Source organism: Pseudomonas sp. A39, assembly GCF_058145955.1.
In genome coordinates this window covers 1-179,864 of sequence record NZ_JBYVMD010000010.1, presented here as the reverse complement: position 1 = coordinate 179,864, position 179,864 = coordinate 1, and the positions used below count along the sequence as shown (strand labels likewise).

The 179,864-nt window shown below is 61.0% G+C and carries 158 protein-coding genes and 1 tRNA gene; 86 read left to right on the top strand and 73 right to left on the bottom strand.

Annotated elements, in window-relative coordinates:
• The 10 genes from AC3ZU9_RS10885 to AC3ZU9_RS10840 form a co-directional block, all read right to left on the bottom strand.
• The coding region (locus AC3ZU9_RS10885) for a hypothetical protein (protein WP_490090692.1) at window positions 1-137 on the bottom strand (137 nt) is incomplete at its 3' end.
• Between the two features lie 70 nt (window positions 138-207).
• Complete coding sequence (locus AC3ZU9_RS10880) at window positions 208-1,026, bottom strand: phosphoglycolate phosphatase (protein ID WP_490090689.1); 819 nt, start codon at window positions 1,024-1,026, stop codon at window positions 208-210.
• Window positions 1,023-1,697, bottom strand: a complete 675-nt coding sequence (rpe, locus tag AC3ZU9_RS10875; protein ID WP_046035020.1) for a ribulose-phosphate 3-epimerase — start codon at window positions 1,695-1,697, stop codon at window positions 1,023-1,025. Before rpe ends, AC3ZU9_RS10880 begins: the two co-directional genes overlap by 4 nt.
• Window positions 1,698-1,781: 84 nt before the next feature.
• Window positions 1,782-2,930 carry an iron-containing alcohol dehydrogenase gene (locus AC3ZU9_RS10870; protein ID WP_102061913.1) on the bottom strand — a complete coding sequence of 383 codons (1,149 nt, stop codon included), beginning with the start codon at window positions 2,928-2,930 and terminating at the stop codon, window positions 1,782-1,784.
• 217 nt (window positions 2,931-3,147) lie between these two features.
• The gene (locus AC3ZU9_RS10865; protein WP_093542394.1) at window positions 3,148-3,972 is read right to left on the bottom strand and encodes an ABC transporter permease; all 825 of its coding nucleotides are present in this window, start codon (window positions 3,970-3,972) and stop codon (window positions 3,148-3,150) included.
• Between the two features lie 12 nt (window positions 3,973-3,984).
• Entirely contained in the window at window positions 3,985-5,232 is a 1,248-nt protein-coding gene (locus AC3ZU9_RS10860) for an ABC transporter permease (protein ID WP_015886163.1), read from the bottom strand.
• Window positions 5,233-5,437: 205 nt separating this feature from the next.
• Window positions 5,438-6,478 (bottom strand): ABC transporter substrate-binding protein, encoded by a 1,041-nt coding sequence (locus tag AC3ZU9_RS10855; RefSeq protein WP_490090688.1) that lies wholly within the window; start codon window positions 6,476-6,478, stop codon window positions 5,438-5,440.
• Between the two features lie 43 nt (window positions 6,479-6,521).
• The gene (locus tag AC3ZU9_RS10850; RefSeq protein ID WP_015886165.1) at window positions 6,522-7,634 is read right to left on the bottom strand and encodes an ABC transporter ATP-binding protein; all 1,113 of its coding nucleotides are present in this window, start codon (window positions 7,632-7,634) and stop codon (window positions 6,522-6,524) included.
• A 214-nt stretch (window positions 7,635-7,848) separates the two neighbouring features.
• Window positions 7,849-8,478, bottom strand: a complete 630-nt coding sequence (locus tag AC3ZU9_RS10845; RefSeq protein ID WP_015886166.1) for a response regulator — start codon at window positions 8,476-8,478, stop codon at window positions 7,849-7,851.
• Window positions 8,479-8,496: 18 nt separating this feature from the next.
• On the bottom strand, window positions 8,497-10,491 hold the full coding sequence (locus tag AC3ZU9_RS10840; RefSeq protein ID WP_490090687.1) for a PAS domain-containing sensor histidine kinase: 1,995 nt from the start codon (window positions 10,489-10,491) through the stop codon (window positions 8,497-8,499).
• 77 nt (window positions 10,492-10,568) lie between these two features.
• Here AC3ZU9_RS10840 and AC3ZU9_RS10835 point away from each other — a divergent pair, with 77 nt between their 5' ends.
• Window positions 10,569-11,543, top strand: a complete 975-nt coding sequence (locus AC3ZU9_RS10835; RefSeq protein WP_102061911.1) for an alpha/beta hydrolase family protein — start codon at window positions 10,569-10,571, stop codon at window positions 11,541-11,543.
• 82 nt (window positions 11,544-11,625) lie between these two features.
• Here the strand turns inward: AC3ZU9_RS10835 and AC3ZU9_RS10830 are convergent, their stop codons facing one another.
• Genes AC3ZU9_RS10830 through AC3ZU9_RS10820 form a run of 3 tightly spaced genes read right to left on the bottom strand, consistent with a single transcriptional unit; the run spans window position 11,626 to window position 14,091 of the window.
• Window positions 11,626-12,393: a TerB family tellurite resistance protein gene (locus AC3ZU9_RS10830; RefSeq protein ID WP_064054222.1), complete on the bottom strand. Its 768-nt coding sequence runs from the start codon at window positions 12,391-12,393 to the stop codon at window positions 11,626-11,628.
• Between the two features lies 1 nt (window position 12,394).
• Window positions 12,395-13,069, bottom strand: a complete 675-nt coding sequence (murU, locus tag AC3ZU9_RS10825; protein WP_015886170.1) for an N-acetylmuramate alpha-1-phosphate uridylyltransferase MurU — start codon at window positions 13,067-13,069, stop codon at window positions 12,395-12,397.
• Window positions 13,066-14,091 carry an aminoglycoside phosphotransferase family protein gene (locus AC3ZU9_RS10820; RefSeq protein WP_015886171.1) on the bottom strand — a complete coding sequence of 342 codons (1,026 nt, stop codon included), beginning with the start codon at window positions 14,089-14,091 and terminating at the stop codon, window positions 13,066-13,068. Before AC3ZU9_RS10820 ends, murU begins: the two co-directional genes overlap by 4 nt.
• 130 nt (window positions 14,092-14,221) lie before the next feature.
• Between AC3ZU9_RS10820 and AC3ZU9_RS10815 the strand changes: the two genes are divergently transcribed.
• The 11 genes from AC3ZU9_RS10815 (at window position 14,222) to AC3ZU9_RS10765 (ending at window position 28,266) form a co-directional block, all read left to right on the top strand.
• The gene (locus AC3ZU9_RS10815) at window positions 14,222-17,032 is read left to right on the top strand and encodes an LPS-assembly protein LptD (RefSeq protein WP_015886172.1); all 2,811 of its coding nucleotides are present in this window, start codon (window positions 14,222-14,224) and stop codon (window positions 17,030-17,032) included.
• Window positions 17,007-18,347 (top strand): peptidylprolyl isomerase, encoded by a 1,341-nt coding sequence (locus AC3ZU9_RS10810; RefSeq protein ID WP_043205983.1) that lies wholly within the window; start codon window positions 17,007-17,009, stop codon window positions 18,345-18,347. The genes AC3ZU9_RS10815 and AC3ZU9_RS10810 overlap by 26 nt, the downstream gene beginning before the upstream one ends.
• Complete coding sequence (pdxA, locus tag AC3ZU9_RS10805) at window positions 18,344-19,333, top strand: 4-hydroxythreonine-4-phosphate dehydrogenase PdxA (protein WP_046035017.1); 990 nt, start codon at window positions 18,344-18,346, stop codon at window positions 19,331-19,333. The genes AC3ZU9_RS10810 and pdxA overlap by 4 nt, the downstream gene beginning before the upstream one ends.
• A complete protein-coding gene (gene rsmA / locus AC3ZU9_RS10800) occupies window positions 19,330-20,142 on the top strand; it encodes a 16S rRNA (adenine(1518)-N(6)/adenine(1519)-N(6))-dimethyltransferase RsmA (RefSeq protein ID WP_015886175.1) in 813 nt (270 codons plus the stop codon). The genes pdxA and rsmA overlap by 4 nt, the downstream gene beginning before the upstream one ends.
• Window positions 20,143-20,248: 106 nt before the next feature.
• Window positions 20,249-20,629 (top strand): Co2+/Mg2+ efflux protein ApaG, encoded by a 381-nt coding sequence (apaG, locus tag AC3ZU9_RS10795; RefSeq protein ID WP_015886176.1) that lies wholly within the window; start codon window positions 20,249-20,251, stop codon window positions 20,627-20,629.
• Window positions 20,629-21,480 (top strand): symmetrical bis(5'-nucleosyl)-tetraphosphatase, encoded by an 852-nt coding sequence (locus tag AC3ZU9_RS10790; protein WP_490090686.1) that lies wholly within the window; start codon window positions 20,629-20,631, stop codon window positions 21,478-21,480. Before apaG ends, AC3ZU9_RS10790 begins: the two co-directional genes overlap by 1 nt.
• Window positions 21,481-21,489: 9 nt before the next feature.
• Entirely contained in the window at window positions 21,490-21,819 is a 330-nt protein-coding gene (gene glpE, locus AC3ZU9_RS10785) for a thiosulfate sulfurtransferase GlpE (RefSeq protein WP_122811819.1), read from the top strand.
• 284 nt (window positions 21,820-22,103) lie between these two features.
• On the top strand, window positions 22,104-24,026 hold the full coding sequence (locus tag AC3ZU9_RS10780; RefSeq protein WP_003194732.1) for a PrkA family serine protein kinase: 1,923 nt from the start codon (window positions 22,104-22,106) through the stop codon (window positions 24,024-24,026).
• A gap of 113 nt (window positions 24,027-24,139) precedes the next feature.
• Window positions 24,140-25,411, top strand: a complete 1,272-nt coding sequence (locus AC3ZU9_RS10775) for a YeaH/YhbH family protein (RefSeq protein ID WP_015886179.1) — start codon at window positions 24,140-24,142, stop codon at window positions 25,409-25,411.
• Complete coding sequence (locus tag AC3ZU9_RS10770) at window positions 25,408-26,973, top strand: SpoVR family protein (protein WP_015886180.1); 1,566 nt, start codon at window positions 25,408-25,410, stop codon at window positions 26,971-26,973. Before AC3ZU9_RS10775 ends, AC3ZU9_RS10770 begins: the two co-directional genes overlap by 4 nt.
• Window positions 26,974-27,036: 63 nt before the next feature.
• The gene (locus AC3ZU9_RS10765) at window positions 27,037-28,266 is read left to right on the top strand and encodes a multifunctional CCA addition/repair protein (RefSeq protein ID WP_122811818.1); all 1,230 of its coding nucleotides are present in this window, start codon (window positions 27,037-27,039) and stop codon (window positions 28,264-28,266) included.
• A gap of 157 nt (window positions 28,267-28,423) precedes the next feature.
• Here AC3ZU9_RS10765 and folK read toward each other — a convergent pair whose 3' ends face one another.
• On the bottom strand, window positions 28,424-28,942 hold the full coding sequence (gene folK, locus AC3ZU9_RS10760) for a 2-amino-4-hydroxy-6-hydroxymethyldihydropteridine diphosphokinase (RefSeq protein ID WP_490090685.1): 519 nt from the start codon (window positions 28,940-28,942) through the stop codon (window positions 28,424-28,426).
• Window positions 28,933-29,286 (bottom strand): dihydroneopterin aldolase, encoded by a 354-nt coding sequence (gene folB / locus AC3ZU9_RS10755; RefSeq protein ID WP_015886183.1) that lies wholly within the window; start codon window positions 29,284-29,286, stop codon window positions 28,933-28,935. Before folB ends, folK begins: the two co-directional genes overlap by 10 nt.
• A 74-nt stretch (window positions 29,287-29,360) precedes the next feature.
• On the opposite strand from folB, the gene plsY reads away from it, so the two are divergent.
• Complete coding sequence (gene plsY / locus AC3ZU9_RS10750) at window positions 29,361-29,930, top strand: glycerol-3-phosphate 1-O-acyltransferase PlsY (protein ID WP_015886184.1); 570 nt, start codon at window positions 29,361-29,363, stop codon at window positions 29,928-29,930.
• A gap of 33 nt (window positions 29,931-29,963) precedes the next feature.
• Here plsY and tsaD read toward each other — a convergent pair whose 3' ends face one another.
• Window positions 29,964-30,989 carry a tRNA (adenosine(37)-N6)-threonylcarbamoyltransferase complex transferase subunit TsaD gene (gene tsaD, locus AC3ZU9_RS10745; protein WP_015886185.1) on the bottom strand — a complete coding sequence of 342 codons (1,026 nt, stop codon included), beginning with the start codon at window positions 30,987-30,989 and terminating at the stop codon, window positions 29,964-29,966.
• 202 nt (window positions 30,990-31,191) lie between these two features.
• On the opposite strand from tsaD, the gene rpsU reads away from it, so the two are divergent.
• The 14 genes from rpsU to pqqE all read left to right on the top strand — a co-directional run bounded on the left by rpsU (window position 31,192) and on the right by pqqE (window position 48,646).
• The gene (rpsU, locus tag AC3ZU9_RS10740; protein ID WP_002551877.1) at window positions 31,192-31,407 is read left to right on the top strand and encodes a 30S ribosomal protein S21; all 216 of its coding nucleotides are present in this window, start codon (window positions 31,192-31,194) and stop codon (window positions 31,405-31,407) included.
• Between the two features lie 441 nt (window positions 31,408-31,848).
• Window positions 31,849-33,819 carry a DNA primase gene (gene dnaG, locus AC3ZU9_RS10735; RefSeq protein WP_064054228.1) on the top strand — a complete coding sequence of 657 codons (1,971 nt, stop codon included), beginning with the start codon at window positions 31,849-31,851 and terminating at the stop codon, window positions 33,817-33,819.
• 67 nt (window positions 33,820-33,886) lie between these two features.
• The gene (gene rpoD / locus AC3ZU9_RS10730) at window positions 33,887-35,737 is read left to right on the top strand and encodes an RNA polymerase sigma factor RpoD (RefSeq protein ID WP_015886188.1); all 1,851 of its coding nucleotides are present in this window, start codon (window positions 33,887-33,889) and stop codon (window positions 35,735-35,737) included.
• Window positions 35,738-35,858: 121 nt separating this feature from the next.
• Window positions 35,859-39,602, top strand: coding sequence for an EAL domain-containing protein (locus tag AC3ZU9_RS10725; protein WP_015886189.1), 3,744 nt, complete (start codon window positions 35,859-35,861; stop codon window positions 39,600-39,602).
• A 15-nt stretch (window positions 39,603-39,617) separates the two neighbouring features.
• Window positions 39,618-39,694: transfer RNA gene (locus AC3ZU9_RS10720), tRNA-Ile, on the top strand.
• Window positions 39,695-39,780: 86 nt separating this feature from the next.
• Window positions 39,781-40,227, top strand: a complete 447-nt coding sequence (locus tag AC3ZU9_RS10715) for an Lrp/AsnC family transcriptional regulator (RefSeq protein WP_043206337.1) — start codon at window positions 39,781-39,783, stop codon at window positions 40,225-40,227.
• A 146-nt stretch (window positions 40,228-40,373) separates the two neighbouring features.
• Window positions 40,374-42,077 (top strand): flavin monoamine oxidase family protein, encoded by a 1,704-nt coding sequence (locus AC3ZU9_RS10710; RefSeq protein WP_015886191.1) that lies wholly within the window; start codon window positions 40,374-40,376, stop codon window positions 42,075-42,077.
• 10 nt (window positions 42,078-42,087) lie between these two features.
• Window positions 42,088-42,882 (top strand): carbon-nitrogen hydrolase family protein, encoded by a 795-nt coding sequence (locus tag AC3ZU9_RS10705; RefSeq protein ID WP_015886192.1) that lies wholly within the window; start codon window positions 42,088-42,090, stop codon window positions 42,880-42,882.
• A 59-nt stretch (window positions 42,883-42,941) separates the two neighbouring features.
• A complete protein-coding gene (gene pqqF / locus AC3ZU9_RS10700) occupies window positions 42,942-45,275 on the top strand; it encodes a pyrroloquinoline quinone biosynthesis protein PqqF (RefSeq protein ID WP_490090691.1) in 2,334 nt (777 codons plus the stop codon).
• A 159-nt stretch (window positions 45,276-45,434) separates the two neighbouring features.
• Complete coding sequence (gene pqqA, locus AC3ZU9_RS10695) at window positions 45,435-45,509, top strand: pyrroloquinoline quinone precursor peptide PqqA (RefSeq protein ID WP_003194766.1); 75 nt, start codon at window positions 45,435-45,437, stop codon at window positions 45,507-45,509.
• A 66-nt stretch (window positions 45,510-45,575) separates the two neighbouring features.
• Complete coding sequence (pqqB, locus tag AC3ZU9_RS10690) at window positions 45,576-46,487, top strand: pyrroloquinoline quinone biosynthesis protein PqqB (RefSeq protein WP_015886194.1); 912 nt, start codon at window positions 45,576-45,578, stop codon at window positions 46,485-46,487.
• A gap of 11 nt (window positions 46,488-46,498) precedes the next feature.
• A complete protein-coding gene (pqqC, locus tag AC3ZU9_RS10685; RefSeq protein ID WP_015886195.1) occupies window positions 46,499-47,251 on the top strand; it encodes a pyrroloquinoline-quinone synthase PqqC in 753 nt (250 codons plus the stop codon).
• Complete coding sequence (gene pqqD / locus AC3ZU9_RS10680; protein WP_015886196.1) at window positions 47,248-47,523, top strand: pyrroloquinoline quinone biosynthesis peptide chaperone PqqD; 276 nt, start codon at window positions 47,248-47,250, stop codon at window positions 47,521-47,523. The genes pqqC and pqqD overlap by 4 nt, the downstream gene beginning before the upstream one ends.
• On the top strand, window positions 47,516-48,646 hold the full coding sequence (pqqE, locus tag AC3ZU9_RS10675; RefSeq protein ID WP_490090684.1) for a pyrroloquinoline quinone biosynthesis protein PqqE: 1,131 nt from the start codon (window positions 47,516-47,518) through the stop codon (window positions 48,644-48,646). The genes pqqD and pqqE overlap by 8 nt, the downstream gene beginning before the upstream one ends.
• Before the next feature lie 5 nt (window positions 48,647-48,651).
• Here pqqE and AC3ZU9_RS10670 read toward each other — a convergent pair whose 3' ends face one another.
• Together AC3ZU9_RS10670 and AC3ZU9_RS10665 are read right to left on the bottom strand one after the other, a co-directional pair.
• A complete protein-coding gene (locus AC3ZU9_RS10670; RefSeq protein ID WP_010207008.1) occupies window positions 48,652-48,810 on the bottom strand; it encodes a YqaE/Pmp3 family membrane protein in 159 nt (52 codons plus the stop codon).
• A 185-nt stretch (window positions 48,811-48,995) separates the two neighbouring features.
• The gene (locus AC3ZU9_RS10665; RefSeq protein WP_490090683.1) at window positions 48,996-50,264 is read right to left on the bottom strand and encodes an aspartate aminotransferase family protein; all 1,269 of its coding nucleotides are present in this window, start codon (window positions 50,262-50,264) and stop codon (window positions 48,996-48,998) included.
• A gap of 209 nt (window positions 50,265-50,473) precedes the next feature.
• On the opposite strand from AC3ZU9_RS10665, the gene AC3ZU9_RS10660 reads away from it, so the two are divergent.
• A complete protein-coding gene (locus tag AC3ZU9_RS10660; protein ID WP_490090682.1) occupies window positions 50,474-51,373 on the top strand; it encodes a LysR family transcriptional regulator in 900 nt (299 codons plus the stop codon).
• Between the two features lie 226 nt (window positions 51,374-51,599).
• Here the strand turns inward: AC3ZU9_RS10660 and AC3ZU9_RS10655 are convergent, their stop codons facing one another.
• From AC3ZU9_RS10655 to bioB, 10 genes are all read right to left on the bottom strand, one after another.
• On the bottom strand, window positions 51,600-53,378 hold the full coding sequence (locus AC3ZU9_RS10655) for an acyl-CoA dehydrogenase C-terminal domain-containing protein (RefSeq protein WP_015886200.1): 1,779 nt from the start codon (window positions 53,376-53,378) through the stop codon (window positions 51,600-51,602).
• A gap of 123 nt (window positions 53,379-53,501) precedes the next feature.
• Window positions 53,502-55,271, bottom strand: coding sequence for an acyl-CoA dehydrogenase C-terminal domain-containing protein (locus AC3ZU9_RS10650; RefSeq protein WP_490090681.1), 1,770 nt, complete (start codon window positions 55,269-55,271; stop codon window positions 53,502-53,504).
• Window positions 55,272-55,361: 90 nt separating this feature from the next.
• Complete coding sequence (locus AC3ZU9_RS10645; protein ID WP_043205994.1) at window positions 55,362-56,651, bottom strand: GGDEF domain-containing protein; 1,290 nt, start codon at window positions 56,649-56,651, stop codon at window positions 55,362-55,364.
• A 206-nt stretch (window positions 56,652-56,857) separates the two neighbouring features.
• On the bottom strand, window positions 56,858-58,663 hold the full coding sequence (locus tag AC3ZU9_RS10640; RefSeq protein ID WP_015886203.1) for a phenylacyl-CoA dehydrogenase: 1,806 nt from the start codon (window positions 58,661-58,663) through the stop codon (window positions 56,858-56,860).
• A 332-nt stretch (window positions 58,664-58,995) separates the two neighbouring features.
• On the bottom strand, window positions 58,996-59,277 hold the full coding sequence (locus tag AC3ZU9_RS10635) for a hypothetical protein (protein ID WP_015886204.1): 282 nt from the start codon (window positions 59,275-59,277) through the stop codon (window positions 58,996-58,998).
• A 106-nt stretch (window positions 59,278-59,383) separates the two neighbouring features.
• Window positions 59,384-60,064: a dethiobiotin synthase gene (gene bioD / locus AC3ZU9_RS10630; RefSeq protein ID WP_015886205.1), complete on the bottom strand. Its 681-nt coding sequence runs from the start codon at window positions 60,062-60,064 to the stop codon at window positions 59,384-59,386.
• Window positions 60,061-60,873, bottom strand: coding sequence for a malonyl-ACP O-methyltransferase BioC (gene bioC, locus AC3ZU9_RS10625; protein WP_490090680.1), 813 nt, complete (start codon window positions 60,871-60,873; stop codon window positions 60,061-60,063). Before bioC ends, bioD begins: the two co-directional genes overlap by 4 nt.
• Window positions 60,866-61,597 carry an alpha/beta fold hydrolase gene (locus AC3ZU9_RS10620; RefSeq protein WP_064054242.1) on the bottom strand — a complete coding sequence of 244 codons (732 nt, stop codon included), beginning with the start codon at window positions 61,595-61,597 and terminating at the stop codon, window positions 60,866-60,868. Before AC3ZU9_RS10620 ends, bioC begins: the two co-directional genes overlap by 8 nt.
• Window positions 61,590-62,771: an 8-amino-7-oxononanoate synthase gene (bioF, locus tag AC3ZU9_RS10615; protein WP_015886208.1), complete on the bottom strand. Its 1,182-nt coding sequence runs from the start codon at window positions 62,769-62,771 to the stop codon at window positions 61,590-61,592. The genes AC3ZU9_RS10620 and bioF overlap by 8 nt, the downstream gene beginning before the upstream one ends.
• Before the next feature lie 177 nt (window positions 62,772-62,948).
• Window positions 62,949-64,004 (bottom strand): biotin synthase BioB, encoded by a 1,056-nt coding sequence (gene bioB, locus AC3ZU9_RS10610; RefSeq protein WP_046035002.1) that lies wholly within the window; start codon window positions 64,002-64,004, stop codon window positions 62,949-62,951.
• A gap of 92 nt (window positions 64,005-64,096) precedes the next feature.
• On the opposite strand from bioB, the gene AC3ZU9_RS10605 reads away from it, so the two are divergent.
• From AC3ZU9_RS10605 to rarD, 5 genes are all read left to right on the top strand, one after another.
• Complete coding sequence (locus tag AC3ZU9_RS10605) at window positions 64,097-64,834, top strand: ComFC family protein (protein WP_046035001.1); 738 nt, start codon at window positions 64,097-64,099, stop codon at window positions 64,832-64,834.
• 58 nt (window positions 64,835-64,892) lie between these two features.
• Complete coding sequence (locus AC3ZU9_RS10600; protein WP_490090679.1) at window positions 64,893-65,657, top strand: TOBE domain-containing protein; 765 nt, start codon at window positions 64,893-64,895, stop codon at window positions 65,655-65,657.
• 79 nt (window positions 65,658-65,736) lie between these two features.
• Window positions 65,737-67,635, top strand: a complete 1,899-nt coding sequence (locus AC3ZU9_RS10595; protein ID WP_046034999.1) for a PhoX family protein — start codon at window positions 65,737-65,739, stop codon at window positions 67,633-67,635.
• Between the two features lie 158 nt (window positions 67,636-67,793).
• Window positions 67,794-68,768: a serine/threonine protein kinase gene (locus AC3ZU9_RS10590; RefSeq protein WP_015886213.1), complete on the top strand. Its 975-nt coding sequence runs from the start codon at window positions 67,794-67,796 to the stop codon at window positions 68,766-68,768.
• Window positions 68,769-68,939: 171 nt separating this feature from the next.
• On the top strand, window positions 68,940-69,824 hold the full coding sequence (gene rarD / locus AC3ZU9_RS10585) for an EamA family transporter RarD (RefSeq protein WP_064054247.1): 885 nt from the start codon (window positions 68,940-68,942) through the stop codon (window positions 69,822-69,824).
• Window positions 69,825-70,047: 223 nt separating this feature from the next.
• On the opposite strand, the gene AC3ZU9_RS10580 is transcribed toward rarD, so the two are convergent.
• Window positions 70,048-70,560, bottom strand: coding sequence for a glycine cleavage system transcriptional repressor (locus AC3ZU9_RS10580; RefSeq protein ID WP_046034996.1), 513 nt, complete (start codon window positions 70,558-70,560; stop codon window positions 70,048-70,050).
• A gap of 266 nt (window positions 70,561-70,826) precedes the next feature.
• Here AC3ZU9_RS10580 and AC3ZU9_RS10575 point away from each other — a divergent pair, with 266 nt between their 5' ends.
• Complete coding sequence (locus AC3ZU9_RS10575) at window positions 70,827-73,004, top strand: malate synthase G (RefSeq protein WP_490090678.1); 2,178 nt, start codon at window positions 70,827-70,829, stop codon at window positions 73,002-73,004.
• Between the two features lie 160 nt (window positions 73,005-73,164).
• Here AC3ZU9_RS10575 and AC3ZU9_RS10570 read toward each other — a convergent pair whose 3' ends face one another.
• Window positions 73,165-73,611 (bottom strand): response regulator, encoded by a 447-nt coding sequence (locus AC3ZU9_RS10570; protein WP_043205997.1) that lies wholly within the window; start codon window positions 73,609-73,611, stop codon window positions 73,165-73,167.
• Window positions 73,612-73,857: 246 nt separating this feature from the next.
• Between AC3ZU9_RS10570 and AC3ZU9_RS10565 the strand changes: the two genes are divergently transcribed.
• The 14 genes from AC3ZU9_RS10565 (at window position 73,858) to AC3ZU9_RS10500 (ending at window position 87,926) form a co-directional block, all read left to right on the top strand.
• Window positions 73,858-75,792 carry a putative nucleotidyltransferase substrate binding domain-containing protein gene (locus AC3ZU9_RS10565; protein ID WP_015886218.1) on the top strand — a complete coding sequence of 645 codons (1,935 nt, stop codon included), beginning with the start codon at window positions 73,858-73,860 and terminating at the stop codon, window positions 75,790-75,792.
• Window positions 75,789-76,496, top strand: a complete 708-nt coding sequence (locus tag AC3ZU9_RS10560) for a 3'-5' exonuclease (protein ID WP_015886219.1) — start codon at window positions 75,789-75,791, stop codon at window positions 76,494-76,496. The genes AC3ZU9_RS10565 and AC3ZU9_RS10560 overlap by 4 nt, the downstream gene beginning before the upstream one ends.
• Before the next feature lie 256 nt (window positions 76,497-76,752).
• Window positions 76,753-77,271 (top strand): RNA polymerase sigma factor, encoded by a 519-nt coding sequence (locus AC3ZU9_RS10555; RefSeq protein ID WP_015886220.1) that lies wholly within the window; start codon window positions 76,753-76,755, stop codon window positions 77,269-77,271.
• On the top strand, window positions 77,268-78,236 hold the full coding sequence (locus tag AC3ZU9_RS10550; RefSeq protein WP_043205999.1) for a FecR domain-containing protein: 969 nt from the start codon (window positions 77,268-77,270) through the stop codon (window positions 78,234-78,236). Before AC3ZU9_RS10555 ends, AC3ZU9_RS10550 begins: the two co-directional genes overlap by 4 nt.
• Window positions 78,237-78,394: 158 nt before the next feature.
• Complete coding sequence (locus tag AC3ZU9_RS10545; RefSeq protein WP_490090677.1) at window positions 78,395-80,833, top strand: TonB-dependent siderophore receptor; 2,439 nt, start codon at window positions 78,395-78,397, stop codon at window positions 80,831-80,833.
• Between the two features lie 62 nt (window positions 80,834-80,895).
• Entirely contained in the window at window positions 80,896-81,999 is a 1,104-nt protein-coding gene (locus AC3ZU9_RS10540) for a PepSY-associated TM helix domain-containing protein (protein ID WP_490090676.1), read from the top strand.
• Entirely contained in the window at window positions 81,996-82,172 is a 177-nt protein-coding gene (locus AC3ZU9_RS10535) for a hypothetical protein (RefSeq protein ID WP_015886224.1), read from the top strand. Before AC3ZU9_RS10540 ends, AC3ZU9_RS10535 begins: the two co-directional genes overlap by 4 nt.
• Window positions 82,173-82,305: 133 nt before the next feature.
• Window positions 82,306-83,295 carry a Rossmann-fold NAD(P)-binding domain-containing protein gene (locus tag AC3ZU9_RS10530; RefSeq protein WP_122811807.1) on the top strand — a complete coding sequence of 330 codons (990 nt, stop codon included), beginning with the start codon at window positions 82,306-82,308 and terminating at the stop codon, window positions 83,293-83,295.
• A gap of 49 nt (window positions 83,296-83,344) precedes the next feature.
• On the top strand, window positions 83,345-84,106 hold the full coding sequence (locus AC3ZU9_RS10525) for a transporter substrate-binding domain-containing protein (protein ID WP_046034990.1): 762 nt from the start codon (window positions 83,345-83,347) through the stop codon (window positions 84,104-84,106).
• Between the two features lie 109 nt (window positions 84,107-84,215).
• Window positions 84,216-84,935 carry an ABC transporter permease gene (locus tag AC3ZU9_RS10520; protein ID WP_490090675.1) on the top strand — a complete coding sequence of 240 codons (720 nt, stop codon included), beginning with the start codon at window positions 84,216-84,218 and terminating at the stop codon, window positions 84,933-84,935.
• Window positions 84,932-85,642 (top strand): ABC transporter permease, encoded by a 711-nt coding sequence (locus AC3ZU9_RS10515; protein WP_490090674.1) that lies wholly within the window; start codon window positions 84,932-84,934, stop codon window positions 85,640-85,642. Before AC3ZU9_RS10520 ends, AC3ZU9_RS10515 begins: the two co-directional genes overlap by 4 nt.
• A 41-nt stretch (window positions 85,643-85,683) precedes the next feature.
• Window positions 85,684-86,472 carry an amino acid ABC transporter ATP-binding protein gene (locus AC3ZU9_RS10510; RefSeq protein WP_490090673.1) on the top strand — a complete coding sequence of 263 codons (789 nt, stop codon included), beginning with the start codon at window positions 85,684-85,686 and terminating at the stop codon, window positions 86,470-86,472.
• Window positions 86,473-86,564: 92 nt separating this feature from the next.
• On the top strand, window positions 86,565-87,182 hold the full coding sequence (locus tag AC3ZU9_RS10505) for a helix-turn-helix transcriptional regulator (RefSeq protein WP_490090672.1): 618 nt from the start codon (window positions 86,565-86,567) through the stop codon (window positions 87,180-87,182).
• Between the two features lie 114 nt (window positions 87,183-87,296).
• Window positions 87,297-87,926 carry a glutathione S-transferase gene (locus AC3ZU9_RS10500; RefSeq protein WP_490090671.1) on the top strand — a complete coding sequence of 210 codons (630 nt, stop codon included), beginning with the start codon at window positions 87,297-87,299 and terminating at the stop codon, window positions 87,924-87,926.
• 254 nt (window positions 87,927-88,180) lie between these two features.
• On the opposite strand, the gene creD is transcribed toward AC3ZU9_RS10500, so the two are convergent.
• Genes creD through rloA2 form a run of 4 tightly spaced genes read right to left on the bottom strand, consistent with a single transcriptional unit; the run spans window position 88,181 to window position 92,223 of the window.
• Window positions 88,181-89,554, bottom strand: coding sequence for a cell envelope integrity protein CreD (gene creD / locus AC3ZU9_RS10495; RefSeq protein WP_320399917.1), 1,374 nt, complete (start codon window positions 89,552-89,554; stop codon window positions 88,181-88,183).
• A 51-nt stretch (window positions 89,555-89,605) separates the two neighbouring features.
• Complete coding sequence (creC, locus tag AC3ZU9_RS10490; protein ID WP_046034985.1) at window positions 89,606-91,045, bottom strand: two-component system sensor histidine kinase CreC; 1,440 nt, start codon at window positions 91,043-91,045, stop codon at window positions 89,606-89,608.
• Entirely contained in the window at window positions 91,045-91,713 is a 669-nt protein-coding gene (gene creB, locus AC3ZU9_RS10485) for a two-component system response regulator CreB (protein ID WP_015886234.1), read from the bottom strand. Before creB ends, creC begins: the two co-directional genes overlap by 1 nt.
• 9 nt (window positions 91,714-91,722) lie before the next feature.
• A complete protein-coding gene (gene rloA2 / locus AC3ZU9_RS10480; protein ID WP_015886235.1) occupies window positions 91,723-92,223 on the bottom strand; it encodes a retropepsin-like aspartic peptidase RloA2 in 501 nt (166 codons plus the stop codon).
• Window positions 92,224-92,396: 173 nt separating this feature from the next.
• On the opposite strand from rloA2, the gene yihG reads away from it, so the two are divergent.
• Window positions 92,397-93,284 (top strand): 1-acylglycerol-3-phosphate O-acyltransferase, YihG family, encoded by an 888-nt coding sequence (gene yihG, locus AC3ZU9_RS10475; RefSeq protein ID WP_490090670.1) that lies wholly within the window; start codon window positions 92,397-92,399, stop codon window positions 93,282-93,284.
• Here the strand turns inward: yihG and AC3ZU9_RS10470 are convergent.
• Window positions 93,281-93,853, bottom strand: coding sequence for a DUF2780 domain-containing protein (locus AC3ZU9_RS10470; RefSeq protein ID WP_015886237.1), 573 nt, complete (start codon window positions 93,851-93,853; stop codon window positions 93,281-93,283). The genes yihG and AC3ZU9_RS10470 overlap by 4 nt on opposite strands.
• A 136-nt stretch (window positions 93,854-93,989) precedes the next feature.
• Here AC3ZU9_RS10470 and AC3ZU9_RS10465 point away from each other — a divergent pair, with 136 nt between their 5' ends.
• Window positions 93,990-94,448, top strand: coding sequence for an anti-sigma factor domain-containing protein (locus tag AC3ZU9_RS10465; protein WP_043206004.1), 459 nt, complete (start codon window positions 93,990-93,992; stop codon window positions 94,446-94,448).
• A gap of 126 nt (window positions 94,449-94,574) precedes the next feature.
• Here the strand turns inward: AC3ZU9_RS10465 and fdhA are convergent, their stop codons facing one another.
• From fdhA to AC3ZU9_RS10425, 8 genes are all read right to left on the bottom strand, one after another.
• Complete coding sequence (fdhA, locus tag AC3ZU9_RS10460) at window positions 94,575-95,774, bottom strand: formaldehyde dehydrogenase, glutathione-independent (protein ID WP_015886239.1); 1,200 nt, start codon at window positions 95,772-95,774, stop codon at window positions 94,575-94,577.
• 201 nt (window positions 95,775-95,975) lie between these two features.
• Entirely contained in the window at window positions 95,976-96,833 is an 858-nt protein-coding gene (gene purU / locus AC3ZU9_RS10455) for a formyltetrahydrofolate deformylase (RefSeq protein ID WP_016977808.1), read from the bottom strand.
• A 10-nt stretch (window positions 96,834-96,843) separates the two neighbouring features.
• Window positions 96,844-97,476: a sarcosine oxidase subunit gamma gene (locus AC3ZU9_RS10450; protein ID WP_064054269.1), complete on the bottom strand. Its 633-nt coding sequence runs from the start codon at window positions 97,474-97,476 to the stop codon at window positions 96,844-96,846.
• A 124-nt stretch (window positions 97,477-97,600) separates the two neighbouring features.
• Window positions 97,601-100,618 carry a sarcosine oxidase subunit alpha gene (locus AC3ZU9_RS10445; RefSeq protein WP_015886242.1) on the bottom strand — a complete coding sequence of 1,006 codons (3,018 nt, stop codon included), beginning with the start codon at window positions 100,616-100,618 and terminating at the stop codon, window positions 97,601-97,603.
• The gene (locus tag AC3ZU9_RS10440) at window positions 100,615-100,917 is read right to left on the bottom strand and encodes a sarcosine oxidase subunit delta (RefSeq protein WP_015886243.1); all 303 of its coding nucleotides are present in this window, start codon (window positions 100,915-100,917) and stop codon (window positions 100,615-100,617) included. The genes AC3ZU9_RS10445 and AC3ZU9_RS10440 overlap by 4 nt, the downstream gene beginning before the upstream one ends.
• A gap of 15 nt (window positions 100,918-100,932) precedes the next feature.
• Window positions 100,933-102,183, bottom strand: coding sequence for a sarcosine oxidase subunit beta (locus AC3ZU9_RS10435; RefSeq protein ID WP_010207084.1), 1,251 nt, complete (start codon window positions 102,181-102,183; stop codon window positions 100,933-100,935).
• A gap of 22 nt (window positions 102,184-102,205) precedes the next feature.
• A complete protein-coding gene (gene glyA / locus AC3ZU9_RS10430; RefSeq protein WP_015886244.1) occupies window positions 102,206-103,459 on the bottom strand; it encodes a serine hydroxymethyltransferase in 1,254 nt (417 codons plus the stop codon).
• 236 nt (window positions 103,460-103,695) lie between these two features.
• Window positions 103,696-104,424, bottom strand: a complete 729-nt coding sequence (locus AC3ZU9_RS10425; RefSeq protein ID WP_046034981.1) for a TraX family protein — start codon at window positions 104,422-104,424, stop codon at window positions 103,696-103,698.
• 90 nt (window positions 104,425-104,514) lie between these two features.
• On the opposite strand from AC3ZU9_RS10425, the gene AC3ZU9_RS10420 reads away from it, so the two are divergent.
• Entirely contained in the window at window positions 104,515-105,555 is a 1,041-nt protein-coding gene (locus AC3ZU9_RS10420) for a threonine aldolase family protein (protein ID WP_015886246.1), read from the top strand.
• Between the two features lie 176 nt (window positions 105,556-105,731).
• On the top strand, window positions 105,732-105,932 hold the full coding sequence (locus AC3ZU9_RS10415; protein WP_046034980.1) for a hypothetical protein: 201 nt from the start codon (window positions 105,732-105,734) through the stop codon (window positions 105,930-105,932).
• 111 nt (window positions 105,933-106,043) lie between these two features.
• On the opposite strand, the gene AC3ZU9_RS10410 is transcribed toward AC3ZU9_RS10415, so the two are convergent.
• Window positions 106,044-107,861, bottom strand: a complete 1,818-nt coding sequence (locus tag AC3ZU9_RS10410) for a flavin monoamine oxidase family protein (protein WP_490090669.1) — start codon at window positions 107,859-107,861, stop codon at window positions 106,044-106,046.
• A gap of 276 nt (window positions 107,862-108,137) precedes the next feature.
• On the opposite strand from AC3ZU9_RS10410, the gene AC3ZU9_RS10405 reads away from it, so the two are divergent.
• Both AC3ZU9_RS10405 and AC3ZU9_RS10400 read left to right on the top strand, forming a co-directional pair.
• A complete protein-coding gene (locus tag AC3ZU9_RS10405) occupies window positions 108,138-109,583 on the top strand; it encodes a purine-cytosine permease family protein (protein WP_490090668.1) in 1,446 nt (481 codons plus the stop codon).
• Window positions 109,580-110,395, top strand: a complete 816-nt coding sequence (locus AC3ZU9_RS10400; RefSeq protein ID WP_122811798.1) for a nitrilase-related carbon-nitrogen hydrolase — start codon at window positions 109,580-109,582, stop codon at window positions 110,393-110,395. Before AC3ZU9_RS10405 ends, AC3ZU9_RS10400 begins: the two co-directional genes overlap by 4 nt.
• Window positions 110,396-110,398: 3 nt before the next feature.
• Here the strand turns inward: AC3ZU9_RS10400 and gbcB are convergent, their stop codons facing one another.
• The gene (gene gbcB / locus AC3ZU9_RS10395) at window positions 110,399-111,499 is read right to left on the bottom strand and encodes a glycine betaine monooxygenase reductase subunit (protein WP_015886250.1); all 1,101 of its coding nucleotides are present in this window, start codon (window positions 111,497-111,499) and stop codon (window positions 110,399-110,401) included.
• Window positions 111,500-111,779: 280 nt separating this feature from the next.
• On the opposite strand from gbcB, the gene gbca reads away from it, so the two are divergent.
• Entirely contained in the window at window positions 111,780-113,075 is a 1,296-nt protein-coding gene (gene gbca / locus AC3ZU9_RS10390; protein ID WP_015886251.1) for a glycine betaine monooxygenase oxygenase subunit, read from the top strand.
• Between the two features lie 926 nt (window positions 113,076-114,001).
• Here the strand turns inward: gbca and etfB are convergent.
• The 6 genes from etfB to AC3ZU9_RS10360 all read right to left on the bottom strand — a co-directional run bounded on the left by etfB (window position 114,002) and on the right by AC3ZU9_RS10360 (window position 121,770).
• Window positions 114,002-114,772 (bottom strand): electron transfer flavoprotein subunit beta, encoded by a 771-nt coding sequence (etfB, locus tag AC3ZU9_RS10385; RefSeq protein WP_102061888.1) that lies wholly within the window; start codon window positions 114,770-114,772, stop codon window positions 114,002-114,004.
• 10 nt (window positions 114,773-114,782) lie between these two features.
• Complete coding sequence (etfA, locus tag AC3ZU9_RS10380; RefSeq protein WP_093542473.1) at window positions 114,783-116,003, bottom strand: electron transfer flavoprotein subunit alpha; 1,221 nt, start codon at window positions 116,001-116,003, stop codon at window positions 114,783-114,785.
• Entirely contained in the window at window positions 116,003-117,946 is a 1,944-nt protein-coding gene (gene dgcB, locus AC3ZU9_RS10375) for a dimethylglycine demethylation protein DgcB (RefSeq protein WP_064054274.1), read from the bottom strand. The genes etfA and dgcB overlap by 1 nt, the downstream gene beginning before the upstream one ends.
• Before the next feature lie 170 nt (window positions 117,947-118,116).
• Window positions 118,117-120,177 (bottom strand): dimethylglycine demethylation protein DgcA, encoded by a 2,061-nt coding sequence (dgcA, locus tag AC3ZU9_RS10370; RefSeq protein WP_093542477.1) that lies wholly within the window; start codon window positions 120,175-120,177, stop codon window positions 118,117-118,119.
• Window positions 120,178-120,192: 15 nt separating this feature from the next.
• A complete protein-coding gene (locus AC3ZU9_RS10365; protein ID WP_015886256.1) occupies window positions 120,193-120,723 on the bottom strand; it encodes a DUF5943 domain-containing protein in 531 nt (176 codons plus the stop codon).
• Window positions 120,724-120,792: 69 nt separating this feature from the next.
• Window positions 120,793-121,770 carry a dipeptidase gene (locus AC3ZU9_RS10360; RefSeq protein WP_015886257.1) on the bottom strand — a complete coding sequence of 326 codons (978 nt, stop codon included), beginning with the start codon at window positions 121,768-121,770 and terminating at the stop codon, window positions 120,793-120,795.
• A gap of 219 nt (window positions 121,771-121,989) precedes the next feature.
• On the opposite strand from AC3ZU9_RS10360, the gene AC3ZU9_RS10355 reads away from it, so the two are divergent.
• Window positions 121,990-122,391, top strand: coding sequence for a lysozyme inhibitor LprI family protein (locus tag AC3ZU9_RS10355; RefSeq protein ID WP_490090667.1), 402 nt, complete (start codon window positions 121,990-121,992; stop codon window positions 122,389-122,391).
• Between the two features lie 3 nt (window positions 122,392-122,394).
• Here the strand turns inward: AC3ZU9_RS10355 and AC3ZU9_RS10350 are convergent, their stop codons facing one another.
• Together AC3ZU9_RS10350 and AC3ZU9_RS10345 are read right to left on the bottom strand one after the other, a co-directional pair.
• Window positions 122,395-123,633 (bottom strand): type II toxin-antitoxin system HipA family toxin, encoded by a 1,239-nt coding sequence (locus AC3ZU9_RS10350; protein WP_015886259.1) that lies wholly within the window; start codon window positions 123,631-123,633, stop codon window positions 122,395-122,397.
• A complete protein-coding gene (locus tag AC3ZU9_RS10345) occupies window positions 123,630-123,926 on the bottom strand; it encodes a helix-turn-helix domain-containing protein (RefSeq protein ID WP_015886260.1) in 297 nt (98 codons plus the stop codon). Before AC3ZU9_RS10345 ends, AC3ZU9_RS10350 begins: the two co-directional genes overlap by 4 nt.
• 217 nt (window positions 123,927-124,143) lie before the next feature.
• On the opposite strand from AC3ZU9_RS10345, the gene AC3ZU9_RS10340 reads away from it, so the two are divergent.
• Entirely contained in the window at window positions 124,144-124,560 is a 417-nt protein-coding gene (locus tag AC3ZU9_RS10340) for a DUF3010 family protein (protein WP_490090666.1), read from the top strand.
• Between the two features lie 123 nt (window positions 124,561-124,683).
• Here the strand turns inward: AC3ZU9_RS10340 and AC3ZU9_RS10335 are convergent, their stop codons facing one another.
• Window positions 124,684-125,862 carry an ATP-binding protein gene (locus tag AC3ZU9_RS10335; RefSeq protein WP_015886262.1) on the bottom strand — a complete coding sequence of 393 codons (1,179 nt, stop codon included), beginning with the start codon at window positions 125,860-125,862 and terminating at the stop codon, window positions 124,684-124,686.
• A 68-nt stretch (window positions 125,863-125,930) separates the two neighbouring features.
• A complete protein-coding gene (locus AC3ZU9_RS10330) occupies window positions 125,931-126,875 on the bottom strand; it encodes a GlxA family transcriptional regulator (RefSeq protein ID WP_490090665.1) in 945 nt (314 codons plus the stop codon).
• A 194-nt stretch (window positions 126,876-127,069) separates the two neighbouring features.
• Between AC3ZU9_RS10330 and AC3ZU9_RS10325 the strand changes: the two genes are divergently transcribed.
• The 5 genes from AC3ZU9_RS10325 to AC3ZU9_RS10305 all read left to right on the top strand — a co-directional run bounded on the left by AC3ZU9_RS10325 (window position 127,070) and on the right by AC3ZU9_RS10305 (window position 131,022).
• Window positions 127,070-128,014, top strand: a complete 945-nt coding sequence (locus AC3ZU9_RS10325; RefSeq protein ID WP_015886264.1) for a choline ABC transporter substrate-binding protein — start codon at window positions 127,070-127,072, stop codon at window positions 128,012-128,014.
• Window positions 128,015-128,101: 87 nt separating this feature from the next.
• Entirely contained in the window at window positions 128,102-128,989 is an 888-nt protein-coding gene (gene cdhC / locus AC3ZU9_RS10320; RefSeq protein ID WP_490090664.1) for a 3-dehydrocarnitine:acetyl-CoA trimethylamine transferase CdhC, read from the top strand.
• Between the two features lie 65 nt (window positions 128,990-129,054).
• On the top strand, window positions 129,055-130,020 hold the full coding sequence (locus AC3ZU9_RS10315; RefSeq protein WP_102061884.1) for an L-carnitine dehydrogenase: 966 nt from the start codon (window positions 129,055-129,057) through the stop codon (window positions 130,018-130,020).
• Between the two features lie 13 nt (window positions 130,021-130,033).
• Window positions 130,034-130,534: a thioesterase family protein gene (locus tag AC3ZU9_RS10310; protein ID WP_093542485.1), complete on the top strand. Its 501-nt coding sequence runs from the start codon at window positions 130,034-130,036 to the stop codon at window positions 130,532-130,534.
• Between the two features lie 224 nt (window positions 130,535-130,758).
• Window positions 130,759-131,022: a hypothetical protein gene (locus AC3ZU9_RS10305; RefSeq protein ID WP_015886268.1), complete on the top strand. Its 264-nt coding sequence runs from the start codon at window positions 130,759-130,761 to the stop codon at window positions 131,020-131,022.
• A gap of 95 nt (window positions 131,023-131,117) precedes the next feature.
• Here AC3ZU9_RS10305 and gbdR read toward each other — a convergent pair whose 3' ends face one another.
• Window positions 131,118-132,221: a choline metabolism transcriptional regulator GbdR gene (gbdR, locus tag AC3ZU9_RS10300; protein WP_005792167.1), complete on the bottom strand. Its 1,104-nt coding sequence runs from the start codon at window positions 132,219-132,221 to the stop codon at window positions 131,118-131,120.
• 520 nt (window positions 132,222-132,741) lie between these two features.
• Entirely contained in the window at window positions 132,742-134,118 is a 1,377-nt protein-coding gene (locus AC3ZU9_RS10295; protein ID WP_046034970.1) for an L-serine ammonia-lyase, read from the bottom strand.
• 4 nt (window positions 134,119-134,122) lie between these two features.
• Here AC3ZU9_RS10295 and AC3ZU9_RS10290 point away from each other — a divergent pair, with 4 nt between their 5' ends.
• The 4 genes from AC3ZU9_RS10290 (at window position 134,123) to choV (ending at window position 137,571) form a co-directional block, all read left to right on the top strand.
• Window positions 134,123-134,338 carry a hypothetical protein gene (locus tag AC3ZU9_RS10290; protein ID WP_145994247.1) on the top strand — a complete coding sequence of 72 codons (216 nt, stop codon included), beginning with the start codon at window positions 134,123-134,125 and terminating at the stop codon, window positions 134,336-134,338.
• Window positions 134,339-134,534: 196 nt separating this feature from the next.
• Window positions 134,535-135,482 (top strand): choline ABC transporter substrate-binding protein, encoded by a 948-nt coding sequence (locus AC3ZU9_RS10285; protein ID WP_015886270.1) that lies wholly within the window; start codon window positions 134,535-134,537, stop codon window positions 135,480-135,482.
• 68 nt (window positions 135,483-135,550) lie between these two features.
• Window positions 135,551-136,396 (top strand): choline ABC transporter permease subunit, encoded by an 846-nt coding sequence (gene choW / locus AC3ZU9_RS10280; RefSeq protein WP_015886271.1) that lies wholly within the window; start codon window positions 135,551-135,553, stop codon window positions 136,394-136,396.
• Window positions 136,393-137,571 carry a choline ABC transporter ATP-binding protein gene (gene choV, locus AC3ZU9_RS10275; protein ID WP_015886272.1) on the top strand — a complete coding sequence of 393 codons (1,179 nt, stop codon included), beginning with the start codon at window positions 136,393-136,395 and terminating at the stop codon, window positions 137,569-137,571. Before choW ends, choV begins: the two co-directional genes overlap by 4 nt.
• 188 nt (window positions 137,572-137,759) lie before the next feature.
• On the opposite strand, the gene AC3ZU9_RS10270 is transcribed toward choV, so the two are convergent.
• Window positions 137,760-139,694: a BCCT family transporter gene (locus tag AC3ZU9_RS10270; protein WP_490090690.1), complete on the bottom strand. Its 1,935-nt coding sequence runs from the start codon at window positions 139,692-139,694 to the stop codon at window positions 137,760-137,762.
• Between the two features lie 389 nt (window positions 139,695-140,083).
• Between AC3ZU9_RS10270 and betI the strand changes: the two genes are divergently transcribed.
• The 10 genes from betI to yccS all read left to right on the top strand — a co-directional run bounded on the left by betI (window position 140,084) and on the right by yccS (window position 154,892).
• Window positions 140,084-140,677, top strand: coding sequence for a transcriptional regulator BetI (gene betI, locus AC3ZU9_RS10265; protein WP_015886274.1), 594 nt, complete (start codon window positions 140,084-140,086; stop codon window positions 140,675-140,677).
• A 110-nt stretch (window positions 140,678-140,787) separates the two neighbouring features.
• On the top strand, window positions 140,788-142,260 hold the full coding sequence (betB, locus tag AC3ZU9_RS10260; protein ID WP_015886275.1) for a betaine-aldehyde dehydrogenase: 1,473 nt from the start codon (window positions 140,788-140,790) through the stop codon (window positions 142,258-142,260).
• A gap of 142 nt (window positions 142,261-142,402) precedes the next feature.
• The gene (gene betA / locus AC3ZU9_RS10255; RefSeq protein WP_015886276.1) at window positions 142,403-144,106 is read left to right on the top strand and encodes a choline dehydrogenase; all 1,704 of its coding nucleotides are present in this window, start codon (window positions 142,403-142,405) and stop codon (window positions 144,104-144,106) included.
• 191 nt (window positions 144,107-144,297) lie between these two features.
• Window positions 144,298-145,740: a TldD/PmbA family protein gene (locus AC3ZU9_RS10250; protein WP_093542487.1), complete on the top strand. Its 1,443-nt coding sequence runs from the start codon at window positions 144,298-144,300 to the stop codon at window positions 145,738-145,740.
• A complete protein-coding gene (locus AC3ZU9_RS10245; protein WP_015886278.1) occupies window positions 145,740-147,056 on the top strand; it encodes a TldD/PmbA family protein in 1,317 nt (438 codons plus the stop codon). Before AC3ZU9_RS10250 ends, AC3ZU9_RS10245 begins: the two co-directional genes overlap by 1 nt.
• Window positions 147,057-147,281: 225 nt before the next feature.
• Entirely contained in the window at window positions 147,282-148,172 is an 891-nt protein-coding gene (locus tag AC3ZU9_RS10240; RefSeq protein ID WP_015886279.1) for an alpha/beta fold hydrolase, read from the top strand.
• A gap of 36 nt (window positions 148,173-148,208) precedes the next feature.
• The gene (gene mdtD / locus AC3ZU9_RS10235) at window positions 148,209-149,636 is read left to right on the top strand and encodes a multidrug transporter subunit MdtD (protein ID WP_015886280.1); all 1,428 of its coding nucleotides are present in this window, start codon (window positions 148,209-148,211) and stop codon (window positions 149,634-149,636) included.
• A 130-nt stretch (window positions 149,637-149,766) separates the two neighbouring features.
• On the top strand, window positions 149,767-151,104 hold the full coding sequence (gene dbpA, locus AC3ZU9_RS10230; RefSeq protein ID WP_231809651.1) for an ATP-dependent RNA helicase DbpA: 1,338 nt from the start codon (window positions 149,767-149,769) through the stop codon (window positions 151,102-151,104).
• Between the two features lie 199 nt (window positions 151,105-151,303).
• Complete coding sequence (locus tag AC3ZU9_RS10225) at window positions 151,304-152,482, top strand: BaiN/RdsA family NAD(P)/FAD-dependent oxidoreductase (RefSeq protein ID WP_015886282.1); 1,179 nt, start codon at window positions 151,304-151,306, stop codon at window positions 152,480-152,482.
• Between the two features lie 226 nt (window positions 152,483-152,708).
• Window positions 152,709-154,892 (top strand): YccS family putative transporter, encoded by a 2,184-nt coding sequence (gene yccS / locus AC3ZU9_RS10220; protein WP_015886283.1) that lies wholly within the window; start codon window positions 152,709-152,711, stop codon window positions 154,890-154,892.
• 105 nt (window positions 154,893-154,997) lie between these two features.
• On the opposite strand, the gene AC3ZU9_RS10215 is transcribed toward yccS, so the two are convergent.
• Complete coding sequence (locus AC3ZU9_RS10215) at window positions 154,998-155,735, bottom strand: substrate-binding periplasmic protein (RefSeq protein ID WP_093542493.1); 738 nt, start codon at window positions 155,733-155,735, stop codon at window positions 154,998-155,000.
• A 201-nt stretch (window positions 155,736-155,936) separates the two neighbouring features.
• Here AC3ZU9_RS10215 and AC3ZU9_RS10210 point away from each other — a divergent pair, with 201 nt between their 5' ends.
• Window positions 155,937-156,389 carry a GNAT family N-acetyltransferase gene (locus tag AC3ZU9_RS10210; RefSeq protein WP_015886285.1) on the top strand — a complete coding sequence of 151 codons (453 nt, stop codon included), beginning with the start codon at window positions 155,937-155,939 and terminating at the stop codon, window positions 156,387-156,389.
• A gap of 35 nt (window positions 156,390-156,424) precedes the next feature.
• Here AC3ZU9_RS10210 and AC3ZU9_RS10205 read toward each other — a convergent pair whose 3' ends face one another.
• Genes AC3ZU9_RS10205 through AC3ZU9_RS10195 form a run of 3 tightly spaced genes read right to left on the bottom strand, consistent with a single transcriptional unit; the run spans window position 156,425 to window position 159,390 of the window.
• Window positions 156,425-156,721: a winged helix-turn-helix domain-containing protein gene (locus tag AC3ZU9_RS10205; RefSeq protein WP_490090663.1), complete on the bottom strand. Its 297-nt coding sequence runs from the start codon at window positions 156,719-156,721 to the stop codon at window positions 156,425-156,427.
• A gap of 19 nt (window positions 156,722-156,740) precedes the next feature.
• Window positions 156,741-157,241, bottom strand: a complete 501-nt coding sequence (locus AC3ZU9_RS10200) for a M48 metallopeptidase family protein (RefSeq protein ID WP_015886287.1) — start codon at window positions 157,239-157,241, stop codon at window positions 156,741-156,743.
• 43 nt (window positions 157,242-157,284) lie between these two features.
• Entirely contained in the window at window positions 157,285-159,390 is a 2,106-nt protein-coding gene (locus AC3ZU9_RS10195; protein WP_046034963.1) for a putative bifunctional diguanylate cyclase/phosphodiesterase, read from the bottom strand.
• Window positions 159,391-159,703: 313 nt separating this feature from the next.
• On the opposite strand from AC3ZU9_RS10195, the gene AC3ZU9_RS10190 reads away from it, so the two are divergent.
• Window positions 159,704-160,369 (top strand): polysaccharide lyase family 7 protein, encoded by a 666-nt coding sequence (locus AC3ZU9_RS10190; RefSeq protein WP_043206023.1) that lies wholly within the window; start codon window positions 159,704-159,706, stop codon window positions 160,367-160,369.
• Between the two features lie 462 nt (window positions 160,370-160,831).
• Window positions 160,832-161,125, top strand: coding sequence for a fructose-bisphosphate aldolase (locus AC3ZU9_RS10185; protein ID WP_102061881.1), 294 nt, complete (start codon window positions 160,832-160,834; stop codon window positions 161,123-161,125).
• A gap of 59 nt (window positions 161,126-161,184) precedes the next feature.
• Here the strand turns inward: AC3ZU9_RS10185 and fba are convergent, their stop codons facing one another.
• The 6 genes from fba to tkt all read right to left on the bottom strand — a co-directional run bounded on the left by fba (window position 161,185) and on the right by tkt (window position 167,557).
• On the bottom strand, window positions 161,185-162,249 hold the full coding sequence (gene fba, locus AC3ZU9_RS10180; protein WP_003177554.1) for a class II fructose-bisphosphate aldolase: 1,065 nt from the start codon (window positions 162,247-162,249) through the stop codon (window positions 161,185-161,187).
• A gap of 280 nt (window positions 162,250-162,529) precedes the next feature.
• Window positions 162,530-162,862: an MliC family protein gene (locus AC3ZU9_RS10175; protein WP_015886291.1), complete on the bottom strand. Its 333-nt coding sequence runs from the start codon at window positions 162,860-162,862 to the stop codon at window positions 162,530-162,532.
• Between the two features lie 61 nt (window positions 162,863-162,923).
• Window positions 162,924-163,151, bottom strand: a complete 228-nt coding sequence (locus AC3ZU9_RS10170) for a hypothetical protein (protein ID WP_102061880.1) — start codon at window positions 163,149-163,151, stop codon at window positions 162,924-162,926.
• Between the two features lie 29 nt (window positions 163,152-163,180).
• Complete coding sequence (locus AC3ZU9_RS10165; protein WP_015886293.1) at window positions 163,181-164,344, bottom strand: phosphoglycerate kinase; 1,164 nt, start codon at window positions 164,342-164,344, stop codon at window positions 163,181-163,183.
• Window positions 164,345-164,361: 17 nt separating this feature from the next.
• Entirely contained in the window at window positions 164,362-165,417 is a 1,056-nt protein-coding gene (gene epd / locus AC3ZU9_RS10160) for an erythrose-4-phosphate dehydrogenase (RefSeq protein ID WP_058415149.1), read from the bottom strand.
• 142 nt (window positions 165,418-165,559) lie between these two features.
• Complete coding sequence (gene tkt, locus AC3ZU9_RS10155; protein ID WP_101219845.1) at window positions 165,560-167,557, bottom strand: transketolase; 1,998 nt, start codon at window positions 167,555-167,557, stop codon at window positions 165,560-165,562.
• A gap of 259 nt (window positions 167,558-167,816) precedes the next feature.
• Between tkt and AC3ZU9_RS10150 the strand changes: the two genes are divergently transcribed.
• The 5 genes from AC3ZU9_RS10150 to AC3ZU9_RS10130 all read left to right on the top strand — a co-directional run bounded on the left by AC3ZU9_RS10150 (window position 167,817) and on the right by AC3ZU9_RS10130 (window position 172,793).
• The gene (locus AC3ZU9_RS10150) at window positions 167,817-168,812 is read left to right on the top strand and encodes an ArsR/SmtB family transcription factor (RefSeq protein WP_015886296.1); all 996 of its coding nucleotides are present in this window, start codon (window positions 167,817-167,819) and stop codon (window positions 168,810-168,812) included.
• Window positions 168,813-168,831: 19 nt separating this feature from the next.
• Complete coding sequence (metK, locus tag AC3ZU9_RS10145) at window positions 168,832-170,022, top strand: methionine adenosyltransferase (protein ID WP_015886297.1); 1,191 nt, start codon at window positions 168,832-168,834, stop codon at window positions 170,020-170,022.
• 222 nt (window positions 170,023-170,244) lie between these two features.
• Window positions 170,245-170,595, top strand: a complete 351-nt coding sequence (locus tag AC3ZU9_RS10140; RefSeq protein WP_043206029.1) for a hypothetical protein — start codon at window positions 170,245-170,247, stop codon at window positions 170,593-170,595.
• 95 nt (window positions 170,596-170,690) lie between these two features.
• Window positions 170,691-172,355, top strand: a complete 1,665-nt coding sequence (gene ligB, locus AC3ZU9_RS10135; protein ID WP_122811783.1) for an NAD-dependent DNA ligase LigB — start codon at window positions 170,691-170,693, stop codon at window positions 172,353-172,355.
• Between the two features lie 42 nt (window positions 172,356-172,397).
• The gene (locus AC3ZU9_RS10130) at window positions 172,398-172,793 is read left to right on the top strand and encodes a DUF1090 domain-containing protein (protein WP_015886300.1); all 396 of its coding nucleotides are present in this window, start codon (window positions 172,398-172,400) and stop codon (window positions 172,791-172,793) included.
• A gap of 6 nt (window positions 172,794-172,799) precedes the next feature.
• Here the strand turns inward: AC3ZU9_RS10130 and AC3ZU9_RS10125 are convergent, their stop codons facing one another.
• A complete protein-coding gene (locus AC3ZU9_RS10125) occupies window positions 172,800-173,249 on the bottom strand; it encodes a c-type cytochrome (protein ID WP_015886301.1) in 450 nt (149 codons plus the stop codon).
• A 129-nt stretch (window positions 173,250-173,378) separates the two neighbouring features.
• Between AC3ZU9_RS10125 and mltA the strand changes: the two genes are divergently transcribed.
• A complete protein-coding gene (gene mltA / locus AC3ZU9_RS10120; protein ID WP_015886302.1) occupies window positions 173,379-174,563 on the top strand; it encodes a murein transglycosylase A in 1,185 nt (394 codons plus the stop codon).
• Window positions 174,564-174,775: 212 nt separating this feature from the next.
• Here mltA and AC3ZU9_RS10115 read toward each other — a convergent pair whose 3' ends face one another.
• Window positions 174,776-175,162, bottom strand: a complete 387-nt coding sequence (locus AC3ZU9_RS10115; RefSeq protein ID WP_043206031.1) for an MAPEG family protein — start codon at window positions 175,160-175,162, stop codon at window positions 174,776-174,778.
• Window positions 175,163-175,368: 206 nt separating this feature from the next.
• Here AC3ZU9_RS10115 and AC3ZU9_RS10110 point away from each other — a divergent pair, with 206 nt between their 5' ends.
• Window positions 175,369-176,628 (top strand): cation:proton antiporter, encoded by a 1,260-nt coding sequence (locus AC3ZU9_RS10110; protein ID WP_046034962.1) that lies wholly within the window; start codon window positions 175,369-175,371, stop codon window positions 176,626-176,628.
• On the opposite strand, the gene AC3ZU9_RS10105 is transcribed toward AC3ZU9_RS10110, so the two are convergent.
• The 3 genes from AC3ZU9_RS10105 to AC3ZU9_RS10095 form a co-directional block, all read right to left on the bottom strand.
• Entirely contained in the window at window positions 176,622-177,509 is an 888-nt protein-coding gene (locus AC3ZU9_RS10105; RefSeq protein WP_015886305.1) for a formate/nitrite transporter family protein, read from the bottom strand. The two genes, AC3ZU9_RS10110 and AC3ZU9_RS10105, sit on opposite strands and share 7 nt — an antisense overlap.
• Before the next feature lie 71 nt (window positions 177,510-177,580).
• Complete coding sequence (locus AC3ZU9_RS10100; protein WP_490090662.1) at window positions 177,581-179,512, bottom strand: patatin-like phospholipase family protein; 1,932 nt, start codon at window positions 179,510-179,512, stop codon at window positions 177,581-177,583.
• 97 nt (window positions 179,513-179,609) lie between these two features.
• Window positions 179,610-179,864 (bottom strand): hotdog domain-containing protein (locus tag AC3ZU9_RS10095; RefSeq protein ID WP_490090661.1); only part of this gene is annotated, 255 nt, incomplete at its 5' end.

The following is a 179,864-nucleotide window of genomic DNA, read 5'->3' as shown; positions in this document are numbered from 1 at the left end:
AGCAGGTAGGAGTTGGGCTCGTCGGCCAGTTTCAGGTAGATCGACAACGGCGTGTCGAAGTCGGCCAGGGTTTCGCAGGCCAGGGGGATACGGTTATAGCCGGCAGCGGCCAAACGCAGGAATTCTTCGCGGGTCATGATATGCCTCGTGGCTTGAGGATCTAACAGTCAGGTATGCAAACGTGCCGCAGAGCGCGGCCAGGATCAGTCAGGCGCGCCAACGCCAGCGGGCCAGGGCCTTGATAACTTTCATCCAGAGTTTGCGAGTGACCACCACGATGGAATTTCCAGAAGGGAACGGATCGGTGTCGGGCAACGTTATCTCAGCGCCAGCTCCCAAGCAACCGGGGATTAGCAGGCGCAGGTCATCAATGACCATTGCCGGCGACTCTTCGGCAATCGGCCGGCCATGGTTATAGCCGTAACTGAGGGCTACACACTGCACACCCGCGGCCTTTGCCGCCTGCACATCACTGCGCGAATCGCCGACAAACAACGACTGCGAGGCCGGGATATTGGCCATTTTCATCACGAAAAAAAGCGCCGCCGGGTCCGGCTTTTTCTGCGGCAGGGTATCGCCACCGATGATCCAGCGGAAATAACGGCCGATTTTCATCTGATCCAACAGCGGTGCGACAAAGCGTTCCGGCTTGTTGGTGATCAGGGCCATTTCCACGCCCTGCTTGCTCAGCCACTTGAGGGTGTCGCGCACGCCCGGGTAAACCACGGTCAGTTCGTGGCCGTCTTCATAGGCGGCGTTGAACAGTTCCAGGGCGTGCTCAGCCTCCACCTCATCCACGCCTTCGGCATCGATGTGATCGGCCAAGGCGCGGCGCACCAGCATCTGCACGCCGTTGCCAACCCATTCGCGCACCGAGTCGACCCCGGCCGGCTTGCGCCCCAGCTTGAGCAGCATCTCGTCCACCGCCGCCGCCAGGTCGGGCACCGAGTCGATCAAGGTACCGTCAAGATCGAACATCACCAGCCGTGGCAATTTGCCGGGGAACAGCTGCTCAAAGCCGCTCATGGACGCGCCAGCGCCAGTTCGGCGCGCATCTTATCGATGACCTCTTGGTAGTCCGGCGCGTTGAAGATCGCCGAGCCGGCCACGAAGGTGTCGGCGCCAGCCGCGGCGATTTCGCGGATGTTGTTGACGTTGACCCCGCCGTCGATTTCCAGGCGGATGTCACGACCCGAGGCGTCGATCAGCGCGCGGGCTTCGCGCAGCTTGTTCAGCGTACCGGGGATGAACTTCTGCCCGCCGAAGCCCGGGTTGACGCTCATCAGCAGGATCATGTCGACCTTGTCCATCACGTACTCAAGCACGCTCAGTGGAGTGGCCGGGTTGAACACCAGGCCCGCCTTGCAGCCGCCTTCGCGGATCAGTTGCAGGGTGCGGTCGACGTGCAGCGAGGCTTCCGGGTGGAAGGTGATGTAGGTCGCGCCGGCGTCAACGAAGTCGCCGATGATGCGATCCACCGGGCTGACCATCAGGTGCGCATCGATCGGCGCAGTGATGCCGTACTTGCGCAACGCGGCGCAAACCATCGGGCCGATGGTCAGGTTGGGTACGTAGTGGTTGTCCATGACATCGAAGTGCACGAAGTCGGCACCGGCGGCCAACACCTTGTCCACTTCCTCACCCAGGCGGGCGAAGTCGGCGGAGAGAATCGATGGAGCAATGACGAAGGGCTGCATGACGCACCTTTTTTGAGCTAAATCACGATGGCGCGCATTGTATACCTCATGCTTTGCCGCGCGCACCGTGACCTGGCTCAATGGCTAGTACGCAGCCCGATAGATTTTCTCGATATCCGCCGCGCTGAGCTTGCGCGGATTGTTGCGCATCAACCGTTCAATGCCCGCCGCCTCCACGGCCATGGCGGGGATCGCGTCCTCGGGCACCCCGAAACTGCGCAGGCCCGCCGGGATCTCCACTGCGGCACACAGTCGCGTCATGGCCTCGACAGCTTGGTCGGCGGCATCATTGACGCTCAAGCCGGCGACATTCACGCCCATGGCCTGCGCAATATCCTGCATACGCTCCACACAGGCCAGCTTGTTCCAGTGCATCACATAGGGCAGCAACAGCGCGTTGCTCACACCATGGGCAATATTGAAACGCCCACCCAGCGGGTACGCCAACGCATGCACCGCGCCCACCCCGGCATTCCCGAACGCCATACCGGCCATCAGGCTGGCGGTGGCCATATCGTCTCGCGCCTGCAGGTTCGCGGGGTTCGCGTAGGCCTTGGGCAACGCCTTGGCGATCAGTTTGATAGCGCCGATGGCCAGCGCGTCGGTGATCGGCGAAGCATTCAGCGACAGGTAGGATTCGATGGCATGCACCAGCGCATCCACGCCGCTGGCGGCGGTGACGCTGCGCGGGCAGGTCAGGGTCATTTGCGGGCTGATCAGCGCGACGTCCGGCAGCAGGTAGTCGCTGACAATGCCTTTTTTCAGCTGCGCGGCCTTGTCGGAGAGGATCGCCACATTGGTCACTTCCGAGCCGGTGCCCGCCGTGGTCGGGATGGCAATCAGCGGCGGGCCCTTGCGCGGCACCTGGTCGACGCCGAACAAATCCGCCAGCGCGCCGTGGTATCCGGCATAGGCGGCAACGCTTTTGGCGATATCGATGGCGCTGCCGCCGCCCAGGCCGATCAAGCCGTCATGCCCACCCTCGCGGTAGACACGCATGCAGTCCTCGACGATGGCGATTTCCGGGTCAGGCAGGACGCGGTCGAAAATCTCGTAGCTGCGTTCGCCCAGGTGCTCGAGTGCCAGCGCCACGGTGCCGGACTTGACCAGCGCGGCGTCGGTGACGATCAGCGGGTTGTCCACATCCAGGCGGGTGAGCTCAAAGTCCAGTTGTTCGATGGCGCCAGCGCCGGTGAGCAGTTTGTGGGCGATCTTGAATGAGGAGGTACTCATGTGCGCGGCCTCTTATCAGGGATGGGCTGGCACAAGAGTAGCTCGGAAAATGGGGTTGCCCAGCATTCAGGGCCTGAATGGTTATTTCCAAGACAACACAAAACCAATGTGGGAGGGGGCTTGCCCCCGATGGCTGAGTGTCAAGCTACACCAATGCTGGCTGACCCACCGCTATCGGGGGCAAGCCCCCTCCCACACTTGAATCTCCAGCAGGCCGTTAGACCGCCGCAGTACGCAGCTTCTCACTGCGGCCACGCAACCATTCCAGGGTCAGCAACAGCAACACCGAGAAGGCAATCAACAGCGTTGCCGCCGCCGCAATCGTCGGGCTGAGGTTTTCGCGGATGCCGCTGAACATCTGGCGCGGCAGGGTCGCTTGCTCCGGGCCGGCGAGGAACAGCGTCACCACCACTTCATCGAACGACGTGGCGAAGGCAAACAACGCCCCGGAAATCACGCCTGGCGCAATCAACGGCAAGGTCACTCGGCGAAACGCAGTCAACGGCGATGCGCCAAGACTGGCCGCCGCCCGCACCAGATTGTGGTTGAAGCCCTGCAAGGTCGCCGACACGGTGATGATCACAAACGGCACGCCCAGCACCGCATGCACCACGATCAACGAGAAAAAGCTGTTGCCCAGGCCCAGCGGTGCAAAGAACAGGTAACTGGCCACGCCGATAATCACCACCGGCACCACCATCGGCGAAATCACCAGCGCCATGACCAACGCCTTGCCGGGGAAATTACCGCGCGTCAGGCCGATCGCCGCCAGGGTGCCGAACACCATAGCCAGCACCGTGGCCGCCGGGGCGACGATGATGCTGTTCTTCAGCGCACGCATCCATTCGGCGGAGGCGAAGAAGTCCTGGTACCAGTGCAGCGAAAAACCTTGCAGCGGGTACACCAGGAAACTGCCGCTGTTGAACGACAGCGGAATGATCACCAGCACGGGCAATATCAGGAACAACAGGATCAAGCCGCAAAGGATCCGCAAGCTGTAGAACCACACCCGCTCAACGGGCGACTTATAAGGGCTCAGCATCGCAGGGCCTCCTTAGCTCAGGCGCAGGCGGCTGGCGCCCACCAGCCGGTTGTAGATCAGGTACAGCACCACGGTCGCCAGCAGCAGCAAGCCGCCCAACGCCGTCGCCATGCCCCAGTTGATACTGGTGTTGGTGTAGAACGCCACGAAGTAGCTGACCATCTGGTCGTTCGGGCTGCCCAGCAGGGCCGGGGTGATGTAGTAACCAATTGCCAGGATGAACACCAGCAGGCAACCGGCGCCCACTCCGGCGTAGGTCTGCGGGAAATACACGCGCCAGAAGCTGGCGAACGGGTGACAACCCAGGGAAATCGCGGCGCGCATGTAGGTCGGCGAGATGCCTTTCATCACGCTGTAGATCGGCAGAATCATGAACGGCAGCAGGATGTGCACCATGGAGATGTAGACACCGGTACGGTTGAACACCAGTTCCACCGGTTTGTCGATCAGTCCCAAGCTCATCATTGCGCTGTTGATCAGGCCGCCGGACTGCAGCAACACAATCCACGCGGCTACCCGCACCAGGATCGAGGTCCAGAACGGCAGCAACACTAGAATCATCAACAGATTGCTTTTGCGCGCCGGCAGGTTGGCCAGCAGGTACGCCAGGGGATAGGCCAGCAGCAGGCAGATAGCCGTGATCACCAGGCCCATCCAGAAAGTGCGGGCAAAAATGTCCAGGTAGATCGCCTGGTCTGGCGTGGCCGGCGCTACTTCGCCGAGGTCGTCGATGCGGTGATCGACAGCCGCCAGCAGGTAGAACGGTGTCAGGCTGCTGGTATTGCGCCGGATCGCCTGCCAGTACGCCGGGTCGCCCCAGCGTTCGTCGAGGTTTTCCAACGCTTCCTTATAAGAGGCAGGCGCTTCACTGAACGGCAGCGCCCGCGCGGTTTTGGTCAGCAGGCTGCGGTAGCCGGCCAGTTCCATGTTCAGGCGCTTGGACAGATCGCCCAGGGTCTGGTTTTTGCGCGCTTCGCCCAGGTCTTCACTGAGGGCCTGGTACACCGGCTCGCCCGGCAAGCCACGACCGTCCCAGGCCGTCACCGCCACCACGGTGCGCGGCAGACCGCCCACCACTTCCGGGTTGCCCACGCTTTTGTAGAGCAGCGCAACGATCGGCACCAGGAACACCAGCAGCAAAAACAGCACCAGCGGCGCAATCAAGGCCTGGGCCTTCCAGCGATTAAGCCGCTCGGCGCGCGCCAGGCGCTGCTTGAGGGTGGGGCTGTTGACCTCGTTCGAGGGAACGGCGATAGCCATGGCTGACTCCGGATCTTGAAAATGACGACACATCTATGGCTGGGCTCTAACCCGTAGTGAGCGGGCTTGCCCCGCGCTGGGTGGCGAAGCCGCCCTGAAACCAGGCACCTGGATTCTGTCTGGAAGAATGCGGCGCCTGGCTTGGGGCGGCTTCGCCACCCAGCGCGGGGCAAGCCCGCTCACTACAAAGTCCGATCCAGAAGGGTTACTTGGCAGCCCAGGAATTGAAGCGCTGCTCCAACTGCTCACCGTTGTCCGCCCAGAAGCTCACATCGATCTGCACTTGGTTGGCGATGTTTTCCGGGGTGGTCGGCATGTCCTTGAGGATGTCCTTGGCCAGCAACGGGACGGCTTGGGTATTGGCTGGGCCGTAGGCGATGTTTTCCGAGTAGATCTTCTGCTGCTGCGGCTGCACCGAGAAAGCGATGAATTTCTTCGCCGCTTCCGCACGATCCTTGGCCAGGCCTTTAGGAATGGCCCACGCGTCGAAGTCGTAGATACCGCCGTTCCATACCACTTTCAGGTTGCTTTCTTTCTGCACGGCGGCAATGCGGCCGTTGTAGGCCGAGCTCATCACCACGTCACCCGAGGCCAGGTACTGCGGCGGTTGTGCGCCGGCTTCCCACCACTGGATCGACGGCTTGAGTTCATCGAGTTTCTTGAATGCGCGGTCCTGGCCATCTTTGCCGGCCAGCACTTTGTATACGTCCTTAGGCGCCACGCCGTCGGCCATCAAGGCGAATTCCAGGGTGTACTTGGCGCCTTTGCGCAAACCGCGCTTGCCCGGGAATTTCTTGGTGTCCCAGAAATCCGCCCAGCTGGTCGGCGCGGACGCCAACTTATCGGCGTTGTAGGCCAGCACCGTCGACCATACGAAGAAGCCCACGCCGCACGGCTGGATCGCCCCCTTCACGTAATCGGCAGCGTTGCCGAACAGTTTCGGGTCCAGTGGCTCGAACATGTCTTCGTCGCAGCCACGGGACAGTTCAGGCGACTCCACCTCCACCAGGTCCCAGGACACGCTCTTGGTGTCGACCATGGCTTTCACCTTGGCCATTTCGCCGTTGTACTCGCCGGCGACGATCTTGCCGTTGCCCGCGCTTTCCCACGGTGCGTAGAAGGCTTTGACCTGAGCCGCCTTGTTCGCGCCACCAAAGGACACGACGGTCAGGTCCGGGCCGGCCATGGCCTGTGTCGCGCCCATCAAACTCAATGCCAGGACGGAATACTTCAAGGAACTCAACATTGTTGTTCTCTCCACGTGCAGGGTTGGTGAAGCCATGGGGCGATCAATTCGCCTCTAGAAGTGGGTCGAGTGCGCGAACGTGCTCGACTTGCCAGCCAATCGGTACCACGTCGCCGACCGCCAGGGCTGGGTCCAGCTCGGCAATCGGTTGTTTCACAAAAAAATCGGCCTTGCCGCAGACTTCCAGGCGCACGCGCACGTGGTCGCCCAGGTAGATGAATTCCGCCACCCGCCCGGAGAAGCGGTTGACGCAGCTTTCGCTGGAGCCATTGAGGCTCACACGTTCCGGACGCACCGAAAGCGTTACCGGGCCACCGACCTGGCCGACGTTCACGGCCAGCGCCTCGACTTTCTCGCCGCGCGCCAGCTCGACGACACAGCGGTCGCCGGTGTGGCTGTGCAGGCGGCCATTGAGACGGTTGTTTTCACCGATGAAGTTGGCGACGAAGGTGTTCTTGGGTTCTTCGTACAACGTGCGCGGTGCGGCGATCTGTTGGATCTCGCCCTGGTGGAACACTGCCACCCGGTCGGACATGGTCAACGCTTCGCCCTGGTCGTGGGTCACGTACACCACGGTCACGCCGAGGCGCTGATGCAGGTGCTTGATCTCCATCTGCATGTGTTCGCGCAGTTGCTTGTCGAGGGCGCCGAGGGGTTCGTCCATCAGCACCAGTTGCGGTTCGAACACCAACGCTCGGGCCAGCGCCACACGCTGTTGCTGGCCGCCGGACAGTTGCGCCGGGTAGCGTTGGGCGAACGCGTCGAGCTGGACCATGCTCAGCACGCGTTTGACCCGCTCGCTGATATCGGTCTTGCTCAGGCCACGCACAGAGAGGGGAAACCCCAGGTTTTCGGCCACGGTCATGTGCGGGAACAGCGCGTAGTTCTGGAACACCATGCCGATGTCGCGCTTGTGCGGCGGTACGTTGTTGATGGAGCGCCCGGCCAGCTGGATTTCACCGGCGGTCGGCGTTTCAAAGCCGGCGAGCATCATCAGGCTGGTGGTCTTGCCCGAACCGGAAGGCCCGAGCAGGGTAAGGAACTCGCCCTTGCGAATCTCCAGGTTGAGGTCTTTGACGATCAGGTTCTCGCCGTCGTAGCTCTTCTGCACGCCACGAAAGCTGACCAGCACATCATTTGTATCCACCTCGCTCATACCCGCACCTTTGTATTTTGGACTGCTGTGGAACAAGCGTAGTCCAGGCACGAGCCCCCGGAAATCGGGGGCCAGGAGAGAATGGCATCAGCCGGATGGAAGGTTCGGGGTAGGGATCGCCCTACACGCATGGCGGGGATAGAACAGTGCCGCAGCGCCCTGCGCCAGCCATCAGCTCAGCGCCGCTCAAAGGGCGTCGTAAACAGGCATGTGGTTAAAGCAGCTTGTGCTCCATCGCGTACTTCACCAGTTCAGCCAGGGAGGTGATATTGAGCTTTTGCATCAACCGCGCCTTGTGCGTGCTGATGGTCTTGCTGCTCAGCGCCAGTTGCTGGGCGATATCGTTGACGTTGGCGCCCTGGGCCAGACGCTCGAACACCGAGAACTCGCGCTCCGAGAGCAATGAATGCAGCGGCCGGGTATCGGTAAGGCCGACTTCGAAGACCATGCGGTCGGCCAGGTCCGGGTCGATGTAACGCCCGCCGGCCGCGACCTTGCGGATCGCCGTGAGCAACAGCGCCGGGTCGCTGTCCTTGGTCGCATAACCCGCCGCCCCCACTTTCAAGGCTCGGGCGGCCATTTGCGCTTCATCGTGCATCGACAGCACCAGGATCGCCGGCGGATTGTTCAACGCACGAATGCGCGCAATCGCTTCCAGGCCATTGACGCCGGGCATCGAGATGTCCAGCAACACCACCTCGCACGGCACATGGCGCAAGGTCTCGAGCAGTTGCTCGCCATTGCTCGCTTCCCCAACCACCAGCAGGTCTTTGGCCAGGCCGATCAATTGCTTGATACCTTCACGAACAATGGTGTGGTCTTCGGCTACCAGTACGCGGATCACAAGGACTTCCTCTTGGTGTTATGCATCCAACGGCACCGTCACACTCAGGGTGGTGCCCTCCCCCCGTTCGCTGTCCAGGCGCAGTTGCCCGCCCATGATCAGCACCCGCTCACGCATGCCCACCAGGCCGAATGATACCGGTCGGCCCTGGGCCTGGATGAAACCGACGCCATCGTCGCTGATGGTCAGCCGTAAATCCGTCCCTTCCACCGCCAGGGTCAGCTCGACAGTATGCGCCTGGGCGTGGCGCATCACATTGGTCAGCGCTTCCTGCAGGATGCGAAACAGGCCGATCGCCTTGGCATCGCTCAGCGCCGGCAGGTTATCCGGCACCTGCACCAGGCAAGGAATGTGTGTGCGCGCTTCAAAGCGTCGCGCCTGCCATTCGATGGCCGAGGCAATGCCTGCATCCAGAATCGGCGGGCGCAGTGCCGTCGCCACATCCCGCACCAGCTGGAACAGCTGGGCGATCAGGCGTTTCATGCTGTTCAAACGCTCGTGCAAACCGGGGTCGAGTTGCGCATAGGCCAGCTCGCACATGGAAGTTTCGAGCTTGAGCACGGTGAGCATTTGCCCGAGTTCGTCGTGCACCTCACGGGCAATACGGGCTTTTTCTTCTTCGCGCACGGTTTCCAGGTGGGCGGACAGCTCGCGCAGTTGCGCTTCACTTTGCAGCAAGGCGGCCAGCGTTCGGCGCAACTCGGTGACGTCGTTGAGGTAGACCACCAGGTATTCGGCCTCGGCAAAGCGCAGAAAGCTCAAGGACACGTTGGTCGGCAGGATGCTGCCATCTGCACGCCGGCAATCGGTGGCAAAGTTCTGTGGGCCCTCTTCGCTGGCCCGCGCGCGCTTCCACAGGTTGAGCCAGCGGTCCATATCCAAGGTGGGGTCGAGGTCAATAAGCGGCCGCTCGATCAACGCACCGGGGCCGTAGCCAAGCATGTTTTCGGCCGCACGGTTGGCGTAGCGCACATGGCTGTCCCAGTTGACCCAAAGGATACCGACCGTGCTTTGATCGATGGAGAATTGCGTCAGCCGTAGTGCTTCGGCGCCGGCTGCACGGGCCTCGCTCTCTTCGCGGGCAGCCAGTAAGCCGTGCTCCAACACGCGCTGCTGGCGACGCTGCCAGAACACCACCGCCAGGCTGGCAAGCAGGAGCAGGCCCAGCAACAGGCTGACGTTTTGCCACAGGCCCGGTGATTCCGTCAGCCGTGGGTACTTGGGCTGCAGCCAGCGGCTGTGCAGTTGGTCCAGGTCGCGGGCGGGGATGGCGCGCAAGGCGCTTTCCATGATGCCGGCCAGCTCCGGCCATTCCCGACGTGTAGCCACCCGCAGCAATTGCGGCAGGCCGATATCGCCCACGACCGCCAGCCCGGCGAACTCCGCCTCGCCGGACAAACGGCTAAGTTGCGCCTCATCCACCACGGCGTAGCGCGCTTGCTGGCTGACCAGCAATTGCAGGGCCTGGCGCTCCATGGGCACGCCTTGCAGGTTCAGGCTCGGATAGGTACTGCGCAGGTAATCGGCCACGGCGCTGGGCATGCGCACGGCGACGCGGGATTGGTCATCGAGTTTTTCCAACTCCACCGCGCCGCCGCCCTCCCGGATGCCGACGATGTGCTGCGGCACACGCATGTAGGGATCGGAGAACAACCACAGGCGCAAACCGGCCGGGGTTTGCTGCAGGCCAGGGGCGATGTCCACTTCGCCCTCGCGTACGGCCGCTTCCAGTTGCTCCTGGCTGGGGAAGTTGCGCCAGGTCAGCTCGATGCCCAGCGCCTTGGCCAGCCACTGCATCAAGTCGACATTTGCCCCGGACAACCGCTGCAAACGCCGATCGTATTGCGCGTATGGCGCCTGCAACACCAGGCCCACCCGCAGCTCCGGGTGCTGGGCCAGCCATTCGCGTTGTTGCACAGTGAGCTGCGCCTGGGGTGCGGCGGGCGCAGGGGCGGCATTTGCCATCAAGGCAAGGCACAAACAGCCGATAACCAGCAGACAGCGAAAACCCATGATCCACGTCTCACATCACTGACAAATACTGACCAACCCATTAGGCTGCTGGAATCACTTCTGGCCGGGAATTAACGATGCCCTTTCTCCACCGTTCGGCACTGCCAGCATTGTGCCTGTCGCTGCTTATTACCAGTGCCTTTTCTGTACAGGCCGCTGACGCGCCTGAGCCTGCCGTCGAAAAACCCGTCGAACGCCAGCCCTTGCCCGAGCGCAGCAAGGAAGAAGCCAGCGCCCTGGAACGTAAAATCCCGCAACAGGAACAGCAACAATTGCAGGCCGGCAGCGATACCTTTCTCGCGCTGTGGAAACCGGCCAACAGCGCCGAGCCCGAAGGCGTGGTGATTATCGTACCCGGCGCCGGCGAAAATGCTGACTGGCCGCAAGCAATCAGCCCGTTGCGGCATAAATTGCCGGATGCCAATTGGGGCAGTCTCAGCCTGTCATTGCCGGACGTGAGCGTAGATACCCTGCCGCCGCGCGTCATGGAAGCGCCCAAGGCCACCGTCGACACCAGCAGTAAAGAAGCGAGCACCGCCGACAAACCCATCGAGCAGGCCGCCAGCGCCGAAGCCGAAGGCACCGACCCTGCGGTGGTGCCTGGCGCAGACGAGCAAGACAAGACTGACGCCTCGCGCATCTTCGATCGCATCGATGCCGCCGTGGCCTTCGCCCAGACCCAGAGCGCACGCAGCGTCGTGCTGCTCGGCCACGGCACCGGCGCGTGGTGGGCCGCACGTTATGTGAGCGAGAAGCAACCGTCCCAGGTGCAGAGGCTCGTCATGGTCGCGGCGCAGACGCCCACCGGGCGCCATCCGGATGTGCAGCAACTGGCGCCCGGCCTGAAACTGCCGACCGCCGATGTCTTCTATCAAGACGACGCCCAATCACGCAAAAACGCTCTGGCACGTGCCCAGGCGGCCAAGCGCTTGAAGAATGAGGGTTATAAACAGGTGTCGCTGAAGACCCTGCCCGGCAACAGTGCTGCAGAGCAGGAACAGTTGTATCGCAGGGTTCGTGGCTGGTTGAGCCCGCAGGCGACTTCAGACTGATCACCGGCTTCAACACCACCCTGGATCCAATGTGGGAGGGGGCTTGCTCCCACATGTGGATTGGATTGCCACTTCCCGATCGTTAACGGAAATCCCGGCGCTCGCGGATCAACGTGTAGGCATTGTGCAATTCCCGAGTGCGCTCCGTGGCCTCACGCACTTGCGCAGGACTCGCGCCGGTACCGGCAATCTTGTCCGGATGATGGCGGCTGAGCAGTCGGCGATAGGCACGCTTGATCGCCGACGGTTCGGTGGTCGCCGTCACACCCAGCAAGCGCAACGCATCCTGATAGGTGCCGCCCCGACTCACCAAGGGTTTGCGCTCCGGCGTGTAGTCACCCGCCAATGCCTGGAGTTGTTGCGGCGTCCAGCCCAGCCACTTGCCCCATTGATCAATCAGGTCACGCTCGGCGTCACCGGCCTTGCCGTCCGCCCAGGCCATGCGCCAGCACGCACGCAATACCCCTTCTGCCGCATGGGGTTGAGCCTTGAGCACACGCAGATAGCTGCGCACCCGGTCGGCGCCGGACTTGCCGCGATTAAACGCCGCAATCGCACGGCGTTGCGCTGAGTCGCTCATGTCCAGCCCACGCATTTCCTGGCGCGCCTGCTGGATATGTCCATCCACCACTCGCCCATTGCTCTTGGCCAGACGCCCCAGCAACACAAACAACAACTCGTCATTGCGCAACACCGGGCGCCCGCCCAGGCGCTCGCGCAACTGCGCCCAGCTGTGCAGTTGCAGACGGCGGTCCAGCGCCTGCCCCAACAGCGCACCCAACAAAGCCCCCGGAATACTGGCAATCGCAAAGCCAGCCCCGGCGCCGATCAGCGTCCCTGGCCACAGCATGTTACTGCCCCGCTGCCAGCAGGGTTTCGACTTGCGCCAGGCGCTCCAGCGTGCCGACATCAATCCAGCGTCCTGCCATGTGCTCCCCCGTTACCAGACCTTTGGCCATGGCTGCCCGCAAAAGCGGCGCCAGCTTGAAGGCACCCGCGCTGCAACCCGCGAACAGCTTGGGGTCGAGTACGGAAATGCCACTGAAGGTCAGGTTATCGGCACCGGGCGCGGCATCATGAAGTAAACCCTGATCAAGGTAGAAATCACCGCCCGAGGGGTGATGCGCCGGGTTATCGACCATCACCAGGTGAGCCAGGCCCTTGAGCGGTTGCTTGAGCCGGGCGAAGTTGTAATCGGTCCAGATATCGCCATTGACCACCAGGAACGGCTCATCCCCCAGTAACGGCAGTGCCTGGAAAATCCCGCCGCCGGTTTCCAGCGGCTCACCCTCAGGCGAATAACGGATGCGCAAGCCAAACTGCGCGCCGTCCCCCAGATAGCTTTCGATCTGCTGGCCGAGCCAGGCATGGTTGATCACGATCTCGGTGAAGCCGGCCTTGGCCAGCGCCTCCAAGTGATACTCGATCAAGCGCTTACCGCCGGCCTGCACCAGCGGCTTGGGCGTGTGCAAGGTCAGCGGACGCATCCGCTCGCCTTTGCCGGCGGCCAGGATCATGGCCTTCATACGCTCGCCTCGGCGGGTTGACGCAGGCTGGCCAGCAGTTCACCCAGTTCGCTCAGTTCCGGACGGTCCGCCAGTACCGCTTCTATATAAGCAAAGAAGCGCGGTACGTCGGCCAGGTAGCGTGGCTTACCGTCGCGATGACAGATGCGCGCAAAAATGCCGATGACCTTGAGGTGACGCTGCACGCCCATCAAGTCGCTGGCACGCAGGAATTCTTCGACATCCGCCTGCACCGGAATGCCCAATTGCCCGGCACGCTGCCAGTAACCGCGCTGCCAATCCCGCACGCGGGCCTTGGGCCAACTGAGGAAGGCATCTTTGAACAGGCAAGTGATGTCATAGGTGACAGGCCCGTAGACCGCATCCTGGAAGTCCAGCACGCCAGGGTTCGGTTCGCTGATCATCAGGTTGCGCGGCATGTAGTCGCGGTGTACCAGCACCTTTGGCTGGGCCAGGGCGCTGTCGATCAGGTGATCGCTGACACGCTGCCAAAGCGCTTGCTGCTGCGTATCGAGTTCGATACCCAGATGCCGGCGCACGTACCACTCGGGAAACAATTCGAGCTCGCGGCGCAGCAAGGCTACGTCATAGCTGGGCAGTGGCGCGTCCATCGGTAATTGCTGAAAAGCCAGCAAGGCGTCGATGGCATCGGCAAACAATTGATCGGCATTCTGCTCGTCAATCACGTCCAAATAGGTTTTTGTGCCCAGGTCATTGAGCAAAAGAAAGCCTCGCGGCAAATCTTCTGCATAAATTTTTGGCACATTTATTCCCGACTTCGCTAACAAATGCGCGATATCGACGAAAGGTTTGCAGTTTTCCTGGGGGGGTGGGGCGTCCATCACCACGAATGTCCGGCCACCGCCTTCCCAACGGAAATAGCGCCTGAAACTCGCGTCGCTGCTGGCCGCGGTCAATGTGGCCGGGGGTACGGCACCCCAGCCTTGAGCGTTGAAAAGGATCGGCAACTGCTCATCCAGCCAGACTTCCAGCTGTTGTAAACGTAGATCGTGCTCGGGCATTACAAGGGTCTCCGACGGCGCTAGCCGTCAAGCGGGGCATGCTTTATTATCACGCATCTTTTTCAGACCATCGAGAGGCGTGCGGCCCAAACCGCGGGCAGATGGCACGCAGGAAGCCCGGACTAATAAGATGGCATTGAAATCCCCCGCGTTTCGTAGAAAATTTCCGTTGCTGGTAACCGGCAGTCTGCTGGCCCTGCAACCCTTCGCCACCTCATTCGTGGTCGCCGCGGAACAGTATGACTGCTCAGTCTCTGCTTCGGGTGCCTGGGATTGCGCGCCGAAAACCGCCGCAGCCCCGTTGCCACCACGCCCGGTGCATGATGGCGCAGCCATCAGCTCCGCCAACAGCACGGCGCAAGCCGATGCCGGCGGCAAAGCCGAGGCCGTGCCGCAGACCGCACTGGTCACCGAATCCAAGGGCCGTGGCCTGCGCTCGCGCAGCGCCGACTACAGCCACCTGGACTGGGTACCGCGCGACAAGCTGACCGCAGCGCAACTGGCCGAAACCGGCCCTTACTGCGGCGGTGCGTACATCGAGCCGACTCGTCCTGGCATGAACGACAAGACGAACAAGAGCGATGCGCCCACCTTCATCGGCGCCAAGGCCTCGCGTTACGAGCAGGAACAACAGGTCGCGACCCTGGCCGGTGACGTCGTCATGCGCCAGGGCAGCATGCAGCTGGAATCGGAAGAAGCCAGCCTGTACCAGGCCGAGAACCGTGGCGAGCTGAACGGCAAAGTCCGTCTGCGCGACAACGGCGCACTGATCGTGGGCGACCACGCCGAAGTGCAACTCGATACCGGCGCGGCCCAGATCGACAACGCCGAATACGTGCTGCACAAGTCGCGTATCCGCGGTAACGCGCTGTACGCCAAGCGTGCCGAGAACGCGATCATCCGTCTCAAGGACGGTACGTACACAACGTGCGAGCCAGACAGCAACGCCTGGCAGCTCAAGGGCAACAACATCACGTTGAACCCGGCCACCGGTTTCGGTACGGCCACCAACGCGACGTTGCGGATCAAGAACATCCCGATCCTCTATACCCCTTACATCTACTTCCCGATCGACGACCGTCGTCAATCCGGCTTCCTGCCGCCAAGCTTCAGCACCGGCAGCGAAACCGGCTTCACCCTGGTTACGCCGTACTACTTCAACCTGGCGCCAAACTACGACGCCACGTTGTACCCGCAATACATGACCAAGCGCGGTTTGTTGATGGAAGGCGAATTCCGCTACCTCACCAAGTCCAGCGAAGGCCAGTTCGGCGGCGCGTACCTGAACGACGACAACGACGAGCGCAGCAAGCAGACCGATTACGAAAAAACCCGCTACATGCTCAACTGGCAACACAAGGGTGGGCTGGATTCGCGTGTACTGACCCAGGTCGACTACACCCGGATCAGCGATCCTTACTACTTCCAGGATCTGAAGTCGTTCCAGGAAGGCGTTGAAAGCCGGGATGCCCTTAATCAACAGGGTTCCGTGACCTACCGGGGCGACTCTTACCAGGCGCGCCTGAACGTCCAGGCTTACCAGTTGGCGACGATCTCCCAGATCACGCCGTATGACCGGTTGCCGCAAATCACCTTCAATGGTGCGCTCCCGTATCATCCGGGCGGGCTGGACTTTACCTACGAGACTGAAGCTGTTCGCTTTGAACGCAGTCTGGAGAACGGTACCTTTACCGATCAGGACGGCCTCGTGTCGCCTCGCCTGGACACCTACGTCAGAGGCCTGACCCGTGCAAACGGTACTCGACTCAACGTAGCTCCAGCTGTTGAATATCCGATGAACTGGACCTATGGCTTTGTGACGCCGAAGCTCAAGTACGTCTACACCAAGTACGACCTGGACCTGGACAGCACCGGCAAGAACCAGATTATTGCTGACCAAGCTGCAGCAACCGCCGCCAACCCTTACGCGGGTGGCACGTTCAAGAGCTCCCAGGACCGTGCGGTTCCGGTGGCGAGTGTCGACAGCGGCCTGTACTTTGATCGCAACACCAACTGGTTCGGCAAAGATTATCGCCAGACCCTTGAGCCGCGTGCGTTCTACCTCTACGTACCGAACAAGGACCAGGCTGATATCCCGGTCTTCGACACCAGCGAATACTCGTTCAGCTACGCCTCGCTGTTCCGCGACAACCGCTTCAGCGGCGCTGACCGGATCGGTGACGAGAACAAGCTGTCCCTGGGCTTGACCAGCCGCTGGATCGAAGACAACGGCTTCGAGCGTCAGCGCGTCTCCGTGGGCCAGGCGCTGTACTTCAAGGATCGTGAAGTCCAACTGCCGGGCATCCTGGCTTCCGACCGTGCCGATGCAAACTCGGATGTATCACCAGTCGCCCTGGACTACGAGTTCCGCTTCAACCGCGACTGGCGCGCCACCGCTGATTACAACTGGGACACCGAGGAACACAGTCCTCGTTCCGGCAGCGCGATGCTTCACTACCAGCCGGAAGACAACCCGAACAAGATCATCAACGTCGGTTACCGTTATCGTAACGACCAGGTGGTCTACAACCAGCTGACCGGCAAATGGCAGTTCGGTGGTGACTACGGGCAGCCAGGCGATCCGAACTTCGTGAAGGATTACTACAAAATCCAACAACACGACTTCTCGATGATGTGGCCGATCATTCCTCAGTGGAACCTGATCACCCGCTGGCAGTATGACTACGCCCGCAACCGCACCCTGGAAGCCTTCGGTGGTTTCGAGTACGACAACTGCTGCTGGAAACTGCGCGTCATCAACCGTTACTGGGTTTCCAACGACGAATACAGCCAGATCGCCCCGCTTAACGAAAAGGGTGACCACGGGCTCTTCTTCCAGATCGTCCTCAAAGGACTCGGCGGCCTGACCGGCGCCAAGGTAGAGAGCTTCCTCGACAAAGGCATTGAAGGTTATCGTGAACGTGAAGACCAAGCTTTCTGATTGTCTGCGCCCGCTAGTGCTGGGCGCACTGCTCCTGGGGACCGCATCGGCTCACGCTGCGGTTCAACAACTGGACAAGGTCGTGGCCATCGTCGATAACGACGTGATCATGCAGAGCCAACTGGACCAACGCGTCAAGGAAGTCCAGCAAACCATCGCCAAGCGTGGCGGTGGCGTGCCACCTACCAGCGTCCTGGACCAACAGGTACTGGAACGCCTGATCGTCGAAAACCTGCAACTGCAGATCGGTGATCGTTCCGGCATCCGTATTTCGGACGAAGAACTGAACCAGGCCGTGGGCACTATTGCCCAGCGCAACAACATGAGCATTGACCAGTTCCGTGCAGCCCTGGCCCACGACGGTTTGTCCTATGAGGACGCCCGTGACCAGATCCGCCGTGAAATGATCATCAGCCGTGTGCGTCAGCGCCGTGTCGCCGAGCGGGTTCAGGTGTCCGAGCAGGAAGTGAAGAACTTCCTGGCGTCCGACTTGGGCAAGATGCAGCTTTCCGAAGAACTGCACTTGGCCAATATCCTGATCCCAACCCCGGACAGCGCCAACTCCGAGCAGCTCAATGCAGCCGCCGCCAAGACCCAGGCTATCTATGATCGCCTCAAGGCCGGTGCTGATTTTGCCCAGATGGCCATTGCCCAGTCCGGCAGCGACAACGCCCTCGAAGGCGGTGACATGGGCTGGCGTAAAGCCGCTCAACTGCCACCTCCGTTCGACCGTGAACTGAGCGCCATGGAAGTGGGTGGTATCACCCAGCCTGCGCGTACGCCGGGTGGCTTCATCATCCTCAAGCTCCTGGAAAAACGCGGCGGTGAAACCTCGCTCAAGGATGAGGTACATGTTCGCCACATCCTGGTCAAACCGAGTGAAATCCGTACCGAAGCCCAAACCAAGGAACTGGCCCAGAAGATCTATGACCGCATCGAAAGCGGTGAAGACTTCGCCACCTTGGCCAAAAGCTTCTCGGAAGACCCAGGTTCCGCCCTCAACGGCGGCGATTTGAACTGGATCGACCCGAAGGCCCTGGTGCCTGAGTTCCAGCAGGTGATGGCCGATACTCCGCAAGGCGTACTGTCCAAGCCGTTCAAGACCCAATATGGCTGGCATGTGCTGGAAGTCCTTGGCCGTCGCGCTACCGACAACACCAACCAAGCCCGCGAGCAACAAGCGTTGAACGTACTGCGTAACCGCAAGTACGACGAAGAGCTGCAAACCTGGCTGCGTCAGATCCGTGACGAAGCCTACGTGGAAAACAAGCTGCCAGGCGCCCCGCAAACAGGCACCGACCAGGCCGCTCAGTGAAACCCCAGCGTTTCGCGGTGACACCCGGCGAGCCGGCCGGCATTGGTCCTGACCTGTGCCTGCTGCTCGCCTCGCAACCTCAGCCACACCCCCTGATTGCTATTACCAGCCGCGACCTGCTCCTTGAGCGGGCCGCGCAGCTGGGTGTGGCTGTCACTTTGCTGGACGTGGCGCCAGGCAACTGGCCCGACTTGCCCGCCCCCGCCGGTAGCTTGTATGTGTGGGACACCCCGCTACAGGCCAAGGTGGTTGCCGGGCAACTGGACAAGGCCAACGCGGCGTTCGTGCTGGAAACCCTGACGCGCGCAGGGCAAGGCTGCATCGATGGCGATTTCGCCGGCATGATCACGGCCCCGGTGCACAAGGGCGTGATCAACGAATCCGGCATCGCCTTTTCCGGCCACACCGAGTTCCTCGCCGAACTGACCCACACCGCTCAAGTCGTGATGATGTTGGCCACACGCGGCCTGCGGGTCGCCCTGGTGACCACGCACCTGCCGCTGCGTGAGATTGCCGATGCCATCACCGTCGAGCGACTGGAGCGCGTGACACGCATCCTGCACGCCGACCTGCAACAGAAATTCGGCATCGCCCAACCGCGCATCCTGGTCTGTGGGCTTAACCCCCACGCCGGTGAAGGCGGCCACCTGGGCCATGAAGAAATCGACATCATCGAACCCACCCTGGAGCGTCTGCGCCAAGAAGGCATGGACCTGCGCGGCCCACTGCCAGCGGACACTCTGTTTACCCCCAAATATCTGGAGCACTGCGACGCAGTGCTGGCGATGTACCACGACCAGGGGCTGCCGGTGCTTAAATACAAAGGCTTCGGCGCCGCCGTCAACGTGACACTGGGCCTGCCGATCATCCGTACCTCCGTCGACCATGGCACTGCCCTGGACCTGGCGGGCAGCGGCAAGATCGATACCGGCAGCCTGCACGTGGCCCTGGAAACCGCCTATCAGATGGCCGAGACCCGTATATGACTGAGCATTACCAACACCGGGCGCGTAAGCGCTTCGGGCAAAACTTCCTGCACGACGCCGGCGTGATCGACCGCATCCTGCGCTCGATCCATGCCAAGCCCGAAGACCGTCTGCTGGAAATCGGCCCGGGCCAGGGCGCATTGACCCAGGGCCTGCTGGCCAGCGGCGGCCAACTGGACGTGGTGGAACTGGACAAGGACCTGATCCCGATCCTCAACCAGCAGTTCGCCGGCATGCCCAACTTCAACCTGCATCAGGGGGATGCACTGAAGTTCGACTTCAATACCCTCAATGCAGCGCCCAACAGCCTGCGGGTGGTAGGTAACCTGCCGTACAACATCTCCACGCCGCTGATTTTCCACCTGCTGAACAACGCCGGGATCATCCGCGACATGCACTTCATGCTGCAAAAGGAAGTGGTGGAACGCCTGGCTGCCGGGCCGGGGGGTGGTGATTGGGGTCGGCTGTCGATCATGGTCCAGTACCACTGCCGCGTCGAACACCTGTTCAACGTCGGCCCCGGTGCGTTCAACCCGCCGCCGAAGGTCGACTCGGCCATCGTGCGCCTGGTGCCACACGCCGTGCTGCCGCATCCGGCCAAGGATCACAAATTGCTTGAGCGCGTGGTGCGTGAAGCCTTCAACCAGCGCCGCAAAACCCTGCGCAACACGCTCAAGGCGCTGTTGAGCCAGGCCGAAATCGAAGCCGCCGGCGTCGATGGCAGCCTGCGGCCCGAGCAGTTGGACCTGGCCGCATTCGTGCGCTTGGCCGACCAGCTTGCCATCCAGCCTGCGCCCACTGCGGACTGAAGCCTGTAGTGCCTGGGCCGGACAGCATGTCTGGCCTAGTGCCCGCTTCTTGGCCTAGACTGACCCGCATCTGCTGTCCTCCGCTTTTGCTTTTAAGGCCTCTTGCATGTCCGATCCTCGCTACCAGATCGACGTCAGCGTCGTCACCCGCTTCCTCGCGGACCAATCGCAACCTGAACAGAACCGCTTCGCCTTTGCCTACACCATCACGGTGAAAAACAACGGGCTGGTGCCGGCCAAGTTGCTGTCACGCCACTGGGTCATCACCGACGGTGACGGCCAGGTCGAAGAAGTGCGCGGCGCGGGCGTGGTAGGCCAGCAGCCGCTGATCGACATAGGCGCCAGCCACACCTACAGCAGCGGCACGGTGATGACCTCCAAGGTCGGCACCATGCAGGGTTCGTATCAGATGAAAGCCACTGACGGTAAATTGTTCGACGCCATCATTGCGCCCTTCCGCCTCGCGGTGCCGGGAGCCCTGCACTGATGGCGACCTATGCGGTCGGCGACCTGCAAGGTTGTCTGGAGCCCCTCAAGTGCCTGCTTGATCGCGTAGCCTTCGACCCGGCAAAGGATCGACTGTGGCTGGTGGGTGATGTGGTCAACCGGGGCCCTGAGTCCCTGGAGACCCTGCGCTACTTATATAGCCTGCGTGACTCCCTGGTGTGCGTGCTGGGCAACCACGACCTGCACCTGCTGGCGGCCAGCAACACGATCGAGCGCCTGAAAAAGGGCGACACCCTGCGGGAAATCCTCGAAGCGCCGGATCGCGCCGAGTTGCTCGACTGGCTGCGCCGGCAAAAAATCATGCATTACGACCAAGGCCGCAACATGGCCCTGGTCCATGCTGGCATCCCGCCCCAGTGGACACTGAAGAAAGCCCTCAAGTGTGCCGCTGAAGTCGAAAGCGCACTGGCCGATGACACCCTGTATACCGCCTATCTCGACGGCATGTACGGCAACGATCCCGTCAAGTGGGACAACGACCTGACCGGCGTCGCCCGCCTACGAGTGATCACCAACTATTTCACCCGCATGCGCTTCTGCACCGCTGAAGGCAAACTGGACCTCAAGAGCAAAGAAGGCGCCGACACCGCGCTGCCGGGTTACAAACCGTGGTTTGCTCACAAAGAGCGCAAGACCCGTGACACCAAGATCGTTTTTGGTCATTGGGCAGCGCTTGAAGGCAAGTGCGATGAGCCCGGCATCTTCGCCCTCGACACCGGTTGCGTGTGGGGCGGCGCCATGACCCTGATGAATATCGACACCGGCGAGCGTTATAGCTGCCAGTGCGAATCTCCCCTTCCCGTTACACTGCCGGCTACGGCCAAGCCATAGGAGCCCGCCATGAGCGAATTCAAACGTATCCATCCCGAACACGCCCAGGCCCTGCGCGAGCAAGGTGCAGTGGTGGTCGACATCCGTGACCAGCCGACGTATGCGGCCGGCCACATCACCGGTGCCCAGCACGTGGACAACGTCAACATCGCCGACTTCATCCGCGCCGCCGACCTTGACGCCCCCGTGATCGTGGCGTGCTACCACGGCAATTCCAGTCAGAGCGCGGCGGCCTATCTGGTCAGCCAGGGTTTCTCCGATGTCTACAGCCTGGACGGTGGCTTTGAGCTTTGGCGTACGACTTATCCTGCGGAAATTTCTTCAGGCAATTCGCAATAATTTTTTTCACACCCCGCTACCCCGCGTGACGCTTGGGCTAGCGCCGTTTCTGACGAACGGCGCAGCCAAACTAATTACGTATCGCGCCTTGACCTCTCCGATTCCGAACTATCCTTAAGCGCAGGCCATCCGAATCAGGGGAGAGCCGGTACACCGGCGTGCGGGTCATCGGTAGCGTTTCAGGGTGTTTGGGGGGAAAACGGCCATTGGTGTTCGCCAATGTCTGCCAGCATCGACTGATTGATCCGGCGTCGGCTCCACGTATCGAGCGAGGTGACGACGTCATGAGTATCTTTAGCCACTTCCAACAACGCTTCGCGTCCACACAGCAGGAAGAACTCACGCTGCAAGAGTATCTCGAGCTGTGCAAACAAGACCGTAGCACCTACGCATCTGCCGCCGAACGCCTGCTCTTGGCGATTGGCGAGCCGGAGCTGGTGGAAACCGCCAACAATTCGCGGCTGTCGCGAATATTCTCCAACAAGGTGATCCGCCGCTACCCGGCCTTTGAAGACTTCCACGGAATGGAAGAATGCATTGACCAGATCGTCTCCTACTTCCGCCATGCCGCCCAAGGCCTGGAAGAGAAGAAACAGATCCTCTACCTGCTCGGCCCCGTCGGCGGCGGTAAATCGTCCCTGGCCGAAAAACTCAAACAACTGATCGAGAAGGTGCCCTTCTACGCCATCAAGGGCTCACCGGTCTTCGAGTCGCCCCTGGGCTTGTTCAACGCCACGGAAGATGGCGCGATCCTCGAAGAAGACTTCGGCATCCCACGGCGCTACCTCAACACCATCATGTCACCCTGGGCCACCAAGCGCCTGGCCGAGTTCGGCGGTGACATCAGCCAGTTCCGCGTGGTGAAACTCTACCCGTCGATCCTCAACCAGATCGGCGTGGCCAAGACCGAGCCGGGCGACGAGAACAACCAGGACATATCGGCGCTGGTGGGTAAGGTCGATATCCGCAAACTCGAGGAATTCCCGCAGAACGACGCCGATGCTTACAGCTACTCGGGCGCACTGTGCCGGGCCAACCAGGGCCTGATGGAGTTCGTGGAGATGTTCAAGGCACCGATCAAGGTGCTGCACCCCCTGCTCACCGCGACTCAGGAAGGCAACTACAACAGTACCGAAGGCCTGGGCGCGATTCCGTTCACCGGGATCCTGCTGGCCCACTCCAACGAATCGGAATGGCACACCTTCCGTAACAACAAGAACAACGAAGCCTTCATCGACCGGATCTATATCGTCAAGGTGCCGTACTGCCTGCGGGTCAGCGATGAGATCAAGATTTACGACAAACTGCTGTTCAACAGCTCGCTGGCCAAGGCCCACTGCGCACCCGACACCCTGAAGATGCTCGCCCAGTTCACCGTGCTGTCACGCCTCAAGGAGCCGGAAAACTCGAACATCTACTCGAAGATGCGTGTGTACGACGGCGAAAACCTCAAGGACACCGACCCCAAGGCCAAGTCGATCCAGGAATACCGCGACACGGCGGGTGTGGATGAGGGCATGAACGGCCTGTCGACGCGCTTTGCGTTCAAGATCCTGTCCAAGGTCTTCAACTTCGACCCCCACGAGATCGCCGCCAACCCGGTACATCTGCTCTACGTGCTGGAACAGCAGATCGAACAGGAGCAATTCCAGGCAGAAACCCGCGAGCGCTACCTGCGCTTCCTCAAGGAATACCTGGCGCCGCGCTACATCGAGTTCATCGGCAAGGAAATCCAGACCGCGTACCTGGAGTCCTACAGCGAATATGGCCAGAACATCTTCGACCGCTACGTGCTGTACGCCGACTTCTGGATCCAGGACCAGGAATACCGGGATCCGGAAACCGGTGAGATCCTCAATCGCGTAGCCCTCAACGAAGAACTGGAGAAAATCGAAAAACCAGCCGGCATCAGTAATCCGAAAGATTTCCGCAACGAAATCGTCAACTTCGTGCTGCGCGCACGGGCCAACAACAACGGCAAGAACCCGACCTGGCTCAGCTACGAGAAGCTGCGGGTGGTCATCGAGAAGAAAATGTTCTCCAACACCGAGGACCTGCTGCCGGTCATCAGCTTCAACGCCAAGGCCAGCAAGGAGGATCAGCAAAAGCACAACGACTTCGTCACACGAATGGTCGAGCGCGGCTACACAGACAAACAGGTACGGCTGCTCTCCGAGTGGTACCTGCGGGTTCGCAAATCGCAGTAAGGCAGCGACAGGCGTGCGCTGCCGGGCTTCTGGCCTGGCAGCCGACCGCTTGTCTCTAAGCTTCCAGCTCGCTGCTTGAAGCTTGTAACGTGAAGCTGCCCGGAGGGCTCCCCATGAGCTATGTGATCGACCGACGCCTCAATGGCAAGAACAAGAGCACGGTAAACCGCCAGCGTTTCCTGCGGCGTTACCGTGACCACATCAAAAAGGCCGTTGAAGAGGCCGTCAGCCGCCGCTCTATCACCGATATGGAGCATGGCGAACAAATCAGCATTCCTGGACGGGACATCGACGAACCGGTGCTGCACCACGGCCGGGGCGGTAAACAGACCGTCGTGCACCCCGGCAACAAGGAATTCACCACCGGCGAACATATCCAGCGCCCCCAAGGCGGTGGCGGCGGCAAGGGCCCCGGCAAGGCGGGTAATTCCGGCGAAGGCATGGATGAGTTCGTGTTCCAGATCACCCAGGAAGAATTCCTCGAGTTCATGTTCGAGGACCTGGAGTTGCCCAACCTGGTCAAGCGCAACCTGACCGGCACCGACACCTTCAAGACCGTCCGCGCCGGGATCAGTAACGAGGGCAACCCGTCACGCATCAACATCATCCGCACCCTGCGCTCGGCCCATGCCCGGCGTATCGCCCTGTCGGGCAGCAGCCGCGCCAAACTGAGGGATGCCAAGGAAGAGTTGGCGCGTTTGAAACGTGAAGAGCCGGACAACTTCGGCGATATTCAGGAAATAGAGGCGGAAATAGAGAAACTCAGCGCACGCATTCATCGTGTGCCATTTCTCGACACCTTTGACTTGAAATACAACCTGCTGGTCAAACAACCCAATCCCAGTTCCAAGGCGGTGATGTTCTGCCTGATGGACGTTTCCGGCTCCATGACCCAGGCCACCAAGGACATCGCCAAGCGCTTCTTTATCCTGCTGTACCTGTTTCTCAAGCGGAACTACGACAAGATCGATGTGGTGTTCATTCGCCACCACACCAGCGCCCGGGAAGTAGACGAAGAAGAGTTCTTCTACTCGCGAGAAACCGGCGGCACCATCGTCTCCAGCGCGTTGAAGTTGATGCAGGAGATCATGGCCGAGCGCTACCCAGCCAACGAGTGGAATATCTACGCCGCCCAAGCCTCGGACGGCGACAACTGGAACGACGACTCGCCTATCTGCCGCGACATCCTGATCAACCAGATCATGCCGTTCGTGCAGTACTACACTTACGTTGAAATCACCCCCCGTGAGCACCAGGCCCTGTGGTTCGAATATGAACGCATCGGCGAAGCCTTTGCCGACACCTTCGCCCAGCAGCAACTGGTCTCGGCCGGCGATATCTACCCGGTCTTCCGTGAACTCTTCCAGCGCAGGTTAGTGACATGACCGCCAAAAAAGAGCAAAAGCGCCAACCCATTTCCACGGGGTCTGAGTGGACCTTTGAACTGATCCAGGCCTATGACCGGGAAATCAGCCGCATTGCGGCGGGTTATGCCCTGGACACCTACCCCAACCAGATCGAAGTGATCACCGCCGAACAGATGATGGATGCCTATGCCTCCGTCGGCATGCCCCTGGGTTATCACCATTGGTCCTACGGCAAACACTTCCTCAGCACCGAAAAGTCCTACAGTCGTGGCCAGATGGGTTTGGCCTACGAGATCGTGATCAACTCCGACCCCTGCATCGCCTACCTGATGGAAGAGAACACCATCTGCATGCAAGCGCTGGTGGTGGCTCACGCATGCTACGGGCACAACAGCTTCTTCAAGGGTAATTACCTGTTCCGCACATGGACCGATGCCAGTTCGATCATCGATTACCTGGTGTTTGCCAAGCAGTACATCATGCAATGCGAGGAGCGCCACGGCATCGATGCGGTGGAAGACCTGCTCGACTCCTGCCATGCCCTGATGAACTACGGAGTCGACCGTTACAAACGCCCCTACCCGATTTCCGCCGAGGAAGAACGTCTGCGCCAGAAAGAGCGCGAAGAGCACCTGCAGAAACAGATCAACGACTTGTGGCGCACCATTCCCAAACGCGCCGGCAAGAACAGCGACAAGGACAATGCGCGCTTCCCCTCCGAACCTCAGGAAAACATCCTCTATTTCCTGGAAAAGCACGCACCGTTGCTGGAACCGTGGCAGCGCGAAATCGTGCGCATTGTGCGCAAGATCGCCCAGTACTTTTATCCACAGCGTCAGACCCAGGTGATGAACGAAGGATGGGCGACGTTCTGGCACTACACCTTGATGAACGACCTGTACGACGAAGGCCTGGTCACTGACGGTTTCATGATGGAGTTTCTCACCTCCCATACCAGCGTGGTGTTCCAGCCAGGCTTCGACAGCCCTTACTACAACGGCATCAACCCTTACGCGCTGGGCTTCGCCATGTACCGCGATATCCGACGCATGTGCGAACACCCAACCGAGGAGGACCGCCGCTGGTTCCCCGAAATCGCCGGCAGCGACTGGCTGTCTACCATCAAGTTCGCCATGAGCAGCTTCAAGGATGAGAGTTTTATCCTGCAGTACCTGTCACCCCAAGTGATTCGTGACCTGAAGCTGTTCAGCATCCTCGATGACGACCTCAAGGATGACCTGCTTGTACCGGCCATCCATGATGAACCCGGCTACCGCACCATCCGCGAAACCTTGGCGGCGCAGTACAACCTGGGCAATCGCGAGCCTAATGTGCAGATCTACAGCATCGATGTGCGTGGCGACCGCTCGTTGACCCTGCGCCATCAGCAACACGACCGCAAACCTCTCGGCGAATCCACCGAAGAAGTGCTCAAGCACCTGCATCGGCTGTGGGGGTTCGACATCCACCTGGAAACCCTGCAAGGCGATCAGGTGATGAAAACCCATCACGTGCCACCGCGCAGCGATCATAACGACAACGACTACGGGCGCCTGGACCTCGCCGTCGTTCATCTCTGAAACAGCAAAGCCTCCATTGGCCAGGCACAGGCGGTATCCTGTGACGCTAATGGAGGCTTTTTCATGAAAATCTACAAAGTCGGCGGGGCCGTACGCGACCGCTTGCTGGGCATCAAGGTCACCGACATCGACCGCGTCGTCGTGGGTGCAACCACAGAAGAGATGCTGGCCAAAGGCTTCAAACCTGTGGGTGCAGACTTCCCGGTATTCCTGGACCCCAAAAATGGCGATGAATACGCGCTGGCCCGCACCGAACGCAAGAGCGGTCGGGGTTACGGCGGCTTTGTGTTTCATGCCAGCCCAGAGGTTACGCTGGAAGAAGACCTGATCCGTCGCGACCTGACCATCAACGCGATGGCGGAAGACGATGACGGCAACTTGACTGACCCCTATCACGGCCTGCGCGACCTTGAAGCGCGCATTTTGCGCCATGTTTCCCCGGCATTCGCCGAAGATCCTCTACGTGTATTGCGAGTCGCGCGCTTTGCTGCGCGTTACGCGCACCTGGGTTTTACCGTCGCGCCCGAAACACTGGAACTGATGCGTCAACTCAGCGAGTCCGGTGAACTGGAAGCCCTGACACCGGAGCGCAGTTGGAAAGAAATCTCTCGGGCATTGATGGAAGACCAGCCACAGGTATTTATCCAGGTACTGCGCGACTGCGCTGCGTTGAAAACCTTGATGCCTGAGGTCGATGCACTGTTCGGCGTACCGCAGCCCGAAGCCCATCACCCGGAAATCGACACCGGCGTGCACACCTTGAGCGTGTTGGAACAGGCAGCCTTGCACAAACAGCCACTGACTGTGCGCTGGGCTTGCCTGCTCCACGACCTGGGCAAGGGCACGACGCCTGTGGATAAGTTGCCGCAGCATATTGCCCATGAACATCGGGGCTTGAAGCTGATCAAGGCCGTCAATGAACGCTTCAAAGTGCCAAGGGATTGTCAGGAACTGGCGTTGCTGGTGGGCCAATACCACACTCACGGCCATCGGGCGCTTGAGCTGAAAGCCTCGACATTGCTGGAGTTGCTGCAGAGTTTTGACGTGTACCGTCGGCCGCAGCGCTTTGAAGAGTTTGTGATCGCCTGCGAGATGGACGCCCGGGGCCGCAAGGGCCTGGAGCAACGCATTTATCCACAGGCGGATTATTTGCGTGGGGCTGCGAAGGCAGCCCGCGAAGTGGCCGTAGCGCCCTTGCTGGAGAAGGGCTTCAAAGGCCCGGAACTGGGTGAGGCGTTGAAGCGCGAAAGGCTTAAGGCGTTGAAGGCCTACAAAGAACAGCCCACTCTCTAGACGCTGCCCACCCGTGGCGAGGGAGCTTGCTCCCGTTGGGCTGCGCAGCAGCCCTAAACCCGGCTGTTGAGTCTTGGCAGTGAGACTGTGGTGTGCTTATTGGGGCCGCTTCGCAGCCCAGCGGGAGCAAGCTCCCTCGCCACAGGAAGCTCGGCGCCTACAAGAGCGCGCCTGACGTGAGTTGCTGGCCCCGCCATTCAAACCCGACAGGGGCCAACACCTGGTCAATCTGCGCATCGCGCCACAGTTCGGCCAGGGTCTTGCCCACCTCAGGGTGCACGCGATCGGGCGCCATCAACGACAGCGGCCACAGCACAAAGGCGTTCTTCAGGATCTCTGCACGGGGCAGGACCAGGCCCTCGAAATTACCCACCAGCTCGCCATACAGCAGCACGTCGATATCCAGCGGCAAGCCCTTACGGTCCGGCGCATAGCGACCATTATCGGCCTCAATGAATTTCAACCGGCGATCCAGCTCCATCAACGGCAGGTCGGTATAGGCCGACACCACCAAGTTGAAGAAAGGCCCGCTCTTGATGCCCACCGGCTGGCTTTCGAACACCGCCGAGCAGCGCATATCGGTCAAAAAAACCGCCAACGCATCAAGGCCGGCGCGTAGATGGGACTCGCGCTCGATATTACTGCCTAGGCCAAGGTAAACCTGAGTTAGCGACATCCGCGCTCGATCTCCACACCCACGCCCTTGGCAGCCGGCACGGCCCCCGGCTTGGTCAACTTGAGGTGCAACCAGGGAATCTGGAATTCACTCATGAGCACCTCGGCCAGGCGTTCAGCGAAGGTCTCCACCAATTGGTACTGGGACTGCTCGGCAAACGCCTGGATACGCGCGGATACACTGGCGTAATCCAGTGCCAGGGTCAGGTCGTCACCGGCAGCGGCCGGGCGGTTATCCCAGGCGAAGCTCAGGTCCAGGCGCAGGCATTGGCGGATTCCGCGCTCCCAGTCGTAGGCCCCGATGACGGTGTCGACTTCCAGGCCTTCGATAAACACTCTGTCCAAGCACTCTTCTCCGCTGCACGACAAGGGCGCGATGCCCCGTTAGAATCAGGGCGTCCTCGCCCGGAATAGTTAGCATGTTTTGGTTACTGGCGATTCTCGCCTACCTGCTCGGCTCGCTGTCCTTCGCCATTTTGCTCAGCCGCCTGACGGGAAATCCCGACCCGCGAATGAGTGGCTCAGGCAATGCCGGCGCCACCAATATGTTGCGCCTGGCCGGTAAGAAGCTCGCCGTACTGACCCTGCTGGGCGACATGTGCAAGGGCTTGTTGCCCGTGCTGATCGCCAGCCTTGCCGGCCTTACCCTGCAACAACAGGCCTGGATCGGTGTATGTGCCGTCCTGGGCCATCTGTTTCCACTGTACTTCCGCTTTCGCGGTGGCAAAGGCGTCGCCACGGCAGCCGGCATGTTACTGGGGATCTACCCACCAGCGGCGTTGCTGGCCGTGCTCGCCTGGCTGCTGGCGTTCTACCTGACCCGCACCAGCTCACTTGCCGCGCTGATCGCCACCCCGCTCACCCTGCCGCTATTGGCCTGGCAAGAACCGGCGGCACTGGTGCCGATGAGCGTGCTGACACTGCTGATCGTCTGGCGCCACCGAGGCAATTTACGCGACCTGTTTGCCGGGCGCGAACGGCATTTTTAAATACGTTCGCTGAGCCCGGCTCACGTTATGGCGTTACAACGGCGACAACTGCTCCATCGGCCAGCGCGCCTGCACGCTGATCGCCAGGCTTTCATGCTGCCCGGCCTGCAGGCGCTGGCAACCGGCATAGGCGATCATCGCGCCATTGTCGGTGCAGAACTCCGGTCGTGCGTAGAACACATCGCCTTTCATGTCGCCGAGCATTTTTTCCAGCGAGGTGCGCAAGGCCTTGTTGGCGCTGACGCCGCCTGCGATCACCAGGCGCTTCATGCCCGCCTGTTTCAAGGCACGCTTGCACTTGATGGTCAAAGTCTCCACCACGGCCTGCTGGAACGCCAGGGCGATGTCGCAACGGGCTTGCTCGCTGTCGTCCCCAGCGCTGACGCTTTGCTGCCAGGTGTTCAGCGCGGAGGTTTTCAGACCGCTGAAGCTGAACATCAGGCCTGGTCGATCACACATCGGACGCGGGAAGGTGTAGCGGCCGGCAACACCTTTTTCGGCGAGGCGGGCGATTTCCGGACCACCGGGATAATTGAGGCCCATCATCTTCGCGGTCTTGTCGAAAGCTTCGCCGGCGGCGTCATCCAGCGACTCACCCAAAAGGGTGTATTGGCCGATGCCATCCACCTGAACCAACTGCGTATGGCCGCCCGAAACCAACAAAGCGACGAACGGGAACTGCGGCGGTGTTTTTTCCAGCATGGGCGCCAATAAATGGCCTTCCATATGGTGCACGCCGAGTGCCGGAATGCCCCAGGCGAACGCCAGCGCCTGGGCGCAAGAGGCCCCAACCAGCAGGGCTCCGACCAATCCGGGGCCCGCGGTGTAGGCAATGGCGTCGATCTCGGTCGGCACGCAGCCGGCTTCATCCAGCACCTGACGAATCAGGGGCAGCATGCGTTTGACGTGATCACGGCTGGCCAGCTCCGGCACCACGCCGCCATAGGCGCGGTGCAGGTCGATCTGACTGAAGAGCGCATCGGCCAAGAGCCCGCGTTCACTGTCGTAAAGTGCGACACCGGTTTCGTCGCAGGAGGTTTCAAGTCCCAGTACTAGCATGGGTTTGCGCCTTGTAGAGGCTGAATTCGAAGGCGCGCATAATAGTCGCCACTCCCCCTCCCGACTAGCGGTTTTCGATCAGAGGCTTTGCATTCCGGGCAATGAGGGGTTAACATCCGCAACCCTTAAAAACCGACGACCTCAGCCGCGAATTTTTTGCGACGAGAACGTTGATCCCGGTAATGAAAGAAGGTAGCTCTGGATGCCAGCCGTCAAAGTTAAAGAGAACGAACCCTTCGACGTAGCTCTGCGTCGTTTCAAGCGCTCCTGCGAAAAAGCCGGTGTACTGGCTGAAGTTCGTAGCCGCGAATTTTACGAGAAGCCTACTTCTGAGCGTAAGCGTAAAGCAGCAGCCGCTGTTAAGCGTCACGCCAAGAAAGTTCAGCGCGAACAGCGCCGCGCCGTTCGTCTGTACTAATACACAGACGTTCGTAGCAAGCTTCTGCCAAGCCCGGCCCTCAGCCGGGCTATTGGCATTTGCGGATATCGCTTGATGCTTCACTGTCGACGCCGCACATGCGACCGAGACAACCGCTTCACACGTCAGGACTGGCTCTTTTGCCAGCGGTGCACGTCTCTTCTGACGAGCCTAACAAGGCTACTGACGAGCACACTCATTCTGTAAACAGGCGATCAAATCGGTCGACTGCACCCATCGAGCTCCGAGGCCCGCCGTTGGCCAATACCGGATGCCCGGGTAACATTTCCATGCCAAAGACTGAATAGAAATTAACGTCAGTGAATGTTCGGCAGATACACTTCCATGCAGCCCAAGCAGACGATAATGGTCGAGCCACTCAACCTGTGCGCTTGAGCTCTTCACGGGCCCTCATTTACACGCAGTGACGACGAGAACGCCATGGCCGGGCTGATTCCCCAGAGCTTTATTGACGACCTCCTGAACCGCACCGACATCGTCGATGTTGTCAGCTCGCGCGTGCAACTGAAAAAAGCCGGCAAGAACTACACCGCCTGCTGCCCGTTCCACAAAGAAAAGACCCCGTCGTTCAGCGTCAGCCCCGACAAACAGTTCTACTACTGCTTCGGTTGCGGCGCGGGCGGTAATGCCCTCGGCTTTCTCATGGACCACGACAACCTGGACTTCCCCCAGGCTATCGAGGACTTGGCCAAAGCCGCCGGCATGGAGATCCCCCGCGAAGAAAGTGGTCGCCCACACAAACCGCGACAACCCACCGATTCGCCGCTGTACCCGCTGCTGACCGCCGCTGCCGACTTTTACCGTCAGGCGCTTAAAAGCCATCCGCAGCGCAAGGCCGCCGTCGACTATCTCAAGGGGCGCGGCCTCACCGGTGAAATCGCCCGCGACTTCGGCCTCGGTTTCGCCCCTCCCGGGTGGGACAACCTGTACAAACACCTGAGCAGCGACACCCTCCAGCAAAAGGCCATGATCGACGCAGGCCTGCTGGTGGAAAACGCCGAGACGGGCAAACGCTATGACCGCTTCCGCGATCGCGTGATGTTCCCGATCCGCGACAGCCGAGGCCGCATCATCGCCTTTGGTGGCCGTGTCCTGGGGGACGACAAGCCCAAGTACCTGAACTCCCCGGAAACCCCGGTGTTCCACAAAGGCCAGGAACTCTACGGCCTGTTCGAAGCACGCAAAAACAACCGCAACCTCGATGAGATCATTGTGGTTGAAGGCTATATGGACGTGATCGCGCTCGCCCAACAGGGCCTGCGCAATGCCGTGGCCACCCTCGGCACGGCCACCAGCGAAGAACATTTGAAGCGTCTGTTTCGCGTAGTGCCCAGCGTGCTGTTCTGTTTCGACGGCGACCAGGCGGGCCGCAACGCCGCCTGGCGTGCACTTGAAGCAACGCTGTCGAGCTTGCAGGACGGGCGTCGCGCACGCTTTCTGTTCCTGCCCGAAGGCGAAGACCCGGATACCCTGGTGCGCTCCGAAGGCACCGATGCGTTCCGCGCGCGCATCAATCAACACGCACAGCCGCTGGCGGACTATTTCTTCCAGCAACTGACCGAAGAAGCCGACCCGCGCTCCCTCGAAGGCAAGGCCCACATGGCCACGCTCGCCGCACCGCTGATCGACAAAGTACCGGGTGCCAACCTGCGTACGCTGATGCGCCAGCGCTTGCTGGAAATCACCGGGTTGAGTGGCGAGGCCGTCAGCCAGCTGGTGCACAGTGCGCCGCAGGACGCCCCACCCGCCTACGACCCAGGCATGGATTATGACGCCATGCCGGACTACTCCGACTTCCACCAACCGCAGGAGGCCTACACGCCCCAGCAAGCGTGGACACCGAAAAAGCCCGGCGCCGGCGGCAAGAAATGGGACAAGAAACCTTGGAGCAAGAACGGCAAGCGCGGTGACAACGATGAAGCCTATGCCCCACGCACCCCGGTTGCCGTAGAAGCGCCGACGCTGATTGCCCTGCGCACACTCATCCATCACCCGCAGTTGGCGGAAAAGGTTGAAAGCGCCGATCACTTTGCCAACGCGAGCAATACGTACGCCCAGGTCCTGATCGCCTTGATCGAGGCGGTCCAGAAAAATCCTAAGCTAAACTCAATTCAGTTGATGGCTCGCTGGCATGGCACCGAACAAGGCCGATTGTTGAAAGCACTCGCAGAAAAGGAGTGGCTAATTGACGGCGATAACCTTGAACAACAGTTTTTAGACACCATTACTAGGTTATCCGCGGGTCAGCACACGCAGACCCTCGATGAGCTCATAAAGCGAGCCAGGCAGCCGGATTTATCGGCTGAAGAGAAAATTCAGATAGCAAAACAGATGCGCGACCTCTTAAAACAGAATGTTTCCGCATCAAACCCGACCTCAGCTGGCGTGTGAGGTCATAGCTCGGGTATAATCCTCGGCTTGTTTTTTGCCCGCCAAGACCTTCAGTGGATAGGGTGTTATGTCCGGAAAAGCGCAACAGCAGTCTCGTATCAAAGAGTTGATCGTTCTCGGTCGTGAGCAGGGTTACCTGACTTACGCGGAGGTCAACGACCACCTGCCTGAGGATATTTCAGATCCAGAGCAGGTGGAAGACATCATCCGCATGATTAACGACATGGGGATCAACGTATTCGAAGCTGCGCCAGATAAGGATTCCCTTATGCTGGCGGACGCCGATACCGACGAGGCTGCCGCTGAAGAAGCTGCTGCCGCGCTGGCTGCTGTGGAGACCGATATCGGTCGTACCACCGACCCTGTGCGCATGTATATGCGTGAAATGGGTACCGTCGAGCTGCTGACACGCGAAGGCGAAATTGAAATCGCCAAGCGTATCGAAGAGGGTATCCGTGAAGTGATGGGCGCAATCGCGCACTTCCCCGGCACGGTTGACCACATTCTCTCCGAGTACACCCGCGTCACCACCGAAGGTGGGCGCCTGTCCGACGTGCTGAGTGGCTACATCGACCCGGACGACGGCATTGCGCCGCCTGCCGCCGAAGTGCCGCCGCCTGTGGATGCCAAGGCTGCGAAAGCCGACGACGACACCGAAGACGACGACGCTGAAGCCAGCGGCGACGATGAAGATGAAGTCGAAAGCGGTCCAGACCCGGTCATCGCTGCACAGCGTTTCGGTGCGGTTTCCGATCAAATGGAAATCACCCGCAAGGCCCTGAAAAAGCACGGTCGCTCCAATAAGCAGGCAATTGCCGAGCTGCTGGCGCTGGCTGAGCTGTTCATGCCAATCAAGCTGGTACCGAAGCAATTCGAAGGCCTGGTTGAGCGTGTTCGCAGTGCCCTGGAGCGTTTGCGTGCACAAGAGCGTGCGATCATGCAGCTCTGTGTCCGTGATGCGCGCATGCCGCGTACCGACTTCCTGCGCCAATTCCCTGGCAACGAAGTAGACGAAAGCTGGACCGACGCACTGGCCAAGGGCAAGGCGAAATACGCCGAAGCCATTGGTCGCCTGCAGCCGGACATCATTCGCTGCCAGCAGAAGCTGACCGCGCTCGAGACCGAAACCGGTCTGACGATTGCCGAGATCAAGGACATCAACCGTCGCATGTCGATCGGTGAGGCCAAGGCCCGCCGCGCGAAGAAAGAGATGGTCGAAGCGAACTTGCGTCTGGTGATCTCCATCGCCAAGAAGTACACCAACCGTGGCCTGCAATTCCTCGATCTGATCCAGGAAGGCAACATCGGCTTGATGAAGGCTGTGGACAAGTTCGAATACCGTCGCGGGTACAAGTTCTCGACATATGCCACCTGGTGGATTCGTCAGGCGATCACTCGCTCGATCGCCGACCAGGCCCGCACCATCCGTATTCCGGTGCACATGATCGAGACGATCAACAAGCTCAACCGTATTTCCCGGCAGATGTTGCAGGAAATGGGTCGCGAACCGACCCCGGAAGAGCTGGGCGAACGCATGGAAATGCCAGAGGATAAGATCCGTAAGGTATTGAAGATCGCTAAAGAGCCGATCTCCATGGAAACCCCGATTGGTGATGACGAAGACTCCCACCTGGGTGACTTCATCGAAGACTCGACCATGCAGTCGCCAATCGATGTCGCCACCGTTGAGAGCCTTAAAGAAGCGACTCGCGACGTACTGTCCGGCCTCACTGCCCGTGAAGCCAAGGTACTGCGCATGCGTTTCGGCATCGACATGAATACCGACCACACCCTTGAGGAAGTCGGTAAGCAGTTTGACGTGACCCGTGAGCGGATCCGTCAGATCGAAGCCAAGGCGTTGCGCAAGTTGCGCCACCCGACGCGAAGCGAGCATCTGCGCTCCTTCCTCGACGAGTGATACCAGAACCCCCGGCCCAGGCCGGGGGTTTTGCTTTCTACAGATAAAATCCCAAGCGACACCCCTCCCCCGCAATGCCCGTCTACACTCGAAACATTCCCCGTGCCATAACGAGACCGTTATGCCCAGACTGTCGACTGTGCTACTGCTGTCGCTGCTGACCTGGACCGCAACGGCTGGCGCGTTGACTCTTACCGATGATGAGCGTGGCTGGCTGGCGGACCATCAGGAGCTGAGCCTCGGGGTGGACGCGTCATGGCCACCTTTTGAATACCGTGACGAAGACGGCCGCTACCAAGGCTTGGCGGCCGATTACGTGCGCCTGATCCAGGATCGTTTGGGCGTCAGGATCAAGGTGATCGAAACGCCGAACTGGAGTGCCGTCCTGGAACTGGCCCGAGCCAATCAGCTCGACCTTGTCCCCAGCGTTATGTCGACGCCCGAACGGCAGAATTATTTGGCGTTCACACGCCCCTATATCGACTTCCCGATGGTCATCCTTGCCCACGAAGGCGGCGTACGACCGCGCAATCTCAAGGACCTGTACGGGCTGAAGATCGCAGTGGTGGAAAACTACGCCCCCCACGAATTACTGCGCACTCACCACCCCGACCTTAATCTGGTGGCCATGCCCAACGTCAGCTCAACCCTGCAGGCCCTGGCTACCGGCGAAGTGGACGCCGTGGTCAGCGACCTGGCGTCCAGTGTCTGGAGCCTGCGCGAACTCAAGCTGGACGGGTTGTATGTCAGCGGCGAAACCCCCTACCGCTATCAATTGGCGATGGGTGTACCGCGCGACGACAAGATGCTGGTCGGCATCCTCGACAAAGTCCTCGCCGACCTCAGCCCGGAAGAAACCAACACCATCCAGCAACACTGGGTGGGCAAGTTCACCGATAACCGTACGTTCTGGACCGATCTGCTGCTGTATGGCCTACCCGCGGTTCTGCTCTTGATTACCGTATTAGCCATTGTGATTCGGATCAATCGCCGACTCAGTTCGGAAATTTCCCGCCGCGTGGCCCTCGAACAGGAACTGCGCAGCAGCGAATACCACTACCGCGGCCTGGTGGAGAGCCTGTCCGCCATTGCCTGGGAAGCCAGCGTCACCGATTTCACCTACAGCTACGTGTCGCCGCACGCCGAGGAACTGCTCGGCTATCCGCGCGCCCACTGGCTGATCCCAGGGTTCTGGCGCAACATCATCCACCCCGCCGACCTGCTCCGCGCCGAAGCCTACTGCTACCGCGAAACCCGTGCTAACCGCGACCACAGCATTGATTACCGGGTGATCACCGCCGACGGCCGTTGCTTGTGGGTGCGTGACATAGTCAGCCTGATCGAGCACGGCCATGAGCCTGTGCTGCGCGGCTTGATGATCGACATCAGCGAAGCCAAACGCACCGAAGAGGCGCTGCAGCTTTCCGAACAGAAGTTTGCCTCGGTATTCCAACAGTGCCCGGACATTCTGGTGATCGCGCGACTCTCCGATGGCTGCCTGCTGGAGGTCAACAAAGCGTTCGAGGATCAAGTGGGCCTGAAGGCCGAAGATGTGATCGGCAAAACGGCCACCGCGCTGAACATTTGGGGGATTCCAGGCATCGGCCCGGACCTGTTGAAACGGGTGCAGACCACCAGCATCCGCAACTTGGAAATGCCCTTTCTGCGCAACAACGGCCAGGCCTTTACCGGCCTTATCTCCGCCGAACCGTTTCAACTCGACACCACTGAGGCCATCGTGGTGGTGGTGCGCGACATCACCCAGCTCAAGGAAACCCAGCAACAACTGCAAACCTCCGAAGAGAAATTCGCCAAGGCCTTCCATGCCTCTCCCGACGGTTTGCTGTTGAGCCGACAGCGCGATGGCCTGCTGCTTGAAGTAAACGACGGTTTCAGTCGCATCACCGGTTTCAACAGCGCGGCCTCCTTGGACCAATCAACCTTGGACCTGGGCATCTGGGTCGACCTCAACGAGCGCAAACACATGCTGGAACTGATGGCGCGCGATGGCTTTGTGCGGGACTTCATCTGCCATATACGCCGCAACGATGGGCAGATTCGCCTGTGCGAGCTGTCCAGCCGCCCACTGCCCATCGGCGATGACGACTGCATGCTGACGATTGCGAGGGACATCACCGAACGCCAGCTGATGCAGGAAAAACTGCAACAGGCCGCCACCGTGTTCGAGAGCACGGCCGAAGGCGTATTGATCACCGACACCCGACAGAACATCAGCGCCGTCAACCGTGCCTTCAGCGAGATTACCGGCTACAGCGAGGCCGAAGCCCTCGGCCAGACCCCGCGCCTGCTCGCCTCTGGCCTGCATGACAGCGCCTTCTACGCCGCCATGTGGCACCAGTTGACCGCACAGGGTCACTGGCAGGGCGAGATTTCCAACCGACGCAAAAACGGCGAGCTGTACCCCAGCTGGCTGACGATCAGTGCGGTACGCAACCGCGAACAGTTGATCACGCACTTCGTTGCGGTATTTGCCGACATCTCCAGCCTCAAGCTGGCCCAGGCCCGCCTCGACTACCAGGCGCACCACGATCCATTGACCGGCCTGCCCAACCGTACGCTGTTCGAAAGCCGACTGCAGGCCGCCCTCAACGGGCATCAGGAAACCGGCAAGCAGGGCGCGGTCCTGTTTCTCGACCTGGACCGTTTCAAACACATCAACGACAGCCTCGGCCACCCGATAGGCGACCTGCTGCTCAAAGACATTGCCGTGCGCCTCAAGGAACAATTGCGCGACATCGATACCGTCGCTCGCCTGGGCGGGGATGAATTCATCATCCTGCTCCCCGGCCTCCAGCACGCCAGCGACGCCCAGCACCTGGCCAATAAACTGCTGGCCTGCTTCACTCCACCCTTCCAGGCGGGTGAGCACGAGTTCTTTATCAGCGCCAGTATCGGCACCAGCCTATACCCCGAGGACGGCACCGACGTCGCCACCCTGGTCAAAAATGCCGACGCCGCGATGTACCGTTCCAAGGCCAAGGGCCGCAACCGGGTCGAAAGCTACACCCGCGACCTCACGGCCCAAGCCAACGAGCGCGTGGCCCTGGAACATGAACTGCGCCGCGCCATAGAGCGCGACGAATTGAGCCTGTACTACCAGCCAAAACTGAGCCTGGCCACCCAGCAATTGATCGGCGCCGAAGCCCTGATCCGCTGGCACCATCCCACCTTCGGCGATGTCCCCCCCGAGCACTTCATCGCCTTGGCCGAAGAAAACGGCACAATCCTGCAGATTGGCGATTGGGTACTGGAACAGGCCTGCCGACAACTGCACGCCTGGCAAGGCACATTCGATGATTTCGGCCCACTCTCGGTCAACCTCGCCGGCGCGCAACTGCGTCACCCCGGCTTGCTGGGCCGCATCGAACAGCTGCTGCGCGACTACGGCCTTGACCCAGGCCGCCTGCAGCTGGAGATCACCGAAAACTTCATCATGAGCCAGGCCGAAGAAGCGCTGGAGGTCCTGCACCAACTCAAACACTTGGGCGTACAACTGGCGATTGATGATTTCGGCACCGGCTACTCATCCCTCAGCTACCTCAAGCGCCTGCCACTGGACTTCCTCAAGATCGACCAATCTTTCGTCCGCGGCTTACCCGACGATCCCCACGACGCCGCCATCGTGCGCGCCATCATCGCCCTGGGCCACAGCATGCAATTCACCATCATCGCCGAAGGCGTGGAGAACCCCGCACAGCAAGCCTTCCTGGCCGCCGAAGGCTGCGAACAGATGCAGGGCTACATCGTCAGCCTGCCGTTACCACCGGCGCTTTTTGCCACGACGTTTCTTCGTATGAGCATTGGAGATTTTTCGGATGGCACAGCGGGTAAACCATCGTTATAATCCGCGGCCTACTGAGGGCCTATAGCTCAGTTGGTTAGAGCAGGGGACTCATAATCCCTTGGTCGTAGGTTCGAGTCCTACTGGGCCCACCATCTTGAAAGCCGCGCATTGCGCGGCTTTTGTGTGTCTGGAAGCCTGTAATATGCTTCCCGCCACCGCCCAAACTCTGGAGCCCACCTTGCCCGCCCTAGACGAAATCGATCGCCAACTCATAGCCGCCCTGCAGCTCAACGCCCGCGAAAGCGTGGCCATGCTCGCCCGGCAGTTGGGCATCGCGCGCACTACCGTGACGTCGCGCCTGGCACGCCTGGAGAAAACCCAGGTGATCACCGGTTATGGCGTGCGCCTCGGGCAACGTGTGGTCGACGGTGGCTTGCAGGCTTACGTCGGCATCACCGTGCAGGCGCGCTCGGGCAAGGACGTGCTGCGCAGGCTGAGTGCTATGGCCCAGGTGCAACAGTTATGCGCGGTGAGTGGCGAGTTCGATTACGTCGCGTGGCTGCGCACTGATTCGCCTGAACAGCTGGACCAATTGCTGGACCAGATCGGCAGCGTCGACGGGGTGGAGAAAACCACCACCTCAATCATCCTCAGTAACAAATTGGATCGCGGACAACCAATCTGATCACCATGCTCGTCATTCTGACTAAAAACAGATCAATTCGACGACACTTTGCGTCTTATTAACGAACGCTACACGCCCTAAACTGGCTGCCATCTTTTCCTATACTCAGCGGGTCACATCCGCCGATGTCGCCAGTAAGGTCAGCCATGAGCATTCCGTCCAGCACCCTCAGCAAGACCAATCGCCACCCCGCCGACGGCAAAAAACCCATCACCATCTTTGGTCCGGACTTTCCGTTTGCCTTCGATGACTGGATTGAACACCCAGCAGGCCTGGGCAGCATCCCCGTCGCCAATCATGGCGCCGAAGTGGCGATCGTCGGCGCCGGGATTGCCGGCCTGGTGGCTGCTTATGAGTTGATGAAACTGGGCCTCAAGCCGGTGGTGTACGAAGCCTCGAAAATGGGCGGCCGTTTGCGCTCCCAGGCTTTTGAGGGCGCCGAAGGCATCATCGCCGAGTTGGGTGGCATGCGCTTCCCGGTGTCGTCCACCGCCTTCTACCACTATGTGGACAAGCTCGGCCTGGAGACCAAACCCTTCCCCAACCCGCTGACCCCGGCGTCCGGCAGCACCGTGATCGACCTCGAAGGCCAGACTCACTACGCACAGAAACTCTCCGATTTGCCGGTCCTGTTCCAGGAAGTGGCTGACGCCTGGGCGGACGCCCTGGAAGCCGGCTCGCAGTTCGGCGATATCCAGCAAGCCATCCGCGACCGTGACGTACCGCGCCTCAAAGAACTGTGGAACACGTTGGTGCCGTTGTGGGACGACCGCACCTTCTACGACTTCGTCGCCACCTCCGAGGCATTTGCCAAATTGTCCTTCCATCACCGTGAAGTGTTTGGCCAGGTCGGGTTCGGCACGGGCGGCTGGGACTCGGATTTCCCCAACTCAATGCTGGAAATCTTCCGCGTGGTCATGACCAACTGCGACGACCACCAGCACTTGGTGGTCGGCGGCGTTGCCCAAGTGCCGATGGGCATCTGGCGCCATGTACCGGAGCAGTGCGCCCACTGGCCGGCCGGCACCAGCCTCAGTTCGCTGCACCGTGGCGCACCGCGCGCCGGGGTCAAGCGCATTGCCCACGCGGCCGACGGCCGTTTCGCGGTGACCGACAACTACGGCGACACCCGCGAATATGCCGCCGTGCTCACCACCTGCCAGAGCTGGCTGCTGACCACCCAGATCGAGTGCGACGAAACCTTGTTCTCACAAAAGATGTGGATGGCCCTGGACCGCACGCGTTACATGCAGTCATCAAAAACCTTTGTGATGGTCGATCGCCCGTTCTGGAAGGACAAAGACCCGGAAACCGGCCGCGACCTGATGAGCATGACCCTGACCGATCGCCTCACCCGTGGCACTTACCTGTTCGACAATGGCGACGACAAGCCTGGCGTGATCTGTCTGTCGTACTCGTGGATGAGTGACGCGCTGAAAATGCTCCCGCAGCCCATCGACAAACGCGTGAAGCTGGCCCTCGACGCCCTGAACAAGATCTACCCGAAGGTCGATATCAAGGCGCGCATCATCGGTGACCCGATCACCGTGTCCTGGGAAGCCGACCCGCACTTCCTCGGGGCTTTCAAAGGCGCGTTGCCCGGCCACTATCGCTACAACCAGCGGATGTATGCGCACTTCATGCAGAAGGACATGCCCGCCGAACAACGTGGGATCTTTATCGCCGGTGATGATGTGTCCTGGACCCCAGCCTGGGTGGAAGGCGCGGTGCAAACCTCGCTGAACGCGGTGTGGGGCATCATGACTCACTTCGGCGGCAGCACCCACCCCGAGAACCCAGGGCCGGGTGATGTATTCGATGAAATCGGGCCAATCGCCCTGGCCGATTAAGGAGTTGAGCATGCGCGTCGCCCTGTACCAATGCCCACCGTTGCCGCTGGATGTGGCCGGCAACCTCAAGCGCCTGCACCAGTTGGCCCACGAGGCGTCCGACGCCGACGTGCTGGTGCTGCCGGAGATGTTTCTGAGCGGCTACAACATCGGCGCCGAGGCCGTTGGCGCCTTGGCCGAGGCACAGGACGGACCGTCGGCGCAGGCGATTGGCGAACTGGCCAAAAGCGCCGGGCTGGCGATTCTGTACGGTTACCCGGAGCGCGCCGAGGACGGCCAGATCTACAACGCCGTGCAGCTGATTGACGCCCACGGCCAGCGCCTGTGCAACTACCGTAAGACTCACCTGTTTGGTGACCTGGACCATTCGATGTTCAGCGCCGGCGACGATGATTTCCCGCTGGTGGAGCTCAACGGTTGGAAGCTTGGCTTCCTGATCTGCTATGACCTGGAGTTCCCGGAAAACACCCGACGCCTGGCCCTCGCAGGCGCCGAACTGATCCTGGTGCCCACCGCCAATATGGTGCCGTTCGACTTTGTCGCCGATGTCACGGTGCGGGCACGGGCCTTTGAAAACCAATGTTATGTGGCCTACGCCAACTACTGTGGGCACGAAGGCGAGATCCAGTACTGCGGGCAAAGCAGCATCGCCGCGCCGAATGGCCTGCGCATCGCCCAGGCGGGCCTGGATGAAGCGCTGATCGTCGGTGAGCTGGATCGCCAGTCGATCCTCGACGCCCGTGCTGCCAATCACTACCTGCAAGATCGTCGCCCCGAGTTATACGGTGCACTGCACAAGCCCTGATCCAGCCGGTTTGTGAGCGGTTTGTTAACATGGGCACATTCTACGTTTCGGAAGTGCCCATGCCTGCGCCGGCCCACCCTCATCACCTTCACCTGACCCTGGCCAACGGCTTGCGGGTAGCCTTGCAACATGCGCCGCGCTTGAAGCGTTGTGCCGCCGTTCTGCGGGTGGCGGCCGGCAGCCATGACGTGCCGCTGGCGTGGCCGGGGCTGGCACATTTCCTCGAACACCTGCTGTTCCTCGGTACCGAGCGTTTTCCCACGAGCGAAGGGTTGATGGCCTACGTGCAACGGCATGGCGGCCAGGTCAATGCCAGCACCCGCGAGCGCACCACGGAGTTCTTCTTTGAACTGCCGGTCGCGACGTTTTCCGGTGGGCTGGAGCGGTTGGTGGACATGCTGACCCACCCGCGCCTGACGCTGGAGGATCAACTGCGCGAGCGCGAAGTGCTGCACGCCGAGTTTGTCGCCTGGTCTCAGGATGCCAAGGCGCAGCAGCAGGTCGCGTTACTGGAGGGGCTGGCGGCTGACCACCCGCTGCGGGGTTTTCATGCGGGCAATCGCGACAGCTTGCCGGTGGAACGTGAGGCGTTTCAGCAGGCATTGCGGGAATTCCACGCACAGTTCTATCAGAGCGGCCAGATGACCTTGAGCCTGGCAGGTCCACAGCCGCTGGAAGCGCTGGAAGGCTTGGCACAGCAGTTCAGCGAGCAACTGACCTCAGGACCTCTTCGCCCACACTCCGCGCCACCGGCATTGATGCAGGGGCAAGCGCAGCGCTATCAGCACATCGCCAATGATCACCTGCACCACGTCATCACCTGTAACGCTCCGCGTGAAGCACTGGAATTCCTCTGCACCTGGCTCAACGCCTCGGCACCCGGCGGGTTGCTGGCGCAACTGAAAACTCAAGGGCTGGCCAGCGCACTGCAGGCGTCGGTGCTGTATCACTTCGCCGGGCAAGCCGTGTTGGATATCGACGTTACGCTCAGTAGTCCTGTTGAATCGGCGACGCACATCGAGGCGTTGCTGCACGACTGGTTGAGCTTTTTCGCACACAGCGACTGGACAGCCTTGCGGGAAGAGTTCGCCTTGCTGGCCGCTCGCCAACAACAGACCCAAGGCGCCCTGGCACTGGCGCGACACGACAGCGAGGCACTCTCGGAACAGGCTGTCATCGCCCTCAGGATCATGCTCGAGTCACTGCACCTGCCACCCGCCGCGCATACGTGGCAACTGCCGCCGAACAATCCGTTCCTGCGTCCACCGGTCAAGGAAGAACGCGCCGGCCTGATTCGCGGCCAGACCAGCGCCCACCGAGGGTTGCGCACCTTTGCCCAGGATCGCTCCCGAGGACGTCGTGATGTATCAGCGCTGGTCTTCAGCCAGGCACTGAAGGGTGACAATGATGAAGGCGCCCTGTATCTGCAATGGCAGTCTGCCCCGTCTGGCTTGGAAAGCGCAGTACAGTCGTTGCGTGAAAATGCCGGGCAGGCGGGTGTCGACTTGTCGTTCGAAAGCCTGGGCAATGACGGGCTGGTGAAGATGGTCGGGCTGCAGGAGCCCATCCCAGCCGTGCTGGAGGTGTTGGCGCAACGCCTGGGCGAACCGCAGGCTGCCCCAACCGTCTCGCCGCCCATGATTGCCATCCGAGCCTTGCTAAAGGCGCTGCCCGCTTGCTGCAGCGCGAACACCTCCGACTCGACATCGTGGCAAGGCCTGGGGCTGGGCTTCTCCGCAGCGAATGAAGCCGCGATCAAAACAGCGGTGACCCGTTTGCCAGGGCAGCCGGCGAACCTCAACCCCGTACTCCCCTCCCTCAGCGGCCAACGTATCTGGCACGCGGTGGAAACCGACTCAACCGAAGCCGCCCTGCTGCTGTTTTGCCCGACACCGAGCGCGTCGCTGGAGGACGAAGCCGCATGGCGACTGCTCAGCCATCTGCTCCAGGCGCCGTTTTATCAGCGCCTGCGCGTAGAGCTGCAAATCGGCTACGCCGTATTCAGCGGCATCCGACAGATAAACGGCCAGACCGGCCTGCTATTCGGCGTGCAATCCCCCAGCGTCTCCCTGGAAGGCATTGCTGATCACCTGAACACCTTCCTGAAACAACTGCCGGCGCTGATCAACAGCAACGAAGATCTGGGCAGCCTGGTCCTGGCGCAGCAGTTCTCAGCGCAGACACTGCCCAACGCCCAAGCCGCCGAACTGCTGTGGCATGCGCATCTGGCGGGCCATCCACCGGGCTACCTGGAACACCTTCAGACCCACATCCAAACCTCTACCCGAGAAGCACTGCAGCGCGCCGCCCAGCAATTGAACGACGCTGCCGGCGGCTGGCACTGCGTGGCCAACGGCCCGCGTATCAGTGTTGACTGGCAAGCGGCTGACTGATCATTGCCGCCCCTGCAAAAAGCTTTTTCCACCAAGACAGCGCTAACTTGAAAAGAATTGAGTAACATTCCTACGCACAAAGCTGAACATCTCCGACTGGAGGTGGACTATATGTATTGCTTGGTAGTGAACGTCCCATCCCTTCGTAGGAGTAAGAATATGACCTGGTCCAAACCTGCTTACACTGATCTGCGCATCGGTTTCGAAGTCACCATGTACTTCGCCAGCCGTTAATCCGCTGGGTAATACAACGCCTCGGTTCGCCCGGGGCGTTTTTGTTTTGAGCTTGATGGAGCTGCCATGTTTGTCCAGATTCTAGGTTCCGCCGCCGGCGGTGGTTTCCCGCAGTGGAACTGCAACTGCGTGAACTGCGCAGGTTTTCGTGATGGCAGCCTGCGGGCCCAGGCGCGTACCCAGTCGTCCATCGCGATCTCCGACGATGGCGTGAACTGGGTGCTGTGCAACGCTTCGCCGGATATCCGCGCGCAACTGCAAGGTTTTGCACCGATGCAACCCGGTCGCGCCCTGCGTGATACCGGCATCAGCGCGATCATCCTGATGGACAGCCAGATCGACCACACCACCGGCCTGCTGAGCCTGCGCGAAGGTTGCCCACACCAGGTGTGGTGCACCGACATGGTCCATGAAGACCTGAGCACCGGCTTCCCGCTGTTCACCATGCTCACCCACTGGAACGGCGGCCTGGCCTGGAACCGCATCGAGCTGGACGCCAGCTTCACCATCCCGGCGTGCCCCAACCTGCGCTTCACCCCACTGCCACTGCGCAGCGCCGCGCCGCCTTACTCGCCACACCGCTTCGACCCGCACCCAGGCGATAACATCGGCCTGATCGTCGAAGACCTGCGCACCGGCGGCAAGCTGTTCTATGCCCCAGGCCTGGGCAAGGTCGACGCGCCGTTGCTGGAAATCATGGCCGGCAGCGACTGCCTGCTGGTGGACGGCACGATGTGGGATGACGACGAAATGCAGCGCCGTGGCGTCGGCACTCGTACCGGCCGCGAAATGGGCCACCTGGCACAAAACGGCCCTGGCGGCATGCTCGACGTGTTGGAGCAGTTGCCTGAACAGCGCAAGGTACTTATCCACATCAACAACACCAACCCTATCCTCGATGAAGACTCCCCCGAGCGAGCGGAACTGGTGCGGCGCAATGTCGAAGTGGCTTACGACGGCATGAGCATTGAACTGTAGGAGCTGACGAGATGACTGACACGCCGATGACACCCGTCGAATTCGAAGCAGCCCTGCGGGCCAAGGGCGCCTTCTACCATATCCATCACCCGTACCATGTGGCGATGTACGAAGGCCGCGCGACCCGCGAGCAAATCCAGGGCTGGGTCGCCAACCGTTTTTACTATCAGGTGAACATCCCGCTGAAAGACGCGGCGATCCTGGCCAACTGCCCGGACCGTGAGATCCGTCGTGAGTGGATCCAGCGCCTGCTCGACCACGATGGCGCTCCCGGTGAGGACGGCGGTATCGAAGCCTGGCTACGCCTGGGCCAGGCGGTCGGCCTCGACCCGGACCAACTGCGCTCCCAGGAATTGGTCTTGCCCGGTGTGCGTTTTGCAGTGGATGCCTACGTCAACTTCGCCCGCCGCGCCAGTTGGCAAGAAGCCGCCAGCAGCTCGCTGACCGAGTTGTTCGCGCCGCAGATCCACCAGTCGCGCCTCGACAGCTGGCCGCAGCATTACCCCTGGATCGACCCAGCCGGCTACGAATACTTCCGCACTCGCCTCGGCCAAGCCCGGCGCGATGTGGAGCACGGGCTGACCATCACCCTGCAGCACTACACCACCCGCGAAGGCCAGGCGCGCATGCTGGAAATTCTCCAGTTCAAACTGGACATCCTGTGGAGCATGCTGGATGCCATGAGCATGGCCTACGAACTCAAACGCCCGCCGTATCACAGCGTGACCGAGCAGCGGGTGTGGCATAAAGGGATCCCCCTATGAGCTTTGATCGCAGCAGAATACCGACCTGGCGCCAGGGCTATCGCTACCAGTACGAACCGGCGCAAAAAGGCCATGTGTTGCTCTACCCTGAGGGCATGATCAAGCTCAATGACAGCGCCGCGCTGATCGGCGGCTTGATCGACGGCGAGCGTGACGTGGCGGCAATCATTGCCGAGCTGGATAAACAATTCCCCGGCGTGCCGGAGCTCGGCGAAGACATCGAGCAATTCATGGAGGTCGCCCGTGCTGAGCACTGGATCACCCTTGCCTGAAAAGCCAGCCATCGGGTTGCCACTGTGGCTATTGGCCGAGCTGACTTACCGTTGCCCGTTGCAGTGCCCGTACTGCTCCAACCCGCTGGATTTTGCCGAGCAGGGCAAGGAGCTGAGTACCGAGCAGTGGATCAAAGTGTTTCGCGAAGCCCGCGAAATGGGTGCTGCGCAATTGGGGTTTTCCGGCGGTGAACCCTTGGTGCGCCAGGACCTTGCCGAGCTGATCGCAGAGGCACGCAAGCTGGGGTTCTACACCAACCTGATCACTTCCGGCATCGGCTTGACCGAGCAGAAGATCAGCGACTTCAAGAAGGCGGGTCTCGACCATATCCAGATCAGTTTCCAGGCCAGCGACGAACAGGTGAACAACCTGCTGGCCGGCTCGAAAAAGGCCTTCGCGCAAAAGCTGGAAATGGCTCGCGCGGTGAAGGCGCACGGCTACCCGATGGTGCTGAACTTTGTCACCCATCGGCACAATATCGACAAGATCGACCGCATCATCGAGCTGTGTATTGCACTTGAGGCAGACTTCGTAGAACTCGCCACTTGCCAGTTCTACGGCTGGGCGCAGCTCAATCGTGTGGGCTTGTTGCCGACACGGGAACAGCTGGTGCGCGCCGAACGCATCACCAACGAATACCGCGCCAAGCTGGAAGCCGAAGGCCACCCATGCAAGTTGATCTTCGTTACCCCGGATTACTACGAGGAGCGCCCGAAAGCCTGCATGAACGGCTGGGGCAGTATTTTTCTGACAGTAACGCCAGACGGCACCGCCCTGCCCTGTCACGGCGCCCGACAGATGCCGGTGCAATTTCCCAATGTGCGTGACCACAGCATGCAGCACATCTGGTACGACTCATTTGGCTTCAACCGCTTTCGCGGCTACGACTGGATGCCCGAGCCGTGCCGTTCCTGCGACGAGAAGGAAAAGGACTTCGGCGGCTGCCGTTGCCAGGCCTTCATGCTCACGGGGGATGCGAGCAATGCCGACCCGGTGTGCAGCAAGTCCGAGCAGCACGGCATCATCCTTCAAGCACGGGAAGAAGCTGAACATGCTACCCAGACCATCGAACAGTTGGCCTTTCGCAATGAGCACAATTCACGACTCATCGCAAAAGGCTGAGGGCCTCAGCGCTTGGCGATGATGTACACCGCGTGAATGATGCCCGGGAAGTAACCGCACAGGGTCAGCAGAATATTCAGCCAGAACGCGCCGGCGAAACCCACTTGCAGGAACACACCCAGTGGCGGCAGCAGAATGGCGATGATGATACGAATGATGTCCATGGGTCAGCTCCAGAAAATCGGCTCGTGTGAGCCGTGTAGCTAATCGACCTTGGCGGTTCGTGAGGGTTCAGTGGGATCTGGCGTTGGGCCATCCATCGTTGTTACACAGACAAAAAAACGCCCCCGGCCAAAAGAATCAGGCCGGAGGCGCCGCGTAGGCCGCGAGACGGTTCAGGAATAGGGGATTAAACGGCGATGCCCTTGCGGCATTGCAGCTGTGCGGTGCGCACGCGGGAGAAGGCGCGGGCCAGGCGCAGGAGCATTTCGTCGATGTTGCTTTTGCTGACTGTCAGGGCCGGGGTGAAGCGCAGGCAGTTCGGTTGCGGGGCGTTTAGGATCAGGCCTTCGTGCAGTGCAGCCTTTACGACAGCGTCCGCAGAATCATCCGACAGCGTCAGGCCCCACATCAGGCCGTGGCCACGCAATTGACCGTGGTCATAGCGGTAGGCCAGGCGGGCCAGGCCTTCACCGAGGTAAAGCCCGGACTCACCCACCTGCTCCAGAAAGCCGTGCTCCAGCACCGTATCGAGTACGGCAACCCCGGCCGACGCCATCAGCGCATTGCCATGATGCGTGCCTTCCAGTTCGCCCACGTCGAAACAACAGGCTGTGCCACGCGCCAGCAACGCTGCGAGGGGCACGCCGCCGCCCAGGCCTTTGCCGAGGGTGATGATGTCGGCACGTACGCCGTATTGCTGTTCGGCGAGCAAGGTGCCGCAGCGGCCTATGCCGGTTTGCACTTCGTCGAGGATCAGCAGGATCCCCAGTTCACGGCACAGGCGCTCGACGCCCTTGAGGTAGTGCTCCGTTGCGGGGATTACGCCGGCTTCGCCCTGGATCGGTTCGAGCATGATCGCGACGGTCTGTGCATCCACGGCGGCATGCAGCGCCGACAGATCGTTGAACGGCACGTGGCTGAAGCCCGGCAATTGCGGCTCAAATCGGTTTTCAATGGCCCCAGCCGACGCCGACATCGCCGCGAAACTGCGACCATGGCAACCACTGCTCGCGCTGATGATGCGGTAAGCGCCGCCGCGATGCAGCTGGCCCCATTTGCGCGCCAGTTTGATCGCGGCTTCGCAGGCTTCCGCACCGCTGTTGAGCAGGTACGCCTGGTCGCTGCCGGTGCGATGGCAAAGGCGCTCGACGAGGTTGAGTTGTGTGCGGTTATGCAAGCTGTGGCCCGGATTGATCAGCGCCTGCGCCTGGTCGGCCAACGCCTTGATCAATACCTGCGGGCTGTGGCCGAGGCTGTTGGCGGCGCCGCCCTGGCTGAAGTCCAGGTACGCGCGGTCGTCGCTGTCCCACAGCCAGGAACCCTGGCCACGCACAAATACTTGAGCCGGCCGCGCCACCGTGGGCATCAGCGCTTCGCTGGAAGCGCTGTCGCCTGGCGTATCGAGGATCAGGTCGTCCAGGCTCGGCGCCGCGCGGCGCATATTGAACAGGTTCACACCTCACCCCTGCTGGCAACCGGACCTTGGTCGGTACGCGCGGTGTAACCTGGTTGAAGATTGTTTGCCTTGCCTATGTAAACGCTATCAACATAAACGCTGTTCATTGCCCGATCCGGCCCTGTAAGCCCTGCGAATAGGCGCTAGACTAGGCGCCTCAGGGGCCAACAGCCATTTCGTTTTTCCAGCTTTTTCGATAAGTAAGCCTTATGGATTTCAAGCAACTGCGTTATTTCGTCGCGGTGTATGAGGAAGGCCACGTAGGCCGTGCCGCGGAGCGCCTGTCGATCTCCCAGCCGGCGCTGTCGCAACAGATTCGCCAGCTGGAACAGAACTTGGATGTCAGCCTGTTCGAGCGCAGCAGCAAGCGCCTGCTCCCGACACTGGCGGCGCATACACTGTACAACCACGCCCTGCCGCTGATCGATGGCCTGCAACAGGCGGTGGAAGCGTTGCGCAACTTCAAGGGTCAGGCGATGCGCACGCTGGCCATCGGCGTGCTGCAAACCGTGCACACCAGCCTGGTGCCGCAGATGCTCGAGCGCGTGCGCAAGGCCCAGCCGCACCTGGTGGTGCAGATCTACGAATTGACCGGACTTGAGATTGAGCGGCGCTTACTGAATGGCTCGCTGGACATCGGCATCAGCTACCTGCCGCCACGCCAACCAGGGCTGCACGGCGTGTTGTTGTACGAAGATGAGTTGAAGGTGGTGATCCCCGAGGACCATCCCTTGCGCGAATTCAAGAAAGTCTCGCTGAAGCAGGCGGCCGAGTTGCCGATGTTGCTGCTGGGCGAAGAGTTTCAGGTCCGTCAGATCTGGCAGGGCCAACTGGCCAACCTCGGACGCCGCCCGCAAGTACAGGCGGAACTGAATACCATGGTGGGGATTCTCGACAGCTTGCCTCACACAAAACTGGCGACGGTGCTGCCGGGACGTTCCCAGGATGAACACAATAGCCAGTCGCTGCTGTGGAAACCCTTGAGTGAACCCAGGGTGCCGCTGAAAGTGGGCTTGGTGTGCCGCGATGTGCAGCGCCAGCAGGCGACGGTGGCGTTGCTGCGCACGTTGCTGGAAGACGTGATGAATGCCCCGCAGATCATCGCCTGACTTTTTCGCGGGCAAAAGAAAACCCCGCCGAAGCGGGGCTTTGCAGACTGTTTCCCTGACATCCATTTCACTCCGCCATCCTGGCAGAATCCTACGTGTCCGTGTTGTTGCTTTGCGCTTCCTGCGCGACGTCCATGTGAAGTAGATTATCGGTGGATCCAATCTGGCGATAGAGGACGAATAGCAGCACGTCATGTAAGAGAATGCTTACACGCCCTCCAAGCCCTTAGAACAGGGCTTCATCCAGCAAAAATAATGATTCGCTACCGGCTTTTACCGACGCACTCAGCGAATGAATACGTGGCAATAGGCGGGCAAAGTAGAAACGCGCGGTGCCGAGCTTGCTGGCGTAGAAGTCTTCTTCCGACTCTTTGCCCAGCGCGGCCTTGGCCATGCGTGCCCACATATAGGCATACGCCATGTAGCCGAAGGCGTGCAGGTACTCCACCGACGCCGCGCCGATTTCATTCGGGTTGGTCTTGGCGCGGTCCAGCACCCAGGCGGTCAACTCATCCAGGTTATCCACCGCCACGCCCAGCGGTTTGGTGAACTCAGCCAGCTCGGGCCCCGCCGAGGCGATGAACGCGCGGATCTCATCGGCAAACAAGGTGTAGAACGCCCCGCCACTGCCAACGATCTTGCGCCCCATCAGGTCCAGCGCCTGGATACCGTTGGTGCCTTCGTAGATCTGGGTGATGCGCACATCCCGCACCAGTTGCTCCTGGCCCCACTCGCGAATGTAGCCATGGCCGCCAAACACTTGTTGGCCCAGCACGGTGGTTTCCAGGCCCAGGTCGCTCAAGAACGCCTTGGCCACCGGCGTCAGCAATGCCACCAGGTTATCCGCACGCTCGCGGGCAACAGCATCTTCACTGAACTTGGCGATGTCCAGTTGCGTCGCCACGTAGGTGGAGAACGCACGGCCGCCTTCGTTCGAGGCCTTCATGGTCAGCAGCATGCGACGCACGTCCGGGTGCACGATGATCGGGTCGGCCACCTTGTCCTTGGCCTGGGCGCCGGTGGGTGCACGGCTTTGCACGCGGTCGCGCGCGTATTCAATCGCGTTCTGGTAGGAACGCTCGCCGGACGCCAGGCCCTGGATACCCACACCCAGACGCTCGTAGTTCATCATGGTAAACATCGCCGCCAGACCACGGTTCGGCTCGCCGACCAAGTAACCCACGGCTTCGTCGAAGTTCATCACACAGGTCGCCGACGCCTGGATGCCCATCTTGTGCTCGATGGAACCACAGCTCACCGTGTTACGTTCGCCCAGGCTGCCGTCGGCGTTCACCATGAACTTCGGCACCAGGAACAGCGAGATGCCCTTCGGACCCGCCGGCGCGTCCGGCAGCTTGGCCAGTACCAAGTGGATGATGTTTTCGGTGAGGTCATGTTCACCCCCGGTGATAAAGATCTTGGTGCCGCTGACTTTGTAGGAACCGTCCGCCTGTGGCTCGGCCTTGGTCCGAATAATCCCCAGATCCGTCCCGGCATGCGCCTCGGTCAGGCACATGGAACCGGCCCATTCACCGGAATACATCTTCGGCAGGTAGGTGGCCTTGAGGTCTTCGCTGGCGTGGGTGTTGATCGACACGCAGGCGCCGGACGTCAGCATCGGATACAGGCCAAACGCCAGGCTCGACGAGTTGATCATCTCTTCGACCTGGGCCGACACGGCCTTGGGCATGCCCATGCCGCCAAAGGCAGGATCACCGCCCACACCCACCCAGCCGCCTTCGGCGTAGGTTTTGTAGGCCTGTGGAAAACCGTCCGGGGTGAACACTGCCGTGTTGTCCCAACGGCAACCTTGTTCATCGCCACCGCGGCTGAGCGGGGCGATGGATTTGGCGGTGACCTTGCCGGCTTCTTCGAGGATGGCCTCTACGGTTTCGGCGTCAACGGTGTCTGCCAATGCCGGCAATTGGGCCCAAGTGGTGGCGACCTCAAAGACTTCGTTGAGGACGAAGCGCATATCACGCAGCGGCGCTTTGTAATCAGCCATGGCAAACCTCGTGAGAACGTGAAAAGTGATTCGGTGAGAGTCGGTTTTACAGGCTCAGAGTGTACCCGAACAACTTTTCAGACACATAGGGTCCACTTGTGACTGATTGGTATTTTTAAGTCATCACAGCGCAAAGGCCTCCGCAGGCAGACTCATCAGGCATTCGCTGCCCGCTTGCACTGCAGCGCGGTGGGAGGCGGTACGCGGCAGCAGACGCTTGAAGTAGAAGTCGCATGTCGCCAGCTTGGCCTTGGCGAAGTCGGTGTCCTGTTGCTCAAGGGCGGCGATTGCCATGCGCAGCCAAAGGTAGGCGAGAATGACGTAACCGCTGTACATCAAGTAATCCACAGCCGCCGCGCCCACTTCATCGGGGTTCTTCATCGCGGCCATGCCGACTTGGGTGGTCAGCTCGCCCCACTCCCCGTTCAGTTGATTAAGCTGCGCCACATAAGCCTTGAGCTGCGGGTGCTCGGCATTCGCCCCGCAGAACTTATGCACGATCCTGGTAAACCCACGCAGCAACTTGCCCTGGCTGCCCAATACCTTGCGTCCGAGCAGGTCGAGGGCCTGGATGCCGTTGGTGCCTTCATAGATCGGCGCAATCCGCGCATCGCGTGCCAGTTGTTCCATGCCCCATTCGCGGATGTAACCGTGGCCGCCGAAGACCTGCATGCCGTGGTTGGTCACCTCCAGCCCCGTGTCGGTCATATAGGCTTTGCAGATGGGCGTGAGGAACGCCAGCAGGTCTTCGGCGTCCTGGCGTTGAGTGGCGTCGCTGCTCAGGTGCGCCGTATCGAGCAATTGCGCGGTGAAGTAGGTCAGCGCGCGGTTGCCTTCGTTGAAGGCTTTCATGGTCAGCAACATGCGGCGCACATCGGGGTGCACGATGATCGGGTCGGCGGCTTTTTCCGGGGCCTTGGCGCCGGTCAGCGAGCGCATTTGCAGGCGGTCGTTGGCGTATTTGATCGCGCCCTGGAAGCTTGCCTCGCCATTGCACAGGCCCTGCATACCGGTGCCCAGGCGCGCATGGTTCATCATGGTAAACATGCAGTTGAGGCCTTTATTCGCCTCGCCGATCAGGAAGCCCTTGGCGCCATCGAAGTTCAGTACGCAAGTCGCCGACCCCTTGATGCCCATCTTGTGTTCGATGGAGCCGCAGTGCACCGCATTGCGCTCACCGGAATCGGCATGGAACTTGGGCACGATAAACAGCGAAATGCCCTTGGTGCCCGCCGGCGCATCCGGCAGTTTGGCCAGCACCAGGTGGATGATATTGGCGCTCATGTCGTGTTCGCCGGCCGAGATGAATATCTTGCTGCCGGTGACCGCGTAGCTGCCGTCCGCCTGGGGCACGGCGCGGGTCTTGATCAGGCCCAGGTCGGTACCGCAGTGGGCTTCGGTGAGGCACATGGTGCCGGTCCACTCGCCCGCGGTGAGTTTGCTCAGGAAGGTGTCTTTTTGCTCGGCAGTGCCATGGGCATGGATCGCCGACATCGCGCCGTGGGTCAACCCTGGGTACATGCCCCAGGAGGTGTTGCTGGAGCCGATCATCTCGCTGAGCACCAGGCCCAATGACTGCGGCAGTCCCTGGCCACCGTAGGCCGGGTCCGCTGCCACGCCGTGCCAGCCGCCTTCAACGTATTGGGCGAAGGCTTCCTTGAAACCCTTGGGTGTGGTGACGACGCCATTGTCGAAATGGCAGCCCTCTTCATCGCCGCTGCGGTTGAGCGGCGCGAGCACGTTCTCGCAGAATTTCGCGCCTTCTTCGAGGATCGCGCCGACCATGTCCGGGCTGGCATCGGTCGCGCCCAATGCCGCGTAGTGGCCGTGGAAATCAAACACGTTGTCGATCAGAAAGCGCATGTCGCGAAGGGGAGCTTTGTACTCAGGCATGGCAATGTCTCCGTCAGCAGATGGTTTCAACCTACTGCCAGCCACTGCCGCGGACAATCACTGTAGAACCGCTGAATACACCGCCATCACTCAACCGGCAGCGCTCTCCATGCGCACCGCGCCACGCCGGGTTTGCCCGGCCGCCACCACGCAGTTACGCCCGGCGCCCTTGGCGGCGTACAGCGCCTGGTCGGCGGATTTGAGCACCTCCTCCGGCGTGCGCTGCTCGGCCTGACGTTCGGCCACGCCGATGCTGATGGTCACCGAAACACTCGAGGCGCCGCTGCCCGAGCGACGCTGGCGGCCCTGTTGGTCGTCGTTAGGACGGTCCGAGTTGCGCAGCTTGATGTCGTAATCGGCGATGATCTCGCGGATCTCTTCCAGGTGCGGCAAGCATTCTTCCACCGTCTTGCCGGCGAACACCACGGCAAACTCTTCACCGCCATAGCGGTAGGCGCGCCCGCCGCCGTTGACCTTGGACAGCTTGCTCGCCACCAGCCGCAGCACTTGGTCGCCAACGTCGTGGCCGTGGGTATCGTTGAAGCGCTTGAAGTGGTCGACGTCGCTCATTGCCAACACATAGTTGCGCCCCAGGCGCTGCATGCGCTCGTTCAGCGCGCGTCGCCCCGGCAAGCCGGTCAGCTCATCGCGGAAGGCCATTTGATAAGCCTCATGGGCCACACCGGCGGCGATCATCAGCATCACCTGGCTGCACATGATGTTCAGGGTAAACGGCAGGATGAATGTCTGCGGCAACATCCAGAACAGGCCCAGCAGCCCCACCAGTTGCGCCGCATGCAGCGGGCGCGGCTGGTACCAGTACTGCGCCGCCAGGGTCAGGAAGCCGATCAGGAACATCGGGTACGACAGTTGGATCAGGCTCATCCAACTGCCATGCAGCGCCGGCCAGCGAATCTCCGCCAACCAGTTCAGCACCGCCTGGGGATAACTCTGCTCGAGCGCCAAGGCCACGCTGCCGATCGCCAGCAACACCGCGCCACGCGCGACGAAGTCACGGAACAGGTGCGTCTTCTCCTGCCACAGCGCGTAGATGCTGAACAACAACGGCAGCAGCAGGCAGCACAAGTGAAACACCACGGCCGCGTCTTCGCGCACGCGACCGTTGTCGCGATAGAAGTCAGTCTGGGTATCGAGCAGGAAGTAGGCGATGTACACCGTGATCATCAGGAACAGTTCACGCTGACGGCGGTACACCGCGCAGTACGAACCGCCGAGCAACAGCACCAAGGTCGGCAACACATTGAACAGCGAGGTGAAGAAGACGTTGAGGTCCTTGACGTACGCAGCCGAAAGCCCAGCCAGCAAGAGCAGCAACGAAGGTAAAAAGTGACTGAACCGTACAGCGGACACGCGCGACAAGGGTAAAACTCCGACCCGCAAAAAATGATGGCACTGTGCCTTTATGCAGACAGTTAAGCACAACCTGCCGAGCATGTATCACATTGCCATCACTGTAACGGCAGCGGGCGGCAATCCCTGAGCGCTGTACTGCGGTTTTTTATCGCCCACAAAAAAGCCGCCGCTCCGGGAAGGAGCGGCGGCTTTGGAAGTGAACCCGGTAAGGCTTAGTAAGCCAGGCCGAAGTCTTCTTCTTTCATGTCCATCAGGTTGTTGGCGCCCGACAGCATGGTGGCCACGTGAGTGCGGGTACGCGGCAGGATGCGCTGGAAGTAGAAGCGCGCGGTCTGCAACTTGGCGGTGTAGAACGCCTCTTCGGTAGTGCCGGCCGCCAGTTTTTCGGCTGCCAGGCGCGCCATGTCAGCCCAGAAGTAAGCCAGGCAGGCGTAACCGGAGTACATCAGGTAGTCCACCGAAGCGGCACCGACTTCTTCGCGGTCTTTCATCGCGGCCATGCCGACCTTCATGGTCAACTCGCCCCACTCTTTGTTCAGTGCCGCCAGCGGTGTAACGAACTCTTTGACGGCTTCGTTACCTTCGTTGGCCTGGCAGAACTTGTGCACGATCTTGGTGAAGCCCTTGAGCGCTTCGCCTTGCGTCATCAGCACTTTACGGCCCAGCAGGTCCAGGGCCTGGATGCCGGTGGTGCCTTCGTACAGCATCGAAATGCGGCTGTCGCGAACGTTCTGCTCCATGCCCCACTCGGCGATAAAGCCGTGGCCGCCGTAGATCTGCACGCCGTGGTTGGCCGATTCAAAACCGACTTCGGTCATGAACGCCTTGGCGATCGGGGTCATGAAGGCCAGCAGGCCATCGGCGTGTTTCTTGGCTTCGTCGTCGGTGCCGTATTTGACGATGTCCACTTGCTTGGCGGTGAAGTACACCATCGCACGGTTGCCTTCGGCGAAGGCTTTCATGGTCAGCAGCATGCGGCGCACGTCGGGGTGCACGATGATCGGGTCAGCGGCTTTGTCCGGTGCTTTCGGGCCGGTCAGGGAGCGCATTTGCAGGCGATCACGCGCATATTTCAGGCCGCCCTGGAAGCCGATCTCGGCGTGGGACAGGCCTTGCAGCGCGGTGCCCAGGCGAGCGGTGTTCATAAAGGTGAACATGCAGTTCAGGCCTTTGTTCGCCGGGCCGATCAGGAAACCGGTGGCCGCGTCGAAGTTCATCACGCAGGTGGCGTTACCGTGGATGCCCATCTTGTGTTCCAGGGAGCCACAGGTCACCGCGTTGCGCTCACCGATCGAGCCATCGGCGTTCGGCAGGAACTTCGGCACGATAAACAGCGAAATGCCTTTGGTGCCGGCCGGTGCGTCCGGCAGGCGGGCCAGTACGATGTGGACGATGTTGTCGGCCATGTCGTGTTCACCGGCCGAGATGAAGATCTTGGTGCCGGAGACTTTGTAGGAACCGTCGGCCTGAGGCTCAGCCTTAGTGCGCAACATGCCCAGGTCGGTGCCGCAGTGTGGCTCGGTCAGGCACATGGTGCCGGTCCATTCACCCGACACCAGTTTGGTCAGGTAAGCGGTTTGCTGCTCGGGGGTACCGTGCTCGGAGATGGTGTTCATCGCACCGTGGGACAGGCCCGGGTACATGCCCCACGACCAGTTGGCGGCACCCACCATTTCGCTCACGGCCAGGCCCAGGGATTCGGGCAGGCCTTGGCCGCCGTGCTCCACGTCGTGGGCCAGGCTTGGCCAGCCGCCTTCGACGAATTGTTTGTAGGCTTCTTTAAAACCCGTTGGGGTTTTAACGCCCGACTCACTCCAGGTACACCCTTCGATGTCGCCCACGCGGTTCAGCGGTGCCAGCACTTGCTCACAAAACTTGGCGCCTTCTTCAAGGATGGCGTCAACCATGTCCGGGGTAGCGTCCTGGCAAGCCGGCAGGCTCTGATAGTGCGCTTCATAGCCAAGCAGTTCGTCACGAACGAAGCGAATATCACGCAAGGGGGCCTTGTAGTCAGGCATAGCGATAAACCTCTGCTGATGTATCTGGAATGAACAACCGCTTGGAATTGTGCTGTGGCGGTCAAACAGGTGTTTGAAACATACGTTTACCACCTGGGGATGTCAAGCGTCGTCCGGACGCCGTTTGTCATGACGCGGATCAACGGCGCGCACGGCAACGCTTGCGGCAAGACGCCACAAGACTGCGGGAGTGTAGAAGTGCAGAAGTACGACACACATAAAAAATGTGGGAGGGGGCTTGCCCCCGATAACGGTGTGTCAGCCATACAGACGTTGGCTGATCCATCACTATCGGGGGCAAGCCCCCTCCCACATTTTTTAGCGCCAGCAGATCAGGCGTAGGTGTCGATCAACGTGCCGAGCATTTCATCCGAGGCCTTGGCGACTTTCACGCCCAATTCCACCTGAAATTTGCCTTGGGCCATTTCGACCATGTTGCTGGCCGAGTTGGAAGGCTGTGCACGGTCGTTGGCGCGCAGACGGTCAACTTGCGCATCCGACGGCTGGGTAGTCGCGGCGCTGGCGATCTTGCCGGCGGCCTGGTCGACACGGCTCTGCCCGGTCTGAATGGTGCTCAGGCCCGAGTAAAACGCGCTGCTGCCAGAGATGTCCATGGCGTAAACCTGCCTTTAGAGAATCGTGAAGTTGAATTGAAGCAGATATCCCGGCAAAGGGCCCGTCAAAAACACTAATGGCATAATGCCTTAGCGATAGCCAAAATCAGTCAAGCAGGTCCAACTGCAAGTATTCAGCAACCGCTTCGGCCCCGGCGTGCTTGAGTTTGGGCACACGCCCCAGGCACGGCGCAGGCAGCCGCTCGGCCAGGGTGGCGAGGTTCTCTTCCAGACGAGAGGTCTTGGGGTCGATGATATTCGCCACCCAACCCGCCAGCGGCAAACCGTCCCGGGCGATGGCCTCGGCGGTGAGCAAGGCATGGCTGATGCACCCCAGGCGCACGCCCACCACCAGGATCACCGGCAGTTTGAGCGCCATGGCCAGGTCCGACAGATTGTCCTGATCAGCCAACGGCACGCGCCAGCCGCCTGCGCCCTCGATCAAGGTGAAATCCGCTTGCCTTGCCAGAATCTGCTGCATCGGCTTGAGCAAGGATTGCACCGTGAGCGAGACACCCGCCTCCCGCGCTGCCAGGTGAGGCGCGATGGCCGGCTCAAATGCCACCGGGTTGACCTCGGCATAGGTCAGCGGCAATGAGCACTCGGCCAGCAGCGCCAGGGCATCGGCGTTGCGCAAGCCTTTGGGCGTGACCTGGCAGCCGGAGGCCACCGGTTTGCCGGCGGCGGTGCTTTTGCCGGCTTGCCGCGCCGCATGCAACAGCCCCGCGGCGATGGTGGTCTTGCCGACATCGGTGTCGGTACCGGTGATGAAGTAAGCGGCACTCATAGAGGTTTCTCCAGCACGGCATACACCACTTGGTAAGTCGCCGGCAGGCCTTGGGCCTGGCGGAACCGCTCATACGCTTGCACCAGTGCAACAATCCGCGCGCGCCCCGTCAACCCTCCCGGCCGGCCGGGGTTGAGGTTATGCGCGCCCAACGCCTTCAATTCGTGGGTCAGGCTGCGTACATCCGGGTAATGCAGCACATGGGGACGGCGCTCCAGGCTGACCAGTCGCAGGCCGCTGGCCGCGCACAGTTGCTGATAAGCCTCGAAGGTGCGAAAGCGATTGACGTGCACCAGGCCATCCGCTGCGCGCCAGCTTTCGCGCAGCTCTTCCAGGGTGCCCAAGCACAGACTGGCGAACGCCAGTACACCGCCCGGCTGCAACACGCGATAGGCCTCGCTGAGTACCGCCTCGAAGTTCGCACACCATTGCACCGCGAGGCTGGAGAAGATCAGCCCCAGGCTTCCAGCCTTGAGCGGCAAGCGTTCGGCATCCCCCGCGATGAAGTGATGCGCGCCCCCCAACGGGCGGGCGTGGTTAAGCATGCCCTCAGCAATATCCAGCGCGACGCCTTGGCTGGCGGGTAACCGTTCGGCCAGCATGCGGCTGAAATACCCGGTGCCGCAGCCCATGTCCAGCCAGCGCTGGGGCGCGGTGCCCGCCGGCAAGCGCGCCAGCAGCTGGCTACCCACCGCCCGCTGCAACTCAGCAACGCTGTCGTAGCTGGCGGCTGCACGGGAAAAGGAGGCCGCCACCTGGCGCTTGTCCGGCAAGGCACCCGGCAGCGGGGCGTGGGATAAATCAGTCATCGACGTACTCATGCAAAAAAGCCTGGATCGCCCCCGCCACACCGTGGGGGTCTTCCAGAAGAAAAGCGTGACCGGCCTGTTCAATCAGGCCGATTTCAACATCGGGCAGCAGCGCCAACAGGTCGCTGGCGGCTTCGGCGGGCACCAACCCGTCCAGCCCGGCGAACAGGTGCAACTGCGGGCCGCGATAGGCCAGCAAGGCCTCGCGGGTGTCGAGTTGGGCGAGCAGTTCAAGCCCAGGCATCAATACGCTCGACGGCGTATTCGGTGCACCGCTGACCAGCAGCCGCGACAGCCCGCGTGGGTCTTCGGCGCCCTTGGCGCACAACAGGCCGAAACGTTTGAGGGTGACTTGGGAGTCGGCATGGCAGCCGGCGAGAAACGCGTCGAATGTCTCGGCGGGCATCGCGCTCGGCCAACCGTCGTGGGCGACAAAACACGGGTTGCTCGCCAAGGTCAGCAGCCCGCAGCAGCGTTCGCCGCGCCGCGCCGCCAGCTCCGACGCCAGCATGCCACCCAGGGACCAACCGCCCAGCCAGGCGTTATCCGGCAAGGTGGCGTCGAGTTCATCGAGCCACTCATTCAGGTCGCTGGAACCCAACGCCGGCAACGGCTCGATATGCACCTGCAGGTGCGCGTCCAGACCTTGCAAGGCGGCGGCCAACGGTTCCAGCGGCGATACGCCGAGGCCCCAGCCGGGCAGCAATACCAATCGATCACGCATGGTCGGGCTCCGAACTGCCTAACAGGCGAAAACACGCTTCCAACGCATTTAACAATAGCTGCACCTGCGCCGCGCTGTGGGCCGCCGTCAGTGTCACGCGTAAACGCGCGCTGCCGGCAGGCACGGTGGGTGGGCGGATCGCCGTCACCATCAGGCCGCGCTCGCGCAGCATCTGCGACAGGCGCACGGCCTTGGCGCTGTCGCCGATCAGGATCGGTTGGATCGGCGTGAAGCTGTCCATCAGGTCCAGGCCAAGCTGCTCGGCGCCCGAGCGAAACTGGCGGATCAACCCGTTGAGGTGCTCGCGCCGCCAATGTTCGGTGCGCAACAGTTCCAGGCTTTTCAAGGTGGCGCACGCCAGGGCGGGCGGTTGGCTGGTGGTGTAGATGTACGGGCGGGCGAACTGGATCAGGCTTTCGATCAGGTCTTCACTGCCGGCTACAAAGGCCCCCGCCGTGCCGAACGCCTTGCCGAGGGTGCCGACCAGCACCGGCACGTCGTCCTGGCTCAGGCCGAAATGCTCGACGATCCCGCCGCCGTTGGCGCCCAACGGGCCGAAGCCGTGAGCGTCATCCACCATCAACCATGCACCTTTGGCCTTGGTTTCACGGGCGAGTGCGGGCAGGTCTGCCAGGTCGCCGTCCATGCTGAACACGCCATCGGTGACCACCAAGGTATTGCCGGTGGCTTTCTCCAGGCGCTTGGCCAGGCTGTCAGCATCGTTGTGCAAGTAACGGTTGAAACGCGCACCGGAGAGCAGGCCCGCATCCAGCAGCGAGGCATGGTTGAGACGGTCTTCCAGCACCGTATCGCCCTGCCCCACCAACGCCGTGACTGCGCCGAGGTTGGCCATGTAGCCGGTGGTAAACAGCAACGCGCGCGGGCGACCGGTAAGGTCCGCCAGGGCTTCTTCCAGCTCATGGTGCGGCGTGGCATGCCCGACCACCAAGTGCGAAGCGCCGCCGCCCACGCCCCAACGGGACGCACCGGCGCGCCAGGCTTCGATCACTTGCGGGTGATTGGCCAGGCCGAGGTAATCGTTGTTGCAGAACGCCAGCAATGGCTGGCCGTCCACCACCACTTCCGGGCCTTGGGGGCTGTCCAGCAGCGGGCGTTGGCGATAAAGGTGTTCGGCACGGCGGGCAGCGAGGCGCGCGGCGAGATCGAAAGACATGCAGGCCTCGGTTAAGCAGGATGTACGCGCTAAAGAATGGGGCAGGGAGCGGATGTGGGCGGGGGCTTGCCCCCGATTGCAATCTGTCAGTTGATGGAGGTGTCGACTGACCCATCGTCATCGGGGGCAAGCCCCCCTCCCAAACACGTCATTTCCCACAGTGGGGTGGCATTTCAATCAAACGGCGGCGTTGTAAAACTGCTCGCTGCTCTTCTGCTCCACCAACGCCTGTTCGATCGCCGCCTGATGCACCTCATCGGCGTGCTCTTCGCGCGCTTCCGGCAGGATGCCCAGGCGCGAGAACAGTTGCATGTCCTTGTCGGCCTGCGGGTTGGCGGTCGTCAGCAACTTGTCGCCGTAGAAAATCGAGTTGGCACCGGCAAAAAACGCCAGGGCCTGCATCTGCTCGTTCATCGCTTCACGGCCAGCCGACAGCCGTACGTGGGACTGCGGCATCAGGATGCGCGCCACGGCGAGCATGCGGATGAAGTCGAACGGGTCGATGTCCTCGGCGTTTTCCAGCGGCGTACCGGCGACTTTCACCAGCATGTTGATCGGCACCGATTCCGGATGCTCCGGCAGGTTAGCCAGCTGGATCAGCAGGTTGGCGCGGTCGTCGAGGGACTCGCCCATGCCGAGGATGCCGCCGGAGCAGATCTTCATCCCCGAATCACGCACGTAGGCCAGGGTTTGCAGGCGCTCGCCGTAGGTGCGGGTGGTGATGATGCTGCCGTAGAACTCCGGCGAGGTATCGAGGTTGTGGTTGTAGTAGTCGAGGCCGGCCTGGGCCAGGGCTTCGGTCTGGTCCTGGTCGAGACGGCCGAGGGTCATGCAGGTTTCCAGGCCCATGGCTTTTACGCCTTTGACCATCTGCAGCACGTAGGGCATGTCTTTGGCCGACGGGTGCTTCCAGGCGGCGCCCATGCAGAAGCGGGTCGACCCGATGGCTTTGGCGCGGGCGGCCTCTTCGAGGACCTTCTGCACCTCCATCAGCTTCTCTTTTTCCAGACCGGTGTTGTAGTGGCCCGACTGCGGACAATATTTGCAATCTTCCGGGCAGGCGCCGGTTTTGATCGAGAGCAGCGTCGACACTTGCACACGGTTGGCGTCGAAATGCGCGCGGTGCACGGTCTGCGCCTGGAACAGCAGGTCATTGAAGGGCTGCACGAACAGCGCTTTGACTTCGGCGAGGGACCAATCGTGACGCAAGGTGGCGGTGGTGCTGGCGCTCATGGGCGATTCCTTGATTATGCTTTGGCAAGCGCTGCGGGAAGGGCAATACCCACAGGCACGACACGGATGCTCGGCATATTTAAGGAAGATTCATGCACTGTCAACTCAAGCACAAACACCAGGTTTACATCTGGCTAAAAAACATACAATCCTGTTTAGTCTGTGATGAGGCGACAGAATCAGCCCATTGTGTGTGCAACGCCTGCGAAACAGAGCTGCCCTGGCTGATGGAGCACTGCGATGTGTGCGCCCTGCCCTTGCCAATGGAAGGTCTGATCTGCGGCCAATGCCAGAAACAACCACCCGCCTTTAAACAGGTGACCGCGCCCTGGACCTACAGCTTTCCCATCGACAGCTTGATCAGCCGCTTCAAGCACCAGGCGCGCTGGCCTCTCGGGCAGATGCTCGCCCGGCTTTTAGCGCAGCACCTGCAACACCGCCTCGACAACAGCGAACTGACGCGCCCCGACTGCCTGTTACCGGTGCCCATGGCCCGCAAGCGCCTGCGCGAACGCGGCTATAACCAGGCGTTGATGCTGGCGCGCTGGCTCAGCAGCGACTTGAACATTGCCTACGATGAACACCTGTTGTTACGTCCCCATGAAACCGTCGCCCAACAAGCCCTGGACGCCAAGACTCGCAAGCGCAACCTGCTCGGCGCCTTCGCCCTGGCGCCTGGCGCCCAGGTGCAGGGCCGGCACTTTGCCTTGGTCGACGATGTGCTCACCACCGGTGCCACCGCCCACAGCCTGGCGCGGTTATTGATCAATGCTGGCGCACGACAGGTCGATGTGTACTGCCTGGCCCGCACACCCAAACCGGGCAGCTGACTTGACTCCGGCGCACCTTGCCCGCAACGTTCGGCTCATCACATCGAAGCGCATCCACATGTCTCTGCCAGCGTCCCTCAGCCAACACATCATCCGTCGCCCCCAGCGCATTGCCTTGCTGGCGCATATCGCCGAACAAGGGTCCATCACCCGCGCGGCGAAAAGTGCAGGCCTCAGTTACAAGGCGGCGTGGGATGCCATCGACGAGCTGAACAACCTGGCGCAAAAACCCTTGGTGGCGCGCAGCGTCGGCGGCAAAGGCGGTGGCGGCGCCAAGCTGACGGCCGAAGGTGAACGCGTGTTGCGTCTTTACCAGCGCCTGCAAGTGTTGCAGGCCGAAGTGCTGGGCTCGGACGAAGCCGCCAGCGACTTCAACCTGCTCGGTCGCTTGATGCTGCGCACCAGTGCGCGTAACCAACTGCATGGCCAAGTCATCGCCATCGAGCCGCATGGCCGTAACGACCTGATCCGCCTGCAGCTGGCGGGCGGGCTAACCCTGGAGGCGCAGATCACCCACGACAGCACGCAGCGGCTGGAACTGGAAACCGGCGTGGAAGTGGTCGCGCTGATCAAGGCCGGCTGGTTGGAATTGCTGGCTCCCGGCGACCCTGCAACACCTGGACACAATTGCATGAGCGGCAGCGTCGACGCCATTCTCGACGCCGACGACGGCCCCAGCGAAGTCCGCATCGCCCTGCCCAACGGCCAGGTTTTATGCGCCCTGGCGCAGCCCGGCGCGCTCATCGCCCTCGGGGCCGCCGAGGGCCAGGCAATCCACGTGCAATTCGCGCCGAACAATGTGCTGCTCGGCACGCCGGTTTAACCGCTGCCGGTATTCAAACTGCAACAATTTCGTCACGCCCGCTCCTTAAGGTGTCTGCAAAAACCGCAGGGAGCCTGAGATGAGCCTATTAGAAGAAAACCAAGCCACCGACCTTGAACAGATGGTCGGCCTGACCCGCCGCCGCTTCATCGGCGCCGGTGCCTTATGCGGTGCCGCGATGTTCCTCGGTGGCAACCTGCTGACGCGCAGCGCCCTCGCCGTCAACGCCGCCAGCGCCAGCCCGTTGCTGGGCTTTACCAGCATCGCCGCCGCCACCCGCGACACCATCACCTTGCCGCCGGGCTACAGCGCGTCGGTGCTGATCAGCTGGGGCCAGCCGCTGAGCAGGAGCGCGCCGGCCTTCGATCCGTCCGGCAACGGCACGGCCAAGGCCCAGGAACAGCAGTTCGGTGACAACAACGACGGCATGAGCCTGTTCGCCTTCCCCGGCGACGATAACCGCGCGCTGATGGCGATCAACAACGAATACACCAATTACCGTTACCTCTTCGCCCACGGCGGCGCGCCGCAATCGGCCGAAGACGTGCGCAAGGCCCAGGCCAGCGAGGGCGTCTCGGTGATCGAAGTACGGCGCAAAGGCGACACCTGGCAGTTCGTGCAGGACTCGCGCTACAACCGACGCATCCACGGCAACTCGCCGATCCGCCTCAGCGGCCCCGCCGCCGGCCACGCCTGGCTGAAGACCAGCGCCGACAAAACCGGCAAGAACGCCCTCGGCACCTTCCAGAACTGCGCCAACGGCAAGACGCCGTGGGGCACTTATCTGACCTGCGAAGAGAACTTCACCGACTGCTTCGGCAGCAGTAACCCACAACAGACGTTCGACGCCGGGCAGAAACGCTATGGCGTGGTGGCGGCCAGCAAAGACATCAACTGGCACCCGCACGACCCACGCTTCGACATCGCCAAGAACCCCAACGAACTGAATCGTCATGGCTGGGTGGTGGAAATCGACCCGTTCGATCCGCAATCCACCCCGGTCAAACGCACGGCCCTGGGCCGCTTCAAACACGAAAACGCTGCCCTGGCCGAAACCCGTGACGGCCGCGCCGTGGTGTACATGGGCGACGACGAACGCGGCGAGTTCATCTACAAGTTCGTCAGCCGCGACAAGATCAACCACAAGAACCCCAAAGCCAACAAAGACCTGCTCGACCACGGCACCTTATACGTAGCGATCTTCGATGCGGGCGACGGCAACGCCGACCATCCCAAGGGCAAGGGCCAGTGGGTCGAGTTGACGCACGGCAAAAACGGCATCGACGCCAGCACCGGTTTCGCCAGCCAAGCCGAAGTGCTGATCCATGCGCGCCTGGCCGCCAGTGTGGTGAAAGCCACGCGCATGGACCGCCCGGAATGGATCGTGGTCAGCCCCACTGACGGCCAGGTCTATTGCACCCTCACCAACAACGCCAAGCGCGGTGAAGACGGCCAGCCGGTGGGCGGCCCCAACCCGCGCGAGAAAAACGTCTACGGCCAGATCCTGCGCTGGAAGGCCGACGCCGATAACCACGGCGCCAGCGAATTCAGCTGGGACCTGTTTGTGGTGGCCGGCAACCCTGGCGTTCACGCCGGCACGCCGAAGGGCGGTTCGTCGAACATCAACCCACAGAACATGTTCAACAGCCCCGATGGGTTGGGCTTCGATAAGGCCGGGCGCTTGTGGATTCTTACGGATGGCGACTACAGCAACGCCGGTGACTTCGCGGGGATGGGCAATAACCAGATGCTGTGTGCGGACCCCTCCACCGGGGAGATACGCCGTTTCATGGTCGGGCCGGTGGCCTGTGAAGTGACAGGCATCAGCTTCTCGCCGGATCAGAAGACGCTGTTTGTGGGCATCCAGCACCCAGGCGAAACCGGTGGTTCGACCTGGCCGGAGCATCTGCCGAACGGCAAGCCGCGGTCGTCGGTGATGGCGATTCGGCGGGATGATGGTGGCATCGTCGGCGCCTGACAGGGCCTCATCGGGGGCAAGCTCCCCTCCCACAGTACGCGGTCCACTGTGGGAGGGGGCTTGCTCCCGATAGCAATGGCACAGTCGCCCCCTATCTCGACCTCGGTGCGTTACCATACCCGGCCGGACGCGGCGCTCTGCTGCGCGCAGGAGTTCGCATGGCCCACCCGTTTGAAACACTCACCCCCGACCTGGTGCTCGACGCTGTCGAAAGCATCGGTTTCCTCAGCGATGCTCGCGTTCTGGCGCTGAACAGCTACGAAAACCGCGTCTATCAAGTGGGCATCGAAGATTCGGAACCGCTGATCGCCAAGTTCTACCGCCCGCAGCGCTGGACCAACGAAGCGATCCTTGAAGAGCATCGCTTCACCTTCGAGCTGGCCGAATGCGACGTGCCAGTGGTCGCCCCGATGATCCACAACGGCGAAAGCCTGTTCGAACATGCCGGTTTCCGTTTCACCCTGTTCCCACGCCGCGGCGGCCGTGCGCCGGAGCCGGGTAATCTCGATCAACTGTATCGCCTTGGCCAATTGCTCGGCCGTTTGCATGCGGTGGGTTCCACCCGTCCGTTTGAACACCGTGAAGCCTTGGGCGTTAAGAATTTCGGTCACGACTCCCTCAACACCCTGCTGGAAGGCAACTTCATCCCCAAGAGCCTGTTGCCGGCCTACGAGTCCGTGGCCCGCGACCTGCTCAAGCGTGTGGAAGAGGTGTACAAGGCCACGCCGCACAAGAACATCCGCATGCACGGCGATTGCCACCCCGGCAACATGATGTGCCGCGACGAGATGTTCCACATCGTCGACCTGGATGACTGCCGCATGGGCCCGGCGGTGCAGGACCTGTGGATGATGCTCGCCGGAGATCGTCAGGAATGCCTGGGCCAGCTGTCGGAATTGATGGACGGCTATCAGGAATTCCACGATTTCGACCCACGTGAACTGGCGTTGATCGAACCCCTGCGCGCCTTGCGGCTGATGCATTACAGCGCCTGGCTCGCACGACGCTGGGATGACCCGGCGTTCCCCCACAGCTTCCCGTGGTTCGGCAGCGAGCGCTATTGGGGTGACCAGGTGCTGGCGCTGCGCGAGCAACTCTCGGCGCTCAATGAAGAACCCCTGAAACTGTTCTGACAGCTTCTCTGTGGGAGCCGGGCTTGCCCGCGATGCAAGCGCCTCGGTTTTGCAGGAGTACCGAGGCGATGCTATCGCGGGCAAGCCCGGCTCCCACAGAAAGCACATCCCATCGCCGGACAAATATCCTTACAATCGCGCTTTGTTAGCTGCCTAAGCAAGGATTCTGCAATGCAAGCCGCCAACCCCCGCAAGGGCTACATCCTGGGCCTGAGCGCCTATGTCATCTGGGGTCTGTTCCCGCTCTACTTCAAAGCCATCGCCAGCGTACCCGCCGCCGAGATCATCGTGCATCGCGTGCTGTGGTCGGCACTGTTCGGCGCGTTGCTGTTGATGGTCTGGAAGCACCCAGGCTGGTTCCGCGAACTGCGCGACAACCCCAAACGCCTGGCGATCCTGGCACTCAGTGGTTCGTTGATCGCGGGTAACTGGCTGACCTATGTGTGGTCGGTCAACAGCGGGCGCATGCTGGAAGCCAGCCTGGGTTACTACATCAACCCCTTGGTGAATGTGGTGTTGGGCATGCTGATCCTGGGCGAACGCCTGCGTCGTCTGCAGTGGGTTGCCGTTGGGCTGGCCGCAGTGGGTGTGGCACAACAGGTGTGGCAAGTGGGCAGCCTGCCCTGGGTGTCGCTGGTGTTGGCGCTGACCTTTGGCTTCTACGGGCTGATTCGCAAGCAGGCACCGGTGAAAGCGCTGCCGGGGCTGGTGGTAGAAACCTGGATGCTGGTGCCGATTGCCGTGGCATGGTTGCTGTTCAACCCCTCGGCCCACAGTGCTCAGATGGCGTTCTGGAGTACGTCCGAGGCGTGGTGGTTGGTGGCCGCAGGCCCGGTGACGCTGATCCCGCTGGTATGTTTCAACGCCGCCGCACGGCACTTGCCCTACACCGCCCTGGGCTTCTTGCAATATGTGGCGCCGACCCTGGTGCTGCTGGAAGCCGTGCTGCTGTTCGGTGAACACCTGGCGCCGAGCACGTTGACCGCCTTCGCTTTCATTTGGGCGGGCCTAGTGGTGTACAGCGTGGATATCTGGTTGAGCGTGCGCAAACGCTGATCAAAAAACGCACAATCCTCTGCAAGCCACAGCGGTCATGGCTTGCAGACATCCACCCCAAGGTTATCCACAGCCTGATCCCCGCCATTTGTGCACAAGCCCTTGAAACTGCTCGTTTTTTGCTCAGCTGACGAAGAGGCCCGGCCGGCGTGGCCTGGCGCCGGGTCTCTACAGGTTATCCACAGGCCCATGCAAGATTTCCATGCATAACCCTGTGGGTAGATTATTCCTCGTGGTGCAGCTCCACCATCAAGTCATCGGCCAAGGTTTCAAGGGACAGTTGTAAGGTATCCAGGGATAACGCTGTCGGCACCTGCAGCAGCGCCTCGGCGGTAAACAGCGGATCACCGCTCATGGGCGCCGGGCGTACATCCGTGCTCAGGCTCTCAAGGTTCACGCCCTGCTTGCTCAGCAGCGCCGTGATCTCGCGAACGATGCCCGAACGGTCATTGCCGACCAGCGTCATCATGATCGATTTAGAGGCCGAGGCTTGCCCGCTACTGCCCTCGCCCACTAACACACGAATGCCATGTGTGGCTAAATCCTCCAGCGCGCCCACCAATGCCTGACGCTGCTCGGCAGGCACGCTGACCCGCAGGATCCCGGCAAACTGCCCGGCCATATGGGCCATGCGGCTTTCCAGCCAATTGCCACCGTGGGCGGCAATGTTCTGCGCAATACGTTCAACCAGGCCGGGTTTGTCGGCGGCGATAATTGTGAGTACAAGATGGTCCATGGCAAAGCCCTCTGGAATTCAACCTACAAGGTGGACCCGAAGGCCCTTGATAACAAATCGTGTACCATTTTTATATTTATCTGGAACAATCCAATAGTTTTTTGAGAACATCCGGTTCTCCGCTGTGACCGTACGACCAAAGTGGGTCGCTAATCGACGTATTTAGTCTAATTTTCACAACCGCAAGTCATCATGTAGTATGCCCAACCGTGCACTACATAATGAAATCTGAAAAAGCGCATAAGCTCCGCAGAGTGAGGCAAGCAATGACTGAACACGTTCAAGTCGGTGGCCTGCAGGTCGCCAAAGTCCTGTTCGACTTCGTGAACAACGAAGCCATTCCCGGTACCGGCATCACTGCCGACCAGTTCTGGGCCGGTGCCGACAAGGTCATCCACGACCTGGCACCGAAGAACAAAGCCCTACTCGCCAAGCGCGACGATTTCCAGGCGCGGATCGATACCTGGCACCAGACTCACGCCGGTAAAGCGCACGACCCGGTGGCCTACAAGGCCTTCCTGCAAGACATCGGATACCTGCTGCCAGAAGCCGCAGACTTCCAGGCCACGACCCAAAACGTCGATGACGAAATCGCCCGCATGGCCGGCCCTCAGCTGGTGGTGCCGGTGATGAACGCCCGCTTCGCCCTCAACGCCTCGAATGCGCGCTGGGGTTCACTGTATGACGCGCTGTATGGCACCGACGCCATCAGCGAAGCCGGCGGCGCCGAAAAGGGCAAGGGCTACAACAAGGTGCGGGGCGACAAGGTGATCGCCTTCGCCCGCGCCTTCCTCGATGAAGCCGCACCACTGAGCGCCGGCAGCCACGCTGAGTCGACCGGCTACAAGATCGTCGATGGCACGCTGATTGTCAGCCTCAAAGGCGGCAGTAACAGCGGCCTGCGCGACGATGCGCAATTGATCGGTTTCCAAGGCCCTGCGGCCGAGCCGATTGCAATCCTGTTGAAACACAACGGCCTGCACTTCGAAATCCAGATCGACGCCAGCACCCCGGTCGGCCAGACCGACGCAGCCGGCGTCAAAGACGTGCTGATGGAAGCCGCGCTGACCACCATCATGGACTGCGAAGACTCCGTCGCCGCCGTGGATGCCGATGACAAAGTGGTGATCTACCGCAATTGGCTCGGCCTGATGAAGGGCGACTTGGCCGAAGAAGTGGCCAAGGGTGGCAAGACCTTCACCCGCACCATGAACGCCGACCGCGTTTATACCGGCGTGGATGGCCAGGACGTGACGCTGCATGGCCGTTCGCTGCTGTTCGTGCGCAACGTGGGTCATCTGATGACCATTGACGCGATCCTCGACAAAGACGGCAACGAAGTCCCCGAAGGCATCCTTGACGGCCTGCTCACCAGCCTGGCCGCGATCCACAGCCTTAACGGCAACAGCAGCCGCAAGAACAGCCGCACCGGTTCTGTGTACATCGTTAAACCGAAGATGCACGGCCCGGAAGAAGCTGCGTTCACCAACGAGCTGTTCGGCCGTATCGAAGACGTGCTGAACCTGCCGCGCAACACCCTCAAAGTCGGGATCATGGACGAGGAGCGCCGCACCACGGTCAACCTCAAGGCCTGCATCAAGGCCGCCAGCGAGCGCGTGGTGTTTATCAACACCGGTTTCCTTGACCGTACGGGCGACGAGATCCACACCTCCATGGAAGCCGGCGCGATGGTGCGCAAGGCCGCCATGAAGGCGGAAAAATGGATCGGTGCATATGAGAACTGGAACGTTGATATCGGCTTGAGCACCGGCCTGCAAGGTCGTGCGCAAATCGGTAAAGGCATGTGGGCCATGCCCGACCTGATGGCGGCGATGCTCGAGCAGAAAATCGCCCACCCATTGGCCGGTGCCAACACCGCCTGGGTACCGTCGCCAACCGCCGCCGCACTGCACGCGTTGCATTACCACAAGGTTGATGTATTCGCCCGCCAGGCCGAACTGGCCAAGCGCGAGCGCGCCTCGGTGGACGACATCCTGACCATTCCTCTGGCCAGCAACACCGATTGGTCCGACGAAGAGATCCGCAACGAGCTGGACAACAACGCCCAGGGCATCCTCGGCTATGTCGTACGCTGGATCGACCAGGGCGTCGGCTGTTCGAAAGTACCGGACATCAACGACGTCGGCCTGATGGAAGACCGCGCCACCCTGCGCATTTCCAGCCAGCACATCGCCAACTGGCTGCGCCATGGCATCGTCAACGAAGCCCAGGTCATGGAAAGCCTCAAGCGCATGGCGCCGGTGGTGGACCGTCAGAATGCCGGGGATGCGCTGTATCGCCCGCTGGCACCGGATTTTGACAGCAACATCGCGTTCCAGGCAGCGGTGGAGTTGGTGATTGAAGGCACCCAGCAGCCCAACGGCTACACCGAGCCGGTGCTGCACCGTCGGCGTCGGGAGTTCAAGGCTAAAAACGGCCTGTAAATGAAAAAGCCCTGATCGAGAGATCGGGGCTTTTTCTTTGGGGTTGTGGTGGCTGAACTGGCGCTATCGGGGGCAAGCCCCCTCCCACAACTAATAGGCGGCGCAGCAAACATGTGGGAGGGGGCTTGCCCCCGATGAGGCCGCTATATACACCGCAGAATCAGGACGCCATCCCCAACTCTCGCTTGACCATCTTCGCCAACTTCGCGCTATCAATCGGCTTGAGCAGAAAGTCCACCACGCTCAAATGCATCGCATCGATCACATCCGGCGCTTCCGCGTCCCCCGACATGATGATGATCGGCAACGCCGCACGCGGGGATTCACGCACCTGGCGGATCAGTTCCAAGCCATTGCTGGGCGCCATGCGCAGGTCGGTGATCAGCAAACCGATAGAGCTGCTGGACTTCAACAAATCCCACGCCGCCTCACCATTCTCAGCGGTCATGCAGCGAATACCGTCCAGCCCCAGGATCTCCGCCAGCAGTTCACGCGCATCCTTGTCGTCGTCAACAATCAATACGCGTTGTGGCGGTAAATCAGGCTCCAGCATCACGGCGCTCAGCGCCTCGCGCTCGGCATCGCTCAAAATATCGTGATCGGACATACGGTTCTCAGCAATTCTCATCAATCTCCCAGCACACTCGTCAGACATCTGCGGGAGGGCGATCAATGTGCACTTCGTCGGAAAGTTTGCCTAGTGGGTGTTCTACGGGGTTTGGACGATAGTCATGTAAGGTTTTTCCCTAGTTCTGCGGCATTTTCAGCGACCTAGACTTACGTCCAATGGGCACCCGCCGCGCAGGGGTCGACCATGAAGGACGATAACGACAAAAAAATTGCGGTCACTGTTATGAGTAAAGCTGATGCTTTCGCCCAAGCGGGGAAAACTGCTGTGTTGCAGAACATTCACGGCACCCTGCAGTTCCTGCAACGCTTCCCGCCCTTCAACCAGATGGAAAACGCCCACCTGGCATTTTTGGTGGAACAGTGCCAGTTACGCTTCTATGGCCCCGGTGAGAGCATCCTCAAACCGTCGGGCGGGCCGGTTGAACACTTTTACATCGTCAAGCAGGGCCGGGTCGTCGGTGAGCGGCCCGTGGCCAATCAAGAAACCGCTGAAACCACCTTCGAAATCACCACCGGCGAATGCTTCCCGCTGGCCGCACTCCTGGGTGAGCGGGCGACCCGCACCGAGCACAAGGCCGCCGAAGACACCTTCTGCCTGCAGCTGAACAAACCGGCGTTTATCAAGCTGTTCGCGCTGTCCAGCCCGTTTCGCGACTTCGCCCTGCGTGGCGTCAGCAGCCTGTTGGACCAGGTCAATCAGCAGGTTCAGCAAAAAGCCGTGGAAACCCTCGGCACTCAATACTCCTTGAACACCCGCCTCGGCGAATTGGCCATGCGCCATCCGGTCACGTGCAGCCCAAGCACACCCCTGCGCGACGCGGTGACGCTGATGCATGAGCAGCAGGTGGGCAGCATCGTGATCGTCGATGAGCACAAAGCCCCCTTGGGAATTTTCACCTTGCGTGACCTGCGCCAGGTGGTGGCCGATGGCGCCAGCGACTTCAGCCAGGCCATCGACGGCCATATGACCCAGGCGCCCTTCTTCTTGACCCCGGACCACAGCGCCTTCGACGCCGCGATTGCCATGACCGAACGGCATATCGCCCATGTGTGCCTGGTCAAGGACCAGCGCCTGTGCGGCGTGGTGTCCGAGCGCGACCTGTTTTCCCTGCAACGCGTGGACCTGGTGCACCTGGCCCGTACTATCCGCAACGCGCCGCGTGTGGATAATTTGGTGGCGATTCGCGGTGAGATCGGCCAGTTGGTGGAGCGCATGCTGGCCCATGGCGCATCGTCCACCCAGATCACCCACATCATTACGCTGCTCAACGATCACACCGTGTGCCGGGTGATTGAGCTGACGCTCGCCGAAAAAGGCGACCCCGGCGTTCCATTCAGTTGGTTGTGTTTTGGCAGCGAAGGCCGTCGTGAACAGACGCTGTACACCGACCAGGACAACGGCATCCTGTTTGACGCCAGGGACGCCGCCGAAGCGGCCGAGATTCGTGGGCGTTTGCTGCCGCTCGCGCAGCAGATCAACCAGAGCCTGGCGCTGTGCGGGTTCAGCCTGTGCAAGGGCAACATCATGGCCGGCAACCCCGAGCTGTGTTTGTCGCGGGCCGAATGGGCGCGGCGTTTCGCGGCGTTTATCCGAGAGGCGACGCCGGAGAATCTGTTGGGCTCCAGCATCTATTTCGACCTACGCGTGGTGTGGGGCGATGAACGTGGCTGCGAGCAACTGCGCCAAGGCATCCTGGATCAGGTCGCGGATAACCGATTGTTCCAACGCATGCTGGCCGAGAACGCGTTGCGCCAGCGGCCGCCCGTCGGACGTTTCCGCGAATTTGTGCTGACCCGTAAAGGCGGCGAGAAAGCCACCCTCGACCTCAAGGTGCAGGGCCTCACGCCCTTTGTCGACGGCGCGCGCTTGCTGGCCCTGGCTAACGGTATCCATGCCAACAACACCCTGGAACGCCTGCGCCAGCTGGTGGTCAAGGCAGTGATCGAGCCCCTGGACGGCGCGGCCTATGAAGAGGCTTACCACTTTATTCAGCAAACCCGCATGCAACAGCATCAGTTGCAGACTCGTGAGAACCAGCCCTACTCCAACCGTGTCGACCCGGAGAGCCTCAACCACCTGGATCGGCGTATCCTGCGCGAATCCCTGCGCCAGGCTCAGCGCCTGCAAAGCAGCCTGACATTGCGGTATCAGCTGTGAGTTTGTTCGGCTGGCTGCGTAAGAAAAAACCAGGGCTCGACGCGGCGCAACAACGACGACTGGAGCAATTGCCCAAGCCCGCAGCATTGGGCGACGGCTCATTGCGCAGCCAACGCTGGGTCGTGCTGGACCTGGAAACCAGCGGCCTGAACCTCAACCGTGACCAAGTGCTGTCCATCGGCGCGGTGGTGATCGAGGACGGCGCGGTGGACTTCTCCCAGCTGTTCGAACGCACACTGCAACGCGCCGAGACAAAACTCAGCCCCAGCGTATTAATCCACGGCCTCGGCCCCAGTGCGATCGCCGCCGGCAGCGACCCGGTTGAAGCCCTGCTGGACTTCATGGCGTTCGTCGGCGACAGCCCGTTGCTGGCCTTCCATGCGCCGTTCGATCAACACATGCTGTGCCGGGCGCTCAAGGACAGCCTGGGTTACCGCCTGGCCCATCCGTTTCTGGATGTGGCCGACATCGCCCCGCTGCTATGCCCGCAAGCCCATATCCGTGAAGCCGGGCTGGACGACTGGATCAACCACTTCAACCTGCACGTGGGCGAACGCCATCACGCCAGCGCCGATGCCCTGGCCACGGCCGAGCTGATGCTCATCCTGTTCAGCCGCGCGCGTGCGCAACACATCGACACGCCTCAGGCGTTGCAAGAGCGTTTGAGCCAATGGAAACGGCGCCAACACGCACCCTCTTTCTAACACCGCTGATCCTCGTAGTGAGCGGGCTTGCCCCGCGCTGGGTGGCGCAGCCACCCCAATAAAAACACCGCGTTCTGCCCGGCAAACCGTGAAATCAAGTTTTGGAGCCGCTACGCAGCCCAGCGCGGGGCAAGCCCACTCACCCCAAAAGCGTCCCCCTTCAAACCGACAGACGCCAATTGCGCCCACCCCACGGCTCTGACACAATCGCGAATAATTCTCGTTAGTTTAAACATCGCGTTTGCCAGGTGCTGCCTTGTCGTCAATCCAGAACCCACACAGTGAGCTTGTTGGCGCGTTGTATCGCGACCATCGTGGCTGGCTGTTAGCGTGGCTGCGACGCAATGTGGCCTGTCCTAGCCGCGCCGAGGACCTGAGCCAGGACACCTTCATGCGCCTGCTTGGCCGTGACGAGTTGCGCGAACCCCGCGAGCCCCGTGCGTTTCTGATCGCGATCGCCAAGGGCCTGCTGTTCGATTATTTCCGTCGCGCCGCCCTGGAACAGGCCTACCTCACCGAACTGATGCTGATCCCCGAAAGCGAACACCCTTCGCCGGAAGCCCAGCAACTGATCCTCGAAGACCTCAAGGCCATCGACCGCCTGCTCGGCAAATTGTCGAGCAAGGCCCGCGCAGCCTTTCTCTACAACCGCCTCGACGGCATGGGCCACGCAGACATCGCCCAACGCCTCGGCGTGTCAGTACCGCGCGTGCGCCAATACCTGGCTCAGGGCATTCGCCAGTGCTACATCGCGCTGTATGGCGAGCCGCAGTGACCGTGATCAGTTCCAAGCCGGTCTCGGCCCGTGTGCTGGATGCGGCGATTGCCTGGCAACTGTCCCTCGATTCGGGCGACGGCAGCGTGGTGGAGCGCGAAGAATTCGACAAATGGCTGGCCAGCGATGAAGAGCACGCCCGCGCCTGGCGGCAGTTGGGCATGCTCGACCAGCGTTTCAGTGCGGCCTCGGGCCCGGCGCGGGCGGCGTTGTTGCAATCGCGTGAGGGCATTCGCCAACGTGTGCGCAAGTTGGGCAGTGGTCTGGCGAGTATCGCCGTGGTAATTGGCCTGGCGTTGTTTGCCGGTGAGCGTTATGTGCCGATCCACTATTGGCTGGCTGACCAACGTACCGCCACCGGCGAGCAGCGCACGCTGAAACTGGCGGACGGTACGCTGATCAACCTCAATACCCACAGCGCTATCGACGTGCGTTTTGATGAAAAACGCCGACTGATCGTGTTGCAGGAAGGCGAAATCCTGGTCGAGACCGGCCACCACGACGCACGCCCGTTCTATGTGCAAACTCGCGACGGCAGCCTGCGGGCACTGGGCACGCGGTTTATCGTCAAGCGCGAAGACGACGCCACGCGCTTGAGCGTGCTGCAGTCGGCGGTGGCCGCTCAGCCCGAAGCCCTGCACCGGGAACAGATTTTCAAGGAAGGCCAGCAAGTGCTGATGCGCAGCGACGGTCTCGGCCCTACGCTTGCCGTCACCCCGGCCACCGACGCATGGACACGCGGCATGCTGGTGGTGGACAACGCTCGCCTGGGCGATGTGGTCGAGGAGCTGAGCCGCTACCGCACCGGTTACCTGGGCGTGGATAAAAACGTGGCCGACCTGCGCATCACCGGCAGCTTCCCGCTGCACGACACCACCTTGGCGCTCAACGCGCTGCTGCCGACGCTGCCGGTGCAGATCGAGCAGCACACACCGTGGTGGGTGACGGTTACCCGTAAACCTTAGGTTTGGCGGTGCCTTGGCTATCGCTTGCTCGCGAAGAGGCCCTGCCCTGCCCCCCTCAAATACCCCAGACAAAAAATATTTCCATCCCCCCCTATCACTTTTCACTTCTCGTTCGGCACCTAGGCAATTGAGAAATATTTCCATTCAGGAGCCGCCGTATGTCCCGCACGCTAGACACCTTGTTGCGCCCCAGCCTGTTAGCCGTGGCCATTGCCCTCAGCGCCCCGCTGGCCAGCACCGTGCTGGTCGCCGCCGAACAGGCGTCCAGCGTGCGCGCCTACAACCTGCCGGCGGCGCCACTGGCCAGCACCCTGAACCAGATCGCCAGCCAGGGCGGCCTCGCGCTGACCCTCAGCCCGGCGCTGGCGTCGGGCAAGACCTCGGCGCCGGTCCAGGGCCAGTTCGATGCGCCGGGAGCACTGCGTGAGGCGTTGCGTGGGACGGGTTTGCAGTTGGAGCAAAGCAGTGCGGGGACTTATACGTTGGTACCGGTTCCGGAGGGGGTTGTAGCCCTGCCCGAGACAAACATCACCGGCCAGGGCAGCTATGAAAGCGCATGGGGCCCGGTAGACGGTTATGTTGCAACGCGCACCGCCGCCGGCACCAAAACTGATACGCCGATTGCCGAACTACCCCGTTCGGTCACCGTGATCACTCGCAAACAAATGGAAGACCGCTCCGTACTCAACCTTAATGACGCTTTGCGCTACACCGCTGGTGTGCAGAGTTCCGGCTACGGCTCCGACTCCCGTAGTGACTGGCTGTTGGTACGTGGTTTTGTGCCGACTCAATTCCTCGACGGCCTGCCATTGCCCAAAGGTAACTACGCCACGCCGAAAATCGACACCTGGAACTTGGAACGCATCGCTGTCCTACGCGGCCCGGCCTCGTCGGTTTACGGGCAAACCCCGCCAGGCGGTTTGCTGGACATGGTCAGCCGTCGCCCTCAGGCCGAAAGCTCGAATGAGATCGAAGTGCAGGCCGGCAGCAACAACCACAAACAGATCAACTTCGACAGTACCGGCAAGATCGACGACGAGGGTCAGTTCCTCTATCGCGTCAGTGGCGTGGTGCGCGACAGCAACACCGCCGTGGATCACATCCCGGACAAGCGCTACAACATCGCTCCGAGCCTGACGTGGAACATCAACGACGACACTAAGTTCACGCTACTCACTCAGTTCACCCGCGACGACACAGGTATCACCGGGCAGTTCCTGCCGCTGCAAGGCACCAAACTGAGCTCCCCAGCGGGCAAGATTTCCCACCACAAGAACTTGGGTGATCCTGACTGGGAGTTTTATGACCGCACCTACTATGCGCTTGGCTACGCCTTTGAAACCCGCTTGAACGACACGTGGCAGTTCCACCAGAACCTGCGTTATACCAAGAACGACCTGTCGTTCCAGGGTATTACCGCGGGCGGTGCTTTCTTTCCGAATGGCCCTGAAGTCGCAGTGGACGCCAACGGTAACGTGAGTCGCTCTGCCGGCAAGGTTGACGAAAACATCGGCCAGTTCGCCGTCGATAACAACTTCCAGGCCGACTTCCAGACCGGCGCTGTCAGCCACACGCTGTTGCTGGGCCTCGACCATCAACGTTCCACCAGCGATGCGCGTTGGCTGTGGGGTTCTGCGGGGGTCCCCACCATCAACTTCAATCGTCCGGTGTACGGCCAGGACTTCTCCAACGTCCAATACTTCACCATGTACGATTACACCCAAAAGACCCAACAAACTGGCCTGTACGTCCAGGACCAGATGGCCCTCGACAACTGGCGCTTGACCCTCGGTGGCCGTGAAGACTGGGTACATACCGGCACCACTTTCCATAACCTCAATGACGCCACCAACACCCAGCGTGACAAACATTTCAGCGGCAACGCGGCACTGAGTTATGTCTTCGACAACGGTATCACTCCGTATCTGTCCTACGCCGAATCGTTCCAAGCCGGCTCAGGCACTCAAGTGGGCAGCACCGGCGCATTCAAACCCACCGAAGGCAAACAATACGAAGCCGGTATCAAGTACCAGCCTCCAGGCACCAAGGCGCTATTCACCGCCGCTGTGTTCGACCTGACCCAGCAAAACACCTCAGTCACCGAGGGGAGTATCACTCGCCAAGTGGGTGAAGTGCGGGTACGTGGCCTGGAACTGGAAGCCAGCGCTGACGTCACCGAAAGCCTAAAGCTGGTCGGTTCCTACACCTACAACGACAGCGAAATCATTCAAGGTACTGCGGCTGAAAAAGGCAATCGCCTGAACCAGTTGCCGCGTAACCAGGCGACAGGCTGGGCTGACTACACGTGGCGCAGCGGGACGCTGGATGGTTTTGGTGTCGGTGCAGGCGTGCGCTACGTCGGCGACACCTACGGCAACGCCGCCAATACCGACTTGGGCCACGTAGGCTCATACACCGTGTACGACGCCTCGGTGCACTACGACCTTGGCCGCTTGAACAGCACCATGAAGGGTGTGACCGTGGCCGTCGACGCCAAGAACATCTTCAACAAGGACTACCTGTCCACCTGTGATGGTTTCTATTGCTACTACGGCGACCAGCGTAACGTGGTCGCCAGCGTGAACTACAAATTCTAAGACGGTAAAAACCGCCAACGAAGGGCCGCCTGAACCGCGGCCCTTTTGCCTTTGGAGCCGTGATGAAAAGCAAAACCATCCGCCGCTGGTCCTTCATCCACACCTGGACCAGCCTGATTTGCACGGTATTCCTGCTGCTGCTCGCCCTCACCGGCCTGCCGCTGGTGTTTCACCACGAGATCGACCATCTGCTGGGCAACGAGCCGGAACTGGCGCAGATGCCTGCCGACACGCCGCAGCTCAACCTGGAACAGCTGGTGGCCCAGGCGCAGGCTCATCGTCCTGGCGAAGTCATGCAGTACCTGGCCTGGGACGAAGATGACAAGAACGGCGTGATCGCGATCATGGCGGCCACCGCAGGCACTGAGCCCAACTCGTCGCACACCTTCATGCTGGATGCCCGCACCGGCGACGCGCTGGAAACCCCGGCGGCCAACGGCGGCTTCACCTTGTTCCTGCTGCGCCTGCATGTGGATATGTTCGCCGGTCTGCCGGGCAAGTGGTTGCTGGCGTTCATGGGGGTGCTGTTTGTCGTGGCGATCATCTCGGGCACGGTGCTTTACCTGCCGTTCATGCGTCGCTTGAAGTTCGCCACCGTGCGCCAGGGCAAATCCACCCGTCTGCGCTGGCTCGACCTGCATAACCTGATCGGCGTGGTCACCCTGACGTGGGCGCTGGTGGTGGGTGTGACCGGCGTGATCAGCGCCTGCGCCGACCTGATCATCGCCGCCTGGCGCCAGGACAGTCTCAGCGCAATGATCGAGCCCTATAAAAACGCCCCGCCACTGACCCAGCGCGCACCGGCCACCGAGCTGCTGAACATCGCCGCCAAAGCCGCGCCCGGCATGGAGCCGGACTTCATCGCCTTCCCCGGCACGCGCTTTTCCAGTGAGCACCATTACGCCGTGTTCATGAAGGGCAGCACCCACCTGACCTCGCACCTGCTCACACCGGTGCTGATCGACGCCAGCACTCTGGCCGTCACCGCCATTGCCGAACGGCCCTGGTACATGGACGCCATGGGCATGTCCCAGCCGCTGCATTTCGGTGACTACGGCGGCATGCCGATGAAGGTCCTCTGGGCGGTGCTGGATGTGCTGACCATTGTCGTGCTGGGCAGCGGCGTCTACCTGTGGGTTGTCCGGCGCAAGGCGGGTAAGCCATGAAGCCGCGCCAGTCGAACTTCTGGAAGGTGTTTGCCTTCCCGCTGGGGATAGGCCTGCTTACGGCGGCAGGGTTGTTCGCGGCGTTATTGGGGGATGGGCTGTGGGATTCGCTGAGTTGGCTGGGGCTGGGGGTTCCGGCAGTCATTGCGCTCTGGGGGGTGCTGCACCGTTGAGTCGGGGGCAATCAATAGATCGCTTCCCAGCAATAATTAGACATTAATAACAACTTATACAAAGCATCTAAATACGCTTAATCTCTGCCCCAGGTCACACATCCTGTGCCGACAGTTTGCGGGGCAATACGTAATGACGCTTCCCATCTATGACCTTGCCGACCTGCGCACTGTGCTGAAGCGCGACGACATGCTGCGCGTGGTGCGCGATGCCTGTATGCAACATGCCCAAAACAACGTCATCAGTGCCAAGTCCGGCGAGCTGCTGTTCCAGGAACCTCCTGGGGACTGTCATATCAGGCTCGGCTATTTGCGGGGCGGGGAAACCTTCGTCGTCAAACTGGCCATGGGGTTCTATGAGAACCCGTCCAAGGGGTTGGACACCAATAACGGGTTGATGCTGGTCTTCAGCTCACACACCGGCAAGATCATCGCCATCCTCAACGATGAAGGCTGGTTGACCAGTTGGCGGACAGCCGCCGCCGGGGCATTGGCGGCGAAGGCCGGCGCTCCGCCACAGGTCACCGCGCTGGGTATTCTCGGCACCGGGCATCAGGCCGAACACCAGGCCCACTGGGCCGCACACCTCCTCGGGACCGACCGGGTGTTTATCTGGGGGCGGGACCCGGCCAAAGCCGCCCGGCTGGCAGAGAAACTGGGGCATCACGGTTTGTCGGTTCACGCGCTGGCCACGGTTGAGGAGGTGTTCGAGTACTGCAATGTCGTCATCACCTGCACGCCGTCAACCCAGGCAATTGTTCCGGTGTCCGTCGTAAAACCTGGCACCCACATCGTCGCCCTGGGCGCGGACAGCCAGGGCAAACAGGAACTTGACCCGCACATTCTGGCGATGGCCCAGGTCATCATGACCGACGACCATCGCCAATGCGCCGAGCGCGGTGAACTGGGGCATGCCCTTCGCGCCGGGCTGGTCACCAACACTGCCGACATCTCCCTGGGGCACGTGTTGGCAGGCAGCCTCCCAGGGCGCATCAACGCTGACGACGTGACCGTCGCTGACCTGACCGGCCTTGCAGCCCAGGACATTGCCATCGCCACCCTGGCTGTCGGGTTGGTCCGGGCCGTGGCGCCTGGCGATGCGGACAACGTCACCCCCTCCTAGGTACCGAATCAACACCTGAATAAACAATAACAATAAGGTAGGTATTCAAATGAAAAAGCCGCTTAGTACGATTTCCACAGCATCCCTCTGGCTGCTCTGCACCGTCACGGGTGCGGCACACGCTGAAACACTGCGCATTGCCAGCGAAGGGGCTTATCCACCGTTCAATTACGTGGACTCCACCAACACACTGCACGGCTTCGATATCGACATTGCCAACGCCCTGTGTGAGCGAATGAAGGTCACCTGCACCTTTGTCACCCAGGACTGGGAGGGCATGATTCCCGCGCTGCTGGCGAAAAAATACGATGCCATCGTGGCCTCGATGAATGTCACCGAAGAGCGCAAAAAGAAAATCTCCTTCACTAACCGCTATTACCGCACACCGTTGTCGGTCGCCGTGGCCAACGACTCAGGCATCCGCGATGCCCAGACCGACTTTAAAGGCCTGACGGTGGGCGCCCAGTCTTATTCGACACAAGCCATCTACGCCGAAGAACGCTATGGCGCGGCCGGCGCCACGGTGAAGCTCTACCCCTCCCAGGACGAAGCCGCCAGCGACCTGGCGGCCGGGCGCCTGGACGGCGTCATCGCCGACAAATACCCACTGCTGGCATGGGTAGAAAGTGCCGGTAAAGACTGCTGCAAGATCCTCGGGGACATTGACGGCACCAACACCGATGCGGCCATTGCGGTACGCCAGGAAGACGTCGCGTTGCGCGAGCGGCTGAACCGGGCGCTGGACGAAATCGTCGCCGATGGCACTTACAAAAAGATCGCCAGCCGCTACTTCGCCTTCGATATCTATTGACCTTCGGGGCCCGGGCACTGGCCCGGGACGCTCCTCCGGTACTGCAGCGCCGTGCTGATCTTGAGCACCGCGCGCCCGTGCAGGTCAAATTTCGCGAGAGGGTTCTGGCATGCTCGAACAACTGTCATTGTTATCTTTTGCCAGCGATGGCTGGGGCTCGGCGCTGCTCGCAGGTGCCTTGGTCACGATCGCCCTGGCCCTCGCCTGCGTGCCGCTCGGTTTGCCGCTGGGCCTGGCAGTGGCGCTGGCGGCGCGGTCCAGGCGGCGCTGGCTACGGACTGGAGCCACGGCATTTTCCACGGTATTCCGTGGACTGCCCGAACTACTGACCCTGTTGATCATTTATTACGGCTGCCAGATCGCCGCACAAAAGCTATTCGCCGCCATGGGTTACCAGGGCGAGATAGCCATCAACACCTTCGTCGCCGCCATGATTGCCTTCAGCCTGGTGTTTGCCGCGTTTTCCAGCGAGATCTGGTTAAGCGCCCTCAAGACACTGTCCAAGGGTCAGCTGGAGGCGGCTGCCATGCTGGGCTTGTCCAAGGGCACGACCTTTCGCAGGGTGGTCCTGCCACAACTGACACGTATCGCCTTGCCCGGCCTGTCGAACAACTGGTTGTCACTGCTCAAGGACACCTCGCTGGTTTCGACTATCTCCCTGGTCGACCTGATGCGCCAGACCAGCCTGGCAGTCAGCGTGACCAAAGAACCCATGCTGTTCTACACCGTGGCCTGCTTGGGCTATCTGTTTTTCTCGGCGCTGTCCGGCCGCGTGTTCCATGTGCTCGAACGCTCTTCCAGCCGCCACCAACAGAGTGCCAAGCCATGAACATCGAGAATCTGTGGAGCACGCTGCTCAACGTGGCGTTGCTTGAACGTTACGCCCCGCGCTTTATCGACGGCTTGCTGGTAACCGGCAAACTGGTGGCGATTTCTTTCAGCCTCGGGGCATTACTGGGTCTACTGATTGCCTCGGGCCGCTTGTCGACCTATCGCTGGGTGCGCGGCTTCACTGGCGTCTATGTGTACTTCTTTCGCGGTTCGCCGCTGCTGGTCCAGCTGTTCATGCTGTATTACGGCCTGGGGTCTTTCAAAGGCTTCTGGCAAGAGGTCGGTCTCTGGTGGTTCTTCCGGGATGCCTGGCTCTGCACCCTGCTGGCCTTCACGCTGAACACGGCGGCCTATCAAGCCGAGATCATGCGCGGTGCCCTGACCGCCATCGCACCGGGCCAGCGCGAAGCCTCGCAAACCCTGGGCCTGTCTCGCTGGACCACCTTGAGAAAAGTCATCCTGCCGCAATCGCTGCTGGTCGCCATCGGGCCGCTGGGTAACGAACTGGTCCTGATGATCAAGGCCAGTTCCATCGCCTCGCTGGTCACTATTTATGACCTGATGGGCGTTACCAAACTGGCCTTCTCACGCACCTTCGATTTCCAGATCTACCTCTGGGCGGCGGTGCTGTACCTGGTCATCGTCGAAGTCGTCAGACGCGCGCTCAAACGACTGGAACGGTCACTGAGCAAGCACATCGGGTAATCCGGTCTCTCCCCCCCACACTGCGGTCCAGAGGGCTAGTCATGAATTCCTACATCACCGCACCAGACGGTCGTTCCCTTTCTGCCCCGCCCACGCGAAAGTCCGTGGTGCAAATCAGTGGATTGAACAAATGGTATGGCAACTTCCAGGTCCTTCACGCCATCGACCTTAACGTCAGCCAAGGTGAGCGCATCGTTCTGTGCGGCCCTTCCGGCTCGGGAAAGTCGACCTTGATTCGCTGCATCAGCCGCCTTGAAATTGCCGAGAGCGGGGTCATCCGAGCGCTGGATACCGACCTCGGGAAACCTTCGCCGGCCAGGCATAAAGCGTTGCGCGAGATTGGCATGGTGTTCCAGAACTTCAACCTGTTCCCCCACATGACGGTCCTGCAAAACTGCACCCTGGCCCCGATATCGGTACGGGGCCTGTCACGCAGGCGCGCCGAAGAACACGCACGGCATTATCTGAGCAAGGTCGGCATCGAAAGCCAGGCGAACAAGTACCCCAGCCAACTTTCAGGCGGCCAGCAACAGCGGGTGGCGATCGCCAGGGCACTGTGCATGGAGCCGAAAATCATGCTGTTCGACGAACCCACCTCGGCACTCGACCCGGAAATGGTCAACGAAGTGCTGGACGTCATCGTCAAATTGGCCGACACCGGCATGACCATGCTGTGCGTCACCCACGAAATGGGCTTCGCTCGCCAGGTCGCCGAACGGGTGCTGTTCCTCGACGCGGGACGCATTGTGGAAGACCTGCCCCCAGAGCAGTTTTTTACCGAGCCCAAGAGCGACCGGGCTCAAGCCTTCCTGGCGCAGATCCACCGCTGAGCGCGCAGGTATCGCCAAGACCGGACAACCTGTCAAAGGCAGGGTCGACTCCGTACAATCAGTCCCTTCACATTCAAGTGCTTTATTTCCCCATGGCCAATATCGCGTTCATGAATGCAGCGGCAGACGGCATCGCTGCCTTGCTTTTTCCCGACCTGGAAGCGGTGGTTCACGATATCCGCAGCGGATTGATCGTGCACATCGCGAATGGTTTCTCCAAGCGCAAAGTCGGGGATGCCTCGCTGATTTGCAATCTGCCGGAGCTGGACCAGGGTCTGGATGTCATCGGTCCGTATGAAAAGGCCGGCCCCAATAACCGCACGCTGCGCTCAATCTCTATCGCGGCCCGCTCCGAAGAGGGCGACATCGTCGCCCTGCTGTGTCTGAACTTCGATATGACGGCGTTATCCCAGGTGCAAAAGCTACTCAGCGGCTTCGCCGTGGGCCTGCAACCTCAAGCGCGACCCGCGCCGTTGTTCAGCGCGGATTGGCGGGAAAAGCTCAACGACATCGTCGAGGCCATATCCGTCGAACACTGCGTGCGGCTAAGTGACTTTGGTCGCACCGAGATCATGTACGCCCTGGCCCAAGCAAGAGCCAATGGCCTGCTGGACATTCGCAACTTCGTCGATTATTTCGGCGAGTACTTCGATATTTCCCGGGCCACGGTTTACAACTACTTGAGAGCAATCCCGCCAGAAAAAAACTAACCACCGGCCTCATTGGGCACTGATTAAACTGGGTGCCCTGGCGTGCTCCGCCGATAAACCCGGCGCGGCTGAGGACGCCGTCGGTTACCCCACTGCTCTTTCCGAGGAATGCCCATGTCCACTCCCAGCATGACCTTGTTCCACAACCCCGCTTCGCCGTTTGTGCGCAAAGTCCGCGTGCTGTTGATCGAAACCGGCCAGCAGGACCGCGTCGCCCTTCACGGCTGCATGCCGACCCCGGTCAACCCGGATGCGCAGCTGGTACAAGACAACCCCGTGGGCAAGATCCCAGCGCTGCGCCTGGCCGACGGCACGGTGCTGCACGACAGCCGGGTGATCCTCGATTACTTCGACCACCAGCACGTCGGCAACCCGCTGGTCCCTCGTGACGGCTCGGCCCGCTGGCGCCGCCTGACCCTGGCCTCGATGGCCGATGGCATCATGGATGCCGCCGTGCTGGTGCGTTACGAAAGCGCCCTGCGACCGGTGGAGAAGCATTGGGCCCCCTGGCTCGACGAGCAGCGCAACAAGATCCGTCGCACCCTGGCCGAGTTAGAGGCTGATGCGATTGCCGAACTGACCAGCCACTTCGACATCGCCGCCATCAGCGTGGCCTGCGCCTTGGGTTACCTCGATTTCCGTCACCCTGATATGCAATGGCGGTCGGATACCCCGCAGCTTGCCGCGTGGTACGCCGAGGTCAGCCAGCGGCCGTCGATGTTGGAGACGCAACCGCCCGTGTGACCTCAAGACTCCCCCCGCGCCGGGCCGACAGTCTTTCTGTAGTGAGCGGGCTTGCCCCGCGCTGGGCTGCGCAGCAGCCCTAATCAAGCAACCCAGGGTGTATCAGGCACGCCTCAGCGGCTGGTTTTGGGGCTGCTGCGCAGCCCAGCGCGGGGCAAGCCCGCTCACTACACGGGGTCCGCGTAGATCAGGAAATAGCTGATTTATCCTGGCCACCAACTGCGCCTTCATCTGCTGATCCTCCCGCAATCCGATCATTGCACTGCCTCCAGGTCAAACTCCAATGGGGCGGTCACCTTGCGCTTGCCCACGCCATACCAGTCCAGTTTGCGCGTCAGCACCATCACCGTGCCCAGCAGGCCGAACAGCAGCAGCGAGCCCATCAGCAACGCGTAATCTTCGGCACTCAGCAGCCCGTACAGCAAGCCATACAACGCCGCCAGCCCGGCCGAAAAGCCCAGGCCATGGGTCACACTGCGCAGTACGTGGCACACGTAGAAGCCAATCAACACCACACAGGCGCTCGCCGAGATCAGGTAGGCCAGAGCGAAGCCTATGTGCTCGGACAACGACAACAGCAGCAGGTAGAAAAACGCCAGCGCAACACCCACCAAGGCGTACTGGATCGGGTGCACCGCCAGGCTTTTGAGCACTTCGAACAGGAAGAAACCGGCAAACGTCAATGCGATGAACAGCAGCGCATATTTGATCGCGCGATCGCTCTTGAGGTACTGATCCACCGGGTCGATGAAGTTCACGCCGAAGCTGCGGTTGTTGAAGTCCTCACAGCCTTGCTTGTCCAGGCAGGTTTGCAGGGCTTGTTCGAGGTTGGTGGAGAAGAATGAGGTCTGCCAGTTGGCGGTAAAGCCGTTGTCGGTCACCTCGCGTTGTGCCGGGAGAAAGTTGCCGATGAAGCTGGGGTGCGGCCAGTTCGAGGCGAGTGACACCTGGCTGGTCTTACCCACCGGCACCACTTGCAGTTGTTCGGTGCCTTGCAGGCGCAGGTCAAAGGCAAAGTCCACCACATAGGGCTTTTTGCTGTCCTGCTCCGGCAGCGCCACGTGCACGCCCTCACCCAGCCAATCCACCTGGGAGCCCGGTTCGAACTCCAGGCGCTGGCTGCCCAGTTCCAGCTTCAGCGCGTTTTCGATGCCACGAATATCGCTGATACCCACCGCCAGAAACGCCGGGTCAAAGCGGTAATCGGCATAGTCTTCAGTGATGCCCAACTGCGCAGGCAACTCGAAACGCCCGCTGATGCGGTTGTCGGCATGGAACAGCCGCGCCTGGTAGATGCCCCGTGCGCGCAGCTCGGTTTGCACTTTACCGTCAAGCTCAAAACGGTCCGGCAAGAAATACAGACGACCGCGCTCTTCACGGGTGACTTCGTAGCGTTTGTTGAGTTTTTCATTGAGCTTCCACTCGCGCACGGTCTTGCGATACGGCACCACCATCACCGGGCCGGTGAGGCGCTGGGCGTAGCTGGCGCTGCGGGCAATGTCCATCAGGACGCCATCGCGCAGTTGCTGGCGGTCACTGATGATGCCGTTGATCATCAGCAATGGAATCAGCAACAGCAGGATCAGCAGCGCAATCGCGCCAAGTTTGAAAAGCAGGCTGCGGTTCATGGGTCTCTCCCTGTTTTGATGGGGAGAGTCTGGGCAGCCTGTGTGGGGGATTTATGTGGGCAATGTGGAGACTGTGTGGAGATGCAGTACCACCTGCACGCCGCCTTCGACATTGCCGATCTGCAGCGCGCCGCCGTGCAGCTTCATCACTTCCTCGACAAAGTTGAGGCCCAGGCCGGTGCTTTTGCGCCCGCTGGCCGGGCGTGGCAGTGAGTAGAAGCGCTCGCTCAGGCGTGGCAGGGCGTAGTCGGGAATCGGCGCGGCCTGGTTGAACAGGCTCACCTGCACGTCGTTGTGTCGCGTCTGTGCGCCGAACCTCAACAGGCCGCCGGGCGGTGTGAAGTCCAGCGCGTTCTCCAGCAAGTTGCCCAGTGCCTGACGCAATAAGAAGGGTTCGCCATAGACCTTCACATCCGCCGCAATCGCTTGTTCGACTTGCAGCCCAGCACCTTCAATTCGCGCACATTGGGCGTTGAGCACCTCATCGACCATGGCCGCCAACGGGATGCTGGCCTGCGCTTCCAGGCCCTGGCGTTGCTCGACCTGCGCCAGGTTCAGCAAGCGTTCGATCAACTGCTGCAGGCGCGCGCTTTCGCTGTCGATATTGCCGACGAAGCGCTGCTGTTGTTCGCGGGTCATATCGCCCTGCAACAGCTCGGCCGCACCGCGTATCGCGGCCAATGGGCTCTTCAATTCGTGGGTCAGGGTGTGTACGTAGTGTTCGACGTAGGCTTTGCCCTCCAACTGCGTGCGCATGTGTTCCACGGCGGTGGAGAGCTGCTTGAGCTCACCGCCACGGTAATGCGGCAACTCCGCGCGCCGGCCCTCGCTGACCGCCTCGGCGTAAGCCGTCAACCGACGTAGCGCAACGCTCAGCCACCACGACAACAGTGCACCCAGCAGCAGGCCCAGAATCACCAGGCCGGCGCCATACCACAGCAGGCGACGCTCGGTGCGGTCGACATAGGGCTGCAACGAGCTATTGGGCTTGGCCACGGTGACCACGCCGATGATCTGGCCGTTGTCACGAATCGGCGCACCGACGTGCATCACCGACGAGGTAGGGTCATCCAGTTCGCTGCGGGTGGAACGGGCGCCGTATTCGCCGCGCAGGGTCAGGTACACGTCGTTCCACTTGGAATAGTCCTGCCCCACCGCTTCACCCGAGGAGTCGAGCAGCACGGTGCCCTTGGCGTCGGTCACGTAGATACGGTGGTTGACCTGGTTCTTCGGCAGCCCCCAGATGGTCGCGCCCGGCTGGCGATTGCCATAGGCCTTGAGCAGTTCCGGCCAGTGGCTTTGGCCGAGGGTGCCGTTCTTCACGTCATCGCGCAGGATCTCGGCCAGCAGGTTGGCAGTGTCCACCAAGGTTTCTTCGGTGGATTGGCGCACACCGGGGCGGATTTCCTTCATCACGGTGCTGAGCACAAAATAGCCGGTCAGGCCGATAAACAGGGCATACACCAGGAAAATCCGCAGCCCCAGGCGCATCAGCTGTTGCTCGGGCTGTAGCTGTAGCCGAGGCCGCGATGGGTCTGTATCGGCTCGGCATCGGCGGCCACGCTGCGCAACTTGCTGCGCAGGCTTTTGATGTGGCTGTCGATATTGCGTTCGTAGCCCGCATCGGCCGCCACACCGACCGCATCCAGAAGTTGCTCGCGGCTGAAGACGCGCTCGGGCTGTTCCAGCAGGCTTTGCAGCAAGCGGAATTCATGGCGTGTGAGGCTCAAAGGCTGGCTGCGATAACTGATCTGCATGCGCTCCAAATCAACCTGGAACACCGCAGGCGCAGCACTTGGGCCGATCCGCTTAAGGATCGCCCTGACCCGCGCCGTCACTTCCCGTGGGCTGAACGGCTTGACCACATAATCGTCGGCGCCGATCTCCAGTCCCACCACTCGGTCGATCTCGCCATCCCGGGCACTGAGGAACATCACCGGCACTTCGCTGAACCGGCGCAGTTGCTTGCAGGTTTCAAACCCGGTGATGTCCGGCAGGCCGATGTCGAGGATGACCAGGTCGGCCGGCGTCTGGCGCTGATAGGCCAGCGCCTCCTGGCCGAGGCTCAGCCAGGTGGTGGTGAAGCCCTCGCCTTGCAGGGCGAATATCAGTGTGTCGGCTATCGCCGCTTCGTCTTCGACAATCAGGATATGCGGCATGGTGGTCCGTCAGCAGTCCGGTTTGTCCGCAGTGTAACGACGCGCCGGGTTTACCGCAGCGCCGAATTCACGCAGGGCCTTGGCGCCGATCAGCAACGGATAGTTGAAGCTGCTGCGGTCGGTGAGGTTGACCTCGACGGTGCGCTTGACGTTGCCCAGGCACATTTCGAGGTCGACCACCGGACGTTTGGCCACGGTCGGCTCGTCCTTGTCGTCGTCTTCGTCGGCGCGGCTCTTGATCTTGCTGATGCGCGAGACTTTGTGTTCGTAGACTTTATTGGACGCATCCTTGCCGCCGAGGCGGAAGCGCACCCAATCGTCGCCATCACGGGTGAAGGTCTCGATGTCGCGGGCCGACAGCGAGGCGGTCAGCGCGCCGGTGTCCATCTTGGCCTTGAAGGTTTCGCCGATCTCCGGCAACTGGATGTATTCGTAGCGACCGTAAAGGGTCGGTTCGGCGGCCATGACAGGCAGGGCAGCCAGGGCGAGGGAGGCAAGGAGCAGTTTCACGAAGTGATTTCCTCGGAAAGAAGTAGGCGGATTCTAGACCGCAAAGGCAGCACTTAGTTAGCTCACCCCAGCATAACCGGCACATTGTGAAACATTCGTCCGGCGAATTGGGATTTGGCCTCTAGACTCAAGCTGCTTATCATGACCCGCCCACAGGATTCCAAGAGTTACTTATGCGCCGCCTGCTCACCGGCTGTTTTGTCTCACTGCTGCTCTTGCTCAACACCCTGGTCCTGATCGGCCCGCTGATGGTGTTTGCCCTGCTCAAGCTAGTGGCCCCCGGCCGCTATCGTGATTACATGTCGTGGGCGGTGATGTGGATCGCCGAGACCTGGGCAGAGATCGACAAGCTGATTTTCGCGCTGTGCATCCCCACCCAATGGGACATTCGCGGCGGCGGCGATTTGCGCGGTGACACCAGCTACCTGGTGATCAGCAACCACCAATCCTGGGTCGACATCCCGGCGCTGATCCAGGCCCTGAACCGGCGCACGCCGTTCTTCAAATTCTTCCTGAAAAAAGAGCTGATCTGGGTGCCTTTCCTGGGCCTGGCCTGGTGGGCGTTGGACTACCCGTTCATGAAGCGGTACACCAAGGGGTTCCTGGCCAAGCACCCGGAACTCGCTGGGCAGGACTTGAAGATCACCCAGGAGGCTTGCGAGCTGTTCAAGCGCCAGCCGGTGACGGTGGTCAATTACCTGGAAGGCACGCGGTTCAGCGAGGCCAAGCGCAAGCAGCAGGCGTCGCCGTTTACTCGCTTGCTCAAGCCCAAGGCGGGCGGCGTGGCGTTTGTGCTGGCGGCGCTGGGAGAACAGCTGGACGCCGTGCTGGACGTGACCGTGGTCTATCCGCAGCAAAAGATTCCGGGGTTCTGGGACTTGATCAGCGGCGCGGTGCCCAAGGTGATCATTGACATCCAGACCCGTGAGTTGGATCCGGCATTGTGGCAAGGGGATTACGAAAACGATCCGGCGTTTCGCCAGACCGTCCAGAACTGGGTCAACCAGCTCTGGACGGAGAAAGACGCGCGCATCGAGCAACTGCGCGCGGAGCGTCTTTAACTGCCGGTGCCCCAGGCCTGGGCCAGCTTGCCCAGCAACGAGCTGTTGGCACCCTGCCCGCCCAGGTATTGCAGGATCACCGGGGCAAACTGGCCGACCATCCCACTGTCCATGCCCAGCGCGCTGAACGCGGTGTTCAGGTCGTTGGTGTTCTTCACGTTACCCAGCAAACCGTCCAGGCCGCTGGTCTTGCTGCCGCCGGCCTGGCCGAGCATCCCGCTCAACGCCCCGAGGCTACCCAACGCATTGTTGCCCGACAGTTGGTCAAGGCCCGGCACACTATTGCCCAGTTGCGAATAGTCGTTGCCGCTCAGTTTGTTCTTGGCCAGGCCCAGCATGGCGCCTGTACCGCCTACGGCTTGTTCAGGAGTGATGTTCAGTTGCGAGGTCAGGGCGCTGAGCAGCCCAGCCGTCTCGGAAGACGGTGCCGCAGCAGCCGCCTTGTTGTTGCCACCCTGCATGCCGGAAATGGCATTGGCCGCGTCGCCAAGGCTGAACCCTGCCGCAAACACCGGGCCGGCCGCCAGGGTCATCAGGCAGGAAAGGGCGAAACCGCGTGAAATCTTCATCGAAACAACCTCTGGGTGTAGGGGCGAAAGCAGGCGTTTGACTGGGTATCCGGCACATTGTTCCGGGTCGGCCGAGGAACCCAATCGGCATACCAGAGTCCATGAAATGACTTCAAGACTTGCCAGGAACAGCCATATGAGCGCCAGCCGCCCCCAAGTAATTGAACAAAAAAAACCTTTCTGGAGCCGCCCGCGCGTGTTCATAGGCGTCTGCGTGGCCATCGTCGCCGGGCTCGGCGGCGCGCTCTACACCCAAGACAACGTCAAGTCTGCCGCCACCCTGGTGACCACTGCCCAGCAACCCGCGGCACAGATCATGGCGCACAAGGACTACCTCGAAGTAGAACCGATCGCCACGGCAGCAGCTGAGCCGGATCGCAGCCTGGAACTGTGGGCCATGCCCGAAGGCAGCGCACCGGTGTCGCTTGGGCTGCTGCCGGAAGATGGCAAAGGCATTATCGGACTCAACCCGCGTCAGCAGAAAAGCATCCGCAAGCCGGTGGAGTTGATGGTGAGTTCGGAGACCAAGGGGGGGTCGGTGAGCAAGCAGCCGACAGGGCCAACCGTCTACCAAGGCGCCCTCGCCTACCGCTGAGACCACAAAAACCTGTGGGAGCGGGCTTACCCGCGAGAGCGGTAGGTCAGTCAAAGAGGCTTTAACTTAACCACCGCATTCGCGAGCAAGCCCGCTCCCACAGTTGGATTGCTGTGTGCCTGAGCGTTATGCCGCGCTGAAGAGTTTGTGCGGGTCAATCACAAACTTCTTCGGTACACCCGCATCAAACTCGCCATACCCACGCGGGGCGTCGTCCAGGCTGATCACCTGCACGCCGACGATCTCGGCAATGTTGATACGGTCCCACATGATCGCCTGCATCAACTGGCGGTTGTACTTCATCACCGGAGTCTGCCCGGTGTGGAAGCTGTGGGATTTGGCCCAGCCCAGGCCGAAACGGATGCTCAGGCTGCCCATTTTCGCGGCGGCGTCCACAGCACCTGGGTCTTCGGTGACGTACAGGCCGGGGATGCCAATCTTGCCGGCCACGCGCACGACGCCCATCAGTGAGTTGAGCACCGTAGCCGGTGCCTCTGCCTTGACGCCGTCATGGCCGTGGCCGCGTGCTTCAAAGCCCACACAGTCAACAGCGCAGTCCACTTCCGGCTCGCCGAGCAGTGCGGCGATCTGTTCGTGCAGCGGCGTGTCTTGGGACAGGTCGGCAATTTCAAAGCCCTGGGCCTTGGCGTGAGCCAGGCGGATAGGGTTGACGTCGCCGATGATCACCACGGCAGCACCCAACAGGCGGGCGGAAGCCGCAGCGGCCAAGCCCACAGGGCCGGCACCGGCGATGTACACGGTGCTGCCAGGGCCAACGCCGGCAGTGACGGCGCCGTGGTAACCGGTCGGGAGGATGTCGGAGAGGCAGGTCAGGTCGCGGATTTTCTCCATGGCCTTGTCACGGTCCGGCAGTTTCAGCAGGTTGAAGTCGGCGTACGGCACCAGCACGTACTCGGCCTGGCCGCCGGTCCAGTCGCCCATGTCGACATAGCCGTAGGCGCCACCGGCACGCGCCGGGTTGACGGTGAGGCACACGCCGGTGTGTTGTTCTTTGCACGAGCGGCAACGGCCGCACGCCACGTTGAAAGGTACCGAAACCAGATCACCGATCTTCAGGTTTTCGACATCGCTGCCCTTCTCGATCACTTCACCGGTAATTTCATGACCGAGCACCAGGCCGGTCTGGGCAGTGGTACGGCCGCGCACCATGTGTTGGTCGGAGCCGCAGATGTTGGTGGAGACCACGCGCAGGATGACGCCGTGCTCAATCTTCCTGCCACGGGGGTCCTGCATTTTGGGATAGTCGATTTTCTGTACTTCGACCTTGCCGTTGCCGAGATACACGACACCACGATTACCAGACATGCTTTCACCTCGCTGTTGTTTTTATGGAACTGCGTTGCCCATTTGGGTGGGCAGCGCGTTTAAGTGCTCGGGTACAGATGCTGTTTTCTTGCGTTGTTTGTGAGGGCCTCATCGGGGGCAAGCCCCCTCCCACATTCGACCGCATTCCAAAGGCAGAACTTGGTCAACTGTGGGAGGGGGCTTGCCCCCGATTGGCGCCAGTCAGAGCACCACCGTCCGATTGGCGTTCAAAAACACCCGCCGCTCAATGTGATACCCCACCGCCCGGGCCAATGTCAGCCCTTCGATATCCCGCCCCTTGGCAATCAAATCCTCGGGATAGTGACTGTGATCCACCACCTCCACACCTTGGGCGATGATCGGCCCTTCATCCAGATCGTTGTTGATGTAATGCGCCGTGGCGCCCACCAACTTGACCCCCTTGTTGTACGCCTGGTGGTACGGTTTGGCGCCCTTGAACCCCGGCAGCAACGAGTGGTGAATGTTGATCGCTTTGCCATCCAGCTTGCGGCACAGCTCCGGCGACAGCACTTGCATGTAGCGCGCAAGGATCACCAATTCGGCGCCGGTGTCTTCCACCACTTGCCACACCTGACGCTCCTGGGACGGTTTGTCGTTGGGGTCGAGGGGGAAATGGTAGTAGGGAATCTGGTGCCAGTCGGCCAAAGGTTTCAAATCGGGGTGGTTGGACACCACCGCAACCACGTCCATCGACAGTTGGCCGATGCGCTGGCGGTACAGCAGGTCGTTCAGGCAGTGATCGGCCTTGGAGACCATGATCACCACTTTTGGCCGGTAGTTCGGCGCCGTCAGCTCGAAGATCATGCCAAAGGCTTCGCCACGAGTGGCCAGGCCATCGCGGAAACCCTGCTCGTCAAAACCGTCGGGCTGGCGGAATTCCACGCGAATAAAAAATCGCCCGGAAAGCCGATCATCGAACGAATGGTGCTCGGTAACGTAGCAACCCTGCTCGAACAGATAGCGGGTGACCGCGTCCACCGTGCCGAGCACGCTGGGGCAATCGGCGGTCAAAATCCATGTATCGGGTGCGCGGCTCATGGGTGATTCCTCAGGCTTGGACGCTCAGGCCGAATTCAGCCGAGGCATCCTGCAGCCACAACCACCAGTAATCCGAGAAGCTGCGACGGATCACCAGCTCCCAGGTGTCTTCAGCCGTGTGGCGGATCACCAGTTGCGACTTGGCGAACACCGTGCCCACCGCCTTGCCCACCGGGAAGTTGTTGGGGTGCACGTCGTAGCTGGTGGACTTCATCAGCACATCGCGCACGTTCGGGCCACTGAGCTCAAGGATCTGCTGGCCGCCGCTGACGTTGACGATCTGGATATGCAGGTCGCCCAAGGCGGCACGCAGGTTTTGCTCGGCGGCAAATTCTTCACCGCTTGGCACGACCAGCAGCCACTCATCCGGGCCGAGCCATTGCAAGCTGGTTTCGCCTTTGACGATGACCTGCAGGGCGCCTGGAAGCTCAATACCGAGGGCTTTGTGTACGCCGGCGGCGAAGGCTGCATCGTGGCCATCGCCACGAAGGGTCAGGTGGCCAAGGAGTTTCTTTTCACGCACGGTCACGCCGGCGTTCTTGCGGCCCTTGCCGATCAGGCTGGCGAGGTCGGCATGGTGCAGCGACGACTCGGCTTTGGCGCCGGTGGTGGGGCGTTGTTGGTATACGTTGGCTGCTGTCATAGAGCACCTGTCCTGAATTCTATGGTGACTGTTCTGGCCTCATCGGGGGCAAGCCCCCTCCCACAGGGGAATGCATTTCAACATGTGGGAGGGAGCTTGCCCCCGATGCAGGCGACTCGGTCTATCAAATGTTCTGCCGTTCACCTTTCGGATCAAAGAACACCGAGGACACAATCTCCGCCTCGATCACGCTGCCATCCGCTTGCGGCGAGAACACCCGCTCACCGATGCGCTTCAAGCCGCCCTTCACCACCGCCATCGCAAACGAATAGCCGAGGGAGTTGTGGGCATAGCTCGAGGTGACGTGGCCGACCATCTTCATCGGGATCGTCTGCTTCGGATCGAACACCAACTGCGCGCCTTCCGGCAGCCACACGGTTGGGTCGATCGGCTTCAAGCCCACCAGCTGCTTACGCTCTTCACGCACGCAGTCTTCACGGTTCATCCCACGCCAGCCGATCCACGAGAACGGCTTGGTGCGGCCGACGCACCAGCCCATGTTCAGGTCGTCCGGGGTCATCGAGCCGTCGGTGTCCTGGCCGACGATGATGAAGCCCTTCTCGGCCCGCAGCACGTGCATGGTTTCGGTGCCGTACGGGGTCAGGTTGTACTTTTTGCCGGCCTCGACGATCTGTTCCAGCACGCCCATGGCATAGTCGGCCTGCACGTTGACTTCGTACGACAGCTCACCGGTAAACGAGATGCGGAACACTCGCGCCGGCACACCGCCGACCAGGCCTTCTTTCCAGGTCATGAACGGGAAGCCGTCCTTGTCCAGGTCGATGTCGGTGACCTCACTCAACAGCTTGCGGCTATTGGGGCCGGACAGGGTCATGGTCGCCCAGTGATCGGTGACCGAGGTGAAGTACACCTTGAGGTCTGGCCATTCGGTCTGCTGGTAGATTTCCAGCCACTGCAGCACGCGGGCGGCGCCGCCGGTGGTAGTGGTCATCAGGAAGTGGTTGTCGGCGAGGCAGGCAGTGACGCCGTCGTCGAAGACCATGCCATCTTCTTTGCACATCAGGCCGTAGCGCGCCTTGCCCACGTCGAGCTTGGTCCAGGCGTTGCTGTAGATGCGGTTGAGGAACTCACGCGCGTCCGGGCCCTGGATGTCGATCTTGCCGAGGGTCGACGCGTCCAACAGGCCGACGCTGTCGCGCACGGCCAGGCATTCGCGTTTCACCGCGGCGTGCAGGTCTTCACCGTTGCGCGGGAAGTACCAAGGGCGTTTCCACTGGCCGACGTCTTCAAACTCGGCGCCGTTCTTGACGTGCCAGGCTTGCAGGGCGGTGTAGCGCACCGGTTCGAAGATGTGCCCACAGTGACGGCCCGCCACCGCGCCGAAGGTCACCGGCGTGTAGTTGGGGCGGAACATGGTGGTGCCCATCTGCGGGATGGTCACGTTCAGCGAGCGCGCAGCAATGGCCAGACCGTTGACGTTGCCCAGCTTGCCCTGGTCGGTGCCGAAGCCGAGCGCGGTGTAGCGTTTGACGTGCTCGACCGACTCGAAACCTTCGCGGGTCGCCAGTTCGATGGCGGCGGCGGTCACATCGTTTTGCAGGTCGACAAATTGCTTCGGTGCCCGTGCAGTCGGTTTGTCGTGCGGCACTTGGTACACCGCCAGCGTCGGCTCTTCCAGACGGCTCAAGGCTTTGGGCAGCGTGCCTTCCACCGGGGCGAAACCCGCTTCACTGGCCGCGCGCACGCCGCCTTCGAAACCATCGGCGAGCGAATCGCCGAGGCTATAGACGCCGTTGATGCCGCCGACGCACACGCGTTTCTGCGGGGCTTCACCCGGTACGAAACCGAGGATGTCTTCACGCCAGGTCGGCTTGCCGCCCAGGTGCGAGGCCAGGTGGACCACCGGGCTGTAGCCGCCGGAGCTGGCCACCAGGTCGCACTCCAGCCACTCGCCTGGGCTGGTGACTTTATGCGCTTTCACATCGATCGCGGCCACACGGGCAGCGGTGACGTGCTTGCTGCCACGGGCTTCGATCACGGCGCTGCCGGTGAGGATACGAATGCCTTTGGCGCGGGCTTCTTCAACCAGGGCGCCGCGTGGGTTGTGGCGCACATCAGCCACTGCCACCACTTGCAGGCCAGCGTCGAGCCAGTCCAGCGCAACGCGGTAGGCGTGGTCGTTGTTGGTCGACAACACCAGTTTCTTGCCCGGTGCTACACCGTAGCGGCGCACGTAAGTCGAGACTGCACCAGCGAGCATGTTGCCCGGCACATCGTTGTTGCCGTACACCAGCGGGCGCTCGCACGCGCCGGTCGCCAGCACCACACGCTTGGCGCGGACACGGTGGATACGCTGGCGCACCACGCCAATCGGCGCACGGTCACCGAGGTGGTCGGTAAGGCGTTCGTGAATGGTCAGGAAGTTGTGGTCGTGGTAGCCGTTGACAGTGGCGCGAGGCAACAGCACCACGTCCGGCAGCGCCTTGAGTTCCGCGATAACGCTGGCGACCCATTCCGCAGCCGGCTTGCCGTCGAGGCTTTCGCGCGAGTCCAGCAGCGAACCGCCGAACTCTTCCTGCTCATCGGCGAGGATCACGCGGGCACCGCTGCGCGCAGCCGCCAGGGCAGCGGCCAGGCCGGCGGGGCCGGCGCCCACCACCAGCACGTCGCAGTGACGGTTGAAGTTGTCGTAGGTGTCCGGATCGTTCTCGGTCGGCGAGCGGCCAAGGCCAGCCGCCTTGCGGATGTACTTCTCGTAGGTCATCCAGAACGATTGCGGGTACATGAAGGTTTTGTAGTAGAAACCCGGCGGCATCAGCTTGCCGCCGACCTTGCCGAGAATGCCCATCACGTCATTGTTGACGTTCGGCCAGCCATTGGTGCTGGTGGCGACCAGCCCCTGGTACAGCGCCTGTTGCGTGGCGCGCACGTTAGGGATTTGCGTGGCTTCGGTCGCACCGATCTGCAGCACGGCGTTCGGCTCTTCGGCGCCGGCGGCAAAGATGCCACGAGGGCGCGAGTACTTGAAGCTGCGGCCGATGATGTCGACGCCGTTGGCCAGCAGGGCTGCGGCCAGGGTGTCACCTTCAAAGCCTTTGTAGCTCTGGCCGTTGAAGGTAAACGTCAGGACTTTATTGCGGTCGATGCGGCCACCGTTGGACAGGCGATTGGTCTGGCTCATACCTTCTCTCCAGCAGCCTTGGCGGTGAATTGCGGCTTGGTGCCGATCTTGTAGGTTTCAAGAATTTCGTAGGTCAGGGTGTCGCGGGTCGCGTTGAAGTACTGGCGGCAACCGGCGGCGTGAATCCACAGCTCGTGGTGCAGGCCACGGGGGTTGTCGCGGAAGAACATGTAGTCGCCCCACTCTTCATCGGTGCAGGCGTTCGGGTCCAGCGGGCGCGGGATGTGCGCTTGGCCGGACGCGTGGAATTCCTCTTCGGAGCGCAGTTCGCCACAGTGAGGACAGAAGATATGCAACATAGGGAATTTCTCCTGTTAGTGGGCGACGGCCGCAGCGCCGTGTTCGTCGATCAACGCACCGTTGTGGAAACGGTCGATGGAGAATGGCGCGGCCAACGGGTGCATTTCGCCCTTGGCGAGGCTGGCGGCAAACACGTTGCCTGAGCCCGGCGTGGCCTTGAAGCCACCGGTGCCCCAACCGCAGTTGAAGAACATGTTCGGCACCGGGGTCTTGGAGATGATCGGGCACGCATCCGGAGTGGTGTCGACGATGCCGCCCCACTGGCGGTTCATGCGCACGCGGGACAGCACCGGGAACATCTCGACGATGGCCTGGATGGTGTGTTCGATCACCGGGTACGAGCCACGCTGGCCGTAGCCGTTGTAGCCGTCGATACCGGCGCCGATCACCAGGTCGCCCTTGTCGGACTGGCTGATATAACCGTGCACGGCGTTGGACATGATCACGCTGTCGATAATCGGCTTGATCGGCTCCGACACCAACGCTTGCAGCGGGTGGGATTCGATCGGCAGGCGGAACCCGGCGAGCGAAGCCATGTGCCCGGAGTTACCGGCGGTCACCACACCGACGCGCTTGGCGCCGATAAAGCCCTTGTTGGTTTCCACGCCGATGCACACGCCGTTTTCCTTGCGGAAGCCGATCACTTCGGTCTGCTGGATCAAGTCCACGCCGAGGGCGTCGGCGGCACGCGCAAAGCCCCACGCCACGGCATCGTGACGGGCGACGCCGCCGCGACGTTGTACGGTGGCGCCGAGTACCGGGTAGCGGGTGTTTTTCGAGCAATCGAGGTACGGGATCTCGTCGGCCACTTGCTTGGCGTTGAGCAGTTCGCCGTCCACGCCGTTGAGGCGGTTGGCGCTCACGCGGCGCTCGGAATCACGGATGTCCTGGAGGGTGTGGCACAGGTTGTAGACGCCACGCTGGGAGAACATCACGTTGTAGTTCAGGTCCTGGGACAGGCCTTCCCACAGTTTCATCGCGTGCTCGTACAGGTGGGCCGACTCGTCCCACAGGTAATTGGAGCGCACGATGGTGGTGTTGCGCGCGGTGTTACCGCCGCCCAGCCAGCCTTTCTCGACCACCGCCACGTTGGTGATGCCGTGTTCTTTTGCCAGGTAGTAGGCAGTCGCCAGACCATGCCCGCCGCCGCCGACGATGACCACGTCGTAGACCTTTTTAGGGGTCGGCGTGCGCCACATCTTCTGCCAGTTTTCGTGGTGGCTGAGTGAGTGCTTGAAGAGGCCGAAGCCTGAGTAGCGTTGCATAGTCATTACTCCAAAACCGCGCTCAGCGATAAACCGGGAAATCAGCGCACAGGGCAGACACGTGCTTGGCCACGTTGGCCTCGACATCGGCATCACCGAGGTTGTCGAGGATGTCGCAGATCCAGCCGGCCAGTTCGATGCACTGCGGCACTTTGAAACCACGCGTGGTCACCGCCGGGGTGCCGATGCGCAGGCCCGAGGTCACGAACGGCGACTGCGGGTCATTCGGCACGGCGTTCTTGTTGACGGTGATGTGGGCGCGACCGAGGGCGGCGTCCGCCTCCTTGCCGGTGAGGCCCTGACGGATCAGGCTGACCAGGAACAGGTGGTTATCGGTGCCGCCGGACACTACATCGTAGCCGCGTTTGATAAATACGCTGGCCATGGCCTGGGCGTTGTCGATCACTTGTTGCTGGTAGACCTTGAAGCCAGGCTCCTGGGCTTCCTTGAAGCACACTGCCTTGCCGGCGATGACGTGCATCAGCGGGCCGCCCTGGGCGCCAGGGAACACGGCAGCGTTGAGTTTCTTCTCGATTTCTTCGTTGGACTTGGCCAGGATCAGGCCGCCACGGGGACCGCGCAGGGTCTTGTGGGTGGTGGTGGTGACCACATCGGCGTACGGCAGCGGGTTCGGGTACAGGCCGGCGGCAACCAGGCCGGCAACGTGGGCCATGTCGACGAACAGCAGCGCACCGACCTTGTCGGCGATGGCGCGAAAGCGTGGGAAATCCAGGGTCTTGGAATAGGCAGAGAACCCCGCCACGACCATTTTTGGCTTGTGTTCGACGGCCAGGCGTTCGACTTCGTCGTAGTCGATCAGGCCGGTGTCGGTGTTGATGCCGTACTGCACGGCGTTGTACAGCTTGCCCGAGGACGACACCTTGGCGCCGTGGGTCAGGTGACCGCCATGGGCCAGGCTCATACCGAGGATGGTGTCACCGGCGTTCAGCAGCGCCAGGTACACCGCGCTGTTGGCGGAGGAGCCGGAGTGCGGCTGCACGTTGGCGTAATCGGCACCGAACAGCTGTTTGGCGCGCTCAATGGCCAGGGCCTCGACTTTGTCCACGTGCTCACAGCCACCGTAGTAGCGCTTGCCCGGATAGCCTTCGGCGTATTTGTTGGTGAGGCCGCTGCCTTGGGCTTCCATCACGCGTTTGCTGGTGTAGTTCTCTGACGCGATCAGCTCGATATGATCTTCCTGACGCTGCTCTTCGGCATTCATGGCCGCCAGCAGTGCGTCGTCATATCCCTGGATCTGGTCTTTTTTGCTGAACATCGCGTCTCTCCCAGCCTTTCGTATTGTTGAGGCCCATGCAGGGCCCTTTGATGCGATGGTAGGGCTGGTGCAGACAGGTCAAATGCCTACGGACGCCACGCAAAGGTGCGTTTACGACATGGCAGGAACAACGCGGAAAAAATGTGGGAGGGGGCTTGCCCCCGATAGCGGTGGATCAGCTTGCACATGCCGTGGCTGACACCACCCTATCGGGGGCAAGCCCCCTCCCACACCGGTTAGGCGATGATGTGACGGACGAGTAGCAGCAGCAGGAAATGCAGGGGATAGAGGGCATACGCCCAGCGGCGCATGGCCGGTGGCGAGGTGTTTTGGGTGTGTCGCAACAGGACCAGGCCGAGCAGCGGCGCAAGCAGGCAGGCGCTCAGTCCCATCAGCGCCACCGGCGTGCCGCTATCGAGCAAGATCTGCCATTGATTGGCAGCCACACACAGCAGCCCCGGCAACACGCTGAAATACCATGGCCGACGAAACACCCATAACATCGCCCACGGCAGCAATACACCGAAAAACCCGAACATCAGGTGTGTGGAAAATACCGCGCCGATCATGACGGCAATTACCGCCAATCCCCGATCAAAAAGCGTCTTCTGCTGCCATCCTCGGGCAACCAGTAACCCCAGCGCCAAGGTCGGCAACACATTCAACGTATCGGCATCGTCGATAAACATCCGATAGGGCACTTCGCTGATCACACTGAACAGCAGCAGCCATCCCAGGTAACGCCATTGGCCCGTGACAGGTGCGTTTCTCGCCCGATGCAAATTCGCCGCAATCGCCAGGCAAAACCACGGAAACGCCAAGCGGCCCGGCACATACAGGCCATCCAGGCTCAAACCGACATACCGCAGGTGGTCCAGCACCATGCTCACCAGCGCCAGCCACTTGAGCAGATCCAGAGCGCCATCACGGACGCGTCCGACAGGCATCGTTTCAGTACCGTGCATAATTCCCCAGTGACTTTGCATTTACAGTGCGTGCGCACCCGCGACAATCTTGGTTACAGTGCGCACCAACATCGACCACAGGAATGGGCCATGACCGACAAGAGCCAGCAATTCGCCAGTGACAACTATTCCGGTATCTGCCCGGAAGCCTGGGCCGCCATGGAACAAGCCAACCAGGGTCATCAGCGCGCCTACGGCGATGATGAATGGACCCACCGCGCCGCCGACGGTTTCCGCAATCTGTTCGAAACCGACTGCGAAGTGTTCTTCGCCTTCAACGGCACCGCCGCCAACTCCCTGGCGCTGTCCTCTTTGTGCCAGAGCTACCATAGCGTGATTTGCTCGGAAACCGCCCACGTCGAAACCGACGAATGCGGCGCGCCGGAGTTTTTCTCCAACGGCTCCAAGCTGCTCACCGCCCGCACCGAAAACGGCAAGCTGACCCCGGAATCGATCCGCGAGATCGCCCTCAAGCGCCAGGACATCCACTACCCGAAACCGCGCGTAGTCACCCTGACCCAGGCCACCGAAGTCGGCAGCGTGTACACCCCGGAAGAAATCCGCGCCATCAGCGTGACCTGCAAGGAACTGGGGCTGAACCTGCACATGGACGGCGCACGCTTCTCCAACGCCTGCGCGTTCCTCGGCTGCTCACCGGCGGACCTGACCTGGAAGGCCGGCGTGGATGTGTTGTGTTTTGGCGGCACCAAGAATGGCATGGCGGTGGGTGAAGCCATCTTGTTCTTCAACCACAAGCTCGCCGAAGACTTCGATTACCGCTGCAAACAGGCCGGCCAGCTGGCGTCAAAAATGCGCTTCCTGTCCGCCCCGTGGGTAGGCCTGCTGGAAAACGACGCCTGGCTCAAGCATGCCCGCCACGCCAACCACTGCGCCCAGTTGCTGAGCAGCCTGGTGGCGGATATTCCCGGTGTGGAGCTGATGTTCCCGGTGCAGGCCAACGGCGTGTTCCTGCAACTCTCGGAACCGGCCATCGCGGCGCTGACCGCCAAGGGCTGGCGCTTCTACACCTTCATCGGTAAAGGCGGCGCACGCTTCATGTGTGCGTGGGATACCGAGGAAGAGCGTGTAAGAGAATTGGCGGCGGATATTCGGAAAGTGATGGAGGCCTGAAACGACGGGCCTTTCAGCCTCTTAGCAGAGACTGTTTGTACGTGTTTCTGACAGTATCTATCTACCCCCTGCCTTGGATAGGATCTCTGCACCCCGAACGAACGGACGCGTTCTTTCGGGGCTGACTGCCTGCCGAATAGTCGGCTGGAAATGGAAATCCGATAGAGGGCAATATCATGGAATATCAAAACAACGGCAACACCCTTCAGAGCGACGGCACCGTCAGCACTACCGTCATTGATTGGGATGAGTTCAGGAAATATGCGAAAGTCGGTGACACCATCAAAGAGCCCTCAAGGACGCTGAGGATCTACGATAAAGTCTACGAACTGACAGCATCCGGCCAACATTTCGTGGTTCATATCTACGCGCAGTAACCGTTAACGCCTGAGATCCGCGCCGCAGGCTCATGACCTCCGACGCGGAACCGAAGTCTGCGACCTCATCAGATTAAAACCCGACCTTGGTACTGGCTCGCCAGGGTCGACTTACAGGGCCTTTGGCTTGAGCACTTGCCAGTCGTCGATGGGACCTCGGTTTTCAATAAAGGTACCCCCGCCGAACTTCACCGCCAGTTTGTTTACGGCGTTCAAGGCGGTGGTCACGGCACCTTCCCCCCAGCCTCCCGTGAAGGACACATCATCGCCGGCCAGAATGAAGCCATCGGGACTTCCATCAAACACACCGTTCATAAACTGCGAAAACAGCAGGCGCTGGTATTCGTACTGCCCCGGCAGGTTCATTTTGAAGGCACTCAGGAAAAACGGTTGTTCTTCCCAATTGATTTCGACAAATGGATCGGTCATACCGAACTCCGCCGCAAGGTTCAACTGATGGTGGGCATACACCGAATCCAACAAGGTTGAACATACCGCCACATGGGACGGTAATGGCGCAGCGCGATCACCCAGGAACTTGATGCTGTCGTCGTTCCAGGTGTAAGACAAAAACATCCCGCTGCCTTTGTAGGGGCCTTGACTCGCAGCGTAGTCCAGCAGGTATGTGCCGCGGGTAATTCGGTCCGACAACGTCACACTCATCTTGTATTGACGATCTGCACCGACATCGGTCCAGAAAGGCCGCTGGGTCTGCGCAAATATTTTGGCCGACTGCATGTAATGGGTGTACGTAACTGCCTCCCACTCTTTTATGGACAAGAGGCTATTCATTTGGTCAAAGCGGGCGACGCCATCCATAAAACGGAATTTGTCGAGGACACGTTTGTGAGGCGTATAAACCACAGCAGCAAAGGTGTATTGACGCTCGCTTCCTCGATTATGATCAAACATCCACACATCAAATTCGCCATCCGGACGCCGTATGATCTGGCGCACTTCCTGGTTGAAAGGCTGAGCAATGACCTGGGCGGTCAGGCCCTGGACGGTAGTGCCCGCGGGCCAATAAGCCATGGGGTCGCCGAGGGCATCCGGAGCACGATTCCACAGTCGGGTAGGCAACTCGCTGGAACCGTCATACATTAGCTTGTGGTTGGTATCCAGCCCGGTATACAGCACCCGCAACACCTCCAGAAAGCAGTTCGGATAGTCGGTGTTCCATCCGCCGGTACCAAAGCCGATCTGGCCGAACAAGTCGATATCCTCACGACTCCAACCCGCCTCTTCCACCATGGCCGTGAAAAAGCTGAGATTGTCCCATCCTTTGTCCAGGATCGCGTTCCACAGGGTCTTGATCTTCGCCAGATCAGGATTGTCCCCGGACATCGCGGTTTCCATTTCAAGGAACTTGATCGGATCCTGCTCCAGGAAAACATCGAACAATTTGCTTTCGATATCTTCATATTCGGGAGGCAAGTTCTTGCCTTCGTAATAGACCTGTCGTTGTTGATAGTCGACCACTGTGCTGGGGGTTGCAGCCGACCCTGGGTTGGGAAAGTCCGCTGAATTGGCGGTCATACCCACTTTATCGAAATAGTGCATCAACGCCTTGCCGGAGACGGGAAAGCGCATAGCGCCCATTTCACAGATAACGCTGTTGGCGGAGTCTTGCGGATCGCCCGCCACATAGGAATAGAAACGCCCGCCAATACGGTCGCTGGCCTCCACCACCACCGGGTGCAAGCCCATGCGCATCGCTTCATAAGCAGCCACCAGTCCGGCCACTCCGGCACCAACAATCAGTACCTGGGTGCCCTGCTGACGTGTAGAAACACCCGCCAACGGTTTTCCATTGCTGACAGCCGAATTGAGGAACTTGGCGTAATGAAAAGGGAAGTCTGGAATAAGCGCAGTGACATCGTTGGTCAACAGGCGCGCCGCACCTTTAGAACGTGAAGGGATAGCAGACATATCAGTCATCCTTGGTGTGTCAAAGGACGTCCGCCTACGGCTTCACTGCGAAGGGCGACTACGACGAGTTCGATCCTAAGCGTAGACGCTTGTAGGAAATGTCTGCATCTAAATTGAAAATAGAAAGCGACTGCGTAAGGCAGGGCTTGCCCCATAAGGTTATGCGCCATCAGTTCAGAAATTCATGAAGTGATTATTTGCAAATGCCGATTCAATAGTTTTTTTAGTTACAAGACTCTGCGTAGTCTCACTCAATAAAAACAGACCGTGATGCCTATGAACACGCCCTCCGACCGATCGGCTGCTCCCACTTCCACCACGCTGAAAATCGAAACCCGCTCCATTGACTACGTGCCGCGCAATGAACGCCACGGTAAGGTCTGGCACCAGGCGCCGTTCTGGTTCACCGGTAACTTCGTTCTGACCACCATGGTCACCGGGTTTACCGGCGCAGCCTTGGGGCTGAGCCTGGTGTATGCCGTCCTGGCGATTGTCATCGGCGTGTGCCTGGGTACGTTCGCCATGGCGTTCCACGCCAACCAGGGCCCACGCATGGGCTTGCCGCAGATGATCCAGTCGCGGGCACAGTTCGGTTTACGCGGGGCAATCGTGCCCTTTATCGCGGTGGTCTTCGTGTACATCGGCTTCAACGTGTTCAATGTGATTCTGGCGACGGACGCCATCAATACCGTGCTGCCCGGCAGCCGTGCCCCCTGGTACGCGTTGATGATCATCCTGGCGGTGGTGATTGCCGTGATCGGCCACGACCTCCTGCACACCGTGCAGCGCTGGCTGACCTACGTGATGATCAGTGTCTTCGCCGTACTCACAGTCGCAGCCGTGACGCACCTGCAGGCCGACACGGCAGTGGCCGACGCGCACTTTTCCTGGTCGGCCTTCCTGATCCAACTTTCAGCCGCTGCGGGCTATCAGATCAGTTACGCCGTCTATGTCTCGGATTACTCGCGCTACCTGCCCCATAACACGCCGTCGCGCAGTGTCATCATCTGGACATACCTGGGGGCTGCCGGCTCGGCGCTGTGGCTGATGTCACTGGGGGCGTTTCTCGCCTCGGCGTTGCCCTCACCCGACGCCATCGGCAGCGTGCAGGCAGTAGGCAACCAACTGCTGCCGGGGTTTGGCACCTTTACCGTGCTGATTGCCGTCCCGGCGTTGGTCGGCATCATGGCCGTCAACTGCTATGGCGCGATGCTCACCGGAATCAGTGCCATTGACGGTTTTGTGCCGATCAAGCCCAGGATCAAAAGCAGAATCCTCGGGATCAGCCTGGTGGCCGCGATCATTTTTGTGATCGCCTTGTGCATCCCCGAAAGCTACCTCAGCAGCTTTAACACCTTCGTGCTGTTGATGCTGTATTTCCTAGTGCCCTGGACAGCAGTCAACCTTGCCGACTTCTACGCCGTACGAAAAGGGCGCTACGCCATCAGCGACATTTTCAACCCAGCGGGCATCTATGGCCGTTGGTCGAGCACCGGACTCGTCGCCTATTTCCTCGGCCTGGCGGCAATGGTTCCGTTTATGTCGCTGGGTTTTTATCAAGGGCCGATCAGCTTCATGTTGGGCGGCGCCGATATTGCGTTCGTCGTCGGCCTGCTGGTCTCGGCATTGGTTTACTGCGTGATGAGTCGCCAACTCGACCACGCCGCCGAGTCGCGGGCCATAAAAGCCAGTGAACAAGCGCTGGAAGGAAACGTGTCATGACTCCGTTACGCGTCGTTTGTCACCAACTGGCGCCGCGTATCGGCGATACCGATTACAATCGGGCGCTGACCGAACGTGCGATTCGTCGAGCGGCGAGTCTCAACGCCCAGTTGATCGTCCTGCCGGAGCTGATTCAGAGCGGTTACGTATTTGCCGACCGGGAGGAAGCCTACACCGCCTCCGAGACATGTGACGGTCCAACCCTGGTCCAGTGGAAAAGCCTGGCGCGGGAGCTGGGGATCATCATCGTCGCAGGGTTCTGTGAGCGTCTGAGCGCGGGACAGGTCGCCAACAGTGCCGCACTGGTCGAACCCACGGGGCGGTTGACGGTGTATCGCAAGGCGCACTTGTGGGACCGTGAGAAACTGATCTTCACCGCTGGGGATGCGCCACCTCCGGTGATCGACACTGCCGTCGGGCGGATCGGCATGATGATCTGCTACGACTTGGAACTGCCCGAATGGGTGCGCCTGGCAGCGCTGGCGGACGCCGACCTGCTCTGCGTTCCGGTGAACTGGCCGGATGGCCCGCGCCCCGAGGGTGAACGGCCGGCAGAGATCGTGCGGGTACAGGCCAATGCGGCGGTCAACCGTATGTTCATCGCCGCGTGCGACCGCCATGGCGAGGAACGTGGCGTCAGGTGGGTGGGCGGCTCGGTCATCGTCGACGCCGATGGCTACCCGTTGGCCGGAGCAGCCTCCCACCCAGGGGAACAACCGTTGATGGCTGACCTGCCGTTGGCCGAGGCCAGGAACAAGTCAATCAGCGACCACAACCACGTTCACCAGGATCGTCGGCCCGGGCTGTACTGAGCGTCAGAACTCAATGCGCACATCACCCTTCGGCACACTGCAGCAGGATAGGATGTAGCCCTCGGCTTCGTCCTCCTCGGTGATCCCGCCGTTGTGGTCCATCTCGACCTCGCCCCCCAGCTTCATCACCTTGCATGTGCCGCAAATCCCCATGCCACAGGCTTTCGGGATCAACAGGCCGAGCTTGGCCGCCGCCGCATGCACGGTTTCGCCCGGTGCGACGCGAATGCTCTTGCCCGACGCAATGAATTCCACCTGGTGCAAATCCGCCAGATCGATTTCCGGTGCGTCGGCAGCTTGTTCGGCTTGCTCCACCGCATCGGCACGGGCTTCGGGTGGCGTGGCTCCGAAGGATTCTTCGTGGTAGCGCGCCATGTCGAAACCGGCGACTTCCAGCAGGCGCTTCACCGCGTTCATGTACGGCGTAGGCCCGCAGCAGAACACTTCGCGCTCCAGGAAGTCCGGCACCATCAGCTCGAGCATCTTGTGGTTCAGGTAACCGCGATAACCTGCCCACGGCTCACCCAACCCGTGTTTCTCGCAGATCAGGTGCAGGCTGAAGTTATCGATGCGCGACGCCATGTGCTCCAGCTCGCGGTGGTAAATGATGTCCTTGGGCGAGCGGGCGCTGTGGATAAACGTCATGTCGACATTGGCGTTGGTGTCGTAGAACCAGCGCGCCATGGACATGACCGGGGTGATCCCCACACCACCGCTGAGGTACAACACTTTCGGGCTCGGGTAATCGATGGCATTGAACAGGCCCACCGGCCCGTGCACCGCCAACTCCTGGCCTTCGTGCAGGGTGTCGTGCAGCCAGTTGGAGACTTTGCCGCCCGGCACGCGCTTGATCGTCACCGAGAAGCTGTACGGCACCGACGGCGAGCTGGAAATGGTGTACGAACGCATGATCGGCTGGCCTTCGATTTCCAGCTCCAGGGTGACGAACTGCCCCGGCTTGAAAAAGAACAGGATCGGCTGGTCGGCCATGAAGCAAAAGGTGCGCACGTCCCAGGTTTCCTGGATGACTTTGACGCAACGGACGATGTGCCGACCATTGGCCCAGGTCTGGGTCGTTACCGGATTCAGGAAATTGCTGGACATGTTGTTCTCCACCGCCGAGGTCGGCCTTATGGTGGCGATTCTGCGTAACGCGAGAACCACCCATTTACCTATCTGCGACATTCACATACTTATCGCGACCAGCCCCCATACCACGGGGGTTGCGCGTCGGGATCAGAGTGGGCCATGTCGCTCATGGATAAGGTTCGGCGCATCGGCGGCCCCACACTCGCTCCCAACACAGACGCTTTCTTTACGCCTTGCTGCAAACCTGATTAGCCACTTATCTCGGCCACACAGAATGGCCATGAGGACACACACGATGGACGTCACCGCAACTTTAAGCTTGGGCGATCCGCTGGAACCCGCACGCAAGGCCACCGCGCAGATGCTGCAAGAGCGCGAGCGCACCTTTTCGCTGCCACAGCCGTTCTACTCTGATGAGCGGTTGTTTGATATCGACATGCAGGAGATCTTCCAGAAAGAGTGGTTGATCGCCGGCATGACCTGCGAGATCCCCACCAAGGGCAACTACCTGACCCTGCAAGTGGGCAAAAACCCGATCATCGTGATCCGTGGCGCCGAAGGCGTGGTGCATGCCTTCCACAACGTGTGCCGCCACCGTGGCTCGCGCTTGTGCACCAGCGACAAGGGCAAGGTCGCCAAACTGGTGTGCCATTACCACCAGTGGACCTACGAACTGGACGGGCGCCTGCTGTTCGCCGGTACCGAGATGGGCGCCGACTTCGACATGAAGCAGTACGGCTTGAAGCCGGTGAACGTGAAGACCGCGGGTGGCTACATCTTCATCAGCCTGGCTGAGAACCCGCCGGCCATCGATGACTTCCTGTCGACACTGAACCACTACATGGAACCCTACGACATGGAGAACACCAAGGTGGCGATTCAGACCACCTTGTTCGAAAAGGCCAACTGGAAGCTGGTGCTGGAAAACAACCGCGAGTGCTACCACTGCAACGCTTCGCACCCGGAACTGCTCAAAACCCTGCTGGAATGGGATGACGTCACCGACCCGCGCGCCGACCAGGCGTTCAAGGACCACGTGGCCGCGTCTGCCGCTGCCTGGGATGCCGAGAAGATCCCTTACGCCCACGCGAGCTTCGGCTTGCGTAACCGCATCGTGCGCATGCCGCTGCTCAAGGGCACCGTGTCGATGACCCTGGACGGCAAGCAGGGCTGCGCCAAACTCATGGGTCGCATCAAGAACCCGGACCTGGGCTCGATGCGCATTTTGCACCTGCCGCACTCGTGGAACCACTGCATGGGTGACCACATCATCGTGTTCACCGTGTGGCCGATCAGCGCCCAGGAAACCATGGTCACCACCAAGTGGATCGTGCACAAGGATGCGGTCGAGGGCGTGGATTATGACGTGGAGCGCATGCGCCAGGTGTGGGACGCCACCAACGACCAGGATCGTCGCCTGGCCGAAGAGAACCAGCGCGGGATCAACTCCACCGCCTACCAGCCCGGCCCTTACTCCAAGACCTATGAGTTCGGCGTGGTGAACTTCGTGGATTGGTACAGCGAGCGCATGCTCAGCAACTTGGGTGCCGCCCCGGCGCCGTACCTCAAAGGTGTTGCCGTACACGAATAAAAAGGTGGGGCTTGCCTGCGATGGCGGTATGGGCTGATACAACGCCATCGCAGGCACCTCCCACATTAGCTTTCACCCATGATCAAAATTTGATCAACCCCCTTGCAGACCAATCGCATCCTGCCTTCCAGCCTTTCCCCAACAACTTATCCACAAAGCCACCCACAGCAATTGTGGGCAACTGCGCTATCCCCTAAAAATAAATGAAGAAAATCCGTGACTTATTCGTGCTGCCAGTTTTAACGCACAGCTGATCACTTTCTGACCAATACCGTGAAAGCCATGTAAACCGTGGCTTGTAGCGGTACGCAAACACCTTATCCACAGAAGCACCAACAGACTTTGGGGGCAACTTTGACGATGCTGTGGAAAACCGCTTCAAACCTTCATAAATCGCGGTTTACACGAGTTTTAGTCGAAAAAAATCGTGAATCGATCAGATTTTGACCAATCGAATGAAAGCCTTTATTTATAAGGGCTGCAGCTGAGAGCGAACACGTTATCCACAGAAGCGCCAACAGAGTATGGGGGCAAGTCGGCTGGGAAAAATGCACAGAGACAGGGAAAAACCCAAGTAAAAACCGTCAGTTAGCTTGGTTGTTTTTCGTACAGAGGGCTGCAGGGCTTGATTCACAGGGGCTGTGGACAACCGCGAACAGGTTATCCACAGACGGGTCAACAGGGATTGTGGGTAAGCTCAAGGGACTTCAAGTATGGGGGGGAGCTGGCTTCCCTGCTATAGCCATTGGAATCTACACATCGTTGTAGTGAGCGGGCTTGCCCCGCGCCGGGGGGCGAAGCCGCCCCAAACCAAACGACTTGGTTTTATCTGAAACTCAGCGGCGTATTTATTGGGGCGGCTTCGCCCCCCAGCGCGGGGCAAGCCCGCTCACTACAGGTACAGATACGCCAGCTCCCACAGGGGATCAGCGTACGACGCCTTCCTCAACCAGCAGCTTGAGAATGGCCTCGGCGCCCGCTTCCGGGCTGAGTCCCTTGAGCACTTGCCCACCGCCGCCGCTGGCCTTGGCCGTGGCGGCTTTCATACGATCGGCGCCGCTCTTGGCCTTGATCACCTTGAGCCGCTTGGGGCGAGGCTTGGCCGGTTGCAGCACGGCCCCTGTGTATAACGCGTCCTGCTCGACTTCAACTTCGTGAGCCGCCAGTTCACCGCGCTGCGCCGGGCCGTACGCACTTTGCCGAGACTTGGGCGCGGCGTTATCCACGGTCGCCAGGAACGGCAAACGCACCTTCAACCGGCGCCGCTGGCCGCGTGGCAGGGCTTGCAGCACATGGGCCACGCCCGCTTCGATCGATTCAACCTGCGCCAGCCCGACAATCAGCGGCCAGCCCAACTGCTCGGCCAGCAAGAACGGCAACATGCCCGAGCCTTCACCGGTTTCAGCCTGGCTGCCAGTGAGCACCACCTGGGCACCGGCATCGCGCAAGTACTCACTGAGTACCGGCAACGCATCGCTGCCAGCCGGTTGCTCCAGTACATGTAACTCTGGCAAGCCCATGCCCAGGTAACTGCGCAGTGTCGGTTCGGCGATGTTGCCGGCGTGCAGCACCTGCAACTTATCCCCAGCCATTTGCAGGCCCAGTTCGACGGCGCGCGCGTCCTGCTCAGCACGGCGCGGGCGCCCGGAGGTAGGGTGGGCACCGATGGACACCAGGCTGATTACATTCGTCGTCATGGTCATATCCTTAAGCAGCATCGCGCTTGGCGCCGTTGCGGTAGGTCTCGACCGCCGCGATCAAGGCTTGCAGTATCGCGGCGCTTTCGCCGATGACCGAGAGGTCGGCACGCTTGATCATGTCGCAGCCAGGATCCAGGTTGATCGCCACCACCTTGTCGCAGGCGCCGATGCCCTGCAGGTGCTGGATCGCCCCGGAAATGCCCACGGCCACATACACCCGCGCCGTGACCCAGGTGCCGCTGGCGCCCACCTGACGGTCACGCGCCATGAAGCCATCGTCCACCGCGACGCGGGAGGCGCCTTCGGTGGCACCCAACGCCGCAGCGGTCTGGTGGAACAGCGCCCAGTCCTTCACCCCATTGCCACCGGAGAAAATGAATTCGGCCTCGGCCATGGGAATAGCCCCCGGGTCCACCGCCACCGCGCCGAGGTCCTCGATGCGCGGCAAACTGCGCGCCAGGGCTGTGGATAACTCCACAGGCAACGCTTCGTGACGGGTTTCGCTGACGGGCTCCGCGCACTCTACGGCAGCCAGGATCAGGCGCGGCAGCGGCCGGGCCAAGTCTTCCTGGCCAGCACCGGCGCGGCCGATGCACTCGTCGCCCTTGATCTGCCACACCCGCGTGGCCGGGCGCTCCTTGAGGCTCGCGGCAAAACGTCGGCCCAGTTCGCCGCCACCGCTGCGGCTGTCCGGCAGCAACCAATGACGCGGGTTGAACTGGTTATCCACAGCGCGCAAACCTTGAACCCGTTGCTCCGGTGAATAACCGTCGAATTCGTGGCCCTCAAGCACCAGCAGACGGTCGACGCCAGCGGTGGCAAACGTACTTTCCTTGTGCTCGCCAAACACCACCGCCAGCACCGCGCCGTCGCTGCCGGCGAGTTGCCGCGCTAGGCCAAGCAGGTCGCGGTCGTGGCTGCTCAAGCGGCCGCCCACCATGTCCGGCACCACGTTGATGTAGAAGGCAGGCGCAGGCACCTGATGCAGCGGCAACTGCACTTCCACCGCCGCCGTGCGCTTGGCCGCGCCGCCCTGCTGGGCACCGCTGCGGTCGATACGCTTGATGCCGTTGGGGCCGATAAAACCGACGCCGTGTACGTTCTTGCGAATGACACCGTTAGGTCCCATCCAACTGTGTTGTACCGGCTGCATGGCCGCGTGCAGCGGGTGCAAGCGGTTGCGGGCGATCCATTCGGCCCGTGGGTCGCGGCGGATAATGTCGCTCATCAATGCACCTCCGCAGGTTCAAGTTTGGCCGGGGCCTTGGCCGGTGCGGCGTCTTCCAGCAACGCATCAGCCACCAACTCCGCGATATCCTTGATCAATGGGCGCGGCTCGACCACACCTTCCAGCATCGCGGTACATTGCGGGCAACCCACGGCCACCAGCTCGGCGCCGGTTTCGCGGATGTCGTCCATGCGCATGTCCGGGATACGTTGCTTGCCGGGAATGTCAGTAATCGGCGCCCCACCCCCACCGCCGCAGCAGCGAGAACGGAAGCCCGAGCGTTGCATCTCCTTGACCTCGATGCCCAGCGCCCGCAGCACTTGGCGCGGCGCCTCGTATTCGCCGTTGTAGCGGCCCAGGTAGCACGGGTCGTGATAGGTCACGCTATTGCCCTTGTGCTGGCCCAGGTTCAGCGCGCCCTCGCCGATCAACTCGGCCATGAAGGTACTGTGGTGCTGCACGAGGTAGTTGCCGTTAAAGGCGCCGTACTCGTTCTTCAGCACGTGGAAACTGTGCGGGTCGCACGTGACGATGCGCTTGAAGCTGTACTTGGCCAACGTCTGGATATTGCGCGTGGCCAGCAACTGGAATGTCGCTTCATCGCCCAGACGGCGGGCTACATCTCCGCTGTCGCGTTCTTCCAGGCCGAGCACGGCAAAGTCCACCTTGGCCGCTTTGAGCACTTTGACAAAGGCTCGCAGCGTGCGTTGGTTACGCATGTCGAAGGCGCCATCGCCGACCCAGAACAGCACCTCGGCACTGCCCTTGTCGCTGAGCAACGGCAGGTTCAGATCCGCCGCCCAGTTCAGGCGACCACCCGGTGCGAAACCGCCGGGGTTGTCGGTGGCGATCAAATTCTCGAGGACTTCGGCGCCCTTGTTCGGCGTGGCCCCTTTTTCCAGGGTGAGGTGGCGGCGCATGTCGACGATGGCGTCCACGTGCTCGATCATCATCGGGCACTCTTCCACACAGGCACGGCAGGTGGTGCATGACCACAGGGTCTCGGCGTCCACCAGGCCGTTGACGATGGGCTGGTGCGGGTTGCCGCTGTGTTCGCCGATCGGTTTGCCTGGATAGGGGCTGCCGGCAAATTTGGCATCGGTGCCGCCGGCCAGGCCGACCACCATATCCTGAATGAGTTTTTTCGGGTTCAGCGGCTGGCCGGCGGCGAACGCCGGGCACGCGGCTTCGCACTTGCCGCACTGCACGCAGGCGTCGAAACCGAGCAATTGGTTCCAAGTGAAATCCTTGGGTTTCTCCACACCCAGCGGCGCGGACTTGTCGCTGAGGTCCAGCGGCTTCAAACCGGTGGAACGGCCACCGCCAAAGCGTTCGGCGCGGCGGTGCCAGGCCAGGTGCAAGGCACCGGCGAAGGCGTGTTTCATCGGGCCGCCCCAAGTCATGCCGAAGAACATCTCGGACACGCCCCACAACACACCGACGCTGAGCAGCGCAGCGAGCAGCCAGCCGCCGAAATCAGCCGGCAGGATTCCAGCCACCGGTAGCGTCACCAGGAAGAAACTCACCGAGAACGCCATGAGGCTTTTCGGCAGGCGCATCCACGGGCCCTTCGACAGGCGCGACGGCGGATTGCGCCGCCGCAGATAGACGAACGTGGCGCCGACAAACATCAGCACCGAGGCCAGCAGCAAGGCGTAGCCGAGGATGCGGTTATGCAGGCCGAAACCGTGTACGAGGATCGCCAGCAGCGCCGACAGCACAAACCCCAGCGCGGTCGCGACGTGGGTGTTGGCGATGTATTTGTCGCGGGCGACCACGTGGTGCAGGTCGACCATGTAGCGCTTGGGCATGGCCAGCAGGCCGCCCAGCAGGTCAACCTTGGAAGCGCGGCCACGGCGCCACATGTTCACCCGGCGCAGAGCGCCGAGGACGGCCAGGCCCAACGCGGCAAACAACAGAATAGGCAGCAAGGTGTTCAACATGGTGAAGCTCCCACAGACCACACAGGTCTACTGTGAAACTGGCCTTAATGTGGGAGGGGGCGTGCTCCCGATGGCGGCGAATCAGCCACACATGCATCAACTGACACACTGCCATCGGGAGCAAGCCCCCTCCCACATTTGGACCGAGTCCACATTATTTCGGTGTCGGGTCAGAAATCCTTGCACAAGCGCAGGGCGTCATAGATCGCAGCGTGGGTATTACGCTGCGCCACACAGTCGCCAATGCGGAACAGCAAGTACCCGTCACCCGCCTCGCTCAAGCACGGCTGCGGCTTGATCGCGAACAAGGCTTCGACGTCGATCTGGCCCTTGTTGCGCGAGCCTTCCTTGAGCGCGTAGTAGATGGCTTCATCCGGACGCACGCCGTTTTCAACCACCACCTGGTCGACCACCCGTTCCTCTTTGGCACCGGTGTATTCGTTCTCCAGCACCGCCACCAGCTTGTCGCCCTCGCGGTAGACCTTTTCCAGCATCATGTCGCCGGTCATGATCACTTCCTTGGGGTACATGCTGCGGTAGTAGGTCGGGAACGACGTACCGCCGATGGCCACGCCCGGTTTGATATCGTCGGTGACGATCTCGACCTGGCAGCCTTTGTCCGCGAGGAAATCCGCGACCGACATGCCGGTGAATTCGCAGATGGTGTCGTACACCAACACGTTTTTACCCGGTGCGACCTTGCCGTCGAGCACGTCCCAACTGCTGACGACCAAGCCTTCGGCCGCGCCCCAGTGTTCGTTCTGCTCCACATTCGGGTGCCCGCCCACCGCCAGCACCACCACATCCGGGCGCAGGTCCAGGATGGTGTCGGCATCGGCCGCCACGCCCAGGCGCAGGTCGACTTTCAAACGTGCCAGCTCCAACTGGAACCAGCGGGTGATCCCGGCAATCTGATCGCGCTGTGGCGCTTTCGAGGCGGTGGTGATCTGCCCGCCGATAAACTCTTTCTTTTCGAGCAGGGTCACGTCGTGGCCACGTTCGGCAGCCACGCGTGCGGCTTCCATCCCGGCCGGGCCGGCACCGACCACCACGACTTTGCGTTTTGGTCCGGTGGACTTCTCGATGATGTGGGGCACGCCCATGTATTCACGGGAAGTCGCAGCGTTCTGGATGCACAGCACATCCAGGCCCTGGTACTGGCGGTCGATGCAATAGTTGGCGCCGACGCACTGCTTGATCTGGTCGATCTGGCCCATCTTGATCTTGGCGATCAGGTGCGGGTCGGCGATGTGTGCACGGGTCATGCCGACCATGTCCACATAGCCGCCTTCCAGAATGCGCGTGGCCTGGTTCGGGTCCTTGATGTTCTGCGCGTGCAGCACCGGGACCTTGACCACTTCCTTGATACCGGCGGCCAGGTGCAGGAACGGCTCCGGTGGATAACTCATGTTGGGGATAACGTTGGCCAGGGTGTTGTGGGTGTCGCAACCCGAGCCCACCACGCCGATGAAATCGAGCATGCCAGTGTCGTCGTAATACTTGGCGATCTGCTTCATGTCCTCGTGGGACAGGCCGTCCGGGTGGAACTCGTCGCCGCACAGGCGCATACCCACGCAGAAGTCGTCACCGACCTCGGCACGCACGGCTTTGAGGACTTCCAGGCCGAACTTCATGCGGCCTTCAAAGCTACCGCCCCACTCGTCGGTACGCTTGTTGACCCGTGGGCTCCAGAACTGGTCGATCATGTGCTGGTGCACGGCCGACAGCTCCACACCGTCCAGGCCACCGGCCTTGGCGCGCTTGGCGGCGCTGGCGTAGTTACCGATCACGCGCCATATTTCCTCGGGCTCGATGGTCTTGCAGGTGGCACGGTGCACCGGCTCACGCACGCCGGACGGCGACATCAGGGTGGGCCAGTTGAAGCCGTCCCAACGCGAGCGACGGCCCATGTGGGTAATCTGGATCATGATCTTGGCGCCATGCTTGTGCATGGCGTCAGCCAGGTTCTGGAAGTGCGGGATGATGCGGTCGGTGGACAGGTTGACCGAGCTCCACCACTCCTGCGGACTGTCGATGGCGACCACCGAGGAACCGCCGCAGATCGCCAGGCCGATGCCGCCCTTGGCTTTCTCTTCGTAATACTTCACATAGCGGTCGGTGGTCATGCCGCCGTCGGTGGCATACACCTCGGCGTGAGCGGTGCTGAGCACGCGGTTGCGGATGGTCAGTTTGCCGATCTGGATCGGCGCAAACATTGCTTCGAAAGCCATGGCACGGTCCTCGGCTTACAACGGCTTGACGGTGAACAGGCCGTCATCGTGGCCCTCTTCGGAGCCTCCGTAGACTTGTTCGGCGACGGTGCGGATCTTGCTTCCGCGCGCTTCGAGAATCTGGTCCATCGCGCCGGCAAACCAGCCAGTGAACATGTAGTCCACTTTGCGCCCGACCTTGCCGTACACGTAGACGAACGCCGAGTGTTCGAGCTTGACGCTGGCGGTGCCTTTGTCGAGGTCGATGTCTTGGATCTTGAACAGGCCCCAGCCGCGTTGCGACAGGCGCTTCATGTAATGCTCGAACACCGCGACGCCTTCCAGGCCGTGGCACTCGGCTTCTTTTTCACACCAGTGCCAGGCGGATTTGTAGCCGGCCTTGTAGAGGATCTCGGCATAGGCGTCGGCGCCCAGCACTTCTTCGATGCCGATGTGGTTATTCACGAAAAAATGACGTGGCACGTACAACATCGGCAGGGCGTCGGAAGTCCAGACACCGGTTTCGCTGTCAACTTCGATAGGCAATTGCGGGGCGATCTTGGCCATGGAAACTTAACTCCAGAAAATTCTTGGTAGTGCCCCCGACGCGAACGGCCGGGGGAGAAATGCGGTGGCTTATTCGCCCCAGACGTCCTTGAGCACGTTGACCCAGTTCTCGCCCATGATCTTGCGCACCACGCGCTCAGGATGGCCGCGCTTGAGCAGGGTCTCGGTGAGGTTGGGGAACTCGCCCACGGTGCGGATGCCCAGCGGGTTGATGATCTTGCCGAAGCTGGTCAGGCGGCGTGCGTAGCCCTTGTCATGGGTCAGCATTTCGAAGAAATCCTGGCCATGGCCCTGGGTGAAGTCGGTGCCGATGCCGATCGCGTCTTCACCGACGATGTTCATGGTGTATTCGATGGCTTCGGCGTAGTCGTCGATGGTCGAATCGATGCCCTTGGCCAGGAACGGCGCGAACATGGTCACGCCGACAAAGCCGCCGTGGTCAGCGATGAACTTCAGCTCTTCATCGGATTTATTGCGCGGGTGCTCTTTGAGCCCGGACGGCAGGCAGTGCGAATAGCACACCGGTTTCTTCGATTCGAGGATGACTTCTTCGGACGTCTTGGAGCCCACATGGGACAGGTCGCACATGATGCCGACGCGGTTCATCTCGCCGACCACCTCACGGCCAAAGCCCGACAGGCCGCCATCACGCTCGTAGCAACCGGTGCCGACCAGGTTCTGGGTGTTGTAGCACATCTGCACCACACCGACGCCGAGCTGCTTGAAGATCTCGACGTAGCCGAGCTGGTCTTCGAAGGCATGGGCGTTCTGGAAGCCGAAAATGATGCCGGTCTTGCCCTGTTCCTTGGCTTTGCGGATGTCCGCGGTGGTTTTCACCGGGATCACCAAGTCACTGTTCTCACGGATCAGGGTCTGGCTGGCCACGATATTGTTGATGGTGGCCTGGAACCCTTCCCACACCGACACCGTGCAGTTGGCAGCCGTGAGGCCACCTTTGCGCATGTCTTCGAACAGGTCGCGGTTCCACTTGGCAATAATCAGCCCGTCGATAACGATGCTGTCGGCGTGCAATTCGGCTGGGCTCATCAGGCGTCCCCTTATTGGCGATTCATGCGCCGAATCGTCTGCCGGCGCTTTGGGGCCAGCATATGCCCAGGGGCCGACGGAGCCGGGTGCAAAAACGACAGGGGAATTGCCGAAAGCGTCAATCCACGACAAAGGCTGTTAAGAGAGGTCTGACTGGCGACTGTTCATTGTCTTACGCTTGAGCCAGAATTCCCGCATCACCTGATATGAGACGGCGCAATGAAATCGATTTTCCTGGCTTTGGCACTCATCGCAACCGGCGTTCACGCGGCCGAAGACTCCGATAGCACGCCGTGCGACGGCATCGAAAACGACAAGCAAACCCTGGAATGCGCCTCTTACAACAAAACCACCGCTGAGCAACTGCTCAAGGATAACTATCAGGGCCTGCTGGAACGCATGGGTTCGACCTATGGCAGCGACAAGACCAAACTGGCCGACATTACCGCTCGTCTGAAGGATGCGCAGCAGAAGTGGGAGAAATTGCGCGATGCCGATTGCGCCGTGGATACGTTCCCGGCCGTGAACGGCACCAAGGCCTATGCGATTGCGCAGAATGATTGTTTGGCGCGAATGAGTGATGAGCGGTCGGAGTTTTTGGAATCGATTGGGCAGGAGTGACGGCTAGAAGGCTTTCCATATTGAGTTGAAGGCCATTTGCAGATGATCACGCTGAATTTTGTCGATATGGAGGTCCGCGCAATGCTGGCTCCACTTCGACAAGGCCTCCATGGTCTGCTCGATGTAAAGCTCGGGTTCGAGAAAGCTGAAGGGTTCACAGACCTTCCTGATTGCCTGGCGTGATGGCTGGCCCGTACCTGCAAAGGCACAGGTATGTTCATTCCCGCGACCGCTGGTATTGGCAAACGTCAGGTCATAAGCTGGCGCCATCTGCCAGCCAGCCGAGGAGCCGAAGAACGAGAAGTTTTTCGCGTGATCGTCGCGATTGTGAGCCAACGCATTGAAGACCATCAGCCGAGCCATTTTCTGCACATCACCGGCGTTTTGGGTGATGGCGAAGGTCAGGCGCAACAGGTCGCCGTAGTCAAGGCTGGGCATGCGGAAATCGGCATACAGGATCGCCGCGCAGGTCAGCATATGGCGCTTGATGTGACCGGTTCGGTCAAAGCGTCGAGTGTTGAAAAAACGCTCTAGTCCGGTATCCGTCTGTACCTCGAGCAGGCTTGAATCCGAGACTTCGACCCCCGCGTTACGAGCGATCTCGGCGTAGGCTTGTTCGATAGCGCCACTGTCGCGATGCTCGCCCTGACTGCGGAATTTGATCAACCAGTGTTCATAGCCTTCAGGCATCTCACCAAATGAAGAAATGGCCTGCTGCTTGTCGGTCGAGAGCCCAATGACTGCCTTTGGCCGCGCACCACCGGGAGAGCCTCCCGCCAGACGCAATGACTCGATCACCTCGTGCGTTTCGCCAGACAATACGTTTTGCGAAGCGTGGTAAAGGGACGCCAGATCCAGCTCGCCTTGCTCTGAATCTTTCTCAAGCATCGGCCTATACTCAAGCGCCCCCATGCCCCGATTGCCCATATAGGCCAGCCGGTCCAATGGGCGTATCGCACGCCGTTCAATTCCCAATTTCATGCGAAAGAAACGGTCCATCAGCAACAGCCCCCAGCCATCGGGCAACGAATCGCTGAACGCCCCCGGCAGGCCACCGAAAAGTAACTCGTCAGCTGCCAACTGAGGTGTGGAAGAAAAGTCCATGTACAACGGCGCCAGGTTGAAGCCGTTCGCCAACCAACTCGGATCATACGAAAAATAAATCCCCCTGCCGGGTGCATCCACCAGCTCACCGACGTGTGAGCCTTGCAACATAACGTGCAGTGCGGAGACTGTTTTCATCGACGCCCTCGAAGCCTGGTTTGACTTTTCAATTCCTGGAGACTGATCGGCGGCGGCGCACTGAACAGATTCGCCATTTGCGCCCCTACCCCCAGGCTCATCGCGATCAGCAGTAAGGCATCAAGGGAAACCTTTCCGGTCGTTTCAAAGCGCTTGAGCGTGGACTCGGCCACTCCCGACTGGGCTGCCAAGGCTCGGCGAGAAAGGTTCTTGCTCAGCCGCAGTGCCTTGGCATTTCCAGCGATCTGCAAAGCAATCTCGCCGGGGGCGTAGAGAATATGGGTAAGGGCCATGGTCCGACCTCAAATGAGTGTTAACAAGTGTAGCACCCGCAGGAAGCCCACATAAAATAATGGACAACCTGCTATCCATGAATATGTTTTTCTTAGCATAAGAGACAACCTGGTATCTCTTATTAAAATATAAATCTGACCTGGATTGCCGCGCCTTTGACCCCCCTCGAAAGGTGCGCGACCATCTGCGCCATCTCACGTCCTTCAAGGCTAAACCATGAAAACCTGCGGCATCGAAATCAAAGGCAGCGAAGCCATCATCGCCGTCGCCTCCCTGGACAACCAGGCGCTGACCCATGTCGCCCTGGCGACCAAGAAAATCGCGCTGGACGACGACGATGAGGCCGCCAACGTCAAAGCCTTCGCCGCCCAGGTGAAGGCGTTTGTGCAGGAAAATGCCATCGAGCGCATCGCCATCAAGAAGCGCAGCAAGAAAGGTGAGTTTGCCGGTGGGCCGACCACGTTCAAGATTGAAGGGGTATTTCAGTTGCTGGACGGTGTTGAGGTGACGCTGTTGTCGCCGCAGACCATCAATGCACAGAACAAGAAGCACACCTTTGACTTGCCGGTGACGCTGAACAAATATCAGCATGAGGCGTACAAGGCGGCGTGTTCGGCACTGGTCAAGAAATAAGCCACACCCTATATCAATGTGGGAGCTGGCTTGCCTGCGATGGCGGTGTATCAGCCAGCATCTACAGCGCTGCCCCACCGCTATCGCAGGCAAGCCAGCTCCCACATGTGCTCAGCGTTTGATTCAGTTAAGTGCTCGGCGCCGGTGCTGCAGCCAATCTCCGAAGGATTTGTCCTCCAGGGCATAGCCACCCCGGCTCGACTTCCATACCAGCTCTTTATCACGCAGGGCATCGATACAGGCCTGGATGGTCTGGGTGCCCGGCACTACGTCGCTGCCCATGTCTTCCAACGCCTTGCTGACGGCCGTGATGGTGCTGTCGGTAAACGGCGCGAACGGTTCGTTGTTCTGGGAGCGCTCCACCATCACTTCCAGCACCGCACGCTGGGGAATGGTGAGGGCGTTCCAGGCACTTTCGAATTCGGTCCAAACGCCGGCGCGCAGCAGTTCGGCGCGACTGTGCAGCAGTTGGCCGAGATTGCTCGCCTCCCCCAGTTCCAATGCCACTTCACCAATAATGGTGCGCAACATTTCCGGGCGACGGCCCACCAGCTCGAACGCTTCATCGATGTCGGCCGCATTGAACTGGTTGGTCTTGGCCAGAAGGCCGTTGAGGTACACGGTGTAGGCCTGTGTGAATGCTTTGCCCAACAGTGGAAATGGCGTGATGCTGGACCCGAAGAACGGCTGGCTTTTACCTAATACCAGATGGGCAAGCTTGTCGCGATTGGACCCCGTGAACACCAGGCGCAACCCGCTGCCCTCGCCTTCACGACCTTGGTTGAGCTGGTCCCGGGCGGCCTTGAGGGCAAACATCGCGTTAACACCCGCTTCGGTGGTGAGCGCGTGCTGGGCTTCGTCGATCACCAGCACGACGGTTTTCTCGGCAGCGCTGTGAAGCAGCTCCAGCGCTTGCGTCAGTGTCGCGCCTGCAGGCAATTGCGGCTTGGTGAAATCCCAGGACAAGGTGCGCAGGAAGCTGAGCTTTTCGATGCCGATATTTTTGGCCAGTTTGCGGATGCCCTTTTCAAAGGGCACCAGGGCACCGGCAATGGCACTGGAGATCAGGTCGGCGGGGTCTTTTTCCTTGTCGGCCCACAGGTCGACATACACCGCCAGCCAACCACGTGCCTGGCATTCAGGAACAAGGTCCTCACGCAAAAAAGTACTTTTGCCCGTGCGACGCGGCGCCGCGAGAAATAGGCCAGAGGTGAAATCCTGAATACCGGCCCCCACCAGGCCATCGGCAATGCTGCTTGCCAGGTCGGGACGGCGGAATACAAAGCCGCTGTTCTTGGACATGCTTTTATACTCAATTATGGAAAGGACTATAAATTATAGTAACGAGTATAATTGACTATAATCAGCCGTCAAACCACCGCCCGTCGCCGATCCTCCCTCGGACACTTGGCAAACCTCGCCCGATAACTCCTAGTGAAATACGACGGCGACTCAAACCCACAGGCAATGCTCACCTCCAGCACGCTCAAATCACTCTGGCGCAGCAACTGTCGGGCTTTTTCAAGGCGCAGGCCGAGGTAGAAGTTGCTCGGTGTGTCGTTCAGATGCAGGCGAAACAGGCGCTCCAATTGCCGCCGAGTGACTTTGATCGCCTCGGCCAAGGCCAATGTGCTCAGCGGCGGCTCGGTGTGTTGCTCCATCTCGCCGATCACTTGCACCAATTTTTTGTTGTTGATGCCGTAGCGCGTGGCGATCTGCATGCGCTGGTGGTCTTTGCGTGGGCGGATACGGCTGAGCACGAATTGTTCGGAAACCTGGATCGCCAGCTCCGAGCCATGAGCCTGGGCGATCAGGTCGAGCATCAGGTCGATGGACGCCGTGCCGCCAGCGCAGGTGATGCGGCGGCGGTCGATTTCGAAGAGTTCCTGGGTCACTGTGAGCTGCGGGTAGGATTCCTTGAACGCGTCGATGGCTTCCCAGTGCAGGGTCAGGCGGTGGCCGTCGAGCAAACCGGCTTCGGCCAGTACACAGGCGCCGGTGTCGATGGCGCCGAGGGTCACGCCGTCATGGTCGAGGCGGCGCAGCCAGTGTTCCAGCGCAGGAGTGGCGAACTGCAGCGGCTCAAAGCCGGCCACCACCAGCAAGGTCGCGCCTTTTTTCAGCGGTTCCAGCGCTGCATCGGCGTTGACCGACATGCCATTGCTCGCAAGCACCGCGCCGCCGTCCGCGCTCAATATGTGCCAGCGGTACAACTCGCCGCGAAAGCGGTTGGCCACTCGCAGCGGTTCCAGCGCAGAGATAAACCCGATGGCCGAAAAACCCGGCATCAGCAGAAAGTAGAAATCCTGGGACATGGTGGCGCTCTCGTAATACGGGCAGCGTGCTCACTGTGATACGCCAGTTCAACGGGCCATTCAAGAGCACAGGTCGCTGCAGTGCAAGAGCGGGTCGCCGCCGTGCGTTTTGTCGCCCCTAAAGCTACGTAACGTGATCCCACGGCGCACAAAGACGCCGGACCCCACAATAACGACCTGCCGAGGGATCCACCATGAACCGACTGATTCGCCGCTGCGTGCTCGCACTCAGCGCCAGCGCCATCTTGAGCACCCACGTAATGGCCGCCGATGCGGCGTCCTGCCAGAACGTGCGCATGGGCGTGGTGAACTGGACCGACGTAATCGCCACCAGCGCCATGACCCAAGTGTTGCTCGACGGCCTCGGCTACAAGACCAAACAGACCAGCGCCTCCCAGCAAATCATCTTCGCCGGTATCCGCGACCAGCGCCTGGACCTGTTCCTGGGCTACTGGAACCCGCTGATGACCCAGACCATCACGCCGTTCGTCGACGCCAAGCAAGTCAAGGTGCTGGACAAGCCCAGCCTGGAAGATGCCCGCGCCACCCTCGCCGTGCCGACTTACCTGGCGGACAAAGGCCTGAAAACCTTCGCCGACATCGCCAAGTTCGAGAAAGAGCTGGGCGGCAAGATCTACGGCATCGAGCCAGGCTCGGGCGCCAACACCCAGATCAAGGCGATGATCGCCAAGAACCAGTTCGGCCTGGGCAAGTTCCAGTTGGTCGAATCCAGTGAAGCCGGCATGCTCGCCGCCGTCGACCGCGCGGTTCGCCGCAAGGAAGCCGTGGTGTTCTTCGGCTGGGCGCCGCACCCGATGAACGTCAACGTCGCCATGACGTACCTCACCGGCAGCGACGACGCCCTGGGCCCGAACGAAGGCATGGCGACCGTGTGGACCGTGACCGCGCCAACCTACGCCGAACAGTGCCCCAACGTGCACAAACTGCTGACCAACCTGACCTTCACCGCCGCCGACGAGAGCCGGATGATGCAGCCGTTGCTGGATCACAAGGACGCCCTCGAGTCCGCCAAACAGTGGCTCAAGGATCACCCGCAGGACCAGGCGCGCTGGCTGGAAGGGGTGACCACCTTCGACGGCAAACCGGCGGCAGCCAACCTGCAATTGACCAGCAAGTAACCCCCTTTCAATCACCGCTTCGCGGTCACTTTCGACCGCGAACGGCATCGCCACACCCTTGAAATCACGCCTGTAAGGAACCGCCTCATGAACCACGACGTCATCATCACCTGCGCACTCACCGGTGCTGGCGACACGACCAGCAGAAGCCCGCACGTGCCGGTCACCCCGAAACAAATCGCCGCCGCCGCCGTGGAAGCCGCCAAGGCCGGTGCCACCGTGGTGCATTGCCACGTGCGCGACCCCGAAACCGGCAAGTTCAGCCGCGACGTTGCCCTGTACCGTGAAGTGATGGAGCGCATCCGTGAGGCCGACATCGACATCATCGTCAACCTCACCGCCGGCATGGGCGGCGACCTGGAGATCGGCGGCGGCGAGCACCCGATGGAATTCGGCCCCAACACCGACCTGGTCGGCCCGCTGACTCGCCTGGCCCATGTGGAAGAGCTGCTGCCGGAAATCTGCACCCTCGACTGCGGCACCCTGAACTTCGGCGATGGCGACACCATTTACGTGTCCACCCCGGCGCAGCTGCGGGCGGGTGCCAAACGCATCCAGGCATTGGGCGTGAAAGCCGAGCTGGAAATATTCGACACCGGCCACCTGTGGTTCGCCAAACAGATGATCAAGGAAGGCCTGCTGGACGACCCGCTGTTCCAATTGTGCCTGGGCATCCCGTGGGGCGCGCCGGCCGACACCACCACCATGAAAGCCATGGTCGACAACCTGCCCGCCGACGCTGTGTGGGCCGGCTTCGGCATCGGCCGCATGCAAATGCCAATGGCCGCACAAGCGATGTTGCTGGGCGGCAACGTGCGGGTCGGCCTGGAAGACAACCTGTGGCTGGACAAAGGCGTGCTCGCCACTAACGGTCAGTTGGTGGAGCGAGCGAGTGAAATCCTCAGCCGCCTGGGTGCACGGGTCATGACCCCGGCCGAAGGCCGCATCAAGATGGGTTTGACCAAACGCAGCTAATCAAAACGGTGGGAGGGGGCTTGCCCCCTCCCACAAGGGATCACCGAACTCTTTAGGACGTCGCCATGAGCTTTATCACTGAAATCAAAACCTTCGCCGCCCTCGGCAGCGGCGTTATCGGCAGCGGCTGGGTGGCTCGCGCGCTGGCCCACGGCCTGGATGTGGTCGCCTGGGACCCCGCGCCCGGTGCCGAAGCGGCGCTGCGCAAGCGCGTCGCCAACGCTTGGGACGCTCTGGAAAAACAAGGCCTCGCACCGGGCGCATCCCAGGACCGCCTGCGCTTTGTCGCGACCATCGAAGCGTGCGTGAAAGACGCCGACTTCATCCAGGAAAGCGCCCCGGAGCGCCTGGAACTCAAACTGGATCTGCACAGCCAGATCAGCGCCGCAGCCAAGCCGAACGCGTTGATTGGTTCTAGCACTTCGGGCTTGTTGCCAAGCGAGTTCTACGAAGGTTCGACTCACCCCGAGCGCTGCGTGGTCGGGCACCCGTTCAACCCGGTCTACTTGCTGCCGCTGGTGGAAGTGGTGGGCGGCAAGCACACTGCGCCAGAGGCGATCCAGGCGGCGATCAAGGTGTATGAATCACTCGGCATGCGCCCGCTGCATGTGCGCAAGGAAGTGCCCGGCTTTATCGCTGACCGCCTGTTGGAAGCGCTATGGCGCGAGGCGCTGCACTTGGTCAACGATGGCGTGGCCACCACCGGCGAGATCGATGACGCGATCCGCTTTGGCGCGGGCCTGCGCTGGTCGTTCATGGGCACCTTCCTCACCTATACCCTGGCGGGTGGTGATGCCGGCATGCGGCATTTCATGGCGCAGTTCGGTCCGGCGCTGCAGTTGCCGTGGACCTACCTGCCGGCGCCGGAACTGACCGACAAGTTGATTGACGATGTGGTCGACGGCACCAGCGATCAATTGGGCAAGCACAGCATTTCGGCGCTGGAGCGCTATCGTGATGATTGCCTGCTGGCGGTGCTGGAGGCGGTGAAAACCACTAAGGCCAAACACGGCATGAACTTCGCCGAATAACGGAAACCCTGACATGCCCGCACTCACCACCTACACCACCCAGGTCCACCCCGAGTGGGTGGACTACAACGGCCACTTGCGCGACGCGTTCTACCTGCTGATCTTCAGCTACGCCACCGATGCATTGATGGACACCCTGGGCCTGGACAGTGAAAACCGCGAAGCCAGCGGCCACTCGCTGTTCACCCTGGAGCTGCACCTGAACTACCTGCACGAAGTGAAACGGGGCGCCGACGTCGAAGTGCATACGCAACTGATCGCGCACGATGCCAAGCGCCTGCACCTCTATCACAGCCTGCATCTTGTGGGTGAAGAACGGGAGCTGGCGGGCAACGAACAGATGCTCTTGCACGTTGACCTCGCCGGCCCGCATTCGGCGCCGTTCACCGAGGCCACGCTGGAAAAACTCGCGGCCATCAGCGCTGAACAGGCTGACCTCGCGCGCCCCGCACTCCTTGGCCGAGTGATAGGGCTGCCACCATCGCAGGCAAAAAAAGCCCCGATCAAGCCGTGACAGGATCGGGGCAGAGTGCTTTGTGTGGCGTGACATCCCGAGGGTGACCAAACCTTCAAGTTGCTTGCCTGGCGTTCAGTGTGCCTATTACTTCTACCGGTCAATGCCTCGAAAACGACCTGTTCATAGCCATCTGAGGCATTCGTGCAATCTGCCCTTGCCGACCGGTTGAGCGGCTACCAGAATCCCAGTCAGACCCCGCTCCCTTCACCAGGATAAACGTCATGATGCATGCGGATTTGATTGACCAGGATGACCTGCTGGGCCAACTGCGCTCGCTGGGTTTCGACGTGTCCAGCGGCGCCACCGCCGAACAGGCTTGCGAGTGCGCGGTGCGCGGTTTGAACGAAGCACGGGCCAGGGCGCTCAAGGGCATGGTTGAGCAGATGTACAGCGGCAGTGCGACGATTTTGCCGGCAGTGCGGCAGGCGATCGATAAGCAGTTGTTGCCGGCACTGGTGCAGTTCAGGCAGAACTCTGGCGCCTGATAGATTGCTATCGGGGGCAAGCCCCCTCCCACAGGTTGATGTGTGAACACAGTCAAAGGTGGGAGGGGGCTTGCTCCCGATGCAGGCGACTCGGTCTACAGCCGTACGCTGGCAAACGTCGACTCATTACGCGCCTGGCTCAATGCCGACATCGGCCCCGACAACGGTGACAACACCAGCGCCTGCGGAATCGGCATCATCGCTACTTGCTGGGTGGTGTTGGAACCTACACGCTCATCCCGTGGCGGAATGCCGAAGTATTCGCGGTAGCACTTGGAGAAGTGCGGTGTAGAGACAAACCCACACACCGATGCCACTTCGATGATCGACATCGGCGTTTGCTTGAGCAACTGCCGCGCACGGATCAGGCGCAATTTGAGGTAGTAGCGTGACGGCGAACAATGCAGGTATTTCTGGAACAAGCGCTCCAGCTGGCGACGGGACACGGCGACGTACACGGCCAGTTCATCCAGGTCGATCGGCTCTTCCAGGTTGGCTTCCATCAGCGCCACGATTTCCTGCAGCTTGGGCTGGTTGGTGCCGAGCATGTGCTTGAGCGGCACCCGCTGGTGATCCTGTTCGTTGCGAATGCGTTCGTACACAAACATCTCGGAGATGGCGGCCGACAGTTCGCGACCGTGATCGCGGCTGATCAGGTGCAGCATCATGTCCAGCGGCGCGGTGCCGCCAGAGCTGGTGAAGCGGTTGCGGTCGAGGGTAAACAGGCGTGTGCTCATTGCCACGCGGGGGAAGGCTTCCTGCATCGACGCCAGGCATTCCCAGTGCACGCTGCAATCAAAACCGTCGAGCAAACCGGCGCAGGCCAGGGCCCAACTGCCTGTGCACACCGCACCCAGGCGACGGGACTGGCGCGCCTGGCTTTGCAGCCACGACACATGTTCACGGGTAACGGTGCGCTGGATACCGACGCCGCCGCACACGATCACCGTGTCCAGGGCTGGGGCTTTGTGCATGGAGGCATCGGGGGTGATTTGCAGACCGTCGCTGGCCCACACTTGGTTTCCATCGACGCTCAAGGTCGTCCAGCGGTACAGCTCACGGCCGGACAACTGGTTGGCCATGCGCAGCGGTTCGACTGCGGACGCCAGGGAAATCAGCGTGAAATTGTCCAGCAGCAAAAAGCCGATGGATTGAGGCGCACGGTTCTGGGGTTGAGCCCCTGAGTTGAACGACGTCATCGCGGTATCTCCTCACACAAAGCAGGTGGTGGCCTCAGGCGAGGCTCTTGTTATTGCGCTCAGCCTAAGGAAGGCGACGCTTTGGATTGATAGAGCAAATGCCATGCCTAAAATTGAATGGCCATTCAATAACTCCTGAAAACGACCTGATGACGCGTCTATATAAGCCCGCGCAGGAAGTGCGGGATATGACCTGAAAAGGACGTCAGAGCGAGCCTGCTCAAGCTGTGTGAGCAGTTCGGTAGCACTTGTGGGAAGGCGCTTTGAGGGCGTGGGAAACGTCTGTCACCACACGCACAGGTGACGGGTGGTCGAGAGTAAAATCGTTCGCAAGCTACTTATCTATTTGCGACGCGCCAAAAGGTGGCGCTTTTGGTTTGGGTGTTCACTTTATGAGCAGTCTGCCGACCCTTTGTGGCGAAGGAGCTTGCTCCCGCTGGAGTGCGCAGCGCTCCCAGGATCTTGGGGCCGCTACGCAGCCCAGCGGGAGCAAGCGCCCTCGCCACAAAAGCTGATCAGGTCAACACTCTACTGCGCTGACCGCCAGCCCACCCCGCGATGTCTCTTTGTACTTGTCATGCATATCCGCCCCGGTATCCCGCATGGTGCGGATCACCCGGTCCAGGGAAATAAAGTGCTGGCCGTCGCCACGCAAAGCCATCTGCGCCGCATTGATCGCCTTCACCGCTGCAATGGCATTGCGCTCGATGCACGGCACTTGCACCAGCCCACCCACGGGGTCGCAGGTCAGGCCCAAGTTGTGCTCCAGGCCGATTTCGGCGGCGTTGCACAGTTGCTCCGGCGTGGCGCCGAGGATCTCCGCCAGCCCGGCGGCGGCCATGGCACAGGCCGAGCCCACCTCCCCTTGGCAGCCGACTTCGGCGCCGGAAATCGAGGCGTTTTTCTTGCACAGGATGCCGACCGCCGCCGCGCCGAGCAGGTAGTCGACCACGTTGGCTTCCGTCACCTCCTCGCTGAATTTCATGAAGTAATGCAGCACCGCTGGAATAATCCCCGCCGCACCGTTGGTGGGTGCCGTGACCATGCGCCCACCGGCCGCGTTTTCCTCGTTCACCGCCAGGGCGAACAGATTGACCCATTCCATCGCGCTCAAGGTCGAGCCGATCACATTCGGCTTGCCCAATTCCTGCAAACTGCGGTGCAGCTTGGCGGCGCGGCGGCGCACGTTCAGGCCGCCGGGCAGGATGCCTTCGTGCTTGAGGCCCTGCTCCACGCAATCCTGCATGGCGCGCCAGAGCTTCATCAGGCCACTGCGGATTTCTTCTTCCGAGCGCCAGGTTTTTTCGTTGGCCAGCATCAATTCGGCCACGCGCAGGTTGTGGGTCTTACACAGCTGTAACAGCTCCACCGCGCTGGAAAAATCATAGGGCAACTCGGTGCGGTCCATATCGGCCACGCCGCTTTGCGCCTGGGCCTCATCCACCACAAAGCCGCCCCCCACCGAATAGTAGGTGTCGCGGTGCAACTCACCGTTATCGTCGTACACCACCAAGGTCATGGCGTTGGGGTGGAAGGGCAGGTTTTCGTCCAGCAGGCGCATGTCACGGGCCCACACGAACGGCACGGGCAAGCGCCCGTCCAGCAGCAGGGTGTCGGTCTCGCGCAGGGTGTGGATCCGCAGGCCGATTTGCGCCGGATCGATCGCGTCCGGCCACTCGCCCATCAGGCCCATGATGGTGGCCGTGTCGCTGCCGTGGCCGATGCCCGTGGCCGACAAGGAACCGTAGAGCTGAACTTCAACGCGCCGAACCTGTTCCAACCATTCACGTTCACGCAGTGCTTGAACGAACAACGCCGCGGCGCGCATGGGGCCGACGGTGTGAGAACTCGAAGGCCCGATGCCGATCTTGAACAGGTCGAAAACGCTGATAGCCATTGCCGTGAAACTCCTCGGTGAGTACGGGCCAGGCACCAAGGAGCTGCTACGCTCAGATCGCCCAGATGGCGGCATCATCAAGCTTTTATCCGCCCTCACGGCGTCTCACACCGACGTAACCATGCTCACCAGCGCCGCCCGTGCGCAATCACCTGTTTTGGCCGTTTTTGGCGGTGCAGATGGGCAAAAACTGCAGTTTTGCCTTGGGAAAAACCTGTAAGCGACGTCACCGACACTGGATGCGACCCTGCCTGTACTGGATACGACGCCCCCTGTAGGCGTCAGATTTTCACTGGTACATGATCAGTCTCGACTCGTTTGCAAGGCACCGTGCCAGAGCTGTTGTCGCACGCACCAACCGCAACACTTATAAAGCGCGGCGAAGGCCGCCAGAAAAAACACAGGAGTCTAGCCCCATGAAAGCTTCACCCTCGTTGTTGTTGGCCGCCATGCTGAGTCTGCCAGTCCTGGCGCACGCTGCAGAACCGGCACAATGTCAGACCGTCAACTTCTCCGATGTCGGCTGGACCGACATCACCGTCACTACCGCGACCACCAGCGAAGTCCTCAAGGGCCTCGGCTACAAGCCGCGCACCACGATGATTTCGGTACCGGTGACCTACAAGTCCCTGGCCGACGGCAAGAACATGGACATTTTCCTCGGCAACTGGATGCCGACCATGGAAAACGACATCAAGCAGTACCGTGATGCCGGCACCGTGGAAACCGTGCGCGCCAACCTGGAGAACGCCAAGTACACCCTCGCGGTCCCGGAAGCGCTGTACAACAAAGGCCTGAAGGACTTCGCCGATATCGCCAAATTCAAGGATGAGCTGGGCGGCAAGATCTACGGCATCGAGCCGGGTAACGACGGCAACCGCACCATCCAGACCCTCATCGACAAAGACGCCTTCGGCCTGAAAACCGCCGGTTTCAAAGTCGTCGAGTCCAGCGAAGCCGGCATGCTCTCCCAGGTTGAACGTGCCACCAAGCGTGACCAGGCCATCGTGTTCCTCGGCTGGGAACCGCACCCGATGAACACCCGCTTCAAGATGAAGTACCTGACCGGGGGTGACGATTCGTTCGGCCCCAACTACGGCCAGGCGACCATCTACACCAACACCCGCAAGGGCTACACCCAGGAATGCAGCAACGTGGGTCAGTTGCTGAAAAACCTGTCGTTCACCCTGAACATGGAAAGCACCCTGATGGGTAACGTCCTGGACGACAAGATGAAGCCCGACGCCGCCGCCAAGGCTTGGCTGAAGAAGAACCCGCAAGTCCTCGACACTTGGCTCGCCGGTGTCACTACCGTTGACGGCAAACCAGGTCTGGAAGCCGTAAAAGCCTACCTCGACAAGTAACGCAGCTGACCCCGGGCCGGTGCGCTGGCCCGGGATGTTTTCCCCTTCGCATGTGGACATTCACTACCATGCTGACTGAACAGAAAATCCCACTAGGCCAGTACATCGCTGCCTTCGTCGAATGGTTGACCCAACACGGCGCCAACTACTTCGACGCAATCGCATCGACACTGGAAACGATGATCCACGGCGTGACGTTTGCGCTGACCTGGTTCAATCCGCTGGCATTGATCGGTCTGATTGCGCTGCTGGCTCACTTTATTCAACGTAAATGGGGACTGACTGTTTTTGTCATCGCCTCCTTCCTGCTCATCCTGAACCTGGGGTACTGGCAGGAAACCATGGAGACCCTGGCGCAAGTGCTGTTCGCCACCCTGGTCTGCGTGGTGATCGGTGTGCCGCTGGGCATTGTTGCCGCGCACAAGCCGATGTTCTACACCCTGATGCGGCCGGTGCTCGATCTGATGCAGACCGTACCGACCTTCGTCTACCTCATCCCTACCCTGACCCTCTTCGGGCTGGGTGTGGTGCCTGGGCTGATTTCCACGGTGGTGTTCGCGATTGCCGCGCCGATCCGCCTGACCTACCTGGGTATCCGCGATGTACCGCAAGAGTTGATGGACGCCGGCAAGGCCTTTGGCTGCTCGCGCCGTCAGTTGCTCTCGCGCATTGAACTGCCCCACGCCATGCCGAGCATCGCCGCCGGCATTACCCAATGCATCATGCTGTCGCTGTCGATGGTGGTAATCGCGGCCCTGGTGGGCGCCGATGGCCTCGGCAAGCCGGTGGTCAACGCACTCAACACCGCCGACATTGCCCTGGGCTTTGAAGCAGGCCTGGCGATTGTGTTGCTGGCCATCATGCTCGACCGCATCTGCAAACAACCCGACGCTAAAGTAGGGGGTGATGCATGAGCATTATCCGATTCGACAATGTCGACGTGATCTTCTCCAAAGACCCACGCGAAGCGCTCAAGCTGCTGGACCAGGGCATGAGCCGTAACGAGATCCTGAAAAAGACCGGGCAGATTGTCGGCGTTGAAAAGGCCAGCCTGGACGTTGAGAAAGGCGAAATCTGCGTGCTGATGGGCCTGTCCGGCTCCGGCAAGTCCAGCCTGCTGCGTTGCATCAACGGCCTCAACACCGTGAGCCGTGGCCAGCTGTTCGTGGAGCATGAAGGGCGCCAGATCGACATCGCGTCCTGCACCCCCGCCGAGCTGAAAATGATGCGCACCAAGCGCATCGCCATGGTGTTCCAGAAGTTCGCCCTGATGCCTTGGCTGACCGTGCGCGAGAACATCAGCTTCGGCCTGGAAATGCAGGGTCGTCCGGAGAAAGACCGGCGCAAGCTGGTGGATGAAAAACTCGAGCTGGTGGGCCTGACCCAATGGCGCAACAAGAAGCCGGACGAGCTTTCCGGCGGCATGCAGCAACGCGTCGGCCTGGCCCGCGCCTTGGCGATGGACGCCGACATCCTGCTGATGGACGAACCGTTCTCCGCGCTCGACCCACTGATCCGCCAGGGCCTGCAGGATGAGCTGCTGGAACTGCAGCGCAAGCTGAGCAAGACCATCGTGTTCGTGAGCCACGACCTCGATGAAGCGCTGAAACTCGGCAGCCGTATCGCGATCATGAAAGACGGCAAGATCATCCAGTACAGCGTGCCGGAAGAGATCGTGCTGAACCCGGCGGACGACTATGTGCGCACCTTCGTCGCCCATACCAACCCGCTGAACGTACTGTGCGGCCGCAGCCTGATGCGCACGCTGGACAACTGCAAACGCGTGAACGGTTCGGTGTGCCTCGACCCGGGCGGCGATTCGTGGCTGGACCTGGCCGAAGGCAATACCATCCAGGGCGCGCGGCAGAATGGCGTGGTGATGAATTTGCAGAACTGGGCGCCGGGGCAACCGGTGGAAGGACTGGGCCGGGTGCCGACGCTGGTGGACTCGAATATCGGCATGCGTGATGCGTTGCAGATTCGGTATCACACCGGGAACAAGTTGGTGTTGCATGACAACAACCAAGTGGTGGGAATTCTGGGGGACAGCGAGCTGTACCATGCCCTGCTAGGCAAAAACCTGGGCTGACAAACACTGCACATCTCAATGTAGAAACTGGGTCAATGTGGGAGGGGGCTTGCCCCCGATTGCGGTGTATCAGTAACAGAAGTACTGACTGACACATTGCTATCGGGAGCAAGCCCCCTCCCCCATTTAGTTCTGTTTACACATGTGGACCCGGTGGTGTCAGTGAAGACACCACCCGTCATCACCTATCAGCTATAGACACGGCCAAGGAGCTGCCGATGGCTTTCAAACTGATCGAGCACATCCCGGGTGATCTGTTCCTGGGTGAAGCCCATCAGGTCGTATTCCTGAGGCCCGTTGTGCAAGTAGACCTCGGCCCGGTAATAACGCGTGCGCTCTTCCTCAGGCACATCGCTCGGCGCCGACGAATAAGCATCCAGGCTCACTTCATAAACGAAGGGGTTGCCCTCTTCCATCTCGATGCGCACACCGATGCAACGCTTGGACTTGCCCAACAGCGTCTGCACTTCCAACCCCTGGTCACGCAACGCGACCGCAGCCTCTTCCAGCGCCGGCGTGACGTGCTTGTCCATAAAGCGCTGCACGGTGCCTTGGCTCGGTTGCAGGTCCAGCGCGGTCAAACGCTCGCTGAAACCACGACGCCCGCGTTCGGCCAATTGCGCCTGCTCCTGTTCGATCGCCACATCCTGGCGCATGGCCTTGTGCAAACCGAACATGAAGAAGATCAGCACCACCGAGAACGGCAGCCCCGCCAGCACCACCATGGTTTGCATGGCCTCGAAGTTGCCAGCAAACAGCAAGCCGATGGTCACCAGGGTGATCACCGCCGACCAGAAGATCCGCAGCCAGTGCGGCGCATCTTCGTCCACATTGCCGCCTTTGCACGAAAGGTTGGCCATCATCACCGCACCGGAATCCGCCGGCGTCAGGAACAGCACAAAGCCCACGAAGATCGACACTCCGATGACGATTTTCGACGCTGGGTAGTGCTCAAGCAGTTGGTAGATGGCCATGGACGGCTGTTCCAGCGCCGTCTTGCCCAGCTCTACCGCACCGTGGTTCAGCACCAGGTCCAGCGCCGAGTTACCGAAGATCGACAACCACGCCAGGGTGAAGCCCAGCGGGATCAGCAGCACGCCGGCCACCAGTTCACGCACGGTGCGGCCACGGGAAATACGCGCGATGAACATGCCCACGAATGGCGCCCAGGAAATCCACCAGGCCCAGTAGAACAGGGTCCACAGGCCCATCCAGCGCTCGGTCTTGTCGGCGTCGCCTTCGTACACGTAGAGGTCGAATGTTTTCAGGATGATGCCGTTGAGGTAGTCACCGGTGTTCTGCACCAGACCGTTGAGCAAGTGCAGGGTCGGCCCGAACAGCAGTACGAAGATCAGCAAGCCGCTGAACAGCACGATGTTGAGGTTGGACAGGCGGCGAATACCGTTCTCCACGCCCGACACGGCAGCGATGGTCGCCACGGTGCTCATCACGATGATCACGATCAGCAAGTTGGTGTTGCTGTGCTGCATGCCGAACAGGTTTTCCAACCCGGACGACACTTGCATCGAGCCGATCCCCAGGTTGGTCACCAGGCCGAGCAGGGTCACGAACATGCCGAAGCCATCCACCGCATGGCCGGCCGCGCCTTTCACCCAACGCTCGCCTACCAGCGGGTACAGCGCCGAACGCAGGGCCAGCGGCTGGTTATGGCGGTACGCGAAGTACGCCACGGCCAGGCCGACCAGCGCATAGATCGCCCAGCCGTGCAGGCCCCAGTGCAGGAAGGTCAGTTGCAACGCCTGGCGGGCGGCGCCATTGCTGGCGGCGGCGCCTTCGGGCGGGTTGAAGTAGTGGTCCAGCGGCTCGGAGGCACCGAAGTACAGCAGCGAAATGCCGATGCCCGACGAGAACAACATGCCGGCCCAGGCGCCGTAGCTGAAGTCCGGGGTGTCGTCCTTACTGCCCAGTTTCAACTTGCCGTAGGACGAAAACGCCAGGCCGACCACGAACACCAAGTAGGCGGCGATGACCAACATGTAGTACCAGCCGAAGCTTTTAGACAGCCAGGCCTGAGCGACGCCGAGCGTGCGCCCGGCCTCCTGCGGGGCGATGATCAGGATGGCGGTCAACAACAGAATCAGCGCGGTGGAGGTGTAGAACACCCAACCGTTGACCCGCACCTTTTCCGGCGGGGTCTTTATAAGAGAGGCAGAACTCATGGCGCAGATGCTCCAGGCAGTGCGAGAGAGAAACACAAGGCAACGGTTATCCCGGGACATCGATTTTTCGGCAGTCGACGGACGGGTGTTATAAAGACACCCCGAAAATTCCTGAACCCGCCGAAACGGTGGCCAGGCCCTGATACGGCCTGTTTCAAGGGTTTTTGCAGGTGTCAGATGTCACCGCCCACACGTAGGAAATACCTGTAGGCAGCGACCATTTGTCGCAGAGCTTATTCTTTGTTGATTGAACGTTCAATCAAAACAAAATAGACTGGCCACCAAGTCGACGAACGTTCATCGCCCGTCGCAGGCCTAAGGAGAGGTGCTACATGCCCAAGGTCGGTATGCAACCCATACGCCGCCAGCAGTTGATCGAAGCCACCCTGACGGCCATCGATCAGGTCGGGATGGGCGATGCCAGCATTGCGCTGATCGCCCGTTTGGCCGGTGTCTCGAACGGCATCATCAGTCACTACTTCAAGGACAAGAACGGCCTTATTGCAGCGACGATGCGCTATTTGATGAACGCATTGATCGATAACGTCCACGAACGCCGGCTGGCGCTTACGGACGACAGCCCACGGGCACATCTTCAGGTGATCATCGAGGGCAACTTCGACGCCAGCCAGGTCAACGGACCGGCAATGAAAACCTGGCTGGCCTTCTGGGCCACCAGCATGCATCACCCGTCATTGCACAGGTTGCAGCGGATCAACGATCAACGTCTGTATTCCAACCTGTGCTGCCAGTTCCGCCGAGTGCTGCCGCTGCCGCACGCACGCAAAGCAGCCCGAGGCCTGGCGGCCCTGATCGACGGTTTATGGTTGCGCGGCGCCCTGTCGGGAGACGCTTTCGACACGGCGCAGGCGCAACGGATCGCTTACGAATACATGGATTTCCAATTGGCCAAGCAGGTGAGTTAGAGCACTTATAAACGCTCAACCCCTGAACGTCTGCCGCTCAGTGTTGCCACACCCTCATGGCCCACTTTTCGGCGGGTAACGCCAACCACTTATGCACTTGCGAGGACTTTATGGCCCGTTTCGACCTGCAAAAACTCTACATTGACGGCGGCTACAGCGACGCTGGCAGCGATGCCACCTTCGAAGCCATCAACCCGGCTAACGGTGAAGTTCTCGCCCAAGTGCAACGCGCAACGAAAGAAGACGTTGAACGTGCCGTGGTCAGCGCTGAAAAAGGCCAGAAAATCTGGGCCGCCATGACCGCCATGGAGCGTTCGCGCATCCTGCGCCGTGCCGTCGACATCCTGCGCGAGCGCAACGACGAACTGGCCGCCCTGGAAACCCTGGACACCGGTAAAGCCTTCTCCGAAACCCAATACGTCGACGTCGTCACCGGCGCCGATGTCCTGGAATACTACGCAGGCCTGGTACCGGCCATCGAAGGCGAGCAGATCCCACTGCGCGACACGTCTTTCGTCTACACACGCCGCGAGCCGTTGGGCGTGGTCGCCGGTATCGGCGCGTGGAACTACCCGATCCAGATCGCCCTGTGGAAATCCGCACCGGCCCTGGCCGCCGGTAACGCGATGATCTTCAAGCCCAGCGAAGTCACCTCGCTGACCACCCTGAAACTGGCCGAGATCTACACCGAAGCCGGCGTTCCGGCTGGCGTGTTCAACGTGCTGACCGGCAGCGGCCGTGAAGTCGGCACCTGGCTGACCGAGCACCCGCGCATCGAGAAAGTCTCGTTCACCGGCGGCACCGACACCGGCAAGAAAGTCATGGCCAGCGCTTCCAGCTCCTCGCTGAAAGAAGTGACCATGGAACTGGGCGGCAAGTCGCCGCTGATCGTGTTCGAAGACGCCGACCTGGATCGTGCCGCCGACATCGCGATGATGGCCAACTTCTACAGCTCCGGCCAAGTCTGCACCAACGGCACCCGTGTGTTCGTGCCTAAGCACTTGCAGGCGGCTTTCGAAGCCAAGATCGTTGAGCGTGTTGCCCGTATCCGCGTTGGCGACCCGCAAGACGAAAACACCAACTTCGGCCCGCTGGTCAGCTTCGCCCACATGGAAAGCGTGCTGGGCTACATCGCCAAAGGTAAAGAACAAGGCGCACGCCTGCTGTGCGGCGGCGACCGCCTGACCGACGGCGACTTCGCCAAAGGCGCCTACGTGGCCCCAACGGTGTTCACCGACTGCACCGACGAGATGACCATCGTCCGTGAAGAAATCTTCGGCCCAGTGATGAGCATCCTCACTTACGAGACCGAAGAAGAAGTGATCCGCCGCGCCAACGACACCGACTTCGGCTTGGCTGCCGGCCTGGTAACCAAGGACCTGAACCGCGCCCACCGCGTGATTCATCAGTTGGAAGCGGGCATCTGCTGGATCAACGCCTGGGGCGAGTCCGACGCGAAGATGCCGGTCGGCGGCTACAAGCAATCGGGTGTTGGCCGTGAGAACGGCATCAGCTCGCTGAACAACTTCACCCGCATCAAATCGGTACAGGTTGAGCTGGGCGACTACGCCTCGGTGTTCTAAGACTCGAGATTTGTATCGCCTTTGAGGCCGCCATCGGGGGCAAGCCCCCTCCCACCTTTGACTGTGTAAACCCGATCAAATGTGGGAGGGGGCTTGCTCCCGATGAGGCCCGACCTGACCACACTTCAAAGAGGGTGCATTTATGTCCCAAGAATACGATTACATCATTGTGGGTGCCGGCTCCGCCGGTAACACCCTGGCGACCCGTCTGACCGAAGACGAAGGCGTCACCGTCCTGCTGCTGGAAGCCGGCGGCCCCGACTACCGTCTCGACTTCCGTACCCAGATGCCCGCTGCCCTGGCCTTCCCGCTGCAGGGCCGCCGCTACAACTGGGCCTACGAGACCGATCCAGAGCCCCACATGGACGGCCGCCGGATGGAATGCGGTCGCGGCAAGGGCCTGGGTGGCTCTTCCCTGATCAACGGCATGTGCTACATCCGTGGCAACGCCATGGACTACGACAACTGGGCAAAACTTCCAGGGCTGGAAAACTGGACGTACCTGGACTGCCTGCCCTATTTCAGAAAAGCTGAAACCCGCGACATCGGCCCGAACGACTACCACGGTGGCGAAGGCCCGGTCAGCGTGACCACGCCAAAAGCCGGCAACAACCCGCTGTTCCACGCCATGGTCGAAGCCGGCGTGCAGGCCGGTTACCCGCGCACCGACGACCTGAACGGCTACCAGCAAGAAGGCTTCGGCCCGATGGACCGTACCGTGACCAAAAATGGCCGTCGCGCCAGCACCGCACGCGGTTACCTCGACACGGCGAAGAAGCGCTCGACCCTGACCATCGTCACCCACGCCCTCACGGACAAAGTGTTGTTCGAAGGCAAGCGTGCCGTTGGCGTGCGTTACCTGATCGGCGCCGCCGAAGAGCGCGTTGAAGCCCGCGCCCGCAAAGAAGTGCTGGTGTGCAGCGGCGCGATCGCCTCGCCGCAACTGCTGCAACGCTCCGGCGTCGGCCCGGCCAAATTGCTGGAAAGTCTCGACATCCCCGTGGTCCACGACCTGCCGGGCGTCGGCGAGAACCTGCAGGACCACCTTGAGCTGTACCTGCAATACGCCTGCACCCAACCGGTGTCGCTGTACCCCTCGCTGCTCTGGTACAACCAGCCGGCGATCGGTGCCGAGTGGCTGTTCAACGGCACCGGCATCGGCGCCAGCAACCAGTTCGAAGCCGGTGGTTTCATCCGCTCGCGTCCGGAATTCGATTGGCCGAACATCCAGTACCACTTCCTGCCGGTGGCGATTAACTACAACGGCAGCAACGGTGTGAAAGAGCACGGTTTCCAGGCGCACATGGGCTCCATGCGTTCACCAAGCCGTGGCCGCGTGCAACTGAAGTCGAAGAACCCACGGGACTACCCGAGCATCCTCTTCAACTACATGGCCACTGAGCAAGACTGGCAAGAATTCCGCGATGGCATCCGCCTGACCCGTGAAATCATGCAGCAGCCGGCGCTGGACCCGTACCGTGGTCGCGAAATCAGCCCTGGTATTGACGTGCAAACCGATGAGCAACTCGACAAGTTCATCCGCGAACACGCCGAAACCGCGTTCCACCCGTCCTGCTCGTGCAAGATGGGCACCGACGAGATGGCGGTTGTCGACGGTGAAGGCCGCGTGCATGGCATGCAGGGTCTGCGTGTGGTCGATGCGTCGATCATGCCGATCATTACCACCGGCAACCTGAACGCGCCGACGATCATGATCGCCGAGAAAATCGCCGACAAGATCCGCGGCCGCCAGCCTCTGCCGCGCAGCACCGCCGACTACTACGTGGCCGGCGATGCGCCAGTGCGTGGCAAGCCGCTGCGTGAAGTGGGCCCTACCGCACAGTAACTGATGCACCTTTGTAGTGAGCGGGCTTGCCCCGCGCTGGGCTGCGCAACGGCCCCAACATCTTGGGAGCGCTTCGCACTCCAGCGCGGGGCAAGCCCGCTCACTACAATGATCCGCTTTCCTTGATCAGCTTCCAGCCCAGGCCTACTCTGTTTGCCTGCCCGCGCTGAGCCGCCCACAAGGAAGGCCCCATGTTCGACCACCACGCCACACTCAAAAAGCACTTCAGTGCCCTGCGCACCCGCGCCGAATTTTTCTCGCTGCGTTATGTACGCGAATCCGGCCACTACCTGGCCGTACGCAAGAACGTCGCCGAACCGCCACACCTGAACCACGACGAGGGCGCCATGCTCACGGTGCGTGTCAACGGGGTGGAAGCCTACGCCGCGACCCACGACATTTCCCTCTCCGGCCTGCAAGCCGCCCTTGAGCGTGCCGAACAGCAAGCCCGGTTGATCAAGCCCCACGCCCTGCTCGACCTGCGCGACCAACACGTCTCCAGTGACGTCGCGGACTACCTGTCACCCGACCTCGACCAACCCTTTCCGTCCCTGAGCGATTGCTACCAACTGCTGGGGAGCGAGTCGGCCGCCGTCCCCCAGGACGAACGCCTGGTGAACTGGGAAGTCAGCCTTGGCCTGACCCACGTCGAGCAGATTTACCTCAACAACGCAGGCGCCGAACTGCGCCAAGCCCAGCGCTTTGTATTCCCCGGCGTCAACGTCACGGCCTATGACGGCAACGACAGCCAGTCGCGCACGCTCGGCGGCAGCAACTTCGGCCAGCAAGGTGGCTTCGACGTGATCAGCCGCTTCGGCCTGATCGGCGCCGCGCCGCGTATCGCCGACGAAGCCCTGCAACTGCTGCTGGCACCCAACACGCCACAGGGCCCGCGCGACCTGCTGCTGATGCCCGACCAGATGATCCTGCAGATCCACGAATCCATCGGCCATCCGCTGGAACTCGACCGCATCCTCGGCGATGAGCGCAATTACGCCGGCACCAGTTTCGTCAAGGCCAGCGACTTCGGCCACCTGCAATATGGCTCAACGCTGCTCAACGTGACCTTCGACCCGGACATCCCCGAACAACTCGCCAGCTACAGCCATGACGACGACGGCACCCGCGCCAGCAAACAGTTCCTGATCCGCGAAGGGCTGCTGCTCAAACCGCTGGGTGGAGCGTTGTCGCAGTTCCGCGCCGGCATGGGTGGCGTCGCCAACAGTCGCGCGTGCAGCTGGAACCGCCCGCCGATCGACCGCATGGCCAACCTGAATATCGAACCCGGCGACCAGAGCCTGGCGCAACTGATCGGCGGCATCGAGCACGGTATCTTGATGTCGACCAACCGCTCCTGGTCCATCGACGACGCGCGCAACAAATTCCAGTTCGGCTGCGAATGGGGCCAACTGATCGAAAACGGCGAACTCAAAGGCGTGGTGAAAAACCCCAACTACCGGGCCATTTCCGCGCAGTTCTGGCGCAAGCTCAGCGCCGTCGGCGACGCCAGCACGTTCAAGGTCCTGGGGACGCCGAACTGCGGCAAGGGCGAACCCAACCAGGTGATCCGCGTGGGCCATGCCTCGCCTGCCTGTGTATTCAGTGATGTCGATGTATTTGGGGGAGATGCCTGATGAACAACTTCAAGGCACTGGTGGATTGGCTCAAGCACGCCATCACCGACGGTGAACGCTTCCATCTGGGCTACGCGGATGAGTCGTCCGAGTTCGTGCGTTTCAACCATGCGCACGTGCGTCAGGCCGGGCAGGTGCAACAGGCCAGCCTCACGCTGAAACTGATCAACGACGGCCGTCACGCCGACCTGGGTATCACCCTGGGCGGCCAACCGGAAGTCGACCGCCAACGCCTCGCCGAGGGCCTGCAACAGTTGCGCGAAACCTTGCCGCTGCTGCCGCAGGACCCGTACCTGCTGCTGAACCATAACGCCTGGCAAAGCCATAACGAACAGGCCCGCCCCCTGCCCGACCTGGCCCTGGTGTTGGAAGACATCAGCCGCGCCGCGCAAGGCGTGGACTTGGTCGGTTTCTACGCCGCCGGGCCGATCAGCCGTGGTTTTGCCAGCTCCGACGGCGCCTTTGGCTGGCATCAGGCGAACAGCTTCAACTTCGACTTCAGCCTGTTCCATGCCAATGGCGAGGCCGTTAAAGCCAGCTACGCCGGTGACCAATGGGACAGTGCCGAATTCGCCCGTCGCTTCCAACTCGCCCGTGAACAGCTGGAATTCCTTGGCCGCCCGCTGCACAAACTGGCACCGGGGCAATACCGCGCCTACCTCGCGCCGGCGGCACTGGAAGAAATCATCAGCATCATCACCTGGGGTGGGTTTTCCGCCCAGGCCATCGCCAGCAAAGGCAGCTCGCTGCAAAAACTGTATGCCGGTGAACAGTCCCTGAGCCCGTTGGTGACGGTGAAAGAGCAGATCAGCGGCTCATTGAGCCAGGCGTTTTCCACCGAAGGCTACCCACGGGGCGATGTCACGCTGATCAGCGCCGGCAAAGCCGACGGCCAATTGGTGAACTCACGCAGCGCCGCCGAATACGGCCTCAGCGCCAACGGCGCCAGCCGTGATGAATCGCCCAGCGCCCTGCAAATAGCGGCGGGCAACCTGGCCCAGGCCGACATCCTCAAACAGTTGGGCACCGGGCTGTACATCAGCAACCTGTGGTACCTGAACTACTCCGACCTCCCGGCGGCGCGTCTTACCGGCATGACACGCTTCGCCACCTTCTGGGTGGAAGACGGCGAGATCAAAGCGCCGGTCAGCACCATGCGCTTTGATGACAGCGTCTACCAACTGCTGGGGTCGCAGTTGGAAGCGCTGACAGCGGATCGGGAACTGCTGCTGTCGGCCAGTACTTACAGCCAGCGCAACACGGCCTCCAACCTGCTGCCGGGCGCCCTGGTCAAACGCCTGACCCTCACCCTTTAAACACAGCAGGTCCCTGTGGGAGGGGGCAAGCCCTCCCACATTGTTCCGTGCTGGGTTCATACACCTTCGCTTTACACTTTCCTACGGTCAATTCTCGTCTGCCCAGTCTGCACGGGGCAGCCTGTTGTCGCCTGCAAAAAACCTCGTTATAACGGTTGGTGGCACCCCGCCACTCCCCCCACGAGAGCACGACCTTGCCCGGGAAGGGCAAGCTGGAGCGTTGACATGAACCATGGAAGTTTTGTCATTGAAAAGCTGTTCAAGCACTACAACGTTCATGTTGAGCAGCTGGGAAACAATCCGCAAAGAAAGACCGTGCTGATGGTCAATGGCGCGCTGTCCACCACACGCTCCTTTGCCCGCACCAGCAAATGCCTGGCCGAGCATTTCAATGTCTTGCTGTTCGACCTGCCGTTCTCCGGCTATTCCCGCGAACACAACACTGACCTGGACCTGGTCACGAAGGACGACGAAGTGCAAATCCTGCGCGCCCTGGTGGAGCGCTTCCAGGTCAACCATCTGGTGTCGGCGTCGTGGGGCGGTATCTCGACCCTGCTGACCCTGGCGCATAACCCGCCTTCCATTGAAAGCTCGGTGGTGATGGCCCTGGCGCCCAACCTCAATCAGGCGATGCTCGACTATGTGGAGCGCGTACGCGTGCTGATCGAGGCGGATGACAAATCCGCCGTCGGCCACTTGCTCAACGAGACCGTGGGCAAATACCTGTCATCCCGGCTCAAGCGCAACAACCATCGGCACCTGTCGACCATGGCCACCACCGAATACCGCCAGGCGCGTTTTCATATCCACCAAGTGCTGGCCTTGGGCGATGGCAACTACCTCCCGGCACTCAAGCAGATTGAAACACCGGTGCACTTTCTCAACGGTGCACTGGACGAATACACCCCGGCCGCCGAGGCAAAGGTGTTCCAGCAATACGTCGGGCGCAGCAGCTTTGCCGTGGCCGAACATACCGGCCACTTGCTCGACCTGGAGTCCCGCGAGGCCGCGCTGGCGGTACACCGGGCGCTGTTGGATTTCCTGGTGGGTGAGCACGCCGCGTTGTCGGATTTAGACGAATCGCCAGTGGGAAAAGGAGCGACGGATGGCGCATAATCGCCAACACATAGCCTGCTAACAAAAAGGTTTTCCATGCCGAATCGCGTCCCGCTCGATGCCAAGACCGCCCGCTGGCTCCCCTGGGTGGTCGCGATTGCCTTCTTCATGCAGTCGCTGGACGGGACGATCCTCAACACGGCATTGCCGGCCATGGCCCGGGACCTCGCGGAAAACCCGCTGCGCATGCAAGGGGTGGTGATCGCGTACATGCTCACCGTCGCCTTGCTGATCCCGGCCTCGGGCTGGATCGCCGACCGCTTCGGCACCAAGAAAATCTTCTTTGGCGCAATCATGCTGTTCAGCATTGGCTCGCTGCTGTGCGCCTTGTCCAGCAGCTTGACCATGCTGGTGGGCGCACGGGTGATCCAAGGGTTGGGCGGCGCGCTGATGCTGCCGGTGGGGCGACTGGTGGTGCTGCGTGCCTACCCCCGCTCCGAGCTGGTGCGCATCATGGGGTTCATTACCATCCCCGGCCTGCTCGGCCCGTTGCTGGGCCCGACGATGGGCGGCTGGATGGTGCAATACCTGACCTGGCACTGGATCTTCCTGATCAACCTGCCGGTGGGCATGGTCGGTTGTTATGCCGTGTGGAAACTGATCCCCGACCTGCGGGGCAGTGAACGCACGCGCTTCGACGGTATCGGTTTTCTGTTGTTTGGCGCGGCGATGGTGCTGATCACCATCGCCATGGAAGGCCTGGGCGAACTGCACCTGCCGCACCTGCGGGTGATGTTGCTGCTGTTCGGTGGCCTGGCGTGCCTGGCGGCGTATTGGCTGCGCGCCGGGCATATCGACAACCCGTTGTTTTCGCCGGTGCTGTTCAAGACGCGCACCTTCGCCGTGGGCATTCTGGGTAACCTGTTCGCGCGCCTGGGCAGCGGCGCGCTGCCGTTCCTGGTGCCGCTGCTGTTGCAGGTCGCGCTGGGTTACTCGCCGTCCGAAGCGGGCATGAGCATGTTGCCCCTGGCAGCGGCGGCGATGTTTGCCAAATCCATCGCCCGCACGCTGATCGAACGCCTCGGCTACCGCATCGTGCTCACCGGCAACACCCTGGCGCTGGGCATCATGCTCGCCAGCATGGGCCTGGTCAGCGAGCACACGCCCTACCCGCTGCTGTTGTGCATGCTGGCGGTACTGGGGGCGATCAACTCCCTGCAATTTACCGCGATGAACACCGTCACCCTGATCGACCTCGATGATGCTCAGGCCAGCAGCGGCAACAGTTTGCTCTCGGTGGTGGCGCAATTGTCGCTGAGCCTCGGGGTGGCGTGCGCCGGTGCACTGCTGGGCGGATTTACCGCCGAAACGGGCAATGACGGGGTAGAAAGCGTGCTTGGCGCGTTCCAGTTAACCTTCCTCACAGTAGGCATCATGGCGATGCTGGCGGCGGCGATCTTCCTGCAACTGTCGCCAAAAGACGGCAAACGTGTGGTCAGCCGTGAGCACGACATTGAGCACTGACAGGCTTCTCGTCTAGAACTTGCAGGGAAATTCCCACGAGACTGGTACACTGCGCGACATTTTGTTTTGCAGAGCCAGTCCCGTGACTACCATCGCCACCGCTTTTAATACTTTGCCCCTGTCCGCCGCCATGCTGGCTAACCTCGACTCGCTGGGTTATGTCGAGATGACGCAGATCCAGGCGCAAAGCTTGCCGGTGATCCTCAAAGGGCTGGACCTGATTGCGCAGGCCAAGACCGGCAGCGGCAAGACCGCTGCGTTCGGCATCGGCCTGTTGAACCCGATCAACCCGCGCTACTTCGGCTGCCAGGCCCTGGTCATGTGCCCGACCCGTGAGCTGGCCGACCAGGTCGCCAAGGAAATCCGTCGCCTGGCCCGCGCCGAAGACAACATCAAGGTGCTGACCCTGTGCGGCGGCGTGTCCCTCGGCCCGCAGATCGCCTCCCTGGAACACGGCGCCCACGTCATCGTCGGCACGCCGGGCCGTATCCAGCAGCACCTGCGCAAGGGTTCGCTGGTGCTGGATGGCCTGAACACGCTGATCCTCGACGAAGCCGACCGCATGCTCGACATGGGCTTCTACGACGCCATCGAAGACATCATCAGCAAGACCCCGCCGCGCCGCCAGACCCTGCTGTTCTCGGCCACCTACCCGGTGAGCATCAAACAGCTGGCCTCGAAGTTCATGCGCGCGCCGCAGCAAGTGAAGGCCGAAGCGTTCCACTCCGATGACCAGATCGAGCAGCGTTTCTATGAGATCTCGCCGGAAGAGCGCATGGAAGCCGTGACCAAGGTCCTGGCGCACTTCCGCCCGGCCTCCTGCGTCGCCTTCTGCTTCACCAAGCAGCAAGTGCAGGAAACCGTGGATCACCTGACCGCCAAGGGTATTTCCGCCGTCGGCCTGCATGGTGACCTGGAACAGCGCGACCGTGACCAGGTACTGGCGATGTTCGCCAACCGCAGCACGTCCGTGCTGGTGGCCACCGACGTCGCCGCCCGTGGCTTGGACATCGACTCGCTGGACATGGTGATCAACGTCGAACTGGCCCGCGATTCGGAAATCCACATCCACCGCGTCGGCCGTACCGGTCGCGCCGGTGAGACCGGGATTGCCATCAGCCTGGTCGCCCCGTCCGAAGCACACCGCGCCCAGGCCATCGAGCAACTGCAGAAGTCGCCGCTGAACTGGGACCAACTGGACAACCTCAAGCCGCAAAGCGGTGGCCCGCTGCTGCCACAGATGAGCACCTTGTGCATCGCTGCCGGGCGTAAAGACAAGGTTCGTCCGGGCGATATCCTCGGCGCCCTGACCGGTGAAGCCGGTATCCCCGGTGCCCAGGTCGGCAAGATCGCGATCTTTGACTTCCAGGCGTTCGTGGCCGTGGAACGTGGGATCGCCAAGCAGGCGTTGCAGCGCTTGAACGACGGCAAGATCAAAGGCCGGTCGTTGCGCGTGCGGATCCTGTAACACGATCTCCGATTCAATGGAGATCTAATGTGGGGGCTGGCTTGCTGTGGTGAGCGGGCTTGCCCCGCGCTGGGTTGCGAAGCAGCCCCAAAAGCTTGGGAGCGCTACGCACTCCAGCGCGGGGCAAGCCCGCTCACCACAACAGCCCCCTCCCACATTTGACTGTATTTCAAATTAGAACGTGTATGAGGACATTGCAGTGCGCTCGACCGAAGTTGTGATCATTGGCGCCGGCGCCGCAGGCTTGATGTGTGCACTGACCGCCGCCGGGCGTGGGCGCAAGGTGATGTTGATCGACCATGCGAACAAGGCCGGCAAGAAGATCCTGATGTCCGGCGGTGGCCGCTGCAATTTCACTAACATGTACACCGAGCCGGCCAATTTCCTTTCGCACAACGAACACTTCTGTAAATCCGCCCTGGCCCGCTACACCCAGTGGGATTTCATCGGGCTGGTGGCCAAGCACGGCGTGCCGTACCACGAGAAGAAGCTCGGCCAGCTGTTCTGCGATAACAAATCCAGCGACATTCTCGGCATGCTGCTCGATGAATGCATTCAGGTCGGTGTGAGCATGCACCTGGACACGTCGGTCCAGGAGATTGCCAAGCTGGACGCCGGTTATCAGTTGCAAACCACCTTGGGTGAACTGCGCTGCGAATCCCTGGTGATCGCCACGGGCGGCCTGTCGATTCCGACCCTGGGCGCCACCGGCTTTGGTTACCAGGTGGCCAAGCAATTCGGCCATGAACTGCTACCGACCCGCGCCGGGCTGGTACCGTTCACCATCACTGACCAGCTCAAGGACCTGTGCGGCGAGCTGTCCGGTACGTCGGTGGATTGTCTGGTGAGCTGCAACGGCCAGAGCTTTCGCGAGAACATCCTGTTTACCCACCGTGGCCTGAGCGGGCCGGCGATCTTGCAGATATCCTCGTACTGGGAACCCGGCGACACCGTGGAGATCAACCTGCTGCCCGACCATGACGCTCACACCTGGCTGCAACAGCAACAGGCCGAGCGTCCGAACAGCGAGCTGAAAACCCTGCTGGGTGAGATCTTCACCAAGAAAATGGCCAACCTGCTGGCGGACAGCTGGTTTGTGTCCAAGCCGATGAAGCAGTACACCCACGCTGAAATCGCCGACATCGCGCAGAAACTCGGCAACTGGCAACTGGTGCCGGCGGGCACCGAGGGCTATCGCACCGCCGAGGTGACCCTGGGTGGCGTGGACACGCGGGAAGTGTCGTCCAAGACCATGGAATCGCTGAAAAGCCCGGGGTTGTACTTTATCGGTGAAGTGCTGGATGTGACCGGCCACCTGGGCGGGTTCAACTTCCAGTGGGCGTGGGCGTCGGGCTACGCAGCCGCGCAATACGCCTGACTGAAAGATGCACTCGGTCGAAATGTGGGAGGGGGCTTGCCCCCGATTGCGGTGTATCAGTAACAGATGTACTGACTGACACACTGCTATCGGGGGCAAGCCCCCTCCCACATTTGGTTTAGGGTGTGTCTGGGAGATATTTTGCGAATTGATGTGATCGCCACGCTTGCCGTGGCGTCCTTGATAGCTCAATTTAACGGCATCGTCCCGGAAGACTCCAGCCTTCATGTCATCGACCTCGTTCAAGCAGTCCATGCGGCGCCTGTGGGCGCTGGATAAATTCAGCTACAGCATTCGGGTATTCATCGCCCTCACCGGCAGCATGGCGCTGTGCTGGTACCAAGATGAAATGACGCTGCTGATCCCACTGTTCCTGGGGATTATCGCCAGCGCCCTGGCCGAGACCGATGACAGCTGGCAAGGTCGCCTCAACGCCCTGGCAGTCACGCTGGTGTGTTTCAGCATCGCCGCACTGTCGGTGGAGCTGCTGTTCCCTTATCCCTGGATCTTCGCGATCTCCCTGGCCCTGGCCACCTTCTGCCTGACCATGCTCGGCGCCTTGGGCGAACGCTATGGCGCGATTGCCTCGGCGACGCTGATTCTGTCGGTGTACACCATGATCGGCGTGGACCAGCGCGGTGGCGCGGTCTCCGATTTCTGGCATGAACCGCTGCTGCTGGTGGCCGGTGCCGCCTGGTACGGCGTGCTGTCGGTGCTGTGGCAGGCGCTGTTTTCCAACCAGCCGGTGCAACAGAGCCTGGCGCGGTTGTTTCGCGAATTGGGGCGTTACCTCAAGCTCAAGTCGTCGTTGTTCGAACCGATCCGCCAACTGGATGTGGAAGCGCGGCGCCTGGAACTGGCGCAGCAGAACGGCCGGGTGGTGGCGGCGCTCAACGCGGCGAAGGAAATTATCCTGCACCGCGTAGGCAATGGTCGCCCCGGCTCGAAAGTCAGCCGCTACCTGAAGCTGTATTTCCTCGCCCAGGACATCCACGAACGCGCCAGCTCGTCCCACTACCCCTACAACGCGCTGGCCGAGGCCTTCTTCCACAGCGACGTGCTGTTCCGTTGCCAGCGCCTCTTGCGCCAGCAGGGCAAGGCCTGCCAGGCCCTGGCCGAATCGATTCAATTGCGCCAGCCGTTCATCTATGACGACAGCTTCGCCGAAGCCCTCGGCGACCTGAACGCGTCCCTGGAACACCTGCGCATCCAGAGCAACCCGGCCTGGCGCGGCCTGCTGCGCTCGTTGCGTGCCCTCGCGGCCAACCTGTCCACGCTGGATCGCCTGCTGGGCGACGCCAGCAACCCCGACAGCCTGGCGGACGCCACCGACAGCAACCTGCTGGACCGCGCCCCGCGCAACCTCAAGGAAATGTGGACGCGCCTGCGCACGCAGATGACGCCGACCTCGCTGCTGTTCCGCCATGCGCTGCGCCTGTCGCTGGCGCTGACCGTCGGCTACGGCATGCTGCATGCGATCCACGCCTCCCAAGGCTACTGGATCATCCTCACTACGCTGTTCGTGTGCCAACCGAACTACGGTGCTACCCGGCGCAAGCTCGGCCAGCGGATCATCGGCACCGCCATCGGCCTCACCGTGGCCTGGGCGCTGTTCGACCTGTTCCCGAGCCCCCTGGTGCAGTCGATGTTCGCCATCGCCGCCGGCCTGGTGTTCTTTATCAACCGCACCACCCGCTACACCCTGGCCACCGCCGCCATCACCTTGATGGTGCTGTTCTGCTTCAACCAGGTCGGCGATGGCTATGGGCTGTTCCTGCCACGCCTGTTCGATACCTTGCTCGGCAGCTTGATTGCGGGCCTGGCGGTGTTCCTGTTCCTGCCGGACTGGCAAGGCCGGCGCCTGAACAAAGTGCTGGCCAACACCCTGACCTGCAACAGCATCTACCTGCGCCAGATCATGCAGCAATACGCCGCCGGCAAGAGCGACGACCTGGCCTACCGCCTGGCCCGGCGCAACGCACACAACGCCGATGCGGCGCTGTCCACCACCTTGGCGAACATGTTGATGGAGCCAGGGCACTTCCGGAAGGAGGCGGACGTAGGCTTCCGTTTCCTGGTGCTGTCGCACACATTGCTCAGCTACTTGTCAGGGTTGGGTGCGCATCGGGAAACCCAACTGCCGGCCGAGGTGCGTGAGCACTTGATCGAAGGCGCCGGTAATACCTTGGCGGCGAGCATCGATGACATCGCCAGCGGGCTGGCCAACAAGCAGCCGATTGCGATTCAGAGCGATGCCGAGGAAGCACTGGCGGCGGACCTGGAGCAGATGCCGGATGAGATTGATGAAGGGCAACGGTTGGTGCAGACGCAACTGGCGTTGATTTGTCGCCAGTTGGGGCCGTTGCGCACGCTGGCAGCGCATTTGATCAAGGACACCCGCGCAGCTTAGAGCGCTATCGGGAGCAAGCCCCCTCCCACATTCGACTGCCTTCCCAATGGATGTACGCGGTTGAATGTGGGAGCGGGCTTGCTCGCGAAGAGGCCCTCAAGACCACTACATCCCGTGCTGCTTCATCAACCGCGCATAACTGCCATCAGCCTTCATCTTGACAATCTCTCGGTCAAAGGCAGCGACGATCTGCTCATGCTCCGGGTGTTTCAGGCTGACCAGGATATGCAGGCTGTTTTCGCTCAGCGGCTGGGGTAAAAACTCCACCGCATTGCGCACCCGCGCCGATTCACGGGACAGGTAATAGCGCGCCACATATTCATCCTCCAACGTCAGCCGCACCCGCTGCGCCGCGAGCATGCGCACCGCCATGGCGAAGTTATGCACAGGGACTTTCTGTAGCTGAGGGTCCCCGTCGAACGCCGCCGAATAGGCATACCCGCGCACCACGGCGATGGGGTAGTCGTGCAGTTGCGCGAGGTTCTGGAACTCGATGGGATCGTCGCGGCGCTTGATGAAGCGCACGCGGTTGAGCAGGTATTCGCCGGAGAACTGCCCCAGCTGTGTGCGGGCATCGTCATACCAGGCGTTAACCAGCACGTCATAGCGCCCATCGCCCACGCCCATCAGCGCACGGGCCCACGGCACCTGTTCAAAATCACTCGCATAGCCCGCACGGGCCAAGGCGGTGCTAACGATGTCCGTGGCCAGCCCGCCGTTGATCAGGGTGGAATCGGTAAACGGTGGCCAGGCATCCGCTACCAGGCGCAGGCGCTGTGCGAACGCAGGCGTCGCCAGCAACAACACTCCAATCAAAGCAACGGCACGAGAGAATCGCGGCATGCTCAAAATCCTTGACAGGCAGGCGGTGGCCTTAGCCCAGGCGGGGCCCGAGGCTCTAACAGTAGCTCAGATTACACAAAGAAGCCGACGGCAAACGCACTCAATGATGGCAATTTGATTTCACTCACAAAAATAGCTCACTTAGACAGCATTGCCGGCTGCGCTTACTATCCGGAACAGACATTGATAAGAGAACACGCCATGACAGTTGAATGGGTCTGCAAACATCACGATGACCTGGGCAAGGAACAGCTTTACGCCATCCTGCGCCTGCGCAACGAGGTCTTTGTCGTGGAGCAAAAATGCCTTTACCAGGATCTTGACGGGCAGGACTTGTCGGGCGACACCCACCACCTGATGGCCTGGCAGGATGATCAACTCGTGGCGTACCTGCGCCTGCTGGACCCGGAATCCCAGGGCGGCGATGTGGTGATCGGCCGAGTGATTGTGGCGCCCGTGGCGCGCGGCACCGGGCTGGGGCATCGGATGATGGAAGAGACGCTAGAGCGGATTGCCGATATATGGCCGCAGACGCCGATATTCCTCTCAGCCCAGGCGCATTTGCAGGGGTACTACGGACGGTATGGGTTCGTGGTGGCGGGGGAGGAATATTTGGAAGATGACATTCCACATATTGGAATGCGGCGCGCTTGAGGACCTCTTCGCGTCAGCCCAATCACCGAAGGACGTCAGGGATACCCCAACACCTGCTTCACCGAAACCAGATTCGCCTCGATCCACCGCCGATCAATCGCCCCCCAGCTGCGAATCCGATAGTGCCCGGCGTGGTTGCGGGCGCCGTCTTCCTGTTCGAACTCACACACGATATCCAAGTCGGCCAATGCCGCAATCGTATCCTGGGCCGTACGCCGAGGCATGCCCGTGGCGTCGGTCAGCGCCGGGACGCTGCTCGCCTGGCCACTGTCGATCAGGTACGCCACATACAGGCGGCGGTAGAAGCTGCTCTTGGTCTTGCTCACATCCATGGTCGGTCGCCTTGTGCGGTCAGGGTTTGCCCTGCAGGTCGCGGTACGTGAGGTAGACACGCAGGTCGAATTCCACCTGATGGTAGCCCGGCATCATGTACTCACAGAGTTTGTAGAACGCCTTGTTGTGGTCCGACTCCTTGAAGTGCGCCAGTTCGTGGACCACGATCATGCGCAGGAACTCGGGCGCGGCCTCCTTGAACAGCGCCGCAATACGGATCTCTTTCTTGGATTTAAGATTGCCGCCCTGCACCCGCGAAATCGTAGTGTGCAGGCCGAGGGCACGGTGGGTCAGGTCCAGGCGGTTATCAAACAGCACTTTGTCGATGGCCGGCGCGTTGCGCAGGTGCTCCTGCTTCAAGGCCAGGGCGTAGGCGTACAGGGCCTTGTCGCTCTGCACCGCGTGGCGCTCGGGGTAACGCTGTTCCAGGTAAGCGCCCAACTGATCCTTGGCGATCATCTGGCGCACTTGTTCTTGGAGGGCTGCGGGATAAGCCTGGAGGTATTTCAGCGCGGTCATGGGGCTCGGCAACAGGGTTCGGAGGGTCGCCAGTGTAACGAATTCAACGCACGCGGGCGCGTGACCAGTCCACCACGTCCTCGGCCACCATCGGCTGCGCCGCCCACGGGCCCTGGATATACGCGCAACCATTGGCCTTGAGCCATTGGGCTTGCTCCGAGGTTTCCACACCTTCGGCGACCACGAGCACATCAAAATGCCCGCACAGCTCGATGATGCTGCGCGCCATCACCGCATCCCGTGCCGAGCCCGGCAGGCGGGCGATCAACTGCGGGTCGAGCTTGAGGGTGTCGAAGGCCAGGTCGCGCAGATGTGCCAGGGAACAGTTGCCCGAACCGAAGTCATCCAGGGCAATCCGCACACCGATCTGGCGCAATAACTTCAGCTGCTTGCCGGACTCTTCCAGGTTACTCGTCAGGCTGTCTTCGCTGATTTCCACCTCCAACTGGCGCCCCTGCAACCCATGGCGCTCAAGCACCTGCTGCAGTTGGGCCGCCAGGTTGGGCATATTGAACTGATGGCTGCTCAAGCTCACGCTCAGCACCAGTTCCTGATCGAAGGTGGCTTGCCAGGCCAGGCGCTGGGCGGCGACCTGTTGGTAAATCCAGCTACTCAGCTGGCTGATCAAGCGCGCCTCCTCCAGCAATGGCAAGAACAGCCCTGGCGGCACATCGCCAACACTCGGATGCTGCCAGCGCAACAGCGCCTCTACACCGCGCAAACGCCCGTCCGCCAGGGAAACCTGGGGCTGGTAGACCAGGGTGAAATCCTTGTTTTGAATCGCCGTGCGCACGCTGTCTTCCAGCATCAGGCGCGAACGGGCGCGGCCGTTCATTTCCTGGTCGTAATAGCGATATTGCTGACGGCCCGCACGCTTGGCTTCGTACATGGCGATGTCAGCCGCGCGCAGCAGGCCGTTCAAGTCCGAGCCGCAATCCGGGAACGTGGCGATGCCGATGCTGACGCCGAGCATCACATCCAGGCCCTCCACCTGCTGGCAGATCGACACGCGTTCGATCAGTTTTTCCGCGATCTTCGCCGCTTGCTCGGGGAACTCCAGCTCTAAAAGCGCGGTGAATTCGTCCCCGCCCATCCGCCCCAGAATGTCATAGGAGCGCAGGCAACCCTGTAACTGCTCCGAGACCCAGCGCAATACCCGATCGCCGGCGTCATGGCCCAGGGAATCATTGACCCGCTTGAAGCCGTCAAGGTCCAGGTAGAGCAATACCAGCGATTGCTCTACCCGCTCGCTGCGCAGCAGGGTGTTCTCCACCGCCTGATAGAAACCACGCCGATTGAGCAGCCCGGTCAGCGGGTCAGTGACGGCCTGGAACTCCAGTTGTTGGTGCAGATGGCGCACCTCGGACATGTCCAGCACCGTCACCACCATGGCCTTCTGTTCGGCGGGCAACGGTGCACAGGACAAGGCCACCGGCACCTGCTGGCCCCGGCCGGTGCGCAAGATCGCATCATGCAGGCGCCAGGTTTCGCCGTCGCGGTAACCGGCATACATCTGCGACTCCAGCCACGCGGGCACATGGGGTTTCTGCAGGAAGCTCAAGAACTCTTGCCCCTGCAGCTCATCCATCGTGGCATTGAGCAAGCGTGAAATCGCCGGGTTGGCGTACTCGATCACGCCCTCCTCACTCACCACCAGAATGCCTTCGGCGGCGTTGTCCAACACCGACGCATTAAAGGCGCGGGCAGACTCCAAATCATGACTCAGGCGCTGCAAGGCACGGCGATTGCGCTGGTGCTCCAGCAACGCCTGGACCTTGGGCTTGAGGATATGCGGGTCGAAGGGTTTGAACAGGTAATCGATGGCACCGCTGGCGTAGCCCTCCAGCACAGCGGCCGGGGATTGCGCATTGGCACTGAGGAAGATGATCGGCGTCATGCGGGTGCGCTGGTTGCCACGCATCAGGCGGGCCACCTCGAAGCCGTCCATGCCGGGCATTTTCACGTCCAATAACACCAGGTCGACGTCATGCTTGAGCAGTAACTCCAGGGCTTCCACACCGGAACCGGCGGTGACCACTTGCCAGTCTTCGCGCTGTAAAAGTGCACGCATGCTGACCAGGTTTTCCGGATAGTCATCGACTACCAGCAAAACCGATCCGCCATCGCCTAGGTGTGGAGCGCAATCCATGCTACGTCTCTTCCTTGAAGGAGCTGCTCCGGTCACTTCTGGTATAAAACCCGGACAAATACTGAGGCCTCACTCTAGCCTCGGTTCCGGAAAATCAGAAGTGACCGCGGTGCCATCATCGCGCCAAAGTTCAGGAAGCCGACTAACGGTCAGGGTCTGGAGGCCACGGCGCATGGGAAACATGGCTTTTTGGCATTCCTTTGGCGCCAATAATTTGCCATGGATTAATTAACAAGCGCAGGACTACCGCCTATAAAGAACCTGTCTGGCCCAAGGGCCATAGCCTATACCCCTCTGTAAAAAGGCCTACGCCATGATTGATCTTTCCACCTGGAACCTGAGCATTCCGGTCGGCTCCCCGCCCGCCACCATCGAGACCCCAAAGCTGATGAGCGGCTTCAAAGACCAGTATTTCCAGGCCGAAGGCAGCAACGTGCAATTCTGGACCCCCGTCACCGGCACCCGCACCGAAAATGCCGTGTACCCGCGCAGCGAGTTGCGCGAGACCTACGCCGATGGGCGCCTGCGCAACTGGACCTACCCGGATGCGGACAACTTCCTGCGCGCCACCCTGACCGTCAATCAGGTGCCCTCTACCGGCAAAATCGTGATTGGGCAGATTCATGCGTACGACAGCCAGAAGCCGCTGATCAAGCTGGAATACCAATTCAAGGAAAAAACCCAGACCGGCAATATCGTCGCCAAGGTGCGCATGCGCCCGGATGACGGCGAAGGGCGGGTGATCACCGTGGCGTCGAATGTGCCGCTGGAGAAGAGCTTCACCTACGTGATCAACCTCAATAAGGCGGGGTTGCTGAGTGTGTACGCCGCGGACGGTGAGTGGAATGAGCGCATTGGTGCGGCGTGGGGCGCCAAGCCGCTGTACTTCAAGGCCGGGGCGTATGTGCAGGACAACAGTGGGGACAGCAAGGAAGGCGCGCGGGTGACGTTTGCCAAGTTGGACATTGATCACGACTGAGCATCGCCTCGTCTCGTGTAGGCCATGTCCTAACACGCCCAGAGATCATTCGCTTTCTTGAACACGCCAACGAACCCTGTGGGAGCCGGGCTTGCCCGCGATGGCGGTGTATCAGCCGAACTATTCGCTGACTGGCACACCGCCATCGCGGGCAAGCCCGACTCCCACACGGGTTCTGTGCCCTACAGGGCCGTTGCGGCGAATCAGGTCGGCGCTTATAGTTCGCCCCGTCGCCGGCATTGAATGGCGATAGGGTTTCGCAGCCCTACCGAGTTAAAACCACAACCGTCAAAGCAGCCCCGGTATTCTTGCCGATGGCCGTCTTTGTTATGGCGGTTGTGCGTGGGAGACCTTCGGGTCTGCCGGGTCTTAACTCCTCGGTCTGCGAACCCGCGCACAGCTGCCACCCTATTTGTTTCGCAGCAAACGGTGGCCATTCTTCACTTGAGTTAAGGATTTGCCATGAAGAACCAACTACCGCCCCGCCGCTTCTACCCCTGCGCCGAAAACGCTACCGATAACCCCGTCCTATTGATCGACAGCGCCGCCCCATTGCTGGACCTCCACGCCTGCCTGCGAGAACGCCTTAACGCCGCCCTCGAGCACCTCAACCTGATGGCCTGCTCCAGCCTGCCGGACTTCGCCGAGCGTGACCTGAACAATGCGGCCAATACGGCGCGCATTCTGGTGCAGGACGTCAGCGATGTGTTCCGCGTCATCGAACACCGTGGTTTCGATACCCTCAACGCCGCCTGACCCAATCGCAGCCATAAAAAAGCCCGCATCGCTGCGGGCTCCTTTTAAACGTCCCAGGCTCAGTTCACCTTGGCGTTCAACTCACCTTTCAGGTAACGCTGGTACATCGCTTCCAACGAGATCGGCTTGATCTTCGAAGCGTTACCCGCAGTGCCGAACGCTTCGTAGCGTGCGATACACACATCGCGCATCGCGGTGACGGTAGCACCGAAGAATTTACGCGGGTCGAACTCGCTCGGGTTGGTCGCCATCAAACGGCGCATCGCACCCGTGGACGCCAAACGCAGGTCGGTGTCGATGTTGACCTTGCGCACGCCGTACTTGATGCCTTCGACGATTTCTTCAACCGGTACGCCGTAGGTTTCTTTGATGTCGCCGCCGTACTGGTTGATGATCGCCAGCCACTCTTGCGGGACCGAGGAAGAACCGTGCATCACCAGGTGGGTGTTAGGGATGCGCTTGTGGATTTCCTTGATGCGGTCGATGGCCAGCACGTCGCCGGTAGGCGGCTTGGTGAACTTGTAGGCGCCGTGGCTGGTGCCGATGGCGATGGCCAGGGCGTCAACTTGGGTCTTCTTCACGAAGTCAGCCGCTTCTTCCGGGTCGGTCAGCATCTGGCTGTGATCCAGCACGCCTTCAGCGCCGATGCCGTCTTCTTCGCCGGCCATACCGGTTTCCAGGGAACCCAGGCAGCCCAGCTCACCTTCAACCGATACGCCGCAGGCGTGAGCCATGGCCACGGTTTGTTGGGTGACGCGGACGTTGTATTCGTAGTCGGTCGGGGTCTTGCCGTCTTCGCCGAGGGAGCCGTCCATCATGACCGAGCTGAAGCCCAGTTGGATGGAGCGCTGGCACACGTCAGGGCTGGTGCCGTGGTCCTGGTGCATGCACACCGGGATGTGTGGGAATTCTTCGATCGCAGCAAGGATCAGGTGACGCAGGAAGGGCGCGCCGGCGTATTTGCGCGCACCGGCCGAAGCCTGGACGATCACGGGGGAGTCGGTCTTGTCAGCGGCTTCCATGATGGCGCGCATCTGCTCAAGGTTGTTGACGTTAAAGGCTGGGACGCCGTAGCCGAACTCGGCTGCGTGGTCCAGCATTTGACGCATGCTGATAAGTGCCATTGTGTTGTCTCTCCCGGTCGAGGGTCGTTAATCGTGCAAGCCTGCCGTAGCGGCGGCTGCTATTCAAGTTATTGCGGGTCAGGGTTTGCATGCCTGGCCTGCTGAATCGTTATTGCTGATGAGGCTGACCCAAATTCCAGCCTGGAATCGAATCAATGTGGGAGGGGGCTTGCCCCCGATGGCTGCGGTTCACCCAACGAAGTCGGTGCCTGACACACCGCTATCGGGGGCAAGCCCCCTCCCACATTTGGATCTCATTAATTTCAAGACCCTGGTGTCTCTATTGGGCTTTACAGCCCCGCCCGATCAAATCATCGGTGGCGACCCAGTAAACCAGGCCTTCCTCACCTTTTGTGTGAAACGCCAGCTGATCGTTGGCATACAGCACACCCGAGGCGGCAACCTCCTGCTTGAGGCGATAAACCTGGTCGGAACCGCCGAGGCGTACATCCACCTCGCTACGAGCCTGGTTGGCAAAGCGCCAGTTGACCTCGGCCTTGCTGTCGCAGGTCCAGGTGGTCCATTTATCGGCAGGCTCTGCCTTATTGAACATGTTCATGCTGCTGCAGCCGGCCAACAGGGCCAGGGCTGCCAGGGCGAAAACGCCTTTCATTGCCAATCCTCACAGGGCGACCAGGGGGCCGCCGCTGCTGTCGGTTAGTTGATCAGACCCGTCAAGGGCAACCCTGTTCCTGACCGTTGGGCGCGGAGTCGTATTTCTCCAGCCGTTCGTTGCCGATGCGCTTGTTGATCACCGGCATGGTCTCGGCTTGCCAGTCCGCCTGGTAACAGCTTTTTTTCTGCTGCGCCGCAGGCTTTCCAGCTTCCGGCTCTGCGTTTGGCGTGCTGCTGCAGCCGGCCAACAGGCCCGCTGCGATCAACAATGCCAACGACTTGATCATGGGAATACTCCTTTTCCGGATCACGCGCCTTAACCTTTGGCCCGGGTTTCCAGCACTTCAACGGCCGGCAGGACTTTGCCTTCGACGAATTCAAGGAATGCGCCGCCACCGGTAGAAATGTAGGAGATCTGGTCAGCAACGCCATATTTATCGATGGCCGCAAGGGTGTCGCCGCCGCCGGCGATGGAGAATGCTGAGCTTTCGGCGATGGCCTTGGCCAGCACTTTGGTGCCGTTGCCGAACTGGTCGAACTCAAACACGCCGACCGGACCGTTCCACAGGATGGTCTGGGAAGCTTTCAGCAGTTCGGCGAAGTTGGCCGCGGTTTGCGGGCCAATATCCAGGATCATGTCGTCGTCAGCCACGTCAGCGATCAGCTTGACGGTGGCTTCGGCGCTTTCGGCAAATTCCTTGGCGACGACCACGTCCACCGGCAGCGGCACGCTGACTTTGGCGGCGATAGCACGAGCGGTGTCGAGCAGGTCCGGCTCGTACAGGGACTTGCCCACCGGGTGACCGGCAGCGGCCAGGAAGGTGTTGGCAATGCCGCCGCCGACGATCAGCTGATTGCAGATCTGGCTGAGGCTGTTGAGCACGTCCAGCTTGGTGGACACCTTGGAGCCAGCGACGATGGCGGCCATCGGTTGCGCGGGAGCGCCCAGGGCCTTGCCCAGTGCATCCAGTTCAGCGGCCAGCAGCGGGCCAGCAGCGGCAACCTTGGCGAACTTGGCCACGCCGTGGGTCGAACCCTCGGCGCGGTGAGCAGTGCCGAACGCGTCCATCACGAACACGTCGCACAGCGCAGCGTATTGCTGGGCCAGCTCGTCGCTGTTCTTTTTCTCGCCTTTGTTGAAGCGCACGTTTTCGAACAGCACGATGTCGCCGGCCTTCACGTCAACGCCACCCAGGTAGTCAGCCACCAGCGGCACGTCGCGGCCCAGGGCTTTGCTGAGGTACTCGGCTACCGGCTTGAGGCTGTTTTCGGCGGAGAACTCACCCTCGGTCGGACGACCCAGGTGGGAGCAGACCATCACGGCCGCGCCTTTTTCCAGGGCCAGCTTGATGGTCGGCAGCGAGGCCAGGATTCGCGCATCGCTGGTGACAACACCGTCCTTGACTGGGACGTTGAGGTCTTCGCGAATCAGTACGCGCTTACCTTGCAGATCGAGGTCGGTCATCTTCAACACGGTCATGGGTGGCAGTTCCTGAATTACTGTTGAGGTTGTTTAGAGGCGATATGCAGATAATGTTCCGCAACGTCGAGCATTCGGTTGGCAAAACCCCATTCGTTGTCGAACCAGGCCAGGATGTTCACCAGCCTAGGGCCGGAAACGCGGGTCTGGCTGGCATCGACAATGGCCGAATGCGGGTCATGGTTGAAATCACAACTGGCGTGGGGCAACTCGGTGTAGGCCAGCAAGCCTTTGAGCGGCCCGCTGGTGGCGGCGTCGCGCAGGATCCGGTTGACCTCCGTCGCATCGGTGTCGCTGACGGTTTGCATGGTGATGTCCAGGCAGGACACGTTCACCGTCGGCACCCGTACGGCTTTGGCCTGGATTCGCCCGGCAAGTTCCGGCAAGAGTCGCTCGATACCGCGTGCCAGCCCGGTGGACACCGGAATCACTGACTGGAACGCCGAGCGCGTGCGGCGCAGGTCTTCGTGATGGTAGGCGTCGATCACCGGCTGGTCGTTCATCGCCGAGTGAATCGTGGTGATCGACACGTAGTCCAGCCCGATCGCCTGATCCAACAGGCGCAACAATGGCACGCTGCAGTTGGTGGTACACGAGGCGTTGGACACCAGCAGCTCGTTGCCGGTCAGGCAATCCTGGTTGATGCCGTAGACGATGGTGGCGTCGACATCCGCCTCGCTTGCCATCGGCTGGGAAAACAGCACACGCGGTGCGCCAGCGTCGAGGAAACGCTGGCCATCGGCACGGGTGTGATAAGCGCCGGAGCATTCCAACACCAGGTCGACGCCCAGCGCCGCCCAGTCGATGCCCTCGGGGGTGGCACTGCGCAGGACTTTCACGCAGTCGCCATTGATATGCAGACAATCGCCCTCGACCCGCACTTCACCGGGGAACCGGCCGTGGGTGGAGTCAAAGCGTGTCAGGTATTCGATGCTGGCCATGTCGGCCAAATCGTTGATCGCGACAATTTCAAACCCGGCAGCCGCCCCTCGCTCGAACAGAGCACGCAAGACGCAACGACCAATGCGGCCGTAGCCGTTGAGTGCAACTTTGTAAGGACGCGGTTGGGGCATGGGGTTCTCGATTACCTTGGGGAATGGGGTGAATGTGCCACCGCCTTCGCGAGCAAGCCCGCTCCCACAGTTGAAATGCATTCCAAATGTGGGAGCGGGCTTGCTCGCGAAGGCGTCAGTACAGCCACCCCAATCTACAGCCTTAGTCTTCCAGCAGCTCTTCAGCCTGACCCAGGATATTTTCCAGGGTGAAGCCGAACTCTTCGAACAACGCTGGCGCCGGCGCCGACTCACCGTAGGTGGTCATGCCGATCACGCGGCCTTCCAGGCCCACGTACTTGTACCAGTAGTCGGCATGCGCCGCTTCGATGGCGATACGCGCGCTGACCTGCAACGGCAGCACCGATTGCTTGTAGCCGGCGTCCTGGGCTTCGAACACGCTGGTGCATGGCATGGACACAACACGCACGTTGCGGCCTTGGGCGGTCAGCTTGTCGTAGGCCTGGACGGTCAGGCCCACTTCGGAACCGGTGGAGATCAGGATCAGCTCAGGCTCGCCGATGCAGTCCTTGAGCACGTAGCCGCCACGGCTGATGTCGGCGATCTGTGCGTCGGTACGCACTTGGTGCTGCAGGTTCTGGCGCGAGAAGATCAGCGCCGAAGGGCCGTCCTTGCGTTCGATGGCGTGCTTCCAGGCCACGGCGGATTCGACCGCGTCGGCTGGGCGCCAGCAATCCAGGTTCGGCGTGGTACGCAGGCTGGTCAGTTGCTCGACCGGCTGGTGCGTCGGACCGTCTTCGCCGAGGCCGATGGAGTCGTGGGTGTACACGTGGATGACGCGCTTCTTCATCAGCGCGGCCATGCGTACGGCGTTGCGGGCGTATTCCATGAACATCAGGAAGGTCGCGCCGTAAGGCACCAGGCCACCGTGCAGGGACACGCCGTTCATGATGGCGCTCATGCCGAACTCGCGTACGCCGTAGTACATGTAGTTGCCGCTGGCGTCTTCAGCCGAAACACCTTTGCAGCCTTTCCACAGGGTCAGGTTGGAACCGGCCAGGTCGGCGGAACCGCCGAGGAACTCAGGCAGCAGCGGGCCAAAGGCGTTCAGGGTGTTCTGGCTGGCTTTACGGCTGGCGATGGTCTCGCCCTTGGCCGCGACTTCGGCGATGTAGGCCGAGGCTTTTTCCGAGAAGTCGGCAGGCAGGTCACCGGCCAAGCGGCGTACCAGTTCGTTGGCCAGCGCCGGGAATTCGGCGGAGTAGGCCGCAAAACGCTGGTCCCACTCGGCTTCGGCGGCCAGGCCTTTTTCCTTGGCATCCCACTCGGCATAGATGTCGGCCGGGATTTCGAACGGGCCATGGTTCCACTTCAGTGCTTCACGGGTCAGGGCGATTTCCGCGTCACCCAGCGGGGCGCCGTGGCAGTCTTCTTTGCCCTGCTTGTTCGGCGAACCGAAACCGATGGTGGTCTTGCAGCAGATCAGGGTCGGCTGAGCGCTCTTGCGGGCGGTGTCGATGGCGATCTTGATTTCTTCCGGATCGTGGCCGTCGACGTTGCGGATCACCTGCCAGTTGTAGGCTTCGAAACGCTTAGGGGTGTCATCGGTGAACCAGCCTTCGACTTCGCCGTCGATGGAGATGCCGTTGTCATCGTAGAACGCGATCAGCTTGCCCAGGCCCAGGGTACCGGCCAGGGAAGCGACTTCGTGGGAAATGCCTTCCATCATGCAGCCATCACCCAGGAACACGTAGGTGTGGTGGTCGACGATGTCGTGGCCGGGGCGGTTGAACTGCGCGCCCAGGACTTTTTCCGCCAGCGCGAAGCCCACGGCGTTGGCCAGGCCTTGGCCCAGGGGACCGGTGGTGGTCTCGACGCCTGGGGTGTAGCCGAATTCAGGGTGGCCGGGGGTGCGGCTGTGCAGCTGGCGGAAGCTCTTGAGGTCATCGATGGTGACGTCGTAGCCGGTCAGGTGCAGCAGCGAATAAATCAGCATCGAGCCGTGGCCGTTGGACAGCACGAAGCGGTCACGGTCGGCGAACGATGGGTTGCTCGGGTTGTGTTTCAGGTAGTCACGCCAAAGTACCTCGGCGATATCCGCCATGCCCATCGGGGCACCGGGATGGCCGCTGTTGGCTTTTTGCACGGCATCCATGCTGAGGGCACGAATGGCGTTGGCACGCTCACGACGGCTGGGCATCGCTGATCTCCTGGGGTTTGCTGAAAAGAAACGGAAAAAAGGACCGGCATTTTCCCTCAGCCACCGCCTGCGGGCAATGACAGATAGTCACTTGTGGGTGTTTTTCCTGTGCTTTGGGCGGCATTCGCTTGCAGAAACCGTTAACCGGTTCGTCTAAAGGTTATAGCGGCTGCTTATAACCGCCACTTATCGATCAATATCAAAACTTTTTGATATTGGCCTTGCGAGGACTCCCACCCGTCTCTAGACTGCTGGCCTTATGAACCTACCCATGCCCTCCCTGCGTCCTGACGACGGCGATGAACTGGCAGCCTTATGCAAGGCCGCTGGCGACCCGTTGCGTTTGAACGTATTGCGCGCACTGGCCAACGATTCCTTCGGCGTATTGGAACTGGCGCAGATCTTCGCCATCGGCCAATCCGGCATGAGTCATCACTTGAAGGTGCTGGCCCAGGCCGACCTGGTAGCTACCCGCCGCGAAGGCAATGCAATTTTCTACCGTCGCGCCCTGCCCCACACCGAGTTGCTTGGCGGCAAGCTGCACGCCGCGCTGCTCGAAGAGGTGGACAACCTGGGGCTGCCGGGCGATGTGCAGTCGCGCATCGGCCAAGTCCATGGGCAACGCGCCGCCGCGAGCCAGGACTTTTTCGCACGGGTCGCCGAGAAATTTCGCGCCCAACAGGACTTGATCGCCGGTTTGCCGCAATACCGCGACAGCGTACTGGCGCTGCTCGACAAGCTGAGCTTCAGTGAGGAGGCCACCGCCCTGGAGGTCGGCCCAGGCGACGGCGGTTTCTTGCCGGACCTAGCACGGCGCTTCCAGCAGGTCACCGCGCTGGACAACAGCCCGGCAATGCTCGAACTGGCGCGCCAGCTGTGCGAACGCGAAGCGCTGGGCAATGTCAGCCTGCAGCTGGCGGACGCATTGAATAGCACGGCGTTAAAGGCCGACTGCGTAGTGTTGAATATGGTCTTGCACCATTTCGCCGCCCCCGCCGACGCCCTCAAGCAAATGGCCGGGCTGCTGCACCCCGGCGGTAGCCTGCTGGTGACAGATTTATGCAGCCACAACCAGAATTGGGCCAGGGAGGCCTGCGGTGATCTCTGGTTGGGTTTTGAACAGGACGATCTGGCCCGTTGGGCCACCGCTGCGGGACTCGTTCCCGGGGAAAGCCTCTATGTAGGTTTACGTAATGGTTTCCAGATTCAGGTCCGCCATTTTCAGCGGCCGGCTGGCGACACTCACCATCGGTAAATATCAGGAAAACATCGAGATGAGCGAATACTCCCTTTTCACCTCCGAGTCCGTGTCTGAAGGGCATCCGGACAAAATCGCCGACCAGATTTCTGACGCGGTGCTGGACGCCATCATTGCTGAAGACAAGTTCGCCCGTGTGGCGTGCGAGACTCTGGTGAAAACCGGTGTAGCGATCATCGCTGGCGAAGTGACCACCACCGCCTGGGTCGACCTGGAGCAGATCGTCCGTGACGTGATCACCGACATCGGCTACACCAGCTCCGACGTCGGTTTCGACGGCGCGACCTGCGGCGTGATGAACATCATCGGCAAGCAGTCCCCAGACATCAACCAAGGCGTCGACCGTGCCAAGCCGGAAGACCAGGGCGCCGGCGACCAGGGCCTGATGTTCGGCTACGCCAGCAACGAAACCGACGTGCTGATGCCTGCACCGATCACCTTCTCGCACCAACTGGTGCAACGTCAGGCCGAAGCGCGTAAGTCCGGCCTGCTGCCGTGGTTGCGCCCGGACGCCAAGTCCCAGGTCACCTGCCGTTACGAAGGCGGCAAAGTCGTGGGTATCGACGCCGTTGTATTGTCGACCCAGCACAACCCGGACGTGTCCTACGCCGACCTGCGTGAAGGCGTGATGGAACTGATCGTCAAGCACGTGCTGCCGGCCGAGCTGCTGAGCAAGGACACCCAGTTCCACATCAACCCGACCGGCCAGTTCATCATCGGTGGCCCGGTAGGCGATTGCGGCCTGACCGGACGCAAGATCATCGTCGACAGCTACGGCGGCATGGCCCGTCACGGCGGTGGCGCGTTCTCGGGTAAAGATCCTTCCAAGGTTGACCGTTCCGCCGCTTACGCCGGTCGTTACGTGGCCAAGAACATCGTCGCCGCCGGCCTGGCCGAGCGTTGCGAGATCCAGGTGTCCTACGCTATCGGTGTGGCCCAGCCTACGTCGATCTCACTGAATACCTTCGGCACCGGCAAGATCAGCGATGACAAGATCGTCAAGCTGGTGCGTGAGATCTTCGACCTGCGCCCTTACGCGATCACCACCATGCTCGACCTGCTGCACCCGATGTACCAGGAAACCGCAGCCTACGGCCACTTCGGTCGTACCCCTGCGCAGAAGACGGTCGGCGACGACACCTTCACCACCTTCACCTGGGAAAAAACCGACCGCGCCAACGACCTGCGGATTGCCGCCGGCCTGTAATCGCTCTCGGTACAAAAAAGCCCCGCCGGGTTCGCCCGGCGGGGCTTTTTATTGCGCAATCATTTGCGCGATGGCCTTCACGTTTTTTGGATCCAAACCTTGCAGGCTCAATGATGGCCCTCTAGAATCCGCGCCCTCTCGGGCCCGTCACCTTATTTGGATATTGCCCTGCGCCAGCCCGGGACTCATCAGCGCGCAGGCAATCGAACATTGAGGTTTTCCATGCGCATCTCCACGCTCGCCCCTGCCGCCCTCCTGCTCAGCCTGTTTGCCCTGCCGGCAAACGCCGCCGACCTAAGCGCACTGAGTGGTGCCCTGAGTTCCCAACTGGGCGGCGGCAACTCCGGCGACTGCCAGAAGCAAGCCAACGACCTGCAAGCCAAGATCGATGCAGCCGAGGCCCAGAAGGACAGCTTGAAAGTGAAAGCCTTCAAAGCGGCGCAGGACCAGATCAACAAAGGTTGTAACAAACTCACTGAGGCCCAGGCCAAAGCCGACGCCAAGCAGCAAACCCAAGAGGCCAAGGCCGATAAGCCCGACGCGGTGAAAGCCCTGGGCGGCCTGTTCAAGTAAATAGAAACACCCCGTAAAGAGCCCCGCACTGCCGGGGCTTTTTTGTGGCCGCGTGGATCATTTAGGCTGGGCACCCTTTCCGAGCAAGGATGCTCATGATGCACTTACTGTTTGCCCTTTTACTCAGCGCCCTACCCTGCTGGGTGTGGGCCCAAGCGTGCTCCGATGAAGCCCGAGCACACGTCAGTACCCTGGCCGAACAGATACGCCAATGGGATGACAGTTACCACCGGCTTGGCCAGTCCCCGGTGAGCGACGAACTCTACGACCAGGCGCGCCAGCGCCTGGCTCAGTGGCATCAGTGCTTCCCCGCCCCCACCGCCACACCCAACAACCCACTGGCGAGTTCACGTGGCGCCCAGCCTCACCCCGTTGCGCATACAGGCCTGGAGAAACTGCTGGACGAACACGCAGTCGACGCCTGGCTGGGCACACGAAAGGATGTCTGGATTCAACCCAAGGTGGACGGAGTGGCGGTAACCCTGGTGTATCAACAGGGTCGCCTGCGCCAAGTCATCAGCCGAGGCGATGGTGTCATGGGCCACGACTGGTCTGCCTCCGCGCGCAAAATCCCCGGCATTGTCCAGCAGTTGCCCGACCCCATCGACGTGGTGCTGCAAGGCGAACTCTATTGGCGCCTCGACGACCATGTGCAATCGGCAAGCGGCGGTCTCAATGCCCGCAGCAAGGTGGCCGGGTTGATGAACCGCAAACACTTGGGCGACACCGATGCCGCCGGTATTGGCCTGTTCGTCTGGGCTTGGCCACAAGGGCCGGCAGCCTTTACCGAGCGCCTTTCCACACTGAAACGTTGGGGGTTCACTGACACCCAGCGCTTCAGCCAGCCCATCCGGAACATCAGCGAAGCCGCGCACTGGCGCGCCTATTGGTACGGTAATCCACTGCCTTTCGCCAGCGATGGGGTGGTGCTGCACCAGGCCCAGCACGCCCCCGCCGAGCGTTGGCAGGTCAGTACCCCCTACTGGGCGGCCGCCTGGAAGTACCCGACGACCAAGGCCCTAGCGCTGGTGCGCGACGTGCAATTCAAGATCGGCCGTACCGGGCGCATCACACCCATGCTGGAATTGGAACCGGTGCGCTTGGATGACCGGCAGATCAGCCGGGTGAGCGCCGGCTCATTGAAGCGCTGGCAATCGCTGGATATCCGCCCTGGCGACCACGTCTCCATCAGCCTGGCGGGCCAGGTGATCCCTCGGCTGGATGAGGTCATCCTGCGCAGCAGCACAAGGGCGGACTTGCCCGTGCCCAATCCGGGGAAATTCCATGCCTTGAGTTGCTGGCAACTGGACCCCGGTTGCGAGGAGCAGTTGCTGGCGCGCCTTTCCTGGCTGAGCGGCAACCAGGGCCTCGCCTTGCCACACATAGGCCGCGAAACCTGGAGCGTATTGATCCAGGCCGGTCTAATCGCAGGCTTTCTCGATTGGTTAACCCTGGATACGGCAGAGCTTGCTAACATTGATGGCTTCGGTGATCGCACCCGTGCGCGCGTGGTCGACAGCTTCCACAGCGCGCGGCAACGGCCCTTCGCACAATGGCTCAAGGCCTTGGGTGTACCGCCTGCGGCACGTAATAACCTGGAAGGCGACTGGCAGACGCTGGTCGCCAGAGACACCCAGGCCTGGCTGGCCATTGATGGCATCGGCCCGGGCCGCGCAGCGCAACTGAGCGCTTTTTTTCGCGACCCGCACGTACAGGCCTTGGCTGAAACATTACGCGTGGCGGGGATAGACGGTTTTTGAACCCGCTGTCCGCGCCATCAGATTGCGACTTTGGAGCCCCACATGAAATTTCTAGCCCCCTTTGCCTTGCTGACCGTCGCAAGCTTCATGGCCACGCCGCTGCTGGCCGCCGAAGAAGCCCCTCAGCTCACCGGCTGCGCGGCCAAGCGCCAAGCCATCAGCACCCAGATCGAACAAGCCAAGGTCCACGGCAACAGCGAACAACAAGCCGGCCTGGAAAAAGCCCTGAGCGAAGTCACTGCCAACTGCACCGACGCCTCCCTGAGGAAAGAGCGGGAAAACAAGGTGCTCGACGCCAAGCATGAAGTCAGCCGCCGTCAGGCCGACCTCGACAAGGCCATGAAAAAAGGCGACGCGGACAAGATCAACAAGCGTAAGGACAAACTCGCCGAGTCCCGCAAGGAACTGCAGGACGCCGTGGAAGAACTCGACCAGTAAAACCAGTCAGTGGTCCCGGAACTGTTTATGGCAGGCGCTGCAGGCATCTTCAACTTTCTGCACCGCAGGCCCCAGGTTGCTGGCCTTGTAAGGCTGCACTTGGCTGGCGGTCACCAATTCACCGGTGGCCGCTTCAAGGTTGCGGGCCAGTTGCTGGAATTGCGCCTGTTTCTGCCAGACATCGTCCTTTGCGCTGGTGTGATCCTCTTCACGCACGCTCGGAAAATGTTTCCATGGTTCATGGGACAACGCGTCCAGCTTGACCGCGCCGTCGGCGAATTTCGCGCCGTCGAACGGGATGCGTCCGCGCAGCATGCCGCCCAGGTCTTCGCCGGTCTTGAGCATCTGCTTGAAGATCGCCTTGCGCTGGCCCAGCGGCGAATTCGGATCAACGCCGCCACAGGCGGACAACGTCAGGCAGGCCAGCAGTACAACGGTCAGTCGTTTAAAAGTCATGGTGGCTTCGAGGTCACGGAAAACGGCGGCCAGTATCCTCGCCCCGCCCGCAAAGACCAATAGCCCTATTATTAATAAGGGTTGCCCAACAGCGCTGCTACGCGGGCAATCGCTTCAGGAAGTGTTTGTATGAATGTCAGCTTGAAACCCTGGAGCCGCCGCCTGGCGTGGGCTCTGCCGATGATCGCACTGCTGGCCGGCTGCGACGCGGGCAAAGAAACAGCCAAAGATGAAACTTCCAAACCCCACGCCGTCGCCACCTATGTGAGCGCACCGTGGGAAGCCTTGCCGACGGTGTCCGACAGCGATCTGCTGGCCGGTTTTGAATCCTGGCGCAGCGCCTGCCAACGGCTCAAGGCCGACCCGGTGTGGGGCGCGACCTGTGCGGCAGCCGCCACAGTGCCGAGCAATGCCGTGGCGGTGCGCGGGTTCCTCAAGGAGCGCCTGGATGTGTTCGGTCTGCGCTCGGCCGACAACACCCCGAACGGTTTGATCACCGGTTACTACGAACCGGTCTACCCCGGTAGCCTGACCAAGACCGCCAAGGCCAACGTGCCGGTGTACGGCGTGCCGGACGACCTGATCATCGTCAACCTGGAAAGCATCTACCCCGAGCTCAAGGGCAAGCGCCTGCGCGGTCGCCTGGAAGGTCGCGTGCTCAAGCCCTACGACGACGCCAGCGCCATCAACGGCCAGGGCTCCACGGCCAAGCCGATCGCCTGGCTGACGAACCCGATGGACCTGCAATTCCTGCAAATCCAGGGCTCGGGCCGCATTCAACTGGCCGGTGGGCGCCAACTGCGCGTCGGTTATGGCGACCAGAACGGCTACCCCTACCGCCCGATCGGTCGCTGGCTGGTGGAACAAGGTGAGCTGAAGAAGGAAGACGTGACCATGGGCGCCATCAGCGCTTGGGCCAAGGCGCATCCGCAGCGTATTCCGGAGCTGCTGGCGAGCAACCCAAGCTATGTGTTTTTCAGCGCACGGCCCGACAGCAATGAAGGCCCGCGCGGTTCCTTGAACGTACCGTTGACCGCCGGCTACAGCGTCGCGGTGGATCGCAAGGTGATTCCGTTGGGAAGTCTGCTGTGGCTTTCGACCACCAAGCCGGATGGTTCGCCCATCGCCCGCCCGGTAGCAGCACAGGACACCGGCGGTGCAATCACGGGTGAAGTGCGCGCGGACTTGTTCTGGGGCACTGGCGATGCGGCGGGTGAACTGGCGGGGAACATGAAGCAGCAGGGGCAAATCTGGATGTTGTGGCCCAAGGGCGCAGCATTGCCGCAAGTGCCGGATGCACCTGTCGGGAGCTGAAAAACGCTCCGCCGGGCTCGGTTCACCGTAGTGAGCGGGCTTGCTGTGGTGAGCGGGCTTGCCCCGCGCTGGGCTGCGCAGCAGCCCCCATCAGCCTCACCCCATTTATTCAGGCACACCGAGGCGTATGGTTCCGGGGCGGCTTCGCCACCCAGCGCGGGGCAAGCCCGCTCACTACAAACACCGCCCCCACAGTGGCTCTGCTTCAGCCTTCAGATCGAGACGAAGAAGAAACTCGCAATCAGCGCCATACCCACGAACCACACCAGTGAGCGAGCGATCGCCCAGTCGGCCAGGTAGCAGATGATGTACAGCAGGCGACTGGTGATAAACAGCACGGCCAGCACATTGATGGTGACCAACTCAGCCGTACCGGCCAAGTGCGCGATAATCACTGCCGCCGCAAATGCCGGCGTCACTTCAAAGCTGTTGAGTTGAGCACTGTGGGCGCGCTTGGCAACCCCTTCGAGGGTGTCCAGGAACGCGCGAGGGTCGTGGTTCTGCCGCGGCCCGAACTTGCCACCGCTGAACTTGGCCACGCCAGTGCACAGATAAGGCAGAAAAATTGCGATCAACACACACCAGAAGGCCACCGTCATCACTGATTCCTTTTTTAGTTTGCTTTTTAGTTTGAAGCAGAATTTAGAGTTTTAGCACTCAACATGAAACGCCGCACCCATCGCTATGAGCCGCCAGCCCCGCAAAAGGTTCTATCGGTGATTTGCCCCCAGCCCTGCAACATTGTGCAGGGGTTGCGGTCCATCCCCCAATTAACGCTCTTCCACCCAACTTCCAAGGACCCCGGATGCTTGAACTTGTCGCCGCCTTCATTTGCCTCACCACCCTGCTCACCTATGTGAACTTCCGCTTCATTGGCCTGCCGCCCACCATCGGCGTGATGGTCACGGCCCTGCTGTTTTCGCTGATCCTGCAAGGCTTGAGTTTTCTCGGCTATCCAGGCCTGGAGGAGCGCATCCAGCAACTGATTGGCCAGATCGACTTCGGCGATCTGCTGATGAACTGGATGCTCTCATTCTTGCTGTTCGCCGGTGCCTTGCACGTAAACCTCAACGACCTGCGCAGCTACCGCTGGCCCATCGGCCTGCTGGCGACCTTCGGCGTATTGATCGCGACCGTGGTGATCGGCAGCCTGGCGTATTACATCTTTGCCCTGTTCGGCTGGCACGTCAGCTTCCTCTACTGCCTGCTGTTCGGTGCGCTGATTTCCCCCACCGACCCGATCGCGGTATTGGGCGTGCTGCGTACCGCCAACGCCTCCAAGCCATTGAAGACCACCATTGTCGGCGAATCATTGTTCAACGATGGCACGGCCGTCGTGGTGTTCACCGTTTTACTGGGCATTGCACAGTTAGGCGAAACGCCGACGGTGGGCGCCACCGCCATGCTGTTTGCCCATGAGGCGATTGGCGGCGTGGTGTTCGGTGGCCTGATCGGCTACCTGGTGTACCTGATGATCAAGAGCATCGAGCAGCACCAGATCGAGGTGATGCTGACCCTCGCCCTGGTCATCGGCGGTTCGGCGATGGCCACCGAACTGCACGTCTCGGCACCGATTGCGATGGTGGTCGCCGGGCTGATTATCGGCAACCTGGGGCGCAAACTGGCAATGAACGACATGACCCGGCGCTACCTGGACGGCTTCTGGGAATTGCTCGATGACATGCTCAATGCACTGCTGTTCGCACTGATCGGCATGGAGCTGCTGCTGTTGCCGTTTAACTGGCTGCACGTGTTCGCCGCCAGCTTGCTGGCCGTGGCGATCCTGCTGTCGCGTCTGTTGACGGTTGCACCGGCCATCCTGCTGCTGCGGCGCTGGCGCACAGTGCCACGCGGGACCATCCGCATCCTGACTTGGGGTGGCCTGCGTGGCGGGGTGTCCGTGGCACTGGCATTGGCCCTGCCGCTGGGCCCGGAGCGCGACTTGCTGCTGAGCATCACCTACATCGTGGTGCTCTCGTCGATCCTGCTGCAGGGGTTGAGCATCGGCAAGCTGGTCAAGCGCGTGACCCGGGACGAACCCCAGGCCGCGCCGGACGCTCACTGAGCCTTGTCGATCTGCTGCGGATGCCTCGGGTCCGCAGCTTTCTTGCCCGGCAGACTGCTTTCGCTGCGAATCTGCGCATGGCTGATCAGCGCAAAGATAAAGCTGCCGCCAATGATATTGCCCGCCAGGGTCGGCCCGGCGAACACCAGCCAGAAATCCTTCCACGGCAACTCGCCAGCAAATACCAGGTACGACACCTCGGCGGAACCGACGACGATATGGGTGAAGTCACCCAGAGCCATCAGGTAGGTGATCAGAATAATGATCCACATCTTGGCGCTTTCCATGGAGGGGATCATCCACACCATGGTGGCGATCATCCAGCCGGAGACGATGCCCTTGGCAAACATCTGGCCGGCGTCGTTTTCCATGATCTTGCGGCCGATTTCCAGGAAGGCCAGGTCGGTCTTGGTGTCGAAGATCGGCAGGTGCAACATCACATAAGCCACCAGCAAGGTGCCGCACAGGTTGCCCACCAGCACCACTGTCCATAGCCGTAACAATCGCCCGGCATTGCCTAGCGTGGGTTTGCTCATCACCGGCAAAACAGCGGTCAGGGTGTTCTCGGTGAACAGTTGCTGGCGCGCCAGGATCACTGCCAGGAACCCTGCGCAGTAGCCGAAGCTGGCGATAACCTTAAAGCTCTCGCCATCCGGCAGCCGAGAGTTGAGCAACCCCATGGCCATCAGCGAAAGGCCCATGGTCAACCCGGCCGCCAATGCCGACCACCACAAGGCAGCAACACTGCGCTCCAGTTCCTGGTCACCCTGTGTACGGATGATTTCATGCAACACCGCCGCACGGGGTGGTTGGTTCTTGTCCACGTCCTGTTGCTCTTCCTGCGACAGGTTTGGGGTCTTGCCGTCTGCTTGAGTGGCCATGATGTTCCAGAGTCCTAGGGGTGCCTGTAGCTACGACACGCCGCCACAGTAGCTGTTCAGTGGCCACACAACTAAACCTGCACCTTCCAGGCCTTTGCCATCTCCACGGTGGTTGAGCGGCGCGCCTTGTCCCAGGGTTTGTTACGCGCTTTGTAGTGACCACTGATGGTGTCGAGTATCTGGTTGAATTCGCTGGGGGTAGTAGCCCGAGCCAGGTCCTGAGCCGCACGGTGCAACAGTTCAACGTTAGACTTGGGCTGGCCTGGCCGAAACAACGAGGGGTAGATCACTTCCCGTGTGAAGTTTTCAGCTTTCATCGAAATATCGCGTACTTTCATTTCGGTCACTGCACCGCCGATGACTTTGGACAGAGGCATTGCATCACTTTCGATCTGTTTGGCCGCCACTTGCAGCAATTGCTGAAAGTTGCGCTGACTTGCAACATTGAGGCTGCGCCCCAACCAGTCGATGTGCTCTGGCCGTCGGGCAAGGGCATCCAAGTTACGCAGGGCCGATGAAATGTTCGGCGTGAACACCAGCGAGCCCTGTGACTGATTAGCCTGGGTGATCGCACCATCCAGGTTTCGCAACGCCTGTTGCGCGTTTTTTCGAAACATCAGCACATCCGCGACCGCCGGGTCGCTTTGCAGCGTGGGTTGCACGCTGGCGAGCATTTCATCATCCATGGCCAGCACGGCTTCATTCAGTGATTGGAACGAATGATGCTCAAGTGCCTTGGTCCGTCGCTCCAAATGCGTCTCCACCGCTTGTCGCGCTTTCGTCTGCAGGAGTTGCTTCTGCTCATCCTGCATAGTGAAGTTGACCGTGCCATTGAGCAGACCCGTAAAGTCGCCTTTTTCGGTCTTCAGGGGCAGTGTCACAATCTGATCGGCGAACGCTTCGAGCCTTTTATCCTGAAACGCTCCAGCGGCCGAATGCTCAACGCCCACGAGATGGTCGGCCAGACTGCTGAAAAAACTGCCACTGCGAGCGGATGCAGCAGAAGAGCTGGACTCAAATTTAACGATCAGCGATTCAGGCTTGTTCAGCGGACTATCGGGACATGGCCGCGCCACAACACCTGGCGCCGGAGTGTTGAGCAGCAACCCACCATCCTTGAATGCGGTTTTTTCAGCTGATGCCTGGAAGGCATGACCTTGCTCCACCGGATTTTTGAACACCACCGGTAACGAACCCGAAATATGCGCGGCCCGGGCAATATCCATCGCTGGAGTCAGGCTGGCATTGAACATCACTAATTGCGGGCGGCCATCAAACATGCCGCTACCGGTGATACTGAGTTGCTTGATCGCAGGAATATACCGGCTCAACACCTCGAGATCACCAAACGTGGGTGCGCCACCCGCAGTCAGCTTGTCAGCAATGCTCATGACTTCGGTCGGCCTGGTTTCTCGAGGGCTTTGCGCGATATGACCAAGAATCGACGCGCGCGACTCGTTGCGGATCAGTTCCTCAAGGGGAAGGGCTTCAGTCTGCAGGCGCGGCGCCAAGGTCATCAACAAACGGGAAATAGTGCCGACACCACCGGGCAAACGCCCCGCACATTTGCCAAGTGTCGTACAGGCATCCTGCATCCAGGCCGTCACGGCGTCCTGGCTGTTCAGTAGGCTCGGTAAATCGATGCTGTCCGACAACCGGTCAAATGCCGCAGCGCCCATTCCGCTGGCAATCAACGCCGCCGAAATCGCACCGGCGGATGAGCCGGATATCGACTGAATACCGTTCAGCTTCCGGGCGTCCTCAAGCGCCTGCACCACCCCCGAAAAGGCGACGCCCTTGGCGCCTCCACCGCTCAACACCAGGCTCGTGACGGGCGGCGCCGATAAAATCACCTCCACCCGCCCCTTACTATCGCGTAGAAGCGTCACATTGCGCTCGCCCACGCCCTCCACCAGCGCCGTCTTCACAGTGTGCTGGGTCGGGGAATGAGCCTTATCACTCCATGCGGGTTGATTCCGGGCGATCGAGTTAATCACTTTCATACGCAGGCTCTCTACAGGGTGTGGTCCTGAGTGATGAGAGAGCCTGGCAGAGATCCATACGGAATGATTTGGTAAAGCAAATCACGCCGAGGGTTTGTTACTCAGGAAGACTGTCGTCCTTGAACTGGTCCTTCACGTACCGGATCTCGGTACGGCCATGAGGCGCTGGCAGACCATCTTCACCGAGGTTGACGAAGACCATTTTCTCTACCGTGAGGATGCTCTTACGCGTGATCTTGTTGCGTACTTCACAGGTCAGGGTGATGGAGGTGCGGCCGAACTCGGTGGCGGTGATGCCCAGTTCGATGATGTCGCCCTGGCGCGAGGCGCTGACGAAGTTGATTTCGGAGAT

What these genes read in the sequence shown, in the direction of transcription:
- AC3ZU9_RS10880 (WP_490090689.1), bottom strand. Translation starts at nt 1,026, where the DNA reads ATGAGCGGCTTTGAGCAGCTGTTCCCCGGCAAATTGCCACGGCTGGTG.
- rpe (WP_046035020.1), bottom strand. Translation starts at nt 1,697, where the DNA reads ATGCAGCCCTTCGTCATTGCTCCATCGATTCTCTCCGCCGACTTCGCC.
- AC3ZU9_RS10870 (WP_102061913.1), bottom strand. Translation starts at nt 2,930, where the DNA reads ATGAGTACCTCCTCATTCAAGATCGCCCACAAACTGCTCACCGGCGCT.
- AC3ZU9_RS10865 (WP_093542394.1), bottom strand. Translation starts at nt 3,972, where the DNA reads ATGCTGAGCCCTTATAAGTCGCCCGTTGAGCGGGTGTGGTTCTACAGC.
- AC3ZU9_RS10860 (WP_015886163.1), bottom strand. Translation starts at nt 5,232, where the DNA reads ATGGCTATCGCCGTTCCCTCGAACGAGGTCAACAGCCCCACCCTCAAG.
- AC3ZU9_RS10855 (WP_490090688.1), bottom strand. Translation starts at nt 6,478, where the DNA reads ATGTTGAGTTCCTTGAAGTATTCCGTCCTGGCATTGAGTTTGATGGGC.
- AC3ZU9_RS10850 (WP_015886165.1), bottom strand. Translation starts at nt 7,634, where the DNA reads ATGAGCGAGGTGGATACAAATGATGTGCTGGTCAGCTTTCGTGGCGTG.
- AC3ZU9_RS10840 (WP_490090687.1), bottom strand. Translation starts at nt 10,491, where the DNA reads ATGGGTTTTCGCTGTCTGCTGGTTATCGGCTGTTTGTGCCTTGCCTTG.
- AC3ZU9_RS10835 (WP_102061911.1), top strand. Translation starts at nt 10,569, where the DNA reads ATGCCCTTTCTCCACCGTTCGGCACTGCCAGCATTGTGCCTGTCGCTG.
- AC3ZU9_RS10830 (WP_064054222.1), bottom strand. Translation starts at nt 12,393, where the DNA reads ATGCTGTGGCCAGGGACGCTGATCGGCGCCGGGGCTGGCTTTGCGATT.
- murU (WP_015886170.1), bottom strand. Translation starts at nt 13,069, where the DNA reads ATGAAGGCCATGATCCTGGCCGCCGGCAAAGGCGAGCGGATGCGTCCG.
- AC3ZU9_RS10820 (WP_015886171.1), bottom strand. Translation starts at nt 14,091, where the DNA reads ATGCCCGAGCACGATCTACGTTTACAACAGCTGGAAGTCTGGCTGGAT.
- AC3ZU9_RS10815 (WP_015886172.1), top strand. Translation starts at nt 14,222, where the DNA reads ATGGCATTGAAATCCCCCGCGTTTCGTAGAAAATTTCCGTTGCTGGTA.
- rsmA (WP_015886175.1), top strand. Translation starts at nt 19,330, where the DNA reads ATGACTGAGCATTACCAACACCGGGCGCGTAAGCGCTTCGGGCAAAAC.
- apaG (WP_015886176.1), top strand. Translation starts at nt 20,249, where the DNA reads ATGTCCGATCCTCGCTACCAGATCGACGTCAGCGTCGTCACCCGCTTC.
- AC3ZU9_RS10790 (WP_490090686.1), top strand. Translation starts at nt 20,629, where the DNA reads ATGGCGACCTATGCGGTCGGCGACCTGCAAGGTTGTCTGGAGCCCCTC.
- glpE (WP_122811819.1), top strand. Translation starts at nt 21,490, where the DNA reads ATGAGCGAATTCAAACGTATCCATCCCGAACACGCCCAGGCCCTGCGC.
- AC3ZU9_RS10780 (WP_003194732.1), top strand. Translation starts at nt 22,104, where the DNA reads ATGAGTATCTTTAGCCACTTCCAACAACGCTTCGCGTCCACACAGCAG.
- AC3ZU9_RS10775 (WP_015886179.1), top strand. Translation starts at nt 24,140, where the DNA reads ATGAGCTATGTGATCGACCGACGCCTCAATGGCAAGAACAAGAGCACG.
- AC3ZU9_RS10770 (WP_015886180.1), top strand. Translation starts at nt 25,408, where the DNA reads ATGACCGCCAAAAAAGAGCAAAAGCGCCAACCCATTTCCACGGGGTCT.
- AC3ZU9_RS10765 (WP_122811818.1), top strand. Translation starts at nt 27,037, where the DNA reads ATGAAAATCTACAAAGTCGGCGGGGCCGTACGCGACCGCTTGCTGGGC.
- folK (WP_490090685.1), bottom strand. Translation starts at nt 28,942, where the DNA reads ATGTCGCTAACTCAGGTTTACCTTGGCCTAGGCAGTAATATCGAGCGC.
- plsY (WP_015886184.1), top strand. Translation starts at nt 29,361, where the DNA reads ATGTTTTGGTTACTGGCGATTCTCGCCTACCTGCTCGGCTCGCTGTCC.
- tsaD (WP_015886185.1), bottom strand. Translation starts at nt 30,989, where the DNA reads ATGCTAGTACTGGGACTTGAAACCTCCTGCGACGAAACCGGTGTCGCA.
- rpsU (WP_002551877.1), top strand. Translation starts at nt 31,192, where the DNA reads ATGCCAGCCGTCAAAGTTAAAGAGAACGAACCCTTCGACGTAGCTCTG.
- dnaG (WP_064054228.1), top strand. Translation starts at nt 31,849, where the DNA reads ATGGCCGGGCTGATTCCCCAGAGCTTTATTGACGACCTCCTGAACCGC.
- rpoD (WP_015886188.1), top strand. Translation starts at nt 33,887, where the DNA reads ATGTCCGGAAAAGCGCAACAGCAGTCTCGTATCAAAGAGTTGATCGTT.
- AC3ZU9_RS10725 (WP_015886189.1), top strand. Translation starts at nt 35,859, where the DNA reads ATGCCCAGACTGTCGACTGTGCTACTGCTGTCGCTGCTGACCTGGACC.
- AC3ZU9_RS10710 (WP_015886191.1), top strand. Translation starts at nt 40,374, where the DNA reads ATGAGCATTCCGTCCAGCACCCTCAGCAAGACCAATCGCCACCCCGCC.
- AC3ZU9_RS10705 (WP_015886192.1), top strand. Translation starts at nt 42,088, where the DNA reads ATGCGCGTCGCCCTGTACCAATGCCCACCGTTGCCGCTGGATGTGGCC.
- pqqF (WP_490090691.1), top strand. Translation starts at nt 42,942, where the DNA reads ATGCCTGCGCCGGCCCACCCTCATCACCTTCACCTGACCCTGGCCAAC.
- pqqB (WP_015886194.1), top strand. Translation starts at nt 45,576, where the DNA reads ATGTTTGTCCAGATTCTAGGTTCCGCCGCCGGCGGTGGTTTCCCGCAG.
- pqqC (WP_015886195.1), top strand. Translation starts at nt 46,499, where the DNA reads ATGACTGACACGCCGATGACACCCGTCGAATTCGAAGCAGCCCTGCGG.
- pqqD (WP_015886196.1), top strand. Translation starts at nt 47,248, where the DNA reads ATGAGCTTTGATCGCAGCAGAATACCGACCTGGCGCCAGGGCTATCGC.
- AC3ZU9_RS10670 (WP_010207008.1), bottom strand. Translation starts at nt 48,810, where the DNA reads ATGGACATCATTCGTATCATCATCGCCATTCTGCTGCCGCCACTGGGT.
- AC3ZU9_RS10660 (WP_490090682.1), top strand. Translation starts at nt 50,474, where the DNA reads ATGGATTTCAAGCAACTGCGTTATTTCGTCGCGGTGTATGAGGAAGGC.
- AC3ZU9_RS10655 (WP_015886200.1), bottom strand. Translation starts at nt 53,378, where the DNA reads ATGGCTGATTACAAAGCGCCGCTGCGTGATATGCGCTTCGTCCTCAAC.
- AC3ZU9_RS10650 (WP_490090681.1), bottom strand. Translation starts at nt 55,271, where the DNA reads ATGCCTGAGTACAAAGCTCCCCTTCGCGACATGCGCTTTCTGATCGAC.
- AC3ZU9_RS10640 (WP_015886203.1), bottom strand. Translation starts at nt 58,663, where the DNA reads ATGCCTGACTACAAGGCCCCCTTGCGTGATATTCGCTTCGTTCGTGAC.
- AC3ZU9_RS10635 (WP_015886204.1), bottom strand. Translation starts at nt 59,277, where the DNA reads ATGGACATCTCTGGCAGCAGCGCGTTTTACTCGGGCCTGAGCACCATT.
- bioD (WP_015886205.1), bottom strand. Translation starts at nt 60,064, where the DNA reads ATGAGTGCCGCTTACTTCATCACCGGTACCGACACCGATGTCGGCAAG.
- bioC (WP_490090680.1), bottom strand. Translation starts at nt 60,873, where the DNA reads ATGACTGATTTATCCCACGCCCCGCTGCCGGGTGCCTTGCCGGACAAG.
- AC3ZU9_RS10620 (WP_064054242.1), bottom strand. Translation starts at nt 61,597, where the DNA reads ATGCGTGATCGATTGGTATTGCTGCCCGGCTGGGGCCTCGGCGTATCG.
- bioF (WP_015886208.1), bottom strand. Translation starts at nt 62,771, where the DNA reads ATGTCTTTCGATCTCGCCGCGCGCCTCGCTGCCCGCCGTGCCGAACAC.
- bioB (WP_046035002.1), bottom strand. Translation starts at nt 64,004, where the DNA reads ATGAGCGCCAGCACCACCGCCACCTTGCGTCACGATTGGTCCCTCGCC.
- AC3ZU9_RS10605 (WP_046035001.1), top strand. Translation starts at nt 64,097, where the DNA reads ATGCACTGTCAACTCAAGCACAAACACCAGGTTTACATCTGGCTAAAA.
- AC3ZU9_RS10600 (WP_490090679.1), top strand. Translation starts at nt 64,893, where the DNA reads ATGTCTCTGCCAGCGTCCCTCAGCCAACACATCATCCGTCGCCCCCAG.
- AC3ZU9_RS10595 (WP_046034999.1), top strand. Translation starts at nt 65,737, where the DNA reads ATGAGCCTATTAGAAGAAAACCAAGCCACCGACCTTGAACAGATGGTC.
- AC3ZU9_RS10590 (WP_015886213.1), top strand. Translation starts at nt 67,794, where the DNA reads ATGGCCCACCCGTTTGAAACACTCACCCCCGACCTGGTGCTCGACGCT.
- rarD (WP_064054247.1), top strand. Translation starts at nt 68,940, where the DNA reads ATGCAAGCCGCCAACCCCCGCAAGGGCTACATCCTGGGCCTGAGCGCC.
- AC3ZU9_RS10580 (WP_046034996.1), bottom strand. Translation starts at nt 70,560, where the DNA reads ATGGACCATCTTGTACTCACAATTATCGCCGCCGACAAACCCGGCCTG.
- AC3ZU9_RS10575 (WP_490090678.1), top strand. Translation starts at nt 70,827, where the DNA reads ATGACTGAACACGTTCAAGTCGGTGGCCTGCAGGTCGCCAAAGTCCTG.
- AC3ZU9_RS10570 (WP_043205997.1), bottom strand. Translation starts at nt 73,611, where the DNA reads ATGTCCGATCACGATATTTTGAGCGATGCCGAGCGCGAGGCGCTGAGC.
- AC3ZU9_RS10565 (WP_015886218.1), top strand. Translation starts at nt 73,858, where the DNA reads ATGAGTAAAGCTGATGCTTTCGCCCAAGCGGGGAAAACTGCTGTGTTG.
- AC3ZU9_RS10545 (WP_490090677.1), top strand. Translation starts at nt 78,395, where the DNA reads ATGTCCCGCACGCTAGACACCTTGTTGCGCCCCAGCCTGTTAGCCGTG.
- AC3ZU9_RS10540 (WP_490090676.1), top strand. Translation starts at nt 80,896, where the DNA reads ATGAAAAGCAAAACCATCCGCCGCTGGTCCTTCATCCACACCTGGACC.
- AC3ZU9_RS10535 (WP_015886224.1), top strand. Translation starts at nt 81,996, where the DNA reads ATGAAGCCGCGCCAGTCGAACTTCTGGAAGGTGTTTGCCTTCCCGCTG.
- AC3ZU9_RS10530 (WP_122811807.1), top strand. Translation starts at nt 82,306, where the DNA reads ATGACGCTTCCCATCTATGACCTTGCCGACCTGCGCACTGTGCTGAAG.
- AC3ZU9_RS10525 (WP_046034990.1), top strand. Translation starts at nt 83,345, where the DNA reads ATGAAAAAGCCGCTTAGTACGATTTCCACAGCATCCCTCTGGCTGCTC.
- AC3ZU9_RS10520 (WP_490090675.1), top strand. Translation starts at nt 84,216, where the DNA reads ATGCTCGAACAACTGTCATTGTTATCTTTTGCCAGCGATGGCTGGGGC.
- AC3ZU9_RS10515 (WP_490090674.1), top strand. Translation starts at nt 84,932, where the DNA reads ATGAACATCGAGAATCTGTGGAGCACGCTGCTCAACGTGGCGTTGCTT.
- AC3ZU9_RS10510 (WP_490090673.1), top strand. Translation starts at nt 85,684, where the DNA reads ATGAATTCCTACATCACCGCACCAGACGGTCGTTCCCTTTCTGCCCCG.
- AC3ZU9_RS10505 (WP_490090672.1), top strand. Translation starts at nt 86,565, where the DNA reads ATGGCCAATATCGCGTTCATGAATGCAGCGGCAGACGGCATCGCTGCC.
- AC3ZU9_RS10500 (WP_490090671.1), top strand. Translation starts at nt 87,297, where the DNA reads ATGTCCACTCCCAGCATGACCTTGTTCCACAACCCCGCTTCGCCGTTT.
- creD (WP_320399917.1), bottom strand. Translation starts at nt 89,554, where the DNA reads ATGAACCGCAGCCTGCTTTTCAAACTTGGCGCGATTGCGCTGCTGATC.
- creC (WP_046034985.1), bottom strand. Translation starts at nt 91,045, where the DNA reads ATGCGCCTGGGGCTGCGGATTTTCCTGGTGTATGCCCTGTTTATCGGC.
- creB (WP_015886234.1), bottom strand. Translation starts at nt 91,713, where the DNA reads ATGCCGCATATCCTGATTGTCGAAGACGAAGCGGCGATAGCCGACACA.
- yihG (WP_490090670.1), top strand. Translation starts at nt 92,397, where the DNA reads ATGCGCCGCCTGCTCACCGGCTGTTTTGTCTCACTGCTGCTCTTGCTC.
- AC3ZU9_RS10470 (WP_015886237.1), bottom strand. Translation starts at nt 93,853, where the DNA reads ATGAAGATTTCACGCGGTTTCGCCCTTTCCTGCCTGATGACCCTGGCG.
- AC3ZU9_RS10465 (WP_043206004.1), top strand. Translation starts at nt 93,990, where the DNA reads ATGAGCGCCAGCCGCCCCCAAGTAATTGAACAAAAAAAACCTTTCTGG.
- fdhA (WP_015886239.1), bottom strand. Translation starts at nt 95,774, where the DNA reads ATGTCTGGTAATCGTGGTGTCGTGTATCTCGGCAACGGCAAGGTCGAA.
- purU (WP_016977808.1), bottom strand. Translation starts at nt 96,833, where the DNA reads ATGAGCCGCGCACCCGATACATGGATTTTGACCGCCGATTGCCCCAGC.
- AC3ZU9_RS10450 (WP_064054269.1), bottom strand. Translation starts at nt 97,476, where the DNA reads ATGACAGCAGCCAACGTATACCAACAACGCCCCACCACCGGCGCCAAA.
- AC3ZU9_RS10445 (WP_015886242.1), bottom strand. Translation starts at nt 100,618, where the DNA reads ATGAGCCAGACCAATCGCCTGTCCAACGGTGGCCGCATCGACCGCAAT.
- AC3ZU9_RS10440 (WP_015886243.1), bottom strand. Translation starts at nt 100,917, where the DNA reads ATGTTGCATATCTTCTGTCCTCACTGTGGCGAACTGCGCTCCGAAGAG.
- AC3ZU9_RS10435 (WP_010207084.1), bottom strand. Translation starts at nt 102,183, where the DNA reads ATGCAACGCTACTCAGGCTTCGGCCTCTTCAAGCACTCACTCAGCCAC.
- glyA (WP_015886244.1), bottom strand. Translation starts at nt 103,459, where the DNA reads ATGTTCAGCAAAAAAGACCAGATCCAGGGATATGACGACGCACTGCTG.
- AC3ZU9_RS10425 (WP_046034981.1), bottom strand. Translation starts at nt 104,424, where the DNA reads ATGCACGGTACTGAAACGATGCCTGTCGGACGCGTCCGTGATGGCGCT.
- AC3ZU9_RS10420 (WP_015886246.1), top strand. Translation starts at nt 104,515, where the DNA reads ATGACCGACAAGAGCCAGCAATTCGCCAGTGACAACTATTCCGGTATC.
- AC3ZU9_RS10415 (WP_046034980.1), top strand. Translation starts at nt 105,732, where the DNA reads ATGGAATATCAAAACAACGGCAACACCCTTCAGAGCGACGGCACCGTC.
- AC3ZU9_RS10410 (WP_490090669.1), bottom strand. Translation starts at nt 107,861, where the DNA reads ATGTCTGCTATCCCTTCACGTTCTAAAGGTGCGGCGCGCCTGTTGACC.
- AC3ZU9_RS10405 (WP_490090668.1), top strand. Translation starts at nt 108,138, where the DNA reads ATGAACACGCCCTCCGACCGATCGGCTGCTCCCACTTCCACCACGCTG.
- AC3ZU9_RS10400 (WP_122811798.1), top strand. Translation starts at nt 109,580, where the DNA reads ATGACTCCGTTACGCGTCGTTTGTCACCAACTGGCGCCGCGTATCGGC.
- gbcB (WP_015886250.1), bottom strand. Translation starts at nt 111,499, where the DNA reads ATGTCCAGCAATTTCCTGAATCCGGTAACGACCCAGACCTGGGCCAAT.
- gbca (WP_015886251.1), top strand. Translation starts at nt 111,780, where the DNA reads ATGGACGTCACCGCAACTTTAAGCTTGGGCGATCCGCTGGAACCCGCA.
- etfB (WP_102061888.1), bottom strand. Translation starts at nt 114,772, where the DNA reads ATGACGACGAATGTAATCAGCCTGGTGTCCATCGGTGCCCACCCTACC.
- etfA (WP_093542473.1), bottom strand. Translation starts at nt 116,003, where the DNA reads ATGAGCGACATTATCCGCCGCGACCCACGGGCCGAATGGATCGCCCGC.
- dgcB (WP_064054274.1), bottom strand. Translation starts at nt 117,946, where the DNA reads ATGTTGAACACCTTGCTGCCTATTCTGTTGTTTGCCGCGTTGGGCCTG.
- dgcA (WP_093542477.1), bottom strand. Translation starts at nt 120,177, where the DNA reads ATGGCTTTCGAAGCAATGTTTGCGCCGATCCAGATCGGCAAACTGACC.
- AC3ZU9_RS10365 (WP_015886256.1), bottom strand. Translation starts at nt 120,723, where the DNA reads ATGGCCAAGATCGCCCCGCAATTGCCTATCGAAGTTGACAGCGAAACC.
- AC3ZU9_RS10360 (WP_015886257.1), bottom strand. Translation starts at nt 121,770, where the DNA reads ATGAGCCCAGCCGAATTGCACGCCGACAGCATCGTTATCGACGGGCTG.
- AC3ZU9_RS10355 (WP_490090667.1), top strand. Translation starts at nt 121,990, where the DNA reads ATGAAATCGATTTTCCTGGCTTTGGCACTCATCGCAACCGGCGTTCAC.
- AC3ZU9_RS10350 (WP_015886259.1), bottom strand. Translation starts at nt 123,633, where the DNA reads ATGAAAACAGTCTCCGCACTGCACGTTATGTTGCAAGGCTCACACGTC.
- AC3ZU9_RS10345 (WP_015886260.1), bottom strand. Translation starts at nt 123,926, where the DNA reads ATGGCCCTTACCCATATTCTCTACGCCCCCGGCGAGATTGCTTTGCAG.
- AC3ZU9_RS10340 (WP_490090666.1), top strand. Translation starts at nt 124,144, where the DNA reads ATGAAAACCTGCGGCATCGAAATCAAAGGCAGCGAAGCCATCATCGCC.
- AC3ZU9_RS10335 (WP_015886262.1), bottom strand. Translation starts at nt 125,862, where the DNA reads ATGTCCAAGAACAGCGGCTTTGTATTCCGCCGTCCCGACCTGGCAAGC.
- AC3ZU9_RS10330 (WP_490090665.1), bottom strand. Translation starts at nt 126,875, where the DNA reads ATGTCCCAGGATTTCTACTTTCTGCTGATGCCGGGTTTTTCGGCCATC.
- AC3ZU9_RS10325 (WP_015886264.1), top strand. Translation starts at nt 127,070, where the DNA reads ATGAACCGACTGATTCGCCGCTGCGTGCTCGCACTCAGCGCCAGCGCC.
- cdhC (WP_490090664.1), top strand. Translation starts at nt 128,102, where the DNA reads ATGAACCACGACGTCATCATCACCTGCGCACTCACCGGTGCTGGCGAC.
- AC3ZU9_RS10315 (WP_102061884.1), top strand. Translation starts at nt 129,055, where the DNA reads ATGAGCTTTATCACTGAAATCAAAACCTTCGCCGCCCTCGGCAGCGGC.
- AC3ZU9_RS10310 (WP_093542485.1), top strand. Translation starts at nt 130,034, where the DNA reads ATGCCCGCACTCACCACCTACACCACCCAGGTCCACCCCGAGTGGGTG.
- AC3ZU9_RS10305 (WP_015886268.1), top strand. Translation starts at nt 130,759, where the DNA reads ATGATGCATGCGGATTTGATTGACCAGGATGACCTGCTGGGCCAACTG.
- gbdR (WP_005792167.1), bottom strand. Translation starts at nt 132,221, where the DNA reads ATGACGTCGTTCAACTCAGGGGCTCAACCCCAGAACCGTGCGCCTCAA.
- AC3ZU9_RS10295 (WP_046034970.1), bottom strand. Translation starts at nt 134,118, where the DNA reads ATGGCTATCAGCGTTTTCGACCTGTTCAAGATCGGCATCGGGCCTTCG.
- AC3ZU9_RS10285 (WP_015886270.1), top strand. Translation starts at nt 134,535, where the DNA reads ATGAAAGCTTCACCCTCGTTGTTGTTGGCCGCCATGCTGAGTCTGCCA.
- choW (WP_015886271.1), top strand. Translation starts at nt 135,551, where the DNA reads ATGCTGACTGAACAGAAAATCCCACTAGGCCAGTACATCGCTGCCTTC.
- choV (WP_015886272.1), top strand. Translation starts at nt 136,393, where the DNA reads ATGAGCATTATCCGATTCGACAATGTCGACGTGATCTTCTCCAAAGAC.
- betI (WP_015886274.1), top strand. Translation starts at nt 140,084, where the DNA reads ATGCCCAAGGTCGGTATGCAACCCATACGCCGCCAGCAGTTGATCGAA.
- betB (WP_015886275.1), top strand. Translation starts at nt 140,788, where the DNA reads ATGGCCCGTTTCGACCTGCAAAAACTCTACATTGACGGCGGCTACAGC.
- betA (WP_015886276.1), top strand. Translation starts at nt 142,403, where the DNA reads ATGTCCCAAGAATACGATTACATCATTGTGGGTGCCGGCTCCGCCGGT.
- AC3ZU9_RS10250 (WP_093542487.1), top strand. Translation starts at nt 144,298, where the DNA reads ATGTTCGACCACCACGCCACACTCAAAAAGCACTTCAGTGCCCTGCGC.
- AC3ZU9_RS10245 (WP_015886278.1), top strand. Translation starts at nt 145,740, where the DNA reads ATGAACAACTTCAAGGCACTGGTGGATTGGCTCAAGCACGCCATCACC.
- AC3ZU9_RS10240 (WP_015886279.1), top strand. Translation starts at nt 147,282, where the DNA reads ATGAACCATGGAAGTTTTGTCATTGAAAAGCTGTTCAAGCACTACAAC.
- mdtD (WP_015886280.1), top strand. Translation starts at nt 148,209, where the DNA reads ATGCCGAATCGCGTCCCGCTCGATGCCAAGACCGCCCGCTGGCTCCCC.
- dbpA (WP_231809651.1), top strand. Translation starts at nt 149,767, where the DNA reads ATGCTGGCTAACCTCGACTCGCTGGGTTATGTCGAGATGACGCAGATC.
- yccS (WP_015886283.1), top strand. Translation starts at nt 152,709, where the DNA reads ATGTCATCGACCTCGTTCAAGCAGTCCATGCGGCGCCTGTGGGCGCTG.
- AC3ZU9_RS10215 (WP_093542493.1), bottom strand. Translation starts at nt 155,735, where the DNA reads ATGCCGCGATTCTCTCGTGCCGTTGCTTTGATTGGAGTGTTGTTGCTG.
- AC3ZU9_RS10210 (WP_015886285.1), top strand. Translation starts at nt 155,937, where the DNA reads ATGACAGTTGAATGGGTCTGCAAACATCACGATGACCTGGGCAAGGAA.
- AC3ZU9_RS10205 (WP_490090663.1), bottom strand. Translation starts at nt 156,721, where the DNA reads ATGGATGTGAGCAAGACCAAGAGCAGCTTCTACCGCCGCCTGTATGTG.
- AC3ZU9_RS10200 (WP_015886287.1), bottom strand. Translation starts at nt 157,241, where the DNA reads ATGACCGCGCTGAAATACCTCCAGGCTTATCCCGCAGCCCTCCAAGAA.
- AC3ZU9_RS10195 (WP_046034963.1), bottom strand. Translation starts at nt 159,390, where the DNA reads ATGGATTGCGCTCCACACCTAGGCGATGGCGGATCGGTTTTGCTGGTA.
- AC3ZU9_RS10190 (WP_043206023.1), top strand. Translation starts at nt 159,704, where the DNA reads ATGATTGATCTTTCCACCTGGAACCTGAGCATTCCGGTCGGCTCCCCG.
- AC3ZU9_RS10185 (WP_102061881.1), top strand. Translation starts at nt 160,832, where the DNA reads ATGAAGAACCAACTACCGCCCCGCCGCTTCTACCCCTGCGCCGAAAAC.
- fba (WP_003177554.1), bottom strand. Translation starts at nt 162,249, where the DNA reads ATGGCACTTATCAGCATGCGTCAAATGCTGGACCACGCAGCCGAGTTC.
- AC3ZU9_RS10175 (WP_015886291.1), bottom strand. Translation starts at nt 162,862, where the DNA reads ATGAAAGGCGTTTTCGCCCTGGCAGCCCTGGCCCTGTTGGCCGGCTGC.
- AC3ZU9_RS10170 (WP_102061880.1), bottom strand. Translation starts at nt 163,151, where the DNA reads ATGATCAAGTCGTTGGCATTGTTGATCGCAGCGGGCCTGTTGGCCGGC.
- AC3ZU9_RS10165 (WP_015886293.1), bottom strand. Translation starts at nt 164,344, where the DNA reads ATGACCGTGTTGAAGATGACCGACCTCGATCTGCAAGGTAAGCGCGTA.
- epd (WP_058415149.1), bottom strand. Translation starts at nt 165,417, where the DNA reads ATGCCCCAACCGCGTCCTTACAAAGTTGCACTCAACGGCTACGGCCGC.
- tkt (WP_101219845.1), bottom strand. Translation starts at nt 167,557, where the DNA reads ATGCCCAGCCGTCGTGAGCGTGCCAACGCCATTCGTGCCCTCAGCATG.
- AC3ZU9_RS10150 (WP_015886296.1), top strand. Translation starts at nt 167,817, where the DNA reads ATGAACCTACCCATGCCCTCCCTGCGTCCTGACGACGGCGATGAACTG.
- metK (WP_015886297.1), top strand. Translation starts at nt 168,832, where the DNA reads ATGAGCGAATACTCCCTTTTCACCTCCGAGTCCGTGTCTGAAGGGCAT.
- AC3ZU9_RS10140 (WP_043206029.1), top strand. Translation starts at nt 170,245, where the DNA reads ATGCGCATCTCCACGCTCGCCCCTGCCGCCCTCCTGCTCAGCCTGTTT.
- ligB (WP_122811783.1), top strand. Translation starts at nt 170,691, where the DNA reads ATGATGCACTTACTGTTTGCCCTTTTACTCAGCGCCCTACCCTGCTGG.
- AC3ZU9_RS10130 (WP_015886300.1), top strand. Translation starts at nt 172,398, where the DNA reads ATGAAATTTCTAGCCCCCTTTGCCTTGCTGACCGTCGCAAGCTTCATG.
- AC3ZU9_RS10125 (WP_015886301.1), bottom strand. Translation starts at nt 173,249, where the DNA reads ATGACTTTTAAACGACTGACCGTTGTACTGCTGGCCTGCCTGACGTTG.
- mltA (WP_015886302.1), top strand. Translation starts at nt 173,379, where the DNA reads ATGAATGTCAGCTTGAAACCCTGGAGCCGCCGCCTGGCGTGGGCTCTG.
- AC3ZU9_RS10115 (WP_043206031.1), bottom strand. Translation starts at nt 175,162, where the DNA reads ATGACGGTGGCCTTCTGGTGTGTGTTGATCGCAATTTTTCTGCCTTAT.
- AC3ZU9_RS10110 (WP_046034962.1), top strand. Translation starts at nt 175,369, where the DNA reads ATGCTTGAACTTGTCGCCGCCTTCATTTGCCTCACCACCCTGCTCACC.
- AC3ZU9_RS10105 (WP_015886305.1), bottom strand. Translation starts at nt 177,509, where the DNA reads ATGGCCACTCAAGCAGACGGCAAGACCCCAAACCTGTCGCAGGAAGAG.
- AC3ZU9_RS10100 (WP_490090662.1), bottom strand. Translation starts at nt 179,512, where the DNA reads ATGAAAGTGATTAACTCGATCGCCCGGAATCAACCCGCATGGAGTGAT.